General features: G+C 73.4%; 203 protein-coding genes, 1 tRNA gene, 1 pseudogene and 1 riboswitch. Of the genes and pseudogenes, 117 read left to right on the top strand and 88 right to left on the bottom strand.

Annotated elements, in window-relative coordinates; genetic code table 11:
• Positions 1–38: 38 nt before the first annotated feature.
• The 4 genes from ACZ407_RS20335 to ACZ407_RS20320 all read left to right on the top strand — a co-directional run bounded on the left by ACZ407_RS20335 (position 39) and on the right by ACZ407_RS20320 (position 3,978).
• The gene (locus ACZ407_RS20335; protein WP_468130044.1) at positions 39–659 is read left to right on the top strand and encodes a TetR/AcrR family transcriptional regulator; all 621 of its coding nucleotides are present in this window, start codon (positions 39–41) and stop codon (positions 657–659) included.
• 53 nt (positions 660–712) lie between these two features.
• On the top strand, positions 713–1,870 hold the full coding sequence (locus ACZ407_RS20330; protein WP_468130042.1) for an acetyl-CoA C-acetyltransferase: 1,158 nt from the start codon (positions 713–715) through the stop codon (positions 1,868–1,870).
• A gap of 181 nt (positions 1,871–2,051) precedes the next feature.
• Complete coding sequence (locus ACZ407_RS20325) at positions 2,052–2,255, top strand: cold-shock protein (protein ID WP_226735961.1); 204 nt, start codon at positions 2,052–2,054, stop codon at positions 2,253–2,255.
• Between the two features lie 91 nt (positions 2,256–2,346).
• Positions 2,347–3,978, top strand: a complete 1,632-nt coding sequence (locus tag ACZ407_RS20320; protein WP_468130039.1) for a DEAD/DEAH box helicase — start codon at positions 2,347–2,349, stop codon at positions 3,976–3,978.
• A gap of 182 nt (positions 3,979–4,160) precedes the next feature.
• Here the strand turns inward: ACZ407_RS20320 and ACZ407_RS20315 are convergent, their stop codons facing one another.
• The 4 genes from ACZ407_RS20315 to ACZ407_RS20300 all read right to left on the bottom strand — a co-directional run bounded on the left by ACZ407_RS20315 (position 4,161) and on the right by ACZ407_RS20300 (position 7,652).
• Positions 4,161–5,216, bottom strand: coding sequence for an NAD(P)H-dependent flavin oxidoreductase (locus ACZ407_RS20315; protein WP_468130080.1), 1,056 nt, complete (start codon positions 5,214–5,216; stop codon positions 4,161–4,163).
• A 110-nt stretch (positions 5,217–5,326) separates the two neighbouring features.
• Positions 5,327–6,058, bottom strand: coding sequence for a CoA-transferase subunit beta (locus tag ACZ407_RS20310; RefSeq protein ID WP_468130037.1), 732 nt, complete (start codon positions 6,056–6,058; stop codon positions 5,327–5,329).
• Positions 6,055–6,906 carry a CoA transferase subunit A gene (locus ACZ407_RS20305; protein ID WP_468130035.1) on the bottom strand — a complete coding sequence of 284 codons (852 nt, stop codon included), beginning with the start codon at positions 6,904–6,906 and terminating at the stop codon, positions 6,055–6,057. The genes ACZ407_RS20310 and ACZ407_RS20305 overlap by 4 nt, the downstream gene beginning before the upstream one ends.
• The gene (locus ACZ407_RS20300; protein ID WP_468130033.1) at positions 6,903–7,652 is read right to left on the bottom strand and encodes an enoyl-CoA hydratase family protein; all 750 of its coding nucleotides are present in this window, start codon (positions 7,650–7,652) and stop codon (positions 6,903–6,905) included. The genes ACZ407_RS20305 and ACZ407_RS20300 overlap by 4 nt, the downstream gene beginning before the upstream one ends.
• A 55-nt stretch (positions 7,653–7,707) precedes the next feature.
• Here ACZ407_RS20300 and ACZ407_RS20295 point away from each other — a divergent pair, with 55 nt between their 5' ends.
• On the top strand, positions 7,708–8,493 hold the full coding sequence (locus tag ACZ407_RS20295) for an SDR family oxidoreductase (protein WP_468130031.1): 786 nt from the start codon (positions 7,708–7,710) through the stop codon (positions 8,491–8,493).
• A 1-nt stretch (position 8,494) separates the two neighbouring features.
• Positions 8,495–9,403: an SDR family oxidoreductase gene (locus ACZ407_RS20290; protein ID WP_468130029.1), complete on the top strand. Its 909-nt coding sequence runs from the start codon at positions 8,495–8,497 to the stop codon at positions 9,401–9,403.
• 212 nt (positions 9,404–9,615) lie between these two features.
• Here the strand turns inward: ACZ407_RS20290 and ACZ407_RS20285 are convergent, their stop codons facing one another.
• On the bottom strand, positions 9,616–10,542 hold the full coding sequence (locus ACZ407_RS20285; RefSeq protein WP_468130027.1) for a hypothetical protein: 927 nt from the start codon (positions 10,540–10,542) through the stop codon (positions 9,616–9,618).
• A gap of 140 nt (positions 10,543–10,682) precedes the next feature.
• Here ACZ407_RS20285 and ACZ407_RS20280 point away from each other — a divergent pair, with 140 nt between their 5' ends.
• The 7 genes from ACZ407_RS20280 (at position 10,683) to ACZ407_RS20250 (ending at position 19,620) form a co-directional block, all read left to right on the top strand.
• Entirely contained in the window at positions 10,683–11,477 is a 795-nt protein-coding gene (locus ACZ407_RS20280) for a serine protease (RefSeq protein WP_468130025.1), read from the top strand.
• 172 nt (positions 11,478–11,649) lie between these two features.
• Positions 11,650–12,303 carry a response regulator gene (locus ACZ407_RS20275; RefSeq protein ID WP_468130023.1) on the top strand — a complete coding sequence of 218 codons (654 nt, stop codon included), beginning with the start codon at positions 11,650–11,652 and terminating at the stop codon, positions 12,301–12,303.
• Positions 12,304–12,325: 22 nt separating this feature from the next.
• Complete coding sequence (locus tag ACZ407_RS20270; RefSeq protein WP_468130021.1) at positions 12,326–13,471, top strand: sensor histidine kinase; 1,146 nt, start codon at positions 12,326–12,328, stop codon at positions 13,469–13,471.
• Positions 13,472–13,626: 155 nt separating this feature from the next.
• Complete coding sequence (locus ACZ407_RS20265) at positions 13,627–13,938, top strand: chorismate mutase (protein ID WP_468130019.1); 312 nt, start codon at positions 13,627–13,629, stop codon at positions 13,936–13,938.
• Positions 13,939–14,010: 72 nt separating this feature from the next.
• Positions 14,011–16,521, top strand: coding sequence for an aminopeptidase N (gene pepN, locus ACZ407_RS20260; protein ID WP_468130017.1), 2,511 nt, complete (start codon positions 14,011–14,013; stop codon positions 16,519–16,521).
• Between the two features lie 292 nt (positions 16,522–16,813).
• Positions 16,814–18,208: a pyridoxal phosphate-dependent decarboxylase family protein gene (locus tag ACZ407_RS20255; protein WP_468130015.1), complete on the top strand. Its 1,395-nt coding sequence runs from the start codon at positions 16,814–16,816 to the stop codon at positions 18,206–18,208.
• Positions 18,205–19,620, top strand: coding sequence for a lysine N(6)-hydroxylase/L-ornithine N(5)-oxygenase family protein (locus ACZ407_RS20250; RefSeq protein ID WP_468130013.1), 1,416 nt, complete (start codon positions 18,205–18,207; stop codon positions 19,618–19,620). The genes ACZ407_RS20255 and ACZ407_RS20250 overlap by 4 nt, the downstream gene beginning before the upstream one ends.
• A gap of 11 nt (positions 19,621–19,631) precedes the next feature.
• Here ACZ407_RS20250 and ACZ407_RS20245 read toward each other — a convergent pair whose 3' ends face one another.
• Positions 19,632–21,428, bottom strand: a complete 1,797-nt coding sequence (locus ACZ407_RS20245) for a bifunctional metallophosphatase/5'-nucleotidase (protein ID WP_468130011.1) — start codon at positions 21,426–21,428, stop codon at positions 19,632–19,634.
• A gap of 127 nt (positions 21,429–21,555) precedes the next feature.
• Here ACZ407_RS20245 and ACZ407_RS20240 point away from each other — a divergent pair, with 127 nt between their 5' ends.
• From ACZ407_RS20240 to ACZ407_RS20230, 3 genes are all read left to right on the top strand, one after another.
• The gene (locus ACZ407_RS20240) at positions 21,556–22,272 is read left to right on the top strand and encodes an SIMPL domain-containing protein (RefSeq protein WP_468130009.1); all 717 of its coding nucleotides are present in this window, start codon (positions 21,556–21,558) and stop codon (positions 22,270–22,272) included.
• A gap of 145 nt (positions 22,273–22,417) precedes the next feature.
• Complete coding sequence (gene pyk, locus ACZ407_RS20235) at positions 22,418–23,845, top strand: pyruvate kinase (RefSeq protein ID WP_468130007.1); 1,428 nt, start codon at positions 22,418–22,420, stop codon at positions 23,843–23,845.
• A gap of 196 nt (positions 23,846–24,041) precedes the next feature.
• The gene (locus tag ACZ407_RS20230) at positions 24,042–24,851 is read left to right on the top strand and encodes a glutamate ABC transporter substrate-binding protein (protein ID WP_468130005.1); all 810 of its coding nucleotides are present in this window, start codon (positions 24,042–24,044) and stop codon (positions 24,849–24,851) included.
• Here the strand turns inward: ACZ407_RS20230 and ACZ407_RS20225 are convergent.
• Positions 24,852–25,513: pseudogene (locus ACZ407_RS20225) on the bottom strand (transposase). It lies immediately after the preceding gene.
• An 88-nt stretch (positions 25,514–25,601) separates the two neighbouring features.
• Positions 25,602–25,684: transfer RNA gene (locus tag ACZ407_RS20220), tRNA-Leu, on the bottom strand.
• Positions 25,685–25,780: 96 nt separating this feature from the next.
• Between ACZ407_RS20220 and ACZ407_RS20215 the strand changes: the two genes are divergently transcribed.
• The gene (locus tag ACZ407_RS20215) at positions 25,781–26,434 is read left to right on the top strand and encodes an ANTAR domain-containing response regulator (protein WP_468130003.1); all 654 of its coding nucleotides are present in this window, start codon (positions 25,781–25,783) and stop codon (positions 26,432–26,434) included.
• 69 nt (positions 26,435–26,503) lie between these two features.
• Here ACZ407_RS20215 and ACZ407_RS20210 read toward each other — a convergent pair whose 3' ends face one another.
• From ACZ407_RS20210 to ACZ407_RS20175, 8 genes are all read right to left on the bottom strand, one after another.
• The gene (locus tag ACZ407_RS20210) at positions 26,504–27,220 is read right to left on the bottom strand and encodes an ABC transporter ATP-binding protein (protein ID WP_468130001.1); all 717 of its coding nucleotides are present in this window, start codon (positions 27,218–27,220) and stop codon (positions 26,504–26,506) included.
• A complete protein-coding gene (locus ACZ407_RS20205; RefSeq protein ID WP_468130078.1) occupies positions 27,217–28,275 on the bottom strand; it encodes an ABC transporter ATP-binding protein in 1,059 nt (352 codons plus the stop codon). The genes ACZ407_RS20210 and ACZ407_RS20205 overlap by 4 nt, the downstream gene beginning before the upstream one ends.
• Positions 28,276–28,280: 5 nt before the next feature.
• Entirely contained in the window at positions 28,281–29,996 is a 1,716-nt protein-coding gene (locus ACZ407_RS20200; RefSeq protein ID WP_468129999.1) for a branched-chain amino acid ABC transporter permease, read from the bottom strand.
• A 5-nt stretch (positions 29,997–30,001) separates the two neighbouring features.
• A complete protein-coding gene (locus ACZ407_RS20195) occupies positions 30,002–30,934 on the bottom strand; it encodes a branched-chain amino acid ABC transporter permease (RefSeq protein ID WP_468129997.1) in 933 nt (310 codons plus the stop codon).
• A gap of 145 nt (positions 30,935–31,079) precedes the next feature.
• Positions 31,080–32,315 carry a branched-chain amino acid ABC transporter substrate-binding protein gene (locus ACZ407_RS20190; RefSeq protein WP_468129995.1) on the bottom strand — a complete coding sequence of 412 codons (1,236 nt, stop codon included), beginning with the start codon at positions 32,313–32,315 and terminating at the stop codon, positions 31,080–31,082.
• Between the two features lie 565 nt (positions 32,316–32,880).
• Positions 32,881–33,303 (bottom strand): hypothetical protein, encoded by a 423-nt coding sequence (locus ACZ407_RS20185; protein ID WP_468129993.1) that lies wholly within the window; start codon positions 33,301–33,303, stop codon positions 32,881–32,883.
• Positions 33,304–33,437: 134 nt separating this feature from the next.
• Positions 33,438–33,926: a PaaI family thioesterase gene (locus ACZ407_RS20180; protein ID WP_468129991.1), complete on the bottom strand. Its 489-nt coding sequence runs from the start codon at positions 33,924–33,926 to the stop codon at positions 33,438–33,440.
• A gap of 89 nt (positions 33,927–34,015) precedes the next feature.
• Positions 34,016–36,301, bottom strand: coding sequence for an FdhF/YdeP family oxidoreductase (locus ACZ407_RS20175; protein WP_468129989.1), 2,286 nt, complete (start codon positions 36,299–36,301; stop codon positions 34,016–34,018).
• Positions 36,302–36,412: 111 nt separating this feature from the next.
• On the opposite strand from ACZ407_RS20175, the gene polA reads away from it, so the two are divergent.
• Positions 36,413–39,133, top strand: coding sequence for a DNA polymerase I (polA, locus tag ACZ407_RS20170; RefSeq protein WP_468129987.1), 2,721 nt, complete (start codon positions 36,413–36,415; stop codon positions 39,131–39,133).
• Positions 39,134–39,950: 817 nt separating this feature from the next.
• Here the strand turns inward: polA and ACZ407_RS20165 are convergent.
• On the bottom strand, positions 39,951–40,766 hold the full coding sequence (locus ACZ407_RS20165) for a DUF4184 family protein (RefSeq protein WP_468129985.1): 816 nt from the start codon (positions 40,764–40,766) through the stop codon (positions 39,951–39,953).
• A 168-nt stretch (positions 40,767–40,934) separates the two neighbouring features.
• Here ACZ407_RS20165 and ACZ407_RS20160 point away from each other — a divergent pair, with 168 nt between their 5' ends.
• The 4 genes from ACZ407_RS20160 to pgfA all read left to right on the top strand — a co-directional run bounded on the left by ACZ407_RS20160 (position 40,935) and on the right by pgfA (position 45,054).
• Positions 40,935–42,140, top strand: coding sequence for a lytic transglycosylase domain-containing protein (locus ACZ407_RS20160; protein WP_468129983.1), 1,206 nt, complete (start codon positions 40,935–40,937; stop codon positions 42,138–42,140).
• Positions 42,141–42,174: 34 nt separating this feature from the next.
• Positions 42,175–42,909, top strand: a complete 735-nt coding sequence (locus tag ACZ407_RS20155) for a hypothetical protein (RefSeq protein ID WP_468129981.1) — start codon at positions 42,175–42,177, stop codon at positions 42,907–42,909.
• Positions 42,910–43,883: 974 nt separating this feature from the next.
• On the top strand, positions 43,884–44,024 hold the full coding sequence (locus tag ACZ407_RS20150) for an SPW_0924 family protein (RefSeq protein ID WP_468129979.1): 141 nt from the start codon (positions 43,884–43,886) through the stop codon (positions 44,022–44,024).
• Positions 44,025–44,037: 13 nt separating this feature from the next.
• Positions 44,038–45,054, top strand: coding sequence for a cell envelope lipid trafficking protein PgfA (gene pgfA / locus ACZ407_RS20145; RefSeq protein WP_468129977.1), 1,017 nt, complete (start codon positions 44,038–44,040; stop codon positions 45,052–45,054).
• Here pgfA and hrpB read toward each other — a convergent pair.
• Both hrpB and ACZ407_RS20135 read right to left on the bottom strand, forming a co-directional pair.
• On the bottom strand, positions 45,041–47,701 hold the full coding sequence (gene hrpB, locus ACZ407_RS20140) for an ATP-dependent helicase HrpB (protein ID WP_468129975.1): 2,661 nt from the start codon (positions 47,699–47,701) through the stop codon (positions 45,041–45,043). The genes pgfA and hrpB overlap by 14 nt on opposite strands.
• 5 nt (positions 47,702–47,706) lie before the next feature.
• Complete coding sequence (locus ACZ407_RS20135; protein ID WP_468130076.1) at positions 47,707–48,537, bottom strand: class I SAM-dependent methyltransferase; 831 nt, start codon at positions 48,535–48,537, stop codon at positions 47,707–47,709.
• A 371-nt stretch (positions 48,538–48,908) separates the two neighbouring features.
• Between ACZ407_RS20135 and rpsA the strand changes: the two genes are divergently transcribed.
• From rpsA to coaE, 3 genes are all read left to right on the top strand, one after another.
• Positions 48,909–50,414 carry a 30S ribosomal protein S1 gene (gene rpsA, locus ACZ407_RS20130; RefSeq protein WP_226734925.1) on the top strand — a complete coding sequence of 502 codons (1,506 nt, stop codon included), beginning with the start codon at positions 48,909–48,911 and terminating at the stop codon, positions 50,412–50,414.
• Positions 50,415–50,600: 186 nt separating this feature from the next.
• Positions 50,601–51,539: a PAC2 family protein gene (locus ACZ407_RS20125; protein WP_468130074.1), complete on the top strand. Its 939-nt coding sequence runs from the start codon at positions 50,601–50,603 to the stop codon at positions 51,537–51,539.
• A 90-nt stretch (positions 51,540–51,629) separates the two neighbouring features.
• On the top strand, positions 51,630–52,250 hold the full coding sequence (gene coaE, locus ACZ407_RS20120; RefSeq protein WP_468129973.1) for a dephospho-CoA kinase: 621 nt from the start codon (positions 51,630–51,632) through the stop codon (positions 52,248–52,250).
• A gap of 68 nt (positions 52,251–52,318) precedes the next feature.
• Here the strand turns inward: coaE and ACZ407_RS20115 are convergent, their stop codons facing one another.
• Entirely contained in the window at positions 52,319–52,588 is a 270-nt protein-coding gene (locus ACZ407_RS20115) for a DUF6343 family protein (RefSeq protein WP_468129971.1), read from the bottom strand.
• 57 nt (positions 52,589–52,645) lie between these two features.
• Positions 52,646–53,257 (bottom strand): hypothetical protein, encoded by a 612-nt coding sequence (locus ACZ407_RS20110; RefSeq protein ID WP_468129969.1) that lies wholly within the window; start codon positions 53,255–53,257, stop codon positions 52,646–52,648.
• Positions 53,258–53,421: 164 nt separating this feature from the next.
• Here ACZ407_RS20110 and ACZ407_RS20105 point away from each other — a divergent pair, with 164 nt between their 5' ends.
• From ACZ407_RS20105 to ACZ407_RS20090, 4 genes are all read left to right on the top strand, one after another.
• Positions 53,422–55,026 carry a helix-turn-helix domain-containing protein gene (locus ACZ407_RS20105; RefSeq protein ID WP_468129967.1) on the top strand — a complete coding sequence of 535 codons (1,605 nt, stop codon included), beginning with the start codon at positions 53,422–53,424 and terminating at the stop codon, positions 55,024–55,026.
• Between the two features lie 111 nt (positions 55,027–55,137).
• The gene (locus ACZ407_RS20100) at positions 55,138–58,047 is read left to right on the top strand and encodes a DEAD/DEAH box helicase (RefSeq protein ID WP_468129965.1); all 2,910 of its coding nucleotides are present in this window, start codon (positions 55,138–55,140) and stop codon (positions 58,045–58,047) included.
• Entirely contained in the window at positions 58,044–59,261 is a 1,218-nt protein-coding gene (locus tag ACZ407_RS20095) for an SWIM zinc finger family protein (protein ID WP_468129963.1), read from the top strand. The genes ACZ407_RS20100 and ACZ407_RS20095 overlap by 4 nt, the downstream gene beginning before the upstream one ends.
• Before the next feature lie 189 nt (positions 59,262–59,450).
• Entirely contained in the window at positions 59,451–60,110 is a 660-nt protein-coding gene (locus ACZ407_RS20090) for a chaplin (RefSeq protein WP_468130072.1), read from the top strand.
• Between the two features lie 40 nt (positions 60,111–60,150).
• Here ACZ407_RS20090 and ACZ407_RS20085 read toward each other — a convergent pair whose 3' ends face one another.
• Complete coding sequence (locus ACZ407_RS20085) at positions 60,151–60,810, bottom strand: DUF2293 domain-containing protein (protein ID WP_468129961.1); 660 nt, start codon at positions 60,808–60,810, stop codon at positions 60,151–60,153.
• Positions 60,811–60,909: 99 nt separating this feature from the next.
• Positions 60,910–62,349 (bottom strand): WGR domain-containing protein, encoded by a 1,440-nt coding sequence (locus ACZ407_RS20080; protein ID WP_468129959.1) that lies wholly within the window; start codon positions 62,347–62,349, stop codon positions 60,910–60,912.
• 92 nt (positions 62,350–62,441) lie between these two features.
• On the opposite strand from ACZ407_RS20080, the gene ACZ407_RS20075 reads away from it, so the two are divergent.
• Positions 62,442–63,107 carry a nucleoside/nucleotide kinase family protein gene (locus tag ACZ407_RS20075; RefSeq protein WP_468129957.1) on the top strand — a complete coding sequence of 222 codons (666 nt, stop codon included), beginning with the start codon at positions 62,442–62,444 and terminating at the stop codon, positions 63,105–63,107.
• Positions 63,108–63,200: 93 nt separating this feature from the next.
• Here the strand turns inward: ACZ407_RS20075 and ACZ407_RS20070 are convergent, their stop codons facing one another.
• Together ACZ407_RS20070 and ACZ407_RS20065 are read right to left on the bottom strand one after the other, a co-directional pair.
• Positions 63,201–64,115, bottom strand: coding sequence for a carbohydrate kinase family protein (locus ACZ407_RS20070; protein ID WP_468129955.1), 915 nt, complete (start codon positions 64,113–64,115; stop codon positions 63,201–63,203).
• Positions 64,112–65,047: a pseudouridine-5'-phosphate glycosidase gene (locus ACZ407_RS20065; RefSeq protein WP_468129953.1), complete on the bottom strand. Its 936-nt coding sequence runs from the start codon at positions 65,045–65,047 to the stop codon at positions 64,112–64,114. The genes ACZ407_RS20070 and ACZ407_RS20065 overlap by 4 nt, the downstream gene beginning before the upstream one ends.
• A 169-nt stretch (positions 65,048–65,216) precedes the next feature.
• Between ACZ407_RS20065 and ACZ407_RS20060 the strand changes: the two genes are divergently transcribed.
• Positions 65,217–65,585: a cupin domain-containing protein gene (locus ACZ407_RS20060; protein WP_468129951.1), complete on the top strand. Its 369-nt coding sequence runs from the start codon at positions 65,217–65,219 to the stop codon at positions 65,583–65,585.
• A gap of 60 nt (positions 65,586–65,645) precedes the next feature.
• Here ACZ407_RS20060 and ACZ407_RS20055 read toward each other — a convergent pair whose 3' ends face one another.
• The 3 genes from ACZ407_RS20055 to ACZ407_RS20045 form a co-directional block, all read right to left on the bottom strand.
• Positions 65,646–66,833 carry an MFS transporter gene (locus tag ACZ407_RS20055; RefSeq protein WP_468130070.1) on the bottom strand — a complete coding sequence of 396 codons (1,188 nt, stop codon included), beginning with the start codon at positions 66,831–66,833 and terminating at the stop codon, positions 65,646–65,648.
• A 155-nt stretch (positions 66,834–66,988) separates the two neighbouring features.
• Positions 66,989–67,534: a methylated-DNA--[protein]-cysteine S-methyltransferase gene (locus ACZ407_RS20050; protein ID WP_468129949.1), complete on the bottom strand. Its 546-nt coding sequence runs from the start codon at positions 67,532–67,534 to the stop codon at positions 66,989–66,991.
• Between the two features lie 63 nt (positions 67,535–67,597).
• Positions 67,598–68,602: a glycerophosphodiester phosphodiesterase gene (locus ACZ407_RS20045; RefSeq protein WP_468129947.1), complete on the bottom strand. Its 1,005-nt coding sequence runs from the start codon at positions 68,600–68,602 to the stop codon at positions 67,598–67,600.
• Between the two features lie 279 nt (positions 68,603–68,881).
• Here ACZ407_RS20045 and ACZ407_RS20040 point away from each other — a divergent pair, with 279 nt between their 5' ends.
• The 5 genes from ACZ407_RS20040 (at position 68,882) to ACZ407_RS20020 (ending at position 75,930) form a co-directional block, all read left to right on the top strand.
• A complete protein-coding gene (locus tag ACZ407_RS20040) occupies positions 68,882–69,751 on the top strand; it encodes an MHYT domain-containing protein (RefSeq protein ID WP_468129945.1) in 870 nt (289 codons plus the stop codon).
• A gap of 51 nt (positions 69,752–69,802) precedes the next feature.
• Positions 69,803–71,938, top strand: a complete 2,136-nt coding sequence (gene uvrB / locus ACZ407_RS20035; protein ID WP_468129943.1) for an excinuclease ABC subunit UvrB — start codon at positions 69,803–69,805, stop codon at positions 71,936–71,938.
• 160 nt (positions 71,939–72,098) lie between these two features.
• Positions 72,099–72,677: a TerD family protein gene (locus ACZ407_RS20030; protein ID WP_468129941.1), complete on the top strand. Its 579-nt coding sequence runs from the start codon at positions 72,099–72,101 to the stop codon at positions 72,675–72,677.
• 53 nt (positions 72,678–72,730) lie between these two features.
• Positions 72,731–74,677: a TerD family protein gene (locus ACZ407_RS20025; RefSeq protein WP_468129939.1), complete on the top strand. Its 1,947-nt coding sequence runs from the start codon at positions 72,731–72,733 to the stop codon at positions 74,675–74,677.
• 254 nt (positions 74,678–74,931) lie between these two features.
• Positions 74,932–75,930, top strand: coding sequence for a TerC/Alx family metal homeostasis membrane protein (locus ACZ407_RS20020; RefSeq protein ID WP_468129938.1), 999 nt, complete (start codon positions 74,932–74,934; stop codon positions 75,928–75,930).
• 106 nt (positions 75,931–76,036) lie between these two features.
• Here the strand turns inward: ACZ407_RS20020 and ACZ407_RS20015 are convergent, their stop codons facing one another.
• The 3 genes from ACZ407_RS20015 to ACZ407_RS20005 all read right to left on the bottom strand — a co-directional run bounded on the left by ACZ407_RS20015 (position 76,037) and on the right by ACZ407_RS20005 (position 79,101).
• Positions 76,037–77,335: an MFS transporter gene (locus ACZ407_RS20015; RefSeq protein ID WP_468130068.1), complete on the bottom strand. Its 1,299-nt coding sequence runs from the start codon at positions 77,333–77,335 to the stop codon at positions 76,037–76,039.
• Between the two features lie 382 nt (positions 77,336–77,717).
• Positions 77,718–78,374, bottom strand: a complete 657-nt coding sequence (locus ACZ407_RS20010) for an MBL fold metallo-hydrolase (protein WP_468129937.1) — start codon at positions 78,372–78,374, stop codon at positions 77,718–77,720.
• Positions 78,375–78,399: 25 nt separating this feature from the next.
• Entirely contained in the window at positions 78,400–79,101 is a 702-nt protein-coding gene (locus ACZ407_RS20005) for a maleylpyruvate isomerase family mycothiol-dependent enzyme (protein WP_468129936.1), read from the bottom strand.
• A gap of 174 nt (positions 79,102–79,275) precedes the next feature.
• On the opposite strand from ACZ407_RS20005, the gene uvrA reads away from it, so the two are divergent.
• On the top strand, positions 79,276–82,323 hold the full coding sequence (gene uvrA, locus ACZ407_RS20000; protein WP_468129935.1) for an excinuclease ABC subunit UvrA: 3,048 nt from the start codon (positions 79,276–79,278) through the stop codon (positions 82,321–82,323).
• Between the two features lie 75 nt (positions 82,324–82,398).
• On the opposite strand, the gene ACZ407_RS19995 is transcribed toward uvrA, so the two are convergent.
• Positions 82,399–83,271 (bottom strand): carbohydrate kinase family protein, encoded by an 873-nt coding sequence (locus ACZ407_RS19995; RefSeq protein WP_468129934.1) that lies wholly within the window; start codon positions 83,269–83,271, stop codon positions 82,399–82,401.
• 80 nt (positions 83,272–83,351) lie between these two features.
• On the opposite strand from ACZ407_RS19995, the gene ACZ407_RS19990 reads away from it, so the two are divergent.
• Positions 83,352–83,768: a Rieske (2Fe-2S) protein gene (locus ACZ407_RS19990; protein WP_468129933.1), complete on the top strand. Its 417-nt coding sequence runs from the start codon at positions 83,352–83,354 to the stop codon at positions 83,766–83,768.
• 11 nt (positions 83,769–83,779) lie between these two features.
• On the opposite strand, the gene ACZ407_RS19985 is transcribed toward ACZ407_RS19990, so the two are convergent.
• Entirely contained in the window at positions 83,780–84,763 is a 984-nt protein-coding gene (locus tag ACZ407_RS19985) for a hypothetical protein (protein ID WP_468129932.1), read from the bottom strand.
• A gap of 241 nt (positions 84,764–85,004) precedes the next feature.
• Between ACZ407_RS19985 and ACZ407_RS19980 the strand changes: the two genes are divergently transcribed.
• From ACZ407_RS19980 to pgi, 13 genes are all read left to right on the top strand, one after another.
• A complete protein-coding gene (locus ACZ407_RS19980) occupies positions 85,005–85,628 on the top strand; it encodes a papain-like cysteine protease family protein (protein ID WP_468129931.1) in 624 nt (207 codons plus the stop codon).
• A 5-nt stretch (positions 85,629–85,633) separates the two neighbouring features.
• Positions 85,634–86,449 (top strand): hypothetical protein, encoded by an 816-nt coding sequence (locus ACZ407_RS19975; protein WP_468130066.1) that lies wholly within the window; start codon positions 85,634–85,636, stop codon positions 86,447–86,449.
• A 111-nt stretch (positions 86,450–86,560) separates the two neighbouring features.
• On the top strand, positions 86,561–88,612 hold the full coding sequence (gene uvrC, locus ACZ407_RS19970; RefSeq protein WP_468129929.1) for an excinuclease ABC subunit UvrC: 2,052 nt from the start codon (positions 86,561–86,563) through the stop codon (positions 88,610–88,612).
• Positions 88,609–89,547 (top strand): RNase adapter RapZ, encoded by a 939-nt coding sequence (rapZ, locus tag ACZ407_RS19965; RefSeq protein WP_468129927.1) that lies wholly within the window; start codon positions 88,609–88,611, stop codon positions 89,545–89,547. Before uvrC ends, rapZ begins: the two co-directional genes overlap by 4 nt.
• The gene (locus ACZ407_RS19960; protein WP_468129925.1) at positions 89,544–90,596 is read left to right on the top strand and encodes a gluconeogenesis factor YvcK family protein; all 1,053 of its coding nucleotides are present in this window, start codon (positions 89,544–89,546) and stop codon (positions 90,594–90,596) included. Before rapZ ends, ACZ407_RS19960 begins: the two co-directional genes overlap by 4 nt.
• Positions 90,587–91,576, top strand: a complete 990-nt coding sequence (gene whiA / locus ACZ407_RS19955; RefSeq protein WP_226734956.1) for a DNA-binding protein WhiA — start codon at positions 90,587–90,589, stop codon at positions 91,574–91,576. Before ACZ407_RS19960 ends, whiA begins: the two co-directional genes overlap by 10 nt.
• Positions 91,577–91,755: 179 nt before the next feature.
• Positions 91,756–94,707, top strand: a complete 2,952-nt coding sequence (locus ACZ407_RS19950; protein ID WP_468129923.1) for a M14 family metallopeptidase — start codon at positions 91,756–91,758, stop codon at positions 94,705–94,707.
• A 209-nt stretch (positions 94,708–94,916) separates the two neighbouring features.
• A complete protein-coding gene (gene gap, locus ACZ407_RS19945; RefSeq protein ID WP_468129921.1) occupies positions 94,917–95,921 on the top strand; it encodes a type I glyceraldehyde-3-phosphate dehydrogenase in 1,005 nt (334 codons plus the stop codon).
• 130 nt (positions 95,922–96,051) lie between these two features.
• Complete coding sequence (locus ACZ407_RS19940; protein WP_468129919.1) at positions 96,052–97,263, top strand: phosphoglycerate kinase; 1,212 nt, start codon at positions 96,052–96,054, stop codon at positions 97,261–97,263.
• A 3-nt stretch (positions 97,264–97,266) separates the two neighbouring features.
• Positions 97,267–98,043 (top strand): triose-phosphate isomerase, encoded by a 777-nt coding sequence (tpiA, locus tag ACZ407_RS19935; protein WP_468129917.1) that lies wholly within the window; start codon positions 97,267–97,269, stop codon positions 98,041–98,043.
• Between the two features lie 144 nt (positions 98,044–98,187).
• Positions 98,188–98,418, top strand: a complete 231-nt coding sequence (secG, locus tag ACZ407_RS19930) for a preprotein translocase subunit SecG (RefSeq protein ID WP_468130064.1) — start codon at positions 98,188–98,190, stop codon at positions 98,416–98,418.
• Positions 98,419–98,558: 140 nt separating this feature from the next.
• Complete coding sequence (locus ACZ407_RS19925) at positions 98,559–98,894, top strand: RNA polymerase-binding protein RbpA (protein WP_007263454.1); 336 nt, start codon at positions 98,559–98,561, stop codon at positions 98,892–98,894.
• A 141-nt stretch (positions 98,895–99,035) separates the two neighbouring features.
• Positions 99,036–100,694, top strand: a complete 1,659-nt coding sequence (gene pgi, locus ACZ407_RS19920; RefSeq protein ID WP_468130062.1) for a glucose-6-phosphate isomerase — start codon at positions 99,036–99,038, stop codon at positions 100,692–100,694.
• A gap of 95 nt (positions 100,695–100,789) precedes the next feature.
• On the opposite strand, the gene pgl is transcribed toward pgi, so the two are convergent.
• From pgl to tkt, 5 genes are read right to left on the bottom strand one after another with little or no spacing between them, the layout of a single operon-like run.
• Positions 100,790–101,572: a 6-phosphogluconolactonase gene (pgl, locus tag ACZ407_RS19915; protein WP_468130060.1), complete on the bottom strand. Its 783-nt coding sequence runs from the start codon at positions 101,570–101,572 to the stop codon at positions 100,790–100,792.
• 2 nt (positions 101,573–101,574) lie between these two features.
• On the bottom strand, positions 101,575–102,735 hold the full coding sequence (opcA, locus tag ACZ407_RS19910; protein ID WP_468129915.1) for a glucose-6-phosphate dehydrogenase assembly protein OpcA: 1,161 nt from the start codon (positions 102,733–102,735) through the stop codon (positions 101,575–101,577).
• A complete protein-coding gene (zwf, locus tag ACZ407_RS19905) occupies positions 102,732–104,258 on the bottom strand; it encodes a glucose-6-phosphate dehydrogenase (RefSeq protein WP_468129913.1) in 1,527 nt (508 codons plus the stop codon). Before zwf ends, opcA begins: the two co-directional genes overlap by 4 nt.
• Before the next feature lie 5 nt (positions 104,259–104,263).
• Complete coding sequence (gene tal, locus ACZ407_RS19900) at positions 104,264–105,382, bottom strand: transaldolase (RefSeq protein ID WP_468129911.1); 1,119 nt, start codon at positions 105,380–105,382, stop codon at positions 104,264–104,266.
• Between the two features lie 35 nt (positions 105,383–105,417).
• A complete protein-coding gene (tkt, locus tag ACZ407_RS19895; protein ID WP_468129909.1) occupies positions 105,418–107,505 on the bottom strand; it encodes a transketolase in 2,088 nt (695 codons plus the stop codon).
• Between the two features lie 274 nt (positions 107,506–107,779).
• Between tkt and ACZ407_RS19890 the strand changes: the two genes are divergently transcribed.
• The 3 genes from ACZ407_RS19890 to ACZ407_RS19880 all read left to right on the top strand — a co-directional run bounded on the left by ACZ407_RS19890 (position 107,780) and on the right by ACZ407_RS19880 (position 110,326).
• Entirely contained in the window at positions 107,780–108,721 is a 942-nt protein-coding gene (locus ACZ407_RS19890) for a heme o synthase (RefSeq protein WP_468129907.1), read from the top strand.
• Between the two features lie 23 nt (positions 108,722–108,744).
• On the top strand, positions 108,745–109,065 hold the full coding sequence (locus tag ACZ407_RS19885) for a hypothetical protein (protein ID WP_468129905.1): 321 nt from the start codon (positions 108,745–108,747) through the stop codon (positions 109,063–109,065).
• Positions 109,066–109,216: 151 nt separating this feature from the next.
• Entirely contained in the window at positions 109,217–110,326 is a 1,110-nt protein-coding gene (locus tag ACZ407_RS19880) for an amidohydrolase family protein (RefSeq protein WP_468129903.1), read from the top strand.
• A 49-nt stretch (positions 110,327–110,375) separates the two neighbouring features.
• On the opposite strand, the gene ACZ407_RS19875 is transcribed toward ACZ407_RS19880, so the two are convergent.
• The 4 genes from ACZ407_RS19875 to ACZ407_RS19860 all read right to left on the bottom strand — a co-directional run bounded on the left by ACZ407_RS19875 (position 110,376) and on the right by ACZ407_RS19860 (position 114,349).
• A complete protein-coding gene (locus tag ACZ407_RS19875; protein WP_468129901.1) occupies positions 110,376–111,335 on the bottom strand; it encodes a COX15/CtaA family protein in 960 nt (319 codons plus the stop codon).
• Positions 111,336–111,369: 34 nt separating this feature from the next.
• Entirely contained in the window at positions 111,370–112,572 is a 1,203-nt protein-coding gene (locus ACZ407_RS19870; protein ID WP_468129899.1) for a hypothetical protein, read from the bottom strand.
• An 86-nt stretch (positions 112,573–112,658) separates the two neighbouring features.
• Positions 112,659–113,426 (bottom strand): ABC transporter permease, encoded by a 768-nt coding sequence (locus ACZ407_RS19865; RefSeq protein ID WP_468129897.1) that lies wholly within the window; start codon positions 113,424–113,426, stop codon positions 112,659–112,661.
• Positions 113,423–114,349 carry an ABC transporter ATP-binding protein gene (locus ACZ407_RS19860; RefSeq protein ID WP_468129895.1) on the bottom strand — a complete coding sequence of 309 codons (927 nt, stop codon included), beginning with the start codon at positions 114,347–114,349 and terminating at the stop codon, positions 113,423–113,425. Before ACZ407_RS19860 ends, ACZ407_RS19865 begins: the two co-directional genes overlap by 4 nt.
• A 360-nt stretch (positions 114,350–114,709) precedes the next feature.
• Here ACZ407_RS19860 and ACZ407_RS19855 point away from each other — a divergent pair, with 360 nt between their 5' ends.
• From ACZ407_RS19855 to ACZ407_RS19820, 8 genes are all read left to right on the top strand, one after another.
• Positions 114,710–115,447, top strand: a complete 738-nt coding sequence (locus tag ACZ407_RS19855) for a helix-turn-helix transcriptional regulator (protein ID WP_468130058.1) — start codon at positions 114,710–114,712, stop codon at positions 115,445–115,447.
• Positions 115,444–116,859, top strand: a complete 1,416-nt coding sequence (gene sufB, locus ACZ407_RS19850; protein ID WP_468129893.1) for a Fe-S cluster assembly protein SufB — start codon at positions 115,444–115,446, stop codon at positions 116,857–116,859. The genes ACZ407_RS19855 and sufB overlap by 4 nt, the downstream gene beginning before the upstream one ends.
• Before the next feature lie 69 nt (positions 116,860–116,928).
• Entirely contained in the window at positions 116,929–118,107 is a 1,179-nt protein-coding gene (sufD, locus tag ACZ407_RS19845; RefSeq protein ID WP_468129891.1) for a Fe-S cluster assembly protein SufD, read from the top strand.
• On the top strand, positions 118,107–118,424 hold the full coding sequence (locus ACZ407_RS19840) for a non-heme iron oxygenase ferredoxin subunit (RefSeq protein WP_468129889.1): 318 nt from the start codon (positions 118,107–118,109) through the stop codon (positions 118,422–118,424). The genes sufD and ACZ407_RS19840 overlap by 1 nt, the downstream gene beginning before the upstream one ends.
• A gap of 7 nt (positions 118,425–118,431) precedes the next feature.
• Positions 118,432–119,196 (top strand): Fe-S cluster assembly ATPase SufC, encoded by a 765-nt coding sequence (gene sufC, locus ACZ407_RS19835; RefSeq protein ID WP_468129888.1) that lies wholly within the window; start codon positions 118,432–118,434, stop codon positions 119,194–119,196.
• Positions 119,193–120,449 carry a cysteine desulfurase gene (locus ACZ407_RS19830; RefSeq protein ID WP_468129886.1) on the top strand — a complete coding sequence of 419 codons (1,257 nt, stop codon included), beginning with the start codon at positions 119,193–119,195 and terminating at the stop codon, positions 120,447–120,449. Before sufC ends, ACZ407_RS19830 begins: the two co-directional genes overlap by 4 nt.
• A gap of 28 nt (positions 120,450–120,477) precedes the next feature.
• Positions 120,478–120,939, top strand: coding sequence for a Fe-S cluster assembly sulfur transfer protein SufU (gene sufU, locus ACZ407_RS19825; RefSeq protein WP_468129884.1), 462 nt, complete (start codon positions 120,478–120,480; stop codon positions 120,937–120,939).
• Entirely contained in the window at positions 120,936–121,280 is a 345-nt protein-coding gene (locus ACZ407_RS19820) for a metal-sulfur cluster assembly factor (RefSeq protein ID WP_468129882.1), read from the top strand. Before sufU ends, ACZ407_RS19820 begins: the two co-directional genes overlap by 4 nt.
• Before the next feature lie 84 nt (positions 121,281–121,364).
• Here the strand turns inward: ACZ407_RS19820 and ACZ407_RS19815 are convergent, their stop codons facing one another.
• Positions 121,365–121,523 carry a hypothetical protein gene (locus tag ACZ407_RS19815; RefSeq protein WP_468129880.1) on the bottom strand — a complete coding sequence of 53 codons (159 nt, stop codon included), beginning with the start codon at positions 121,521–121,523 and terminating at the stop codon, positions 121,365–121,367.
• Between the two features lie 201 nt (positions 121,524–121,724).
• Positions 121,725–124,100, bottom strand: coding sequence for a hypothetical protein (locus tag ACZ407_RS19810; RefSeq protein ID WP_468129878.1), 2,376 nt, complete (start codon positions 124,098–124,100; stop codon positions 121,725–121,727).
• 194 nt (positions 124,101–124,294) lie between these two features.
• On the opposite strand from ACZ407_RS19810, the gene ACZ407_RS19805 reads away from it, so the two are divergent.
• Positions 124,295–125,683 carry a hypothetical protein gene (locus ACZ407_RS19805; RefSeq protein ID WP_468129876.1) on the top strand — a complete coding sequence of 463 codons (1,389 nt, stop codon included), beginning with the start codon at positions 124,295–124,297 and terminating at the stop codon, positions 125,681–125,683.
• On the opposite strand, the gene ACZ407_RS19800 is transcribed toward ACZ407_RS19805, so the two are convergent.
• Positions 125,677–126,780, bottom strand: a complete 1,104-nt coding sequence (locus ACZ407_RS19800; RefSeq protein ID WP_468129874.1) for a hypothetical protein — start codon at positions 126,778–126,780, stop codon at positions 125,677–125,679. The genes ACZ407_RS19805 and ACZ407_RS19800 overlap by 7 nt on opposite strands.
• Positions 126,781–126,907: 127 nt before the next feature.
• On the opposite strand from ACZ407_RS19800, the gene ACZ407_RS19795 reads away from it, so the two are divergent.
• A complete protein-coding gene (locus tag ACZ407_RS19795) occupies positions 126,908–127,228 on the top strand; it encodes a DMT family transporter (RefSeq protein WP_468129872.1) in 321 nt (106 codons plus the stop codon).
• Positions 127,228–127,770, top strand: coding sequence for a TetR/AcrR family transcriptional regulator (locus ACZ407_RS19790; RefSeq protein WP_468129870.1), 543 nt, complete (start codon positions 127,228–127,230; stop codon positions 127,768–127,770). The genes ACZ407_RS19795 and ACZ407_RS19790 overlap by 1 nt, the downstream gene beginning before the upstream one ends.
• A gap of 6 nt (positions 127,771–127,776) precedes the next feature.
• On the opposite strand, the gene ACZ407_RS19785 is transcribed toward ACZ407_RS19790, so the two are convergent.
• Positions 127,777–128,727, bottom strand: coding sequence for a winged helix-turn-helix transcriptional regulator (locus ACZ407_RS19785; protein WP_468129868.1), 951 nt, complete (start codon positions 128,725–128,727; stop codon positions 127,777–127,779).
• A gap of 147 nt (positions 128,728–128,874) precedes the next feature.
• Between ACZ407_RS19785 and ACZ407_RS19780 the strand changes: the two genes are divergently transcribed.
• Positions 128,875–130,104, top strand: coding sequence for an MFS transporter (locus ACZ407_RS19780; protein ID WP_468129866.1), 1,230 nt, complete (start codon positions 128,875–128,877; stop codon positions 130,102–130,104).
• 9 nt (positions 130,105–130,113) lie between these two features.
• The gene (gene dapD, locus ACZ407_RS19775; protein WP_468129864.1) at positions 130,114–131,091 is read left to right on the top strand and encodes a 2,3,4,5-tetrahydropyridine-2,6-dicarboxylate N-succinyltransferase; all 978 of its coding nucleotides are present in this window, start codon (positions 130,114–130,116) and stop codon (positions 131,089–131,091) included.
• A 184-nt stretch (positions 131,092–131,275) separates the two neighbouring features.
• Here the strand turns inward: dapD and ACZ407_RS19770 are convergent, their stop codons facing one another.
• From ACZ407_RS19770 to ACZ407_RS19760, 3 genes are all read right to left on the bottom strand, one after another.
• Positions 131,276–131,530, bottom strand: a complete 255-nt coding sequence (locus ACZ407_RS19770; protein ID WP_468129862.1) for a hypothetical protein — start codon at positions 131,528–131,530, stop codon at positions 131,276–131,278.
• Positions 131,531–131,670: 140 nt separating this feature from the next.
• Positions 131,671–132,129, bottom strand: coding sequence for a GNAT family N-acetyltransferase (locus ACZ407_RS19765; RefSeq protein ID WP_468129860.1), 459 nt, complete (start codon positions 132,127–132,129; stop codon positions 131,671–131,673).
• A 63-nt stretch (positions 132,130–132,192) separates the two neighbouring features.
• Positions 132,193–134,046 (bottom strand): endonuclease/exonuclease/phosphatase family protein, encoded by a 1,854-nt coding sequence (locus ACZ407_RS19760; protein WP_468129858.1) that lies wholly within the window; start codon positions 134,044–134,046, stop codon positions 132,193–132,195.
• 242 nt (positions 134,047–134,288) lie between these two features.
• On the opposite strand from ACZ407_RS19760, the gene ACZ407_RS19755 reads away from it, so the two are divergent.
• On the top strand, positions 134,289–135,770 hold the full coding sequence (locus ACZ407_RS19755; protein ID WP_468129856.1) for a hypothetical protein: 1,482 nt from the start codon (positions 134,289–134,291) through the stop codon (positions 135,768–135,770).
• 451 nt (positions 135,771–136,221) lie between these two features.
• Positions 136,222–137,667, top strand: coding sequence for an alkaline phosphatase PhoX (locus ACZ407_RS19750; protein ID WP_468129854.1), 1,446 nt, complete (start codon positions 136,222–136,224; stop codon positions 137,665–137,667).
• 109 nt (positions 137,668–137,776) lie between these two features.
• On the opposite strand, the gene ACZ407_RS19745 is transcribed toward ACZ407_RS19750, so the two are convergent.
• From ACZ407_RS19745 to ACZ407_RS19730, 4 genes are all read right to left on the bottom strand, one after another.
• The gene (locus tag ACZ407_RS19745; protein ID WP_468129852.1) at positions 137,777–137,959 is read right to left on the bottom strand and encodes a hypothetical protein; all 183 of its coding nucleotides are present in this window, start codon (positions 137,957–137,959) and stop codon (positions 137,777–137,779) included.
• A gap of 78 nt (positions 137,960–138,037) precedes the next feature.
• Complete coding sequence (locus ACZ407_RS19740) at positions 138,038–139,297, bottom strand: TerD family protein (protein WP_468129850.1); 1,260 nt, start codon at positions 139,295–139,297, stop codon at positions 138,038–138,040.
• An 86-nt stretch (positions 139,298–139,383) separates the two neighbouring features.
• Complete coding sequence (locus tag ACZ407_RS19735) at positions 139,384–139,605, bottom strand: hypothetical protein (protein ID WP_468129848.1); 222 nt, start codon at positions 139,603–139,605, stop codon at positions 139,384–139,386.
• Between the two features lie 315 nt (positions 139,606–139,920).
• On the bottom strand, positions 139,921–141,501 hold the full coding sequence (locus ACZ407_RS19730) for an aldehyde dehydrogenase family protein (RefSeq protein ID WP_468129846.1): 1,581 nt from the start codon (positions 141,499–141,501) through the stop codon (positions 139,921–139,923).
• Between the two features lie 181 nt (positions 141,502–141,682).
• On the opposite strand from ACZ407_RS19730, the gene ACZ407_RS19725 reads away from it, so the two are divergent.
• From ACZ407_RS19725 to ACZ407_RS19680, 10 genes are all read left to right on the top strand, one after another.
• Positions 141,683–142,453 carry an IclR family transcriptional regulator gene (locus tag ACZ407_RS19725; RefSeq protein ID WP_468129844.1) on the top strand — a complete coding sequence of 257 codons (771 nt, stop codon included), beginning with the start codon at positions 141,683–141,685 and terminating at the stop codon, positions 142,451–142,453.
• A 223-nt stretch (positions 142,454–142,676) separates the two neighbouring features.
• A complete protein-coding gene (locus tag ACZ407_RS19720) occupies positions 142,677–143,651 on the top strand; it encodes a hypothetical protein (protein ID WP_468129842.1) in 975 nt (324 codons plus the stop codon).
• 49 nt (positions 143,652–143,700) lie between these two features.
• On the top strand, positions 143,701–145,212 hold the full coding sequence (locus ACZ407_RS19715; protein WP_468129840.1) for a sensor histidine kinase: 1,512 nt from the start codon (positions 143,701–143,703) through the stop codon (positions 145,210–145,212).
• Positions 145,209–145,871, top strand: a complete 663-nt coding sequence (locus tag ACZ407_RS19710) for a response regulator transcription factor (protein ID WP_468129838.1) — start codon at positions 145,209–145,211, stop codon at positions 145,869–145,871. Before ACZ407_RS19715 ends, ACZ407_RS19710 begins: the two co-directional genes overlap by 4 nt.
• Before the next feature lie 62 nt (positions 145,872–145,933).
• Complete coding sequence (locus ACZ407_RS19705; protein WP_468129836.1) at positions 145,934–147,388, top strand: peptidoglycan D,D-transpeptidase FtsI family protein; 1,455 nt, start codon at positions 145,934–145,936, stop codon at positions 147,386–147,388.
• Between the two features lie 192 nt (positions 147,389–147,580).
• A complete protein-coding gene (locus ACZ407_RS19700; RefSeq protein WP_468129834.1) occupies positions 147,581–148,063 on the top strand; it encodes a GNAT family N-acetyltransferase in 483 nt (160 codons plus the stop codon).
• 91 nt (positions 148,064–148,154) lie between these two features.
• Positions 148,155–148,856, top strand: coding sequence for a DsbA family oxidoreductase (locus ACZ407_RS19695; RefSeq protein ID WP_468129832.1), 702 nt, complete (start codon positions 148,155–148,157; stop codon positions 148,854–148,856).
• Positions 148,857–148,957: 101 nt separating this feature from the next.
• Positions 148,958–150,019 carry an aminotransferase class V-fold PLP-dependent enzyme gene (locus ACZ407_RS19690; RefSeq protein WP_468129830.1) on the top strand — a complete coding sequence of 354 codons (1,062 nt, stop codon included), beginning with the start codon at positions 148,958–148,960 and terminating at the stop codon, positions 150,017–150,019.
• A gap of 33 nt (positions 150,020–150,052) precedes the next feature.
• Complete coding sequence (locus ACZ407_RS19685) at positions 150,053–151,162, top strand: amidohydrolase family protein (RefSeq protein WP_468129828.1); 1,110 nt, start codon at positions 150,053–150,055, stop codon at positions 151,160–151,162.
• Between the two features lie 340 nt (positions 151,163–151,502).
• Positions 151,503–152,453, top strand: coding sequence for an SCO1860 family LAETG-anchored protein (locus ACZ407_RS19680; RefSeq protein WP_468129826.1), 951 nt, complete (start codon positions 151,503–151,505; stop codon positions 152,451–152,453).
• Between the two features lie 385 nt (positions 152,454–152,838).
• Here the strand turns inward: ACZ407_RS19680 and cobC are convergent, their stop codons facing one another.
• Positions 152,839–154,284, bottom strand: a complete 1,446-nt coding sequence (gene cobC / locus ACZ407_RS19675; protein ID WP_468129824.1) for an Rv2231c family pyridoxal phosphate-dependent protein CobC — start codon at positions 154,282–154,284, stop codon at positions 152,839–152,841.
• Positions 154,285–154,351: 67 nt separating this feature from the next.
• On the opposite strand from cobC, the gene ACZ407_RS19670 reads away from it, so the two are divergent.
• Entirely contained in the window at positions 154,352–155,170 is an 819-nt protein-coding gene (locus ACZ407_RS19670; RefSeq protein WP_468129822.1) for a ZIP family metal transporter, read from the top strand.
• 14 nt (positions 155,171–155,184) lie between these two features.
• Here the strand turns inward: ACZ407_RS19670 and ACZ407_RS19665 are convergent, their stop codons facing one another.
• From ACZ407_RS19665 to ACZ407_RS19635, 7 genes are all read right to left on the bottom strand, one after another.
• Complete coding sequence (locus tag ACZ407_RS19665) at positions 155,185–156,714, bottom strand: cobyrinate a,c-diamide synthase (protein WP_468129820.1); 1,530 nt, start codon at positions 156,712–156,714, stop codon at positions 155,185–155,187.
• Entirely contained in the window at positions 156,711–157,310 is a 600-nt protein-coding gene (cobO, locus tag ACZ407_RS19660) for a cob(I)yrinic acid a,c-diamide adenosyltransferase (RefSeq protein WP_468129818.1), read from the bottom strand. The genes ACZ407_RS19665 and cobO overlap by 4 nt, the downstream gene beginning before the upstream one ends.
• Positions 157,310–159,400 (bottom strand): putative cobaltochelatase, encoded by a 2,091-nt coding sequence (locus ACZ407_RS19655; RefSeq protein WP_468129816.1) that lies wholly within the window; start codon positions 159,398–159,400, stop codon positions 157,310–157,312. Before ACZ407_RS19655 ends, cobO begins: the two co-directional genes overlap by 1 nt.
• A gap of 133 nt (positions 159,401–159,533) precedes the next feature.
• Complete coding sequence (locus tag ACZ407_RS19650) at positions 159,534–161,054, bottom strand: cobyric acid synthase (RefSeq protein WP_468129814.1); 1,521 nt, start codon at positions 161,052–161,054, stop codon at positions 159,534–159,536.
• Positions 161,051–162,019, bottom strand: coding sequence for a cobalamin biosynthesis protein (locus ACZ407_RS19645; RefSeq protein WP_468129812.1), 969 nt, complete (start codon positions 162,017–162,019; stop codon positions 161,051–161,053). Before ACZ407_RS19645 ends, ACZ407_RS19650 begins: the two co-directional genes overlap by 4 nt.
• A 56-nt stretch (positions 162,020–162,075) precedes the next feature.
• Positions 162,076–162,199, bottom strand: a riboswitch (cobalamin riboswitch).
• A gap of 208 nt (positions 162,200–162,407) precedes the next feature.
• Entirely contained in the window at positions 162,408–162,629 is a 222-nt protein-coding gene (locus ACZ407_RS19640; protein WP_226736621.1) for a hypothetical protein, read from the bottom strand.
• A gap of 29 nt (positions 162,630–162,658) precedes the next feature.
• Positions 162,659–163,924 carry an inorganic phosphate transporter gene (locus ACZ407_RS19635; RefSeq protein ID WP_468129810.1) on the bottom strand — a complete coding sequence of 422 codons (1,266 nt, stop codon included), beginning with the start codon at positions 163,922–163,924 and terminating at the stop codon, positions 162,659–162,661.
• A gap of 296 nt (positions 163,925–164,220) precedes the next feature.
• On the opposite strand from ACZ407_RS19635, the gene ACZ407_RS19630 reads away from it, so the two are divergent.
• Both ACZ407_RS19630 and ACZ407_RS19625 read left to right on the top strand, forming a co-directional pair.
• On the top strand, positions 164,221–165,348 hold the full coding sequence (locus tag ACZ407_RS19630; RefSeq protein WP_468129808.1) for an alpha/beta hydrolase: 1,128 nt from the start codon (positions 164,221–164,223) through the stop codon (positions 165,346–165,348).
• A 128-nt stretch (positions 165,349–165,476) separates the two neighbouring features.
• Positions 165,477–166,895: a hypothetical protein gene (locus tag ACZ407_RS19625; RefSeq protein ID WP_468129806.1), complete on the top strand. Its 1,419-nt coding sequence runs from the start codon at positions 165,477–165,479 to the stop codon at positions 166,893–166,895.
• Between the two features lie 46 nt (positions 166,896–166,941).
• Here the strand turns inward: ACZ407_RS19625 and ACZ407_RS19620 are convergent, their stop codons facing one another.
• Together ACZ407_RS19620 and ypfJ are read right to left on the bottom strand one after the other, a co-directional pair.
• Complete coding sequence (locus tag ACZ407_RS19620) at positions 166,942–167,337, bottom strand: VOC family protein (protein ID WP_468129804.1); 396 nt, start codon at positions 167,335–167,337, stop codon at positions 166,942–166,944.
• 81 nt (positions 167,338–167,418) lie between these two features.
• Positions 167,419–168,309: a KPN_02809 family neutral zinc metallopeptidase gene (gene ypfJ / locus ACZ407_RS19615; RefSeq protein WP_468129802.1), complete on the bottom strand. Its 891-nt coding sequence runs from the start codon at positions 168,307–168,309 to the stop codon at positions 167,419–167,421.
• 291 nt (positions 168,310–168,600) lie between these two features.
• On the opposite strand from ypfJ, the gene ACZ407_RS19610 reads away from it, so the two are divergent.
• The 8 genes from ACZ407_RS19610 (at position 168,601) to amaP (ending at position 174,069) form a co-directional block, all read left to right on the top strand.
• Positions 168,601–170,199, top strand: coding sequence for an ABC-F family ATP-binding cassette domain-containing protein (locus ACZ407_RS19610; protein ID WP_468129800.1), 1,599 nt, complete (start codon positions 168,601–168,603; stop codon positions 170,197–170,199).
• A gap of 363 nt (positions 170,200–170,562) precedes the next feature.
• Positions 170,563–170,784, top strand: a complete 222-nt coding sequence (locus ACZ407_RS19605; RefSeq protein WP_007263382.1) for a helix-turn-helix domain-containing protein — start codon at positions 170,563–170,565, stop codon at positions 170,782–170,784.
• A 121-nt stretch (positions 170,785–170,905) separates the two neighbouring features.
• Positions 170,906–171,685, top strand: a complete 780-nt coding sequence (locus tag ACZ407_RS19600; RefSeq protein ID WP_468130056.1) for an enoyl-CoA hydratase/isomerase family protein — start codon at positions 170,906–170,908, stop codon at positions 171,683–171,685.
• Positions 171,686–171,803: 118 nt separating this feature from the next.
• Positions 171,804–172,223, top strand: coding sequence for an Asp23/Gls24 family envelope stress response protein (locus ACZ407_RS19595; RefSeq protein WP_468129798.1), 420 nt, complete (start codon positions 171,804–171,806; stop codon positions 172,221–172,223).
• A 33-nt stretch (positions 172,224–172,256) separates the two neighbouring features.
• Positions 172,257–172,442, top strand: coding sequence for a hypothetical protein (locus ACZ407_RS19590; protein ID WP_468129796.1), 186 nt, complete (start codon positions 172,257–172,259; stop codon positions 172,440–172,442).
• A gap of 4 nt (positions 172,443–172,446) precedes the next feature.
• Positions 172,447–172,830 carry an Asp23/Gls24 family envelope stress response protein gene (locus tag ACZ407_RS19585; RefSeq protein WP_468129794.1) on the top strand — a complete coding sequence of 128 codons (384 nt, stop codon included), beginning with the start codon at positions 172,447–172,449 and terminating at the stop codon, positions 172,828–172,830.
• The gene (locus ACZ407_RS19580; RefSeq protein ID WP_468129792.1) at positions 172,827–173,507 is read left to right on the top strand and encodes a DUF6286 domain-containing protein; all 681 of its coding nucleotides are present in this window, start codon (positions 172,827–172,829) and stop codon (positions 173,505–173,507) included. The genes ACZ407_RS19585 and ACZ407_RS19580 overlap by 4 nt, the downstream gene beginning before the upstream one ends.
• Before the next feature lie 7 nt (positions 173,508–173,514).
• Positions 173,515–174,069, top strand: a complete 555-nt coding sequence (gene amaP, locus ACZ407_RS19575) for an alkaline shock response membrane anchor protein AmaP (RefSeq protein WP_468129790.1) — start codon at positions 173,515–173,517, stop codon at positions 174,067–174,069.
• Between the two features lie 53 nt (positions 174,070–174,122).
• On the opposite strand, the gene ACZ407_RS19570 is transcribed toward amaP, so the two are convergent.
• The 6 genes from ACZ407_RS19570 to ACZ407_RS19545 all read right to left on the bottom strand — a co-directional run bounded on the left by ACZ407_RS19570 (position 174,123) and on the right by ACZ407_RS19545 (position 180,792).
• Positions 174,123–174,878 carry an SDR family oxidoreductase gene (locus tag ACZ407_RS19570; RefSeq protein ID WP_468129788.1) on the bottom strand — a complete coding sequence of 252 codons (756 nt, stop codon included), beginning with the start codon at positions 174,876–174,878 and terminating at the stop codon, positions 174,123–174,125.
• A 10-nt stretch (positions 174,879–174,888) separates the two neighbouring features.
• Complete coding sequence (locus tag ACZ407_RS19565) at positions 174,889–175,704, bottom strand: SURF1 family cytochrome oxidase biogenesis protein (protein ID WP_468129786.1); 816 nt, start codon at positions 175,702–175,704, stop codon at positions 174,889–174,891.
• 143 nt (positions 175,705–175,847) lie between these two features.
• Positions 175,848–176,081, bottom strand: coding sequence for a hypothetical protein (locus tag ACZ407_RS19560; RefSeq protein WP_468129784.1), 234 nt, complete (start codon positions 176,079–176,081; stop codon positions 175,848–175,850).
• 64 nt (positions 176,082–176,145) lie between these two features.
• Positions 176,146–177,129, bottom strand: coding sequence for a DEDDh family exonuclease (locus ACZ407_RS19555; RefSeq protein ID WP_468129782.1), 984 nt, complete (start codon positions 177,127–177,129; stop codon positions 176,146–176,148).
• A 91-nt stretch (positions 177,130–177,220) separates the two neighbouring features.
• Entirely contained in the window at positions 177,221–179,905 is a 2,685-nt protein-coding gene (locus ACZ407_RS19550) for an MXAN_6230/SCO0854 family RING domain-containing protein (protein ID WP_468130054.1), read from the bottom strand.
• A gap of 224 nt (positions 179,906–180,129) precedes the next feature.
• Entirely contained in the window at positions 180,130–180,792 is a 663-nt protein-coding gene (locus ACZ407_RS19545) for a TetR/AcrR family transcriptional regulator (RefSeq protein WP_468129780.1), read from the bottom strand.
• Positions 180,793–180,953: 161 nt separating this feature from the next.
• On the opposite strand from ACZ407_RS19545, the gene ACZ407_RS19540 reads away from it, so the two are divergent.
• Genes ACZ407_RS19540 through ACZ407_RS19525 form a run of 4 tightly spaced genes read left to right on the top strand, consistent with a single transcriptional unit; the run spans position 180,954 to position 185,198 of the window.
• Entirely contained in the window at positions 180,954–181,751 is a 798-nt protein-coding gene (locus tag ACZ407_RS19540; protein WP_468129778.1) for an acetoacetate decarboxylase family protein, read from the top strand.
• A 1-nt stretch (position 181,752) separates the two neighbouring features.
• A complete protein-coding gene (locus ACZ407_RS19535) occupies positions 181,753–182,637 on the top strand; it encodes an SDR family NAD(P)-dependent oxidoreductase (RefSeq protein WP_468129776.1) in 885 nt (294 codons plus the stop codon).
• Positions 182,638–182,646: 9 nt separating this feature from the next.
• Positions 182,647–183,954 (top strand): amidohydrolase family protein, encoded by a 1,308-nt coding sequence (locus ACZ407_RS19530; RefSeq protein ID WP_468129774.1) that lies wholly within the window; start codon positions 182,647–182,649, stop codon positions 183,952–183,954.
• Positions 183,951–185,198, top strand: coding sequence for an amidohydrolase family protein (locus ACZ407_RS19525; protein WP_468129772.1), 1,248 nt, complete (start codon positions 183,951–183,953; stop codon positions 185,196–185,198). Before ACZ407_RS19530 ends, ACZ407_RS19525 begins: the two co-directional genes overlap by 4 nt.
• Before the next feature lie 222 nt (positions 185,199–185,420).
• Here the strand turns inward: ACZ407_RS19525 and ACZ407_RS19520 are convergent, their stop codons facing one another.
• Positions 185,421–188,546, bottom strand: coding sequence for an NACHT domain-containing protein (locus ACZ407_RS19520; RefSeq protein ID WP_468129770.1), 3,126 nt, complete (start codon positions 188,544–188,546; stop codon positions 185,421–185,423).
• A 238-nt stretch (positions 188,547–188,784) separates the two neighbouring features.
• Here ACZ407_RS19520 and ACZ407_RS19515 point away from each other — a divergent pair, with 238 nt between their 5' ends.
• Genes ACZ407_RS19515 through ACZ407_RS19505 form a run of 3 tightly spaced genes read left to right on the top strand, consistent with a single transcriptional unit; the run spans position 188,785 to position 191,461 of the window.
• Positions 188,785–189,687 (top strand): sterol desaturase family protein, encoded by a 903-nt coding sequence (locus ACZ407_RS19515; RefSeq protein ID WP_468129768.1) that lies wholly within the window; start codon positions 188,785–188,787, stop codon positions 189,685–189,687.
• Complete coding sequence (locus ACZ407_RS19510; protein WP_468129766.1) at positions 189,684–190,391, top strand: lysoplasmalogenase; 708 nt, start codon at positions 189,684–189,686, stop codon at positions 190,389–190,391. The genes ACZ407_RS19515 and ACZ407_RS19510 overlap by 4 nt, the downstream gene beginning before the upstream one ends.
• Before the next feature lie 26 nt (positions 190,392–190,417).
• Positions 190,418–191,461 (top strand): zinc-dependent alcohol dehydrogenase family protein, encoded by a 1,044-nt coding sequence (locus tag ACZ407_RS19505; protein ID WP_468129764.1) that lies wholly within the window; start codon positions 190,418–190,420, stop codon positions 191,459–191,461.
• Positions 191,462–191,562: 101 nt separating this feature from the next.
• On the opposite strand, the gene ACZ407_RS19500 is transcribed toward ACZ407_RS19505, so the two are convergent.
• Positions 191,563–193,089 carry a S8 family peptidase gene (locus ACZ407_RS19500; RefSeq protein ID WP_468129762.1) on the bottom strand — a complete coding sequence of 509 codons (1,527 nt, stop codon included), beginning with the start codon at positions 193,087–193,089 and terminating at the stop codon, positions 191,563–191,565.
• Positions 193,090–193,330: 241 nt separating this feature from the next.
• Here ACZ407_RS19500 and ACZ407_RS19495 point away from each other — a divergent pair, with 241 nt between their 5' ends.
• From ACZ407_RS19495 to moaA, 3 genes are all read left to right on the top strand, one after another.
• Positions 193,331–193,696 (top strand): DUF485 domain-containing protein, encoded by a 366-nt coding sequence (locus ACZ407_RS19495; RefSeq protein ID WP_468129760.1) that lies wholly within the window; start codon positions 193,331–193,333, stop codon positions 193,694–193,696.
• Entirely contained in the window at positions 193,693–195,330 is a 1,638-nt protein-coding gene (locus ACZ407_RS19490; protein ID WP_468129758.1) for a solute symporter family protein, read from the top strand. The genes ACZ407_RS19495 and ACZ407_RS19490 overlap by 4 nt, the downstream gene beginning before the upstream one ends.
• Positions 195,331–195,485: 155 nt before the next feature.
• On the top strand, positions 195,486–196,475 hold the full coding sequence (moaA, locus tag ACZ407_RS19485; protein ID WP_468129756.1) for a GTP 3',8-cyclase MoaA: 990 nt from the start codon (positions 195,486–195,488) through the stop codon (positions 196,473–196,475).
• A 91-nt stretch (positions 196,476–196,566) separates the two neighbouring features.
• Here moaA and ACZ407_RS19480 read toward each other — a convergent pair whose 3' ends face one another.
• On the bottom strand, positions 196,567–196,806 hold the full coding sequence (locus tag ACZ407_RS19480; protein WP_468129754.1) for a hypothetical protein: 240 nt from the start codon (positions 196,804–196,806) through the stop codon (positions 196,567–196,569).
• A gap of 138 nt (positions 196,807–196,944) precedes the next feature.
• Positions 196,945–197,271, bottom strand: a complete 327-nt coding sequence (locus ACZ407_RS19475) for a DUF3099 domain-containing protein (protein ID WP_468129752.1) — start codon at positions 197,269–197,271, stop codon at positions 196,945–196,947.
• 179 nt (positions 197,272–197,450) lie between these two features.
• On the opposite strand from ACZ407_RS19475, the gene ACZ407_RS19470 reads away from it, so the two are divergent.
• Complete coding sequence (locus ACZ407_RS19470) at positions 197,451–197,726, top strand: GlsB/YeaQ/YmgE family stress response membrane protein (protein ID WP_468129750.1); 276 nt, start codon at positions 197,451–197,453, stop codon at positions 197,724–197,726.
• A gap of 103 nt (positions 197,727–197,829) precedes the next feature.
• Here the strand turns inward: ACZ407_RS19470 and tyrS are convergent, their stop codons facing one another.
• Genes tyrS through ACZ407_RS19455 form a run of 3 tightly spaced genes read right to left on the bottom strand, consistent with a single transcriptional unit; the run spans position 197,830 to position 202,057 of the window.
• Entirely contained in the window at positions 197,830–199,098 is a 1,269-nt protein-coding gene (gene tyrS / locus ACZ407_RS19465) for a tyrosine--tRNA ligase (protein WP_468129748.1), read from the bottom strand.
• Positions 199,099–199,148: 50 nt separating this feature from the next.
• Positions 199,149–200,537 (bottom strand): metallopeptidase TldD-related protein, encoded by a 1,389-nt coding sequence (locus ACZ407_RS19460; RefSeq protein ID WP_468129746.1) that lies wholly within the window; start codon positions 200,535–200,537, stop codon positions 199,149–199,151.
• Complete coding sequence (locus ACZ407_RS19455) at positions 200,534–202,057, bottom strand: TldD/PmbA family protein (protein ID WP_468129744.1); 1,524 nt, start codon at positions 202,055–202,057, stop codon at positions 200,534–200,536. Before ACZ407_RS19455 ends, ACZ407_RS19460 begins: the two co-directional genes overlap by 4 nt.
• A gap of 186 nt (positions 202,058–202,243) precedes the next feature.
• On the opposite strand from ACZ407_RS19455, the gene fabG reads away from it, so the two are divergent.
• From fabG to ACZ407_RS19440, 3 genes are all read left to right on the top strand, one after another.
• Positions 202,244–202,963: a 3-oxoacyl-[acyl-carrier-protein] reductase gene (fabG, locus tag ACZ407_RS19450; RefSeq protein ID WP_468129742.1), complete on the top strand. Its 720-nt coding sequence runs from the start codon at positions 202,244–202,246 to the stop codon at positions 202,961–202,963.
• Positions 202,964–202,967: 4 nt separating this feature from the next.
• Positions 202,968–203,738, top strand: coding sequence for an enoyl-ACP reductase FabI (gene fabI / locus ACZ407_RS19445; RefSeq protein WP_468129740.1), 771 nt, complete (start codon positions 202,968–202,970; stop codon positions 203,736–203,738).
• 152 nt (positions 203,739–203,890) lie between these two features.
• Positions 203,891–204,343 carry a hypothetical protein gene (locus ACZ407_RS19440; protein WP_468129738.1) on the top strand — a complete coding sequence of 151 codons (453 nt, stop codon included), beginning with the start codon at positions 203,891–203,893 and terminating at the stop codon, positions 204,341–204,343.
• Positions 204,344–204,389: 46 nt separating this feature from the next.
• On the opposite strand, the gene ACZ407_RS19435 is transcribed toward ACZ407_RS19440, so the two are convergent.
• On the bottom strand, positions 204,390–205,088 hold the full coding sequence (locus ACZ407_RS19435; protein WP_468130052.1) for a FadR/GntR family transcriptional regulator: 699 nt from the start codon (positions 205,086–205,088) through the stop codon (positions 204,390–204,392).
• A gap of 63 nt (positions 205,089–205,151) precedes the next feature.
• Between ACZ407_RS19435 and ACZ407_RS19430 the strand changes: the two genes are divergently transcribed.
• The 4 genes from ACZ407_RS19430 to ACZ407_RS19415 all read left to right on the top strand — a co-directional run bounded on the left by ACZ407_RS19430 (position 205,152) and on the right by ACZ407_RS19415 (position 207,554).
• Entirely contained in the window at positions 205,152–206,441 is a 1,290-nt protein-coding gene (locus ACZ407_RS19430; RefSeq protein WP_468129736.1) for a CynX/NimT family MFS transporter, read from the top strand.
• Between the two features lie 4 nt (positions 206,442–206,445).
• Positions 206,446–206,562: an SGM_5486 family transporter-associated protein gene (locus tag ACZ407_RS19425; RefSeq protein WP_468129734.1), complete on the top strand. Its 117-nt coding sequence runs from the start codon at positions 206,446–206,448 to the stop codon at positions 206,560–206,562.
• 158 nt (positions 206,563–206,720) lie between these two features.
• The gene (locus tag ACZ407_RS19420) at positions 206,721–206,930 is read left to right on the top strand and encodes a hypothetical protein (RefSeq protein WP_468129732.1); all 210 of its coding nucleotides are present in this window, start codon (positions 206,721–206,723) and stop codon (positions 206,928–206,930) included.
• A gap of 105 nt (positions 206,931–207,035) precedes the next feature.
• The gene (locus tag ACZ407_RS19415; protein ID WP_468129730.1) at positions 207,036–207,554 is read left to right on the top strand and encodes a SixA phosphatase family protein; all 519 of its coding nucleotides are present in this window, start codon (positions 207,036–207,038) and stop codon (positions 207,552–207,554) included.
• Between the two features lie 134 nt (positions 207,555–207,688).
• On the opposite strand, the gene serB is transcribed toward ACZ407_RS19415, so the two are convergent.
• The 3 genes from serB to ACZ407_RS19400 all read right to left on the bottom strand — a co-directional run bounded on the left by serB (position 207,689) and on the right by ACZ407_RS19400 (position 211,762).
• Positions 207,689–208,891: a phosphoserine phosphatase SerB gene (serB, locus tag ACZ407_RS19410; RefSeq protein WP_468129728.1), complete on the bottom strand. Its 1,203-nt coding sequence runs from the start codon at positions 208,889–208,891 to the stop codon at positions 207,689–207,691.
• A gap of 269 nt (positions 208,892–209,160) precedes the next feature.
• Positions 209,161–209,448 carry a hypothetical protein gene (locus tag ACZ407_RS19405; protein ID WP_468129726.1) on the bottom strand — a complete coding sequence of 96 codons (288 nt, stop codon included), beginning with the start codon at positions 209,446–209,448 and terminating at the stop codon, positions 209,161–209,163.
• A 316-nt stretch (positions 209,449–209,764) separates the two neighbouring features.
• Positions 209,765–211,762: a streptophobe family protein gene (locus ACZ407_RS19400; protein ID WP_468129724.1), complete on the bottom strand. Its 1,998-nt coding sequence runs from the start codon at positions 211,760–211,762 to the stop codon at positions 209,765–209,767.
• Positions 211,763–212,138: 376 nt separating this feature from the next.
• On the opposite strand from ACZ407_RS19400, the gene ACZ407_RS19395 reads away from it, so the two are divergent.
• Positions 212,139–214,694, top strand: coding sequence for an ABC transporter ATP-binding protein/permease (locus ACZ407_RS19395; RefSeq protein ID WP_468129722.1), 2,556 nt, complete (start codon positions 212,139–212,141; stop codon positions 214,692–214,694).
• Positions 214,695–214,795: 101 nt separating this feature from the next.
• On the opposite strand, the gene ACZ407_RS19390 is transcribed toward ACZ407_RS19395, so the two are convergent.
• From ACZ407_RS19390 to ACZ407_RS19380, 3 genes are all read right to left on the bottom strand, one after another.
• Positions 214,796–215,497 carry a transglycosylase SLT domain-containing protein gene (locus tag ACZ407_RS19390; protein ID WP_468129720.1) on the bottom strand — a complete coding sequence of 234 codons (702 nt, stop codon included), beginning with the start codon at positions 215,495–215,497 and terminating at the stop codon, positions 214,796–214,798.
• A 335-nt stretch (positions 215,498–215,832) separates the two neighbouring features.
• The gene (locus ACZ407_RS19385; protein WP_468129718.1) at positions 215,833–217,158 is read right to left on the bottom strand and encodes an S-adenosylmethionine:tRNA ribosyltransferase-isomerase; all 1,326 of its coding nucleotides are present in this window, start codon (positions 217,156–217,158) and stop codon (positions 215,833–215,835) included.
• 430 nt (positions 217,159–217,588) lie between these two features.
• Positions 217,589–218,293, bottom strand: coding sequence for an SDR family NAD(P)-dependent oxidoreductase (locus ACZ407_RS19380; RefSeq protein ID WP_468129716.1), 705 nt, complete (start codon positions 218,291–218,293; stop codon positions 217,589–217,591).
• A 220-nt stretch (positions 218,294–218,513) separates the two neighbouring features.
• Between ACZ407_RS19380 and ACZ407_RS19375 the strand changes: the two genes are divergently transcribed.
• The 3 genes from ACZ407_RS19375 (at position 218,514) to ACZ407_RS19365 (ending at position 220,721) form a co-directional block, all read left to right on the top strand.
• Positions 218,514–219,659, top strand: coding sequence for a GAF domain-containing sensor histidine kinase (locus ACZ407_RS19375; protein ID WP_468129714.1), 1,146 nt, complete (start codon positions 218,514–218,516; stop codon positions 219,657–219,659).
• Positions 219,652–220,305 (top strand): response regulator, encoded by a 654-nt coding sequence (locus tag ACZ407_RS19370; RefSeq protein ID WP_468129712.1) that lies wholly within the window; start codon positions 219,652–219,654, stop codon positions 220,303–220,305. Before ACZ407_RS19375 ends, ACZ407_RS19370 begins: the two co-directional genes overlap by 8 nt.
• A 170-nt stretch (positions 220,306–220,475) precedes the next feature.
• On the top strand, positions 220,476–220,721 hold the full coding sequence (locus tag ACZ407_RS19365; RefSeq protein WP_468129710.1) for a chaplin: 246 nt from the start codon (positions 220,476–220,478) through the stop codon (positions 220,719–220,721).
• Positions 220,722–220,828: 107 nt separating this feature from the next.
• Here the strand turns inward: ACZ407_RS19365 and ACZ407_RS19360 are convergent, their stop codons facing one another.
• Positions 220,829–221,614, bottom strand: coding sequence for a hypothetical protein (locus ACZ407_RS19360; protein ID WP_468129708.1), 786 nt, complete (start codon positions 221,612–221,614; stop codon positions 220,829–220,831).
• Positions 221,615–221,750: 136 nt separating this feature from the next.
• Here ACZ407_RS19360 and ACZ407_RS19355 point away from each other — a divergent pair, with 136 nt between their 5' ends.
• The 4 genes from ACZ407_RS19355 (at position 221,751) to ACZ407_RS19340 (ending at position 224,945) form a co-directional block, all read left to right on the top strand.
• Positions 221,751–222,545 (top strand): ABC transporter ATP-binding protein, encoded by a 795-nt coding sequence (locus ACZ407_RS19355; RefSeq protein WP_468129706.1) that lies wholly within the window; start codon positions 221,751–221,753, stop codon positions 222,543–222,545.
• 52 nt (positions 222,546–222,597) lie between these two features.
• Positions 222,598–223,026, top strand: coding sequence for an NfeD family protein (locus tag ACZ407_RS19350; protein ID WP_468129704.1), 429 nt, complete (start codon positions 222,598–222,600; stop codon positions 223,024–223,026).
• Positions 223,027–223,139: 113 nt separating this feature from the next.
• Positions 223,140–224,090, top strand: coding sequence for an SPFH domain-containing protein (locus ACZ407_RS19345; protein ID WP_468129702.1), 951 nt, complete (start codon positions 223,140–223,142; stop codon positions 224,088–224,090).
• A 78-nt stretch (positions 224,091–224,168) separates the two neighbouring features.
• Positions 224,169–224,945, top strand: coding sequence for a sulfite exporter TauE/SafE family protein (locus ACZ407_RS19340; protein WP_468129700.1), 777 nt, complete (start codon positions 224,169–224,171; stop codon positions 224,943–224,945).
• 78 nt (positions 224,946–225,023) lie between these two features.
• Here ACZ407_RS19340 and ACZ407_RS19335 read toward each other — a convergent pair whose 3' ends face one another.
• The 3 genes from ACZ407_RS19335 to ACZ407_RS19325 all read right to left on the bottom strand — a co-directional run bounded on the left by ACZ407_RS19335 (position 225,024) and on the right by ACZ407_RS19325 (position 227,019).
• Positions 225,024–225,527, bottom strand: coding sequence for an HNH endonuclease (locus ACZ407_RS19335; RefSeq protein WP_468129698.1), 504 nt, complete (start codon positions 225,525–225,527; stop codon positions 225,024–225,026).
• Between the two features lie 162 nt (positions 225,528–225,689).
• Entirely contained in the window at positions 225,690–226,226 is a 537-nt protein-coding gene (locus ACZ407_RS19330) for a YbhB/YbcL family Raf kinase inhibitor-like protein (RefSeq protein ID WP_468129696.1), read from the bottom strand.
• A 10-nt stretch (positions 226,227–226,236) separates the two neighbouring features.
• Complete coding sequence (locus tag ACZ407_RS19325) at positions 226,237–227,019, bottom strand: sporulation protein (RefSeq protein WP_468129694.1); 783 nt, start codon at positions 227,017–227,019, stop codon at positions 226,237–226,239.
• Between the two features lie 93 nt (positions 227,020–227,112).
• On the opposite strand from ACZ407_RS19325, the gene ACZ407_RS19320 reads away from it, so the two are divergent.
• Positions 227,113–227,754, top strand: coding sequence for a DNA-3-methyladenine glycosylase (locus tag ACZ407_RS19320; protein ID WP_468129692.1), 642 nt, complete (start codon positions 227,113–227,115; stop codon positions 227,752–227,754).
• Positions 227,755–227,883: 129 nt separating this feature from the next.
• Here ACZ407_RS19320 and ACZ407_RS19315 read toward each other — a convergent pair.
• A partial coding sequence (locus ACZ407_RS19315; protein ID WP_468129690.1) for a hypothetical protein occupies positions 227,884–228,116 on the bottom strand: 233 nt, incomplete at its 5' end.

The raw sequence follows: 228,116 nt of genomic DNA, 5'->3' as shown, positions 1-228,116 counted from the left end.
ATGATCCGGCAGGCGCGGCCGGAGACCACAATGGCCGTGTGCCCACGAAGAACCCCAAGAAGCAGTCCCCGGTGACCCCCACCCCCGAGCGCCGGCGCGAACTCCTCGACACCGCCGCCGAGGTCTTCGCCGCCCAGGGCTACAACGCCACCACCGTCCGCAAGATCGCCGACGCGGCCGGCATGCTCGCCGGCAGCCTCTACTACCACTTCGACTCCAAGGAATCGATGCTCGACGAGATCCTCTCCGGCTTCCTGAACGAGCTCTGGGAGGGGTACGACGCCGTACTCGCCGCCGGGCTCGGCCCCCGGGAGACCATCGAGGCCCTCGTCACCGAGTCCTTCCGCGAGATCGACCGGCACCGCGCCGCCGTCGCGATCTACCAGAAGGAGTCCCGGCACCTGTCCGCGCAGCCCCGCTTCCACTACCTGTCCGACTCCCAGCAGAAGTTCGAGAAGGCCTGGCTCGGCACGCTGGAACGCGGGGTCGCCGCCCGGGTCTTCCGGGCCGACCTGGACATCCGCCTCACCTACCGGTTCGTCCGCGACACCGTGTGGGTCGCGGCCTCCTGGTACCGGCCCGGCGGACAGCACAGCCCCGACGAGATCGCCCGCCAGTACCTCTCGATGGTGCTCGACGGCATCGCCGTCCGCACGTAGCCCGCGTACGCAGGCCCTGCGCACGCGCCCGAGGAACCGAAGGAGCCGCAGTCATGCCCGAGGCCTACATCGTCGAAGCGGTCCGCACCCCCGTCGGCCGGCGGGGCGGCGGACTCGCCGCGGTCCACCCCGCCGACCTCGGGGCGCACGTGCTCAGGGAACTCGTCGCCCGCGCCGGGATCGACCCCGCCGCCGTCGAGGACGTGGTCTTCGGCTGCCTCGACACCGTCGGCCCCCAGGCCGGGGACATCGCGCGCACCGCCTGGCTGGCCGCCGGACTGCCCGAGGAGGTGCCCGGCGTGACCGTCGACCGCCAGTGCGGATCCTCCCAGCAGGCCGTCCACTTCGCCGCCCAGGCCGTCCTGTCCGGCACCCAGGACCTGGTCGTCGCCGGCGGCACCCAGAACATGTCGATGATCCCCATCGCCTTCGCCTCCCGGCAGGCGGCCGAACCCCTCGGCCTCACCGAGGGCCCCTACCTCGGCAGCGCAGGCTGGCGGGCCCGCTACGCAGACGCCCCCGTCAACCAGTTCCACGGCGCCGAGCTCATCGCCGAGCAGTGGGGCATATCCCGCGAGGACATGGAGGAGTTCGCCCTCCGCTCGCACCGGCGGGCGGTCCGGGCCCTCGACGAGGGCCGCTTCACCCGCGAGACCGTCCCGTACGGAGAGGTGGCCGCGGACGAGGGCCCGCGCCGCGACACCAGCGCCGAGAAGATGGCCGCCCTCAAGCCGGTCGTGCCCGGCGGCACCATCACCGCCGCCGTCTCCTCCCAGGTCTCCGACGGTGCGGCCGCCCTCCTCCTGGCCTCCGAGCGCGCCGTACGCGAGCACGGGCTGAGCCCGCGGGCCCGCATCCACCACCTCTCGGTGCGCGGCGAGGACCCGATCCGGATGCTCTCCGCACCCATCCCGGCCACCGCCCACGCCCTCGGGAAGACCGGCATGACCCTCGGCGACATCGACCTCGTGGAGATCAACGAGGCCTTCGCCCCGGTCGTGCTCGCCTGGCTGAAGGAGACCGGCGCCGACCCGGACAGGGTCAACGTCAACGGCGGCGCGATCGCCCTGGGGCACCCGCTGGGCGCCACCGGCGCGAAGCTGATGACCACCCTGCTGCACGAGCTGGAGCGCACCGGCGGCCGCTACGGGCTCCAGACCATGTGCGAGGGCGGCGGCCAGGCGAACGTCACGATCATCGAGCGGCTCTGACGGGGCGGGCCGGCGGCCGGTGCACCCGCGGCGGCCGGCCCCGCGCCGCCGTGTGCTAGCTTTAGAGGGTTGCAGTTGTGGTACCCATGAACTTTATGTGCGCCTGACGGGAATGATCCGCAGGCGCTTTTATTGTTTTCCGGCATCTCCGGATGGGGCCCCACCTATTCAGGAGATTGTTATGGCCAACGGCACCGTGAAGTGGTTCAACTCGGAGAAGGGCTTCGGCTTCATCGAGCAGGAGGGTGGCGGCCCGGACGTCTTCGCCCACTACTCGAACATCGCCACCCAGGGCTTCCGTGAGCTCCACGAGGGCCAGAAGGTGACCTTCGACGTCACGCAGGGCCAGAAGGGCCCCCAGGCGGAGAACATCCTCCCCGCCTGATCGCTCACCGCACGGCCGGGGCCCGCACCACTCGGTGCGGGCCCCGGTTTGCGCTGTCTCGTCTGTCCGCCACTCAGGAGGGCGTCTCCGCATGACCAGCTCCAGCTCCGCCCGTGCCCCCCGCCGACCCGGCCGCAACCGGGGCGCCGCCCAGGGCCACCCGAAGGCCGCCGCAGGCCGCCCGAAGGCCGTGGCGCGGCCCCAGGAATTCACCATGCCGGAGACCCTGACCCCCGCCCTGCCCCCGGTCGCCTCCTTCGAGGACCTGGACATGCCGGCCGCGCTCCTGAAGACCCTCGCGGCTCAGGGCGTCACCGAGCCCTTCCCGATCCAGGCCGCCACCCTGCCGAACTCCCTGGCGGGCCGCGACCTGCTCGGCCGCGGCCGCACCGGCTCCGGCAAGACCCTCGCCTTCGGCCTGGCCATGCTCGCCCGCACCGCCGGCCGCCGCGCCGAGTCCCGGGCCCCGCTGGCCCTGGTCCTCGTCCCCACCCGCGAGCTCGCGCAGCAGGTCACCGACGCCCTCACCCCGTACGCGACCGCGGTCAACCTGCGGATCGCCACCGTCGTGGGCGGCATGTCGATCAACCGGCAGTCGGCCGCCCTCGGGCGCGGCGCCGAGGTGCTCGTCGCCACCCCCGGCCGCCTCAAGGACCTCATCGACCGCGGGGACGTCACCCTCGGCCAGGTCGCCGTCACGGTCCTCGACGAGGCCGACCAGATGACCGACATGGGCTTCCTGCCGCAGGTCACCGCCCTGCTCAAGCAGGTCGAGGACGGCGGCCAGCGGCTGCTGTTCTCCGCCACCCTGGACAAGAACGTCGACAAGCTGGTCAAGCAGTTCCTCGTGGACCCGGTCACGCACTCCGTGGACCCGTCCGCCGGCGCCGTCGTCACCATGGAGCACCACGTCCTGTACGTGCTCGACGAGACCGACAAGAAGGCCGTCACCACCCGCATCGCCGCCCGCGACGGGCGCGTGATCATGTTCCTGGACACCAAGCGCTCCGTGGACCGCCTGGTCAAGCGGCTGCTCGCCAGCGGTGTACGGGCCTCCGGCCTGCACGGCGGCCGGTCCCAGCCGCAGCGCAACCGGACCCTGGACCAGTTCAAGAACGGCCAGGTCACCGCCCTGATCGCGACGAACGTCGCGGCCCGCGGCATCCACATCGACGACCTCGACCTGGTCGTCAACGTGGACCCGCCCACCGACCACAAGGACTACCTGCACCGCGGCGGCCGCACCGCCCGCGCCGGCGAGTCCGGCAGCGTGGTCACGCTGGTCCTGCCCGACCAGAAGCGCGAGATGGGCCGGCTGATGTCCGACGCGGGCATCACCCCGCGGACCGCGCAGGTCCGCTCCTCCGACGAGGAGCTCGCCCGCCTCACGGGGGCGCGGGAGCCCTCCGGGGTGCCGGTGGTCATAGAGGTGCCGCAGCAGGCCGCGCCGGCCAAGGCGGCCGCCAAGAGCGGGTCCGGGTCGAGGTCCCGCCGGGGCCGCGGCGGGAACGGCGGCGGTGCCGGGGCGGCCAAGACCGCCGCGGCCAAGACCGCCGCGCCCAAGACCGAGGGCGGTTCGGCCGCCGGCAGCCGCGGCCGGCGGCCGCGCTCCGGAGCCGCGGGGTCTGCCTCCGGCGGGGCCGCTGCCCCGCGGACCCGCTCGGCCGGCGGCCAGGCCCGCCGCCAGGGCGGCGGCCGCTCCGGCGCGGGCCGCCCGGCCTGACCTGTTCCGGGGGCTCCGCCCCCGGAACCCCGCGCCTCACACGCCGGCGGGGCTTGATCTTGCCCGGCAGCATCCAGCCCGCAGGCGGCATCCGGGCAGGGGCGCAATCCAGCCCGTCCGGCGTTCGAGGACCGGGGGCCCGGGGGCGGAGCCCCCGAAACCCGCGGCGGGCCGCGCAGGCGTCACGCGGCGTCCGGTCCCGCCAGGCGTTCCACCGCCTGCGCCGCTTCGGCCATGACCCGCGCGACCAGCTCCGCACACGAGGGAAGGTCCTCGATCACGCCGGCCACCTGCCCCGAGGCCATGATCCCGAGGTCCGCACGGCCCTCGACCATGGACGCCTTCAGGAGCATGGGCGTGTTCGCGGCGAGCAGGACCTGGCTCCAGGTCAGGTCCTTGCCGTGTTTCATCGCGAGCCCGTCGCGGACCATCTGCCGCCAGCCCAGCCCCGAGATCCGGCGGAAGCCGGCCGCGTGCCGCACCGCCCGCAGCAGGGCCCCGGCGCGGCCCGAGCGCTCCAGGGCGGCCACCAGCTCGGTGCGCAGCATCCGGTGCGGCAGCCCGTCCACCGCCGTGGTCACCGTCACGTCCCGGACCGAGGCCGCCAGGTAGCGGGCCTTCACCGCGTCGGGGACGGTCGAGTCCGAGGTCAGCAGGAACCGGGTGCCCATCGCCACCCCCGCCGCCCCGAACGCCAGGGCCGCGACCAGCCCCCGCCCGTCGTGGAACCCGCCCGCCGCGACCACCGGGATGTCCACCGCGTCCACCACCTGCGGCAGCAGCACGGTCGTCGCCACCTCCCCGGTGTGCCCGCCGCCCTCGCCGCCCTGCACGATCACCGCGTCCGCGCCCCAGGCGGCGACCTTCTCCGCGTGCCGCCGCGCCCCGACCGAGGGGATCACGACCACCCCCGCGTCCTTGAGCCGCGCGATCAGCTCGCGCGAGGGGGCCAGTGCGAAGGACGCGACCGCGACCCCCTCGTCCACGATCAGCCGGACCCGCTCCGCCGCATCGGAGGCGTCCGCCCGCAGGTTCACCCCGAACGGGGCCTGCGTACGGGACTTCACCTCGCGGATCGCGGCACGCAGCCGGGCGGGGGTCATCGTCGCGGAGGCGAGGATGCCCAGGGCCCCGGCGTTCGCGGTGGCCGAGACCAGCCGCGGTCCGGCCACCCACCCCATCCCGGTCTGCACGACCGGATGGGTCACGCCGACGAGCCGGGTGAACGGGGTCTCCAGCACGGGCACCGGCACCGGAACCGGCACCGATCCGGGCACCGGCACCGATCCGGGCACCGGCACCGAACCGGGCACCGGCACCGGCACGGGCGTCCGGTCCGCGGCCGCCATCAGGCCGGCACCTCGCGCTCGCGCAGCCCCTGCGGGTCGATGACCTCGCGGATCAGCCGCAGTTCCGCCGCGTCGGGCTCCCGCGTGTACGGCACCTCCGCGCCGATCACGAGGTCGAAGCCGGTGGCCTCGACCACCCGGTCCACGCTGACCCCGGGGTGCAGCGAGGCCAGCCGCATCCGCCGGTCCGGGGTCTCGAAGTCGAACACGCCCAGGTCGCTGACCACCCGCGGCAGCCGGTGGTGCCGCGCGCCCAGGGCGGCCGCCCGGTCGTTCCCCACCCCGCACACCATGTCCACCCGGTCCACGAACACCCGCGGCGAGTGCCGGGGGATCCAGTAACTGACCGGGTTGTTCAGGGTGTTCACGGGGGCGCCGCGCACCCCGAGGAGCTGCCGGGCCGGCCGCTCCCACGCCCCGATGCACGAGATGTTCTGGTTGCCGTGGCGGTCGATCTGGCTGGCGCCCATCATGACGTGCCGCTTGCCGCCGGTCACCATCGTCAGGTGGCGGCGGTACGGCAGCCAGCCCTCGACCGTCCCGTCCGGGCCCACGAGCATGGCCTCGCCGTCGGTCAGCAGCAGGTCGGGGGAGAAGGTCCGCTTGGCGAGCCGGGCCCCGAAGGAGGGGATCAGGCCCATCGGACTGGCGAGCACCTCGCCGTCCCCCCGCCAGGCCTCGGCGCACGCCACCACGCAGTACTCGGCGCGGGTCACTCCGGAACCGGTCATTTCTGCTCCTCGTGCCAGGCGCGGACGGCGGACTGGTAGGAGTGCTCGTCCGGGCCGGAGAGGAACCGCCCGGCGAACACCTCCCACGGGGTGGTGGCGTACAGCTTCTGGAAGGCCTCGTCGCGGCCCTGGTCGGGGGCGCAGGAGGTGAAGTGCGCCCCGTTCGGCGCCTCGACCACCCCCGTGACGCTGTGCCGGCCCACCAGCAGGGTCTGCGGGGCGGCCTCCTTGGTCAGCTCGGCGGTCTCCACGATCTGCTCGCACGACAGGTACGCGGCATCGGCGGCCTCGCAGAACAGGTCGTCGAAGTACGGGTCGGGGCCCAGGTACTGGCCGTTGCCGAGCCGGTCGGCCCGGTTGAGGTGGACCAGGGCCGCGTCCATGCGCAGCGCGGGCACGGCGACGAACTCCTCGCCGTCCTCGTAGGGGGAGCGGACGGTGCGCAGCTGCGGGTTGACCCGCATCACGTCGGAGCCGAGACCGGCCCGTACGGGGAGGAACGGCAGCCGGTTGGCGGCGGCGTGCAGCCCCCACATGAACATGGCCTCGTCCAGCTCGGTCAGCTCGAAGCCGCCGCCCTCGCGGGCCGCCCGGAAGTGCGGCTCCAGCGGGATGGAGTCGAGCGTGGCGAACGGGGCGACCAGCCGGCGGATCCGGCCGGCGGCCGCCAGCATCCCCACGTCGGGCCCGCCGTACGAGACGACGGTGAGATCGGTGATCCGGGACCGGAGCAGTGCTCGCACCAGGGCCATCGGCTTGCGCCGCGAACCCCAGCCGCCGATGCCGACGGTCATGCCGCTCTCCAGCCGGCCGACGGCCTCGTCGGCGCTCATGGTCTTGTCAGTCACGCGTCCTGCCCCTTCCCGAAGGTGTCGCGGACCCGTCCGGCCACCCCGCTGAGCCCGGCCTCGAAGGTGAAGCCCTGCTCGAAGCGGTAGCTGCGGCGCACGTCCACGGGGTCGATGCCGTTGATGGCCGCCTTGGCCAGCCGGATCAGCAAGCCGTCCTTCTGCGCGATCTCCGCGGCCAGTGCCAGCGCGGCCCCCGCCAGCTCCGCCCGCGGCACCACCTGCCAGACCGAGCCGTGGGCGCGGAGTTCGGCGGCGCCCACGGTGCGCGAGGTGTAGTACAGGGTCCGCATCAGGTGCTGGGGGACCAGGCGGGCCAGGTGGGTCGCCGCGCCCAGCGCCCCGCGGTCCAGCTCCGGCAGCCCGAAGACGGCGTCCTCGCTCGCCACGATCGCGTCCGCGTTGCCCACCAGGCCGATCCCGCCGCCCAGGCAGAAGCCGTGTACGGCGGCCACCACCGGGACCTCGCACTCGTAGACGGCGGCGAAGGCCTCCGCGCAGCCCCGGTTGGCGCCGAGCAGGGCGCCGTGGCCGGTGTCCCGCTGCATCTCCTTGATGTCGACACCGGCGTTGAAGCCGCGGCCCTCGGCGGCGAGCACCACGCAGCGCACCTCCGGATCGCGGCCGGCCGCGCGCAGCGCCGCGGCCAGGTCGTACCAGCCCTGCACGGGCAGGGCGTTGACGGGCGGGAAGTCGACGGTGACGCGTGCGACGCCCTTGCCCGGGCGGGAGGTGGAGACACCCATGAGAGGATCAGCTACCTTTCCACCAAACATTTGTTAGGCGGGAAGGTAGCAGCCCATGGAGCTGGACGGGAGGGTCGCCGTCGTCACCGGTGGCACCCGCGGGGTCGGAGCCGGGATCGCCCGGGCGTTCCTCGCGGCGGGCGCCCGGGTCGTCGTCTGTGCCCGCAGACCCCCGGAGGAGCCGGTCCGCGCGGCCGGCCGCACCGCCGAACACCTCCCCGTGGACCTGCGCGACCCCGAGGCCGTCAACGGCCTGTTCGCGCAGGTCGCCGACCGCCACGGCCGGCTCGACTGCCTGGTCAACAACGCCGGCGGCACCCCGTACCGGCTGCTCGGGGAGGGCGGCCCGCAGCGGCACGCCCGGGTGGTCGAACTCAACCTGCTCGCCCCGCTCACCGCCTCCCTCGCCGCCCACCCGTACCTGCACGAGACCCGCGGCTCGGTCCTCATGATCGGCAGCGTGAGCGGCACCCGCCCCTCCCCGGGCACCGCCGCCTACGGGGCCGCGAAGGCCGCACTGGAGAACCTGGCCCGCTCCATGGCCGTGGAATGGGCCCCGCGGGTACGGGTGAACACCCTGGTCCTGGGCATGGTGCGCACCGAACTCGCCCATCTGCACTACGGGGACGAGGCGGGGGTGGCGGCGGTCGCCGCCACGGTCCCGCTCGGCCGGCTGGCCGAACCCGCGGACGTGGGGGAGGCGGCGGTGTTCCTCGCCTCCGACCGCGCCGCGTACCTGAGCGGGGCCAGCCTGCTCGTCCACGGCGGCGGCGAACGCCCGGCGTTCCTGGCCGCCGCGAACGCCCACCACGGCACTGCCGACGAGACGAAGGAGAGCTGAGATGCCGATGGCCGAAGGCCGGGTCGTGATCGTGACGGGCGCGGGCCGGGGGCTGGGCCGCGCCCACGCCCTCGCGTTCGCCGAGGCGGGTGCCCGGGTGGTCGTCAACGACCTCGGGGTGGGCCTGGACGGGGCCCCGGCCCCCGGCAGCCCGGCCGCGCAGGTCGCCGAGGAGATCAGGGCGCAGGGCGGGGAAGCGGTCGCGCACGGCGGGGACGTCGCCACCGCCGAGGGCGCCGCCTCCCTGGTGGCCTGCGCCCTCGACGCCTTCGGCGGGCTCGACACCCTGGTCAACAACGCCGGCTTCCTGCGCGACCGGATGCTGGTCAACCTCGACGAGGAGGACTGGGACGCCGTCGTACGGGTCCACCTGCGCGGCCACTTCCTGCCCCTGCGCGAGGCCGCCCGGCACTGGCGCGCGCAGGCCAAGGCGGGCCGCGAGGTCCGCCCCCGGGTGGTCAACACCTCCTCCGGCGCCGGCCTGCTGGGCTCGGTGGGCCAGGGCTGCTACAGCGCGGCGAAGGCCGGGATCCTCGGGCTCACCCTCGTGGCCGCCGCCGAAACCGCCCGCTACGGGGTCCAGGTCAACGCGATCGCCCCGGCCGCCCGGACCCGCATGACCGAGCAGGCCTTCGCCGAGACCATGGCCGCCCCGGCGGACGGCGCCTTCGACGCGATGGCCCCCGGCAACGTCTCCCCGCTGGTGGTCTGGCTGGGCTCGGACGCCTCCGCCGGGGTGACCGGCCGGGTCTTCGAGGCCGAGGGCGGCCGCCTCACCGTCATGGAGGGCTGGCGCCCGGGCCCCACCACCGACAAGGGCGCCCGCTGGACCCCCGAGGAGGCCGGCCGGGCCGCGGCCGCCCTCCTGGCGAAGTCCGAACCCCCACAGCCGGTCTACGGCAGCCGCTGACCCGGGGCGGCTCGGCCGCCGGGCGCAGCCGCGGCCCGTACGGAACCCGCAGGCCGGGCCCGGACAGAACCCGGGCCCGGCCCCCTGGCGGGAGGTCGGGCCCGGATCCGTGACTCGTGCGACACCGCATTCCTACCCACCCCCGGCCCGGTCCGAACCGTCCGGAACCCACCGGGTTGCCGAAGAACTCCGGCAGCCGCCCGCGGACCCCGCTACGTCTCGCACTCCAGCACCGTCCGGCACACCCCGCACCGCACGGCCAGCCGCCCCCGCACCGGCACCCGCAGCCGCTGCCCGCACGCCGGGCACGGGAAGTCCACCCGCTGCCCGGCCGCCGGATCCCCGGCGAACCGGTACCCGGCCCCGCGGGCCGCCGCCCCGCCCGAGCCGGCCGCCGCCCCGGCCCCGCCGGCCGCCGCACGCCGCTCCCGGGCGTACCGCCGCCGCTCCCCGTAGGGCGCCCCGGTCAGCGGGGGCCGCCGCCAGTCCGCCGCGGCCGCCGCCCGCCCCCGTACGTACGCCTCGTACGCCTGCGGGCTGGTGAACGCCGGAGCCGGGTCCTCCCCGAACAGCGCGGCCCGCTTGGCCAGCACGTACCCGAACTCCTCCGGGGTGAGGTAGCCGAGCTTCTGCAGGGTGACGGCGTCCTCCCGGTAGGCGTCCAGAAGCAGCCAGCCGGCGCCGAGGTACGCGGCGGCGGTGTCGGTCAGGATCTCGTTGTCGCGCGTGCCCGGGAAGGACAGCCCGAGCCGGTGCAGCAGCACGTGCGCGACCTCGTGGGCCAGGGCCGCGGCCAGGTCCCGGCGGTGGCTGCGGAACCGGTCGTCGACCTCGACGAAGTACTCGGGTCCGGCGGCCAGTTCCACGCTCGCCGCGTGCTCCATCGCGCGGAAGCTCACCACCATCCGGGCCTCGGGCAGGTGCAGCTGCCGCACCAGGGCGCGGGCCACCCGCTGCGCCCCCAGGTACAGGTCCTCGGTGTCGGGGAAGGCCGCGTCGGCGGGGGAGAAGCCGGCCGCGTACCGCTGGATCCCGTCGTACGAGAGCCGCCGGTGCAGGGCGGTGATGGCCGTGCGCACCGTCGCCAGGTGCGGGAAGCCGTGCTCGACCGGGCGCCCGTGCGCCCCGCTGTCCGTCATGCCGCCTCCTGCGTCGGGGACTTGGCCGAAAACGCCGTCTTGTTGGATGCCGTACCCGGGTGTGACATGTACGCGTCAGGTGCTCTCCGTCTTCGGCACCGGCACCACGCACAGCCCAACCCCCCACGAAAGGCAGTGTGTTGAACACCTCCACGAAGCAGAAGACCGCCACCCGCGTCCTCAAGCGCACCCTCGCCGCCGCGGCCGTCGCCCTCGCCGCCGTCAGCCTCCAGCCCACCGGGGCCACCGCCGCACCGGCCCCCGTCGTCGGCGGCACCCGCGCCGCCCAGGGCGAGTTCCCCTTCATGGTCCGGCTCTCCATGGGCTGCGGCGGCGCCCTCTACACCCAGCAGATCGTCCTCACCGCCGCCCACTGCGTCGGCGCCTCCGGCACCAACACCTCCATCACCGCCACCGCCGGCGTCGTGGACCTCAACAGCACCAGCGCCATCAAGGTCAAGTCCACCAAGGTGCTGCGCGCCCCCGGCTACAACGGCTCCGGCAAGGACTGGGCCCTGATCAAGCTCGCCCAGCCGATCAACCTGCCCACCCTCAAGATCGCCGAGACCACCCAGTACAACAACGGCACCTTCACCGTCGCCGGCTGGGGCGCCACCCGCGAGGGCGGCGGCCAGCAGCGCTACCTGATGAAGGCGACCGTCCCCTTCGTCTCCGACGCCGACTGCCAGGCCGCCTACAGCGGCGACATCATCCCCGCCGAGGAGATCTGCGCGGGCCGCCTGAACGTCGGCGGCGTCGACACCTGCCAGGGCGACTCCGGCGGCCCCATGTTCCGCCGCGACGACGCCGGTGCGTGGATCCAGGTCGGCATCGTCAGCTGGGGCATCGGCTGCGCCCGCCCCGAGTACCCCGGCGTCTACACGGAGGTCTCCACCTTCGCCTCCGCGATCAAGTCGGCGGCCGCGGGCATGTGACCCGGCCAGGTCCTCGCTCTCCCCCCGGACGGAATCCGGGGGGAGAGCGAGGCGCAGGGGTCCGGGGGCGGAGCCCCCGCGGCACGCGCACGCGTCCGCGGTTGCGACCCGCCCCGGACCCCTGTCCCATGGTGGGGACGACACCCACCGCGGGACAGGGGGCACACGGCACATGGCGATCAGCGTCGTCATCGCGGACGACCAGCAGATGGTCAGAGCCGGATTCCGCATGATCCTGGAGAGCCAGCCCGACATGACCGTCCTCGCCGACGTGGTCGACGGGCAGGCCGCACTCGACGCCGTCGAAGCCCACCAGCCCGACGTGCTCCTCCTCGACATCCGCATGCCCAGGCTCGACGGCCTCGAAGTCACCCGCCGCCTCGCCGGCCGCACCAAGCCCCGCATCGTGATCGTCACCACCTTCGACCTCGACGAGTACGTCCACGCCGCCCTGCACGGCGGCGCGTCCGGGTTCCTCCTCAAGGACGCGAGCCCCGCCATGCTGGTTGAGGCGGTCCGCGCCGCCGCCGTCGGAGACTCCCTCGTCTCGCCCGCCATCACCGTCCGGCTGCTGCGCGAGATGGCCCCCCGCACCCCGCCCGCAGCCACCCGCCGCCCCGCCGAACCCCTCACCCCACGCGAGCGGGACGTGGTCCGCTGCCTCGCCCGCGGCCTCACCAACGCCGAGATCGCCGCCGATCTCTACGTCTCCCTCTCCACCGTCAAGACCCACCTCGCGAACGTCCAGGTCAAGCTCGACGCCCGCAACCGGGTCGAGATCGCCGCCTGGGCCTGGGAAAGCGGCCTCGCCACCAGCCCCGCATGACCCCCGCCCCCCGGACCCGCCCGTGAGCCCCCTGGCCGCCTGGGCCCGCCGCCACCCCCGCGCCGCCGGCCTCACCCGGCTCGCCCTCACCCTGCTGCTCCTCGCCCTCGTCAGCTTCGAAGGCGTGGTCCTCGCCCGCCAGCCCACCGCGCCGCACGCCGTCGTCTGGTTCTCCGGCATCCTCGTCTGCCTCAGCGCGGCCCCCTGGCCCCGGCCCGGCCCCGTACCCCGCGCCTGGTTCGCCGCCGCCGTCACCTGGACCGCCACCCTCCTGCTGATCTTCGGCAACCACCCCCTCGTCGTCTGGGGCGCCGGTGAGGCGGTCGCCCTCCTCGTCCTCCTCAGCCAGGTCCTGCTGCACGCCCCCGCCCGCACCGCCGCCGTCCTCGGCCCCCTCCTCGGCCTGGGCTGCACGGCCGTACCCGTACGCGACACCGACCCCGGACGCTTCACCCTCCTCTTCTGCGTGCTCACCGCCGTCGTCGGCGCCTACTCCCTCCTGCTCCGCCTCCAGGCCGTCCAGCGCGTCCGCGAGGTCCACGCCGTACGCACCGCCGAACGCCTCGACCTCGCCCGCGAGCTCCACGACCTCGTCGCCCACCACGTCACCGGCATCGTCGTCGAGGCCCGCGCCGCCCGCTTCACCGGCGTCACCGCCGAACGGGCCGCCGAGATCCTCGGCCGCATCGAAACCGCCGGCGACGAGGCCCTCGGCGCCATGCGCCGCCTCGTCCGCGTCCTGCGCGAGGACGACACCCCCGGCGCCACCCGCCCCGTCGCCGGCATCGCCGAGCTCCGCGAGCTCACCGACCGCTTCTCCCGCACCGGCCCGCCCGTCGTCCTCCACGTGGAGGACGGCCTCGACGCGAAGATCCCCGGCGACATCGCCGCCACCGTCCACCGCATCGTCCTCGAAGCCCTCACCAACATCACCAAGCACGCCGCCGGGGCCACCGCCGTACGGATCGGCCTGCGCACCGTCCCCACCGGACTCGAACTGCGCATCGCCGACAACGGCGGCCGCCCCGCCCGCCTCTCCGACAAGGCCCGCGGCGGCGGCTTCGGACTCGCCGGCATGACCGAACGCGCCGAGGCCATCGGCGGCACCCTCACCGCCGGACCCGCCCCCGGCGGCGGCTGGCGCATCACCGCCCTCCTGCCCCTGTGACCCGCCCGGCCCGCCCCCGTACGCCGCACACCGGCCATCCCGGAGCCCGCCCCGGCCGAAAACCTCCCCCACCAGCCGGAAGACCGCCCGCCGGCCCGTCTCACCCACCGGCCGAACGATGATCCGACCGGCCCGGCCGCGTAAGCTCAGGCCCCATGAAGACCACCGACATCGACGAGAACGTCCGTGCCGAACTGACCCGGCTGCGGGACAGCATCGACAACATCGACGCGGCCGTGGTCCACATGCTCGCCGAGCGGTTCAAGGCCACCCAGCAGGTCGGCCACCTCAAGGCCAAGCACCACCTGCCGGCCGCCGACCCCAACCGCGAGGCCAACCAGATCGCCCGGCTCCGCCAGCTCGCCGAGAGCGCCAAGCTCGACCCGGCCTTCGCCGAAAAGCTCCTCAACTTCATCATCGCCGAGGTCATCCGCCACCACGAGACCATCGCCGCCAGCGAGGAGTAGCCGGGACCTGCCGCACGACGGCTTCCCGCACCCCCTACGGCGGACGGGGCCCCATCAGGCAGCATGGGGCCCATGTCCGCACTGACGCGCAACGAAGCGCAGCTCCGAGCCCAGCTCCTCGACGTCCGCCACTACGCGGTCGACCTCGACCTCACCACCGGCGACGAGACCTTCGACTCCACCACCGTCATCCGCTTCACCGCCCGGAGCGACGGAGACACGTTCGTGGAGCTCAAACCGGACCTGCTGCGCTCCGCCGTCCTCGACGGACACCCGCTCGACCCCGCCGCACTCGACGGCAACCGGCTCCCCCTCACCGGCCTCACCGCCGGCCCGCACGAGCTGCGCATCGAGGCCCGCATGCACTACTCCCGCACCGGCGAGGGCATGCACCGCTTCACCGACCCCACCGACGGCGAGACGTACGTCTACACCCAGCTCTTCCTCGACGACGTCCAGCGCGTCTTCCCCGCCTTCGACCAGCCCGACCTGAAGGCCGTCTTCGCGATCACCGTCACCGCCCCCGCCGGCTGGACCGTCCTGGCCAACGGCATCACCCGGCAGACCGGCGTGCGCGAGGAGGACGGGGCCGCCACCTGGGCCGCCGCCGAGACCCCCCTCATCTCCACCTACCTCGCCGCCGTCGCCGCCGGCCCCTGGCACAGCATCCGCACCGAGCACGCCGGGCTCCCGTTCGGCATCCACTGCCGCCGCTCCCTCGCCCCCCACCTCGACGCGGACGCCGAAGAGATCCTCGGCATCACCAAGGCCTGCTTCGACCGCTACCACGAGAAGTTCACCGAGCCGTACCCCTTCGACTCGTACGACCAGGCCTTCGTGCCCGAATTCAACATGGGCGCCATGGAGAACCCCGGCCTGGTCACCTTCCGCGACGAGCTCGTCTACCGCTCCGCCGTCACCGACACCGAGCGCCAGGGCCGGGCCACCACCATCGCCCACGAGATGGCCCACATGTGGTTCGGCGACCTCGTCACCCTCCGCTGGTGGGACGACATCTGGCTCAACGAGTCCTTCGCCGAGTACATGGGCTACCAGACCCTCACCGAAGCCACCCGCTTCACCGACACCTGGACCAGCTTCGGCATCAGCCGCAAGGCCTGGGGCTACGACGCCGACCAGCGGCCCTCCACCCACCCCGTGGCCCCCACCCCCGAGGACGTGCCCGACAGCGCGTCCGCCCTCCTCAACTTCGACGGCATCTCCTACGCCAAGGGGGCCTCCGCCCTCCGCCAGCTCGTCGCCTGGCTCGGCGAAGAGGAGTTCCTCGCCGGCATCAACACCCACATCGCCCGCCACCGCTTCGGCAACGCCTCCCTCGCCGACTTCGTGGAATCCCTCGCCGCCGGCACCGACCGCGACGTCCACGGCTGGGCGGCCGACTGGCTGCGCACCACCGGCGCCGACACCCTCACCCCGCGCATCCAGGAGGCCGCCGGCGGCTGGACCCTGACCGTCGGACGCGAGGGCAGCCGCCCCCACCACGTCACGGTCGGCACCTACGACCTCGTGCCCGGGGAGAACGGCCGCCTCGAACAGCGCGACCGCATCGACCTCGACCTCCCCAGCGCCGAGGTCATCTCCGCCGTCGGCCCGCGCCCCGCGCTCCTCGTCCTCAACGACGGCGACCTCACCTACGCCAAGGTCCGCCTCGACGAGCACTCCCGGGCCGCCGCCCTCACCCACCTCTCCGGGATCCCCGACCCGCTGACCCGGGCCGTGGTGTGGAACTCCCTGCGCGACATGGTCCGCGACGGCGAGCTCGACCCGGCCGCCTACCTGGAGACGGCGAACGCCCACCTGCCCGTGGAGGACGACCTCGCCATCGTGCAGGGGGTCCTCGGCTTCGCCCGCCACCAGATCGCCGACCACTTCGTGACCCCCGCCGACCGCTCCGCCGCCCTCGCGGTCTGCACCTCCGCGGCCCGCGCGCTGATCCGCCGGACGGAAGACGGGGACCACCCGGGGCTCCGGCTGGCCGCCGTCCGCACCTTCATCGACAGCGCCACCCAGCCCGACACCATCGCCGCCTGGCTCGCCGACGGCACCGTCAGCGGCGGCCCCGAACTCGACCCCGAACTGCGCTGGCGCATCCTCGCCCGGCTCAGCGTCCTCGGTGCCGTCGGCGAGGAGGAGATCTCCGCCGAGCTCGACCGCGACCCCACCGCCACCGGGCAGGAAGGCGCCGCCCGCTGTCGCGCCGCCCTGCCCGACGCGAGCGCCAAGAAGGCCGCCTGGGAACGGATGTTCGGCCAGGACGACCTATCCAACTACCTGTTCAGCGCCACCGCCCAGGGCTTCTGGCAGCCGGAACAAGCCGACCTCGTGCAGCCGTACGTCGAACGCTTCTACCAGGACGTCATCGCCCTCGCCGACCGCCGCGGACCCGCCATCGCCGAAGCCGCCGGCCGCTACGCCTTCCCCGCCCACAGCATCGACGAGGAGTCCCTCCGCACCGGCCGCGCCTGCCTGGAGACCGCCGAGATGATCCCCGCCCTGCGCCGCAAGCTCGTCGACCAGCTCGACGACCTCGCCCGCGCCCTGCGCGTCCGCACCCGCGCCTGACCCCCTCCCGCCCCGACCGCCCGGCCGCGCCCGGCGGAGTCCCGCACCGGACCCCGCCGGGCGCCGCCGTACGCGGACCACGCGAGACCGGCCGTACGCGGGTCCGAGAGGGCTCGCACCGTCCGGTTCCGGCCACCCCCCGCCCCCGCCGACCGTCATGAACACGGCCGGAAATCGCCCCTCACCGCGTCCCGACGGTTACCCCATTCGGGTCTGATCGTTGTCCACGGCGGGAGCCGGGACCGCCCTCACCGCGGACCCCGTCCCCAGACGATCAGCCGTGAGGAAACCCATGACAGCGCCGCCCGGCCCCCACCCGCACCCCCCGCCCCTCGCCGGCGGCACCACCGGGCCCGCGGCCCTGCAGCCCCTCCTCGGCACCGTCCTCGAAGCCCTCGCCGCCGGCGCCCGCACCCGCAACGGACCCCTGCCCCCCGGCGGCCCCGACGCCCTCACCCGCCGGCTCACCACCACCCTCGGCGAGATCCTCCCCACCCGCGGCACCGGCGACCACGAAGCCCTCCGCACCCTCGTCCGCGCCCTCGCCGAAGGCGCCGCCGACCCCGCCGAACCCCTCTGCCTCGCCCACCTCCACTGCCCGCCCCTCGCCGCGGCCGCCGCCGCCGACCTCGCCGCCTCCAGCCTCAACCCCTCCCTCGACTCCTGGGACCAGGCCCCCGCCGCCTCCACCCTCGAAACCCTCGTCACCGCCACCCTCGCCCGCGAGCTCTACGACACCCCCCACCCCGACGCCGTCGTCACCACCGGCGGCACCGAAGCCAACCAGCTCGCCCTCCTCCTCGCCCGCGAACGCCACGGCCCCGTCACCCTCGTCCACGGCGCCAACGCCCACCACTCCCTGCCCCGCGCCGCCTGGCTCCTCGGCCTCCCCGCACCCCTCGCCCTCCCCACCCCCCGCGGCACCCTCGACCCCGCCGCCCTCGACCGGGCCCTCGGCCGGCACCCCGGCCCCACCCTCGTCGCCGCCACCGCCGGCACCACCGACGCCGGACTCATCGACCCCCTCCCCGAGATCGCCGCCGTCTGCGCCCGCCACCGCACCGAACTCCACGTCGACGCCGCGTACGGCGGCCTCCTCGCCTTCAGCCCCCGCCACCGCCCCCTCCTCGACGGCCTCCGGCACGCCCGATCCCTCACCCTCGACCTGCACAAACTCGGCTGGCAGCCCGCCGCCGCCGGGCTCCTCGCCGTACCCGACCGCCGGCTCCTCGACCCCCTCCACCACCAGGCCGACTACCTCAACGCCGCCGACGACACCGAAGCCGGCCTCCCCGACCTCCTCGGCCGCTCCCTGCGCACCACCCGCCGCGCCGACATCCTCAAGATCGCCGTCACCCTGCGCGCACTCGGCCGCGACGGACTCGCCGCCCTTGTCGACCGCACCTGCGCCACCGCGCACCGGTTCGCCCGACTCCTCGAAGCCCACCCCCGCTTCGAACTCCACGCCGCGCCCACCATCAGCACCGTGCTCTTCCGGTCCACCGGCCTCCCCGACCACGAGATCGCCGCCGTGCGACGCACCCTCCTCCACGACGGCCGCGCCGTCCTCGGCCGCGCCACCGCCGACGGCCGCCTCTGGCTCAAGGCCACCCTGCTCAACCCCCACACCACCGAGGGCGACCTCGAACACCTCCTGAAACTCCTGGAAGGCAGCACCCACCGATGACCGCCCACCCCGACGCCCCCCAAGACCTCGCAGGAATCGGCATCGGCCCCTTCAACCTCTCCCTCGCCGCCCTCGCCCACGGCCTGCCCCGCGGCCCACGCGAGCGCGGACTCACCACCGCCTTCTACGACCAGCGCCACGAATTCCGCTGGCACCCGGGCCTCCTCCTCGAAGGCGCCACCCTCCAGGTCCCCTTCCTCGCCGACCTCGTCACCCTCGCCGACCCCGCCAGCCGCTGGTCCTTCCTCAGCTACCTCCGGCACAAGCAGCGGCTCTTCCCCTTCTACTTCGCCGAGCGCTTCCACATCCACCGCACCGAGTACGACGCCTACTGCCGCTGGGTCGCCGCCCACCTGCCCGGACTCCACTTCGGCCACCAGGTCGACGCCGTCCGCTGGAACCCCGAACGCGACCTCTTCGAAATCGACTTCACCCAGCTCGACGCCGACGGCGAGGCCGAAGCCCTCGGCCGCACCCACGCCCGCAACCTCGTCCTCGGCATCGGCACCGCCCCGTACGTCCCCGAACCCCTCAAGCCCCTCGCCGACGCCCCCACCGTCCCCGTCTTCCACTCCGGGGACTACCTCCACCACCGCGACCGCATCCTCGCCGCCGACCACGTCACCGTCATCGGCTCGGGACAGTCCGGGGCCGAGGTCTTCCTCGACCTCCTGCGCGCCCGCCCCGCCGGCCGCGAACGCCTCACCTGGCTGGCCCGCACCCCCTCCTTCGCCCCCATGGAGTACTCCAAGCTCGGCCTCGAACACTTCACCCCCGACTACACCCGCTACTTCCACGCCCTCCCCGAAAACGTCCGCGACCGCCTCGTCCCCGCCCAATGGCAGCTCCACAAGGGCATCGACGCCGACACCATCGCCGCCATCCACGAAGAGCTCTACCGCCGCACCCTCCACGGCGGCTGGCCCGACACCGTCCTCACCCCCGGCGTCAGCGTCCGCACCGCCGGCCGCGTGGCCACCACCAAGGTCGAACTCCACCTCGAACACACCGACCAGGGCACCCGCTCCCGCCTCACCACCGACGCCGTCGTCCTCGCCACCGGCTACCGGGAACGCCCCCTGACCCCCCTCCTCGCCGGACTCGACCCCTACCTCCGCAAGGACTCCGCCGGCCGCCCCCGCATCGACGACCGCTACCGCATGGTCCTCGACCCCGCCGTCACCGGCTCCGTCTTCGTCCAGAACGGCGAACGCCACACCCACGGAGTCGGCGCCCCCGACCTCGGACTCGCCGCCTGGCGCAGCGCCCACATCCTCAACACCCTCACCGGCACCGAGCCGTACCCCCTGCCCGACCGCACCGCCTTCACCACCTTCGGGCTGAAAGAACGGGAGCAGAGCCGCCGGACACCCGCGCCCGGAGCCCTGCTCCCGCTCGTCGAACACCCCTGAAGGGGGACCGCCTAGAACACCGGCACGCCCGCCCGCGTCAGCCGCCAGTCCACCGAGGCGAACTGCGCCGGGTCCACCGTGCCCTTGGCCTTCACCCAGTTGATGATCGTGTTGCGGATCTCGTCCGAGTTCGCCCACAGCTGCCGGGCCTGCGGCACGTGCGGGAAGTTGCCGCCGCCCGAGGCCCGGTAGTTGTTCACCGCCAGCACGAACTGCGCCGCCGGGTCCACCGGCCGGCCCTGGAACGACAGCCCCGAGATCCGCGAGCCCACCGGCTGCGCGATGTCGATGTCGTACGACAGCCCGTACACCGCGTCGTAGTTGTAGTCCGGGGTCGCGTCCGCGTTCGTCAGCTTCGCCGGGTCCACCGGAGCGTCCGGCGCGGTCCGCACGAAGTACTTCGCCGAGTACTCCAGGTAGTCCTTCAGCTGGGCGCCCGTGAGCAGCCGCGCCTCCAGCGTGTTCTCGAACGGGTACAGCCCCGCCGCGTCCCGTATCGTCACCCGGCCCGCCGGGATCGCCGCCGTCCGCGAGAAGCACGAGGCCTGCGAGAGCACCGGCAGCGCCGCCCACTCCGTACCGGCCAGCGCCGAGCGCACCGTGTCCGCCTGCACGTGGTTGATCAGGTCGATGATCGGAACGTCCTTCACCGGACCCTCCGCCGAGGCCATCGCCGCCGTGGACGTGCCGATGACCTGGTTCACGTACGCCACGACCTTGCGGTGCTCGTCCTCCAGCAGCCCCGTGATCGCCGGGTCCTCCGCCACCGTGTTCGAGTTCAGGACCTTCGCGGACACCTTGTCCACGCTCCACCGGCCCCGCGAGAACGACAGCTCGAAGTCGAACAGCGTCAGCCGCTGACCCCACTTCAGCGGCTCCGACAGCACGACCTCTTTGCCGGTCGCCTTGTTCGCCACCCGGTACTCCGGGATCTCCGTGTGCGCGTGGCCCACCAGGATCGCGTCGATCCCCGGCACCTGCTCCGCCACCAGGGCCGCCGCGTTCTCGATGTACGGCAGCTGGTCACCGTACGAAGAGGTCCCGCTCGAACCCGAGTGCGCCGAGACGATCACCACGTCCGCGCCCATCGACCGCAGCCGCGGCACGTACTTCGCCGCCTGCTCCTCCAGACCCGGGAAGGTCATCTTGCCCTGCACGTTCGCCTTGTCCCAGATCGCGATGCCCGGGTTGGTCAGACCCAGCACCGCCACCTTCACGTCCGGACCGTGCGGCGTACACAGCCGGTGCATGCTGTACGGCGGGAAGGCCGGCCGCAGCGTCCGCGCGTCCAGCGCGTTCGCGCCCAGCAGCGGGAAGTCGCACTGCTCCTCGAACTTCCGCAGCACCGGGATCCCGTAGTTGAACTCGTGGTTCCCCAGCGCCGCCGCGTCGTACCCGATCGCGTTCATGGCCTGCGCCATCGGGTGCACCGGACCCCGGCGCGCCGTGATCGGGTCCACCTTCGCGTAGTAGTACGACAGCTGCGTGCCCTGGATCGTGTCGCCGGCGTCGATCAGCAGCGTGTTCCGCCGCCCCTTCTCCGCACGCACCTGGTTCACCAGCGTGGAGATCTTCGCCAGGCCCACGTCGTTGTGCGCCTTGTCGTCGAACTCCTTGTCCGTGAAGTAGTCCCAGTTGAAGACGTTCCCGTGCAGGTCGGTCGTCCCCATCACCGTGAAGGAATACGTGTGCGGACGCGGACCCGCCCCCGGAGCGGCCGCGGCAGGCGAGGCCGCGGCCCCGCCCACCGCCACGGCGGCGCCCGTTACGGCCGAAGTGCCCAGAAACGTCCGACGATCGAACGGCATGTCATCTCCCTCGTGAGGCTCAACAACGCGCGTAGATTCTGACCCACCGGTAACCGGCCACAACACCCCTGGCAGGTTTCGATCCGATGACCCGCACCCCGCACCCCCGAATGCGACAGTGGAGCGCATGACCCAGGACCCCGCACCCCGGCCCGCCGCCCCCCAGCCCTACGGCACCCCCGAAGTCCCCCGCGTCGCCGTCCGCGGCGAAGCGCGCATCGAGGTCGACCCCGAAATCGCCCGCATCGGCATCGCCGTCAGCGCCCGCGGCACCGACCGCCGCACCGCCCTCGAAGACCTCACCCGCCGCAACGCCGCCGTCCTCGAACTCGTCAAGAGCTACGGGGACGCCGTCGAAAAACTCGAAACCGGCACCTTCTCCATCACCCCCGAACTCACCCGCCACGGCCGCGGCGAACGCATCCGCGCCTACCACGGCCGGGTCCACCTCACCGCCGAACTCGCCGACTTCACCGCCCTCGGCGAACTCACCACCCGCCTCGCCGACCTCGACCTCACCAGCGTCGACGGACCCTGGTGGGCCCTGCGCCCCGACTCGCCGGCCCACGGCGACGCCCGCCGCCAGGCCGTACGCGAAGCCGTCCAGCGCGCCCGCGAATACGCCGCCGCCCTCGGCGCCGAACTCGCCGCCCTCGTCGAACTCGCCGACCTCGGAGCCGAGGACGCCCTCCCCGCCACCATGGCCGCCCCCGCCGGGATGATGCGCTCCATGGCCTACGCCCAGGACACCGAACTCGCCCCCGCCCTCGACCTCGAACCCCAGCGCCAGACCGTCTATGCCTCCGTCAACGCCCGGTTCACCATGACCCCGCCCCGGCTGTGACACCCCCCGCAGACCCCCGCGGGGGCGCTCATCGGAGCACCCCCGCCCACCATTCGAGAGTTGTCAACACCCTTTCACCAAAAGGTCGTTGAGCAGTCACCCGGAAGCCGGCCGCTACTGCTCGGTAGGGGCATACGCTCGGCCCATGCGCCGAGCGAAAATCGTCTGCACCCTGGGCCCCGCCACCGACACGTACGAGCAGATCAAAGCCCTCGTCGAAGCCGGCATGGACGTGGCCCGCTTCAACCTGAGCCACGGCAGCCACGCCGACCACGAGGAGCGGTACCAGCGCGTACGCAAGGCCTCCGACGAGACCGGCCGCAGCGTCGGCATCCTCGCCGATCTTCAAGGCCCGAAGATCCGCCTCGGCACCTTCCGCGAAGGCCCCGTACTACTCGAACGCGGCGACACCTTCACCATCACCGTCGACGAGGTCCAGGGCGACCGCCTCACCTGCGGCACCACCTACACCGGCCTCGCCCAGGACGTCACCCCCGGGGAACTCGTCCTCGTCGACGACGGCCGCGTCACCCTCGAAGTCACCGCCGTCGACGGCCCCCGCGTCCACACCCGCGTCATCGAAGGCGGCATGGTCTCCGACCACAAGGGACTCAACCTCCCCGGAGTCGCCGTCTCCGTCCCCGCCCTCTCCGACAAGGACGTCGAAGACCTCCGCTGGGCCCTGCGCACCGGCGCCGACGTCATCGCCCTCTCCTTCGTCCGCAGCGGCCGCGACATCGAGGACGTCCACCGGATCATGGACGAGGAGGGCCGCCGCCTCCCCGTCATCGCCAAGATCGAAAAACCCCAGGCCGTCGAGAACATCGACGAGATCGTCGCCGCCTTCGACGGGATCATGGTCGCCCGCGGGGACCTCGGCGTGGAAATGCCCCTGGAGCAGGTGCCCATCGTCCAGAAGCGCGCCATCAAGCTCGCCAGGCGCAACGCCAAGCCGGTCATCGTCGCCACCCAGATGCTCGACTCGATGATCGACAACTCCCGGCCCACCCGCGCCGAGGCCTCCGACGTCGCCAACGCCGTGATCGACGGCACCGACGCCGTCATGCTCTCCGGCGAGACCAGCGTCGGGAAGTTCCCCGTCGAGACCGTACGCACCATGTCCCGCATCGTCGAAGCCGCCGAGGAGGACATCCTCGCCAAGGGCCTCCCCACCCTCACCGAGCGCAGCAAGCCCCGCACCCAGGGCGGGGCCGTGGCCCGCGCCGCCGCCGAGATGGGCGACTTCCTCGGCGCCAAGTTCCTCGTCGCCTTCACCCAGAGCGGGGACACCGTCCGGCGCCTCTCCCGCTACCGCTCGCCCATCCCCCTCCTCGCCTTCACCCCCGACCCCGCCACCCGCTCCCGGCTCAACCTCACCTGGGGGGTGGAGACCTTCCTCGGCCCGCACGTCGACTCCACCGACGCGATGGTGGCGCAGGTGGACGAGGAACTCCTGAGGATCGGACGCTGCGCGCCCGGGGACGTGGTCGTGATCACCGCCGGCTCCCCGCCGGGCGTGGCGGGCTCCACCAACCTGGTCCGCGTCCACCACATCGGGGACGCCGTCCGCTGAGCGGGACGCGGCCGGGATTAGAGTTGATCTTCCGGTGGTCTAAACCATCCACCGGAAGATCTCCGTGGAACCGGATCGTTATCCTCAAGTTTTGCTCAACTCTGATGACTCCCGGCCGACACGCTCTCTAGGTTCCTTGACAGCCGAGGAAGACGTGCACTTCCTTTCGACGCTGAACCAAAGGAACTCCCCCCTCATGAAGGTCTCCCGAGCCGGCCTCTCCGCTGCCGTACTCGTCCTCTCCCTCACGGCCGGCGCCTGCGGCGAAGGCGGTGGCGAGGAGCAGGAGAAGATCGCGATCGGCATCAAGTTCGACCAGCCCGGCCTCGGCCTCAAGAACGAGGACGGCACCTTCTCCGGCTTCGACGTGGACGTGGCCCGCTACGTGGCCAAGGAGCTCGGCTACGAGCCCGGCCAGATCGAGTTCAAGCAGGTCACCAGCCTCGACCGGGAGCTCCTCCTCCAGTACGGCGAGGTGGACTACGTCGTCGCCAGCTACTCCATCACGGACAAGCGCAAGGCCAAGGTGGACTTCGCGGGCCCGTACTTCACCGCCCACCAGGACCTGCTGGTCCGCTCCGGCGACAAGAACATCAAGGAAGCCTCGGACCTCAACAGCAAGCGCCTCTGCTCGGTCACCGGCTCCACGTCCGCCCAGAACGTCAAGGACAAGCTGGCCCCCAAGGCCTCCCTGATGGAGCTGGGCAGCTACTCCGAGTGCGCCGTCGCCCTCAAGGACACGTACCTCGACGCGATGACGACGGACAACTCGATCCTCGCCGGCTTCGCGGCCCAGAAGAAGTACCAGGGCCAGTTCCGCCTGATCGGCCTCAACCTGAGCACCGAGCACTACGGCATCGGCGTCAAGAAGGACAAGGCCGAACTCCGCGGCAAGATCAACGCGGCCCTCAAGAAGATGGTCCAGGACGGCTCCTGGTCCAAGTACGTCGAATCCAACTTCGGCCCGGCCTACAAGAACGACCCGGCCCCGTCCATCACGGGCTGATCAGTACTTCGCACCCACGTGGGCGTCCATCAACATGGTGGACGCCCTTCGTGCCACCAGATGTTGTACGGCTTCCCGTGGCGCGTGCACGACGTCCAGGTGATCCGGCAGCCGTCGGAGTGGACGAGCCCCCTCACGAGCTCCCAAGGGTGCTCGTCGACGATGGTCTGCTGCCAGGACTCCAAAGCGATGTGGCGCTCGTGTTTTCTGCCGGGTCCGTGTTGGGGAAACAGGCAGGCGAGGTGCTTTGAGTACACCTTCACGTTGTGGCAGCCGATGCGCTCGACGCGGCATGTCTGGTTGGCCGGGAAGACGGCGCGTACGGCTCGCTCGGCGAGGTCCATCAGCCCGGGCCACGCGTCTCCACATGTGATCATCAGGTTCGGCACCCGATGCTGTGAGTACTGGCTGATGTGACCGTCGCCGAGGTAGAGGCCCAAGAGGTACGCGTAGGCCCGCTCGTCCAGGTCGCAACCATCGCACCGCGGACACTTCGGATCATGTGCTCCAGGGCACTCGCCCCGCGATGCGCGATCTCTGTGCTTCCAATACCCAATCGTGCCGAGCGGCACGGAGAGCTGACGCGCCACGTCGGCGTTTCGTGCGCCACCACGCAGCAGCGCCAGTGCCTTCTGGCGCACTTCCAGGCTGTGGAACTCCATGCAGACACTCTGCGTGGCAGGGCGACTACAGGGAGACGGAAAAGCGGACATTCACGAGAATGTGAACGTCCGCTTAGCCGTGAAATTGTGCCCGGTGTGGGATTCGAACCCACATGCCCGAAGGCACGGTGGTTTGAGCACCGCGAGTATGACCAGTTCCTCCAACCGGGCCGGTTGTAGCAGCGTAAGCCTACCCTGTGCCGCGCGGCATTCGCCGCTAGGTAGGCTCATTCCAGCAGCACACAGCCCCGCATCAAGGAGCCCCCCGTGACCGCCGCCGAGCATGAGCCCACGCCCGTCGACGCCGATCAGTCGCACGTCCCGCCGCTGACGACGCGGGTCGTCATCGCCGAGGACGAGGCGCTCATCCGCCTCGATCTGAAGGAGATGCTGGAGGAGGAGGGCTACTCCGTCGTCGGCGAGGCGGGGGACGGGCAGAAGGCCGTGGAGCTGGCCCGGGAGCACCGGCCGGACCTCGTGATCCTCGACGTGAAGATGCCCGTCCTGGACGGGATCTCGGCCGCGGAGAAGATCGCGGAGGAGTCCATCGCGCCGGTCCTGATGCTGACCGCGTTCTCGCAGCGCGACCTCGTGGAGCGGGCCCGGGACGCGGGGGCGATGGCATACCTCGTGAAGCCGTTCAGCAAGAGCGACGTGGTGCCGGCCATCGAGATGGCGGTGTCCCGGTTCGCGGAGCTGAAGGCGCTGGAGAAGGAGGTCGCGGACCTCTCCCAGCGGCTGGAGACGCGCAAGCTGGTGGACCGGGCCAAGAGCGTGCTGCAGACGCAGTACGGGCTCTCGGAGCCGGCCGCGTTCCGGTGGATCCAGAAGACCTCGATGGACCGCCGCATGTCGATGCAGCAGGTCGCCGAGGCCGTCATCGAGGACGCCGAGGAGAAGAAGGCCGCGAAGCAGCAGTAGGCGCCGGGCGCACGGCGAAGGGCCCGCCTCCCCCGAGGGAGGCGGGCCCTTCCGTGTGCGGTGCGCGGATCAGTCCTCGCCGAGGTACGCCTTGCGGACGTCCTCGTTGTGGAGCAGGTCCTGGCCCGTGCCGGAGAGGACGATCTTGCCGACCTCCATGACGTGGGCGTGGTCGGCGAGCGAGAGCGCCGCCTGGGCGTTCTGCTCGACGAGCAGGATGGTCATGCCCGACGCCTTGAGCTCGGCCACGGTGGCCATGATCTTCTGCATCATGAGCGGGGAGAGGCCCATGGAGGGCTCGTCCAGCATGAGCAGCTTGGGCTGCGACATGAGCGCGCGGCCCATGGCGAGCATCTGCTGCTCACCGCCCGAGAGGGTGCCGGCGGCCTGCTTGCGGCGTTCGCCCAGGATGGGGAACATCTCGTAGGCGCGCTGGATGTCCTTCTCGATGCCCTCCTTGTCGCTGCGGAGGAAGGCTCCGAGCTGGAGGTTCTCGGCGATCGTCAGCCGGGGGAAGATGTGGCGTCCCTCGGGGGAGTGGGCGAGGCCCAGGGAGACGATCTTGTGCGCCGGGACGGTGTCCAGGGGCTGGCCGTTGAAGGTGATGCTGCCGGCCTTGGGCTTGATGAGGCCCGAGAGGGTGCGCAGGGTGGTGGTCTTGCCGGCGCCGTTGGTGCCGACGAGGCAGACGATCTCGCCCTCGTTGACCTCGAAGGAGATTCCCTTGACGGCTTCGATCTTGCCGTAGGCGACCTTGAGGTCCTCGACCTTGAGCAGTGCGGTCACTTGGCCTCTCCTTCCTTGTCCGTGCTGGTGGTGCTGTCCGAGGAGTCCGCGGCGGTGTCCGCGGCGGGGGCCTCGGGGGTGTCGTCGGCGGGCGCGTCGGAGGAGGTGCCCTCGTCCTCGGCGGCCTCGTCCTCGGCGGCCTCGTCGGCGGCGGCCTCCTCGGCCGGAGCCTCGTCACCCGCCGCAGCCTCGTCCTCCGCGGCCTCGGCCTCGGCCTCCGCCTCGGCGTGCGCCTCCGCGGCCTCGACCTCGGCGACCTCGGCCGCGCCGGGATCGCCCTCGAAGGGGGTGCCGAGGTAGGCGGCGACCACGCGCTCGTCGCCCTGGACCTCGCCCGGGCTGCCCTCGATGAGCTTCTCGCCCTGGACCAGGCACGCGACCCGGTCGCAGAGGTTGAAGATGAAGCGCATGTCGTGCTCGATGACGAGGACGGCGATGCCCATGTCCCGGATGGCGAAGATGAGTTCCTCGGCGGCCCGGGTCTCCTGCGGGTTCATGCCGGCCGTGGGCTCGTCGAGGAGCAGCAGGCCGGGGTCGCTCGCGAGGGCGCGGGCGATCTCCAGCTTGCGCTGCTCGCCGTACGGGAGGTTCTTGGCCAGGTGCTCGGCCTTGTGGGCCAGGCCGATGAACTCCAGGAGTTCCATGGCGCGCTTCTCGGAGGCGGCTTCGGCGGCCTTGAAGCCGGGGCCGCGCAGGAGGGCGGACCAGAGGCCTTCCTTGGTGCGGGTGTGGCGTCCGACGAGGACGTTCTCCAGCACGGTCATGTTGGCGAAGAGCCGGATGTTCTGGAAGGTGCGGGCGATGCCGGCCTTGGTGACCAGGTGCGGCTTGGGCGGCAGGACCGTGCCCTTGTAGCTGACGGTGCCCTCGGTGGGCACGTACAGGCCGGTGAGGCAGTTGAAGAAGGTGGTCTTGCCGGCGCCGTTGGGGCCGATGAGGCCGACGATCTCGCCTGCGTTGACCTTGAGGTCGACGGAGCGGACGGCGGTGAGGCCGCCGAAGCGCATGGTGACGCCGCTCGCTTCGAGGACCGTCTCGGTGGTGGTCGTCGTCATGGTGTTCACACACCCGCCTTGGCGGTGGCCAGGTCGGTGGGGGCCTGGTCAGCGGTGTCGTCGTGGTACTCCAGCTGCGCGCGCTTGTTGGCGATGAGGCCTTCGGGGCGGAAGCGCATCAGGATGATGAGGGCGATGCCGAAGCCGAGCAGCTGGTATTCCTGGAGGAACTGCAGCTTGGCGGGGATCAGGAAGAGGAGTGCGGCGCCGAGGATGGGGCCGCGGATGGTGCCCATGCCGCCGAGGATGACCGCGGCGAGCAGGAAGGCGGAGTTCGGGGGCACGGGGCCGGCGAACTGGTACATCTCGGGGACCACGGTGTGCTGGACGTGTGCCTGCACGGTGCCGGCGAGGCCGGCGAGGGTGGCGCCGAGGGCGAAGGCGATCAGCTTGACGCGGAAGCCGTTGATGCCCATGGCGGTGGCGGCGGTCTCGTCCTCGCGGATGGCGACCCAGGCGCGGCCGATGCGGCTGTTGCCGGCGCGGCTGAACACCGTGACGACGAGGACCATCGCGAGCAGCATCAGGAAGTAGTAGTTGGCGTAGGAGCCGAGTTCGATGCCGAGGATGGTGTGCGGCTGTCCGAAGTTGTACCCGAAGATTTCGAGGTCGGGGATGTTCGGGATGCCGTTGGGGCCGTTGGTGATCTGCGGGCCGGAGACGCCGTCGAGGTTGCCCATGGCGATGCGGAAGATCTCTCCGAAGCCGAGGGTCACGATGGCGAGGTAGTCGCCGCGCAGGCGGAGGGTGGGGGCGCCGATGACGACGCCGAAGATGAGGGAGACGACGGCGCCGAGGAGGACGGCGATGCCGAAGGGGATGTGGATGTCGAACGCGGAGGCGGTCGTTCCGGAGACCAGTGCGGCGGTGTAGGCGCCGACGCCGAGGAAGGCGACGTATCCGAGGTCGAGGAGGCCGGCGAGGCCGACGACGACGTTGAGGCCGAGGGCGACGGTCGCGAAGATGATGATGTTGACCGCGATCAGGGTGTAGGTGTCGCCGCCCTGCTGGGTGAAGGGGAAGGCGAGCGCCGCGACGAAGGCGGCGGCGACCGTGACGGTGCGGTTGTTCGCGGTGATCGTGCTCAGGCGGTCCATGAGGCCGGACTTGAGGAGCGCGAGGAAGACGAACAGGACGATGATCAGGTACGCGATGAAGAGCTCGGGCTCGGTGTCGTCCGTGTCGATGCCGAAGGTGATCACGTAGAGGCCGACGGCGAAGGCGGCGACGACGATCAGGATCTCGGCCCAGGACGGGAGCTTCTTGGCGGGCGCGGCCTTCCGGCTGTCGTCGGCGATGAAGTACGCGGCGACGGCGGGGATGGCGGAGGCGACGGCCGCGACGTACGCGCCGGGTTCGAGGTGGACGAGGCCGCCCAGCTCGATCGCGATGGCGAGGACGGTGAACCAGGTGGCGGCCGCGGTGCCGAGGGCGAGGAGCCACAGGGCCTTGCGGTGGCCGGCGGGGGCGAGCCAGCCGAGGCCCTTGACGCCCAGCGCGGAGAGCGCGTGGAGGGCGGTGAGGAGGGCGCCGACCAGGGTGAGGAGCTGGAGGCTGCCGGGGTTGCCGTAGATGGTCAGGTCGCCGGGGAAGTCCGGGGTCCAGGTCCAGGCGAGGAAGGCGCTGACGATCGTGAGGAGGCTGCCGCCGACGACCGCGTAGAGGTTGCGGGTGCGGGTGGCGTCCTCGACGGCCGGGGTGGTCTTGGTGGTGTCGCTCATGGTTCTCACGCCCTGTCCGCGACGCGCTCGCCGAGCAGGCCCTGGGGCCGCACGAGGAGGACGACGATGAGGAGAACGAAGGCCCAGACGTTGGACCAGGCGCCGCCGCCGAGCTGCTGCATGCCGGGGATGTCTTCGATGTAGGCGATCGACAGGGTCTCGGCGAGGCCGAGGACCACGCCGCCGACCATGGCGCCGTAGATGTTGCCGATGCCGCCGAGGACGGCTGCGGTGAACGCCTTGAGGCCGAGGATGAAGCCCATCTCGAAGCCGATCTGGCCCTTGTCGAGGCCGTAGGCGACGGCGGCGACGGCGGCGAACGCGGCACCGATGGCGAAGGCCATGGTGATGATGCGGTCGGTGTTGATGCCCATGAGCTTGGCCGTGTCGGGGTCCTGGGCGGTGGCCTGCATGGCGCGGCCGCTGCGGCTCTTGGAGACGAACACGCCGAGGGCGAGCATGCAGAGCGGGGCGAGGACGAGTATGAAGGCGTCCGAGCGCTGGATCAGCAGGTCGTCGGTGATCTTGAAGGCCTCACCGGTGAACTCGGGGAAGCTGCGCTTGTCCTTGGCGTCCGGGTAGAAGCCCCAGACCAGCTGCTGGAGGGCGATCGAGAGGCCGATCGCGGTGATGAGGGGTGCGAGTCGCGGGGCGTTGCGCAGGGGGCGGTAGGCGAAGCGTTCCGCTGCGGTTGCGACGGCTACGGAGGCGAGCGCGCCACCGATGATCATGACCGGGATGGCGACCAGGAGGGTGGTGCCCTCCGGGAGGATGAGGAACGTGGTGAGGGCGCCGAAGCCCCCGATCATGAAGATCTCGCCGTGGGCGAAGTTGATGAGCTGGACGATGCCGTAGACCATGGTGTACCCGATGGCGATGAGGCCATAAAGGGCACCGAGGGCCAGGCCGTCGGCCAGCTGTTGCGGCAGTTCGTGCACCGCAGGGCCTCCGATGAGCGTGTCGGATAAGACTCCGCGCGAGGGCGCTGTTTGCGCCCTCGCGCGGCGTGGTTCAGGTGGTGCGGTTCAGGCCGGGGCCTGTCAGGCCGGGAGGGCCTGGGGGATTACGCGTGAACCCGAGGGCTTACTCGTTGAAGGTGTCGCTCTTGACGTCGACCCACTTGCCGCCCTTGACCTGGTAGACGGTCAGCTGCTTGTTGGTGGTGTCGCCGTACTCGTCGAACGCGACCTTGCCGGTGACGCCGTCGAAGGAGACCTTGCCGAGGGCCTCGACGACCTTGGCGCGGGCGTCGGCCGGGACCTTGTTGTCGTTGGCGGCAACGACGGCCTTGACGGCCTGGATGATGGACCAGGCGGCGTCGTAGGAGTAGCCGCCGTAGGCCGCGTAGTCGTCCTTGTAGCCGCCGGCCTTGTAGTCGGCGATGAAGGTCTTGGCGGTGTCGAGCTTCTCGACCGGGTAGCCGATCGAGGTGGCGAGGTCGCCCTCGTTGGCCTCGGCGGAGGCGCTGATGAAGGCCGGGTCGTAGATGCCGTCGCCGCCCATGGTGGGGATCTTGGCGCCGGTCTTCTTGATCTGGTCGGAGAGCAGGCCGCCCTCGGGGTACTGGCCGCCGAAGTAGACGGAGTCGGCGCCGGAGGACTTGACCTTGTTGGCGGTGGAGGAGAAGTCGGTCTCCTTCACGGTGACGTGGTCGGTGCCGACGACCTTGCCGCCGAGGCGCTTGAACTCGTCGGAGAAGATCGCCGCGAGGCCGGCGCCGTAGGTCTGCTTGTCGTCGACGACGAAGACCTTCTTCTTGCCGGCGTCCTTGAAGAGGTACTGGGCGGCGAACTTGCCCTGGACCACGTCGGTGGCGGCGGTGCGGAAGTAGGTCTTGAAGGGGCGCTTGAACTCGCCCTTGCCCCAGTTGTCGCCCTGGCTGAGCGAGGGGTTGGTGTTGGCCGGGGAGACCTGGGCCAGGTTCGCGGCGGCGAAGACGCCCTGCATGGACTGGGAGACGCCGGAGTTCAGCGGGCCGACGACGCCGAGGACGTCCTTCTTGCCGACGAGCTTGGTGGCGTTGGCCTGGCCGGAGGCCGGGACGGCCTGGTCGTCGAAGGCCTCGACCTTGAACTCGACGCCCGGGACCTCGTTCTTCTTGTTCGCCGTCTTGGCGGCGAGGTCCACGGAGTTCTTGATGCCCTGGCCGAGGGCGGAGAGCGAGCCGGTGAGGGGGGCGTCGACGCCGATGACGACGACGGTCTTCTTGCCCTCGCCGGAGTCGTTGGTCTTTCCTCCGTCGCGCGATCCGCAGGCGGTGAGGGTCAGTGCTCCCGTGGTGATCACGGTGGTGAGAACGAGCAAAGAACGGTGTCGCACGATTCTTCCTTTCCCTGGCGCGGCTCCCTCTGCGAGGTGCCGTTTTGTCGCCGGGCCGCACTGGGATGTACGCGGCCGTGCTGAGTTGCGCCCGGCGGCGCGGTGACTGGCCGTGACTCTAGAGCGGAGGTGGCGAGCTGGGGGAGCGGGGAAAGGAGGATGTGACGCTCTTGTTATGCCAAGGCCAAGAATGTGTGCGGGGAAGTGCGACAGATCGGACCTTTGGGGGTTTGCTTGATCGTCCGCATGGTGAGAATTCCCTGTTCCGCTAAGGGGCTTGAGGGTTCGATGGTCCTGACGCTGATCGTTTTGCCGTTTTCGTAGCGGGGTGTGTCCGGAATGCTTCCCGTGATGGGGTCTGACCGGCGAAAACGGGGCCTGCCGGGGCATTCCGCGGCCGGGGCCGGTAGCGGAGAGTGAGGAAAGGCGGAAGTTCCTCTTGTGTGGCCGGATCGTTCCGGGGGGCGCGCAAAGGGGCTCCGACCTGCCGGGTGTGCGCGGGGTGCGCGCCCCCCGATCGGGTGACCGGAAGGCGGACGGGCAGGCCGGGATTCCGGAGAGGGGCTCACTTCGGCGGGCGCCAGTTCTCGGAGCTGCGGGTGGCCCCGCCCTCCTCGGTGCAGCGCTGCCGCACGCGGCGGTCGATCAGCTCAAGTGCCGCTTTCCTGCCGCGAGTTCGCTCCTCGACCCGGGCCTCGGCGAGCACCTGGTCGTGGATCTCGAACTGCCCGTTCGACATCCCCTTCTGCTCCCAGTCCAGCCCGGCCCATTTACCGCCCGTGAGTGCTTCGCGGGCCCAGTACGCGACCAGGCTGGTGCAGATGTCGGCGGGGGAGCTGGTGCGGGGCGCGGGGCTGGGGGAGGCGCTCGGGGGCGGCGTACGGGACGGGGCGGGTGCCGAGCAGCCGGCGGCGGCCAGGGCGGCCAGGGCGGCGGCGAGGAGTGCACGGGTGGCGTACCGGGTCAGGGCGTGCGGCGTGGTCCCCATGGAGGGGACGGTAGGCCGTCACCTTCGGTGACACAACGGCCGGGCCGGAAATGCCCGGGACTCCCCGGCGGCCGCGGCGGCGGGCGGCCGGGGAGTCCCGGGCGGCGGAGTCCTGCGGGCGCGGCCCGCGCGGCTCAGGGGGTGGCGGGGGCGGGGGCCTCCGCGCCGGCGTCGAGCTCGCGGAGCATGCAGGTCAGGCGGGCCGTGCAGATCCGCTTGCCCTGCTCGTCGGTGATCGCGATCTCGTACGTGGCGGTGGAGCGGCCCCGGTGGAGGGGGGTGGCGACGCCGGTGACGAGGCCGGAGCGGGCGCCGCGGTGGTGGGTGCAGTTCAGGTCGAGGCCGACGGCGATCTTGCGGTGGCCGCCGTGCAGCATGGCGCCGACGGAGCCGAGGGTCTCGGCGAGGACGGCGGAGGCTCCGCCGTGCAGGAGCCCGTAGGGCTGGGTGTTGCCTTCGACGGGCATGGTGCCGACGACCCGGTCGGGGGCGGCCTCCAGGATCTGGATGCCCATGCGGTTGCCGAGGTGTCCGGCGGAGAAGAGTGCGGGCAGGTCGATGCCGAGCCCGGCGTACTCGTCGATGATCTCCTGCGGGAACTTCACGTGGGTCTGCTCGCCCATGGGGGCCGGCTCCGTTCGTAAACGACCGTTAACAAGGCTCTTCATATCAGGTGACCGGGGCCCGGGGACACGCACCCGGCCCCCGGCGGTCACGAGGCGGCGCCGGCCGCCGGCTCGAAGCGGACCACCACCGACTTGCTGGCCGGGGTGTTGCTGGTGTCCGCGGTGGCGTCGAGCGGGACCAGCACGTTCGTCTCCGGGTAGTAGGCGGCCGCGCAGCCCCGGGCGGTCGGGTAGTGCACCACCCGGAAGCCCGGCGCGCGGCGCTCCACCCCGTCCCTCCACTCGCTCACCAGGTCCGTGTACGCGCCCTCGGCGAGCCCCAGCTCGCGGGCGTCCTCCGGGTTGACCAGGACCACCCGGCGGCCGCCGGTGATCCCGCGGTAGCGGTCGTCCAGCCCGTAGATCGTGGTGTTGTACTGGTCGTGCGAGCGCAGGGTCTGGAGCAGCAGGCGGCCCTCGGGCAGCTCCGGGTACTCGACGGGGGCGGCGGTGAAGTTCGCCTTGCCGGTGGCGGTGGGGAAGCGGCGCTCGTCGCGGGGGGCGTGCGGCAGGGTGAACCCGCCCGGCCGGGCCACCCGGGCGTTGAAGTCCTCGAAACCGGGCACCACGCGGGAGATCCGGTCGCGGATCGCCCCGTAGCCCCGCTCGAACTCCTCCCACGAGGTGGCCGAGTCCCCGCCCAGCACGGCGCGGGCCATGCGGGCCACGATCGCCGGCTCGGACAGCAGGTGGGGGCTCGCGGGCGTGAGGTTGCCGCGCGAGGAGTGCACCATGCCCATGGAGTCCTCGACCGTGACGAACTGCCGCCCGGTGGCCTGCACGTCCTTGTCCGTACGGCCGAGGGTGGGCAGGATCAGGGCCCGGCGCCCGGTGACGGCGTGCGAGCGGTTGAGCTTCGTGGACACGTGCACCGTGAGGGAGGCCCGGCGCATCGCCGCCTCGGTGACCTCGGTGTCCGGGGTGGCGCCGACGAAGTTGCCGCCCATCGCGAAGAACACCCGGGCCTCGCCGTCGCGCAGCGCCTGGATGGAGCGGACCACGTCGAAGCCGTGCTTGCGCGGCGAGGTGATCCCGAACTCCTTGTCGAGGGCGTCGAGGAAGGCGGCGGCGGGCCGCTCGAAGATGCCCATCGTGCGGTCGCCCTGCACGTTGGAGTGGCCGCGGACGGGGCAGACGCCGGCGCCGGGGCGGCCGATGTTGCCGCGCAGCAGCAGGAAGTTGACCACCTCGCGGATGGTGGCGACGGCGTGCTTGTGCTGGGTGAGCCCCATGGCCCAGCAGACGATGGTGCGCTCGGAGGCGAGGACCATGCGCAGGGCCTCTTCGATCTCGGCGCGCCCGAGGCCGGTGGCCTTGAGGGTCTCGTCCCAGTCGGCCCCGCGGGCCGCGGCGGCGAACTCCTCGTAGCCGTGGGTGTGCTCGCGTACGAAGGCCTCGTCCACGGCGCCCTCCGTGTCGAGGACGAGCTTGTTGAGCAGGCGGAAGAGGGCCTGGTCCCCGCCGATGCGGATCTGGAGGAAGAGGTCGTTGAGGGCGGCCCCGCGGACCATGCCGAGCGGGGTCTGCGGGTTCTTGAACCGCTCCATGCCGGCCTCGGGCAGCGGGTTCACCGAGATGATCTTCGCCCCGGCGGCCTTGGCCTTCTCCAGGGCCGAGAGCATGCGGGGGTGGTTGGTGCCCGGGTTCTGGCCGGCCACGATGATCAGGTCGGCCCGGTGCAGGTCCTCCAGCGAGACGCTGCCCTTGCCGATGCCGATGGTCTCGTTGAGCGCCGAGCCGGAGGACTCGTGGCACATGTTCGAGCAGTCCGGCAGGTTGTTGGTGCCGAACTCGCGGGCGAAGAGCTGGAGCAGGAAGGCGGCCTCGTTGCTGGTGCGGCCCGAGGTGTAGAAGAGGGCCTCGTCCGGCGAGGACAGGGCGCGCAGCTCCTCCGCGATGATCTCGAAGGCCCGCTCCCAGGTGACGGCCTCGTACCGGTCGGCCCCCTCGGGCAGGTACATCGGCTGGGTGATCCGGCCCTGCTGGCCGAGCCAGTAGCCGGAGCGGCCCGCGAGGTCGGCCAGCGGGTGCGCGGCGAAGAAGTCGGGGGTGACCCGGCGCAGGGTGGCCTCCTCGGCCACGGCCTTGGCGCCGTTCTCGCAGAACTCGGCGGTGTGCCGCTTGTCGCCCTCCGGCCAGGCGCAGCCCGGGCAGTCGAAGCCGTCCTTCTGGTTGACCTTGAGCAGGGTCTGCGCCGTGCGCCGCAGCCCCATCTGCGCCTGCGCGATCTTCAAGGTGTGGCCGATGGCCGGCAGCCCGGCCGCGGCGTGCTTGGGGGGCGCGACCTGCGGCGCGTCCTGAACCGGATCACCTGCGGGCGGCTTGGTGGCCATGTCGCTCCCCTTTGAACGTACGTCGTGCCTCGTGGTGCCGATCCGATCCTGTCACGCCCCGGGCGGCGGGCGGCGGGGGCATTGTCGGTGCGGCCGACTAGGCTCGGGGGCGTGGCAGAGACAGCAGCGAAGCAGACCGACCAGAACCCAGCGGAGATGCGCCCGCGCCTGATGCTCATGGACGGGCATTCCCTGGCGTACCGGGCCTTCTTCGCGCTGCCCGCGGAGAACTTCACGACGGCGACGGGCCAGCCGACCAACGCGATCTACGGCTTCGCCTCCATGCTGGCGAACACGCTGCGCGACGAGGCGCCCACGCACTTCGCGGTGGCCTTCGACGTGTCGCGCAAGACGTGGCGCTCGCAGGAGTTCCCGGAGTACAAGGCGAACCGGTCGAAGACCCCGGACGAGTTCAAGGGTCAGGTGGAGCTGATCGGCGAGCTGCTGGACGCCATGTCCGTGCCGCGGTTCGCCGTCGACGGCTTCGAGGCCGACGACGTCATCGCGACCCTGGCGACGCAGGCCGAGGCCGCGGGCTTCGAGGTCCTGATCGTGACCGGCGACCGGGACTCCTTCCAGCTGGTCTCCGACCGGACCACCGTGCTCTACCCCACGAAGGGGGTCTCCGAGCTGACCCGCTTCACCCCGGAGAAGGTGCAGGAGAAGTACGGCCTGACCCCCTCGCAGTACCCGGACTTCGCCGCGCTGCGCGGGGACCCGTCGGACAACCTGCCCGGCATCCCCGGCGTCGGCGAGAAGACCGCCGCGAAGTGGATCAACCAGTTCGGTTCCTTCGCGGAGCTGGTCGAGCGGGCCGAAGAGGTCAAGGGCAAGGCCGGACAGAACCTCCGGGACCACCTGGAGGCCGTGAAGCTCAACCGCGTGCTGACCGAGATGGTCCGGGACGTGGAGCTGGGCCGCACCCCCGCCGACCTGGCGCGCCTGCCGTACGACCGGAAGGCCGTCACGGGAGTCCTGGACGTGCTGGAGATCCGCAACGCCTCGCTGCGCGAGCGGCTGCTGGCCGTGGACCCGGGCGCCGCCGAGGAGCAGGCCCCGGAGCCGGCCGCGGGCGTGGAGCTGGACGGCTCCGTGCTGGGCACCGGCGAGCTGGCGCCGTGGCTGGCCGAGCACACCGCCGGCCCGCTCGGCGTGGCCACGGTCGACAGCTGGGCCCTGGGCACCGGCAGCGTCGCCGAGGTCGCGCTGGCCGCCGCCGGCGGGGCGGCGGCCTGGTTCGACCCCGCGCAGCTGGACGAGGCCGACGAGCGGGCGTTCGCGGAGTGGATCTCGGACCCCTCCCGGCCGAAGGTCATGCACAACGCCAAGGGCGCCATGCGGGTCTTCCCCGAGCACGGCTGGACCGTGGCCGGCGTCTCCATGGACACCGCGCTCGCCGCGTACCTGGTCAAGCCCGGGCGGCGGTCCTTCGCGCTGGACGTGCTGTCGGTGGAGTACCTCGGCCGCGAGCTGCAGCCCGCCGCCGCCGACGGGCAGCTGGCCTTCGGCGCCGACGAGTCCGCGGAGGCCGACGCGCTGATGGCGCAGGCCCGCGCGGTGCTGGACCTGGGCGAGGCGTTCACCGGCCGGCTCGCCGAGGTCGGCGCCGCCGAGTTGCTGCACGAGGTGGAGCTGCCCACCTCGGAACTGCTCGCCCGCATGGAGCGCGCCGGCATCGCCGCCGACCGCGACCACCTGGAGGCGATGGAGCGGCAGTTCGCCGACGCCGTGCAGCAGGCGGTCAAGGAGGCCCACGCGACGGTGGGGCACGAGTTCAACCTCGGCTCGCCCAAGCAGCTCCAGGAGGTCTTCTTCGGCGAGCTGGGCCTGCCCAAGACGAAGAAGACGAAGACCGGATACACCACCGACGCCGACGCCCTGGCCTGGCTGGCCCAGCAGACCGACCACGAGCTCCCCGTGATCATGCTGCGCCACCGCGAGCAGGCCCGGCTGCGCTCCACCGTCGAGGGCCTGATCAAGACGGTCGCCGCCGACGGCCGGGTGCGCACCACCTTCAGCCAGACGGTGGCCGCCACCGGGCGCCTGTCCTCCACCGACCCCAACCTGCAGAACGTGCCGGTGCGCACCGACGAGGGCCGGGCCATCCGGCGCGGGTTCGTCGTCGGCGAGGGCTTCGAGTCCCTCATGACGGCCGACTACAGCCAGATCGAACTGCGCGTGATGGCCCACCTGTCGGAGGACGAGGGCCTGATCGAGGCCTTCCTCTCCGGCGAGGACCTGCACACCACCGTCGCCTCGCAGGTCTTCGGCGTGGAGCGGTCGGCGGTCGACGCCGAGATGCGCCGCAAGATCAAGGCGATGTCGTACGGCCTCGCGTACGGGCTGTCCGCCTTCGGCCTCTCGCAGCAGCTGAACATCGACCCCGCCGAGGCGCGCGGGCTGATGGACACCTTCTTCGAGCGGTTCGGCGGGGTCCGCGACTACCTCCAGCGGGTCGTCGACGAGGCCCGCGCCACCGGCTACACGGCCACGATGCTCGGCCGCCGCCGCTACCTGCCGGACCTCAACAGCGACAACCGCCAGCGCCGCGAGGCCGCCGAGCGGATGGCGCTGAACGCGCCGATCCAGGGCACCGCCGCCGACATCGTCAAGGTCGCGATGCTCCGGGTGGACCGGGCGCTGTCCGAGGCCGGCCTGAAGTCGCGGATGCTGCTCCAGGTCCACGACGAAATCGTGCTGGAGATCGCACCGGGGGAGCGGGAGCGGGTGGAGGACCTGGTCCGCCGCGAGATGGCCGCGGCCGTGACCCTGCGGGCCCCGCTGGACGTCTCGGTGGGCGTGGGCCCGGACTGGGAATCAGCCGCCCACTGACCCACCGGGGCTCCGCGCCCGGCCCCCGCGCCTCAAGCGCCGGCGGGGCTTGAATGTGCTGCCGGGCCCGGCGGGCAGGGCGCGGCCCGTGGTGTGGTTTCGGGGGCTCCGCCCCCGGACCCCCGGTCCTCAATCGCCGGACGGGCTTGGGTTGCCCCGGGCCAGGTGCGGAAGGTGCGGCCCGTGGTGTGGTTTCGGGGGCTCTGCCCCCGGGTCCCGGCGCCTCAATCGCCGGCGGGGCTTGAATGTGCTCCCGGGCCCGGTGCGGAAGGTGCGGCACGCGGTGTGGTTTCGGGGGTCTGTCCCCGTGGCCCCGCGCCTCAAGCGCCGCCGGGGCTTGAATGGCCCCGGAGCGTCCAGCGCCTGAGCTGGGTGTGCCTGCTGCTCGACGTCCGGGCAGGGGGCCACATCAAGCCCGTCCGGCGATTGAGGACCGGGGTCCGGGGCGGAGCCCCGAAAGTCGACGGCGGGCTGCGCGTTTGCGCGATGGGGGCCAACCCAGCCCCGCCGGCGTTTGAGGCGCGGGGGTGCGGGGGCGGAGCCCCCAAAGGCCGACGGCGGGCCGCACCTTCCGCACCGGCCGAGGGGCAAACTCCCAGCCTCGCCGGCGGGCGGCAGTTCCCGGTCCGGGGGGGCCAATGCAGCCTCGCCGGCGTTTGAGGCGCGGGTCCGGGGCGGAGCCCCGAAACCCCGCCGCGGGGCGCAGTTTCCGGTGGGGCGGGGGCCAATCCAGCCCCGCCGGCGTTTGAGGCGCAGGGGCGCGGGGGCGGAGCACACGGAATAGGGGCAGGGCGGGGTACGACGGCGGAGCCCCGGGTCAGGGAGCCACGCGGAGCCGGTCGCGGCCGCGCACGAGCCCCGCGTACAAGAGGAGCCCGCAGCCCACCCCCGCCCCCGCCCCGAAGCAGACCGCCGGCACCACGTCGAGCCCGCTCGACACCCGCGGCCCGTACGACCACCACAGCAGCACCCGCTGCACCGCCCCCACCACCCCCGCCACCGCGAGCAGCACCAGCGCCGCCGCCCGCTCCGCCCCCGACAGCCGCGGCACCGCGTCCGGCCGCGGCCCACCCCCCGCCTGCCGCCGCACCGCCCCGACGAGGAACCAGCCGAGCAGGGCCAGCCCTGCCGCCGAGCTCGCGTACTGCAGGAGCGCGAACAGCGGCATCCCCGCGACCCCGCGCGACAGCACCGGCAGCGCGTCCGTGCCCCACCGGTCGTGGTGGGTGAAGGAGTCCCACACCACGTGGGTGAGCGAGCCGAGCACGGCGGAGGCGTAGAACCGGCCGGCCAGCGGCAGCAGGCGCCGCCCCCGCCAGTCCTCCCCGCGCGCGATCCCGTACGCCCGCCCCTGCCGGCCCGCGGGCAGCAGCGCGGCGAGCGGCTCCCGGAGCAGCAGCCACACCGCCACGAGGACGCCCGTCAGCACCGCGTCCACGGTGACGATCCCGGCCACGGAGTGCGTGAACGTGCCGAAGGCCATCGCCCCCGGGACCGCGCTCGCCGCGAAGAACGCCAGATCGGGCGCGAAGGAGCCGGCCACCAGGGCCGAGGTGACCAGCGGGCCGCGGGCCCGCCCGGTCCGGTGCAGCCCGGGCAGCACCGCGGCCGCGTGGCTGAGGGTGAACGGCATGGGTCCGACCTTCCGGATGGATCTTGGACATTCCAGTATGCGCGGATCCGCTCCGCACGGCCCGCCCGTGGGGGATTGGTGAACGCTGCCCGACAACAGGTGCCGTTTCGAGGGGAGTTGTCGTACTGTCACGCGGACGCAGGCCGTCGAGGGGGAGAGGGCCCGGCCATGGCAGCAGTACGGACCGCACACACCTGGCGCCGCGGAAGCGCGGCCGCGCTCGTCTCGGCGCTCGTCGCCGGCGCGGCGGTGGCCTCCGGGGGCCCGGCCGCGGAGGCGGCGGACGGCACCGCGGCGCAGCGGCCGCGGCAGGAGGCGGCCTGGGAGTGGCCGGCCGCGTCCGCCGCCTACTACACCGCCCTGCCGCCGCTGGTCTCCCCGCTGCCGCCGGGCGACCCCGAGCCGCAGCCCGCCGCCACCCCGGCGGCCACCCCGGCCCCGACCCCGGTTCCGCGCCCCGCCGTGCCGCCGCGCACCGCGCCGGTGCTGCGGCTGCCGGTGCCGATGGCCGGCAGCCGGGGCATACCCGTCACCGTCCTCGCGGCCTACCGGCAGGCCGAGCGGACGGTCGCCGGCACCGACCCCGGCTGCGGGCTGCGCTGGCAGCTGCTCGCGGCGATCGGCAGGGTGGAGTCGGGGCAGGCGCGCGGCGGCCAGGTGGACGCGGCGGGCACCACCCTCTCCCCGATCCTGGGCCCCGTCCTCAACGGCAACGGCTTCGCGAACATCGCCGACACGGACGACGGGGCGTACGACGGGGACAGCCGCTGGGACCGGGCGGTCGGGCCCATGCAGTTCATCCCGTCCACCTGGCGCACCTGGGGCCAGGACGCGAACGGCGACGGCCTGCGCAACCCGAACAACGTGTTCGACGCGGCCCTGGCGGCGGGCCGCTACCTCTGCGCGGGCACCCGTGACCTGCGCAACCCGTCCGACCTCGACCGCGCGGTCCTCAGCTACAACCACTCGGCGGAGTACCTGCGGACGGTCCGCTCGTGGTTCACGTTCTACGTGACGGGGGCGCGGGAGATCCCGAACGCGAAGCCGAAGCCGAAGCCAAGGCCGGAGCCGACCCCGACTCCGACCCCGACTCCGACCCCTTCGCCGCGGCCGACCCCGACCCCGTCGCCGAAGCCCAGCACCCCCTCGCCGCGGCCCACCCCCACACCCACGCCCACCCCCACCCCCACACCCACGCCCACAACGACCCCTTCGGCGAAGCCCACTCCCACCCCCACTCCCACCCCCACCGCCACCGCCACGCCGAAGCCGGCCGCGTCCCCCTCCGCATCCTCGAAGCCGACGGCCGCGCCCACCCCCACGGCCCCCGCACCGGGGGCCGGCTCCGCGAGCCCTTCGGCGCCGACGCGGTAGCGGGCGGAGTTTTCCGGTGGACTAGGGTCGCGGCGTGGCGCGGGTCCTGTTGTTCGGGGTGGTCCTTCCCTTCACGGCGGTGCTGTGCGGGGTGCTCGGGCTGAGGCTGCGGCGGGACGGCCGGGTCCGGCAGGAGGTGGCGCGCGCCCGTGCCGCGCTGCACGTGGACGCGTACCACGCAGCCCTCGAACGCGGGTGGCCGGAGGACGACGTGCAGGCCGCGGCGGCCCGGCTGGTGCTGGACGGCCTGGTCGCCGTCAACCACCGCGGCACCCTCGCCCTGACCCCGGCCGGAGCCGACCCGGAACGCAGTGCCGGGCATCCGCTGCCCGATGCGCTCCTCGCCGCCCTGCGCCGCCGGAAGGCGCCCGCCCCGCTGGGGGCGGTCCTGGCCCGGGACCCCGAACTGACCCTGGCCAGGACCGAGTTCCACGCCTCGTGGCGGGCTCGGCTGGAACCGCTCCGGCTCCCGGCGCCGCGGGAGCCGGGCTGTCTCGGGCTGCTGGGCTGGGTGGCGCTGCTGCCGGTGGTCGTCTTCGAGGGCATGGCGCTGTTCGACGCGGTGCCGGAGGATCCCGCGGTCGCGGTCGGGCTGGCCGTGGCGGCGGGGGGACAGGTGGCGTGGCTCGCGCAGTACCGGCGGCCGGAGCCGGAGCCGGAGTTCCGGGCCCCGCTGCACCCGGCCCTGGCCGCGCTCCCCCCTGAGGCCCGCGCCCGGCTCCGGACCAGCCGGCTGCGTGTCCGCCGCACCCGCAACCGAGGCCGCTGACCGACTGCGCCGCCCAGACCGGGCGAGCCCGGACGTGCCCCGCCCGCCGGCCCGCCGCCGGGTTTTCGGGGGCTCCGCCCCCGGACCCCCGCGCCTCAAACGCCGGCGGGGCTGGAGTTTGCCTCTCGGCCGGTGCGGGGGCAGCGGCTTCCACGTGGTTTCGGGGGCTCCGGCCCCCGCGCCCCCGCGCCTCAAACGCCGGCGAGGCTTGATTTTGCCCCCGGCCGGTGCGGAAGGTGCGGCCCGCCCCCGGACCCCCGCGCCTCAATCGCCGGCGGGGCTCGATTGTGCCCCGCAGCATCCAGTCCTTGGGGCATGCCACTCCTTAGGGCGGTCCTGTAGGGCGGTCCTGTAGGGCGGCCCCTGTGGGGGACCGCGCGGGGCGGACCGCGCAGGGCGGACCTGTGGGGCGATCCACGGTGGCGACCCACGGGGCCGACCCACGTGGGGGTGCCCACGCAATGTGGCGCATGGGGAGAGCCGCAGGTGCAAGCCGAGGGGGCAAAATCAAGCCCGTCCGGCGATTGAGGACCGGGGGTCCGGGGGCAGAGCCCCCGAAACCCCGGCGGCGGGCCGCACCTTCCGCACAGGGCCGGGGCAACTCCAGCCCCGCAGGGGGCACCTCCTCCCCGCCCCTGGGCTGGGGGGAGTCTGAGGCGCGGGTCCGGGGGCGGAGCCCCGAAAGCCTCGCGGTGGGCCGTACCTTCCGCACCGGCCGAGGGGGCAAACTCCAGCCCCGCCGGCGTTTGAGGCGCGGGGGTGCGGGGGCGGAGCCCCCGAAGTCAGGCGGCGGGCCGCAGCCTTCGGGCCGGTCCGGGGGAACTCCGGCCCCGCGGGGCCGGCGGCGCGGGGTCCGGGGTGGAGCCCCGTTTGCGAGGCCCGCAGGGTCGTGGGTGGAGGACGTGTTCAAATCTCGGCCCCGCGTTGCTACCGTGCCCCAACCCTGACGCCCCATCAGATCCGGAGGCACAGCCATGCGCGCCCTCACCGCCGCCGCAATCGGCCTGGCCGCCGCCCTGCTGCTCGTCTTCCTCGCCACGGCGATCGGCCCGCCCGAGGCCGGCACTTCGCCGAAGCCGCTGCTCACCACCGTCCCGCCCGCACCCGGAAAGTAGAGGAGGCCCGGCCATGCGACGCAGAGCGAGCCTCGTCCTGCTCTCCCTCGCCGTGTTCTGCACCGCACTCGCACCCCTGCTGCGCTGGTGGATGTACCCGAGCTTCGCGAAGATCCCGCCGGGCCAGTACCAGGAGGCGGTCCTGGAGGCGAAGCCCGCGACCCTCCTCGACTACGCCACCCTCAAGCCCCGCAAGGTCCCCAAGATCACCATCGTGCAGACCCTGAAGGGCAACGTCGAGCGCTCGAAGGAGATCGAGGCGAGCGCCGGCCGCGACGTGGTGGTCTGGGACGCCCTCTCCTACATGGCCGGCCCCGACGGCAAGATGGTCTCGGCCATCCCCGAGCGGTACATCTTCGACGCCCACACCCAGGACCCCGTACACGCCACCGGCGAAATGGTGGACGGGGACCCGGTCCGGCGCACCGGCATCGAGTTCAAGTGGCCCTTCTTCACCGAGCCGCGCGACTACCTCTACTTCGACGCCCAGACCCGCACCTCCGCGCCCATCCACTACGTCGGCCCCCGCACGTTCCGCGGCCTGGACGTCTACTACTACGAGCAGACCATCCCCTGGACCAAGGTGCCCTTCCCCAAGAAGATGCCGATCCCGGGCTTCGACGCGTCCACCATCGAGAAGTCCTTCGGCACCAGCCGCTGGTACACCACCAAGCGCATGTTCTGGGTGGAGCCCGTCACCGGCGCCCCCGTCAACGGCGAGGAGATCCACACCGAGGAACTGCGCGGCGGCACGCTCGCCGCCGGGGCCCCGGACCATCGCCTCGTCGTCTTCGACGGGCACGTGAAGATGCGCGAGGACTACCTCCGGCACACCGTGGACCTCGTCGCCGCGAACCGCGTCAAGGTGCTCGCCCTGCACACGTACGCCCCCGTCGGCTCCGCCGTCTGCGGGGCCGGCCTGCTCGCCCTCGCGCTCTGGCTGGAGGCCCGCGGCCGCCGCCGGGACCCGTCCCGTCCCGCCGCGGCGGAACCGGCCCGCCCCGGCGGCGAGCCGGTCAGCGTCCCCTGAGCCGGTTGTTGGTGTGCCGGGTGGGCTCCGCGCCCGCCGGGTCCTCCGGCCAGGGGTGCCGGGGGTAGCGGCCGCGGAGCTCGGCGCGGACCGCCCGGTACCCCTCGGCCCAGAAGGACGCCAGGTCCGCCGTCACCGCGGCGGGCCGCCCGGCCGGGGACAGCAGGTGCACCAGCACCGGCACCCCGGGTACGCCGCCCACCCGCGGGGTCTCCCGCAGCCCGAACAGCTCCTGGAGCTTCACCGCCAGTACGGGCTGGTCGGCGGAGTAGTCCAGCCGGATCCGCGAGCCGCTGGGCACCTCCAGCCGCTCCGGGGCCAGCTCGTCCAGCCGGGCCGCCTCCCCGGTGGCCCAGGGCAGTAGCCGGGTCAGCGCCCGTCCCGCGTCGATCCGCGCGAGGTCGGCCCGCCGCCGGGCCCGGGACAGCTCCGGCTCCAGCCAGTCGTCCGCCCGCGCGAGCAGGGCCGCGTCCGACACCTCCGGCCAGGGCCCGCCGGCCACCCGGTGCAGGAAGGCCAGCCGCTCGCGCAGCCCGGCCGCCTCCGCCGTCCAGCGCAGCAGCCCGAGCCCCTCGCGGCGCAGCCCCTCCAGCAGGGCTTCGCGTACGAGGTCCGGACCGGGGTTCCGCAGCGGGCGTACGGCCAGTTCCACCGCGCCGAGCCGCTCCACGCTCCGCGCCACGACCTCACCGTCGGCCCAGCCCACCTCCTCGCCCGAGGACAGCAGGTGCGCAGCGGCCTCGCAGGCCGTCGCCTCGTCGAGTACGGCGCCCAGCCGGACCCGTGCCGAGGCGGCATGGGCGCCCCGGTCCGCGACCGCGACCGCCAGCCAGGGCGCACTGCGCAGCGCCGAGCCCTCGCCGAGCTCCGCCCCGGTGCCGGAGGCCATGAGGAAGGCCCCCGCACCCCGGGCCCGCGCCACCCGCTCGGGAAACGCGAGCGCGACCACCAGCCCGGCCGCGGCATCGTCGGCGAGCCCCGCGCCCGCATCGGCCGCGGACGCCCCCGTACCCGCCGCGGGCGCCCCCGCGTCCGCCGCGGAGGCCTCCGCGGCCGCCGCCGCCCGGTCCGCCGCCCCGCTCAGCCGGCGGACCTCCGTGCGCCAGCGGGCCGCGTACGCGTCGCCGCCCTGCCGGGCCGTGCGCCAGGCGGCCGCGAGGTCGTCGCCGTACTCCCGCGGGGGTTCCTCGCTCAGGAGGGCCACCAGCTCGGCCGCCCGGCGGGCGCCCGTCTGCGGGGCCGCGTCCAGCAGGGCCCGGGCCAGCCGCGGGTGCAGGCCCAGCCGTGCCATCCGGGTGCCGCGGGCCGTGGCCCGCCCGGCCGCGTCCACGGCGCCGACCGCGGCCAGCACCTCGCGGGCCGCCGCCAGCGCCCCCGCCGGGGGCGGGTCCAGCAGGGCCAGTCCGGTCGCCTCCGGATCGCCCCAGCAGGCGGCCTGCAGGGCGAACTCCGCCAGGTCGGCGAGCTTGATCTCGGGGGCGGGGAAGGCCGGCAGCCGGTCGTGCTCCGCCTCCGCCCAGCAGCGGTACACCGCGCCGGGGGCCTCGCGCCCGGCCCGTCCGGCGCGCTGGCGGGCCGCCGCACGGGAGGCCCGTACCGTCGTCAGCGAGCCCAGGCCCCGGGCGTGGTCGGTGCGCGGCTCCCGGGCCAGCCCGGCGTCCACCACGATCCGCACCCCGGGCACCGTCAGGCTGGACTCGGCCACAGCGGTCGCCAGGATGACCCGGCGGCCGCCGCCGCCCGCCAGCACCGCGTCCTGGACGGCGGCCGGGGCCCGGCCGTGCACCTGGAGCACCTCGGCGGGCACCCCGCCCAACTGCCCGGCCACCCGGGAGATCTCCCCGACCCCGGGCAGGAAGCACAGCACGTCGCCCTCGCGCTCGGCCAGGGCCCGCCGGACCACGGCCGCCACGTGCGCGAGCAGCGCCGGGTCCACGCGCATGCCGTGCGGCGGCCGCACCGGCCGGGCCGGCGGCGCCCACACCACCTCCACCGGGTGGGAGACCCCGGCCGCCGCCACCACCGGGGCGCCGCCGAGCAGCCGGGCCCAGCCCTCGGCGTCCGTGGTCGCCGAGGCCGCCACCAGCCGGAGTTCGGGGCGCAGCGCGGCGCGCACGTCGAGGAGGAAGGCGGCGACGGTGTCCGCGTCAAGATGCCGCTCGTGGCACTCGTCGAGGACCACCACGTCCACCCCGGAGAGCTCCGGGTCGCGCTGGAGCCGCTGGAGGAGCACCCCGGTGGTGACCACCTCCACCACCGTGTCCGGCCCCACCACCCGCTCCCCGCGGACCGTGAAGCCCACCGACTCCCCGGGCCGCTCGCCCAGCAGCCAGGCCATCCGGCGGGCGGCCGCCCGGGCCGCGATCCGCCGCGGCTCCGCCACCACGACCCGCCGCCGGGGGCCGCCGGAGCCCGCGGACCCTGCGGCGCCGGCCGCCGGGTCCGCCGCCACCAGGCCGGCCAGCACCAGCGGGACCAGCGTGGTCTTGCCGGTGCCCGGCGGTGCGCACAGCACGGCCGTGCCGTGGGAGTCCAGTGCGCGCGTCAGCGCCGGTACGGACTCCCGGACCGGGAGGGCGGCCAGGGCGCCGGTGCGTATCGGGGCGTGCCGGCCCGTGCGGCCGGCGGGGGCGGGCGGCTCCGTCACGGCGGTCAGTCCCGTTCGCACACGAAGATCGCGGTGCCGGGGATCAGGTTCCCGCGCAGCGGGGACCAGCCGCCCCACTCCTGCGCGTTCCACTCCGGCCACTCGGGCTCGACCAGGTCGAGCAGCCGGAACCCGGCCCCGACCACGTCGCGGACCCGGTCGCCGACCGTGCGGTGGTGCTCGACGTACACGGCGCGGCCGGTCTCGTCCTGCTCCACGTACGGGGTCCGGTCGAAGTAGGACGCGGACACCGACAGCCCCTCGGGGCCCGGCTCGTCCGGGAAGGCCCAGCGGATCGGGTGGGTGACCGAGAAGACCCAGCGGCCGCCGGGGCGCAGCACCCGGTGCACCTCGCGCATCACGTTCACGGGGTCGGCCACGAAGGGCACCGCCCCGTACGCCGAGCACGCCAGGTCGAAGGAGCCGTCGCGGAAGGGCAGCGCCCCGGCGTCGGCCTGGACCAGCGGGACGTCCCCGTCGCCGATCCGCAGGGCGTGCTGGAGCTGGCGGTGGGAGAGGTCGAGCGCGACCGGGCGGGCGCCCTGCCCGGCCAGCCAGCGGCTGCACTGGGCGGCGCCGGCGCCGATCTCCAGGACGTCCTTGCCGCGCAGCGCCTGCGCCGGGCCCAGCAGGGCGGCCTCCGCCTCGTCGAGCCCCTCGGGGCCCCAGACGAAGCGGTCGTCGCCGAGGAAGGCCCCGTGCTCGCTCTGGTACTCGTCGGCGTTGCGGTCCCACCAGCCGCGGCTGGCCCGGCTGCTCTCCGCTTCCCCCGCGTTACGCCGGGTGGCCTCCGCGCCGTCGGAGTCGTCCTCGAACGCGTCCGTACCTTCGTACATCGCCTCGTACGCGCCTTCGGAGGCGCCATCCTCTTGGTTCATCGGGCCCGTCGTCGTAGTCTTCGCAGCACGCAGCCGCGCCTGTGTGCACACGAGTTGTGCCGGGTGTGCGGTGTTCCGCCCGGGGTGGGCGCCTTCGCGCATTGACCCTGTCCGGCTGCCCCCGTATGCTACAAGTTGCGCTGCGAGCCTGCGCTCCTCAGACCTAGCAGGCTGCGCTCGCATCTGTTGCAACCTCTCGGTTTTCGAGGCTCTCTCGCCGCCCCGGCGGTGCGTGGCCTCCTTGGCTGTCCGGCTCAGGCAGACGCGATAAAGGCTCCCGGCGTAGCAGTACCTACGACTTTCTGTCCGTAACCGGAGCCCTTTCCCACATGACGAGCAGCACCGAGACCACCGCCACCACCCCGCAGGTTGCGGTCAACGACATCGGTAACGAGGAAGCCTTCCTCGCCGCGATCGACGAGACGATCAAGTACTTCAACGACGGCGACATCGTCGACGGCGTCATCGTGAAGGTCGACCGGGACGAGGTCCTGCTCGACATCGGTTACAAGACCGAAGGCGTCATCCCGAGCCGCGAGCTCTCGATCAAGCACGACGTCGACCCGAACGAGGTCGTCAAGGTCGGCGACGAGATCGAGGCCCTGGTTCTCCAGAAGGAGGACAAGGAAGGCCGCCTGATCCTCTCGAAGAAGCGCGCCCAGTACGAGCGTGCCTGGGGCACCATCGAGAAGATCAAGGAAGAGGACGGCATCGTCACCGGTACCGTCATCGAGGTCGTCAAGGGTGGTCTCATCCTCGACATCGGCCTCCGCGGCTTCCTCCCGGCCTCCCTGGTCGAGATGCGCCGTGTCCGCGACCTGCAGCCCTACGTGGGCAAGGAGCTCGAGGCGAAGATCATCGAGCTGGACAAGAACCGCAACAACGTGGTCCTGTCCCGCCGCGCCTGGCTCGAGCAGACCCAGTCCGAGGTTCGCCAGACGTTCCTCACCACCCTGCAGAAGGGTCAGGTCCGCTCCGGCGTCGTGTCCTCGATCGTCAACTTCGGTGCCTTCGTGGACCTGGGTGGCGTCGACGGTCTCGTCCACGTCTCCGAGCTGTCCTGGAAGCACATCGACCACCCGTCCGAGGTTGTCGAGGTCGGCCAGGAGGTCACCGTCGAGGTTCTCGACGTGGACATGGACCGCGAGCGCGTCTCCCTGTCGCTGAAGGCGACCCAGGAGGACCCGTGGCAGCAGTTCGCCCGTACCCACCAGATCGGCCAGGTCGTTCCGGGTAAGGTCACCAAGCTCGTTCCGTTCGGTGCGTTCGTCCGCGTGGACGAGGGCATCGAGGGTCTGGTCCACATCTCCGAGCTGGCCGAGCGCCACGTGGAGATCCCGGAGCAGGTCGTCCAGGTCAACGACGAGATCTTCGTCAAGGTCATCGACATCGACCTCGAGCGCCGTCGCATCAGCCTCTCGCTGAAGCAGGCCAACGAGTCCTTCGGTGCCGACCCGGCCTCGGTCGAGTTCGACCCGACCCTGTACGGCATGGCCGCGTCCTACGACGACCAGGGCAACTACATCTACCCCGAGGGCTTCGACCCCGAGGCCAACGACTGGCTGCCGGGCTACGAGAAGCAGCGCGAGGAGTGGGAGCGCCAGTACGCCGAGGCGCAGGTCCGCTTCGAGCAGCACCAGGCGCAGGTCATCAAGAGCCGCGAGGCCGACGAGGCCGCCGCTGCCGAGGGCGCTGCCGCCCCGGCCGCCGGCAACGCCGGTGCGGGCATCTCCGGTGGCTCCTACTCCTCGGAGTCGGACGACACCTCCGGCGCCCTGGCCTCCGACGAGGCCCTGGCCGCGCTCCGCGAGAAGCTGGCCGGCGGCCAGAGCTGATCGCAGCGCAGCGCGCTTCGGCGCGAGCCTGAGCTGAAACGGTAAGGCCCGTCCCCTCCGGGGGGCGGGCCTCACCGCTTTTCCGGGGCGCACTTCACGGAGTGTTCACGGGCCCGGACCGCGGCTGGGGGAATGGTCACGACTCCTCGTACGTTCTTTGCATTGACGCGAGGAGGAGTGGTGACGGTGCTTGATCCACAGGGTTTGTACACATGGGACGCCAAGGGTCTGGCGGTGGTGGACCTGGCGCTGGCCCAGGACTCCGCCGGACTGGTCATGCTCTACCACTTCGAGGGCTACATCGACGCCGGTGACGCCGGCGAGCAGATCGTCGACCGGCTCCTCGAAACCCTGCCGCACCAGGTGGTGGCCCGCTTCGACGCGGACCGGCTGGTGGACTACCGGGCCCGCCGGCCCGTGCTGACGTTCCAGCGGGACCGCTGGACGGCGTTCGAGGCCCCGGAGCTCGACGTGCGCCTGGTCCAGGACGCCACCGGCGCACCGTTCCTGCTGCTGTCCGGCCCCGAGCCCGACGTGGAGTGGGAGCGCTTCGCCAAGGCCGTGCAGCAGATCGTGGAGCGGCTGGGCGTGCGGCTCTCGGTGAACTTCCACGGCATCCCGATGGGCGTGCCGCACACCCGGCCCGTGGGCCTGACCCCGCACGGCAACCGCACGGACCTCGTGCCCGGCCACCGCAGCCCGTTCGACGAGGCGCAGGTGCCCGGCAGCGCCGAGTCGCTGGTCGAGTTCCGCCTCGCGCAGGCCGGCCACGACGTGCTCGGCGTGGCGGCGCACGTGCCGCATTACATCGCGCGTTCCGCCTACCCCGACGCCGCGCTCACCGCCCTGGAGGCGATCACCGCGGCCACCGGGCTGGTGCTGCCCGGCGTGGCGCACTCCCTGCGCGCCGAGGCGCACCGCACCCAGACCGAGATCGACCGGCAGATCCGCGAGGGCGACGACGAGCTGGTCTCCCTGGTCCAGGGCCTGGAGCACCAGTACGACGCGGCCGCCGGGGCGGAGACCCGCGGCAACATGATCGCCGAGCCCGCCGAGATCCCCTCGGCGGACGAGATCGGGCGCGAGTTCGAGCGCTTCCTGGCGGAGCGCGAGCGGGACGCGTAGCAGGGACGCCGGGCCCGGGGCGCTCGGCCCGGGACGCCCGGCAGTGGCCCGCCGGGTCCCCTGCGGGCCGGGGGGCATAGGCTTCGGCCCATGCTGAGAGTGGGCCTGACGGGCGGGATCGGTGCCGGCAAGAGCGAGGTCTCCTCGCTGCTGGCGGGGTACGGAGCGGTGATCGTCGATGCGGACCGCATCGCCCGGGAGGTCGTGCAGCCCGGTACGCCGGGGCTCGCGGCCGTGGTCGAGGCCTTCGGGGAGTCGGTGCTGACCCCCGCAGGAGAGCTCGACCGGCCCGGGCTCGGCGCGATCGTCTTCGCCGACCGGGAGAAGCTGCAGACGCTCAACGCGATCGTGCACCCGCTGGTCCGGGAGCGGTCGGCCGAACTGGAGGCCGCCGCGGGCCCCGGCGCGATCGTCGTGCACGACGTACCGCTGCTGACGGAGAACGGGCTGGGACGGCTGTACGACCTGGTGGTCGTGGTCGATGCCGCCCCGGAGACCCAGCTGGCGCGGCTGATCGCGCGGCGGGGGATGACCGAGGACGAGGCACGGGCGCGGATGGCGGCGCAGGCCACGCGCGAGCAGCGGCTCGCCGTGGCCGATCTCGTGATCGACAACGACGGTCCGCTGGCGGCGCTGGAGCCGCAGGTCAGGAAGGTCTGGGAAGAGCTGGTGGCCCGCGCGGCGGACACCGCCGGCCCGGCCCGGGCGTGACCTCATACGGCCGGGCGTGACCTCCTGCAGCCGGTCCGGCACGGCTCTCCGGCCTGCCGCGGGGCCCGCTACGGCCGGTCCCGCTCGGCCGGTGGCTCGTACGGAGGGATGTCGGGGCCGGGCTGGTAGTGCGGGCCCTGGTGCAGGCGGTGCACGACCATCATCAGGTCCGCACTGATCACGATGGTCAGCACGGCGCAGGTGATCGCCCACCCCATCCGCTCGGTGAGGGCGAAGCCGGCCGTGCCGGCGACGGCCCACAGCAGCCCCCAGATACTCAGCCAGAAGCGCAGCCGAAGGGGGCTGCGGGCAGTCAGCGGTTCGTTTCCGGTACGCATGGCCATCGCCTCGCCTCGCGTCCATCGTCTCACCGCTGCTGCCCGCAGCGCGGCCGCTTAAGGGTTGAGCCGGTTGACGGCCTTGACGGTCGTCTTCTTGAAGGCGGCCACCGGGGCGTCGACCAGGGTGCCCATGCGGGAGAAGTCGACCACGGTGACGGTGGCGCCGTCCCGGCCGATGCCGAACAGGTTCAGACCGTGCTCGGAGTCCGGGACCGCGGTGTGGACGCCGTAGACGTGGGCGCCCTCCTCGACGGTCAGCTTGCCGTAGTCCTGCCAGCTGGCGGTGCCGCCGGGGGTCTTGCGCAGCCAGTCGGCGGCGCAGGCCGCGACCTTCTTCTCCAGGGTGGCGGTCAGCTTCTTGGCCTCGGCCTCGGATGCGGCGCGGACGGAGACCTGGCGGGCGCCGGTGTCGAACTCGGTGCCGAAGGTGCGGTGCCAGGTGCCGGTGAGCGGGAACGCCTTGTTCAGGCAGAAGAGGGCCGGGTTCGGGGCGCCCTTCCTGACCGCGCCGGCGGTCCAGGAGGTGCCCGGGACCGGCGGCAGGTCCGAGGCCTTGAGGAAGCCGGGCGCGGCGGGCGCGGGAGCGGCGGTGGCGGCCGGTGCGGCCAGGGTGGCGAGTGCGGCCGTGGCGAGGGCCGCGGCGGCGATGGCGGAACGCTTGAACACGATGGTTCTCCCCGTGTGGAACGTGTGTCCCGGTCTTGCCCGGGTCTTGTTCAGGTCTTGCTCCAGAAGACTGTCCGGCGGCCCGCCTGCCGCACAATGGAACCGCGCCGATCCGGGACGGTGGAACGGCTGTACAGGGGCTGACCTGGGGGAACACCCCTGGCATGGAACGGCGTTGCGGGACGGGGGAAGCCGTGGGCAGGACGGGGCGGGTCGCGGAGACGCAGGAGTTCGCGCGCCTGATGAGGGAGTTGAAGGACCGGTCGGGGCTCAGTTACGGGACCCTCGCGCGGCGGCTGCACGCGAGTACCTCCACGCTGCACCGGTACTGCAACGGGGAGGCCGTTCCTGCGGAGTTCGCGACGGTGGACCGCTTCGCGCGCGCCTGCGGAGCCGCTCCGGAGCAGGCCCTGGAACTCCACCGCGCCTGGCTGCTGGCCGATGCGCGGCGGCGGGCTCCGGCGCGGCCTGAGGAGGCGCCGGCGGGCGGCTCCGCGGCTGCCGAGGCCGGTGCCCGTGCCGGTGATGCGCGGGGCGGAGCGGCCCCGGCGGCCCCGGCGGAGGGCGCCGGTGCGGAGCCTGGCCCCGCGGACGGTGCGGGCGGTGCGGGTGATGCGGGTCTCGGCGCCGTGGCGGGCCCGGTGGCCGGTGCGGAGTTCGGGGCCGGGGTGGGACCCGTGCCCGGTGCGGGGCGCGCGGGCTCCACGGACGGTGCGGGCTCCACGGACGGTGCGGGCTCCGCCGATGGCGCGGGCTTCGCCGAAGGCGCAGGTTCCGCGGACGGCGGAGAGGTGCTGCCGGAGGTGCGGGTGGGCGCTCCGTCCGCCCCTGCGGACCGCGGGCCCTGGTACCGCCGCGGGGGCAGGACGGCGGGCGTGGCCCTGGTCGCCGCCGTGGTCGGGCTGGTCCTGGCCCTCGTACTCGCCATCGGGCTGCCCACGGGCGAGGGGGAGCGGGCCCTCGGCGGGCTGCGGTCCCCGGCCCCGCTGCCCCCGGTCACGGCCGCTCCGGCGGGCCGCGGCCCGGCGACCCCTTCCGCGTCCCCGTCCGCCCCCTCCGCCCGCGCGAGCGGCTCCGCCGGTGCCTCGGCCGCACCCGCCTCCAGTGCCGCGCCCGGGCCGCCCGGCCGCAGCAGCCCCCCGCCCGCGGTGCCGGCGCAGCCGCTCGCGCTCGGCGTGCGCTCCCACGTGTGGGAGAACGGCTGCGACCACGCCTACCTGGTCGGCCGGCCCCCGGCGGCCGTGCCCGCGCCCCCGGTCGAACAGGACGCCCCGGCCTGGGCGCGTGCCCAGCAGGCCGTCCACGCCAAGCGCCAGATCGTCGAGGCCACGGTGACCGGCCGCTCGGAGCAGCCGGTGGTGCTCCAGGCCCTGCACGTACGCGTGGCAGGGCGCGGGACCCCGCCGCCGTGGAACGTGTACACGATGTCTCCGGGCTGCGGAGGCTCCCTCACCCCCGCCGCGTTCGCCGTCAACCTGGACGCCCCGCGCCCCCTCGCGCGCCCCGTCGCCGGAAACGACGGCGAGCACGACCTCCCCGCCCCGGCCTTCCCGCTGCGCGTCTCGGCCCGCGAGCCGGTGGTGCTGCGGGTCGAGGCGGCGGCGAGCGGTTGCGACTGCACCTGGTACCTGGAGCTGGAGTGGACCGCGGGCGGCCGTTCCGGGACCACCCGCATCGACGACGGGGGCCGGCCCTTCCGCACCAGTGCCGCCGCGGGACGGCCCGTCTACGGTTACGCATCGGAGTCCGGGCACTGGGCCGCCGGCTGACGCGGCCCCCGAACTCGGACGAACCTGCTGGTCAGGCCCGTTGTCAGTGGACGTGCCTACACTCGCAGTGAGTGACCGGCCGGCTGTTCGCCCGTGGGGAGGGAGGCTGCGATGGACCCGTTGGAGACCGGGCGCGCCCTGCTGCGCCATGCGGCCGTGTTCCTCCCCGCCGAGCTGCCGCGGCAGGGGCGGATTGCCTTCTGGTCGCCCGCCGCCGATCCGCTGCCGGCCGTGCTGCCGGACACCGCGGAGCACACCCTGCTCACGGTGGTGGGCCCGCACGGTGCGGGGGCCCGCAGCCGGTCCGTGCCCGCCGCGCTGCTGTCCGTGGAGGCTGCCCTCCCGCTGCTGGCCGCCGCCCAGGCCGAGCCGGGGGCTCATCCCGCGGCCCGCTGCTGGGGTGCGGCCGCCCGCCAGGCCCTCCAGCTCACCGCCCGCGGCCGGCTGCTTCCCGGGGTGACGGCCGCGGGGCAGGACGCCTGGCGGGCGGGCCCGCTCACCGCCGGGGACCTCGCGCACCTGCGGGCGGTCGCCGCCGCGATGCCCTACGAGGCCCACGCCGCCCCGCTGGCGGACCGCAGACCGCTCCGGCTGCCCGAGCCGGAGGCCCTGCTGCGGGCCTTCCTCGATGCGGTCGCCGACAGCCTGCCCCGGACCCCGGCGGCCCCGTACGCGGCGGGCCGGCCCTTCGCGGCCCGCGAACCGCAGGAGGTGCCGGAGATACGGGACTGGGCGGTGCAGGTGGCCGCCGGGGCGGACGCGGGCGTGGGCGTCTCCCTGCGCCTCGACCTCGACGCGTACGGGCTGTTCGACGCGGAGCCCGACCCGGCCGAGGAGTCGGCGGGGCGGGCGCCGTCCGCCGCCGTGCCATCCGCCGGGACCGGGCCGTCCGCCGGGAACGGGCAGCCGGCCGTGGTGCGCCGGGCCGGGGCGGCCGTGGTGCAGGTGCACAGCCTGGCCGATCCGACCCTGATCACCGACGCCGGGCTGCTGTGGGCGGGCCGGGCCGCGGCCGAAGGCTTCGGGCCGCGCGCGCGGATCGACGCCGTGCTCGCGCTGCGCCGGGCCGCCCGGGTGTGGCCCCCGCTGCTGCGGCTGCTGGACCAGCAGGTGCCCGACGTGCTCGCGCTCTCCGACGGGGAACTCGAAGACCTCCTCGGCGCGGCCGCGTCCCGGCTGGCCGCCGCCGGCGTGCCCGTGCACTGGCCGCGGGAGCTCGCCCGCACCCTCACGGCCACCGCCGTGGTGCGCCCCGCCCCCGGCTCCGCGGCCGACGGGACCTCGTTCTTCGACGCCGAGAAGCTGTTCGCGTTCGAATGGGAGCTCGCCCTGGGCGGCGACCGGCTCACCCCCGGCGAGCTCGACCGGCTGGCCGAGGCGCACCGGCCGGTGGTGCGGCTGCGCGACCAGTGGGTCCGGGTGGATCCCGACCTGGTCCGCAAGGCCCGCCGGCGACACCTGGGGCTCCTCGACCCGGTGGACGCCCTCGCGCTGGCCCTCACCGGCACGGCCGAGGTGGACGGCGAGCCGGTGGAGGCGGTGCCGGTCGGCGCCCTGGCCGCGCTGCGCACCCGGCTGACCGCCGACCTCGCGCCGCTGCCCGAGCCCCCGGGGCTGGCGGCGGTCCTGCGCGAGTACCAGCGGCGCGGCCTGGCCTGGCTGGACCTGATGACCTCCCTGGGCCTCGGCGGCTGCCTCGCCGACGACATGGGCCTCGGCAAGACCGTGACCCTGATCGCCCTCCACCTGCACCGGGCCCGGCCGGAACCCACCCTGGTGGTCTGCCCGGCCTCCCTGCTCGGCAACTGGCAGCGGGAGATCGGGAAGTTCGCCCCCGGGGTCCCCGTCCGGCGCTACCACGGCAGCAAGCGCAGCCTCGACGGCCTCCAGGGCGGCTTCGTGCTCACCACGTACGGGACGATGCGCGCCGCGGCCGCCCAACTGGCCCTCCAGCCCTGGGGGATGGTCGTCGCCGACGAGGCGCAGCACGTGAAGAACCCGCACTCCGCGACCGCGAAGGCGCTGCGGACGATCCCCGCCCCGGCGCGGGTGGCGCTCACCGGCACCCCCGTGGAGAACAACCTGTCCGAGCTGTGGGCCCTGCTCGACTGGACCACCCCCGGCCTGCTCGGCCCGCTGACCTCCTTCCGCGCCCGGCACGCCCGCGCCGCCGAGCAGGACGAGAACCCGGGGCACGAGGAGGCCGTCGCCCGGCTCGCCCGGCTGGTGCGCCCGTTCCTGCTGCGCCGCCGCAAGTCGGATCCGGGCATCGCGCCCGAGCTGCCGCCGAAGACCGAGACCGACCATCCCGTGGCCCTCACCCGGGAGCAGGTCTCGCTCTACCAGGCCGCCGTCACGGAGACCATGGCCCTGATCGAGGCCAGCGAGGGCATCGCCCGCCGGGGTCTGGTGATGAAGCTGCTGGCCTCGCTCAAGCAGATCTGCAACCACCCGGCGCAGTTCCTGAAGGAGGAGCACCCGCGCATCGCGCACCGCTCCGGCAAGCTCACCCTGCTCGACGAGCTCCTCGACACGATCCTCGCCGAGGACGGCTCGGTGCTGGTGTTCACGCAGTACGCGACCATGGGCCGGATCCTGGCCGCGCACCTCGAAGCCCGGGGCGTGCGCTGCCAGTTCCTGCACGGCGGTACCCCGGTGGCCCGCCGGGAGGAGATGGTCGACCGGTTCCAGTCCGGTGAGGTGCCCGTCTTCCTGCTGTCCCTGAAGGCGGCGGGCACGGGCCTGAACCTGACCCGGGCCGGGCACGTGGTGCACTACGACCGCTGGTGGAACCCGGCGGTGGAGGAGCAGGCCACGGACCGGGCGTACCGGATCGGGCAGACCCAGCCGGTGCAGGTGCACCGGCTGATCGCCGAGGGCACGGTGGAGGACCGGATCGCCGAACTCCTCCTCGCCAAAAGGGCCCTGGCCGAGGCGGTGCTCGGTTCCGGCGAGGCGGCCCTGACCGAACTGACCGATGCCGAACTGTCCGATCTCGTCTCCCTGCGCAGGCCCTCGTGATCACCGCGCGGGACGACCGCCGCCGCACCTTCGACGCGCTGCCCGGCGGCGCCGAGGCCGCCACCTGGTGGGGGCGGGCCTGGGTGGCCGCCCTCGAAGCGCTCTCCCGGGACTCCGGCCGGCTCGCGCGCGGCCGGGGGTACGCGGAGGAGGGCCGGGTCGAGACGGCCACGGTGACCCCGGGCCGCCTGGTGGCCTACGTGCGGGGCAGCCGCTCGCGCCCCTACCGCACCGAGATCGGGCTGGAGCCGTTCGCCGACGAGGACTGGGAGGTGTTCCTGGAGCGGACCGCCGCCGATCCGGCCCACCTGGCCGCCCTGCTCGAAGGGGAGGTGCCGCAGGGGCTGGCCGAGGCCCTGCTGCCCCGCCCGGGAGAGCTGCACCCGCGCTGCTCCTGCCCCGATCCGGGCCGCCCGCCGTGCAAGCACGCCGCCGCCCTCTGCCACCAGGTGGCCCATCTCCTGGACGAGGACCCCTTCGTGCTCCTGCTGCTGCGCGGCCGGGGTGAGCGCGAGATCACCGAGGAGCTGACCCGTCGCAACGCGGCCCATGCAGCCCGGGAGCAGCGCCCGCAGCCCTCCGGCCTGCCCGGGATCCCGGCGCGAGCGGCCGTCGGACCGCGCAGCCTGCCGCCGCTGCCCGCCCCGCTGCCGGATCCGGACGGGCCGGAGCACCCGCCGGCCTGCCCGGAGGCGCCGGGCGCCCCCGACCCGCTGGCCCTGGACCAGCTGGCCACGGACGCCGCGGCCCGCGCCCACGCGATCCTGGCCACCGGTCGGGACCCGGTGGCCGGGCTGAGCCTCTGGCAGGACGCGGTGCGGCTGGCGGCCGGGCATCCCACCCAGGGCCTGACCGGGCCCGCGCGGGCGCTGTACCGGGACCTCGCCCGGGCGGTGGGCCGCCCGGTGCACGAGCTGGCACGCGCCGCAACGGCCTGGCGGTACGGCGGCCCGGCCGGCCTGGAGGTGCTCGAAGAGCCGTGGGACCCGCCGGCCGGGCCGTTCGACCGGGCCCGCCCTGCCCTGCTGGCCGCCGGCCGGGGCCCCTTCCGCCCCGATCGCAACACGCTCACCTCGGGCAGCCGCCAGCTGCGCCTGGGCCGGGACGGCCTCTGGTACCCGTACGCGAGCACCCCCGGAGCCCCGTCGGAGCCGGACTGGTGGCCGGCGGGCCCGCCGGACCCGGATCCGGTCGAGGCCCTGCCCCGCCCGTGACCTGCGGCATCCCATCGGAAGGTACGGAGGTCGCAGCACCCGATGGAGTGAAATACGTACCGGCTCTATAACCCGAACGGGTTTACCGCGTTGTTCCCGGTGCGGGCGGACGCCCGCCAACTCCTCCGGAAGGCAGGGAAACTGATGCGGCAGATTCGGCCCAGTCGGCAGTTTCGTCGGAACGGTGTGATCGCGGCGGTGGTCGCCGGTGGTGCGCTGTCGGTTGCCGGAGCCGCCGGGTACGCGTTCGCCGATGCGGGTGCCGAAGGCGGCGCCGCGCGTTCGCCGGGCGTGCTGTCCGGGAACCTGGTGCAGCTGCCGGTCCACGTGCCGGTGAACGTGTGCGGGAACACCGTGAACGTGGTCGGGCTCCTCAATCCGGCGGCCGGCAACACGTGCGTGAACGAGGACCGGCATCGTCCGCGGCCCACCCCCTACGGTTCCAAACCGGGGCCCCGGCCGGCCGGCGGAGCCGTGGCACAGGGGAGCGGAAAGGATTCGCCCGGGGTGCTCTCCGGGAACGGGGTCCAGCTGCCGGTGGACCTCCCGGTCAACGTCTCGGGCAACTCGGTGAACGTCGTGGGCATCGGCAACGCGTCCCACGGCAACACCTCCGTCAACGGCACACCCCCCGTCCGCAGCGGCGCGAAGCCCCCGCAGCCGGTGCACCAGCCGCCGAAGCCCCCGGTCGCCCGGCCCTCGACCCCGCCCGCCCCCGCGCCCGAACAGCCGGGTCCCGTGCTCGCGCACACCGGCGCCGAGGGACTGGGCCTCGCCGTCCCGGCGGGCGCGGCCCTCCTCCTCGGCGGCGCCGTCCTCTACCGCCGCTACCGCCCCGCGTCCCGCTGACCCCGCCGCCCGCCGGGCCACCTCACGCCCCGTCCGGCGCTCAGGCGGCCTCCGGGTGCCGCCAGGACGCAAGGATCGCCTCGATGCGCGGCGCCAGCCGGGCGCGCGCCTGATGCCGGGGCACCCCCGCCATCAGCATCGCGTCGTAGTCCGTGTCGTCGTGGCGTACGGAGGCGCGCACCGCGACCGACACCGCCTGCTCGTCCAGGGCGCGGCCGGCCGCGGTGCGCCCCACCCGGCCGCTGCCCCGCGCCGAGGCGTGCGCGGCCACCGCCAGGGCGCGTTCGGGCGGGATGCCCGGGAACAGCCGCCGTATCTCCGCGGCGAACGCGGCCGTGAAGCGGGCGTCCGCGGCCTCCCGGCCCAGCCGGTCGCGCTCCCGCCGCCGGGCCCGCGCCTCCGCGTCCGCCAGGCAGCGCACCTCCGCCCGGGCCAGCGCCTCCTCCTCGACCAGCAGCCCCTGCCGTTCGTGCCGGCGGCGCCGCTTCACATGGCGGACGACCACCGCGAACAGCGAACTGCCCTCGCGGGCCCGGCGGGTGAGCGCCGCATTGCCCCGCGGCAGGTAGACGAGGTGCCCCAGGTCGGCGCAGTCCAGGCAGCGCGGCACGCCGTTCTCGCGGACGAGCATCGGCAGCGGCCCCTGCCGGCACTCGGCGCACCGCACCGGCTTCAGCGCCTCGAAGACGACGAGGTTCATGCCTGGTTGATACCGCCGCAGCGGGCCGCTCTCACCTCCCCGGGCCCGCCGGATCCGGCGGCCCGTCACATCGTGGGGCCCGCCAGATCGCGAGGCCCGTCAGATCAGGCGGCGTATCTCCCCGCGCACCCGGTAGAAGCCCCCGGAGGCCGGGTGCAGCCCGTCCACCACGTACCGGGCGCCGGCCTCGCGGATGCCGCGCGGGAACTGCACGTGCCAGCCAGCCTCGAAGCCCCCCGAGACCACCTGCACCCGCAGCCGGCCGCCCTGCTGCACGCACTCCACGACCACCCCGCCCGCCGGCGCCGCCGAGACCGCGGCCACCGCCGCGGGCGAGGCCGGCGGGGCGTAGACGGGCAGCGCCGCAGCCGACTTCACGTCCACCGCGGCCGGCACCGAACCCCGTTCGGCGGCCGCGATCGCCGCCTCGCTCGCGTCCACGCACAGCAGCGAGCCGTCCGAGGTGACCAGGTACAGCTTCTCGTCCAGGTACTGCATCGACAGCGCCGCTCCGGCCCCCGTGCCCAGTTTCCACAGCCGCTGCCCGTGCGCGTCGAAGCAGTACACCGACGAGGCCAGGTCCCCCGCGAAGACGTGCCGCCCGTCCGGGGAGGTGGCGCACGCGTACACGGCCGCATCGCACCGGTAGGTGGCCTCCACCGCGCCGGTGGCCTTCGACAGCCGCTGCACGCTGTGCCGCCCGGTGCCGGCGTACACCGCGTGCTCCTCCTGCCAGCCGAACAGCACTCCGCCGTCGGTCGGGGTGTGCCACAGCTCCCGGCCGCCGTCCGGCGCGTACGCCGTCACCCCCCGGGCGTGCCCGTGGTAGACGCCCCGGTCGTCCGCCCGCACCATCCACGCGTGCGCGCCGGCGGAGCGCCGGGACCACTGGAACTCGTCCTCGTGGTCGATGACCGTCAGCCCGCCGCTGCGGTCCGACACGTGCAGCACGCCCTCGCGGATGTCCAGCCAGAAGATGTCCATGTCCGCCGCGATGTCGTACGCACCGAAGGGCACCTTGGACGACAGGTCGTACACCGTGCCGTCGTCGCAGCCCGCGTAGATCCAGAACTCGTCCGCCACCAGGCACTTGACCCCGTCCGGCAGCGAGTACCGGGCCAGCACCTCCCCGCCGTGGCTGAGGGTGTAGACGTCCCCGTCCTGGTTGCCGACCCAGCACCGGTCCTCGTCCACGTGGATCCCGAAGGCCGCCGCGCCGGTCCGGAACCGCCACAGCACCGGGGCCACCGCCCGCGCGGTCGAAGGGGTGGCCGTCACCTGACGGCGGGTCACCGCCCGGGCCGCACGCCGGCCGCGGACCGCCGGGGCGTACCCCTTGCGGACCTTCTCCGCGATCTTCTTCGCGGCCGCCGCCTCCGCCTTCTGCACCGTCGGGAACGAGGAGGTCTGCAACTGGCCGTCCGCGCCGATGCGCCCGTACCGCACCGACACCGCGGTCCCGTCGACGGTCACCTCGTAGAACTTGTGGGCGCCGCCGCCTTCCTGGGACAGCTCCAGATACGTCGTGTTCCGAGACATGGCAGACCCCTCCCCGGGCCGGGATCCGACGGGTTCGTCCCGTCGCGGATCCACTGATCACAAGCTAGGGGGGAGCACTGACAATGGACCTCGTGCAGCTCGAACCGATCACCTGGGAGCGGATGGCCGAGGCGCTCGCCCGCCATCTGGAAGGAGCCGGCGACCCGCCCGCGGACCCGGACCGCAGGCTGTGCGCGGCCCTCGACGGCGCGCCCGCGGCCGGCACCGGGGTCCTGGCCGAGGCGCTCGCCGAGGCCCTGCGGGTGCGCGGCCGCCCGGTGCTGGTGGTCGCCGCCGAGGGCTTCCTGCGGCCGGCCTCGCTGCGCTTCGAGTTCGGCCGCGAGGACCCCGACAGCTATCTCGACGGCTGGTACGACGTACCCGCCCTGTGGCGCGAGGTGTTCGGCCCGCTGGAGCCCGGGGGCACCGGGCGGGTCCTGCCCGACCTGTGGGACCCGGCCACCGACCGCGCCACGCGCAGCCCGTACGTCGTGCTCCCGCCGGGCGGGGTGCTGCTCCTGCACGGCCCGATGCTGCTGAGGCACTGGTTCCCGTTCGACCTGAGCGTGCACATCGGGCTGTCGCCCGGGGCGCTGGCCCGCCGTACGGAGCCCGCCCGGCAGTGGACCCTGCCGGCCTTCGCGCGGTACGAGGCCGAGACCGGGCCCGGCGCCGCGGCCGACGTCCTCGTACGCGCCGACGATCCGCGCCATCCGGCCTGGTCGGGCCTGCCCGCACACCGGCCGGGGGAGGACTGACGGGTACGGCCCCGCCGGCCCCCGACTCCGACCCGCTCCTCGGTGCCGTCGGCCCCGCCCCGCCCTCGGCCCGTCCTCCAGTGGCCGCCTCGGTCAGCCCGGCCCCTCCGCCGGCCGGCCGCCCAGCCGGGTCACCGCCGCCGCGCCCGCCCGGCAGCCCGCCGCCGCGGCCGCCGCCGGGTCCGCGCCCGCCAGCCGGGCCGCGAGGAACCCGCCGGTGAAGGCGTCGCCCGCACCCGTCGAGTCCACCGCCGGGGCCGGCGCGGGCGCGCCGGGCACCCGGGCCGTGACCGCCCCGCCCTCCGCGACCAGCGCACCGGCGGCCCCCAGCGTGACCACGACCAGCGGCAGCCGCCGGCTCAGCGCGGCGGCCGCCTCCGCCGGGTCCGCGCCCGCCGGGAGCCCGGCCAGCAGGGCGGCCTCGGCCTCGTTGGGCAGCAGGACCCCGGCGCCGGCGACCTGGCCGAGGAAGCGTTCGGGCCCCAGTGCGCCGAGGAACCCGGCCGAGGCCGGGTCCACGCTCACGGGGACCCCCCGGCCGGCCGCCGCGCGCAGCACCAGCCGGGCCAGCCCCCGGCTCGGCTCCGCGAAGAACAGGTAGCCCGACAGGTGCACGTGGGCCACGCCGTCGAGCAGCTCCCCGGACCAGTCCGCCGGGGACAGCCGCAGCGCCGCCCCGCTGTCCGTGAGGAAGGTCCGCTCGGCCCCCGCGTCGACCAGGGAGATCACCGTGCCGGTCGGCTCCCGGGGGTCCCGGACCAGGTGCGGCCGCACCCCCGCCCGCCGCAGGGACTCCTCGTGCCAGGCGGCCGAGTCGGTGCCCACCCGGGCCAGCAGCCCCACCTCGCGCAGCCCCGCGCGCACCGCCCAGCAGGCGGCGTTCGCGCCCGCCCCGCCGGGCAGGGTGCGGATCCGGGCGGCCGTGTCGGTGGCCGGGGCCAGCGGCTGCCGGTGCAGCGCCACCACGTCCGTGATCACGTCGCCCACCACCAGCAGCCCGCCGCTCACCGGGGAGCCCGCTCCGACCAGGCCCGGGCGACCCGGGCCGCCAGCCGCACGTTGCCGCGCACCGCCGCGAGGTTGGCCTCCAGGGAGGCCCCGCCGGTCTGCTCGACCAGCCGCCGGAGCAGGAACGGGGTCACCGCCTGCCCGCTCACCCCCCGTTCGCGGGCCTCCGCCAGGGCCTCGGCGAGCACCCGGTCGTGCAGCCCGGGATCCAGCTGGTCCGCCTCCGGAACGGGGTTGGCGACGAGCAGCGCCGACGGCGGCCCGCCCAGGCCGTCCTGGGCGGCCATCACCGCGGCCACCTCCTCCGGGGTGTGCACGGTCCAGTCCACCGGCTCCCCGGAGCTGGCCAGGTAGAAGCCGGGGAAGCGGTCCGTGCCGAAGCCGAGCACCGTCACCCCCAGCGTCTCCAGGCGCTGCAGCGTGGCCGGCACGTCCAGGATGGACTTCACCCCCGCGCACACCACCGTGATCCCGGTCCGTGCCAGCAGGCCCAGGTCCGCGGACTCGTCCTGGGTGCGCGTCCATTCCCGGTGTACGCCGCCCAGACCGCCGGTCGCGAACACCCGCAGGCCCGCCCGGGCGGCCAGGAAGGCCGTCGCGGAGACGGTGGTGGCCCCCGAGGCGCCCGCCGCCACGGCGGGCGCCAGATCGCGGTGCCCGAGCTTGCGCACGGTGTCGTCCCCGGCGATCCGCTCCAGCCCCGCCTTGTCCAGGCCCACACGCGGCACTCCGTCGAGCACGGCGACGGTGGCCGGGACGGCGCCCTCCGCGCGTACCAGGGCCTCCAGCTCGGTGCCCACGAGCAGGTTGCGGGGCCGCGGCAGGCCGTGGGCGAGGATCGTGGATTCGAGGGCGACGACGGGCCGTTGCCGGTCCATCGCCTCGCGGACTTCCTCCGACAGGACCGGGGCGGCAGCTGAGGTGAGTGGCATGTCCCCATCCATGGCACGGCGGCCGCACCCGCAAACGCGGCCCGGACCGCCCGCCCGGCAGCCTGGCCGGAACCCGCCCCCGGTCTGGACAGGGTGACGGGCCGGAGCACCCGATCATGGACGCGTTGGCCACCCTGGCGGGCCCGCCGCGCAGGCTAGGGTGCCCGCCATGAGCACCAGTGACCAGACCCCCGCCCCCGCCTCGTTCGCCGTCTCCGTGATGGACGTCGAGCTGGAGGCCGAAGACCTCGACCCCGCCCAGATCGTCTCCGGCAACCCGGTGGTGACCGGGAAGGTGCTGTGGGAGTCCCCCGACGGCCGCGGGCTGCGCGGCATCTGGCAGATCACCCCGGGGGTGGTCACCGACACCGAGGCCGACGAGCTGTTCGTCGTGATCAGCGGGAGCGCGACCATCGAGGTCGAGGGCGGGCCGACGCTGGAGGTCGGCCCGGGTTCGGCCTGTGTCCTGCGCGAGGGCGACAAGACCACGTGGACGGTGCACGAGACCCTGCGCAAGGCGTACCACATCACCCTCTGACGCAGCGCCCGCAGGCCCCGGGCGGGCCGTACGGGAGGCCGGGGGCGAGCCCGTACGGGGTCACTCCCCGGCGGTCCGGCGGGCCGTCAGCAGGGCGAGGCCCGCCATCGGCAGCAGCAGGGCCGCGCCGATCGCGTTGAGCCAGCCGTAGCCGGCCTGGGCGACGACCAGGCCGGCCGCCGTGCCGCCGACCCCGGCCGCCGTGTTCATCGTCAGGTCGGACAGGCCCTGGACGGCGGCCCGGGCCGCCTGCGGCACCGAGTCCGTGAGCAGGGCGGAACCCGAGACCATGCCCGCCGACCAGCCCAGCCCCAGCAGGAACAGCCCGGCGGCGGTCTGCCCGTGCCGGGGACCGGCGGTCCCGGCGAGCAGCGCCGCGAGGGAGAACAGGCCTGCGGACAGCCCGATCACGGACAGCCGGCCGAGCCGGTCCGAGAGCCAGCCCATCACGGGGGAGAAGGCGAACATGCCCGCGATGTGACCGCTGATGACCAGGCCGATCAGCTCCAGGCCGGCCCCGTGGTGGCCGAGGTCCAGCGGGGTCATCACCATGATCGACACCATGGTGGTGTGGGACACGGCGATGGTCACCAGCGCCAGCCGGGCCCGCGGGGAGGCCTTCACGGCGGCCAGTCCGGCCTTCAGCGAGCGGGCCGCGGCGGCCTGCTCCGCGGGCGCCGCCAGGGCGCGGGCGGTCAGCAGCGGGTCCGGCCGCAGCAGCAGGCCCACCAGGGCGGCGGACAGGACGAATATCCCGGCGGCCCACACGAAGGGGCCCGCCGTCGCGGGTATGGAGGTGCCCTCGAAGCTGCGGCTCGCGGGGGCCGACAGGTTCGGCCCGAGCACCGCGCCGAGCGTGCTCGACCACACCACCGTCGAGATCGCCCGGGCCCGGTGGTCGGGGGCGGCCAGGTCGGCGGCGGCGAACCGGGCCTGGAGGTTCGCGGACGAGGCCGCACCGAACAGGCCCATGCCGAGCAGCAGCAGCGGGAAGCTCTCCGCGACGGCCGCCAGGACCACCAGCAGGCCGCCCACCGCACCCGTCAGGTACCCGAGGACCAGGCCCGGCCGGCGGCCGCGGGCGGTCATCAGCGCGGCCAGCGGCAGCGAGACCAGCGCCGTGCCCGCCACCGCGGCGCTCGACGCCAGCCCGGACAGCCCCTCGGTGCCGCTGATCTCGGTGGCCAGCACCGGGGCCAGCGCGATGCTGATCGGCACGCCGAGGCCGCTGACGATCTGGCTGGCCATGAGCACCCGGCGGATGCGGCGCTGCAGGGCGGGGAGCGCCTCGGCCGTCACCGCCGGACCGGGCTCCGTACTGGGGGAAGAGTCGGTGGTCACCGCCGAAGTTTCGCACCCCTGACCTGCGGCCGCACAGCCGTACGACCCCGGCCCGGGCCCGGTCAGAACAGCGGCTGCGGGAGCACGCCCTCCAGCGCCAGCAGGATCCGCTTGGCCTCCAGCCCGCCGCCGAAGCCGCCGAGCCCGCCGTCGCTCTCCACGACCCGGTGGCAGGGCACGACCACCGGCAGCGGATTGGACCCCATCGCCGCCCCCACGGCCTGGGCCGCGCCCGGCTGGCCGACCCGCGCGGCCAGCTCCCCGTACCCCACCACCGTCCCGTACGGCACGCCCTGCGCCAGCTCGCGCAGCACCTGCCGGTTGAACCCGGAGCTCAGCCGCCAGTCCAGGGGCAGTCCGAAGCCCGTCAGGCGGCCCTCGAAGTACGCGGCGAGTTCGCGCACCGGCTCCGCGAGCAGCACCTCCCGGCCCGCCGGCGGCCGGACCGCGGTCAGGCCCAGCCGCGACGCCAGCGCGCCGGCCATCCGCTCCTCGCCGTGGAACCGGACCTGGACCAGGCCGGTGCCGGTGGCAGCGAGGAACAGCGGGCCGACGGCACTGCCCACCAGGGTCCATTCGAGCTGCTGCGGGTCGCTGTACTCGTTCACCCCACCACCGTACGGCGGGCCGCCGACAGCGCCCCGGGGCCCGGGCCGGGTGCGGCCGCGGGCTCAGAAGCCGCCCACCGCGTCCCGGGCCACGTCCGGGGCGTTCGAGATGATCCCGTCGACCCCCTGGTCGCGGACCTTGCGCGCGGTGGCGGCGTCGTTGACGGTCCACGTGTTGACCGCGAGCCGCTTCCCGTGCGCGCCCGGCAGCGCGTGCACCGCGTCCACCCACTCCTTCGAGATGGTGTTGTACGCCGGGTTGATCCGGTCGGTGAAGGCCGCGTAGTCGTGCAGCTGGGAGACCTTCGGCGTGCCGAGGAACCCGGTCGTCAGGTCGGGCCGCTCGCGGTGCACGGTCCGGATGGCGTCCGCGCTGAAGCTCTGCACCACCAGACGGTGCGTCACGTGGTGCTCGTCCAGCCAGCCCGCCTCCCCCAGCACCCGCAGCAGGTCCTCCTCGATCCCCGGGTACAGCTCCGGCTTCTTGATCTCCAGCAGCAGCCGCTGCTGGTTGAAGCCCACCCGGCGCAGGTACTGCTTCAGGGTGGGCACCCGCGCCCCGCGGTACGCCGGGCCGAACCAGCCGCCCGCGTCCAGCCGGGCGATCTCCGCCGCGGTGAAGTCCTTGACCCGCCAGGGGGACCGGCCGGGGAAGACGGACTCGACGTCGGTGGTCCGCGCCAGCGTGTCGTCGTGGATGACGACCAGCTCGCCGTCCTTCGTGCGCTGGACGTCGTTCTCCACCCAGTCGATGCCGAGGTGCTCGGCGTAGTCCACCGCCTCCAGGGTGTTCTCCGGCGCGTACGCCGAAGCCCCCCGGTGGGCGAAGACGACGGGGGCGTCCAGCCGGTACGGGTCCTGCCCGCGCGCGGCCCGGCCGCGCGGCCCGCCCGGCCCGGCGGCGTCCGGCGCCGGTGCCCCGGACAGGGCCGCGGGGACGCTGGTGGCCGCGACGGCGGCGAGGGCCGAGGAGGCGGCGGCGGGGCCGTCGGCGGTGGAACCCCCCGGCATGGCGAAGGTGATGCCCAGCAGCGCGGCTGCGGCGGCAGCGAAGGATCGTACGTACATGGCGTTCTCCTCGGTGTCGGCAGCCGGAGGACCGGCGGGCGACGCGGTGGTGACCACGGGTCAGCGTGACAGCGCGGCGGCAACGGGGGACGGGCCGTGGATGACCACGGGGTGAACGAATCCGCCCGGCAGGCCGCGGTGGCGGAAATCGGGCGGGGCCAATCTGGCCGGAGGCGGTGCGCGCCCCGGCCCCCTCGGCCTAATCTCGCCATCAATCGGGCCCATACCAGCGAAAGTTGGACCGGGAGACGGCCGGACACGGCTGAAGGGCGGGCGGGAATGCACGGCACGGAAGCGGTGTCCGGCGGCTACGGGACGATCGACGGCTTCAGCTATGGCCTGATCACGCCCCTCGCCGCATACCTGATGGCCTGTCTGGGCGGGGCGCTCGGACTGCGTTGCACGACCCGGTCCCTCCTCGTCGAGCGCTCCTGGCGGCCCGGCTGGCTGGCCCTCGGGGCCACCGCCATCGGATCCGGAATCTGGACTATGCATTTCATTGCGATGATGGGCTTTTCCGTCGCCGAGTCGCCACTGAACTACGACAAACGGACCACTCTCGCCAGCCTGGTTGTCGCGATCGTGATGGTGGGGGTCGGGATCTTCATCGTCGGCTACCGGGGCAGCACCCCCATGTCCCTCGTCACCGGCGGCACGATCACCGGTCTGGGCGTCGCCTCCATGCACTATCTCGGCATGGCCGGCATGCGGCTGCACGGGCGGCTCGAATACGACACGAAGATCGTCGCCCTCTCGGTGGTCGTGGCCGTCGTCGCCGCCACCGCCGCGCTCTGGGCCGCCGTCAGCATCCGCGGGTTCCTCCCCGCGGTCGGCGCCAGCCTCGTGATGGGCCTGGCCGTCACCGGCATGCACTACACCGCCATGGCCGCCCTGCGGGTGCGCATCGGCGGCGGCTACGGGGCGCTGACCGGGGAGCAGCCCACGGCCCTGCTGGCCCCCCTGCTGGTCGGGCCGGTCGTCTTCCTGGTCCTGGCGGGGGTCGTGGTGATGTTCGACCCGCTGCTGGTCATGGGCACCCAGGACTGGCAGAAGCCCGGCGAGGTCCGGCAGCCGGTCCCCGTCCCGCCGCGCCCGGTCTGGCCGGCCCGCCCGCCGTACGACGAGGCCGCCCGGCCCTGGGAGCGCTGACGCGCGGCGGCGCGCTGCCTCGTTGTCAGTGGGGGGTCGTACGGTGGAGGCATGCGGCCCGTATCGAAGATCCAACGCACGGTGGCCCCCTTCGAGGTGGTCAGTCCCTACCAGCCCAGCGGCGACCAGCCGGCGGCCATCGCCGAGCTGGAGCGGCGCATCCGCGCGGGTGAGAAGGACGTCGTACTGCTCGGCGCCACCGGCACCGGCAAATCGGCGACCACGGCCTGGATGATCGAGCGGCTCCAGCGCCCGACCCTGGTCATGGCGCCGAACAAGACCCTGGCGGCACAGCTGGCCAACGAGTTCCGCGAGCTGCTGCCGAACAACGCCGTCGAGTACTTCGTCTCGTATTACGACTACTACCAGCCCGAGGCGTACGTCCCGCAGTCGGACACCTACATCGAGAAGGACTCCTCGATCAACGAGGAGGTGGAGCGCCTGCGCCACTCCGCGACGAACTCCCTGCTGACCCGGCGGGACGTGATCGTCGTCGCGTCCGTCTCCTGCATCTACGGCCTCGGCACCCCGCAGGAGTACGTGGACCGGATGGTCCCGCTCAAGGTCGGCGAGGAGATCGACCGGGACGCGCTGCTGCGCCGCTTCGTCGACATCCAGTACACGCGCAACGACGTGGCCTTCGCCCGCGGCACCTTCCGGGTCCGCGGCGACACCATCGAGATCTTCCCGGTCTACGAGGAGCTCGCCGTCCGCATCGAGATGTTCGGCGACGAGATCGAGGCCCTGTCCACCCTGCACCCGCTGACCGGCGAGGTGATCAGCGAGGACCGCGAGCTGTACGTGTTCCCCGCCAGCCACTACATCGCCGGCCCCGAGCGCATGCAGAAGGCCATCGCCGGGATCGAGACCGAGCTCGCCGAGCGCCTCGCCGAGCTGGAGAAGCAGGGCAAGCTCCTGGAGGCCCAGCGCCTGCGCATGCGCACCACGTACGACCTGGAGATGATGCAGCAGATCGGCTCCTGTTCCGGCATCGAGAACTACTCGCTGCACATGGACGGCCGTGAGCGCGGCTCGGCTCCCCACACGCTCATCGACTACTTCCCCGAAGACTTTCTGCTCGTCATCGACGAGTCCCATGTCACCGTCCCCCAGATCGGTGCCATGTACGAAGGCGACGCCTCCCGCAAGCGGACCCTCGTCGACCACGGCTTCCGGCTGCCCTCCGCCCTCGACAACCGGCCGCTGAAGTGGGAGGAGTTCCAGGAGCGGATCGGCCAGACCGTCTACCTGTCCGCCACCCCGGGCACGTACGAGCTCTCGCGCAGCGAGGGCTTCGTCGAGCAGATCATCCGGCCCACCGGCCTGGTCGACCCGGAGGTCGTGGTCAAGCCCACCGAGGGGCAGATCGACGACCTGGTGCACGAGATCCGCAAGCGCACCGAGAAGGACGAGCGGGTCCTGGTGACCACCCTCACCAAGAAGATGGCCGAGGACCTCACCGACTACTTCCTCGAACTCGGCATCCAGGTCCGCTACCTGCACAGCGACGTGGACACCCTGCGCCGCATCGAGCTGCTGCGCGAGCTGCGCGCCGGCGAGTACGACGTGCTGGTCGGCATCAACCTGCTCCGCGAGGGCCTCGACCTGCCCGAGGTCTCGCTCGTGGCCATCCTGGACGCCGACAAGGAGGGCTTCCTGCGCTCCGGGACCTCGCTGATCCAGACCATCGGCCGCGCGGCGCGCAACGTGTCGGGCCAGGTGCACATGTACGCGGACAAGATGACCCCGGCGATGGAGAAGGCCATCGAGGAGACCAACCGCCGCCGCGAGAAGCAGATCGCGTACAACACCGAGCACGGCATCGACCCGCAGCCGCTGCGCAAGAAGATCAACGACATCGTCGCGACCATCGCCCGCGAGGAGGTGGACACCGAGGAGCTGCTCGGCACGGGCTACCGGCAGGCCAAGGAGGGCAAGGGGGCCAAGGCCCCGGTGCCCGCGCTCGGCGGGAAGGCCGGCAAGGGGGCCAAGGCGGCCAAGGGCGGCAAGGGCGAGGTCCTCACCGACCGGCCCGCCGCCGAACTCGCGCAGCTGATCGAGGAGATGACCGAGCGGATGCGGGCCGCGGCGGCGGACCTCCAGTTCGAGGTGGCGGCCCGGATCCGGGACGAGGTCGGCGAGCTGAAGAAGGAGCTGCGCCAGATGCGGGAGGCGGGCATCGCCTGAGCGGTGCCGTGTCTCAGGAGGGACACAGAATCGGCCGGGCCGCGGCGCCCGGCCGGTTCCCGTGCATAGGCTGGAACGGCACGGCAGCACCGCAGGGCCGCGCGCGGGCGCGGTCCGCGGACGGCCGCTGCGGCAGGACGATGGGGAGAGGGGACAGCGCGTGACGGTCAACATGACCAAGGGTCAGGCCATCAGTCTGGAGAAGGCCGACGGGGGATCCCTCAGCTCGGTCCGGATGGGCCTCGGCTGGCAGGCGGCCAAGCGCCGCGGGCTGTTCGGCTCCCGCACCCGGGAGATCGACCTCGACGCCTCGGCCGTGCTCTTCGCCGACAAGCAGCCCGTCGACGTCGTGTTCTTCCGCCACCTGATCAGCGAGGACGGCTCCGTCCGGCACACCGGGGACAACCTGGTCGGCGGCGCCGGACAGGGCGGGGACGACGAGTCCATCCTGGTGGACCTCCAGCGGGTGCCGGTGCACATCGACCAGATCGTCTTCACGGTGAACTCCTTCACCGGCCAGACCTTCCAGGAGGTGGAGAACGCCTTCTGCCGGCTCGTGGACGAGACGAACGGCCAGGAGCTGGCCCGCTACACGCTCGACGGCGGCGGCCAGTACACGGCGCAGATCATGGCGAAGGTCCACCGGGTGGGCGGCGGCTGGAAGATGACGGCCCTGGGCAACGCGGCCAACGGCCGCACCTTCCAGGACCTGCTGCCGGCGATCGTCCCGCACCTGTAGCCCGCAGGGCACGGCAGCGGCGGGAACGGGCAGGACGCGACGGGGGCACGAAGATGACGGCCGAGCTGGTGCGGGGACAGAACCTCCCGCTGCCGCACACGCGGGTGGAGATCCGGGTCTCGGCGGGCACCCCGGTGCTCGTCGGGGTCGTGCTGGGCGACGCGGCGGGCCGGCTGCTGCCCGGCCCCGACGCGGCGGCGCATCCCGGCCGGCCCCGGATCCCGGGGGCTGCGGTCCCGGCAGCCCCCGGGACCGTAGCAGCCGGGCAGCAGGCCGGGATCGACCTCGAAGCCCTCCCGGCGGCCGCCCACCGGCTGGGGGTGCTGCTCGCGCTGCCGCCGGGCGGCCCCGCCCGCTTCGGCGCGGTCGCCGCCCCGCACCTCGCCCTCCTGGACGCGGAGGGCACCGAGTTCGCCGGGTTCACCCTCACCGGCCTCGACGCCGAGTCCGCCGTCATCGGCTTCGAGCTGTACCGGCGGCAGGGCGCCTGGAAGGTGCGGGCCGTCGGCCAGGGGTACGCCGACGGGCTCGCCGGCCTGTTCGCCGACCACGGCCTGGCCGCCGGCCCGGCAGCCGCCCTCGCCGCCGAGGTCCACGCGGCCCTGGCGTCCGTCCCGGCCCCGCCGCCCGCCGTCCGCTCCCTCGGCGGCACCCCGGCCCCCGGCCCGCCGGTCCCCGCCGACCCGCACCCGGACGGGGTGCCCGCCGCCGGAGCGGGCTCCGAGCCGGCCGGGCCGGTGCCCGTCTCCGGGGTGCCCTGCCCCGGCACCCCCGGCCCGGCCGCCGCCGAGTCCTCGCCCGCCATCAGCTACGCCCACCCGCGCCGGGCCCGTACGGAGCCCCCGGCGCCCGCCCCGCAGCCGCCGCCGGCCCGCCCCGGCGAGCCCCCGCAGCCGGTGGCCGGGGACGCCAACGGCTGGACCATGGAGGAGCGGCTGCACAACCAGGTCTGGGGGATGTTCGAGGACCTGGCCCGCGCCGTCGCCGCGTACCGCAGTGCCGTGGAGTTCGCCGACGGACGCATGGACCGGGAGCTGGACCAGGCGCTCGAAGACCCCCGCAGCCGGATCGGAGGGGCCGGCGGGGCCGCCCGCGAGGCCGCGCAGGCCCGCCGGGACGAGCTCGTGGGCCGGGCCCGGGAGGTCCTCGACCGGGACCTCGCCCAGCTGGCCGCCGAGGCGGAGGTGGTCGAGCCCGCCCTGCCCGCCGCCTTCGCCGGCTGGGACCACCCGCAGTGGCAGGACCACCGGCTGCCCGCCGAGCCCCCCATGGCGGTGCGCCTGGGCGACCTGCACCTGCCGGAGCGCCCGGGGCTGCGCATCCCCATGCTGGTCCGGCTGCCGCTGGAACGCGGGCTGTGGATCGACAGCGGCCGCACCGGCTCGGAGGCCGCGATGGCCATGGACACCGACCGGCTGCGGAGGCTGGCCCTGGACACGGCGGTGGCGCACGCGGTGCGCCTGCTGGCCTTGCACCCGGCGGGCACCCTCCGGGTGCACGCGATCGACGCGGCGGGTGCGGGGGCGGCGGCCCTGGAACCGCTGCGCCGGGCCGGGGTGCTGTCCGGTCCCGCCGCCGGCGGCGCCGCCGGGACCGCGGAGCTGCTGGCCCGGCTGACCGAGCGGGTGGACCTGGTGCAGATGGCGCTGCGCGCCGGGGCCCCCGAGTCCCTGCCGCCGCACCTGGACACCGCGTCCCGGCTGCTGATCGTCCACGACTTCCCGCACGGCTTCGACGACCGGGCCGTCACCCGGCTGCGCTACCTCGCCGACGAGGGACCGGCGGTCGGGGTCCACCTGCTGATGGTCGCGGACCGCGACGAGGCCTCGGCCTTCGGGCCGCTGCTGGATCCGCTCTGGAAGTCGATGCTGCGGCTGTCGCCCGTACCGGACGACCACCTCGCCGATCCCTGGGTCGGGCATGCGTGGACGTTCGAGCCGGGGCTGCCGCCGGCCGGGAGCGCGGTGCTGGACCTGGTGCTGGCCCGGGTGGCGACCTGACCCGCCGGTGGGTGGCGACCTGACCTGCTGCTGACCTTCCTTTGGTAATCCCTTTACCTTTACCCCTCCGAGCCGGTATTCTCATGTGTGCGGAGGGGAGTATTCCTGCTGTTCTGCTACGTCGTGCCCGTCAATACGGACCGCAACCGGTCCCGGGGCGGCGGCCCGCGGCCGGGAGGCCGCCCGGGTGGAAGAGACCTCCGGCAGCGATGACGCTGACCTTGAGCCGTAGCGACCTGCCGGAGGCGTAAGCAGTGGACGTTTCGTTGACCCTCTGGGTGCTGACCATCCTGGGTCTGGGCATCCTCATCGGGGCCGATTTCTTCATCGGCCGCAAACCGCACGACGTGTCGGTCAAGGAAGCCGGCATCTGGACGGTCGTCTGGATCGTCCTCGCCGTCCTCTTCGGCCTCGGCCTGCTGTTCTTCGGCAACAGCCAGGCCTCCGGGGAGTTCTTCGCCGGCTTCATCACCGAGAAGTCGCTGAGCGTGGACAACCTCTTCGTCTTCGTCCTGATCATGGCGAAGTTCGCGGTCCCCTCCCACCTCCAGCAGCGGGTGCTGCTCGTGGGCGTCCTGATCGCCCTGGTGCTGCGCGCGGTCTTCATCGCCGCCGGCGCCGCGATCATCGCCAGCTTCTCCTGGGTCTTCTACCTCTTCGGCGCCTTCCTGATCTACACCGCCTGGAAGCTCATCCAGGAGGCGCGCTCCGACGAGGAGGACGAGGAGTTCGAGGAGAACCGCCTCCTCAAGTCCGTGGAGAAGCGGTTCGGCGTCGCCGACCGCTACCACGGGACCAAGCTGTTCATCCGCAACAACGGCAAGCGGGTCCTGACCCCGCTGATGGTCGTCATGCTCGCCATCGGCACCACCGACGTGCTGTTCGCGCTGGACTCCATCCCCGCGATCTTCGGCCTCACCCAGGACCCGTACATCGTGTTCACCGCGAACGCCTTCGCGCTGATGGGCCTGCGCCAGCTGTACTTCCTCATCGGCGGCCTGCTGAAGAAGCTGGTCCACCTCAGCTACGGCCTGTCGATCATCCTCGGGTTCATCGGCGTCAAGCTGGTGCTGCACGCGCTGCACGAGAGCGGGGTCCACGTCCCCGAGATCTCCATCCCGTTCTCGCTCGCCGTCATCTGCGGTGTCCTGGTCGTCACCACCATCACCAGCCTGGTCGCCTCGAAGAAGCAGGCGGCGGCGGAGGCGGCGGCCGCCGGGGCGGCCGGCGGCAAGGAGTCGGTCGGGGCCTGACCCCGCGGCCGGGCCGTACGGTCCGCACGTACCGCACGACAGCGAGGAGCCGGCCGGGCGCGCACGCCCCGGCCGGCTCCTCGCGTACGCGGCCCCGGCCGAGTCTTCAGGCGGCCGCCGGCTCGGTGGCCGCGTCGGGAACGACGGCCGGCCCGGCGGCCGCGGGGGCGGTCTCGGGCAGCAGCGCGAAGCAGCCGAGGCTGACCACCGCGATGCCGGTCAGGTACGCGGCGACGGCCCAGGGGGGTCCGCTGTCGCTCGCGAGCGCGGTGGCCACGATCGGCGTGAGCGCACCGCCCAGCACCCCGCCCAGGTTGTAGCCGACGGCGGCGCCCGTGCACCGCACCCGCGGCTCGAACAGCTCCGGCAGGTACGCCGCGATCACCGACAGGATCATCACCATGGAGATCAGGCCCACGGTGAGGCCGAAGGTCATCGGGACCGGGCGCCCCGTGCGCAGCAGCGCGGCCATCGGGAACATCCACACCGCGGCCAGGGCGCAGCCCGCCAGGCACACCGGGCGCCGCCCGTACCGGTCGCCGAGCAGGGCGAACACCGGGGTCAGCGAACCCTTGACCACGACCGCCGTCATGATGCACGCCAGCATGGTGGTGCGGTCCACGGCCAGGCGTTCCGTCGCGTACGCCAGGGACCAGGTGGTCACCGCGTAGAAGACCGCGTACCCGATGGCCAGGCCGCCGCCGCTCAGCAGGACCAGCCGCCAGTGGCGGCGGAACACCTCGGCCAGCGGGGCCTCGGCCCGCCGGCCGGCGGCGGCCAGCGCGCGGAAGGCCGGGGTCTCCTCCAGCGGGGCGCGCAGCAGCAGCCCGGCGGCCGCCAGCAGGCCCGCGAACCAGAAGGGCACCCGCCAGCCCCAGGAGCGGAACTGGGCGTCGGTGAGGGCGGCCGAGAGGCCGAGCATGAGGCCGTTGGCGAGCAGGAAGCCGACCGGCGGGCCGGTCTGCGGGAAGCTCGCCCACAGGCCGCGCCGACGGGCCGGGGCGTGCTCGGCGGTGAGCAGCACCGCCCCGCCCCATTCGCCCCCGAGCCCGAGCCCCTGGAGGAAGCGCAGGGCCAGGAGCAGGACCGGGGCCGCGACCCCGATCGAGGCGTAGGAGGGCAGGCAGCCGACGGCGACCGTGGCCAGGCCGGTGAGCAGGAGCGAGGCGAACAGCACGGGACGGCGGCCGTGCCGGTCGCCGATGTGGCCGAAGAGGAGGGAGCCGAGGGGGCGGGCCAGGAAGCCGGCCGCGAAGGTGCCGAAGGCGGCGAGGGTCCCGGCCAGCGGGGAGAAGGTCGGGAAGAAGAGCGGGCCGAGCACGAGGGCGGCCGCGGTCCCGTAGACGAAGAAGTCGTAGAACTCGATGGCGGTGCCGGCGAGGGAGGCGGCGGCCAGGCGGGGCATCGAGGGGCCGCTGCGGGCGGGCGGCGGCTCGTCCGGCGGGGCGTCGGGGTCCGCTGCGGGCGGTCCGGGGGCGGCTCCGCCGGTTCCACCGGGGGTGGGAGGGGCGGTACGGGTGGGTCCGGCGGCGCGCGCGGGTCCGTCGGTGGGGCGGGCGGTACGGGTGGGGCGGGCGGTGTCCGCGGGGTCCGGTGGGCGGGCCGGGTCCGCGGCCGGGGGCGGGCCGGAGCTCTGGGCGTCATCCATGAGGCTCCGTGTACCCGGTCGGCGCGGGCCCGCGGGCGGGGAGCGCCGAGCCTGACCCGAACGGGTGCACGGATGGCGGGTGTTGACCGCGGCCCGGCCGACCGCCGCGGGCGCGGCGGCCGACCGGGCCGGGCGGGGTTCACCAGCCGCGCTCGCGCCACTCCGCGAGGTGCGGGCGCTCGGCGCCGAGCGTGGTGTCGTTGCCGTGGCCCGGGTAGACCCAGGTCTCGTCCGGCAGGACGGCGAAGAGCTTCTCCTCGACCCCGTCCAGCAGGCTCGTGAAGGCCGCCGCGTCGCCCGAGGTGTTCCCGACGCCGCCCGGGAAGAGGCAGTCGCCGGTGAACACGTGCGGGTGGCCGTGGGGGTCGTCGTACACGAGCGCGATCGAGCCCGGGGTGTGGCCGACCAGGTGCCGGGCGGTCAGCTCGACCCGCCCCACCCGGATCGTGTCCCCGTCCGCGACCGGCACGTCGGTGGGGACGGGGATGCCCTCCGCGTCCTCCCGGCCCGCGTACGTCCGGGCCCCGGTCGCGTCCACGACCTCGCGCAGCGCACCCCAGTGGTCCCCGTGCCGGTGGGTGGTGACCACGGAGGCGATGCCGTCGTCGCCGATCAGCGCGAGCAGGGTGTGCGGCTCGGCGGCCGCGTCGATCAGCAGCTGCTCGCCGGTGGCCCGGCACCGCAGCAGGTACGCGTTGTTGTCCATCGGACCCACCGCGACCTTGGAAATCATCAGGTCCGCGAGCTCGTGCACATCCGCCGGCCCGCCCACCTTCACTGCTCCGCTGTATGTCATGTCGGCAGCCTAATTCCTCGTCCGGCTAGAGCGGGGGCAGCTGCGGGACCGGCCCGCCGCCGTCGGTGGCCAGGTCGGCGCCCTTGTCCCCGCGGCCGGCCAGCCAGCCCAGCAGCGCGGCGGCGGTGCCGCGGACGGTGACCGGGGTGCCCTCGGTGCCGCCGGTCCGCCAGGCGGGGCCCTCGTCGCCGGTCCCGGCGCGGAGGGTCACGGGCGGCACGTCGGGGCGGCCGGACCAGCGGTCGGCGAGGAACGCGATCTCGCGCGCGGTGAACTCTTCCGGCAGGTCGGAGAGCTCGTAGCCGACGTTCAGGTCGACGTGGTGCAGCTCGATCTCGATCAGGCGGCGGAAGGGGACGTTCGCGGCGGCGTCCTTGACCCCGTTGCGCAGCTCGACGGTGCGGGCCCAGTCCTGCTCGGGACGGGTCGCGTCCATGAAGCGGGCGTGGCTCTCGCGCAGGTCGGCGAGCTGCGCGTCCAGGGGCCGGGGGGCGTCCCGGTCGATGTCGCTCTCGCGGGCGTCGGCGCTGAGGTACATCGGGCGGCCCTCGAAGACGTTCACGAGGGCGTCGGCGTTGCGGGAGAGGTGGGCCAGGACGTGGCCGCGCGTCCAGCCGGGCAGCCGTGACGCCCCGGCCACTGCCGCGTTGTCGAGAGTGGCGAGCGAGGCCAGCAGACGGTCGGTCGCCGCACCCAGGAGCGCCAGGTCGTGCACATGATCGTTCATGGGGCCGACGATAGCGCCGCCACTCCTTCGGGTGAAGGAGCTCCTTGCGCGCCGTAAATCGAATGCGCGTGCTATAAGCTCGGAATCCTGACCGCGGCGCACCGTTGTGGCCGCCCCCATACCCTGGGACGGGGGGCTCCGTCCCCCGCTCTCTCAAGAAAGGTGCGGACCGGCGTGACCGACCGTCTCATCGTCCGCGGCGCTCGCGAGCACAACCTCAAGAACGTCTCGCTCGACCTGCCCCGCGACTCGCTCATCGTCTTCACAGGGCTGTCCGGATCGGGCAAGTCCTCGCTCGCGTTCGACACGATCTTCGCCGAGGGCCAGCGCCGCTACGTCGAGTCGCTGTCCTCGTACGCCCGCCAGTTCCTGGGGCAGATGGACAAGCCCGACGTCGACTTCATCGAAGGGCTGTCCCCGGCCGTCTCCATCGACCAGAAGTCCACCTCGCGCAATCCCCGCTCCACGGTCGGCACGATCACCGAGGTCTACGACTACCTCCGCCTGCTGTTCGCGCGCATCGGGAAGCCGCACTGCCCCGAGTGCCGCCGGCCGATCTCGCGGCAGTCCCCGCAGGCCATCGTGGACAAGGTGCTCGCGCTGCCCGAGGGCAGCCGGTTCCAGGTGCTCTCGCCGCTGGTGCGCGAGCGCAAGGGCGAGTTCGTGGACCTGTTCGCCGACCTCCAGACCAAGGGCTACAGCCGGGCGCGGGTGGACGGCCGGACCGTCCAGCTCTCCGAGCCCCCGGTGCTGAAGAAGCAGGAGAAGCACACCATCGAGGTGGTCGTCGACCGCCTCACCGTCAAGGAGAGCGCCAAGCGCCGGCTCACGGACTCCGTCGAGACGGCCCTCGGCCTGTCCGGGGGCATGGTCATCCTCGACTTCGTGGACCTCCCGGAGGAGGACCCCGAGCGCGAGCGGATGTACTCCGAGCACCTGTACTGCCCGTACGACGACCTGTCGTTCGAGGAGCTGGAGCCGCGCTCCTTCTCGTTCAACTCGCCCTTCGGCGCCTGCCCCGACTGCACCGGCATCGGCACGCGGATGGAGGTCGATCCGGAGCTGATCATCCCGGACGAGGAGAAGAGCCTCGACGAGGGCGCGGTCTCGCCCTGGTCCCTCGGCCACACCAAGGACTACTTCCAGCGCCTGATCGGCGCCCTCGCCGACGAGCTGGGCTTCCGCACGGACATCCCGTGGGCCGGGCTGCCGCAGCGGGCGAAGAAGGCCCTGCTCTACGGGCACAAGACGCAGATCCAGGTCCGCTACCGCAACCGGTACGGCCGGGAGCGCGCGTACACCACCGCCTTCGAGGGCGCCGTGCCGTTCGTCAAGCGGCGCCACTCCGAGGCGGAGAGCGACTCCAGCCGGGAGCGCTTCGAGGGCTACATGCGCGAGGTGCCCTGCCCGACCTGCGAGGGCAGCCGCCTCAAGCCGATCGTGCTGGCCGTGACGGTGATGGAGAAGTCCATCGCCGAGGTCTCGGCCATGTCGATCAGCGAGTGCGCCGACTTCCTCGGCCGGCTGACCCTGGACGCCCGCGACAAGAAGATCGCCGAGCGGGTCCTGAAGGAGGTCAACGAGCGGCTGCGCTTCCTGGTCGACGTGGGCCTGGACTACCTGTCGCTCAGCCGGGCGGCGGGCACCCTCTCCGGCGGCGAGGCCCAGCGGATCCGGCTGGCCACCCAGATCGGCTCCGGGCTGGTCGGCGTGCTCTACGTGCTCGACGAGCCCTCGATCGGCCTGCACCAGCGGGACAACCACCGGCTGATCGAGACCCTGGTCCGGCTGCGGGACATGGGCAACACGCTGATCGTCGTGGAGCACGACGAGGACACGATCAAGGTCGCCGACTGGGTCGTGGACATCGGCCCGGGCGCCGGCGAGCACGGCGGCAAGGTCGTGCACAGCGGCTCGCTGAAGGAGCTGCTGGCCAACGGCGAGTCGATGACCGGCCAGTACCTGTCCGGCAAGAAGTCGATCAAGGTGCCGGACAGCCGGCGGCCGGTGGACGGCGAGCGCCGGCTCACGGTGCACGGCGCCCGGGAGAACAACCTGCGGGACATCGACGTCTCCTTCCCGCTGGGCGTGCTCACGGCCGTCACCGGGGTCTCCGGCTCCGGCAAGTCCACCCTGGTCAACGACATCCTGTACACGCACCTGGCCCGGGAGCTCAACGGCGCCCGCTCGGTGCCGGGCCGCCACACCCGGGTCGCCGGCGACGAGCTGGTCGACAAGGTCGTGCACGTGGACCAGTCGCCGATCGGCCGCACCCCGCGCTCCAACCCGGCCACGTACACCGGAGTCTTCGACCACGTCCGCAAGCTCTTCGCGGAGACGATGGAGGCCAAGGTCCGCGGCTACCTGCCCGGCCGCTTCTCCTTCAACGTCAAGGGCGGCCGCTGCGAGAACTGCTCCGGCGACGGCACGATCAAGATCGAGATGAACTTCCTGCCGGACGTGTACGTGCCGTGCGAGGTCTGCCACGGTGCGCGCTACAACCGGGAGACCCTGGAGGTCCACTACAAGGGCAAGTCCATCGCCGAGGTGCTGGACATGCCCATCGAGGAGGCCCTGGACTTCTTCGAGGCGGTGCCGACCATCGCCCGCCACCTGCGCACGCTGCACGAGGTGGGCCTCGGGTACGTGCGCCTCGGGCAGTCCGCCCCCACCCTCTCGGGCGGCGAGGCGCAGCGCGTGAAGCTGGCCTCGGAGCTGCAGAAGCGCTCGACGGGCCGGACGGTGTACGTGCTGGACGAGCCGACCACCGGCCTGCACTTCGAGGACATCTCGAAGCTGATCAAGGTGCTGTCCGGGCTGGTGGACAAGGGGAACTCGGTGATCGTCATCGAGCACAACCTCGACGTCATCAAGACCGCGGACTGGGTCATCGACATGGGACCCGAGGGCGGTTACGGCGGCGGCCTGGTGGTGGCCGAGGGCACCCCGGAGCAGGTGGCCTCGGTGGGCGCGAGCCACACCGGCAAGTTCCTCCGGGACATCCTGGGGGCGGACCGGGTGAGCGACGCGGCCCCGGGCGCGGTGCCCGCGGCCCGCAAGCCGGCCAGGACGGCGGCGGCCAAGGCGGCCGCGGCCGAGGCCGCTGCTCCGGCGGCGAAGAAGACCGCGGCGAAGAAGGCCGCCGCGAAGAAGACCGCGGCGAAGAAGACCGCCGCGAAGAAGGCGACGGCCACGAGGTCCGCGCGTTCGCCCAAGGCCTGAGCGGCCGGCCCGGGCGGATCCGGAAGCGGGGGCTCCCAGCAGCGGAGTCCCCGCTTCCGCACACCGGCCCGGCGGTCAGTCCTGCGCCAGCTCCGCCGCGTACGGGGGTTCCGCCCCCGGGCGCGTGCAGGTGAGGGCGGCGGCCCGGGCCGCGAAGGACAGCACGGACGGCCAGTCCGGCGGCCCCCCGGCCGCCGTCAGGCAGTGCAGCAGGGCCGCGTTGACCGTGTCGCCCGCGCCGATGGTGTCGGCCACCCCGACCCGCCGTGCGGGCTCCTCGTACCGCTCGCCGCCCCGCGTGCTCACCGACAGCCCGGCCGCCCCGCGGGTGAGGACCACCGCCGAGGGCCCGGCCGCCAGCCAGTCGTCCGCCGTGCCGCCCAGCCACTGCGCGTCCTCCTCGGAGAGCTTGAGGACGGACACGTACGGCAGCCAGGACCGGAAGCGCTCGCGGTAGGCCGCCGGATCGGGGATCAGCCCGGGCCGGATGTTCGGGTCGAGCAGGGTGAGCAGCCCGCGGCCCGCCTCCCGGCGCAGCAGGGCCTCGTACGCGCTCGCCCCCGGCTCCAGGACCAGGGAGCAGGTCCCGAGCGCCAGCGCCCGGGCCGCGGCCGGCAGCGCGGGCGGCAGGCGGAACAGCCGGTCCGCCGTGCCCTCGGTGTAGAACCCGTACCGCGCCGAGCCGTCGGGGCCGACCGAGGCCACCGCCAGGCTCGTCGGCTCGGGGCCGCGCGCGACCAGCGAGAGGTCCACCCCCGCGGCCCGCAGCCCCGCCAGGAGGGTCTCCCCGAAGGCGTCCGTGGACACCCGGGAGCAGAAGGCGACGGGGGCGCCGAGCCGGCCCAGCGCGAGCGCGGTGTTGTACGGTCCGCCGCCCGGCCGCGGCAGCAGGGTCCCCCCGGCGGCCGGGACCAGGTCGATGAGTGCTTCTCCGCCCACGACGATCACGCGGGCGAAGGTAACGCATCCCGGGGCCCCCGGTATCGTCGGGAGGTACATCCCGCCGTACCGCCATCCGTGGAGAAGCCATGCCCGAGCATTCCGCCGCCCGCCGTACCGTCCTCAAGGGGGCTGCGCTGGCAGGAGCCGGTGCGGCGCTCACCGCCTGCTCCACCGAGGGCAGCTCCGGCGCGGGCAGCCCCGCCGTGCCCACCGCGCCGGTGGAGCTCGGCGACGCCGCCGAGGTGCCGGTCGGCGGGGCCAGGCTGTTCCGCGAGCGCAAGGTGCTCGTGAGCTGCCCGGCCGAGGGGCAGTACAAGGCCTTCAGCGCCCAGTGCACCCACGCCGGCTGCGTCCTCGACAAGATCGAGGACGGGGAGGGCAACTGCCCCTGCCACGGCAGCCGTTTCGACGTGAACACCGGCAAGGTGCTCCGCGGACCGGCCACCGACCCGCTGCCCGCCGTGCCCGTGAAGGCGGCCGGCGGCAAGCTGATCGCGGGCTGACCCGCCGCCGGTCAGTCCCAGTCCCACGCGATCCCGACCAGCCCGCGCCGTACGCCCTGCTCCACCAGGTGTACGGCGCGGTGCCGGCCGTTGGGCGTGAGGTCCGCCAGCTCGGCGCGCGGGGTGCCCGGCGCCGCCTGCGTGAAGCGCCGGCAGCGCACCGGCAGGGCCGCCTCGTCGAAGCGGACCTGGAGCATGTACTGCCCGCCCGCGTAGCTGAACCCGCGCACGTACTCGCTGCTGCACCCGCCGGTGCCGTCCTCGAACCCGTACCCGAAGACGTACGTGTCCCCGGCCCGCAGCCGGGCGTCGAAGAGCAGCTCGGCGACGACCACCCCGGTCTCCCGGTCCCAGCGCACCCGCCCGGTACGGCAGTTCTCGTGCGCCCGCACCCGCACCCGGGCCGGGTCGCAGCCCGGGTCCCCGGTGTGGATGGCCAGGTAGCGGTCCACCCCGTCCCGGTGCGCCCGCAGCACGTGCTGGGAGTCCCGGCCCTGGAGCTCGCGGGCCGGACCGATCCGCACCCACTCGTGGTGCCCCACCGTGTGCAGCCCGCCGTCCGCCGGCACCTCCAGCCCGGCGAGCAGCTCCTCCACCGCGGCCCCCGCCGCCACCAGCGACCGGTACGGGCGGGCCGCCGGGCGGGCGGTGTGCTCCGGCGCCGGCGGCGGACCGCCCGGGGCGAGCAGCCGTACGAGGGACCCGGCGGGCAGCTCCAGGATCTCCTCCAGGGCCCGTACGGCCTTCAGGGACTCGGCGCGGCGCGGCCGCCGGGCCCCCTGCTGCCAGTAACTCAGGCTGGTCACGCCCACCTTGATCCCGCGGCTCGCCAGCCGGTGCTGGACCCGGTGCAGCGGCAGCCCGCGGGCCGCCAGCGCGGCCCGCAGCGCGAGGTGGAAGGGGCCGCCGAGGAGCAGCTGCCCGAGCTCGCCGGAGCCGGGGCCGGCCGCCCGTGCGGCGCCCTCGTCCCCGGCCGGGCCGGTGGTGTGCCCCATGGCGACTCCTCTGTGAACGTTCACGTGCGGCGGGCCGGGCGGGCGGAGGAGCGCTCCGGCGGCGCCGGGGGAGCCTGGTGGTGCGACCGCAGCCGTTCACACCGCAGTCGCGCCGTTCACACTGCAATGTCACCGCGTATTGAAGCGTGTTGACCTGATCGCGACAACACCCTGATGCTCCTCCACACGCGTCCGGACGCGCTCCTCCATCCCCACGGATCCCCACTTCGGGAGGAACGCGATGCACAACCGAAAGGGCCGGCTGACCCTGGCCGGCCTCCTCACCGCCCTGCTGCTCGCCCTGCCCCTCGGCACCGCAACCGCCGCGCCTGCCGCAGGACCGCAGGACGCGCAGCAGTCCGCCCCGGCCCCCACCGCGGCACTGGCGTCCAAGCGTCTCGACATCACCATGCAGGAGCAGCAGAAGACCAACTGGTGCTGGGCTGCCAGCGGCAACACCATCGCCACCTGGTTCGGCCGCAGCTACACCCAGAACCAGTTCTGCAACGCCGCCTTCAACCGCCAGCAGGGCTACGACTGCCCCAACAACCAGGCCACGCTGGGCAACGTGCAGACCGCCCTGAACTGGGCCGGCATCAGCTCCGGCTCGTACGTCAACGGCTGGCTGCGCTACACCACCGTCCAGAACGAGATCAACTACAACCGGCCCGTCGAGACCCGCATCCAGTGGTCCAACGGCGGCGGCCACATGCACGTCCTCTACGGCTACGACACCGCCAGCAACTGGGTGTACTGGGGCGACCCGTGGCCCTCCAGCTACCGCTACAACTGGGCCTCGCACGACTGGTACGTCAACAACAACACCTTCTCCTGGACCCACTCGCTCTACCGGATCGGGGCGTGACCGCGATGAACCACACGACCCCGAAGCGGCTGCGCGCCGCCGCCCTCGGCACCGCCCTCGCCGCCGCGGCCCTGCTCGGCCTCGCCCCCCAGGCCTCGGCCGCCGCCCCGCTGCCCCCGTCCGCCGACGCCGGCAGCCGGGCCGCGGCCCACGAGGCGGCGGCCGCGCCCGCCACCCTCGCCACCCTGTCCCGGTTCTTCTCCCGCGAGGGCCGGGTCTCCCTGTCCGCCGCCAGGCCCCGCATCGAGGGCGCGGCCCTGCCCGTCCACTACCTCTCGCCCGAGTTCGTCGCGGGCAAGGCCGGCGCCCCGGTGGCCCGGCTGGAGTTCCTCGTCAGCAAGGCGGTCTCCTCCGACGGGCAGAGCGCGGCCCTGTGGACCGCGAAGACCCCGGCCGGCTGGCAGGTCGTGAACATCGCGAGCGGGGACGAGGAGTTCCGCTACACCGCGCAGGGCGCCCGCACGCTCCCCGGCGGCACCGTCTTCCGCGAGCCCCAGATCGACGCCTGGTACGTGGCCAAGGGCGGCCGGGTGCTCCCGCTCGACCAGGACGCCGTCCGCGCCGTCGGCGCCCGCGGCACCACCCTGGCCGCCTACCGCACCCGCGTGGCCAAGGCGTACGGGGACAAGCTGCCCGGCTCCGCCTACGCCAAGGCGGGCAAGGCCGGGGGCTACGCCCCCGCGGCGGCCGCACCCGCGGCCGGGGACGGCGGCCCGTCCGCGCCCCTGGCCGCCGGGACCGCCGCCGGCGCCCTGGCCCTCGGGGCGCTGGGCACCCTCGCGGTGCGCCGCGGCCGCCGGGCCGCCGCCGCCCGCGCGTAACCGCACCGCACCACCGCACCACCGGCACCGCACCACCCCGCACGCCGCGGCACGGCAGCCGGGCCCGGACAACGGGCCCGGTTGTCGGCCCCCGCAAGTAGGGTGGATGCCATGGCCGACCCCTCCAGCTACCGCCCCAAGCCGGGACAGATCCCCGATTCCCCGGGGGTCTACCGGTTCCGCGACGAGCACCACCGGGTGATCTACGTCGGGAAGGCCAAGAGCCTGCGCCAGCGCCTGGCCAACTACTTCCAGGACCTCGCCGGACTCCACCCCCGCACCGCCACCATGGTGACGACCGCGGCCTCCGTCGAGTGGACCGTGGTCTCCACCGAGGTCGAGGCCCTCCAGCTCGAGTACTCCTGGATCAAGGAGTTCGACCCCCGGTTCAACGTCAAGTACCGGGACGACAAGAGCTATCCCTCGCTGGCCGTGACGCTCAACGAGGAGTACCCCCGGGTCCAGGTCATGCGCGGCCCCAAGAAGAAGGGCGTGCGCTACTTCGGACCGTACGCGCACGCCTGGGCCATCCGCGAGACCGTGGACCTGATGCTCCGGGTCTTCCCCGTACGCACCTGCTCCGCCGGGGTGTTCAAGCGCTCCGCCCAGATCGGCCGGCCCTGCCTGCTCGGCTACATCGGCAAGTGCTCGGCCCCCTGCGTCGGCCGGATCAGCCCCGAGGAGCACCGCGAACTCGCCGAGGACTTCTGCGAGTTCATGGCCGGCCGCACCGGTGCCCACCTCACCCGGCTGGAGCGGGAGATGCACGAGGCGGCCGAGGAGATGGAGTACGAGAAGGCCGCCCGGCTGCGCGACGACATGGGGGCCCTGCGCCGCGCCATGGAGAAGAACGCGGTGGTCTTCGCCGACGCCACCGACGCCGACATCATCGCCCTCGCCGAGGACGAGCTCGAAGCCGCCGTCCAGATCTTCCACGTCCGCGGCGGCCGGGTGCGCGGCCAGCGCGGCTGGGTCACCGACAAGGTCGAGGCCGTGGACACCGCCGGCCTCGTCGAGCACGCCATCCAGCAGCTGTACGGCGAGGAGCAGGGCGAGGGCGTCCCCAAGGAGGTCCTCGTGCCCGCGCTCCCCGAGGACCCGGCGGCCGTCGCCGAGTGGCTCGGGCAGCACCGCGGCTCCCAGGTCAGCCTGCGCGTCCCCCAGCGGGGGGACAAGAAGGACCTGATGGAGACGGTGCGGCGGAACGCGCAGCAGTCCCTCGCCCTCCACAAGACCAAGCGCGCCTCCGACCTCACCACCCGCTCCCGGGCCCTGGAGGAGATCGCCGAGGCCCTCGGCCTCGACAGCGCGCCCCTGCGGATCGAGTGCTTCGACATCTCCCACCTCCAGGGCGAGGACGTCGTCGCCTCCATGGTCGTCTTCGAGGACGGGCTGGCCCGCAAGGGCGAGTACCGGCGCTTCCAGGTCAAGGGCCGGGTCGGCGACACCCAGGTCTGGCACGGCGAGGGGCAGGACGACGTCCGCTCCATGCACGAGGTGGTCTCGCGCCGCTTCCGCCGCTACCTCCAGGAGAAGCTGAAGACGGGGGAGTGGACCGCGGAGGACGGCGCGGACGAGGACGCCGAGGGCACGCGCGGAAGCGACGACGGCCGCCCCCGCCGCTTCGCCTACCCGCCCCAGCTGGTCGTCGTCGACGGCGGCCGCCCGCAGGTCGCGGCCGCCCAGCGGGCCCTCGACGAGCTGGGCATCACCGACGTGGCGGTCTGCGGCCTCGCCAAGCGGCTGGAAGAGGTCTGGCTGCCCGGCGAGGAGGACCCCGTCGTGCTCCCCCGCACCAGCGAGGGCCTCTACCTCCTCCAGCGGGTCCGTGACGAGGCCCACAGGTTCGCCATCCAGTACCAGCGCAACAAGCGCGGCAAGCGCATCAAGGCCAGCCCCCTCGACGCCGTGCCGGGGCTGGGGGAGACCCGCAAGCAGGCCCTGGTCAAACACTTCGGTTCGGTGAAGCGGCTCCGGCAGGCGACAATCGACCAGATCTGCGAGGTGCCGGGGATAGGCCGCAAGACGGCCGAGACCGTTGCCGCGGCCCTCGCCCAGGCGGCCCCCGCGGCTCCTGCCGTCAACACGGCGACAGGAGAGATCATTGAGGACGAGGCCCCCGCGCCCGCGGGGAGCCCGACCGACCGGGGGAGCCAGCCATGACCGAGCAGGACCGAACAGCGCACGACCGAGACGGAGCACAGGTGAGTACGGGCACGAGCGTGGAGGCCGGCGAGGCCATCCCCGAACTGGTGATCATCTCCGGCATGTCCGGCGCCGGCCGCAGCACGGCCGCGAAGTGCCTGGAGGACCTCGGCTGGTTCGTCGTGGACAACCTCCCCCCGGCGCTGATCCCCACCATGGTGGAGCTGGGCGCCCGCTCCCAGGGCAACGTGGCGCGCATCGCCGTCGTCGTGGACGTGCGCGGCCGCCGCTTCTTCGACAACCTCCGCGAGTCCCTCGCCGACCTCGACACCCGCGGGGTCACCCGGCGCATCGTCTTCCTGGAGTCCTCCGACGAGGCGCTGGTGCGCCGCTTCGAGTCGGTCCGCCGGCCGCACCCCCTCCAGGGCGACGGCCGCATCGTCGACGGCATCGCCGCCGAGCGCGACCTGCTGCGCGAGCTGCGCGGGGACGCCGACCTGGTGATCGACACCTCCAGCCTGAACGTGCACGAGCTGCGCGCGAAGATGGACGCCCAGTTCGCGGGCGACGAGGAGCCCGAGCTGCGGGCCACCGTCATGTCCTTCGGCTACAAGTACGGCCTGCCCGTCGACGCCGACCTCGTCGTGGACTGCCGGTTCATCCCCAACCCGCACTGGGTCCCGGAGCTGCGCCCCTTCACCGGCCTCAACCAGGAGGTCTCGGACTACGTCTTCGACCAGCCCGGCTCCAAGGAGTTCCTGGACCGCTACACCGAGCTCCTCCAGCTGATCGCCGCGGGCTACCGCCGCGAGGGCAAGCGGTACGTGACCATCGCGGTCGGCTGCACCGGCGGCAAGCACCGCAGCGTGGCCATGTCCGAGAAGCTCGCCGCCCGCCTCGCCTCCGAGGGAGTCGAGACCGTCGTCGTACACCGGGACATGGGGCGCGAGTGACCGGCAGGAGCCTGCGGCTGCGCCGCCTGCGCCGGCTCGCCCCGGGGCGCGACGAGAGCGCGCCCCGGGCCGCCCGCCGGCGCGGCGCCCAGCCCAAGGTCGTCGCCCTCGGCGGCGGCATGGGCCTGTCGGCGTCCCTCGCCGCCCTGCGGCGGATCACCGGCGACCTGACCGCCGTGGTCACGGTCGCCGACGACGGCGGCTCCAGCGGCCGGCTCCGCGAGGAGCTGGGCGTGCTGCCCCCGGGCGACCTCCGCAAGGCGCTGGCCGCCCTGTGCGGGGACGACGACTGGGGGCAGACCTGGGCCCGGGTCATCCAGCACCGCTTCGCCAGCAAGGGCGAGATGCACGGCCACGCCGTGGGCAACCTGCTGATCGTGGCCCTCTGGGAGCAGCTCGGGGACCACGTCAGCGCCCTCGACCTGGTCGGCAGGCTGCTGGGCGCCCAGGGCCGGGTGCTGCCGATGTCGGCCGTCCCCCTGGAGCTCCAGGCGCTGGTGCGCGGGCACGACCCGGCCCGCCCGGACGACGTGGACACCGTCCGGGGGCAGGCCACGGTGGCCCTGACCCCCGGCGAGGTGCAGTCCGTCCACCTGGTGCCGCACGACCCGCCGGCCGTGCCGGAGGCCGTCGAGGCGGTGCTCGACGCCGACTGGGTGGTGCTCGGCCCGGGCTCCTGGTTCTCCTCGGTCATCCCCCACCTGCTGGTGCCCGAGCTGCTCGACGCGCTCGTCGAGACCAAGGCCCGTCGGGTGCTGTCGCTGAACCTGGCGCCCCAGCCCGGGGAAACCGACGGGTTCTCTCCGCAGCGTCATTTGGAGGTTTTGGCCCGACACGCCCCTAAACTCGCCCTGGACGTGGTGCTGGCCGACGAGGCCGCCGTGCCCGACCGCGAGTCCCTCGCCGACGCCGCCAAGCGGTTCGGTGCCGCGGTCGAGCTGGCGCCCGTGGCCAGGAAGGACGGCTCTCCGAAGCACGACCCGGAGCTGCTGGCCGCCGCGTACGACCGTATTTTTCGGATGCATGGAAGGATCGGCCCATGGCGATGACGGCAGCGGTGAAGGATGAGATCTCCCGGCTCCCCGTCACCCGGACCTGCTGCAGGAAGGCGGAGGTCTCGGCGATCCTGCGGTTTGCGGGCGGTCTGCACCTCGTGAGCGGCCGGATCGTGATCGAGGCGGAGCTGGACACCGGGATCGCCGCCCGCCGGCTCCGCAAGGACATCCTGGAGATCTTCGGCCATTCCTCGGACCTCGTCGTCATGGCCCCCGGCGGGCTGCGCCGCGGCAGCCGGTACGTGGTCCGCGTGGTGGCGGGCGGGGACCAGCTGGCCCGCCAGACGGGACTGGTGGACGGCCGCGGCCGCCCGATCCGCGGCCTGCCCCCGCAGGTCGTCTCCGGGGCCACCTGCGATGCCGAGGCGGCCTGGCGCGGCGCCTTCCTCGCCCACGGCTCGCTCACCGAGCCCGGCCGGTCCTCCTCGCTGGAGGTCACCTGCCCGGGACCCGAGGCAGCCCTCGCCCTGGTCGGCGCCGCCCGCCGGCTCTCCATCGCCGCCAAGGCCCGCGAGGTCCGCGGGGTGGACCGGGTCGTGGTCCGCGACGGCGACGCCATCGGGGCCCTGCTCACCCGCCTCGGCGCCCACGAGTCGGTGCTGGCCTGGGAGGAGCGGCGGATGCGCCGCGAGGTCCGCGCCACCGCCAACCGCCTCGCCAACTTCGACGACGCGAACCTGCGCCGCTCCGCCCGCGCGGCCGTGGCCGCCGGCGCGCGCGTGCAGCGGGCCCTGGAGATCCTCGGCGAGGAGGTGCCCGAGCACCTCGCCGCGGCGGGCCGGCTCCGCATGGAGCACAAGCAGGCCTCCCTGGAGGAGCTGGGCGCCCTGGCCGACCCGCCGCTCACCAAGGACGCCGTGGCCGGCCGGATCCGCCGGCTGCTCGCCATGGCCGACAAGCGGGCCCAGGACCTCGGCATCCCCGGCACCGAGTCGAACCTGACCGAGGAGATGGCCGACAACCTGGCCGGCTGACCGGAGCCCCGCCCGGTCCCGCCGCCCGCCACCCGCATCCGGAAGGGGTCTGCGCACGCCCGTGCAGGCCCCTTCCGGCGTGTTCCCGTCGTCTTCCGGCCGCCGTATTGACATGGTCATGTGGGGTCGTGAGCCTTACGACCATCCACGTTCGTGGCACACAACGCCCAGGGGGGCACATGAGGCACCGCGCGAGATCGATCCTCGCCGCCAGCGCACTCGTCCTCGGCACGATGGCCGCCGTACCGGTGGCCCAGGCCCAGCCCGGCGGTGGCCGCTCGGGCCCGGCCGCCGACGAAGTACGGGTCTACGACGCCGACATCACGCGGGATCAGGTCCCGCTCGTCCTCGCCGCCGGACAGGACGGGCACGAACTCGCCGAGCGCGCCCCCGCCAAGGGCACCGCCAGGGTCGAGCTCTTCCTCACCGGAGCCCAGGCCCGGGCGCTCGCCGCCCAGGGGGTCAGGCTGGCCGAGCGCAAGGTACCGGCCGCCGCCGAGGCCCGCGCCCGCGCGGCCGGGGACGGGGTCTTCCGCCCGTACGGCGGGGCCGGCGGCCTCAAGGAGGAGATCGTCCGCACCGCCCGGGCCAACCCCGGCCTGGCCAAGGTCGTCTCCATCGGCAAGACCGTCCGGGGCCAGGACATCCTCGCCCTCAAGGTCACCCGCAACGCCCGCACGACCAAGGACGGCTCCCGGCCGTCCGTGCTCTACATGTCCAACCAGCACGCCCGCGAGTGGATCACCCCGGAGATGACCCGGCGGCTGATGCACCACGTCCTCGACGGCTACGGCAAGGACCGGCGCATCACCCGGCTGGTCAACACCACCGAGATGTGGTTCCTGCTCTCCGCCAACCCGGACGGCTACGACTACACCCACGCCCCCGACGGCGAGCGGCTCTGGCGCAAGAACATGCGGGACAACGACGGGGACGGCCGGCACACCGCCTCCGACGGGGTCGACCTCAACCGCAACTTCGCCTACAAGTGGGGCTACGACAACGAGGGTTCCTCGCCCAGCCCGTTCAGCGAGACCTACCGCGGCAAGGGCCCCAACTCGGAGCCCGAGACCGTCGCCCTCGACCGCTTCGAGCGCCGCATCGGCTTCGAGTACGGGATCAACTACCACTCGGCCGCCGAGCTCATCCTCTACGGCGTGGGCTGGCAGGTCGCCACCCCCACCCCCGACGACGTGGTCTACAAGGCCCTCGCCGGCACCCCCGAGAAGCCCGCCGTCCCCGGCTACCACCCGCAGGTCTCCTCCGAGCTGTACACCACCAACGGCGAGGCCGACGGGCACGCGGCCAACGTCAACGGCGTCATGATGTTCACGCCGGAGATGACCACCTGCCAGACGGCCTCCGCGATCGACCCGAACGACGCCTGGAAGCCCGAGGACTGCCGGTCCGGCTTCAACTTCCCGGACGACGAGAAGCTCATCCAGGGCGAGTTCGCCAAGAACATCCCCTTCGCGCTGTCGGTCGCCGAGACCGCCGCGCACCCCGACCGGCCCTCCTCCTCGGTGGGCATGACCGCGGCCGAGTTCACGCCCGACGCGTTCACCGTCTCCCAGGCCCGCGGGGCCGCCCAGCCGGTCGCCGTCACCGCCCGCAAGGCGCTGCGCGACAAGAAGCTCAACTACCGCGTCAACGGCGGCCGTACGCACCGCAAGCCGCTCAAGGCCTGGCAGGGCGGCGAGGTCTACGGCGGGCTGGACAACCTCTGGTACGACCAGTACCGGGCCACCGTCGAGGGCGCCCGGCCGGGTGACAGGGTCGAGGTCTGGTACACCGGCCGGACCGCCGGCCGGACCGTCACGAGCAGCCGCTTCTCCTACACCGTGGCCGCCCGCCCGCGCGCGGACGTCCTCGTGGTCGCCGAGGAGGGCGCACCCGCCAAGCACGCCCGGGCCTACGTGGACGCCCTGCGCGCCAACGGCCGTACCGCCGTGGTCTGGGACGTGGCCGCGCAGGGCGCTCCGCACGCCCTCGGGGTGCTGTCCCACTTCCGCACCGTCGTCCACTACACGGGAGCCCAGGCCCCCGGCGGCGCCACTCAGCTCGCCCTGCGCGACTACCTGAACGAGGGCGGCAAGCTGATCGAGGCGGGCGAGCTCGCCGGCGGCCGGGCCCAGGTCGGCCCCGCGCTGACCGACGACTTCAGCCAGTACTGGCTGGGCGCCTTCGGCCGCGCCAACGCCCGCGGGGCCACCGGCTTCTCCGGGGCCGGCGCCCTCGCCGGGTCGCACGGCCCGGTCGGCGACGCCGAGGGGAACCCGCTCAACGCCCCCGGTGCGTACACGGTCACCTCCGACAGCCTCCCCGCCGCGCAGTTCCCGCAGTTCCGCAGCGCCCAGGCGGGCAGCTACGACGGAGTGGTCAACCCGTACGCCCCGCCGGCCGGCTCGTGGATGGCCGCGGCCACCCACGAGGACGACGCCTGGCGGCGGCTGGTCCGCACGGTCGACCTGACCGGGGTCACCGCCGCCGACCGGCCGCAGCTGAAGTTCGCGCTCAACTGGAACACCGAGCCGGGCTACGACCACGCGGTCCTGGAGGCCCACACCGCCGGGGCCGAGGACTGGACCACCCTGCCCGAGGCCTCCGGCCTCACCTCCCCGGCCGTGCCGGCGGAGTGCGAGGCGGGCTTCTTCCTGAACGGCCACCCCTTCCTGGGCCACTACCTGACCCTGGGCGCCGGCGGCTGCACCGCCACCGGCACCACCGGCGCGTGGCACAGCTTCACCGGATCTTCCAACGGCTGGAAGGAGGCCGGCTTCGACCTGAGCGCGTACGCGGGCAAGAAGGTCGAGGTCTCCCTCTCCTACGTCTCCGACCCGGGCACGGGCGGCCGCGGACTCTTCGCGGACCAGGCCAGGCTCGTCGTCGGCGGTGCCGAGCGCGAGAACGAGGGCTTCGAAACCTCCCTGGGGAGCTGGACCGCCCAGGGGGCACCTGCCGGAAGTCCGGAGGTTCCGGGACATTGGTCCCGCTCCGGCGAGCTGTTCAAGTCCTTCGCCTCGGTCACAACGCGTGACACGGTCCTCCTCGGCTTCGGGCTGGAGCACCTGCCCGCCGCCGCGGACCGCTCGGTGCTCATCGGAAAGGCGCTCCGCTCGCTCCGCCGCTGACTCTGCGTGACAGGGGCCGAAGTCCCGGGGGCCTGTGCCGAGGCACGTGGTGCAGGGCCCCGGGGCCGTCCTGGCACGCAGTCCGGTGAGTGTCAGGCAGCGCTCGATGTCACTCAACGCCTCACGGAGAGGTAGGGTCGTAAGCGGTCGGGGACATCCCATACAGCTCGCCGGCGGACAGGCCGGCGCACATACGAGGAGATCGGTTCGTGACGATCCGCGTAGGTATCAACGGTTTCGGCCGTATCGGGCGCAACTACTTCCGGGCGATCCTGGAGCAGGGGGCGGACATCGAGGTCGTGGGTGTCAACGACCTGACGGACAACGCCACCCTGGTCCACCTTCTCAAGTACGACAGCATCCTCGGCCGTCTGAAGCAGGACGTCAGCCACACCGACGACACGATCACCGTCGGCGGCAACACCTTCAAGACGTTCGCCGAGCGCGACCCCGCCAACCTCCCCTGGGGGGAGCTGGGTGCCGACATCGTCATCGAGTCCACCGGCATCTTCACGAAGAAGGCCGACGCGGCCAAGCACATCGCCGCGGGCGCGAAGAAGGTCCTCATCTCGGCTCCGGCCAAGGACGAGGACATCACCATCGTGATGGGCGTCAACCAGGACAAGTACGACGCGGCCAGCCACCACGTCATCTCCAACGCCTCCTGCACCACCAACTGCGTGGCGCCGATGGCCAAGGTCCTCGACGAGAACTTCGGCATCGTCAAGGGCATGATGACGACGGTCCACGCGTACACGAACGACCAGCGCATCCTGGACTTCCCGCACTCGGACCTGCGCCGCGCCCGCGCCGCCGCCGAGAACATCATCCCGACCTCCACCGGTGCCGCCAAGGCCACCGCGCTGGTGCTCCCGCAGCTCAAGGGCAAGCTGGACGGCATCGCCATGCGCGTCCCGGTCCCGACCGGCTCGGTCACCGACCTCGTCCTGGAGCTCGACCGCGAGGTCACCAAGGACGAGATCAACGCAGCTTTCCAGAAGGCCGCAGAGGGCCAGCTCAAGGGCATCCTCGACTACACCGAGGACGCGATCGTCTCTTCCGACATCGTGAACTGGCCGGCCTCCTGCACCTTCGACTCCTCCCTGACCATGGTTCAGGGCAAGCAGGTCAAGGTTGTCGGCTGGTACGACAACGAGTGGGGCTACTCCAACCGCCTCGTCGACCTCACCGTCTTCGTCGGCGGCCGGCTCTAGTCAGCAGGGCAGGCACCACGATGTAAGCGAAGGGCTCGGGCGGCGCAACGGTGCGCCGCACGGGCCCTGTTGCTTGCCACTCACCAGTCGCCCACCGGGTGAAGGTCAACAAAGGAGTCAGAACAGCACAATGAAGACGATCGACGAACTTCTCGCCGAAGGCGTCGCGGGGAAGCGTGTCTTCGTCCGCGCCGACCTCAACGTGCCGCTCGCCGACGGCAAGATCACGGACGACGGCCGCATCCGCGCCGTCCAGCCGACCATCGCGAAGCTGGCCGAGGCCGGTGCCCGCGTGATCGTCGCCTCCCACCTCGGCCGCCCGAAGGGCGCGCCGGACCCGGCCTTCTCGCTCGCCCCGGCCGCCCTGCGCCTCGGTGAACTCCTGGGCCGGGACGTCGCGTTCGCGACCGACACCATCGGCGCCTCCGCCAAGGAGACCGTCGCCGCCCTCGCCGACGGCGGGGTCGCGGTCATCGAGAACCTGCGCTTCAACGCCGGCGAGACCTCGAAGGACGACGCCGAGCGCGGCGCCTTCGCGGACCAGCTGGCCGAGCTCGCCGACCTCTACGTCGGCGACGGCTTCGGTGCCGTGCACCGCAAGCACGCCTCGGTCTTCGACCTCCCGGCGCGCCTGCCGCACGCGGCCGGCTACCTCATCGCCACCGAGGTCGGCGTCCTGAAGAAGCTCACGGACGAGGTGCAGCGGCCGTACGTGGTCGTCCTCGGCGGCGCCAAGGTCTCCGACAAGCTCGCCGTCATCGACGAGCTGCTCGGCAAGGCCGACCGGATCCTGATCGGCGGCGGCATGGCGTACACCTTCCTCAAGGCCAAGGGCCACGAGGTCGGCATCTCCCTGCTCCAGGAAGACCAGATCCCGGCCGTCCTGGAGTACATGGAGCGCGCCGAGAAGACCGGCGTCGAGCTGGTCCTCCCGGTGGACGTCCTGGTCTCCACGGACTTCCCCGACCTCAAGGGCAAGACCCCGGCCGTCTTCGAGACCGTCGACGCGGACAAGATCCCCGCCGACAAGGAGGGCCTGGACATCGGCCCGAAGACGCGCGAGCTCTACGCGTCCAAGATCGCCGACGCCGCCACCGTCTTCTGGAACGGCCCGGTCGGCGTCTTCGAGCACCCCGACTACGCCGGCGGCACCACCGCCGTCGCCCAGGCCCTGCTCGACAGCAGCGCCTTCACCGTGGTCGGCGGCGGCGACTCCGCCGCGGCCGTGCGCACCCTCGGCTTCGACGAGAACGCGTTCGGACACATCTCCACCGGCGGCGGCGCGAGCCTCGAGTACCTCGAGGGCAAGACGCTCCCCGGCATCGCAGCACTGGAAGGCTGAACCGTGAGTGACCGTACCCCGCTGATGGCGGGCAACTGGAAGATGAACCTCAACCACCTCGAGGCCATCGCGCACGTCCAGAAGCTCGCCTTCGCCCTCGCCGACAAGGACTACGACGCGACCGAGGTCGCGGTCCTGCCGCCCTTCACCGACCTCCGCTCGGTCCAGACCCTGGTCGACGGCGACAAGCTGAAGATCAAGTACGGCGCCCAGGACATCTCGGCGCACGACGCCGGCGCCTACACCGGCGAGATCTCCGGCCTGATGCTGTCCAAGCTGAAGTGCACGTACGTGGCCATCGGCCACAGCGAGCGCCGCCAGTACCACGGCGAGACCGACGAGCTGTGCAACGCCAAGGTCAAGGCCGCCTTCAAGCACGGGATCACCCCGATCCTGTGCGTGGGGGAGGGCCTCGACGTCCGCAAGGCGGGCAACCAGGTCGCGCACACCCTCGCGCAGGTCGACGGCGGCCTCAAGGACGTCCCGGCAGAGCAGGTCGAGTCCATCGTGATCGCGTACGAGCCGGTGTGGGCCATCGGCACCGGCGAGGTCGCCACCCCCGAGGACGCCCAGGAGGTCTGCGGGGCCATCCGAGGCCGCCTGGCCGAGCTGTACTCCCAGGAGCTGGCCGACAAGGTCCGCATCCAGTACGGCGGCTCCGTGAAGGCGAACAACATCGCCGCGATCATGGCGCAGCCCGACGTGGACGGCGCCCTCGTCGGCGGCGCGGCCCTGGACGCGGACGAGTTCGTCAAGATCGTCCGCTTCCGCGACCAGTGAGAGTTGCAGTGAGTAGGCGGTAGGACGGATCCGTCGTACCCTTGCGGGGGCCGGTGGCTGATGCAGCCCGCCGGTCCCCGCTTCGATTCCAGGAAAGTCCCGGAAATCCCGGAAAGCCCAGGAAAGTAGGATCCAGCCGTGATTATGGGGTTCTCGATCGCCCTGATCGTCTTCAGCCTGCTGCTGATGCTGCTGGTGCTGATGCACAAGGGCAAGGGCGGCGGTCTCTCGGACATGTTCGGCGGCGGCATGCAGTCGTCCGTGGGCGGCTCCTCCGTCGCGGAGCGCAACCTCGACCGCATGACCGTCGTGATCGGTCTGCTGTGGTTCGCGTGCATCGTCGCGCTCGGCCTGCTGATGAAGCTGGACAGCTGACCGTTCTCCGGTACGGCCGGGCCCGCCCGGCCTAGAATGGCGCTCGGGCGCCACGCGTTGGGTCTTACGTAGACTTGGGCGCCCGCGACGGAGGAATTCCACTCTCGCTTCGCGGCACCATCACGCAGGGAGTTACGACCGTGGCAAGTGGCAACGCGATCCGTGGCAGTCGGGTCGGAGCGGGGCCGATGGGCGAGGCGGAGCGCGGCGAGTCCGCGCCGCGTCTGCGCATCTCCTTCTGGTGCTCCAACGGGCACGAGACCCAGCCGAGCTTCGCCAGCGACGCGCAGGTCCCGGACACCTGGGACTGCCCGCGCTGCGGGTTCCCGGCCGGACAGGACCGGGACAACCCCCCTGCGCCCCCGCGCACCGAGCCGTACAAGACCCACCTCGCCTACGTCCGGGAGCGGCGCACCGACGCCGACGGAGAGGCGATTCTGGCCGAGGCCCTCGCCAAGCTCCGCGGCGAGATCTGAGCCGGCACATGCGACCAAGGGCCCGGCCCGCAGGGACTTCTCCTGCGGGCCGGGCCCCTTTGTGTGCAGCGTGCCGCTCCTGATCCTTTAGGTTGGAGCACGGCGGGGCACAACAGGACGGGAAGAAGTGTGATGTCCGAGATGAATGCAGGCGGCAGCCGTACGAGGCTCAACCGGACCCCCGAGTGGGCGGCCCTGGCCAAGCACCGCGAGCAACTGGGCGGGACGCACCTGCGGGAGCTGTTCGCGGCCGATCCGGCCCGCGGCTCCTCGTACACGCTCCAGGTCGGCGATCTGCACATCGACTACTCCAAGCACCTGGTGACCGACGAGACGCTCGCGCTGCTGCGGGACCTGGCGGCGGCCACGGGCGTGGCGGAGCTCCGCGAGGCCATGTTCCGCGGAGAGAAGATCAACACCACCGAGGACCGCGCGGTGCTGCACACCGCGCTGCGGGCCCCGGCGGACGCCCGGATCGAGGTGGACGGCACCGACGTGGTGCCCGAGGTGCACGCGGTCCTCGACAAGATGGCCGCCTTCGCCGACCGGGTGCGCTCGGGGGAGTGGACCGGCCACACCGGGCGCCGGATCCGCACCGTCGTCAACATCGGCATCGGCGGCTCCGACCTCGGTCCGGCGATGGCCTACGAGGCCCTGCGCTCCTTCACGGACCGCGACCTGACGGTCCGTTTCGTGTCCAACGTGGACGGCGCCGACCTGCACGAGGCGCTCCGGGACCTGGACCCCGCCGAGACGCTGTTCGTCATCGCCTCGAAGACCTTCACCACCATCGAGACCATCACCAACGCCACTTCGGCGCGCGGCTGGCTGCTGGAGGGGCTCGGCGGGGACACCGCGGCGGTCGCCAAGCACTTCGTGGCCCTGTCCACGAACGCCGAGAAGGTCGCCGAGTTCGGCATCGACACGGCCAACATGTTCGAGTTCTGGGACTGGGTCGGTGGCCGCTACTCGTACGACTCCGCCATCGGCCTGTCCCTCATGACCGCGATCGGCCCGGACCGCTTCCGCGAGATGCTCGCCGGGTTCCGCCTGGTCGACGAGCACTTCCGCACCGCCCCCGCGGAGGCCAACGCCCCGCTGCTGCTGGGCCTGCTGGGGATCTGGTACGGAGCCTTCTTCGACGCCCAGTCCCACGCGGTGCTGCCGTACAGCCACTACCTCTCGAAGTTCACCGCGTACCTCCAGCAGCTGGACATGGAGTCCAACGGCAAGTCCGTGGACCGGGACGGCAATCCGGTGGACTGGCAGACCGGGCCCGTCGTCTGGGGCACCCCGGGCACCAACGGGCAGCACGCGTACTACCAGTTGATCCACCAGGGCACGAAGACGATCCCGGCGGACTTCATCGGGTTCGCGCGGCCGGTGGAAGGGCTCTCGCCGGCCCTGGCGGCCCAGCACGACCTGCTGATGGCCAACTTCTTCGCCCAGACGCAGGCGCTGGCCTTCGGCAAGACCCCGGAGGAGGTGCGGGCGGAGGGCGTGCCGGAGGAGCTCGTCCCGCACAAGACCTTCCGCGGCAACCACCCCACGACGACCGTGCTCGCCTCGGAGCTCACGCCGTCGGTGCTGGGGCAGCTGATCGCGCTCTACGAGCACAAGGTGTTCGTGCAGGGGGCGGTCTGGAACATCGACTCCTTCGACCAGTGGGGGGTCGAGCTGGGCAAGGTCCTGGCCAAGCGGGTGGAGCCGGCGCTGACCCAGGGCACGTCGGTGCCCGGCCTCGACCCGTCCAGCGTGGCGCTGGTTGCGAAGTACCGGGAGCTGCGCGGCCGAGCGTGACCCCGCGGGGGCGGGGCTCGGTTCCGCCCCGCCGGGGATGCCGAAGGGCCCCGCTCTCGGAGGAGAGCGGGGCCCTTCGGCGCACGGAGACGGCGTTACGCCGAAGCCGGCGGATACAGCTGGGGCGGCAGCTTGGCGGCAGCCGCCCGGTCCAGCAGCCACAGCGTCCGGTTCTGCCCGTACGCCCCCGCCGCCGGCGCCGCGTACTCCCCGGCTCCGCCGAGCGCGATCGCGACCGCGCCCGCCTTGTCCTCGCCGGCCGCGAGCAGCCACACCTCGCGGGCCGCCCGGATCGCCGGGAGGGTCAGCGAGATGCGCGTGGGCGGCGGCTTCGGTGCGCCGTGCACGCCGATGACGGTGAGCTCGGTCTCCCGCACCCCCGGGTGCTCCGGGAACAGCGAGGCCACGTGCGTGTCCGGGCCCACGCCCAGCATCAGCACGTCGAACCGCGGCACCGGGCCGTGGTCCTCGGGCCCGGCGGCGGCCGCCAGCTCGTCCGCGTAGGCGGCCGCGGCCGCGTCCACGTCCGCCCCGTACGGGCCGTCCAGCGCGGGCATCACGTGCACCCGGGCCGGATCGACCGGCACCGCGTCCAGCAGGGCGGCGCGGGCCTGGGTGTGGTTGCGCTCGGGGTCGTCCGCGGCGAGGTACCGCTCGTCCCCCCACCACAGGTCCAGCCGGGACCAGTCCACGGCGTCCCGGGCGGGTGCCGCGGCGAGGGCCGCGAGCAGCCCGTTGCCGTTGCGCCCGCCGGTGAGCACGACCGAGGCCGAGCCGCGTGCGGCCTGGGCGTCCACGATCTTCGTGATCAGCCGGGCCGCGGCGGCCTGCGCCATCAGGTCCTTGTCGCGGTGGACGACGACCTGGGGAGTCGTCATGCTCACTTGGCGACCGCCTTCTTGGACGCGGGCTTGGCCGGCTTCCGGGCCGGGGCGGCGGCGGGAGCCGCAGCCGACCCGTCCGTACCGGAGTCCGCCTCGGCCGCTGCCGGAGCCTCGGGCTCGGTCCCGGCAGCGGCCCCGGCCGAAGCCGAAGCCGAAGCCGAAGCCGGAGCCGAAGCCGAAGCCGGAGCCGGAGCCGAAGCCGGAGCGGGAGCCGGCTCGGTCGACCTGGCCTGCGCGGCCAGCCGCTCCACGCCGAACTTCACCGAGGCCTCGTACGTGTTGTCCGGGTCCAGCCGGCGCAGCTCCTCCGCGAGCAGCTCCGCCGTGTCCCGGCGCTTGAGCGCCACCGCACGGTCCGGCTGCCCCGGCATGCTCAGGTTGGCCAGCGAACCGTCCGCACGGTCCAGCACGATCGCCCCGTCCGCCGACTCCAGGCGCACCGCGGTCAGGCCCGGCCCCTGGGACCGGGTCCGGCGCACGGGCACCTGCAGGCGGTCCGCCAGCCACATGGCCAGCAGCTCGCAGCTCGGGTTCTCGTCCTCGCCCTCGACGAGCGCCGAGGTGACCTGCACGGCCTGCTGGTCCAGCGCCGCGGCGAGCATCGAACGCCACGGGGTGATCCGGGTCCAGGACAGGTCCGTGTCCCCGGGCGCGTACGCGGCCGCCCGCGCGGAGAGCGCCCCGATGGGGTCCTCGGCCGCGTAGGTGTCCGTGATGCGCCGCTGCGCCAGCGCGCCCAGCGGGTCGCCCGCGAGGTCCGAGGGCGAGCCCTCCGGCCACCAGACCACCACGGGCGCGTCCGGCAGCAGGAGCGGCAGGACGACGGACTGGGCGTGGTTGACCAGCTCGCCGTGCAGCCGCAGGACAACCGTTTCGCCAGTGCCGGCGTCGGCGCCGACCCGCACCTCCGCGTCGAGGCGCGCGTCCCGCCGGCTGCGCGGGGTGCGGCTCACCCGCTTGATCACGACGATGATCCGCGAGGGGTGCTCGTGGGAGGCGTCGTTCGCCGACTTGAGCGCGTCGTACGCGTTCTCCTCGTCGGTGACGATCACCAGCGTGAGCACCATGCCGATCGCCGGAGTGCCGATGTCCCGGCGGGCCTGCACCAGGGCACTGTTGATCTTGCTGGAGGTGGTCTCCGTGAGGTCGATCTTCATGGCCGGCGCCAGCTCCGTCCGTCTCGTGCGAGCATCTCGTCCGCCTCGACCGGTCCCCAGGTGCCCGCCGGGTACTGCGCGGGCTTGCCGTGCTCGTCCCAGTACCGCTCGATCGGGTCGAGGATGTTCCAGCTGAGCTCGACCTCCTGGTGGCGCGGGAAGAGGTTCGCGTCGCCGAGGAGCACGTCGAGGATGAGCCGCTCGTAGGCCTCCGGGCTGGACTCCGTGAAGGACTCGCCGTACGCGAAGTCCATCGTCACGTCGCGCACCTCCATGGAGGTGCCCGGGACCTTGGAACCGAAGCGGACCGTGACGCCCTCGTCCGGCTGCACGCGGATGACCAGGGCGTTCTGCCCGAGCTCCTCGGTGGCGCCGGATTCGAAGGGCAGGTACGGGGCCCGCTTGAAGACGACCGCGATCTCGGTGACGCGGCGGCCCAGCCGCTTGCCGGTGCGCAGGTAGAACGGGACGCCCGCCCAGCGGCGGTTGTTGATCTCCAGGCGGATGGCGGCGTAGGTGTCGGTCTTCGAGTCCGGGTCGATGCCGTCCTCTTCGAGGTAGCCGACGACCTTCTCGCCGCCCTGCCACGCGGCCGAGTACTGGCCGCGCACCGTGTGCTTGCCCAAGTCCTCGGGGAGCTCGACGGCCGTGAGGACCTTGAGCTTCTCCGCCACGAGCGCCTTCGGGTGGAAGGAGCCGGGCTCCTCCATCGCGGTCAGGGCGAGCAGCTGGAGCAGGTGGTTCTGGATGACGTCGCGGGCCGCGCCGATGCCGTCGTAGTAGCCGGCCCGGCCGCCGATGCCGATGTCCTCGGCCATCGTGATCTGCACGTGGTCCACGTAGGACCGGTTCCAGATCGGCTCGAACATCGTGTTGGCGAAGCGGAGCGCCAGGATGTTCTGGACGGTCTCCTTGCCCAGGTAGTGGTCGATGCGGAAGACCTCGTCCCGGGGGAACACCTCGTGGACGATCTTGTTGAGCTCCTGGGCGCTCTCCAGGTCGTGCCCGAAGGGCTTCTCGATGACGGCGCGGCGCCAGGAGCCCTCCTTCTCGGCCAGCCCGTGCTTCTTGAGCTGCTGGACGACCTGGGGGAAGAACTTCGGCGGCACGGACAGGTAGAAGGCGAAGTTGCCGCCCGTTCCCTGCTGCTTGTCGAGCTCCTCGATCGTGGCCTTGAGCGTCTCGAACGCGGTGTCGTCGTCGAAGTCGCCCTGGACGAACCGGCAGCCCTGGACCAGCTGCTGCCAGACCTCCTCCCGGAACGGCGTACGGGAGTGCTGCTTGACCGCCTCGTACACCTCCTGGGCGAAGTCCTCGTGCTCCCATTCGCGGCGGGCGAAGCCGATGAGGGAGAAGCCCGGCGGAAGCAGACCCCGGTTCGCGAGGTCGTACACGGCGGGCATCAGCTTCTTGCGCGAGAGGTCGCCCGTAACGCCGAAAATGACCAGGCCGGACGGCCCCGCGATCCGCGGGAGCCGCCGGTCCTGTGCGTCACGAAGCGGGTTCGCTCCGTTTACAGACAAGGTGTTCAGGCCTCCGTGGGGGCGAGCCGCGACAGCTCCGCCTCGGTCGACTTCAGCAGGTCGTTCCAGGACGCCTCGAACTTCTCGACGCCCTCGTCCTCGAGCAGCTGAACGACATCGTCGTACGAGATGCCCAGCTTCGCGACCGCGTCCAGCTCGGCGCGGGACTGCTCGTAGGTGCCGCGCACGGTGTCACCGGTGACCTCGCCGTGGTCGGCGGTGGCCTCCAGGGTGCCCTCGGGCATGGTGTTGACGGTGCCGGGGGCGACCAGGTCCACCACGTACAGGGTGTCCTTGTACGCCGGGTCCTTGACGCCGGTCGAGGCCCACAGCGGACGCTGCTTGTTGGCCTGGGCGCGGTCCAGGGCGGCCCAGCGCTCGCTGCCGAAGACCTCCTCGTAGGCCTCGTAGGCCAGACGGGCGTTGGCGAGGGCCGCCTTGCCCTTGAGGGCCTTGGCCTCGTCGGTGCCGATGGCGTCGAGCCGCTTGTCGATCTCGGAGTCCACGCGGGACACGAAGAAGGAGGCGACCGAGTGGATCTTCGAGAGGTCCAGGCCGGCGGCCTTCGCCTTCTCCAGGCCCGCCAGGTAGGCGTCCATGACCTCGCGGTAGCGCTCCAGCGAGAAGATCAGCGTCACGTTGACGCTGATGCCCTTGCCGATGACCTCGGTGATCGCCGGCAGGCCGGCCTTGGTCGCCGGGATCTTGATGAGCGTGTTGGGGCGGTCCACCAGCCAGGCCAGCTGCTTGGCCTCGGCGATGGTCGCGGCGGTGTCGTGGGCCAGACGGGGGTCCACCTCGATGGAGACCCGGCCGTCCTGGCCGTCCGTCGCGTCGAACACCGGACGCAGGATGTCGGCGGCGTCGCGGACGTCCGCCGTCGTGATCATCCGGATGGCCTCGTCCACGGTGACCTTGCGGGCCGCCAGGTCGGCGAGCTGCTGGCCGTAGCCCTCGCCGCCGCTGATCGCCTTCTGGAAGATCGCCGGGTTGGTGGTCACGCCCACCACGTGCTGCTGGTCGATCAGCTCGGCGAGGTTGCCCGAGGTGATCCGCTTGCGGGACAGGTCGTCCAGCCAGATCGCCACGCCCTCGTCGGAGAGGCGCTTGAGTGCGTCTGTCATGAGAATTGCATCTCCTACTTGTTCTGGTACCGGAGTCAGCCTGCGGCGGCGGCCAGCGATTCCTTGGCGGCGGCGGTCACGGCCTCGGCGGTGAAGCCGAACTCCCGGAACAGCACCTTCGCGTCGGCCGAGGCACCGAAGTGCTCCAGCGAGACGATCCGGCCCGCGTCGCCCACGTAACGGTGCCAGGTCAGGCCGATGCCCGCCTCCACCGCCACCCGGGCCTTGACCGAAGGCGGCAGCACGCTGTCCTTGTACGCCTGGTCCTGCTCCTCGAACCACTCGACGGACGGCATCGAGACCACGCGGGCCGGGACGCCCTCGGCCTGCAGCGCCTCGCGCGCGGCCACCGCGAGCTGGACCTCGGAGCCGGTGCCGATGAGCACGACCTGCGCCGGGCCGCCCTCGGCCTCGAACAGCACGTAGCCGCCCTTGGCCGCGTCCTCGTTGCGCTCGTACGTCGGCACGCCCTGGCGGGTGAGGGCCAGGCCGTGCGGGGCGCCCTTGCCGAACACCTTCGTGTGGCGGCGCAGGATCTCGCGCCAGGCGATCGCGGTCTCGTTCGCGTCGGCCGGGCGGACCAGGTTCAGGCCCGGGATGGCGCGCAGCGAGGCCAGGTGCTCGACCGGCTGGTGGGTCGGGCCGTCCTCGCCGAGGCCGATGGAGTCGTGCGTCCACACGTAGGTCACCGGCAGGTGCATCAGGGCGGACAGGCGCACGGCGTTGCGCATGTAGTCGGAGAACACCAGGAAGGTGCCGCCGTAGATGCGGGTGTGGCCGTGCAGGGCGATGCCGTTCATGGCCGCGGCCATGGCGTGCTCGCGGATGCCGTAGTGGATGGTGCGGCCGTACGGGTCGGCCTCCGGCAGCGGGTTGCCCACCGGCAGGAACGAGCTGTTCTTGTCGATGGTGGTGTTGTTGGAGCCGGCCAGGTCGGCCGAGCCGCCCCACAGCTCCGGGATGACCGCGCCGAGGGCGGCGAGCACCTTGCCGGAGGCGGCGCGGGTGGCCACGCCGGTGCCGGTCTCGAAGACGGGGAGCTTGTCCTCCCAGCCCTCGGGCAGCTCGTTGGCCTGGATGCGGTCGAACGCGGCGGCGCGCTCGGGGTTGGCGGTGCGCCAGGCGGAGAAGTCCTTCTCCCACTCGGCCTTCGCCTCGCGGCCGCGGTCCAGGGCCTTGCGGGTGTGGGCGATGACCTCGTCGGAGACCTCGAAGGTCTGCTCCGGGTCGAAGCCGAGGACGCGCTTGGTGGCCGCGACCTCGTCGTCGCCGAGGGCGGAGCCGTGGGAGGCCTCGGTGCCCTGCGCGTGCGGGGCGGGCCACGCGATGATCGAGCGCATCGCGATGAAGGACGGGCGCTCGGTCTCGGCCTTGGCCGCGGCCAGGGCCTCGTACAGGGCCTTCGGGTCCAGGTCGCCGTTGGGCTGCTGGGCGACGCGCTGGACGTGCCAGCCGTACGCCTCGTAGCGCGCGAGGGTGTCCTCGGAGACGGCGGTCTCGGTGTCGCCCTCGATGGAGATGTGGTTGTCGTCCCACAGGAGCACGAGGTTGCCGAGCTTCTGGTGGCCGGCCAGGGAGGAGGCCTCGGCCGAGATGCCCTCCTGGAGGCAGCCGTCACCGGCGATCGCGTAGACCATGTGGTCGAACGGGGAGGTGCCCGGGGCCGCCTCGGGGTCGAACAGGCCGCGCTCGTAGCGGGCCGCCATCGCCATGCCCACCGCGTTGGCCACGCCCTGGCCCAGCGGGCCGGTGGTGGTCTCGACGCCGGCGGTGTGGCCGTACTCCGGGTGGCCGGGAGTCTTCGAGCCCCAGGTGCGGAACGCCTTCAGGTCGTCCAGCTCCAGCCCGAAGCCAGCCAGGTAGAGCTGGGTGTAGAGCGTGAGGGACGAGTGGCCCGCGGAGAGCACGAAACGGTCACGGCCGACCCACTCGGGGTCGGCCGGGTCGTGCCGCATCACCTTCTGGAAGAGGGTGTACGCGGCGGGGGCCAGGCTCATGGCCGTACCGGGGTGGCCGTTTCCGACCTTCTGGACCGCGTCCGCGGCCAGGATGCGCGCGGTGTCGACGGCCCGCTGGTCCAGTTCGGTCCACTCGAGCTCTGTGGTGGTCGGCTTGCTGCTCACCGTGGGTCAGGGCTCCTCTCCAGATGTCTGAGGCCGGTGACGAGCGGTACACCGGCGCGTTTCCGAGCCTACCCTCGCCGCGGCGTGCAGCTATTCGAGTGCCGGGCCGCGCGGCGTCCGGATATCGGTGACGCGGTTACGGCGCTCGGCCCAACACGACCCGACCCCCGCGCAGGGCGGTGTCAGGGCAACGTCTACAGTGGCGTGGTACGCGCAAGTCTTTACGGGGCATTCACGCCCGAAAGCTTGCTGGGAGTCTCTGTCAGGGGTGTGCGTGACGGCCGTCGAATCCCGTCCAGCGGGGGTGCTCGGGACGAGCCCCGGTCACCGTCCGTTCGGGGCCAGGATCATGGCTTTCGTGGCTTTGACCAAGCCGCGGATCATCGAACTTCTGCTGATCACCACAGTGCCGGTGATGTTCCTGGCCGAGCAGGGAGTGCCCTCGCTGTGGCTGGTGCTGGCCACCTGCTTCGGCGGCTACCTGTCCGCGGGCGGCGCCAACGCGCTCAACATGTACATCGACCGCGACATCGACGCGCTGATGGACCGCACCTCCCAGCGGCCGCTGGTCACCGGCATGGTGAGCCCGCGCGAGGCGCTGGTGTTCGGCATCACGCTCGGCGTGGTCTCGACGCTGTGGTTCGGACTGCTCGTCAACTGGCTGTCCGCCGGACTCGCCCTCGGAGCGCTCCTCTTCTACGTCGTCGTCTACACGATGCTGCTGAAGCGGCGCACCGCCCAGAACATCGTCTGGGGCGGCATCGCCGGCTGCATGCCGGTGCTCATCGGCTGGTCCTCGGTCAAGAACGAGGTCTCCTGGGCCGCCGTCATCCTCTTCCTCGTCATCTTCTTCTGGACCCCGCCGCACTACTGGCCGCTGTCCATGAAGGTGAAGGAGGACTACGCGCGGGTGGGCGTGCCGATGCTCCCCGTCGTGGCGGGCAACAAGGCCGTGGCCCGGCAGATCGTCCTCTACAGCTGGGTGATGGTGGCCGTGTCGCTGCTGCTCACCCCCCTGGGCTACACCGGCTGGTTCTACACCGCGGTCGCGCTGGTGTCGGGCGGCTGGTGGCTGTGGGAGGCGCACGCCCTGCAGGCGCGGGCCAAGGCCGGGGTCACCGGTGCGAAGCTCAAGGAGATGCGCCTCTTCCACTGGTCGATCACCTACGTGTCGCTGCTCTTCGTGGCGGTGGCCGTGGATCCCTTCCTCCGTTGATTACTCGCCGGTAGCATGCCGCTATGAGTTCTACGGTCGACACCAAGCAGGAGCGCACCGCGGCCAAGCTGGCCAAGCAGATCGGTGCGTTCGCCAAGCAGCACGGCGGCGCCGAGGGGCAGCTCGCGTACATCGGACAGATGGGCACCCGGATCGTCCTCGTCGGCGAGGACGGCGGCTGGGGCGACCTGGTCGCCCCCACCTACGCGGTGGCGCAGCAGGCCGCCGAGAAGGCCGGGCTCACCCTCCACGAGGAGTTCGACGGGGACTTCGCCGCCAAGGTGAAGACCGGCCCGTACGAGTGGAAGCGGATGGCCGGCATCCAGCTCGGCGGCGACAAGTAGGGACCGCCCGGCCCGCAGGGGCGGCGGGGGGCACGGCTCGGGCAACAGCACGAGCAACACCTGCCACCCGGCTCACCCGTTAGGACGTGTGGAAGCACGTCCTCCCCGGACCCCGTCCGGGGGGACCCCCACGTCCACAGCGGGAACCCGGATGATCGACACGCCGTCCCTGGTGGACCAGTACTGCCACGGGGTGCTCCGCACGGAGCTGGGCCTCGCCACCTTCGAGGCCCACCTGGCCCGGGCCGCCGGCCCGGCCGCCCCGGGCACCACCTTCTTCGACACCCAGACCGGCTTCGCCGTCCGGCGCTGGTGCCCGCCCCTGCTCGGCCTGGAGCCGCACTGCACCCCCGCGCGCTACCTGGCCCGGCGCCGGGAGCTCGGCGTGCTGGAATCGGGCCGCCGGCTGCTGCGCGGCTCCGGGATCTCCACCTACCTCGTGGACACCGGCCTGCCCGGAGACCTGACCGCCCCCCGGGAGCTGGCCGCGGCCGCCGGCGCCGAGGCCCACGAGATCGTCCGCCTCGAACAGCTCGCGGAACAGGTCGCGGACACCTCCGGCACCGCCGGCTCCTTCCTCGACAACCTCGACGGGGCCGTGCACACCGCCGCACGCACGGCCGTCGCCTTCACCTCGGTCACCGCCGCCGACGGGGCCCTCGCCTTCGCCCCCGCCCCGCCCGGCCCCGCCGAGGTCCGCGCGGCGGCCGGCCGCTGGCTGGCCCACCGCCCCAAGGGCGGCCCGGTCCGCGACCCGGTCCTGCTCAGGCACCTGCTGTGGAGCGCCGTGGCCGCGGGCCGCCCCCTCCAGCTGCACGCCGGGGCCGGGGACCCGCACCGGCGGCTCGACCGTACGGACCCCACCCTGCTCACCGACTTCGCGCGCGCCACCGCGGGCACCGGCACCGACCTGGTGCTGCTGCACGGCTATCCGTACCACCGGCAGGCCGCCCACCTCGCCGGGGCCTTCCCGCACGTCTACGCCGACCTCGGGCCCGCCCTCGCACACACCGGGGCCCGGGCCGCCGAGGTGCTCGCAGAACTCCTGGAGCTCGCCCCGTTCGGCAAGCTGCTGTTCTCCAGCGGCGGCCGGGCGCTGCCCGAACTGCACGTGGTGGGGGCCCGGGTGTTCCGCGAGGCGCTGGCCCGGGTGCTGGGCGGCTGGGTGGCCGACGGGGCCTGGTCCCACCGGGACGCCGAACGCGTGGCCGCGATGATCGCCGCGGGCAACGCCCGGCGCGTCTACGGGCTGCACGGCTGAGCCCGCCCCCGGCGGGGCCGGGAGCGGGCTCGCAGCACGCGACGGGCGGTCAGACCCGGCTGAGCTCGGGGTCCCCCTGGGCCGGGATGCCGGCGGTGGCCACCGGGCGCTCCCGCAGGCTCAGCGCCACGCGGAGCACGGCGATCCACACCAGGCAGGAGCCGAGCATGTGCGCCGAGACCAGCGCCTCCGGCAGCTTCGTGAAGAACTGCACGTAGCCGATGCCGCCCTGGGCCACCAGCACGACCAGCAGGTCGCGGGCCCGGGCCCGGGTGTCGTCCGGGGCGTCCACCACCCGCAGCACCAGCCACATCGCCACCGCCAGCGCACACACCAGCCAGGCGGCGATTGCGTGCACGTGCGCGACGCCCTCCCAGTCGAACGGCATCCGCGGGACCTCGCTGCTGTCGCCCGCGTGCGGACCCGAACCCGTCACCACCGTGCCGGCGGCGATGAGCACGAACGTGGCCGCCAGCAGCGCCCAGGACAGCTTGCGCACCGGGCGCGGCACCCGCGGGCGCGGCTCGGCGTCCCCTTCGAGGGTGCGCTGCCAGGTGAGCGTGGTGACCGTGATCAGCGAAGTGGCCAGCAGGAAGTGGCCCGCCACGCTGTACGGGTTGAGCCCCGTCCACACGGTGATGCCGCCGAGCACGGCGTTGCCCATCACGATGAAGAACTGCGCCCAGCCCAGCCGGGTCAGCTGACGCCGCCACGGCTTCGACGCGCGCGCCGCGAGGATCGTCCAGCCGACCGCCGCGCACAGCACGTACGTCAGCATCCGGTTGCCGAACTCGATGGCCCCGTGGAAGCCCTGGGCGGGGGTCGCGAACAGGCTGTCGTCCGTGCACTTGGGCCAGGTGTCACAGCCCAGACCGGATCCGGTCAGCCGCACCGCGCCACCCGTGACGACGATGACCACGCTCATGACGACGGCGGCCATGGCGGCACGGCGGAGCGTCCGGGGTGTGGGCGTCCAGCGGTGCGCGAGGTATGCGAAGGGGTTCAACACGGGCCCTATCGTAGGCCGCCACTTGTGCAAACTTTCACGAGGGGGTGGGCTCGGCCCCGGTCCCGGGGGCGTACATCAGCCGGAAGCGGGAACCCGCCGGATCCCCCTCCTCGTGCCACCAGACGTGGATGCGCCAGTGCGCGGCCGGCCCCGGATGCGCCGGCGAAGCGGTGAACTCCCGTACCAGCTCGGCCCCCACGTCCTGCGCGGTCCGGTCCGTCACCTCCGCGGCGCTGTGCCAGGGATGCCCCTGTACGGCCCACAGCCCGCCGGGTCCGCGGACCTCCACCCGCCACACCGCCCGCCACGGGCGGGTGCGCAGGAAGCCGGCAACCGTGTCCGCATCGAGATGCAGCCGGGCCGCGATCTCCTCCGCCGCGGCCCCCTGGATGCGCGCCGCCACCGCCGCCTGCGGCAGCAGCCGCGGGGGCAGCAGCCCGTCCGCGCGCAGCCGGGCGAGGCTGTCGAAGGACAGGTAGCGCAGCCGCAGCTCCAGCTGCCGGTCCAGATGGGCGAGGGCCTCCTCGGCCTCCTCGGCCGCGTCGAGGGCGTCCTGCGCCTCCTCGGAGTCCGCCGGCTCCCCGCCACCCCCCGGACCCCCGGGCCGCGCGGCGAGCAGCGCGCGGAAGTCGTTCTCGGCGGCCACCGCCCAGGCCACCGCGTCGTGGGCGAGACCCAGTTCGGCGAGCCGGTCGGCCAGGAACACCTTCGCCTGGGCCAGCCCGCGCCGGTTGACGGGATCGGAGCCGTCCAGCCCGAGCCACACGGCGACCGCGGCGCGGGTCTGGTCCCGGGCGCGCTCGCCGGCCGCCCGCTCCATGGGGTCCGGCCCCTCCTCCCCGCTGGGACCCAGCGGGTGGCGCGGCAGCCGCCGCTCGTCGCTCAGCGGCCAGGCCAGCCACACCCCGTGGTTGATCAGCCCGCGGGCGTACCAGCGGGCGTACTCGGGGGCGTGCGGCGCGGCCTGCCGGGCATGGGCCAAGGCCTCCTCCATGGCGGCCAGCGCCCCGGCCCGGTCCCCGGCGGCGAAGCGGCGCGCGGCCAGGTCGCCCAGCCGCAGCCCCAGGCGCGCGGCGCACTCCGGATCCGGCCCGGCGCCCTGCCCGGCCGCCCGGCGCAGCGCCGTGATCAGCTCGTCCAGCAGCTGCGCCTGCTCGGCCGGCTCGGCGTACGCCTCACCCGACCTGATCCGCGCCCACTGCTCGTCCAGCCGCAGCGCGGTCTCCCGCTGCGCCATGGCTCCCCCTCGTCCCGCTGGTCCGGTGGCCGCCCCGGGCCGGTGCGGCGCCCCAGGTTACGGACGAGTACATGGTCGCGGGAAGGTCACTCCCAGCGGAAGAGCCTCGCCGCCGCGCCCAGGCCCAGGACCGACCATCCCGCGAGCACGGCCAGGTCGCCCCAGGGCATCCCGGAGCCGTCCCGCAGCACCTCGCGCAGCCCGCCCGACAGCGCCGAGACGGGCAGCAGGCCCAGCACGGACCGGAGGGCCTCCGGGAACTTCTCCAGCGGCACGATCACTCCGCCGCCGACCAGCAGCAGCAGGAACACCAGGTTGGCCGCGGCGAGGGTGACCTCCGCCTTGAGGGTGCCCGCCATCAGCAGGCCCAGTCCCGAGAAGGCGGCGGTGCCCAGGAGCACCAAGGCCGCCGCGGAGAGCGGGCTGCCGTGCGGGGACCAGCCCAGCCCGAAGGCGATCGCCGTCAGCAGGGCGATCTGGAGCACCTCGGTGAGCAGCACGGACAGGGTCTTGGAGACCATCAGCGCCCAGCGCGGCAGCGGGGAGGCCCCGAGGCGCTTGAGCACTCCGTAGCGCCGGTCGAAGCCGGTGGCGATGGCCTGCCCGGTGAAGGCGGTGGACATGACGGCCAGCGCCAGCACCCCGGGCGCGAGGAAGTCCACCGAGGGCCCGGCGCCCGTGTCCACGATGTCCACGGTGGAGAAGAGGACGAGCAGCAGGGCCGGGATGACCACGGTCAGGAGCAGCTGCTCGCCGTTGCGCAGCAGCATCCGCGTCTCCAGCGCGGTCTGCGCGGCGATCATGCGGGAGACGGGTGCCGCCCCCGGGCTCGGGGTGAACGTGCCGGCGCTCATCCGCGCAGCTCCTTGCCGGTCAGATCGAGAAAGACGTCTTCCAGGGTGTGCCGCTCGACCGAGAGGCCTTCCGGCATCACCCCGTGCTGGGCGCACCAGGAGGTGACGGTGGCCAGCAGCTGGGGGTCCACGCTGCCGGTGACCCGGTAGCTGCCGGGGCCGGTCTCGGCGGCCTCCGATCCGTCCGGCAGGGCCTTGAGCAGGGAGTCGAGGTCCAGGGCCGGGCGGCCGGTGAAGCGCAGGGTGTTCTCGGCCCCGCCGCGGCACAGGGCCTCCGGGGTGCCGTGGGCGATCACCCGGCCGGCGTCCACGATCGCGACCTCGTCGGCGAGCTGCTCGGCCTCGTCCATGTGGTGGGTGGTGAGGACCACGCCCACCCCGTCGGCGCGCAGCTCGCGCACCAGGTCCCAGGTGGCCCGGCGGGCCTGCGGGTCCAGGCCGGCGGTGGGCTCGTCGAGGAAGACGAGCTCGGGGCGGCCCACCACGGCCATCGCGAGGGCCAGGCGCTGCTGCTGGCCGCCGGAGAGCCGGCGGTAGGGGGTGCGCCCGCAGCTTCCGAGGCCGAGCCGCTCCACGAGCGGGGCAACCGGGAGCGGGTCGGCGTACAGCCGGGACATGTGGGTGAGCATCTCCACCGCCCGGGCGCCGGAGTACACGCCGCCGGACTGGAGCATCACGCCGATCCGCGGCCGCAGGGCCTCGGCCTGGGCGACGGGGTCGAGGCCGAGGACGCGGACGGTGCCGGCGTCGGGGCGGCGGTAGCCCTCGGCGCACTCCACGGTGGTGGTCTTGCCCGCGCCGTTGGGGCCGAGCACCGCGGTCACCGCCGCGGCCGGGACCGTGAGGTCCAGCCCGTCCACCGCGGTCTTGGTGCCGTACCGCTTCACCAGTCCGCGGATCTCCACGGCGGGGTCGTAGCTCATGCGGGGGAGTCTACGGAGCGTGCGGGGGGCCGGCGGTCCCGGGGTGAGCGGGGCGGAAGGCCCGGCGGGCATGACTTTCGCCCTCGGAATCCTCGAGGAGCCGGTTCCCCTGGGTGATCCCCTGCGGAATCCGCCGGCCGCGGTTCCGGGGCGGGCGAGGGCACAAGGGGCGCTGGTCGCGGCCGGGTGGAGGGGCCAAGGAGCGGTGGAAAGCGAAACCGGAATGCCTGTTTCCGAATCACTCTCCGTATAGAAATAAGGTAACCCTTAGTGATAGAGGACACCTGGAGTGGCGTCGGTCACGGCTTGTCGGGGCTCGCGTAATTACGCAACAATGGCGTTGTGAAAAACGGCGAACGGATGATCGAGGCCCCTCCGGGGGAACTCGCGACCGGGGAGCGGTCCACCCGCAACCGGGTCGCGCGGTCGATCCTGGACCACGGTCCCTCCACCGTCGCCGACCTCGCCCAGCGCCTCGGCCTCACCCAGGCCGCCGTCCGCCGCCACCTCGACACTCTCGTGGCCGACGACGTGGTGGCAGCCCGCGAGCAGCGCGTCTACGGAGCGCGCACCCGCGGCCGGCCCGCCAAGGTGTTCGCGCTCACGGACTGCGGCCGCGACGCCTTCGACCAGTCGTACGACTCGCTGGCCGTGGACGCCCTGCGGTGGATCGCCCAGGCGGCCGGAGGCGGGGAACAGGGCGAGGCGGCCGTCGCGGCCTTCGCGCGGGCCCGGCTGGACACCCAGGCCGAGACCTACCGGCAGGCAGTGGAAGCAGCCGATCCGGATTGCCGGACGGAGGCCCTGGCCAAGGCATTGACCGCCGACGGGTACGCTGCTACGGCGAAAAGCGCTCCCGGTCCGCACAGCGGTGAACAGCTTTGCCAGCACCACTGCCCGGTGGCCCACGTCGCCGAGCAGTTCCCGCAGCTCTGCGAGGCGGAGACCGAGGTCTTCTCCCGCCTGCTCGGGACCCACGTACAGCGTCTCGCCACGATCGCCCACGGCGACGGAGTGTGCACCACGTTCATTCCGCGAAGCGCCGCACAGACCCACACATCAGCATCTGCAAGCACGGCCGGGAGGAACCCCGCATGACCACGGAGATTGCTCACCCTGAGCTCGAGGGCCTGGGTAAGTACGAGTACGGCTGGGCCGACTCCGACGCGGCCGGTGCCGCGGCCAAGCGCGGTCTCAACGAGGACGTCGTCCGCGACATCTCGGCCAAGAAGAACGAGCCCGAGTGGATGCTGAACCTGCGTCTGAAGGGTCTGCGCCTCTTCGACAAGAAGCCCATGCCGACCTGGGGCTCCGACCTCTCCGGCATCGACTTCGACAACATCAAGTACTTCGTGCGCTCCACCGAGAAGCAGGCCGAGTCCTGGGAGGACCTGCCGGAGGACATCAAGAACACGTACGACAAGCTCGGCATCCCGGAGGCGGAGAAGCAGCGCCTCGTCGCCGGTGTCGCGGCCCAGTACGAGTCCGAGGTCGTCTACCACCAGATCCGCGAGGACCTGGAGCAGCAGGGCGTCATCTTCCTCGACACGGACACCGCGCTGAAGGAGCACCCGGAGCTCTTCCAGGAGTACTTCGGCACGGTCATCCCGGTCGGCGACAACAAGTTCGCCTCCCTGAACACCGCGGTGTGGTCGGGCGGATCGTTCATCTACGTCCCGAAGGGTGTCCACGTCGACATCCCGCTCCAGGCCTACTTCCGCATCAACACGGAGAACATGGGCCAGTTCGAGCGGACGCTGATCATCGTCGACGAGGACGCGTACGTCCACTACGTCGAGGGCTGCACCGCCCCGATCTACTCCTCGGACTCCCTGCACAGCGCCGTGGTCGAGATCATCGTGAAGAAGGGCGGCCGCTGCCGCTACACGACGATCCAGAACTGGTCGAACAACGTCTACAACCTGGTCACCAAGCGCGCCGTGGCCTACGAGGGCGCGACCATGGAGTGGATCGACGGCAACATCGGCTCCAAGGTCACCATGAAGTACCCGGCCGTCTACCTGATGGGCGAGCACGCCAAGGGCGAGACCCTCTCCATCGCCTTCGCGGGCGAGGGCCAGCACCAGGACGCCGGCTCCAAGATGGTCCACATGGCGCCGAACACCTCCTCGAACATCGTCTCCAAGTCGGTGGCCCGCGGCGGCGGCCGCACCTCGTACCGCGGCCTGGTCGAGATCGGCGAGGGCGCCGCGGGATCGAAGAGCAACGTCCTCTGCGACGCCCTGCTCGTGGACACCATCTCCCGCTCGGACACCTACCCCTACGTCGACGTCCGCGAGGACGACGTGACGATGGGCCACGAGGCGACCGTCTCCAAGGTCTCCGACGACCAGCTCTTCTACCTGATGGCCCGCGGCCTGACCGAGTTCGAGGCCATGGCCATGATCGTGCGCGGCTTCGTCGAGCCGATCGCGAAGGAGCTGCCCATGGAGTACGCCCTGGAGCTCAACCGGCTGATCGAGCTGCAGATGGAGGGCTCCGTCGGCTGACGCCGGCAGCAGCCCCCCTCCCGCAGCACAGCGAATTCTTTGACGAAGGAAGAGAGCAGAACGACAGCCATGGCTGAGGCTCAGAACATTCCGGCGGGCTCGACCACCGCCGGCGCGATCGCGGTGGCCGCCGAGTCCACCGTCGCCACCCGGATGAGCGCGCCCCCGTCCTTCGACGTGGCCGACTTCCCCGTGCCGCACGGCCGCGAGGAGGAGTGGCGCTTCACCCCGCTCGCGCGGCTCCGCGGCCTGCACGACGGCACCGCCGTCGCCAACGGCACCATGAAGGCCCAGATCGACGCGCCCGAGGGCGTCACGGTCGAGTCCGTGGACCGCGGCGACGAGCGCATCGGCAAGGCCGGCACCCCCGTGGACCGGATCGCCGCCCAGGCGTTCTCCTCCTTCGCCAAGGCCACGGTCGTCACCGTGGCCAAGGAGACGGTGCTCACCGAGCCGATCCGCGTCGCCCTGCACGGCGAGGGCGGCACGACCTTCGGGCACACCGTCTTCGACATCAAGCCCTTCGCCGAGGCGATCATCGTGATCGACCACACCGGCGACGGCGTGCGCGCCGCCAACGTGGACATCCTCGTCGGCGACGGCGCCAAGGTCACCTTCGTGTCCGTGCAGGACTGGGACGACACCGCCGTCCACACCTCCCAGCACAACGCGCTGCTCGGCCGCGACGCCTCCTTCAAGTCCGTCGTGGTCACCTTCGGCGGCGACGTGGTCCGCCTGCACCCGCGCGTCCGCTACGCCGGCCCCGGCGGCGAGGCGCAGATGCTCGGCCTGTACTTCACGGACGCCTCCCAGCACCAGGAGCACCGCCTCCTGGTCACCCACGACGCCCCGCACTGCACGTCCAACGTGGTCTACAAGGGCGCGCTGCAGGGCGACGGCGCCCACGCCGTGTGGATCGGCGACGTCCTCATCGAGAAGACCGCCGAGGGCACCGACACGTACGAGATGAACCGCAACCTCGTCCTCACGGACGGCGCGCGGGTGGACTCGGTCCCGAACCTGGAGATCGAGACCGGCGAGATCGTCGGCGCCGGCCACGCCTCCGCCACCGGCCGCTTCGACGACGAGCAGCTGTTCTACCTGCAGGCCCGCGGCATCCCGGCCGACGAGGCCCGCCGTCTGGTCGTGCGCGGCTTCTTCGCCGAGCTCGTCCAGCAGATCGGCGTCCCGGACATCGAGGACCGCCTGATCGCCAAGATCGAGGCCGAGCTGGAAGCGTCCGTCTGATGGCGTACCTGAAGGCCTGCGCACTGAGCGAACTGACCGAGAACACGCCCAAGCGCGTGGAGCTCGACGGCACCCCCGTGTCCCTCGTGTCCACCGAGGGGGAGGTGTTCGCGATCCACGACATCTGCTCGCACGCGAACGTCTCGCTCTCGGAGGGCGAGGTCGAGGACTGCCAGATCGAATGCTGGCTGCACGGCTCCGCGTTCGACCTGCGCACCGGCAAGCCGTCCGGCCTCCCCGCGACGCGCCCCGTCCCCGTATACCCCGTAAAGATCGAAGGGGACGACGTGCTCGTCTCCCTCACCCAGGAGTCCTGAGGCACCCATGGCTACGCTTGAAATCCACGACCTGCGCGTCTCCGTCGAGGCGGACAACGGCTCCCGCGAGATCCTCAAGGGCGTCGACCTGACCGTCAAGCAGGGCGAGACCCACGCCATCATGGGCCCCAACGGCTCGGGCAAGTCCACCCTGGCGTACTCGCTCGCCGGTCACCCGAAGTACACCATCACCGGTGGCTCCGTGACCCTCGACGGCGAGGACGTCCTGGAGATGTCCGTCGACGAGCGCGCCCGCGCCGGCGTCTTCCTCGCCATGCAGTACCCGGTCGAGGTCCCCGGTGTCTCGGTCTCCAACTTCCTGCGCACCTCCGCCACCGCCGTCCGCGGCGAGGCCCCCAAGCTGCGGCTGTGGGTCAAGGAGGTCAAGGAGGCCATGGAGCGTCTCCAGATGGACCCGGCGTTCGCCGAGCGCAACGTCAACGAGGGCTTCTCCGGCGGTGAGAAGAAGCGCCACGAGATCCTCCAGCTGGAGCTCCTCAAGCCGAAGATCGCGATCCTCGACGAGACCGACTCCGGCCTGGACGTCGACGCGCTGCGCATCGTCTCCGAGGGCGTCAACCGCGTCCGCGAGACCGGCGAGGTCGGCACCCTGCTGATCACGCACTACACGCGCATCCTGCGCTACATCAAGCCCGACTTCGTGCACGTGTTCGCGAACGGCCGCATCGCCGAGTCCGGCGGCGCCGAGCTCGCCGACCAGCTCGAGGCCGAGGGCTACGACAAGTACGTGAAGGGTGGCGCGACCGCGTGACACAGCTGCCTGGCCTCCTCGACCTCGAGGCGATCCGCAAGGACTTCCCCCTGCTGGATCGTGTGGTCCACGACGGGAAGAAGATCGTTTACCTGGACAACGCGGCGACCTCCCAGAAGCCGCGCCAGGTGCTCGACGCGCTGAGCGCGTACTACGAGCGGCACAACGCCAACGTCCACCGCGGCGTGCACGTGCTCGCCGAGGAGGCCACGGCACTGTACGAGGGCGCCCGCGACAAGGTGGCCGCCTTCGTCAACGCACCGAGCCGCGACGAGGTGATCTTCACCAAGAACGCCTCCGAGTCGCTCAACCTGGTCGCGAACATGCTCGGCTGGGCCGACGAGCCCTACCGGGTGGACCGCGACACCGAGATCGCCATCACCGAGATGGAGCACCACTCCAACATCGTTCCGTGGCAGCTGCTCTCGCAGCGCACCGGCGCGAAGCTGAAGTGGTTCGGCCTGACCGACGACGGCCGGCTCGACCTGTCCAACATCGAAGAGGTCATCACGGAGAAGACGAAGATCGTCTCCTTCACGCTGGTCTCCAACATCCTGGGCACGGTCAACCCGGTCGAGACGATCGTCCGGCGCGCGCAGGAGGTCGGCGCGCTGGTGCTGATCGACGCCTCGCAGGCCGCTCCGCACATGCCGCTGGACGTGCAGGCCCTCGGCGCCGACTTCGTGGCCTTCACCGGCCACAAGATGTGCGGCCCGACCGGCATCGGCGTCCTGTGGGGCCGCCAGGAGCTGCTGGAGGACCTGCCCCCGTTCCTCGGCGGCGGCGAGATGATCGAGACCGTCTCGATGCACTCCTCCACGTACGCCCCGGCGCCGCACAAGTTCGAGGCGGGCACGCCCCCGATCGCGCAGGCCGTCGGCCTCGGCGCGGCGGTGGACTACCTGACCTCGATCGGCATGGACAAGATCGCCGCCCACGAGCACGCGATCACCGAGTACGCCGTCAAGCGCCTGCAGGAGGTCCCCGACCTGCGGATCATCGGCCCCACCACGGCCGAGGACCGCGGCGCCGCGATCTCCTTCACGCTGGGCGACATCCACCCGCACGACGTGGGCCAGGTCCTCGACGAGCAGGGCATCGCGGTCCGCGTGGGACACCACTGCGCGCGCCCGGTCTGCCTGCGGTACGGAATTCCTGCGACCACCCGGGCGTCGTTCTACCTGTACTCCTCTCCCGCCGAGGTCGATGCGCTGATCGACGGGCTGGAGCACGTACGGAACTTCTTCGGATAACGAGGGCGACGAGGGCGCGAGGGCCGCTGTGAAGCTGGATTCGATGTACCAGGAACTGATCCTGGACCACTACAAGCACCCGCACGGGCGTGGCCTGCGCGACGGCGACGCCGAGGTGCACCACGTCAACCCGACGTGCGGCGACGAGATCACCCTGCGCGTGAAGTACGACGGCGAGACGCTCGTGGACGTCTCGTACGAGGGCCAGGGCTGCTCCATCAGCCAGGCCAGCGCGTCCGTGCTGAACGAGCTGCTCGTCGGCAAGGAGCTGACCGAGGCGCAGAAGATCCAGGACGTGTTCCTGGAGATGATGCAGTCGAAGGGCAAGATCGAGCCCGACGAGGCCATGGAGGAGGTGCTGGAGGACGCCGTGGCGTTCGTCGGCGTCTCCAAGTACCCGGCTCGTGTGAAGTGCGCTCTGCTGAGCTGGATGGCCTGGAAGGACGCGACCGCCCAGGTCCTGGGCGGCGCCGAGAGGAAGACGGCATGACCGAGAACGCAACGCCCGAGGCGACGACCAAGCCGGCCACCGAGGAAGAGGTCCGCGAGGCCCTCTACGACGTGGTCGACCCGGAGCTGGGCATCGACGTGGTCAACCTGGGCCTGATCTACGGGATCCACATCGACGACTCGAACGTGGCCACCCTCGACATGACCCTGACCTCGGCGGCCTGCCCGCTGACGGACGTCATCGAGGACCAGGCGAAGTCCGCCACCGACGGCATCGTCAGCGAACTGCGCATCAACTGGGTCTGGATGCCCCCGTGGGGCCCGGACAAGATCACGGACGACGGCCGCGAGCAGCTCCGCGCCCTCGGCTTCAACGTCTGATCGGCATTCCTGGGCTCGGCTCGCCCAAGGTGGCCGCGCCCTGCGAAGGGGCCCCGCGCAAGCCGCGGGGCCCCTTCGGCGTTTTCAGCGCCGCCGTCCGACCACCTCCGCGAAGGTGCGGAACGCGGTGACCCGAAGGTCACCATCCAGGCCGTGCAGGGCTGCAAGCAGACCGATCAGCAGTATGAGACAGATGGCCACCGAGAAGAGGCCGGCCAGGACGAGGAGCATGCTGAGCTCCATGCGACATCTGTTCCCTTCGACGAGGTGATGCGGGAGGCAGCGATCCGGTGATCGCGCCATCACTCAACAGCCCCCGACCCCAAGGAGACCGTCGCCGTCTTCAGAAATCCGACATCACCCCAGGTCAGTGCCCAAGGGCGAAAGATTTCGACAGGGTTCCCGAAAGGTCCGGGACAGGATCGGCGACAGCTGCCGGCCGGATTACTGACGGAAGCCGCGCTGCGGATCGCGCGCATCGTCCTGCCGGAAGGGCTCGAACCACTGGGCGGCTTCCAGGTTGGCCATGCCCATGTGATGGTGCAGCGTGCCGTCGGGGTCTTCGATCCCCTGCGACCAGGGCTCGTAGAGGAACAGCACGTCCGTGTCCTCAACCAGCGAGTACAGGCAGTCCTCGAACTCGTAGTCGGTCGGGCTTGGAGGCAGGTCTGCCACGAGCCGCTCGACCCGCTCGGGCATGTCCTGCACCAGAGCCGATGCGTACGGGGTTGCCAGGTGAAGGGCCATCTCCTCACCCGTGCAACGGGGGTGCGGCCAGCCACCGCCGTCGATGTCGTCGGCGAGATCGTCGAAGCAGCGGGCCATCCGACGGCGCCACGCCCCGTCCATGCGCCATGTGAGCACGGGCAGGTCGCTCAGGACGTAGGCGTAGCGGCCCTGGAGGTCGACTGGATCGTCCCCGGCCTCTGCTGCCGACTCGTACGTGGCCTCCGCCAGATCCCTGAGCGCATGCAGGAGCACCCTCAGAGTGCGCGGCGTCGGGCCCCACTCTCCGTCCTCCTCGTCGTATTCGTCTTCCTCCTCCCGGATACCTCGCAGGTCCTCGCCTTCCAGGTCCGCAGCATCGCCATCCGGCGTGACCCCCGCCCCGTCGGTCTCCGCCGCGTCCTGTTCCGCCGGGGTGTCCGTGGCCCCTGCGGACACCCCGGCGGTCAGCTGCGGAGGGCGACGGAAGCTGTACGCCTGGGACACCTCGTCGCCGGCGTCGGCAGCCCGGGCGTACCACGCGTCGGCCGCCACCCGGTCCTGCCGCCGGAACGCAAGGTTTCCCATGACGCGCAAGGACAGGACGTCTCCGGCAGCAATGGCGCGCTCCAGCCATCGGACGGCCTCTTGGAGGTCCTCGTGTTCGTACAGGACGCCCAGGGATCGCATGGCTTCCGGCTTCCCTTCGTCGATGAGGGGCTTCAGTGCGCGGAGCGCGATGTCCATGCGGCGATTGGCGTAGCCGGCGAAGGCGATGCTGTAGCGCTGGTGCTCTGCTGTCCCCGCGTCAAGGGCGAGCTGCCAGATCCGGTCCGGAAGGAGAGTGGGGGAGGGGCCGCGCTCTCGCAGGTGCGCATCGAGGAGGTACTCGAAGGCGCGATAACCGCCCCCCTCGGGGAGCAGCAGGCGGGTTGCGCCGCCTCGGACGGTAGTGGCCCACTGCTGTGCGTCGTGCAGGGACTCCGGGGATATGAGCTGCTTGTTGGTGCCCGGGATGTAGTCCTCGTGGACGGCCTCCAGGAGTTCCATCGGTGCCGGGTCCTCCAGCCCGGCCAGGGCGAGGTCGATCGCGGCCCAGACGAGGGCGGCCCCCCGGGGGTGACCGCCGACGACGGAAGCCCCATGCAGCTCCCGCCACAATTGGGGCCCCGAGGCGAGCGTTTCAGCGATGCCGAAGTTGTCCGACTGCCCGAGGGCCAGCCGGATACGGGGATCCCGAGTCCGCCGGTAGGCCTGTCGGGCACGTTCCACCTCGTCGGCCGACCACAGCCGGTGGATCTCGATCTGCTCAGCCATCCCCACCAGTTCGTGCCCGGCCCGGGCATGGCGGGTTCGTATGGTGGCGAGCACGGTGGCCTCGGCGGCACGCAGCGCCCGAATGGACAGCAGGTCGAGTCCCTCGGAACCACCGAGATAGCGCTCCAGGTCGTCCAGCCACAGGACACACCGCTCGCCGTCCCGTGCGGCGCGGGACACCGCTTCGACCGCCTCTGCCACCGCGGCCGGTGTGGTCGGGATCACCAGCAGATGGTCGGGCAGGACGGCGGAGACTGCTTCGAAGGCGCACCGGGTCTTACCAGCCGTGGAGTCCCCGACGAGCAGGACCATCCCTCCCGTCCCCTCGTTCCGGGCCAGCGCGGAGCGCACCCGGGCATCCGCGTCGCGGGGGACGTAGGCGGGGAGGGCGTCACCGGATTCCGAGGTCGCGGCGCGGTGCACCCGCATCTCCAGGGCGTCTGCCTCCCGCACTCGCAGTACCACCGCACGTGTCGTTGGAACAGGTGCGTCCGCACACGCCCTGTCGTAGAGCGGCTTCCACCGGGAGCGCAGCAGTTCGCCGGGAGCGATGTCCGCGGTCTTCGCAAGACCCATCAAGAAGGATTCGAGCACGGCCCAACTGGCCGGCAGCCGCTTCTCGTTCCGCCACTGGCTGATCGCCGCGACGCTCACCCGGGGCATCCGGTCGTTGTTTCCGGTGGCCCGCGCCACCGTGGCCTGAGTGACCTTGCCGCCCGCGGGGGCCACGTCCATGACTGCACGGATGGCCCGGGCGAATTCGGCCCGGGCCTGGCCCGGACGAGAGGTGTCGTTCATACCTGGATGTTCCGTCGGGCCACTGACAATCGAGCTTGGTCTGACTGGTTTTGATGCATTCCATGGAGCGGATGACCGTCTCGCGTCGGTGACTGTTTGCCTGCTGGTCGTTCCATGTCCGTCGTGACGTGAGGAAGGGGGCCGAGTCTGCTCGTCGTCGGTACCAGGCCGTCAGACGCGACGAGAGGCTCGAAGTGCACCTTCACGTATCCCAGATCACTCGCCGGATCGCCCTGGTGACCGGTGCGGCCGGGCTGGCCGCGGCCGGGCTCGCGGCGCCCGCGCAGGCCGTGACGTACGGGACGCCGACGATCTCGCTGTCGGCCGGGTACCTGTCGGGTGCCGTCGGGGCGGTCGGCGACCCGGTGGTCACCGTGACCGTCGGGCAGAGCGGGGCGGATGCCGGGGCGCTGGCCTTGGCGGTTTCCGCGAGCAGCGCGCCCTCCGTGGCGGGCACTGCGGACGTCACCGTGACCGGCGCCGGCGCGGTCCGGCAGCTCGCCGTCGCCGCGCGCGGCCGGGGGTACGCCAACCTCACCGTCAAGGTCACCGGCCTCGGCGGCAAGACCGCCACCAAGACCCTGTCGTACGCGGCCTCCGCCGCCGTGCAGAACCCCGCCGACGCCCGCTACCTGACCGGGGCCTCGGACTCCTCGGCCGCCGTGGACGTCGGGGGCGGCTACGCCGTCGTCGCCGACGACGAGTCCAACGTGCTGCGCCTGTACCACCGGTCCGCCTCCGGAGCGCCCTTGCGGACCTGGGACTTCAGCTCGCAGCTCGGGGTCGCCAAGGAGGTCGACATCGAGGGCGCCGCCCGGGTCGGCAACACCATCTACTGGACCGGCTCGCTCGGCAACAACAAGGACGGCGAGTACAAGGCCGCCCGCAACACGGTGTTCACCACCACGGTGACGGGCTCCGGTGCGGACGCCCGGCTGGCGTTCGGCGGCGCGTACCGGCACCTCCGCGAGGACCTCGTCGCCTGGGACACCGCCCACGGCAACCGGTACGGCTTCGCGGCGGGCACGGCGGCCGGCCAGGCGCCCAAGCAGATCGACGGCTTCAACGTCGAGGGGCTGGAGTTCGCGCCCGGCTCCACCACCACCGCCTACCTCGGCTTCCGCGCTCCGCTGGCGCCGGCCGTCCCCGGCGGCCGGGCGCTCCTGGTGCCCGTGACCAACATGGACAAGGTGGTCGGCGGGGCCAAGGCCGTCTTCGGCACTCCGGTCGAGCTGGACCTCGGGGGCCTGTCGGTGCGCGACCTCCGCAGGAACGCCGCCGGGCAGTACCTCGTCCTGGCCGGCAGCTGGGCCGCCGACGACAACACCGACCCGTACGCGCTCTACTCCTGGGACGGGATCCCCGGGCACGCCCCTGCCAAGGTGCGGGACCTGCCGACCGCCGATGCGGGGGGCTGGGAGGCCGTGGTGGACGTGCCGGACCTGACGGCGCCGGGCGCCCGCGTCCAGCTGATCACGGACAACGGGTCCGCGGACCTGTACGGGGACGGCACCGAGGCCAAGGACCTCACGCACCCCGAGTGGAAGAAGTCCCGGGCCGCCTGGTTCACCCTCGGTCAGTAGCCGGCCGGGCCGCCCGGATGCGGTCCCGCGGCGGCGGGGCCGCCCGCCGGGGGGTTGGCCGCGAGCAGCTGCGCCGCGAGGTCCTCGCGGCGCAGCCGCCGGTCCACGTAGACCAGCCCGCCGAAGAGCTGGGTGAAGCCGACCTGGAAGACCTGTCCCACCGTGGTGCCGAGCAGGACGCACAGCAGGTAGACCACCATGCCGGCGACCGCGCCGAGGGTGGCGGCCCCGCCCGCGTCGGCGTCCACGGCCGCGGGGACCACCGCGAGCATGCCGGCGGCGAAGAACGGCAGCTGGACGAGGTTCGCCACGACCGCCGCGATCACCGTGGACAGCAGGGCCATCCCGAAGACCCGCCACCAGGCCCCCCGGACCAGGCGCGCGGAGCGGCGCAGCGAGGCCACCGGGCCGAGCCCCTCGCAGACGGCCACGGCCGGGGCCAGGCTCAGCCGGACGCCCAGCCAGACGGCCACCGGCACGGCGGCCAGGAAGAACAGCGGGGCGAGCAGGACGGGCCCGGGCCCGTCCGAGCCGCCGGCGTCCAGCGCGGCGAGTCCGATGGTGGCGGCCACGGCGAGCAGCACCGGGGCGCCGGCGATCAGGCAGGTCAGGGCGTAGGCCCCGGTGACGGACGGCAGCCGCGACCAGGTGCGCCGCCACATGGCCCGGAACGGCGCGGGCCGGCCGAGCACGGCCTCCTGGAGCACCGCCGGGCTCACGGTGGCGCTCACGGCCATGCCCAGCAACAGGACGAGCACCGCGAGGATGCCGAGCGGGACGGCGGCGGCCAGCACCGGGGTCAGGTGCTCGGCGGGGACCTCCTCGCCTTCGGAGAGCCCGAAGAGGATGCTCAGGTGCTCGTGCACCAGGGCGTACGCGATCCCGCCGCCGAGGGCCACCACGAGGATGCCGAGGCCCTGCGCGGCGACGGTGACGCCGATCAGCGGCTTCCAGTGGCGGCCGAAGGCGGCGAAGGCGCCCGAGATCACCTCGCCCACCGTGAGCGGCCGCAGGGGTATGACCCCCGGCTGCGGAGCCTGGGGCGGCAGCCAGCCGCCGCCCCAGGGCTGCGGTCCCCACCCCGTGTGCTGTGCCATCACTGCGCTCCGTACGTTCCCGGCCCTGATCGGACGGACACCGTAACCCGGGGCCCGGCAGGCCGGGAGGGCCGGGAGCCGCCCGGGTTGTGTACGGGCGTACACAAGGCTGTGTACGCTCGTACGCATGCCCTACGTGTTGCTGGCCGCGGCCATCGCGGCAGAGGTCGCCGGAACCACCGCCATGAAGTACAGCGAGGGTTTCACCCGGCTGTGGCCCTCCCTGGGCACGGCCGCCGGCTACCTGATCGCCTTCACCCTGCTCTCCCAGACCCTCAAGTCGATGTCCGTCGGTACGGCGTACGCGATATGGGCCGGCGTGGGCACCGCCGCGATCGCCGCCATCGGGATGCTCTTCCTCGGCGAGTCGGCCGGCGCCGCCAAACTGCTCGGCATCGCGCTGGTGATCGGCGGGGTGGTCCTGCTCAACCTGGGCGGGGCGCACTGATGGCCGGAGTGCGCCGGTACGACCCGCACCGGCGGGCCCGGATCGTGGACGCCGCGATCCGGGTGGTCGGGGCCAAGGGCATCGCCGGACTGAGCCACCGCTCGGTCGCCGCCGAGGCGGACGTGCCGCTCGGCTCGACCACGTACCACTTCAAGACCCTGGACGACCTGCTGGTCGCGGCGCTGCGGCAGGCCAACGAGGGCTTCGCGCGGCGGGTGGCCGGCCACCGGGAGCGGGTCCCCGCGGGCACCGCCCTCGCGGAGGTGCTCGCGCAGCTGCTGGGGGAGTGGCTGACCGCCGACCGGGCCGCGGCCGAGCTGGAGTACGAGCTCTACCTCGCGGCCCTGCGGCGGCCGGCCCTGCGCCCGGTGGCCGCCGAGTGGTACGAGGCGATGGAGGCGCTGCTCGCCGACGTCACCGACCGGGCCACGGCCCGGGCGCTGGTCGCGGCCATGGACGGGGTCTGCCTCCAGGTCCTGCTGACGGGGGCGCCGTACGACGAGGAGTGGGTGCGGGGGGTGCTGGCGCGGCTGATCCCCTGAGCGGGCCTAGGCGGCCGGGCCCCCGGCGTCCGGCCCGGCGTCCTGACCCGCGTCCGGCGCCGCGTCCCCTGCCGCGTCCTGCCGGGTGCCGTCCGTCAGTGCCGCGAGGGCGGCGTTCACGCTCGCCGCGATGTCCTGCACCGGGTACAGCACCTCGCGGATCCGCCGGTCCCGGTCCACCACCAGCGTGAGCCGCTTGAGCCGGCTCACCCCGGCCGCCCGGAACGTGGGCAGCCGCAGGGCCGCCGCCAGCGCCAGGTCGGCGTCCGAGAACAGGCTGAAGCCCAGCCCCTCGGCGAGCGCGAACTCCCGCTGCTCGTCCGGCCGCTGGGTCGAGACCCCGGCCACCGTCGCCCCCGCCGCCGTGAACTCGGCCAGCCGGTCCCGGTACGCACACGACTCCAGGGTGCAGCCGCGGGTCCCGGGGATGCCCGCCCAGCCCGGCGGGTACGACTCCCCGCGCGCGTACGCCCCGGGGAAGCAGTACAGGACGGTGTGCGCGGTGTCCGCGACCGGATCGCGCAGCTCCCCGTCCTGGTCCGGCAGGAGCAGCTCCGGCAGCCGGGTGCCGCGGAGCGCGTGCACCCGCTCCGCCTCCCGGGAGGCCGCCCCGGCCGTGGCCGTGGTCTCCCCCTCGCCCAGCACCCAGGTGTCGCCCCAGTCCTGCAGGGCGATCAGCACCGGCAGCAGGGCCCGGCCGCGCGCGGTGAGCCGGTAGGCGTGCCGGACCGGGCGCTCCTGGTACGGCTCCCGGGCGAGCACGCCCGCGTCGACCAGCAGTTTCAGGCGTTCGGCGAGCACCTTGCGGGAGACGCCCAGCTCCCGCTGGAACTCCTCGAAGCGCGAGAGCCCGCGGGCCGCGTCGCGCACCACGAGCAGGGTCCACCAGTCGCCCACCACGTCGAGGGCCTGGGCGATGGCGCAGTCCGCGTCACCGAGGCTGGTGCGCTGGGCCATCGGCGGGCTCCTTCCGGACGGTGGGCTGCTGGGGGGTCGAACGGGTCACCGGCCCCATGGTAGGTTGCGCGCACTAGTGAGTTCCCAAAAGGAACTGACTCGCGGCGCCGGTGGTCCGCCGGCGCGACCACCACGGGGGGCCGTTCCATGCTGCAAGGGTTCAAGGACGTACCGAGGGCCGTCTGGCTGCTCGCCGGCGGGGTCTTCGCCAACGCCGTCGTCAGCTTCACCTTCGTCTTCGTCTTCGTGTACCTCACCGGGCCGCGCGGCCTCGGCACCGCCGAGGCGGGGCTGGTCACCGGAATCGGCGGGGTCGGCCTGGTCGCCGGCAACTTCACCGGCGGCTGGTACGGCGACCGCTTCGGCCACCGGCGGGTGCTCCTCGCAGCCTCCGCCCTCGGCGGCGCGGTGCTCTGCTGCCTGCCCCTCGCGCCCACCGCCCTGCTCTACGCCGTGCTGCCCGCCGCCCAGTACGCCTCGGGCGTCATCCGGGCCGCCAACTCCGCCCTCGTCGCCGTCATCGTCCCCGAGGGCGCCCGCCGCCAGGCCTTCGCCGTCATCCGGTGCGTCTCCAACGGCGGGTTCACCATCGGCCCGCCCGCCGGCGCGGTCATGGCGACCGCCCTGTCGTACGACTGGATCTTCGTCCTCGACGGAATCGGCACCCTGTTCTTCGCGCTCTGGACCGCCCGCGTCGTCCCGGCCCGCGGCAAGCCCGAGACCGCCGCCGCCCCGCACGGGGGCCGGGGCGGCGGCATGCTCGCCGAACTGCGCGCCCGGCCCGCCCTCGTGGTCCTGCTCGGCGCGATCCTCGTCATCGACGTCGTCTACCGCCAGCAGTACTCCACCCTGCCCGCCCACCTCGCCGACCACGGCATCGGCACCCGGACCTTCGGCCTGATCATCGCCCTCAACGGGGCCGTCATCCTGCTGCTCGAACTCCCCGCCGCCGTCGCCCTGCGCCACCGCCCGGCGCTGCGGGTCATCGGCACCGGGCTGCTCCTGGTCGGCGCCGGGTACGGGGCGCTGCTCCTCGGCGCGGGCCTCGCATCCACCGTCGTGATGATGGTGCTGATCAGCCTCGGCGAGATCCTGTACAAGACCACCGCCACCGCGTACGTCGCCGACGCGTCCCCCGAGCACGCCATCGGCCGCTTCCAGAGCCTGTACGCCGGGGTGTCGGTCAGCGGGGTGGTACTCGGGCCGCCGCTGGGCGGAAGCCTGTACTCCGCCGCTCCCGGCCTGGTCTGGCCGCTGTGCGCGCTGCTCGGCACCGCGGCCGGGGCCGCCGTGCTGTACATGGGGCGCCGGACCCGCCGGCAGGCCGCGCGACCGGCACATGAGACCGGTTCGCCCGCAGCGGCCGTCGCCGGTTAGCGTTCGGGCATGACTACCCGTACCACCGGCGCCGTCGCCGCCGGACTCGCCACCCTCGCCTCCGACGGCACCGTCCTCGACACCTGGTTCCCCGCGCCCGCCCTGGTCGCGGACGCCGGCCCGGCCGGCACCGAGCGCCTCACCGCCGAGCAGGCCGTGGAGTTCCTCGGCGCGGGCGCCGCCAAGGCCGTCCGCACGGACGCCGTCCGCGGTGTCGAGGTGGTCGCCGTCCGCACCACCATCTCCTCGCTGGACGACAAGCCGCTGGACGCGCACGACGCCTACCTGCGCCTGCACCTGCTCAGCCACCGCCTCGTCAAGCCGCACGGCCAGAACCTCGACGGGGTCTTCGGCCTGCTCGCCAACGTCGCGTGGACCTCCCTCGGCCCGGTGGCCGTCGACCAGGTCGAGACCGTGCGCCTGAACGCCCGCGCCGAGGGCCTGCACCTCCAGGTCACCTCGATCGACAAGTTCCCGCGGATGACCGACTACGTCGCCCCCAAGGGCGTGCGCATCGCCGACGCCGACCGCGTCCGCCTCGGCGCGCACCTCGCCGAGGGCACCACCGTCATGCACGAGGGCTTCGTCAACTTCAACGCCGGCACCCTCGGCACCTCGATGGTCGAGGGCCGCATCTCCGCCGGCGTCGTCGTCGGCGACGGCTCCGACATCGGCGGCGGCGCCTCCACCATGGGCACCCTGTCCGGCGGCGGCAAGCAGATCATCTCGATCGGCGAGCGCTGCCTGCTCGGCGCCGAGTCCGGGATCGGCATCGCGCTCGGCGACGAGTGCATCGTCGAGGCCGGCCTGTACGTGACCGCGGGCACCCGCGTCACCCTGCCGGACGGCCAGGTCGTCAAGGCCCTGGAGCTCTCCGGCGCCAGCAACATCCTCTTCCGCCGCAACTCCACCACCGGCGCCGTCGAGGCCCGCCCGAACAACGCGGTCTGGGGCGGCCTGAACGAGGTCCTGCACAGCCACAACTGAGGCACTGCAGAGCCCGCAACGCCGGGCCCCGCCCGGGCCCGCATGCGTCGCGCGCCCGGGCCGCCGGCCGTACGGCCCCCGGCATGCCGAACGCCCTCTCCCGCCCGCCAAGGGCCGGAGAGGGCGTTCGTACGTCGTGGGGCGGCCGGCGGGCTGCTGCGGGCGGCCGCGGGTCGCGCGCCGGTCAGTTCAGCGGGATCGAGCGGACCAGGCCCGCGAAGGCCTCCTGCTCCTCCTGCGTCAGCTCGACCCGCTCCATCGGGTGCGAGGCGGCGCTGCGCTGCGCCGGGATGACGGCCAGACCCTCGTACGCGCCCGGCTCGGGGTGGTGGAAGCGGCTGTCCCACAGCATGTGGCCGAGGCCGAGCACCCAGACCACGGCCGCCATCAGGAGGACGCCGAGGCCGATCTGCTGGGCGAGCGAGATGGAGGTGAACACGCGGTCCTCCGGAGGGGGAGTGCGGGCGCAGGGGTTCCGTGCGTGGGGACACTCAACACCACAACCGGACGAAACGCCGAGCGGGTGTGGCGAGGATCACGCCAGTGCCGAAAGTCCCGATTGTCCCCGGGCGGACGTCCTCAGCCGCCCAGCGGCAGCTTGAAGCCCTCGTGGCTGCGCGCGTACCCGAGCGACTCGTAGAAGCGGTGGGCGTCGCCGCGCCGCTTGTTGCTCGTCAGCTGGACCAGCCGGCAGCCGCGCTCCGCGGCGCGCTCCTGGGCCCGCCGCATCAGCTCCGCCCCGAGTCCCCGGCCGCGCCGGTCGGCCCGGATCCGGACCGCCTCGACCAGTGCCCGCTCGGCCCCGCCCTGGCCCAGGCCCGGGATGTAGGTGAGCTGGAGGCAGCCGACCACCGTGCCGTCCGGCTCGGGCTCGGTCAGGACCAGCAGCTCGTTGCGCGCATCGCGCGCGATGTCGGCGAAGGCCCGCTCGTGGGCCTCGCCCACCGCGACCGAGGCCGGGTCCACGACCCCCTCCTCGTCGGCCAGCAGGGCGAGGACGGCGGGCAGGTCGGGGCGTTCGGCCACTCTGAAGATCATGGCCGAAGTGTGCCAGTGCGCCCGGCCGGGACGGCGGCCGGGCGCACTGCTCCTACAGGCGCCCTACGGGATGAAGCGCAGGACCTGCGGGTCGTGGTCGCTGTTCTGGTCGGCGAACTCCGCGTTGATGTGCACGCTGTCGTAGCTGAAGTTCTTCACCGCGGGGCTGGTCAGGATCTGGTCCAGCACCTGCGAGTTGCCCTGGTACACGTACGAGTACCGCTCCGAGCGGGGCAGGGTGGTGACCGCGGGGAACAGCGCGCCGCCGTCGGCCAGCGCCTTCGTGGTCCCGGAGAACTCGAAGTCGTTGATGTCGCCGAGGGCGATGACCTTCGCGTTGCGCTGGACCGACAGCAGGTCCTTCACGAAGGTGTTGACGGCCTGGGCCTGCAGCAGGCGCTTGGCCTCCGAGGAGCGGGCCGGCGGCTGGTGGTGCGAGGTGATGGACTCGTCGCCGCCCTTGGAGCCGAAGTGGTTCGCGATCACGAAGACCGTGCGGCCGCGGAAGACGAACTCGCCCGCGAGCGGCTTGCGGCTGGCCTCCCAGGCGGCGTTCGACGGGTCGATGCGGCCGGGGGAGTGGGTCAGGGCCGCGTGGCCGCCGTCGGCGAACACGCCGGTGGCGGTGGTGGCGTTGCCGCCGTCGCGGTCGGTGAAGGAGACCCGCTCGGGGTTGAACAGGAAGACCTGGCGGATGTTGCCGCCCGGCTCGCCGCCGTCCTTGCCGTTCTCGGGGTCGATCGAGCGCCACGCGTAGGCCGGGCCGCCCGCGGCCTTGATGGCCTCGGTGAACTTGGCCAGGGTCTGGTCGGCGGCGACGGTGCCGTCGTTCTTCGCGCCGTTGTTGTCCTGGATCTCCTCCAGGGCCACGATGTCGGGCGAGGCGAGGTTCTCCACGACCGCCTTGGCGAGCGCGTCGAACTTCTCCTGCGGGTCGGACGGGTCGAGGTTCTCCACGTTGTACGTGGCCACGGCCAGCTCGCCCGGCTTCTGCGCCTTGGTGACCTCGCGCTGCAGGCCCTTGGACTCGACGGTGCCGAGGGTGCGCGCGACCAGGGTGTAGCCGCCGAACTGGTTGAAGTCCAGCGGGCCTTCGGTGGTGCCGGTCAGCCGGTCGCCGACGTTGGCCACGGGGAAGGGCTGCTGGGCCAGCGGCGCGAGCTGCTGGACCTGGAGGCGGCCGGTGTTCTGCGCCTCGTAGGAGCCGTAGACGGTGCCGCCGCGCTTGTTGTTGTTCTCCCAGCCCTTCACGGTGACCCACAGCTCCGCGTACGGGTCGGTGGCGCCGACGACGCGGGAGGTGCCGATGCGGACGTTCATGCCCTCGAGGGACTCGTAGTAGTCCAGGGCGTAGGTGGCGGGGTCGAGGGTCAGGCCGTTGACCGAGCCGCCGGCGGCCGGGTCGCCCGCGGGGGCGTACCGCTCCGGCACCGAGTACTCGCTGATCTGCTCGGCCTCGGGCAGCGCGTTGCCGGAGGAGACCACCTTGACGGTGGGCTTGCTGATCTGGGTCACCGACTGGTTGCCGGAGTTCAGGCCGCCGGGCACGTACTCGCCGACCGTGCCGGAGACCGTCACGGCGTCGCCGACCGCGACGGTCGGGTTCGAGCTGGTGAAGACGAAGACGCCCTCACTGGTGGCCGCATCGTCGTCGGCCTGCGGGTCCTGGATCCAGAAGCCCTTGGAGCCGTAGGTGCGGACGCCGGTGACGACGCCCTCGATACCGGTGACCTGCTTGCCGGCGTAGGGGGATATGCGCGTGGTGCCCTGGATGTCGTGGATGCGCAGGGACGTTTCGGCATCGGCGGCCGAGGCGGCGGTTCCGGCGAGCAGACCGGCGGCCAGTGCGGTGGCCACGACGGTTGCAACGGCGGCGGAACGGGAAAGGGGTCCAGTCACCTGAGGACGGGAACGCATGGTCGGGACTCCGGTGTGTGGATGAGGGAACGGAGTGGTGGTGGATCCGTGTGTGGGATCTACGCGCGTCAATGTCTTGTGTGACCAGGCACGTTGTCAAGAGCCTCAGGGAAGACGGCGGCTGACGGTCCGGTGAACGGGTCGGGATGCGGTGAAATGCCGTCTACGCTGGGCCCCGCCGTGGCCTTTCCCACACGGCGTCCGGACCCCGAACGCCCCACCGCGACGAGGAGAAACCCCCGATGTCCGCTGAGCGCCCCACGCTGCCGCCGGTGCGGCTGCACTCCGAGGCGGAGCTGGCCCGCGACGCCCTGGCGACGCCGCTGCTCGCCCGCGCGGTGCGGCTCGCCCGCTGGGCCGGGCCCGCCACGCGGGTCGGCGCCGGAGGCGAACTCGTCGACGAGCAGCTGCCCGCGGCGGCGGGGCAGATCGGCCTCGCAGACGACGAGGACGGCCGCGCGTACGCGAGCGAGGCCTGGCGGATCGCCGTGGACACCGGCCTCGTCGAGGTGACCGAGGAGGCCGAGGACACCGGTGCCGACACGGACACCGGCGGCACCGTGGTCCAGGGCGAGGACCTCGGGCTGGTCACCGGCGGCTCCCCGGCCGACGTGCTCGACCTGTGGCTGTCCGCGCTGGACACCGTGCTCGCCGATGCGGCCGTGCCGGACCTCGACGACCTCGTGGACGCCCTCGACGCGGGCGGCGAGATCGACTTCGGGCAGCTGGACTGGGACCCGCAGCGCGAGGCGGACTTCCTGGACGCCGTACTCGCCAACCTCTACCTGCTGACCGTCTCCGAGGGCGGGGCGGCGGACGGGCCGGTCCCGCTGCCGGTGCTCGCCGCCTCGATGATCGTCCCCGAGGACATGGCCGACCCGAGCGACGAGGTGCTGGAGCAGGTCTCCGACGCGATGATGCGCCTCGACGACCAGTTCCGGCAGCTGGAGCCGATCGGACTGGTGGAGTACCGGCCGGTCGACGAGGCGCTGATGGCCGAGGTCGAGGAGGCGGAGGTGGCCGGCGCGGCCGCGGAGGCCGCCGACCACGCCGACCCCGAGGACGTCTCCCGGTACGGGCTCGTACGGCTCACCCCGCTGGGCCTGTTCGGCGTACGCGCCCGGATGCTGGAGGCCGGGGTGGAGGCCCCGGCGGTCGGGGACTGGGCCGACAAGGGCGCCGACGCGCTGCTCGACGCCGTCTCGTACTTCTCCGAGGACACCGCCCAGGCGGAGATCGAGCAGTGGCTCGCCCGCCGGGACGTGCCCGGCGCCGCTGCCGAGCTCCTCGCCGCCGCCCGGGGCGGGGACGCCGGCGGGCCGCTGCGCCGGCTGCGCTGCCAGCAGGCGCTGGCGCTCGCCGACGAGGCGGCCGAACCGGCGGTCCGCGCGGTGCTCGACGACCACGAACTGGGCGGGCTGGCCCGCGTCTGGCTGGCCGAGCGCGGCGCCGCCGACGTGCCGGTGCCCGACCAGGCCATGGTCTTCTGGCTCACCGTGGACACCATCGCCGCCCAGCTCGCCGCCGACGGCGAGACCGAGGGCCTGGCGGCCCTGATGGCAGGCCTGACGGAAGGGCACAGCGGGTTCTTCGACGCCGTCTGGCGGGTCCCCCACCCGGCCACCGCCGAGGTCCTGGAGGCCATGGGCCGCCTCCACCCCGACAGGAAGACGGCCAAGGAAGCCCGCAAGGCGGCCTTCAAGGCCCGCTCCCAGCAGGGCTGACGCGGCCCCTCCCCGCCCTGCACGCTGGCGCGCGCCCACCCGACCGCGAGCCAGGGGCCGCCGGCGGCCCGGCGAACGGCAGGGCGTGCGGCCAGGCGCGGCCGGTGGGCCGGGCCGGACTGGGTCTGGGCGGGGCGTGTGGGCAGGCGTGGCCGGTGGGCCGGCCGGAGCGCCGGGACGTGCGGTGGGCCGGGCCGGGGACGGGCGTGCGGCCGGGGGGCCGGGGCGGGGCGGGGCCGGACGTGGTGCCCGTGACGGGCGGGGCCGGGGCAGGCCGGGGGGCACCCGGGGCCGGGGTGGCGGCGGGCCGCGGCCGGGGAAGCAGGAAGTCGGTGGTCTTTGCGGGGAGTTCAGTCGGTGTTCAGACGCGGGCGGAAGCCTGGCCGCCGTCCGCCCCGCGCACCGCCGGGGGTTCCCCCGCCACGCGCACGCGTCCCCACAAGGAGCACCGATGCCGCTCAGCCGCCGAGAATTCACCGCCCGCACCGCCGCCGCGGGCACCGGCCTCGCCCTCACCGGCACCGTCGCGGCACTCGCCACGGCCCCCGGAGCCCTGGCCGCCGACGACGGCACGGCGCCCGGCGGCACCGCGCCCGGCAGGGACTGCGAGCCGGGCTACGGCCCGCTGGTCCCGGACCCGGCCGGCATCCTCGCCCTGCCCGCGGGATTCTCGTACCGCGTGCTCACCCACAGCGGGGTCACCACGCTCGAATCCGGGGAGCCCACCCCCGAGAAGCACGACGGGACCGCCGCCTTCGAGGGCCACCGCGGGGTCACCCTCCTCGTCAACAACCACGAGCTGAAGGGCAAGCGCTCCTCCTGGGCCCGCCCGGTGCCCCTCACCGAGGGGCTCGTCTACGACCCGGCGGCCGCGGGCGGCTGCACGGTCGTCGAGCTCCGCCCCGGCGGCGAGGTCGCGGAGTGGGTGGGCATCGCCGGCACCTCGACCAACTGCGCAGGCGGCACCACCCCCTGGGGCACCTGGCTGACCTGCGAGGAGAACGAGGACCTCGCGGGCAGGAACGGCATGACCAAGGACCACGGCTACGTCTTCGAGGTGGACCCGCACGACCGCCGCGCGAACCAGGACCCCCGGCCCGTCAAGGCCTTCGGCCGCTACGCCCACGAGGCCGTGGTCATCGACCCCAAGCGCGGGCACGCGTACCTGACCGAGGACGCCTCGGGCCCGAACGGCCTGCTCTACCGCTGGGTGCCGCCGCAGGACTTCCGCCACGGCCGGGGCCGGCTGCGCACCCTCGCCGACGACGCGGGCGTCCTCCAGGCCGCCAAGTGCTTCGACAGCGCCGGCCGGTTCGTGGACGACCTGTCCCGGGCCACCCGGATCGGCACCGTCTACGGGGTGGACTGGACCGACGTACCGGACCGGGACGCCCGTACGGTCCCGGTCCGCAAGCAGTTCGCGGAGGGGGCGGTCACCCGGGCCCGCAAGCTGGAGGGCATGTGGTGGGCGGACGGCGGGGCGTACTTCGTCTCCTCGTACGCGCGCGAGGAGAGCCCGGGCGCGGCGCACGACGGGCAGGTCTGGTTCTACGACCCGAAGCGGCGCACGATCCGGCTGACGGTGCTGCTCGGGGTGAACGCCGACCCGTCCGCGGACGGGGGCTACGACGGCCCCGACAACATCACCGTCTCGCCTTACGGCGGCCTGGTCATCGCCGAGGACGGCTCCGGCCTCCAGCACCTCTTCGGTGCGACGGAGAGCGGCCGCACCTACCCGCTGGCGCGCAACGAGCTGAACATCGGCACCGCCGAGGAGCCCGAGTACTCGGAGTTCACCGGGGTCTGCTTCGCCCCCGACGGGCGGACCCTCTTCGCCAACATCCAGGAGCCGGGCATCCTGCTCGCCATCACCGGACCCTGGCGCCGCAAGCGCTAGCAGGCCGGCCGGCGGGGGCGCTGCCGACAGCCCCTCGTCGGTCGCAGCCCGTCCGGCCGCACCCCGTCCGGTCGCGGTCCGTCCCGCCGTCGCCGGAGCGCCGCGCCCGTCAGCAGAGCTCCGCCGCCGCGGCCTCCGCGCGTGAGGCCGCGGCCCACTCCTCCAGCAGGAACTCGTAGGCCTCGGCCGGCCACTCGTCCCCCGCGAGGTTCTCGACGAGCAGCCGTATCGCGTCGTTCGCCTCTGCGGCGGAAGGACGCGCGGGGCCCGCGGGGATGAGTGTGTCGTACATGGGATCCAGGTTAGGGGCGGGCACTGACAACGACCCTCGAATTTCGCTCGAATGTGTCACCTCGGCCCGCCCCTTCCGTCAAAGTGCCTGCGCAGCAGGCTTGACCATGCCCCGCACTGTGCGGGACTTCACAAACTCGCCCATGGCCGTCATCTCCCATTCGCCCGAGAACTGCTTGATCAGCTTGGCCATCATGACCCCGGTCTGCGGCTCGGCGGTCGTGAGGTCGAAGCGGACCAGCTCCTCCCCGCTGGCGGCGTCGATGAGGCGGCAGTAGGCCTTGGCCACCTCGGTGAACTTCTGGCCCGAGAACGAGTTGACGGTGAAGACGAGCCCGGTGGCCTCGGCGGGCAGCCGCCCGAGGTCGACCACGATCACCTCGTCGTCCCCGGCGCCCTCGCCGGTCAGGTTGTCGCCGGAATGCTTGATCGCGCCGCCCAGGATGGACAGCCTGCCGAAGTAGCAGCTGTCCAGGTGGTTGCGCTGCGGGCCGTACGCGATGACCGACGCGTCGAGGTCGATGTCCTTGCCGCGGAACGCGGGCTCCCAGCCCAGACCCATCTTGACCTGCGAGAGCAGCGGCCGGCCGCCCTTGACGAGGGAGACGGTCTGGTTCTTCTGGAGGTTGACCCGGCCCTTGTCCAGGTTGATCTTGCCGCTCGCCGCCGGGGCAGCCGGGGCAGCCGGGGCCGCGGGCGGGGCGGGCGGGGCCGGGGGCACCTGGGTGGTGGCGGCCGCGGGGGCGGACGGCCATGCGCCGGGCTGCGGGGGAGCCGGCGGGGCGGGAGGCGCGGGAGGTGCGGCGACCGGGGCCGGGGCGGTGGCGGCGGCCGGCTCCTCGTCCACGGAGACCCCGAAGTCGGTGGCGATGCCCGCGAGCCCGTTCGAGTACCCCTGGCCCACGGCGCGGACCTTCCAGACCCCGCCGCGCAGGTAGACCTCGACCACGACGAGCGCGGTCTCGGAACCGAGCTGCGGCGGGGTGAAGGTGGCGATCACGCTGCCGGTGTCCGCGTTGCGCACGGTGGCGGTGGGCTCGATGCCCTGGAAGGTCTGCCCCGCGGCGTCCGGGCTGGCCGTGACGACGATCTTCTCGATGCCCGGCGGGACGGCGGCCGTGTCCACGGTGATCGCGTCGGGCGCGGCCCCGCCGCCGGACCGGTAGCTGACGCCCGGACCCGACGGCTGGTTGTAGAAGATGAAGTCGTCGTCGGAGCGCACCTTGCCGTTCGCGGCGAGGAGCAGCCCGGACACGTCGAGCCGTACCGGAGCGGCCACGTCCACCGTCACGCGGACGGTGTTCAGCGGCAGGTTCGAACCAGGGGTCATTGCGGTCATGCCCGGAGAACGACCGGGATGCCTTTGCCGTTCCCTTACCCGTCGGGAATTGAGGCCGCGGCGGGCCGCGGCCGGGCGGCGCGGGCTCAGCCCCGGTTGCGCGGGTGGTTCCGGGCGGTCCGCTCGTTGCCGAACTTGTACGCGCCCGTCCAGCGGGCCATCACCAGCTGCTCGTCACCCGCCTCCGCCTCGGCGAGGAACTTCTCGGCCCGGGCCCCCCGGAGGGTGCCCGCGGCCCGTCCGCGGTGGGTGATGACGACACTTCCGTCGCCGCGCTGCTCATACGTGAATCCAAAAGGTCTCGGCACGGCGCGAGTCTGCCCGGGCGCCCGCTGCGAGAGCAACGGGATTTCGCCGGACAGTTCAAGCCTCGCCGGAGTTTGAGGCGCGGCCGGGGACGGAGCCCCGGGAGACGGGGAGGGGGCGGGTGGGGAACGCCCCGCAGGGCCGCCCGGCCCGCCCGCCCGCCCGGCCCGCCCGCCCGGCCCGCCCGCCCGGCCCGCCCGCCCCCGGCCCGCCCGGCTCGGCCGCGCAGGACCCGGCTGTGACCCCCATGGGCCCGCCCGCGCCGCCCGGGCCCCCGCAGGCTCAGGCCGGGACCCACAGCCCCCGCAGCTCCCGGCTCAGCCCGCCACGCCGTCCACCCGCCGCGGCAGCCCCAGCGGGTTCGCCTCGCGCAGCTCCGCCGGCAGCAGTGCGTCCGGCACCGACTGGTACGCCACCGGCCGCAGCCACCGCTCGATCGCCGTCCCGCCCACCGACGTGGAGTGCGAGGTGGCGGCCGGGTACGGCCCGCCGTGGTGCTGGGCGGGGGCGACGGCCACGCCGGTCGGCCAGCCGTTGACGAGGACCCGCCCCGCCAGCGAGGCCGCCTGCGCGATCAGCTCCGCCGCCGGCCCCGGCGCACCCGCCGCTTCGGCGGCGGAGAGCTGGAGGGTGGCGCTGAGGTTGCCGGGCAGCCGCCCGAGCACCGCGGCCGCCTCCTCCTGGCCGGCGTACCGCGCGACGACGGTGACCGGCCCGAAGCACTCCTCCAGCAGCAGCTCGTACGCGCTTCCGGGAGCGGCCAGGTGGCGGGCCGGCACCTGGAGGAAGCCGGCCGCGACGGTGTGCTCCGCCCCCGCCTGCGTCCCCCCGCCGGAGCCCTCGCCGGACCCGGTGGCCGTGCCGGGCCCCGGGGCGACCGGCGCGGTGACGTCCGGGAGCGCGGCCCGGTCCCGTACGCCGGCCAGGAAGTTGTCCCGCATCCGGTGGTCCAGCAGGACCCCGGGGGCGGTGCCGGCCAGGGACTTGGCGAGCGCCTCGGTCACCCGGTCGCCGTCGGGGCCCTCCGGCACCAGCACCAGGCCCGGCTTCACGCAGAACTGGCCCACGCCGAGGGTCATGGCGCCCGCGAGGCCGGTGCCGATCTCCTCCGCGCGCTCCGCGGCGGCCGCGCCGGTGACCACGACCGGGTTGAGGGAGCCGAGTTCGCCGTGGAAGGGGATGGGCACCGGGCGGGCGGCGGCCGCGTCGAAGAGGGCGCGCCCGCCGCGGATGGAGCCGGTGAACCCGGCCGCGGTCACCAGCGGGTGCCGGATCAGCTCCAGCCCGGCGTCGAAGCCGTGCACCACCGCGACGGTCTCCTCGGGCAGCCCCGTCTGCACCGCGGCCCGGCGCAGCAGCGCGGCGCACAGCTCGGAGGTGGCCGGGTGGTCGGGGTGCGCCTTGACCACCACCGGGCAGCCGGCGGCGAGGGCGCTCGCGGTGTCCCCGCCGGGCACCGAGAAGGCGAGCGGGAAGTTGGAGGCCGCGTACACGGCCACCACGCCCAGCGGCACCTTGTAGCGGCGCAGCTCGGGGCGGGGCGGGGTCAGGGAGGGGTCGGCGCGGTCGATCCGGATGTCGAGGTAGCCGCCCTCCTCGACGAGGTCGGCGAAGGCCCGCAGCTGGTACGTGGTGCGGCCGAGCTCGCCGGTCAGGCGGGCGGCGCCGAGGGCCGTCTCGGCGTCGGCGGTCTCCACCACGGCCGCCGCCGAGGCGTCGAGCAGGTCGGCCGCGGCGCGCAGGAAGGCGATGCGGACGGTGCGGTCGGCGAGGGCGGCGCGGGCCGCATGGGCCCCGCGCACCGCCGCGTCCACCGCCTGGGGTGTGGCCTCCGCCGCAACCTGCTCGCGCTGCTTCCCGGTGCGGGGGTCCACACTCCAGACTGGTGCTGCTGCCATGGCCCACTGCCTCCTGGGTCTGCCCGGCCCGGCCGGCCCGGGCCCGCCGAATTGGCCCGGATCCCTCTCGGCCCGCCACAAGCTCGTTCAGTATTCTGAACGCGGTTCGTATAGGTGAATGATCGGCTCTGGTGCGGACTCTATTTCCGCTCCGGACGCGTGACAAGAGGGGCAAGAGGCGATGGCTACAGCCGAGTCAGGGGCGGCACCGGTCAAGTCCGCCGTGCGGACGGTCGAGTTGCTGGAGTGGTGCGCGGCCCGCCCGGGCCTGCACAGCCTGGCCGAGATACAGGAGGCGATCGGCTACCCCAAGTCCAGCCTCTACATGCTGCTGCGCACCCTGGTCGACCTCGGCTGGGTGGAGACGGACGCCACCGGCACCCGGTACGGGATCGGGGTGCGGGCCCTGCTCGTCGGCAGCTCGTACATCGACGGGGACGAGGTGGTCGCGGCCGCCCGCCCCACCCTCGACCGGCTCTCGGACGACACCACGGAGACCATCCACCTGGCCCGGCTGGACGGCACGAGCGTGGTGTACCTGGCCACCCGCCAGTCCCAGCACTTCCTGCGCCCGTTCACGCGGGTCGGCCGGCGGCTGCCCGCGTACTCGACGGCCCTGGGGAAGGCCCTGCTGGCCACGCATTCCGACGAGCAGGTGCGCGAACTGCTGCCGGAGCGGCTGGAACCGGTCACCGAGCACACCATCACCGACCGCGAGGTGCTGATCGAGGAACTGGCGCTCGTGCGGGAGCAGGGCTATGCGGTGGACCGCGAGGAGAACACCCTCGGGCTGCGCTGCTTCGGGGTGGCCGTGCCGTACCGGACCCCGGCCCGGGACGCGATCAGCTGCTCGGTGCCGGTGGCCCGGCTGACGCCGGGGCACGAACAGGTCATCAAGGCGGCCCTCTTCGACGCCCGGGACCGGCTGACGCTGGCGACGCGGAGGCTGTGAGACGGCGGCCGGGCCTCTCCCTGTGCAGGAGTGGGCCTCTCCCCGTGCAGGAGTGGGCCCCTCCCCGTGCAGGGGCGGGCCTCTCCCGTGCAGGGGCGGGCCTCTCCCCCGTGACGGGGCGGGCGTCTCCCCCGTGAAGGGGGTGGGCGTCTCCCCCGGGCGGGGGAGGCGGATCACCGTTGCGGGGGAGGTGGCGGGCGGGACGGGCCGGGATCGTGGAGGCATGAACACGCGAACCTCTCCTCTCCTTCCGGGTGTTGCCGCTCCGGGCAGCGCCCTCGGACCCCGGCGGCGGGCCCTGCGGGCCGTTGCCCTCCTCGCCACCGTCCCCTACCTCGTGCTGAAGACGGCCTGGCTGGCGGGCAGCACTCTCGGCATCCCCGAGGGCAGCGTCCTGCGGGATGCCGGGCCGGCCCTCACCCTCGCCAATGCGGCCACCCTCGCGATGGACGCCACCCTGGCCGTGCTCGTGCTCCTGCTCACCCGGCCGTGGGGGATGCGGGTGCGGGCCTGGCTGCTGACCGTGCCGGTCTACGTGGCCACCGGCCTGCTGACACCGATCATGATCGGGTTCCCGGGGCAGCTGCTCATACGGGCGGCGGGCGCGGCCGGGACCCCTGAGCACGCGAGACCCTTCCTCGAACCCTGGGTGTTCAACGTCGTCTACACCGGCTTCATCCTCCAGGCCCTCGCGCTGGCCGGACTGTTCGTGCCGTACGCCCGCGAGCGCTGGGGCGGGTACTGGCAGGGCGCCCTCGGCGCCCGGATGCCGGGCGCGGTGCGGTTCACGACCGGCGCGGCCGCCCTCGCCGGCGCGGCCGTGGCGGGCGCGCACCTCTACTGGGCCTGCGGCGGGAGCGCCGGCCTGGCCGGCAGCTCGGTGGGCGCGGACACGGGCACGGCGCGGATGATGCACGGGGTGCATGCCCTGTGCACCCTCGCCGCCGTCGCCGGTGCGCTCATACTCGCCCGCGGCGGGCGGACGGGAGCGCGCATACCCCTGGCCCTCACGTGGGTCGGCTCCTCGGCCACGGCCTGCTGGGGCGCCTGGCTGCTGATCGCCGCCGTGGTCCTCGTCTTCGACCCCTCCGAGCAGACCCCCACCGCCCTGGTGTTCGCCTACGCTGGCCAGATGATCACCGGCGGGCTCGTGGCGGCGGTCCTGACCGGGTACCTCGTGGGCCGCCGGCCCGCGTGAGCCCCGCTGGCCCGGGAGGGCGTGGGGAAGCGCAGGGGGCGCGGGGGACATGGGGGAGAGCGTGGGCAGCGGCGGAGGGGACGGCGTGCGCGCAGGCGTAGGCGAAGGCCTGCGGGAAGCGTCGCGGGACGGCATCCGGGAGGGCTTGAATGACGTCCGGGACGGCTTGAACGACGGTCTCCGGGACGGCTTGCGGGACGGCGTGCCGGAAGGCCTGCGGCGGGGCGTCGGCCGCCTGGCCGGGCGCCGGGCCCGGCTGGGCTGGGTGCACCTCGTGCTCGGCGGCGCCCTGCTCATGCCGTACTTCCTCCTCACGGGCACCCTGGTCGGCCTGATGGCGGGCGGCCGCAATGCATTCGCCTCGTTCCCGCTGATGCTCGGCTCCTACGCCCTGGCCCTGCCGTTGATCGCGGTCACCGGACTGTCCCCCCTGGTGCGGCCGATGTCGGTGGCCTCGGTGCGGGCCATGTGCGCCGTACCGGGGGAGCGGCTGGCGGAGGGGTCGGCCCGGTCGGGGGCGGCCCGGGTGCGGGCCGCGGGCTGGTGGACCCTCCACCTGGGAGTGGGGGCCCTGGTCAGCGCGCTGAGTCTGGCCGTACCGCCGATGGCGCTGGTGCTCCTGGTGCTGCCGTTCTGGCCGGCGCTGCGGAAGGCGCAGGTGCTCGACGCCCCCTGGTTCCAGTCCGGCGCCGGACTGGTCGCCGCGCCGGTGACCGGGCTGGCCGTCCTGGTGGGGCTGGCCGCGCTGGCCGCGGCGGGCGCGGAACTCCTGGCCAGGCTGGCCCCGGTGCTGCTCGGGCCGACCCCGGCCGACCGGCTGGCGGCCGCCGAGGAGCGGGCCGCGGACCTCGCCGTCCGCAACCGGCTGGCCCGGGAGCTGCACGACTCGGTGGGGCACGCGCTCAGCGCGGTCACCCTCCAGGCCGGAGCGGCCCGCCGGGTGCTGGACAAGGACACCGCCTTCGTCCGGGAGGCCCTGGCCGCCATCGAGGAGACCACCCGGCGCACGGTCGGGGAGCTGGACACCGTCCTCGGGCTGCTGCGGGACGGGGACGGGGACGGGGACGGGGACGGGGACGAGGCCCGGTCCGGCACCGCGCCGGCCCCCACCCTCGCGGCCGACCTGGACGGCCTGCTGGAGCGCACCCGGGCGGGCGGGTTCGAGGTGGACTCCGTGCCCGGCGACTGGTCGGCCCTGCCGCAGACGGTGTCGCGGGAGGCCTACCGGATCGTGCAGGAGGGGCTGAGCAACGCCCTCCGGCACGGCACCGGACCCGTGGTCCTGCGGATCACGGCGCGCGGGGCCGGACCGGACCCGGCGGCGGCCGGGGAGCGGGCGGGTACGCGTACGAAGGGAGAGGGCGCAGAGTTGGAGATCGTGATGCACAACCCGCTCGCCGCGGCGCCGGCCGCACGGCGGGACGGCGGCGGACGGGGGCTGCGGGGCATACGGGAGCGGGCCGGTCTGCTCGGCGGCACGGCCGAGGCGGGGGAGCACGACGGGCGGTGGCGGCTGCGGGCCACCCTGCCCCTCTCCGGATCCCCGGGAGGCCGGCGATGAGCGGGACTCCGCTGCGGATCGTGATCGCCGACGACGAGCGGATGGTGCGCACCGCCCTGCGGGTCATCCTCGACGCCGAGCCGGACCTGCACGTGGTCGGGGAGGCGGAGACCGGGGCCGAGGCGGTGTCCGTGGTCCGGGAGCTGCGGCCGGACGTCGTGCTCATGGACGTGCGGATGCCCGGCATCGACGGCATCCGGGCCACCGGGCAGATCCTCGCCGGCCTGGCCGAGCCCCCGCGGATCGTGGTCGTCACCACCTTCGAGAACGACGCCTACGTGTACGAGGCCCTGCGGGCCGGGGCCGCCGGGTTCCTGCTCAAGCGGGCCGCGGCCGAGGACCTGATCGCGGCGGTGCGGCTGGTCGCCCGCAGCGACTCGCTCCTCTTCCCCGCCGCCGTCCGGGCGCTCGCGGCGGAGCACGCCCGCCGGGAGCCGGCCGCTCCCGCCTGGGCGGCCCGGCTCACCGGCCGGGAGGCGGACGTCCTGCGCCTGATGGCGGGCGGGCTGTCGAACCACGAGATCAGCGAGCGGCTCGGGGTGGGCCCGGCGACGGTCAAGACGCATGTGGCGGCCGTGCTCGCGAAGACGGGGTCGCGGGACCGCACCCAGGCGGTCATCGCCGCCTTTGAAGGAGGACTCATGATGAAGAAAAGCTGAGAAGACCGCCACAACCGGGGCAGACCGGAACGCCCGGGGCGGCTCGTGCGTCTACCAGGGGGATGAACAAGACGATCAGGCGTGCGTCGGTCTTCTGTCTGATCCTGGTACTCGCCCTGCTGGTGCGGGTCACCTGGGTCCAGGCGTACCAAGGCCAGGCCCTCGCAGACGACGAGAACAACAAGCGGACGACCATCGCGCGGTACTCGGCTCCGCTCGGGAACATCATCGTGGGAGGGAATGCGGTCACCGGCTCGAAGAAGGTGGACCAGGGCAACTTCATGTACATGCGGACCTACACCGACGGTCCGCTGTACGCGCCGGTCACCGGCTACAGCTCGCAGGTCTTCGGCAAGAACCAGCTGGAGAAGCTGTACGAGAAGGTGCTCGACGGCTCGGACAACCGGCTGAAGAACCCGCTCGACGTGCTCACCGGCAAGCGGGCCGAACCCGGCAACGTCCTGACCACCATCGACCCCGCGGTGCAGAAGGCCGGCTACGCGGCGCTCAAGGGGAAGACGGGTGCGGCCGTCGCCATGGATCCCGCGACCGGGGCCGTCCTGGGCGTCGTGGTCAACCCGTCGTACGACCCCGGCCGGATCACCGGCGGCACCAAGAAGGACGGACAGGCCTGGAAGGAGCTGTCCGCCGACAACGGCAAGGCCATGCTCAACCTGGCCCTGCGCCAGCCGGTCGCCCCCGGCTCCACCTTCAAGCTGGTCACCATGGCGGCGGCGCTGGAGGACGGGCTCTACGACTCCATCGACGTGCCCACCGACAGCCCGGACCCGTACACCCTTCCGGGTACCAGGTACGTGCTGAAGAACGAGAGCGCCTCGGCCCCCTGCAAGAACGCCTCGCTGCGCACGGCCCTGCGGTACTCCTGCAACAACGTGTTCGCGAACCTCGCGCACAAGCTGGGCCAGGACAAGATGCGGGCCATGGCCGAGAAGTTCGGCTTCAACGACCCCGCGCAGGACATCCCGGTGCGGGCCACGGCCAGCAACTACCCCAAGAAGAAGATCTCGCCGGACCAGGTGGCGCAGACCGGCATCGGGCAGTTCGACGTGACGGCCACCCCGCTGCAGATGGCGATGGTGGCGGCGGCCGTCGAGAACGACGGGAAGCTCGTGGCCCCGCACATGGTCTCCGAGGTCACCGACGCCGACGGCAACGTGCTGGAGAGCTTCAAGGACGCCGGGTCCAAGGAGATCATGAGCGCGGACACCGCCGGGAAGATCCGCGACGCCATGCGGACCGTGGTCGAAGAGGGCGGCGGCGGCACCGCAAAGGTGGACGGCGCCGAGGTCGGCGGCAAGACCGGTACCGCTCAGCGCGGCGTGAACAACAGCCTCAACCCCTACGCCTGGTTCACCTCGTACGGCAAGGCGGGCGGCAAGCAGGTGGCCGTGGCCGTGGTGATCGAGAACTCGGACACCGACCGCTCGGAGATCGCCGGCGGCAGGCTGGCCGCCCCGGTGGCCCAGAAGATGATGGCGGCGGCACTCGGCAAGTAGCCCCGGCCGCCCCTCGCCCGCCGCTCGCCCGCCCCTCGGCCATGCCTGGTCTAGCCCCGGCCCCGCCCCGCCCCGACCCCGGCCCGGCCCCGGTCGGGGGTCGGATCGGGGTCCGGGTGGGGGCCGATCGGGGTCCGGGCGGGGCGGGGGCGCGCCGGGAACCGTTCGGGTACCCGGGGCGTTTCCCCTTCCATGATCCGGAATGCCTACCCCGCCGACCTCGACGAGATCGCCGCCCTCCACACCCGGGCGCGCGCCACGTACTACCGCGGCCGGATCCCCGAAGAGGCCTACCAGGCCGAGGCGGAACTCGCCCGCTCCCGGGAGGCGTGGGCCCATGCGGTCGAGCGCGGCGACGGCAGCGTGCTGTGCGCCGAGCGCCGCGGCAAGGTGGCCGGGGTCGCCGCCTTCCGGGTCGTGGACGGCGAGATGACCCTCACCCAGCTCCATGTGGATCCGCCGCACTGGCGCCAGGGGATAGGTGCCGAGCTGCACGCGGTGTGCGTCGCGCTCTGGTCCAGGGCCGGGGTGGCCCGCGCCCGGCTGGAGGTCTACGAGCACAACCGGCGGGCCCAGGCCTTCTACGCCGCCAAGGGCTGGCGCCCCGCCGGGCCCGGGTCCCGCGGCCACACCCACCGCGTCCTGTGGCTGGCCGTCCCGCCGCTCGGGGAATGACCCGCCCGTCCCCCGCGTTGTGCTCCCCGGTGCCCGGAGGCGATCCCTCCGCACCGTCCCGTCCCCCCCACCCACCGGAGAGAAGAACCCCATGCGCGTCGAGATCTGGAGCGACATCGCCTGCCCCTGGTGCTACATCGGCAAGGCCCGGTTCGAGAAGGGGCTCGCCGGATTCGCGCACCGGGACGAGGTGGAGGTCGTGTACCGGTCCTTCGAGCTCGACCCCCACCGGCCGAAGGGGGACACCGGGCCCGTGCTCGCCATGCTGGCGAAGAAGTACGGGCGCACCCTCGACGAGGCGCGCGGCATGGAGGAGTACGTGGCGCAGAGCGCCCGCGCCGAGGGGCTGGACTACCGCACCGAGGGCCGGGACCACGGCAACACCTTCGACATCCACCGGCTGCTGCACCTGGCCGCCGCCCACGGTCGCCAGGAGGCCCTGCTCGACCTCGCGTACCGCGCCAACTTCGCCGAGGAGCGTTCGGTGTTCGACCCCGAGGTGCTGATCGCCCTCGCCGTCGAGGCCGGACTGGACGAGGCGGCGGCCCGGGCGGTGCTCGCGGACGAGGGCGCGTACGCCGACGAGGTGCGCGCGGACGAGCGGGAGGCCGCGGCGCTCGGCGCCAACGCCGTGCCGTTCTTCGTGCTCGACCGCCGCTTCGGGATCTCCGGCGGGCAGCCCGCCGAGGTGTTCACGCAGGCGCTGGAGCAGGCCTGGCAGGGGCGCGAGGAGAGCCCGTCGGCGGCGGCCGCCGAGGGCTGCGAGCCGGAAGGCGCCTGCCCGGTCCCGTAGGCAGCAGTCTGCGCTCTGACCAGCAGATATAAGTATTACTTGGATTCGGGGCAAAGAAATAGCCCATGGACTTTGAGAGGGGGAGGTCCCAGAGTGGGCGCATGGACCTTCCCCTTGCCGAACTGACCGGCGCGGAGTTCGCGCCCACGACCACCTACCTGAACACCGCCACCTGCGGGGTCATGCCCCGCCGGGCGGTGGACGCGGTACGGGAGATGGCGGAGGCCGCCGGGGCCGGCGAGAGCGCCGGCTTCGGCAGCTTCGAGCGCACCGAGCGGGTCCGTGCGCTCTTCGCCCGCCTCGTCGGCGTGCACCCGGACCGGGTCTCGCTCGGCTCCGCGGTCGCCACCCATGTCGCCCTGGTCGCCGCCGCCCTGCCGCCGGGCGCCGAAGTCCTGATCCCGGAGGGCGAGTTCGCCTCCGTGATCAACCCCTTCGTGATGCGCGGGGACCTCAAGCTGAGGTTCGCGGCCCTGGAATCCCTCGCCGAATCGGTGGACCGGGACACCGCCCTGGTGGCCCTCAGCGCCGTGCAGTCCGCGGACGGGCGGGCCGCGGACCTGCCCGCGATCCGGGCGGCCACGGCCGACTGCGGAGCCCGCATGCTCGTGGACGCCACCCAGGCCGCGGGCTGGCTGCCCTTCGACGCCGCCCCCTACGACTACACCGTCACCGCCGGCTACAAGTGGCTGCTCGCCTCCCGCGGCGCCTCCTACCTGACCGTCTCCGAGGAGGCGCAGGAGGTCCTCGCCCCGCTGCACGCCGGCTGGGTGGCCGCCGCGTCCATGTGGGACGCGACGTACGGACCCATGCCGGAACTCGCGCGCACCGCGCGGCGGTTCGACGAGAGCCCCGGCTTCCTCGCGTACCACGCGGCCGAGCCCTCGCTCGAACTCCTGCTCCGCGCCGGGACCGCTGCCGTCCACGCCCACAACACCGCACTCGCCGCCCGCTACCGGGCCGGGCTGGCCGAGCTGGGCCACCGGCCCGTCCCGGGCGGTGCGCCGATCGTCTCCGTGCCGGGGCTGGCGGACCGGCAGCCCGCCCTGGCCGAGGCGGGCATCCTCACCGCCGCCCGCGCCGGATCGCTGCGTGCCTCCTTCCACCTCTACAACACCGAGGCGGAGGTGGACCGGCTCCTGGACGCCCTCTCGGGGGCCTGACGCCCCCCGCCGGGCCCTGCGTACAGTGCGGGCATGAGCGAACAGGCTGACCGGCCGGACGAGGCCGTGCTGCACGTGAAGGGGCGGGTGCTCGTCGGGCCCGAGGAGGTCCGGGACGAGCTGTGGGTCGTGGGCGGGCGGGTCTCGTTCACCCGCCCGGCGACGGCCCGCGAGACCGTGACGGTGACCGGCTGGGCCCTGCCGGGCCTGGTCGACGCCCACTGCCACGTGGGCCTCGACCGGCACGGCCCGGTGGACGAGGCGACGAGCGAGAAGCAGGCCCTCACCGACCGCGACGCGGGCACCCTGCTGATCCGCGACGCGGGCTCCCCCTCCGACACCCGCTGGATCGACGACCGCCCGGACCTCCCCAAGGTGATCCGGGCCGGGCGCCACATCGCCCGCACCCGGCGGTACATCCGCAACTACGCCCACGAGATCGAGCCGGCCGACCTCGTGTCCCACGTGGCCCGCGAGGCGCAGCGCGGGGACGGCTGGGTCAAGCTCGTCGGCGACTGGATCGACAGGGACGCCGGGGACCTGACCGCCTGCTGGCCGCGCGCCGAGGTGGAGGCGGCGATCGCGGAAGCCCACCGGCTCGGGGCCCGGGTCACGGCCCACTGCTTCGCCGAGGACTCCCTGCGGGACCTGGTCGAGGCGGGCATCGACTGCATCGAGCACGCCACCGGGCTGACGGAGGAGACCGTCCCGCTGTTCGCCGAGCGCGGGGTGGCCATCGTCCCGACGCTCGTGAACATCGCCACCTTCCCGAAGCTCGCCGAGGGCGGGGAGTCGAAGTTCCCGCGCTGGTCGGCGCACATGCGGCGGCTGTACGAGCGCCGCTACGACACCGTACGGGCGGCGTACGACGCCGGCGTGCCGGTCTTCGTGGGCACGGACGCCGGGGGATCGCTGCCGCACGGCCTGGTCGCCGCCGAGGTGGCGGAGCTGGTGAAGGCCGGACTGCCGGCCCTCGACGCGCTGTCGGCGACGGCCTGGCGGGCCCGGGAGTGGCTGGGCCGGCCCGGGCTCGTGGAGGGCGCCCCCGCCGACCTCGTCGTGTACGGCGCCGACCCGCGGGAGGACGTGAACGTGCTGGCCGACCCGCGCCGGGTGGTGCTGAACGGGCGGCCCGTCGCCTGAGCCCACCCGGACGGACGGCGGCCGGTGGACCGCTGCCGCGGTTGACGAGGCCGTTACCCCGGCCCGGCGTGGCTCGTTTCCGTCGCCCTCGGACCTGCCCCGGAGGCGGTGTGCGCTCCGCGTACGCCGCCTCCGCCCGTTACAGGTGGGGTGTCCGAGAACCTACGGGCCCACCGATTCGAATGCGAGAGCGGAAACCCCTCTTTGGAGTGAACTCACCTCAGGTTGCCGCCCGTTCACTCTCAGTGCGTAAAGATTCCCGGGTCGAGGCCCGCAGCGCACGCAATGTCCCCCATTGGCGTCGCCGCCGGCTCCATAACTCGTTGGGGGTTCCACCACCTTGAACAGCAACACCTCCCGCCTGCCCGCACGCCGCACCTCCGCCGCGCTGACCGCCGCGGCCCTGGCTGCCGGCCCCCTCGCCCTGCTGGCCGCGGCTCCCGCGCACGCCACCACCGGCGGGAACGGGAAGGCGAACGCCGTCGTACTGCGCACCGGACTGGACATCGGCCTGCTCAACAAGTCCGTGCACGTCCCGCTCAAGGCCTCCCTGAACGAGGTCAGCGCCCCGGCGACGGCCGGCAAGACCGCACTCTCCGTCAGCCTGGACGGCGTGGACCAGGGCCGCCCGTTCCAGGTGCTGCGCGCGGACGTCGCGACCGCCCGCGCGAGCGCCGACCGCAAGCGCGCCGCCGGCTACGCCAACCTCGTCCGCGCGAAGATCCACGTGCCCGGCCTCCCCCTGCTCTCCCTCATCGAGGTGGAGAAGGTGACCTCCCGGGCGGTCTGCGAAGCGGGCAAGCGGCCGGTGGCCGAGTCGAACGTGCTCGGGGCCGTCACCGTCCTCGGCAAGAAGGTCACGCTCAGCGCGGGCGGCACCACCAAGGTGACCGTGCCCGCCGTCGGCGAGGTCAGCCTCGAACTCTCCGCCACCGAGACCGGCTCGCGCACCGCGGCGGCCACCGCCCTGCGGCTGCGGGTCTCGGTCAACCCGCTCAAGCTGAACGTCGCCGAGGTCGAGGGCGAGGTCGTGCTCGCGCAGGCCTCCTGCAAGGCCCCCACGGCCACCCGGCCCACCCCCGAGCCCACGCCGAGCCAGCCGAAGCCCGCCGCCGTGAAGCCGCCGGCGAAGACCGGCATGAAGCCGCAGTCCGGCGGCGAGGCCAACCTCGCCGAGACCGGCGGCAGCTCCACCACCCCGTACATCGCGGGCGGCGCGCTGCTGCTGCTCGGCTCGGGCGCCGGAGCGATGGTCCTGACGGCCCGCGGGCGGGGGCGCCGCGGCATCTGACCGGCCCGAGGGGGGACCGGAAAGGGGAAACCGGCCCGAGGGGGGACCGGAAAGGGGAAACCGGCCCGAGGGGGGACCGGTGAGACCGGCCCGAGGGGGGACGGTCAAGGGGACCGGCCCGAGCGTGACCGGTCGGGGGACCGGCCCGAAGGGGGCCACCGGCCCGGGGACCGGCAGAGGGGGAGCGGGGAGGGCGTGCGACGGCGCGCCCTCCCCGTGCCGTACGCAGGACCCCGCCGGACCGCGCCTCGGCGCCCCGCCGGGTGCGGGCCCGGCCGGAAGCACCGGTCCGGCTGAAACCCGGCGGGGGTCAGCGCCGCGCGGGGGTCAGCGCCCCCGCCCCTGCCCCGGCTCAGCGCCCAGAGGCGTCAGCGCCCCGCGGAGGTCAGCGCCCCGCGAGGGTCAGGGCCCGGTCCAGGGCCTGGAGGAAGCGGCCCGTCGTGGCGCGGTCGCGCACCGCCAGCCGCAGCCAGTCCGGCCCCAGCCCGGGGAACGTGTCCCCGCGCCGCACCGCGAAACCCAGCGTCCGCAGCCGCTCCCGCACCTCGTCCGCGTGCTCCAGCCGGATCAGGACGAACGGCCCCTCCGCCGGACCCGCCGCCCGGATCTCCTCGAACTCCGCCAGCCCGGCCAGCAGATGGGCCCGGTCCACCGCGATCTGCCGGGCCGCCGCCTCTGCCTCCGCGAGCGCCCGCTCCGACACACAGGCCTCCGCCGCCGCCAGCGCCGGAGTCGAGACCGGCCACAGCGGCTGCGCCCGCTCCAGCGCGGCGATCGTCGCCGGCTCGGCGAGCACGTAGCCGATCCGCAGCCCCGCCAGCCCCCAGGTCTTCGTGAGGCTGCGCAGCACCACCAGACCCGGCACGTCGGTACGGCCCGCCAGTGCCTCCCGTTCGCCCGGCACCGCGTCCATGAAGGCCTCGTCGACCACCAGGTACCGCCCCGGCCGGGCCAGCTTCACCAGCAGCTCCGCCGGATGCAGCACCGAGGTCGGGTTCGTGGGATTGCCGACCACCACCAGATCCGCGTCCTCCGGGACCGTCTCCGGATCCAGCCGGAAGCCGTCCGGCTCCCGCAGCAGCACCCGCTCCACGGTGTGCCCCGCGTCCCACAGCGCCGCCTCCGGCTCCGTGAACTGCGGGTGCACGACCACCGGCCGCCGCACCGGCAGGGCCCGTGCCAGCAGGACGAAGGCCTCGGCCGCCCCCGCCGTCAGCAGCACCCGCTCCACCGGCAGCCCGTGGCGGGCCGCCACCGCCGCCCGCGCCGCCCGCCCGTCCGGGTAGGCGGCCAGCGCGTCCAGCGACCCGGCGATGCGCTGCCGCAGCCAGCCCGGCGGGGTGTCGGACCGTACGTTGACGGCCAGGTCCACCAGCCCCGCCCCGGCCTGCCCGCGCACCTCGGCGTCCCCGTGGTGGCGCAGGTCGTGCGCCCCCGCCGGGGCCAGCGCCACCGCGCAGGTGGCCCCCGCCGAGCGGGTCTTCGGCACCAGCAGCCGTCCGCCGGCCGCCAGCGCCGCGGCCTCCGCGACCGACGGGGTGCCCGCGGCGTCCCGGACCGCGGCCGACGGATGAGGTACGGCCACCCCCGCCAGCCGCTCGGCCCCGTAGGTCACCAGCGGCACCCCGAAACGTTCCGCCGCCCCCACGATGCCCGCCTCACCGGCCTTGGCCTCCACCGTGGCCAGGGCCGTGACGGCGCTGTACGGCAGGCCCGCCCCGGTCAGGGCGTCCTCGACCAGAGCGCAGACCTCGTCCGCGGACACGCCCCTGCGGGCACCGACACCGACGACGACGCGGGCCGCGGCCGCGCCGGATATGAGACCGGTCAATGCAGGTCCTCTCAAAACGTGGGGGGAACAGCGTGCACGAAAGCCCGCCAGTCTGTAAGCAAGGGGGATGGCGGTGATCGTGGCTCTGGGCGCGTTCCTGATGACGCTGGCGGGCGGGTGGACGGCTCAGCGCGTCACCGACCGCCGGCACCTCGTGCTGGGCCTCGCGGGCGGGCTGATGCTCGGCGTGGTGGGCCTGGACCTGCTGCCGGAAGCCCTGGAGGCCGCGAGGGACGAGGTGTTCGGGGTGCCGGCCGCCCTGCTGCTCTTCGTGGCAGGGTTCCTCGTCGCCCACGTCGTGGAGCGGCTGCTCGCCGTCCGGCACGCCGCGCACGGGGCGGGGAACGGGCACCGGGGCGGGCCCGGCCACGGGCACGGACATGGCGAGAGTCACACGGACGGCGGTGCCGCGGGCCCCGGTCCCCGGGACGCGATCGCCGGCGGCCGGACCCCGCAGGTGGGCCTGACCGCCGCGGCCGCCATGGTGGGGCACAGCCTCGCCGACGGGGTCGCCCTCGGCGTGGCCTTCCAGGTCGGCGGCGGCATGGGGACCGCCGTGGCCCTTGCGGTGATCACCCACGACTTCGCCGACGGGTTCAACACGTACACGCTCACCAGCCTCTACGGGAACGCCCGCCGCAAGGCCGTGACGATGCTGTTCGCCGATGCGCTGGCCCCCGTCGTCGGCGCCGCGTCCACGCTGTTCTTCACTCTTCCGAAGGAACCGCTCGGGGCCTATCTCGGGTTCTTCGGCGGCGCCCTGCTCTACCTCGCCGCCGCCGAGATCCTCCCCGAGGCGCACCACCGGCACCCCGCGCTGTCCACCCTCCTGTGCACGGTCGCCGGCGTGGCCGGCATCTGGCTGGTGGTGGGCATCGCGGAGTGACCGGCGCGGCGGGTTCACGGCCGCGCGCCGCCCCGCGTTCCGCCCTGGGCGTACGCCGCCGACGCGGCCGCGAACCGGGCGGCCACCGAAGGCTCCGCCGCCCAGTGCGTGTGCAGGTAGCTGGCGTGCACCCCGCCCGAAACGAAGCCCTCCACCCGGCGCTCCGGGTGGGTGAACCCCCAGGCGGGGGCCGGGCCGGCGGTCGGCTCGACCACCGTGCGGTGGAACTCGTGGCCGCGCAGCCGGGTCCCGGCCGGGGCGAGCACGCTGTCCGAGACCGCGACCGCCTCGCGGTAGCCGAGGGTCAGGCGCTCCGACATCCGGGCGTCGGCGTCGAGGACCCCGCACATCGGCTTGCCGTCCAGCGAACGGGCCAGGTAGAGCAGGCCCGCGCACTCGGCGGCCACGGGGGCGCCGGCCGCGGCCAGTTCGGCCACGGCCTTGCGGAGAGGTTCGTTCTCCGCGAGGTCGTGGGCGTAGACCTCGGGGAAGCCGCCCCCGATCACGAGGCCCGTCGTTCCCTGGGGAAGGGCCTCGTCCTTCAGGGGGTCGAAGGTGACCACCTCGGCGCCGGCCGCGCGGAGCAGTTCCGTGTGCTCGGCGTACGAGAACGTGAACGCGGGGCCGCCGGCGACGGCGATCAGGCCGCGGCGGGTTTCGGGGGCTCCGCCCCCGGACCCCCGCGCCTCGAACGCCGGCGGTGCTGGATTCGGCCCCCGTTGCGTCTCGGAGGCAGGCGCGGCCGGGGTCGGCCCCCGGTGCGCCTCGAACCCCGGCGGGGCCGGGGTGGCGGCCGCCGTTGAGGTCAGGGCCCGCTCCGGGGACCAGGTCTCGCAGGGCAGGGGCGGGGCCGAGCGGGCCAGGGCGAGGAGGGCCTCCAGGTCGCAGCCCGCGCGGACCTGCTCGGCCAGGGCCCGTACGGAGTCCAGCGCGTCCGCGCGGCGCTCCGCGACCGGGACCAGGCCCAGGTGGCGGGAGGGCGCCGACACCTGCGGGGCCCGGCGCAGGACGCCCAGCACGGGCATGCCGGCCTCGTCCAGCGCCTCGCGCAGCATCGCCTCGTGCCGGTCCGAGCCGACCTTGTTGAGGATCACCCCGCCGATCCGCACCTGCGGGTCGAACGAGGCGAACCCGTGCACCAGGGCCGCCACCGACCGGGACTGCGAGGACGCGTCCACGACCAGCACCACCGGCGCCCTCAGCAGCTTCGCCACGTGCGCCGTCGAGGCCAGCTCGCCCCGCCCCGCGGCCCCGTCGTACAGGCCCATGACCCCCTCGACCACCGCCAGGTCGCAACCCGCCGCCCCGTGCGCGAACAGCGGGGCGACCAGCTCCGGCCCGCACATGAAGGCGTCCAGGTTGCGCCCCGGACGGCCGGTGGCCAGCGCGTGGTAGCCCGGGTCGATGTAGTCCGGCCCGGCCTTGTGCGGGGACACGGCGAGCCCGCGCTCCGCGAAGGCCGCCATCAGCCCGGTGGCCACCGTGGTCTTGCCGCTGCCCGAAGAGGGCGCGGCGACCACCAGCCGGGGGACGTCCACACTCACCACTCGATGCCCCTCTGGCCCTTCTGACCGGTGTCCATGGGGTGCTTGACCTTGGTCATCTCGGTGACGAGGTCGGCGAACTCCACCAGCTTCTCCGGCGCGTTCCGGCCGGTGATCACCACGTGCTGGGTGCCGGGCCGGTTGCGCAGCACCTCGATCACCTCGTCGGTGTCGATCCAGCCCCAGTGCAGCGGGTACGCGAACTCGTCGAGCACGTACAGCCGGTGGGTCTCGGCCGCCAGGTCGCGCTTGACCTGCTCCCAGCCCTCGCGCGCCGCCTGCTCGTTGTCCAGCTGCGCGTCGCGCTGCACCCAGGACCAGCCCTCGCCCATCTTGTGCCAGACCACGCTGCCGCCCTTGCCGGTCTCGCCGAGGGCCTTGAGGGCGTTCTCCTCGCCGACCTTCCACTTGGCCGACTTGACGAACTGGAACACCCCGATCGGCCAGCCCTGGTTCCAGGCCCGCAGCGCCAGCCCGAAGGCCGCCGTGGACTTGCCCTTGCCCGGGCCGGTGTGCACGAAGACCAGCGGCCGGTTGCGGCGCTGGCGCGTCGTCAGACCGTCGTCCGGGATGACGGTCGGCTGTCCCTGGGGCATTACGCGGCCCTCCTGTTGTGGTGGTTGATGTCCGAAGCCGTGCGTACGTCCTTGACCAGGCCCGCGATCGAGTCCGCCCGCAGCCCGTCGAGGGTTACGGCCGGCCCGCCGAGATCGGCCGCGAGCCGGCCGGCGAGGCCCAGGCGCACCGGGCCCGCCTCGCAGTCCACGACCACCGAGGCGGTGCCCTCGGCGGCCAGCAGCCGTGCCGAACGGGCCGCCAGCCCCAGCGCGTCCGGGCCGGACGTGGCCCGCCCGTCCGTGACCACGACCAGCAGCGGCCGCCGCGAGGGGTCCCGCAGCCGCTCGATGCGCAGCACCTCGCGGGCCTTGAGCAGCCCGGCGGCCAGCGGGGTGCGGCCGCCGGTGGGCAGCTGCTCCAGCCGCGCCGCGGCCGCGTCCACGGACGAGGTGGGCGGCAGGGCCAGGGTGGCCGAGCCGCCGCGGAAAGTGATCAGGCCGACCTTGTCGCGCCGCTGGTAGGCGTCCAGCAGCAGCGACAGCACCGCGCCCTTGACGGCGCCCATCCGCTGCCGCGCCGCCATCGACCCGGAGGCGTCCACGACGAACAGCACGAGGTTGCCCTCCCGGCCCTCCCGCGCCGCCTGCCGCAGGTCGTCCCGGCGGACGACCAGCCCGGGGCCGGAGCGCCCGCGGGCCCGCTGGTGCGGGGCGGCCGCCTGCACGGTCGCCGCCAGGTGCAGCTTGGTCAGCTGACCGCGGGGCCGGTGCGCGCCCGTGGTCCGGCCGTGCGCGGTACGGGCCCGTGAGCGCCGCCCGGAGGCACCCTCGCCGAGCCCGGGCACGCTGAGCACCTTCGTACGGAAGGGCTCCGCGGCCCGTACGGCGGCCTGCTCGGGCGCCGTACCGCCCTGCCCGGTCTGCGGCGAGGGCTCCCGGGCCGCGGACTCCTGCGCGGCCGGCTCCTGCTGCGGGGGCTCGGGGGCCTCCGCCTGCTGCGGACCGTCGGGGGCACCGCCCTGCGGGGGCACCCCGCCGCCGTCGGGACCGCCGTCCGGACCGCCCTCGGGACCGCCGTCCCCCGGGCCCTCCGGGTCCGGCTCGGGCTCCGGCTCGTCGTCCGGGAAACCGTCGAGGATCCGGTCGAGCAGCTCCTCGTCCAGACCCGGCGCGTCGAACGGATTGCGGCGGCGCCGGTGCGGCAGCGCCAGCAGCGCGGCCTGCCGGACGTCCTCCTTGCGCACGGACGTGCGCCCGGCCCACGCGGCCAGCGCCACGGCCGTGCGCGCCATCACGATGTCGGCGCGCATGCCGTCCACCTCGAACCCGGCGCACACCGCGGCGATCCGGAGCAGCGCCGCGTCCCCGAGCACCACCGCGGGCAGCAGGGCGCGGGCCGCCGTCACGCGGTCGCGCACGGCCGCCTCGTCCCCGGCCCAGCGGACGGCGAAGGCCTCGGGATCGGCGTCGTACGCGAGTCGGCGCCGGACCACCTCGACCCGCTGCTGCGGCTCGCGGGAGGCGGCGACCTCGACGGTCAGCCCGAACCGGTCGAGCAGCTGCGGCCGCAGCTCGCCCTCCTCCGGGTTCATGGTGCCGACGAGCAGGAACCGGGCGGCATGGCGGACGGAGACGCCCTCGCGCTCCACGTACGACGAGCCCATCGCGGCCGCGTCCAGCAGGACGTCCACGAGGTGGTCGTGGAGCAGGTTGACCTCGTCCACGTAGAGGATGCCGCGGTTGGCGTCGGCGAGCAGGCCCGGCTCGAAGGCCTTCACCCCGTCGGCGAGGGCCCGCTCGATGTCGAGGGCACCGACGAGCCGGTCCTCGGAGGCGCCGATGGGGAGTTCCACCATCCGCGCGGGTCGGGCACTGCCCTCGACGCCCTCGTGCGGGCCGTCCGGGCACTGCGGATCGGGCCCGCCCGGGTCGCAGCTGAACCGGCAGCCGGTCACGACCGGGACCGGGGGCAGCAGCGCGGAAAGGGCGCGCACGGCCGTGCTTTTGGCCGTGCCCTTCTCCCCGCGTACGAGCACCCCGCCGACTGCCGGGCTCACGGCATTCAGCAGCAGGGCCAGCCGCAGGTCCTGCTGACCGACCACCGCGGTGAACGGATAGGGCGTGCTCACAGCTTCACTCCTTCATCCCACATCTCCAGCCCGGCCGGAACATCCGGCTCCGCGGCAACTCCCAGCCCCGCCGGCGCTCGGGGCGCGGGGTCCGGGGCAGAGCCCCGGGGGCGCGGTGGCGCCTCGCGCGCGCTCACGGCGCCCCCGGCGGTACGAACGGGAGCCCCGCCGGGGCCCCCGACTCGATCAGCCGCAGCAGCGCATCCGTGTCGGCGTGCTCCTCGATCAGGTCGCCCAGCAGGTCGAGCTGCTCCTCCCGCAGCGTCCCGAAGGACGTGTCGGGAGCCGGCACGAACCGGCGCCCGGCGGCGGCCGCGACCTCGCGCAGGAAGGCCCGGCGGAAGCCGTCGCTCTCCAGCGAGCCGTGCCAGTGCGTCCCCCACACCGAGCCCACCCGGCACCCGTCCAGGAACGGCTCGCCGCCCCGGACCTCGGCCACGCCGTGGTGGATCTCGTACCCCTCGACGGGCTCCCCGAGCGCCTCGCCCACCGGTCGCGCCAGGGTCTTCTCCACGGCGAACCGGACGGAGACCGGGAGCAGCCCCAGGCCCGGCACCGTGCCGGCCCGGGACTCCACCTCGTCCTCGATCACCTCGCCCAGGGCCTGGAACCCGCCGCAGATGCCGAGCACCGGCCGCCCCTCGGCGGCCCGCCGGGCCAGCGCGTCCGCCAGCCCGCGCTCGCGCAGCCACTCCAGGGCCTTCACCGTGCCGCGGGTGCCCGGCACGACGGCCAGGTCGGCGTCCGCCAGCTCCTCGGGGCGGTCCACGAACCGCACCACCACGCCGGGCTCGGCGGCCAGCGCGTCCACATCGGTGAAGTTGGACATCAGCGGCACCGCGCACACCGCGACCCGCAGCACGTCCTCGCCGACCGGCGGCGCGACCGCGGACTCGCGCACGGCCCCGCGCAGCGAGACCCGCAGCCCGTCCTCCTCGTCGATGCCCAGCCCGTGCCGGAAGGGCAGCACCCCGAAGGTCTCGCGGCCGGTGAGCCCGCGCAGCATCTCCAGGCCGGGTTCCAGCAGGGTCACATCCCCGCGGAACTTGTTCACCAGGTAGCCGGCGACCAGTTCCTGGTCCGCGGGGCTCAGCAGCGCCGTCGTACCGAAGAAGGAGGCGAAGACCCCGCCCTTGTCGATGTCCCCGACGACCACGACGGGGAACCGCGCGGCGCGCGCGATGCCCATGTTCACGATGTCGGTCCGGCGCAGGTTGATTTCGGCCGGGCTGCCCGCCCCCTCGCAGATCACTGCGTCATACGTGCCCCGGAGCTGCGCCAGGCAGTCCGTGACCACGCCGAGGAGCTGCTCCTGCCGCCCGCCGTGGTAGCCGCGCGCGCTCATCTCGCCGACCGGCTTGCCCAGCAGCACCACCTGGCTGCTGCGGTCGCTGCCCGGCTTGAGCAGCACCGGGTTCATCAGCGCGGTCGGCTCCACCCGGGCCGCCTGGGCCTGCATCGCCTGGGCCCGGCCGATCTCTGCGCCCTCGCGGGTCACGAAGGAGTTGAGCGACATGTTCTGGGCCTTGAAGGGGGCCACCTTGACCCCCTGGCGGGCCAGCCAGCGGCAGATGCCCGCGGTGACCACGCTCTTGCCCGCGTCCGAGGTGGTGCCGGCGACCAGCAGACCGCCCCCCAGTGCCCCCGTGCTCATCGGCGTCCCTTCCGTGCGTAGGAGACGAGCGAGCGGCCCGCCACGCAGGCGCCCAGCGCGAGCCAGGTCACCCGCCGGGAGAGCCGTACCGCCCGTTCGATGTCGGCGACTTCGACCGGCCGGCCCGCCGCGCCGTTGAGCACCGCCCGGTGCTCGACCCGGCCCGCATACGCGAGGGTGCCGCCCATCCGGACGCCGAGGGCGCCGGCGAAGGCGGACTCCACCGGGCCGGCGTTGGGGCTCGGGTGCTTGTGCGCGTCGGCCCGCCAGGCCCGGACCGCCCCCCGACGGTCCGGGCCCGCCAGTACGGCCGCGGCCGCGGTGAGCCGGGCGCCCGGCCAGCCGGCCAGGTCGTCCAGGCGGGCGGAGGCCCAGCCGTAGCGCAGGTACCGGGGGGACTTGTGGCCGACCATCGCGTCGAGCGTGTTGACGGCGCGGAAGGCGAGCAGTCCGGGGACCCCGCCGAGGGCTCCCCACACGAGTGCGCCGACCACGGCGTCGGAGGTGTTCTCGGCCACGGACTCGACCACGGCGCGCGCGATCTGCTGCTCGTCGAGGGAGTGCGGGTCGCGCCCGCACAGGTGCGGCAGCCGCTCCCGGGCCACCTCCCCGTCCCCGGCCGCCAGCGCCCCGCCGATGGCCCGGGCCTCCCGGCCCAGCGAGGTGCCGCCGACGACGGTCCAGGTGGCGGCGGCGGTCAGGGCGATCCGCAGGGCGGCCGGCCGGCGGCGCACGGCGCGGGCGCCCAGTGCTCCGAGGGCGGCCGCGCCCCCGGCGCAGACCAGGGTGTGCAGGGCGCCGCGGGCGCGCTGCTCGTGGGGCGCGTCCTTCCACAGGACGCCTTCCACGGCGGCGGCGGCACGGCCGAAAGCGGCGACGGGGTGCCCGCGGCGCGGATCGCCCAGGATCCGGTCGCCGATCAGCCCGGCCGCCGCGCCGTACGCGAAAACGCGATCGGCACGCATGGCGTGTATGTCCTCACTCAGGGTCCGCGCCCTGGTTCGACGTGACCGGCGGTGAGAGTCTCCTGGCTCCCGGATCGGCTGTTCCCCCGGCCTTCCAGCCCCGCGGGGCCGTGACGCACGGTGGGGGAGAGCTCCCCGGTGACAGTGGCGGGACCGCGCCGGATTCGCACCGGACTTCCTCTCCTGCCGCCGTGTTGGCCCGGGCAGTCCACCACGCACCGCAATGGCCCGTCAACTCGCCGTTGACCTGCGAAGGCGCAGTGTGCGCAGGCCCACAGCCGGACCGCGGCCGGACGGCGACGGGGGCGCACACCGGCCCTGCGGTGCGCTCCCCGCGGGTACGCGAAAGCTCCCCCGGAGGAGTCCTCAGGGGGAGCTTCCGCGGTCGTCAGCTGACGATCAGGTAGATCCCGTAGGCCACGGCCGCGGCGCAGAGCGCGAAGGCGGCGTAGGCACCGGTGCGGGCGACGGTGGCGGTGCCGCCCTGCTCGACGGCGGCCTCGTGCTTCGAGAGGCCGACGAGGCCGATGGTGAAGAGGGCCACGAGGGCCACGGTGGCGCCGAGGCTGACTCCGAAGACGGAGCCGAGAGCTGCCCAGTCGATCTTCATGCTGCTGATCCTCTGTTCTGGTCCGGCCGTCAGACCGCGGCGGCCGGGGCGGCCGGGGTCTCGCCGTGGGCGGGGGCCGGGGCCGGGATGGTGGCCTTCAGGTCCTCGTCGGTGACGGCGGCGGTGGTGCCCGCCGGGGGCGGGGTGACGGCCGCGATGGCGGTGGTGACCACGCCGGGGGTCTCGTCGTCCGTGTCGGTGTCGTTCACGTTGTGGTGGTCGACGACCTGGCGGCGCGAGATCCGCCAGATGGCGAAGCAGGAGCCGACGAGGAAGACGGTGACGGCGATGACGCCGATGTCACCCGTGCGCATGACCAGCTCGGCACCGGCGGAGACCAGGGCCGCGGCCGGCAGGGTCAGGCCCCACGCGACGAACATGCGGGTGGCGGTGGACCAGCGGACCACGCCGCCCTTGCGGCCGAGGCCGGCGCCCATGACCGCACCGGAGCAGGAGTGGGTGGTGGAGAGGGAGAAGCCCAGGTTCGAGGAGGCGAGGATGACCGTCGCGGCCGAGGTCTGGGCGGCGAAGCCCTGCTGCGGCTGGAGGTCGGTCAGGCCCTTGCCCATGGTGCGGATGATGCGCCAGCCGCCCAGGTACGTGCCCATGGCGATCGCGAGACCGGCGGACAGGATGACCCAGACCGGCGGGTTCGCGTCGGGCGCGATGGCGCCGCCGGCGATGAGCGCCAGGGTGATGATGCCCATGGTCTTCTGCGCGTCGTTGGTGCCGTGCGCGAGGGAGACGAGGCCGGCCGAGGCGATCTGCCCGGCCCGGTAGCCCTTGGCGGAGGTCTTCTCGCCGACCTTGCCGCCGAACAGGTAGGTGACCCTGGTGGCCAGCATCGCTGCCACGCCGGCGACGACCGGGGCGGCCACGGCCGGGATGAGCACCTTGGTGACGAGGGTGTCGCCGTTGACGGCGCCGAGGCCCGCGGAGGCGACGGCCGCACCGATCAGGCCGCCCATCAGGGCGTGCGAGGAGCTGGAGGGCAGGCCCACCAGCCAGGTGACGAGGTTCCAGAGGATCGCGCCCACGAGGGCGGCGAAGATCACCTCTGGCTGAATGCCCTCCTCGTTGACCAGGCCCTTGGAGATCGTCTTGGCGACCTCCACGGACATGAACGCGCCGACGAGGTTGAGCACGGCGGACATGGCCACCGCCGTCTTGGGCTTGAGAGCGCCGGTCGAGATGGTGGTGGCCATCGCGTTGGCAGTGTCGTGGAAACCGTTCGTGAAATCGAACACGAGAGCGGTGACGATCACGATCCCGAGGAGAAGCGTTATGTGCTCCATTTACCCAGGCTTCTGTTTGAGGTCAGTGGCACGGCGACCGTAGGCAACCTGAGTGAACAGAAGATGAACTGGGACGGGCGGCTCGGTGTACCGATTCGGAGGCCGACCCCTCCCTCCCTGGGCGATTCGATCGGAATCCCTCCCTTTCCCCCGTGTTTGTGCAGGTCAGGCGCAGGTAAACGGAATGCAACCGGAAGGCTTCGGGGGGTGTTCCGACGGGATCGGCGGCTGCTCCGGGGAGACCGGGATCACTCCGCGGACTGGCCGGTCCGACCGGCCCGCCCGACACTGGAGCCGTGCGCACCGCTACAGCGACGGCAGCGGCCGTCACGACCCTGATCGGAGCCGGAGCGGCCGCGGTCGCCGCCGGCCGGTTCGCCGGGGACGCCGCCCTGCGGCCCGCTCCCGGCCGGCCCCTGCCCGGCGGGCCCCGGCTGAGCGTCCACTCCGCCGCCGACGGGCGAGTGGCCCTCACCCGCTCCCTGACCGCACTGCTCCCCGGGGTCTACGGACTCGACGCCCCGGGGGTGCACGCCGTGGTCGGCCCCGTGCTCGCCGACGCCCCGCACGACCCGGACACCGTCGTCCGCCGGCTCCTGCGCGTCACCCACGGCCGCCTCGAACCGGGCACCCGGGTACGGCTCACCCCGCAGCTCCACCTCGGCGACCCGCGCAGCGCACTCGGCCTCGACCACGCCGACGTGGACGTGCCCGGGGAGCTGGGCGCCATGCCCGCGTGGTTCGTCCCCGCCGCCCGCCGGACCTGGGTGATCGCGGTGCACGGGCTGGGCACCACCCGCGAGCACCCCATGAACCTCATGCCCTTCCTGCACCGGCACCGGCTGCCGGTCCTCGCCCTCGCCTACCGCAACGACCTCGGGGCCCCGGCCTCCCCGGACGGCCTCGGCCACCTCGGCGAATCGGAATGGCGGGACCTCGACGCCGCGATCCGCTACGCCGTCCGCTTCGGCGCCGAGCGGGTCGTCCTGCACGGCTGGTCCACCGGGGCCGCGATGGCCCTGCACGCCGCGTCCCGCTCCGCCCTGCGCGACCGCATCGCCGGGATGGTCCTCGACTCGCCCGTCCTCGACTGGCACCTGACCCTGCGCGCCCTGGCCGCCGCCCGGCGCACCCCGGCCCCGCTCGTCCCGCTCGCCGTCCGGGCCGCCGAGGGCCGGGCCGGGCTGCGCGGGGACCGGCTGCCCGAGGCCGCCGATCCCGCCGCCCTGCGGGTACCGGTCCTGATCTTCCACGGGCCCGGGGACTTCTTCGCCCCCTGGGGGCTCTCCCGCAGCCTCGCCGAGCGCCGCCCCGGACTCGTCACCCTCCATCCCGTGGCCGACGCCCCGCACGGGGCGATGTGGAACGCCGCACCGCAGGCGTACGAGGAGGCGCTCCGGCGGTTCCTCACCCCTCTGATGTGACGTTCCGCCGGAGTTCCGGCGTATCGATAGCGCAACGGTCTCGAATGTCCTGTTGTGAGCCGTATGTCCGCAGTGGCAACGGCCGATTCCGTTTGGGCTTTCGGCGGCCGACCGGCGAGACTGCTCACGTGACGTCCCGAAAGCCTGATGAGCAGTTGGCTCGCGACTCCAGACTCCGACTCGTCCCGCCGCGTTCCATCGCGGAGGCGCGCACGGCGGTGGCGAACCGGCGAACCCGGCCCGCACCCCGCCCGCCGCAGGGGACTCCCGGCACGGCCGAACTCGCCCGCCGGGCCAGGGCTTCACTCTCCGACGCGGCCCGCCTCGCCCGCTGGGCCGAGCAGCGCACCGCCCGCCCCTCCGCCGAAGCCACCGCGACCGGCCCGCTGCTCGGCGACGCCGAGGTCGAACAGGCCTCCGCCCGGCTGGGCCTGACGTCCGGCCAGGTCCGGGTCGGCTGGGACCGCGCCCGGCTCTCCGGACTCGTCGAGGTGCACGGCGGCAGCGCCCGCCCCGGCTGGCGGCTGCACGCCTGGGACCGCGACGACTCGGCGGTGCTGCGCGGCTGGGTCGCCGTCTTCGACGCCTGGTCCCTCATCCACCCCGCACCCGACGGCATCGCACCGGCCGCCGTCGCCGAGGTGGTCGAGGCCATGCCCCAGCTGCTCTCCCTGCTCCAGCTCTCCGCGGGCCCCGTCACCGTCCCCGTACTGCTCGACATGCTCGGCCAGCGGGTGGCCGAACTCCGCGACGAGCGCTGCGAGGTCCCCTACGACGGCACCGCCGAGGAGGCCGCGCACCCCGAGGCGGCCGCCCCGGACGCCGCCACCCTCGCCCGCCTGCTGCGCTGGGCCCTCGGCTGCCTCGGCGCCGTGGACGCGCTCACCCTCGGTCCCGCCCGGGCCACCCTCACCCCCCTCGGCAGCTGGGCGGTCTGGGTCAAGCTGGAGCAGATCTGCGTCGCCGCCCAGAGCCCGGCCGGCAACATCGAGGGGTCCGCCGCCGACATGCTCCGCGGCTGCGCCCGGCTCACCCCCGGACCCGCCCGCGCCGAGTACCGCGCCTGGCTGGCCGCCCGGCCCGTCGGCAGCGCCGTCACCGAGCTCCTCCAGGCCGCCCGCGGCGAGGACGCGCTCGTGCGCGGGCTCGCCTTCGAGGCCCTGCGCGTGGTCGGCGCCCCCGCCGAACCGGAGGTCCGGGCCGCGGTCAAGGAGCCCACCCTGCGCCCCTACGCCCTGCTCTGGCTGGCCGAGCACGACGGGGCCGACCCCGAGGACGCCCAGGACGTGCTCACCCGCGAGGAGAGCACCTGGCTCTGGGTGGACACCGCCGCCGCGGTCGCCGACCACGGCGAGGCCGAGGTCCTGGTGCGCCACCTCGACGCGGCCGTCCGCACCACCGTTCCGCAGCTCCTCGACGAGGTGCGCGCGGTGGGGCACCCGCGCACGGTGCAGGTCCTGATCGCCCTCGCGGCCGCCCACCCCGACCCGGCCCTCGCCAAGGCCGTCCGCCGGGCCGCCTTCCAGGTGCACACCGGCGGGCACTGACCACCCGGCCCGCCCCGGCCGGGGCGGGCCGCCCGGGACGGGTCCCTCAGAGCGAGGGCGCGTACGTGCCGAAGCTCCAGATGTTCCCCTCCGCGTCGCGCGCCAAGTAGTCCCGCGAGCCGTAGTCCTGGTCGGCGGGCTCCATCAGGACCTCCACCCCGTGCTCCACGGCCCGGGCGTGGTGCGCGTCCACGTCCTCCACCACCACGTAGACCCCGGCCGGCCCGGCATCCGCCATCGCCGTGGCGAAGACCCCGCCGCGGCCCTTGCTGCCGAGCATCACCACGCCGTTGCCGTACGCCAGCTCCGCGTGCATCACGCTGCCGTCGTCACCCTCGTACACCGCGACCCGGGTGAATCCGAAGGCCTCGGTGAGCTGCCGGACGGCCGCCGCCGCGTCCGCGTAGAGCAGTGTCGGACAGACGGACGGAACACCTGCCATGGAGATCGCTTCCTCTCGTCGCGCGGCCCCCGGCCCCGCGGTGCGTGACCCACGCCACAGTCTGGCAGCCCGCCCCGCGGCTCAGCGGAAGGTGTTGCACTGGGCCATGTCGCCCGTGCGGTAGCCCTGGTAGAACCACTGCTGCCGCTGCTCGGCCGAGCCGTGGGTCCAGGACTCCGGGGTGACCCGGCCCTGGAACTTCTCCTGGATCCGGTCGTCGCCGACGGCCGCCGCCGCGTCCAGGCCGTCCCGGATGTCGGCCTCCGTCAGCTGCGTGATCAGCGGCCGGCCCGTGCCCTCGGCCGGGGTCCGGGTGGCGTGCCGGGCCCACACCCCCGCGTAGCAGTCGGCCTGGAGCTCCACCCGGACCGCGTTGCTGTTCGCGCCCTGCTGCCCGTCCTGGGCCTTCTGCAGGGTGCCCATCAGGTTCTGGACGTGGTGCCCGTACTCGTGGGCGACCACGTACGCCTGCGCGAACGGCCCCCCGGAGGCGCCGAACTTGGTGCGCAGCTCGTTGAAGAACCCCAGGTCCAGATAGACCTTGCGGTCCCCCGGGCAGTAGAACGGGCCGACCGCCGAGGTGGCCGAGCCGCAGGCGGTGCCCACCCGGCCGGTGAAGAACACCGTCTGCGCGGGGGAGTACGTACCGCCCCGCCGGGCGAACTCCTGCTTCCAGAAGTCCTGCGCGCTGTTCACCACCGCCACCATCCGGCAGTCCTCCCGGGCGTTCGCGTCCGCCCCGGTCCGGCAGGCCGTCTGCACCTGGGCCGCCGAGGAGGCCGTCGGCGCGGGCGGATCGTCCCCCGACGAGAGCCCCAGCTGCTCCGGGCCCACCCCGAACAGCAGGCCCAGCACGAGGGCGATCAGGCCGGCGATGCCGCCGCCGACGGTCGCCTTCCCGCCCGGGATGCGGCTGCCCCGCACGTCCTGGACCTCTGAGGTGTCCAGGTTCGCGTCGTCGTCGAACTGCATCCCGCACCGTCCTCGTCGTACTGCGCCGAACACCGACCCCTTCATCGTGGTCGCTGCCGGTCGGCGCGGCGCTGGGCGAGGGCCGAACGGGGGACCCCGGCGCCCGGTCCGCCCGCCGCCCGGCCCGCGGGTGAGGCCACTCACAGCGCCGGAAACCAGTTGCAGACCCCCGTTAGACTGGTTCCCATGTCACATCTCCTTGTGCCTTAACGGCGTCGAAGAATCGCGCCCTGCCCGAGCGGCGCGAGCAGCGCTGTCCTTCCGCCGTCCATACCGCCCTGGAGTTCCTCCGTGATCACCGCCACCGGCATCGAGCTGCGCGCCGGCGCCCGCATCCTCATCGAGTCCGCCTCCTTCCGCGTCGCCAAGGGCGACCGCATCGGCCTGGTCGGCCGCAACGGAGCGGGCAAGACCACCCTCACCAAGTGCCTCGCCGGCGAGGGCCAGCCGGCCGGCGGCAGCATCGCCCGCTCCGGCGAGGTCGGCTACCTCCCGCAGGACCCCCGCACCGGCGACCTCGACGTCCTCGCCCGCGACCGGATCCTCTCCGCCCGCGGCCTCGACGTCCTGATCAAGAAGATGCGCGCCAACGAGGACCGCATCGCCAACGGCGCCGGCGCCACCCGCGAGAAGGCCCTGCGGCAGTACGAGCGCCAGGAGACCGAGTTCCTGACCAAGGGCGGGTACGCCGCCGAGTCCGAGGCCGCGACCATCTCCGCCGCCCTCGGCCTGCCCGACCGGGTGCTCGGCCAGCCGCTGCACACCCTCTCCGGCGGTCAGCGCCGCCGGGTCGAGCTCGCCCGGATCCTGTTCTCGGACGCCGACACCCTGCTCCTCGACGAGCCCACCAACCACCTCGACGCCGACTCGATCGTCTGGCTGCGCGACTACCTCAAGACGTACCGCGGCGGCTTCATCGTGATCTCCCACGACGTGGAGCTGGTCGAGACGGTCGTCAACAAGGTCTTCTACCTGGACGCCAACCGCTCCACCATCGACGTCTACAACATGGGCTGGAAGCTCTACCAGCAGCAGCGCGAGGCCGACGAGAAGCGCCGCAAGCGCGAGCGCCAGAACGCCGAGAAGAAGGCCGCCGCCCTCAACGCGCAGGCCGACAAGATGCGCGCCAAGGCCACCAAGACCGTGGCCGCGCAGAACATGGCCAAGCGCGCCGAGCGGCTGCTCTCCGGCCTGGAGGCGGCCCGCGTCTCCGACAAGGTCGCCAAGCTGCGCTTCCCGGAGCCCGCGCCCTGCGGCAAGACCCCGCTCACCGCGGAGGGCCTGTCCAAGTCGTACGGGTCGCTGGAGATCTTCACGGACGTGGACCTGGCCATCGACAAGGGCTCCCGCGTGGTCATCCTCGGCCTCAACGGCGCCGGCAAGACCACCCTGCTGCGGCTGCTCGCGGGGGTGGAGAAGCCCGACACCGGCGAGGTCACCCCGGGCCACGGCCTCAAGCTCGGCTACTACGCCCAGGAGCACGAGACGCTCGACCCGGACCGCACGGTCCTGGAGAACATGCGCTCCTCCGCTCCGGACCTGGACCTGGTCGAGGTCCGCAAGACGCTGGGCTCCTTCCTCTTCTCCGGCGACGACGTGGACAAGCCGGCGGGCGTGCTCTCCGGCGGTGAGAAGACCCGGTTGGCCCTGGCCACCCTCGTGGTGTCCTCCGCCAACGTGCTGCTCCTCGACGAGCCCACGAACAACCTGGACCCGGCCAGCCGCGAGGAGATCCTCGGCGCGCTGCGCACGTACAAGGGCGCCGTCATCCTCGTCACCCACGACGAGGGGGCCGTGGACGCGCTGGAGCCGGAGCGGATCATCCTGCTGCCGGACGGGGTCGAGGACCTGTGGGGCCCGGACTACAAGGACCTGGTCGCCCTGGCCTGAGCCCCGCGGGACCCGTACGGGCCGGCCGGCGGGCCGGTCCAGCGGGCCGCGGATCAAGTGATCCAGGTCACTCTGGATCATTCGGCTCATCGGTGATCCATCATCTGAGTGAGGCGGTCTCGTACCGCTGCGTGCTGTACACCGGCCCCGGCCCGGCCCCCTGCGGGGCGGGGCCGGGGCTTCGCGTTGATCCTTTGCCCGCCCTGACCTGCCGATTCCCGCCGCGGCCCGGTCCGCGTCCGGCCGCGGCGGGCCCGCCCGCGAAAATTGCCGCCCCACGGACCTTGCCGAATGGGTGGCCAGGAAGGCCGGGAGGGGTGATCATGAGAAGCACCAGAGCGCACTTCCCATGAGGAGGCACGGGTGGCCGAGACTCTGAAGAAGGGCAGCCGGGTGACCGGCGCCGCGCGCGACAAGCTCGCGGCAGACCTGAAGAAGAAGTACGACTCCGGTGCGAGCATCCGGGCGCTGGCCGAGGAAACGGGCCGCTCCTACGGATTCGTCCACCGGATGCTGAGTGAATCCGGAGTCACGCTGCGTGGTCGCGGTGGCGCGACGCGCGGCAAGAAGGCGGCCGCGGCCTGATCCGGGCCCAGCCGAGGATCATCGCCGTCGCTCACCTCCGTGACCCCCGGTCGGCCGAGAGGCCGGCTGGGTGGTTACTGTGCAGTCACTTATCACTCGGCTGCACTCCTCGGAGGCGATGATGGCTCTGCTCGACAAGGACGGCGTACGGCTCACCGTCGAAGACACGGTCGCCACGGTGACACTGACCAATCCGGCCAAGCGAAACGCTCAATCCCCCGCGCTCTGGCGGGCGTTGACGGAGGCCGGCCGGTCGCTGCCGGGCAGCGTGCGGGTCGTCGTCCTCAGCGGCGAGGGGCAGTCCTTCTCCGCGGGGCTCGACCGTCAGGGGTTCACCCCCGAGGGCTTCGAAGGAGAGCCGTCCTTCCTCGATCTGGCGCGCGGTTCCGACGAACTGCTCGACGCCACGATCGCCGAATACCAGGAGGCTTTCACCTGGTGGCGGCGCAACGACCTCATCACCATCGCCGCCGTACAGGGCCACGCCATCGGGGCCGGGTTCCAGCTCGCCCTGGCCTGCGACCTGCGGGTCGTCGCCGAGGACGTGCAGTTCGCCATGCGTGAGACGAGCCTGGGCCTGGTGCCGGACCTGACCGGGACCCACCCCCTCGTCTCCCTCGTGGGGTACGCCCGCGCCCTGGAGATCTGCGCCACCGGCCGCTTCGTCCACGCCGAGGAGGCCGAGCGGATCGGCCTGGCCAACCTCGTCGTGCCCGCCGGGGAACTCACCGGCGCGGTCAAGGACCTCACCGCCGCCCTCCTCGCCGCGCCCCGGGACGCCGTCGTCGAGACGAAGGCCCTGCTGCGCGGTGCCGCCACCCGCGGCTACGAGGAGCAGCGCGCCGCCGAGCGCGCCGCCCAGGCCCGCCGCCTGCGCGACCTGGCGGGCATCTCCGACTGACGCACGCGGCACCGCCCGTACGCCCGGCGGCGTACCACCGGGGGAGGACTCCCCAAGCGCCGCCGGGTGTCCGCGCTTACCGTGGTCGGGGAGCCCGCACGCGCGAAGGGACACGGCCATGACCGAGAGCGACACCGGCAGGACCCCGCCGGCCGAACGGGGCCGCACCAGCATCGCGGACGGCGTGGTGGAGAAGATCGCCGGGCTGGCCGCGCGCGAGGTGTTCGGCGTGCACGCCATGGGCGGGGGGTTGGCCCGCACCTTCGGCGCCGTCCGCGACCGGGTGCCCGGGGCCGGCGGGAAATCCCCCTCCCGCGGGGTGAAGGCCGAGGTGGGCGAGGTCCAGACGGCCCTCGACCTGGAGATCGTCGTCGATTACGGCGTGTCGATCCGGGACGTGGCCGGGGCCGTCCGTGAGAACGTCATCTCGGCGGTCGAGCGGATGACCGGCCTCGAAGTCGTCGAGGTCAACATCGCGGTGACCGACGTCAAGCTGCCGGACGAGGCCGAGGACGAGCCGGAGACCCGGCTCCAGTAGGTGCGTGGCGAGCGCAGCCGAGAGGAGCGCGCGATGAGCATGGCCGTGACCGGACTGATCGCCGGCATGGGACTGGGGTTCGCCGGGTACTTCGGCGGCTTCGGGGCCTTCCTGCTGGTGGCGGCGCTCGGCGCCGTCGGCTTCGTCGTCGGCAGGTTCCTCGACGGGGACCTGGAGCCGGGCGAGTTCTTCCGCTCCCGCGACGACCGGCGCCGGTGACCGCGTGAGCACGTCCGCACCCTCCCCCGCACCCCGGCCCTCCAGGGCCGCCCGCATCGCCCCCGCGGACCGCGGCTCCACCCGGATCGCGGACCGGGTGGTCGCCCGGATCGCCGCCCAGGCCGCCCGCGAGGCCCTCGGCGCGCCCGTGCCCGAGGGCGCCCCGCCGCACGCCTCCGTCACCGTGCACCACGACATCGCCCGGGTCCGCATCAGCCTCGAACTGCGCTACCCCTCGGACATCGGCGCCCAGTGCGCCGCAGTGCGCCGGCACGTCGCCGAGCGCATCGAGGAACTCGCCGGGATGGCGGTGCCCGAGGTGGACATCGACGTGGAACGCCTGCACGCGGTCCACGCCCGCCCCAGCGCCCGGGCCGGGCTGAAATGACCGGGGCCGTCCCGCCCCGCCCGGAACCCGCCGGGCCCCAGGCGGGCGGGCCGCCGCCCGGGGACCTGCCGCCCGGGGCCCTGCCGCCCGGGGACCCCGGCCCCGGGGCCCTGCCGCCCGGCGAACCGCTGCCGGTGCGGGCCCCCCGGTTCCGCTCCGCCCGCCGGGTGCCCGCCGCCCTCGCCGCCGCCGTCCTGCTCGGCGCCGCCGCCCTCTTCCTGTACGACATCGCCGCCGTGCGCGCCCACCGGCCCGGCATGCACTGGCGCCGGGCCCTCGCAGACCGGCTCGCGGCACACACCCTCGACGACACCGGCGTGGTCCTCGCCGCGGTGCTCCTGGTCCTCATCGGGATCCTCCTGCTCACCCTGGCCCTCACCCCGGGGCTGCGCCGGATCCTGCCCATGCGCAGCCCCGCAGGCCTGCGCGCCGGGCTCACCCGGAAGGCGGCCGGGCTCATCGTCCGCGACCGGGCCATGGAGGTGGCCGGGGTGCAGTCCGTGCAGGTGGGCGTCGGCCGCTCCCGGATCGGCGTACGGGCCGCCTCGCACTTCCGCGAACTCGACGAGGTCCGGGCCGACCTGGACGACGTACTCGCGGTGGCGGTCGCGGAACTCGGCCTCGCCCACGCCCCGCAGCTGCGCGTACGGGTCACCCGCCCGGCCCGGAAGGGATGAGTCGCCCATGCTCGGCACCGCCAACCGGATCCTGCTCGCCGTCCTCGGACTCCTGCTGGGCGGGCTCGGGGTGCTCCTGCTCACCGGCACCGGCCCCTACGACGGCCGGCACGACGTCGTGCTCGCCGCGGCCGAACGGCGGCACTGGCACGACCGCGGCTGGTGGTGGCCGGCCGTGCTGGCCGGCCTCGCGGTGCTGGTGCTCCTGGCCCTGTGGTGGCTGCTCGCGCAGCTGCGCCGCTCCCGGCTGCCCGCCGTGCTCGTCGACACCGGCGACGGGGCCTTCGCCCAGCTCCGCGGCCACGCCCTGGAGACGGCGCTGACCGCGGAGACCGACGCGCTGGACGGGGTCGAGCACTGCCAGACCACCCTGCACGGACGCCGCGAAGCCCCCTCCGCCCGGATGTGGCTGCGCCTGGCCCCCCACGCCGTCCCCGCCGACGTGCTGGCCGCCCTCGCCGGCGAGGTCCTGCCGCAGGCGGGCACCTCGGCGGGCCTGCCGGGCCTCCCCGCCGAGGCCCGCCTGCACGTGACGGCCCACCACGCCCGCCGCGTCACCTGACCGGCCGGGCCCGCGGGCCGGGCGGCACGGCGGGCGGGGCCCCGGGCCGGCCGTCAGAAGCCGTGCCGGGCGCCGCCGTCCACCGGCAGCATCACACCCGTCAGGTACGAGGCCGCGGGGGACAGGAAGAAGGCGGCGGTACGGCCGAACTCCTCCGGGGTGCCGTAGCGGCGCAGCGGGATGCGCGCCTCGTTGGCCGCGCGCGCGGCCTCCGCGTCACCGGACAGCGAGTCCAGCTCGCGCACCCGGTCGGTGTCGATCCGCGCGGGCAGCAGGCCCAGCACCCGGATGCCCTGCGGACCCAGCTCGTCCGAGAGGGACTTCGCGAAGCCGGCGAGCCCGGGGCGCAGCCCGTTGGAGATGGTCAGCCCGGGGATCGGCTCGTGCACGGAACCGGACAGCACGAAGCCGATCACCCCGCCCTCGCCGAGTTCGGAGGCCGCCGCCCGGGCCAGCCGGACCGCCCCGAGGAACACCGTCTCGAAGGCGGACTCCCACTGGGCGTCCGTGTTGTCCGCGGCGAAGCCCGGCGGCGGGCCGCCGACGCTGATGAGGATGCCGTCGAAGCGGCCGAACCGCTCCCGGGCGGTGGCGATCAGCCGGTGCGCCGCCTGCGGGTCGCCGTTGTCGGCGGCCACGCCGAGCACGTTCGGGCCCAGTGCCGCCGCGGCGGCCGCGGTGCGCTCCGCGTCCCGCCCGCTGACGACGACTTTCGCACCGTCCGCGGCGAGTTCGCGGGCGGCGGCGAAGCCCAGCCCGCGGCTCGCTCCGGTGACGACGTAGACGCGGTCCTTCAGTCCAAGATCCATGCGTCACACGCTACGCGGTGGCCGGCTCCGGCTCGGGGCCGCCCGCCGGTCCGTCCGCCTCGGCGGCCGCCTTGGCCGCGGCCTCCGCGCGGTCGCGCTTCTCCCGGCGCACCAGGACCAGCCAGCCGACCGGCACGGCGGCGGTGAACAGCCACCACTGCACGGCGTACGCCATGTGCGGGCCGATCGAGTCGTGGTCCGGCTCGGCGACGGGCTCGGGGCGGCCGCCGGGCGGCACGGGGGCCGTCAGTTCCAGGTAGCCGCCGAGCACCGGACGCTTGAGGGCGGCCGCCTGCTGCTCGCTGTTGATCAGCATGACCTGGCGGTCGGGTAGGCCCCGGCGGTCCTTGATGCCGCTGCCCGCGCTGGTCTCGTCGGCCTTCAGCCGGCCGGTGACGGTCACCTCGCCCTGCGGCGGGGCGGGCACCGGCGGGTGGGAGCGGGCGTCGCCGGCGCCCGGCACCCAGCCGCGGTTCACCAGGACCGCCCGGCCGTCGGACATCACCAGCGGGGTCAGGACGTGGAAGCCGACGCTGTCGTCGGAGGAGGTGCGCATGCGCACGACCACCTCGTGCGCCCGGTCGTAGCGGCCGGTGGCGGTGACGGGCCGCCAGTAGTCGGCGCGCGGCACCTCGTGGCCGGGGGAGGTGAGCTCGGTCACCGGCACGGGCTTCGCCCGCAGGTTCGCCGCGATCAGCTCGTTCTGTGCGACCCGGTGTTCGTGGCGGTGGAACTGCCAGAAGCCCAGCCTGATCATCACGGGGATCAGGACGAGGGCGAAGAGGGTGAGGCACACCCACTGCCGGGTCAGGACGAAGCGGTACACGCCTTCGACGGTACCCGGGCGTGGCACGGGCCCCGGCGCGGGGGTCCCTCCCGCACCCTCGGTGCCGGGGGAGGAGCGGCCCGCGGGGGCCCGGACGGGTGGACGGGTGGACGGACGGGACGTGTGGACCGGTGACGGGCGGCTCAGACGCGGTCGACGATGCCCACCTTCCCCTCCGCGCGGGCGCAGTGCCCGCCGCAGAACCACTGGCCCTCCACCTCCACGCCCTGTCCGATGATCGGGACCCGGCAGTGCTCGCAGATGGGCGCCATGCGGTGGATGGCGCAGGAGAAGCAGTCGAAGACGTGCACCGCGCCCTGCGCGTGCACCTCGAAGGACATGCCGTAATCGTTTCCGCAGACCTCACAACGTGCCATGCGCCACAGGGTGGGACCGCGGGGCACCGGCGGGCGAGCGGGCGCCGGGCGCGTCGCCCGACGGTCACCCGTCTGCCGCAGCCACGTCCCGCAGCAGCTGGGTGAAGGCGGCCTCGTCGACGACCGGCGTCCCGAAGGACTTCGCCTTGACGGTCTTCGAGGTGGCGGAGTCCGGGTCGTTGGTCACCAGCAGGCTGGTGAGCCGCGACACACTCGTGGCCACGTGCAGCCCCGCCTCGACGGCCCGGTCCTCCAGCAGCTCCCGGTCGACCGAGGTGTCACCCGAGAAGGCGACCCGCATGCCCTGCCGGAGCGGCTTGCCGTCCTCGTACCGGCCCGGATTGGGGTACGGGCAGGGGGGCCGCTTGCGCGAGGGCCGCCAGCTGCCGCCGCCGGAGCGGTACGAGGCCTGGTAGCCGATGCGCGGGGCGGCCGGGGAGTCGGACCACTCGGTGAGCGGCCGGCACTCCAGCAGCGGCAGCCGTACGCCGTCCCGCGCGGCGGCGTGCAGCGAGGGGCGGAAGGCCTCGGCGAGCACGCGGGCGTCGTCGAGGGCGTGGTGCGCGCGCTGCTGCACCACGCCGAAGTGCGCGGCGAGCGACTCCAGCTTGTGGTTGGGCAGCGGCAGGCCGAGCTCCTTGGACAGGGCGATGGTGCACAGCCGCTGGCGGACCGGCGCGGCCCCGGCGGCCCGCGCGTACTCGCGGGCGATCATCTGCCAGTCGAACATGGCGTTGTGCGCGACCAGTACGCGGTCCGCGAGGTGCTCGGCGAACTCCTCGGCGATGTCCTTGAAGAGCGGGGCCCCTTCGAGCACGTCGCTCGTCAGGCCGTGGATCCACACCGGCCCGGGATCCCGCTGCGGGTTGACCAGGGTGTACCAGTGGTCTTCCACGTTGCCCTGCGCGTCGAGCCGGTAGACGGCCGCGGAGACTATCCGGTCGTCGCGCGCGAGCCCGGTGGTCTCCACGTCGACGACCGCGTACCCCTGGGGGTACGCGGTCGGCCACGTCGTCTCTGCGGTCGTTCGGTCGTCGAGCATGGTCACAGAGGATACGGGCCCCCACCGACAGCGCCGCCCCCCGCGGGGTCGGTTTCCGGCCGCGGGCCACCCCCGTGACACCCGCGGCCGGATCCCTTCACCCCAGCTCGGCCACCAGGTCCCCCGCGGAGACGTGGTGGCAGCCGGGGCCGTTCGCGACCGGCCCGGGGAAGAGCCGGTAGACGGTGCCCGAGGCCCGCTCGGGAGCGGGGACGGCGTGCACCGAGGCGAGGAACACCCGCCGCCCGGCGGCGAGTCGGGCGGCCTCCGCGTCCGCGTCCGCGGCGGCCCGGCGGCCGTCGGGGTCGGCGAGGGAGGCGATCCGGCGGGCGAAGGCGGCCGCGGACTCGGACGCGCGCCGGCGGTGCGTCCACAGCTCTGCCGGCCCGCCCGGGACCGGGTCGCGGCGCACCACGGCCACCTCGCCGGTGCGCGCTGCCGCCCGCCACACCGTCAGGTCCCACAGCGTCACGCGCGCCCCCGAGCCGAACTGCTCGGACACGTCCCGGGCCACCTCGCCCAGCCGCGGGCCGAGCGCCGCGACGCTCTGGAAGCCGTCGGCCGGGGGCAGGTGCACGTCGGTCCACAGCGCCTGCTGCCGTTCCAGGTCCACGACCATGGGCAGGGAGATCCTGGAGTCGCCCGCGAGGTCGAAGCGCTGGCGGACGGTGCGCGGGTCGTACCGGGCCCCGCGCGGCCGGTCCGCGGGCAGGGACATGAATCCGGCGAAGGCGTCGGCCAGCTCCTCGAACGCCACGTTGTTGAAGCTGAACACGAGCGGTACGGCGTACCGGACCCCGTGCGCGGCCAGCCGGTCCGGGACCAGGTCCACGTACTCCGTGGCCCCTTCGGGGGCCGGGGCGGAGGTCAGGTCGCCGGAGTGGAGGGCGGCGTTCCCGCCGAAGTGCAGGGTGGTGTAGTCGCACAGCCCGAGGTACTCCCACCCGGGGCCGAAGAAGGCCACCGACAGGTCCAGGTCGGTGCGCATCCCCTCGGGTTCGGTCCAGTGCAGGAACAGCCGCAGCACCTCGCCCGCGGGAAGCGGCAGCCTGCTGCCGCGGGGGACCGCCACCAGGGCCTTGGCCGTGGACCGTTCGGTGAACGGCACCGTGAGCCCGGCCAGGTCCGAGTCCAGCACGGCGAGGCCGTACGGGTCGCCGGCCCGGGCCCCCGCCGCCGCGAACCGGCGCAGCAGCTCCTCTTCGAGGAGGGCCACGGCCGCCGACACGAGGGCCTCCGGCAGCGGCGGCCGGGTCTCCGGCACCGTCAGGGCCCGGGTGACCTCCCCGGCGGGGAAGAACACCCGGCGCCGCCCGGTCCGGTCCTGCGTCCGCATGCGCAGGGCGCCCAGCGCCGACAGCAGCGGCCCCGGACCGGCCTTGGGCAGGGCGTGGCGCAGGGCCTGCGCGAGTACGGCGGGCAGCGCGCCGGGTGCGGGCCCGGCGGACCCGGGCCCGGCCGGCGCGGGGCTCGCAGGGGCGGCGGCCGCCGCGAGCCGCAGCAGGTGGTCCAGTCGGCGCACCAGTTCCCCGGGCCGCTGCGCGGCGATCCCCGCGGCAGTGCCGAGGTCCCCGCCAGCGAGCGCCTGTTCGAGCCGGCCGGCCCAGGTGGCGGGCCGGATCCGGCCCGCCGCGGAGTCCACGCGGACCGCGTCCGGGTGGTCGGCCGCCGTCTTCAGCAGGGCATCGCCGAGCGGCCGGCCGGGGGCGACGGGTGTGGCGCGCAGCACGGCGAAGGCGAGCGCGGCCCGCGGATGGCGGGCGTGGCCCTCGAAGGGGTGCAGGGTCTCCGCGGCCCGCTTCCACGCGGTCGGGTGCCGGAGCAGGTCCTCGACCAGGAAGGGCACGGGCAGGCCGTCCAGTACGCCGAGGAGCTCCCGGCGCAGCCGCCGCGGCAGCGTGCCGAAGCGGGGCAGCGGCCACAGCCCCGGGTCCCCGCCGGACAGCACCGCGAGCACCCGCAGCACGTCCGTGGCGGTGGTCAGCCGCTCGGCGGGCAGCGCCCGCACGGCCGCTTCGGCGCCCTCGGGCACCTCGGCCAGCAGGGTGCCGACGACCAGGGCCTTGGTCTCGCGCACCGGGATCTCGTCCGGCAGCAGCCCGCGCCCGGCGGGGGACAGCGGCAGCAGGGTCAGCAGGTCCTCGCGGTCCTGCGGGGACAGCGGGGTGCGGCGGGCCAGCAGGGCGGCGACCAGCGCGGCGGCGTCGGCCGCCCGGTCGGCGCCCAGCCGCAGCAGCCGCAGCGGACCCGGGGTGCCCGGCGCGGCCGCGCCGACCGCCCGGACCGCGCGCAGGAAGGGCGCGGAGGCGTCGGTCCGGCGGTGGCAGATCGGGCAGCCGTCGTACGCGTGCGCGTCCCAGCACCGACGGCACACCAGGTGCGCGCACGGCGAGACGGCCCGGACGGTCCGGGCCTCGCCGCACAGCACGCAGGGCTGGTCGGGCCGCTGGAGCAGGTACGCGAGGACCCGGTCGGCGTACAGGGCGTCGGGGTCGCGCGGGGCGATGTCGGGGAAGCGGGCGAACAGCGGGCGGTGGGTGCGGTGCGAGCCGAACAGCTCGTCCGTCAGGCCGACCAGCCGCACGTGCGCCGCGGCGAGCCGCTCCGGCGGGAGGCCGGCGAGTGCGGCGTGCAGCTCGGGGGAGACGAGGCAGCCGCGGCCGAGGAGTTCCGCCTCCAGCCTGCGCAGGGCCGGTCCCGGCCGGCCCGCCGGGGCCGGCCCGTGGTCGGCGTACACGGTCTGGGTGCGGCGCAGGAGGACGGAGTCGACGGCGTGGAACAGCGGATTCTCCCCGGGAGGCGGCGGGACGCGCCCGGGTACGCCGGTCCGCGGACGGGTGCGGACGGGGGTGCGCGGCGCGCGGAAGTCTGGGAAACGGGGGCGGAGAGAGGGCGCGCGGAGCTTTTCGGAGAAGGTGAGAAGGATGCACGCCGGGGAGCCGCCCCCGTTGCTCCGATTCGACCACACGCCCGGACGGCCGCCAACTCATTTACGGGGAGGCCGTGTCAGGACCGCGCACCCCCGCCGGGCCCGCGGTCCGCCGCGCCTCCCGCTCCGGCCAGCAGGGCGCCGGCCAGCGCCCGTACGGAGAGCAGGAAGAGCCGGTCCGGGTCCGGCGGGCGCGCCAGGGCCCGGGCCAGCGCCGGGTCGTCCGGGGCCGCGTCCGGGTCCCACAGGTCGCTCTCGGCCGGGAACTGGGCGGGGGAGCGCTCGCGGTTGCGCTCCACCAGCAGGAAGCCGACGATCTGGAACTGGATCGCCCGGACCGCCTCCGCGGCCCGCGCCCCGCGCAGCCCGGCCGCGCGCACCTCGTGCACCAGGGCCCGCTGGGCCGGCAGGAACATCCGCTCGGTCAGGCCCCGTTCGTGGACCATCGCGATCAGGTGCGGGCGCTCGCGCAGCTCGCGGCGCACGATCCGCGCCACCGAGACGATCCGGTCCGCCGGGGTCCGCCCCTCCGGCCGGACCGCGCCCATCTCCTCCACGGTCCGCTCCACGAGCGCGTCGAGCAGGGATTCGCGGTTGCCCACGTGCCAGTAGATCGAGGTGACCGCGGTGCCCAGCTCGGCGGCGAGCCGGCGCATGGTCAGGGCCGCCGGGCCGTGCCGCCGGACCAGGCCGGCGGCCGCCGCCAACACCTCTTCGCGGGTCAGCGCACTGCGTGCCATTCCCCCTCCGCCTCCGTGCGGTCCGGCCGCCGGGCCGGTGTTCCGGCGCAGCGCTTGTCTGGCTGTCCGTCAGTTTCCGTCCGTGCAGCCCCCTTTACCCTTCATCGGGGGCGGTGTAACTGTGTTACAGAGGCAGGCCCCCGACGAAGGGTGGTACACCCATGGCACGCGTACGGTACGGCGCCCGCACCGAGGCGGAGATCGCGGCGGCGCGCGAGAAGAGCTCCAGGCTCCCCGACATCTGGTCCACCGGGGTGGTGGCCGTCTGGGAGACCGATCCCGACGTGGTGGCGGCCGTGCTCCCGCCGCCCCTCAAGCCCGCCGAACGCCCCCTGGTGCGGGTCAACATCAGCAAGGTAGACCTGCCCGGCTACCCGCTCGGCGCGGGCTCCGTCGCCGTGGCCGCCCGGCACGGCGGGGTCGAGGGCTGGTACCCGCTCGTCATGCCGATGACCCACGAGCGGGCCCTGACCGGCGGCCGCGAGGTGTTCGGCGAGCCCAAGAAGCTCGGCGAGGTCACCGTGGAGCGCGACGGGCTCGTGGTGCGGGCCGCCCTCGCCCGGCACGGCATCGCCTTCGTCGAGGTCCGCGGCGCGGTGAGCGGCCCCCTGCCCGTTCCCGAGCCGGTGCAGAAGACCGACTTCTACTTCAAGTTCCTCCCCGCGGTGGACGGTTCGGGATTCGACGCCGATCCGGTGCTCGTCCACTGCACGCGCAACGAGAAGGTCCGCAGACTGGAGGCCGTCACCGGGGACGTGGTCCTGCGCGAGTCCATGTACGACCCCGTCGCCGACCTCCCGGTCCGCCGGCTCGTGGAGATCACCATCGGCGAGAAGACCACCGACCAGCGCGGCCGGGTGGCCGAGCGGGTCAGCGCCCAGGCCCTCCTGCCCTACCTCCACCAGCGCTACGACGATCCGCAGCAGGCCTTCGACGGGCCGCCCGAGGGGAGCGTGTGACATGCGCCTCGAAGCCGGCCAGACCGCCGTCGTCACCGGGGCCGCCGGCGGCATCGGACTCGCCATGGCCCGCCGCTTCGCCGCCGAGGGCCTCCGGGTCGTCCTCGGCGACGTGGAGGAGGGCGCCCTGCGCAAGGCGGCCGAGGAACTCGCCGCCGGCGGGGCCGAGGTGCTCGCCAGGACCGTGGACGTCAGCGACCGCGACTCCGTCCTCTCCCTCGCCGACGCCGCGTACGACACCTTCGGCGCGGTCCACGTCCTGTGCAACAACGCCGGGGTCGGCTCCGGCGCCGAGGGCCGGATGTGGGAGCACGAGCCCAATGACTGGAAATGGGCCTTCTCCGTCAACGTCTGGGGCGTCTTCCACGGGATCCAGGCCTTCCTCCCGCGCATGATCGCCTCCGGCGAGCCCGGCCACGTCGTCAACACCTCCTCCGGCGACGGCGGCATCGCACCCCTGCCCACCGCCTCCGTCTACGCCGTCACCAAGGCGGCCGTGGTCACCATGACCGAATCCCTCTACGCCCACCTGAAGGCCGAGGGCGCCGAGGTCGGCGCCTCCGTCCTGTTCCCCGGACCGCACATGCTGCGCACCGGACTGTGGGAGTCCCACCGCAACCGCCCCGCGCGGTACGCGAAGCAGCGCCCGCGCACCACCCCGTACCGGACGCTCGACCAGTACGAGGCCGCCATGAAGGCGGCCGGGCACGAGGTCGAGTTCACCCCGGTCGAGGAGGTGGCCGAACACGTCGTGGACGGCATCCGCGCCGGCCGCTTCTGGATGCTCCCGGCGAGCGAGCACAGCGACCGCCAGATCCGCGCCCGGGCGCAGTCCATGCTCGACCGCGCCAACCCCGCCTACCTGGAACGCTTCATCCTCGACTGAGGGGCCGACGTGACCGACCGAGCCGCGCGCGAATCCGCGTACGCAGACCCGTACCTGATCATCTCCTCCGACTGCCACGCGGGCCTGCCCACCGGGCAGTACCGCCCCTACCTCGACTCCCGCTTCCACCGCGCCTTCGACGAGTTCCTCGGCCAGCAGGGCGCCCGCCGAGAGGAGGCCACCCGCCTCGGCGTCCGCAACGAGGCCTTCGCCGCCAAGTGGTTCCACGACCACGAGGAGGGCCTCCGGGGCGGCTGGGACACCGCCCAGCGCCTCAAGGAACTCGACGGTGACGGGGTGGCCGCCGAGGTGGTCTTCCCCGACGCGGACGCCGTCGACAGCCAGACCGCGGCCCCCTTCGGCGTCGGCCTCGGCCTCTCCGGGGACCAGGACCCCGAACTCGGCATGGCGGGCGCCCAGGCCCACAACCGCTGGCTGGCCGAGTTCGTCTCCGAGAACCCCGAGCGGCACTGCGGGGTCGCCCTGCTGCCCGTGACCGCGGAGCCCGACAAGGTCGTCGCCGAGATCCACCGGGCCAAGGAGTCCGGCCTCGGCGCCCTGATGATCCCCTCCATGTGGGTGGACAAGGCGCCCTACCACGACCGCCGCTACGACCCCGTCTGGGCGGCCGCGGCCGAGACCCGGATGCCGGTGGTCACCCACTCCGGGGCCGCGCCCCGCCACGAGTACGGCGACCACCTGGGCATCTACGTCTCCGAGGTCACCTGGTGGCCGGCCCGCCCGCTCTGGTTCCTGCTGTGGTCCGGTGCCTTCGAGCGCCACCCGGGGCTGAAGTTCGGCGTGGCCGAGTCCGGCTGCTGGTGGCTGCCCAACCAGCTGTGGTTCATGGACCGGCTCTACCTCGGCGCCCACGGCGGCAAGAAGCTCTCCCCGTTCGCCGAGCTCAAGCGGCCGCCGAGCGAGTACCTCGACCGGCAGGTGTTCGTCTGCGCGACCAACACCAAACGGCGCGAGCTCGCGCAGCGCTACGAGATCGGCGTGGACAACATCCTGTGGGGCTCGGACTTCCCGCACCCCGAGGGCACCTGGCCCCGCACCCGCCAGTGGCTGCGCACCACCTTCCACGACATCCCCGTGGACGAGACCCGGCGCATGCTGGGCCTGGCCGCGGCGGAGGTCTTCGGCTTCGACACCGCCAAGCTCGCCCCGCTCGCCCGGCGGATCGGCCCCACCCCCGCGGAGCTGGGCCAGGACCCCGACCAGGAGGCCGTCGCGGCCTCGTGGGCCCGTTCGCGCGAGACGGGCCGGCACTGGCTCACCGGGGAGGACTTCCCGGTGCTGGGGGTGGCGCGGTGACGGACCCCACGCCCGGCGCGGCCGACCGCTACACCGTCATCTCGGCCGACTGCCACGCGGGCGCCGACCTGCTCGACTACAAGCCGTACCTGGAGAAGAAGCACCACGAGGACTTCGACGCCTGGGCGGCCGGCTACGTCAACCCGTACGAGGACCTCCTCGCCGACACCGCCGACCGCAACTGGAACTCCGCCCGCCGGCTGGCCGAGCTGGAGGCCGACGGGATCGTGGCCGAGGTGGTCTTCCCCAACACCATCCCGCCGTTCTTCCCGAACGCGGCCCTGATGGCGCAGCCGCCCACCCGCGCCGAGTACGAGCGGCGCTGGGCGGGACTCCAGGCGCACAACCGCTGGCTCGCCGACTTCTGCGCGCAGGCCCCGGGCCGGCGGGCGGGCGTGGTGCAGATCCTCCTCAACGACGTGGACGCGGCGGTCGCGGAGATCCGCCGCACCCGCGAAGCGGGCCTCACCGGGGGCATCCTGCTGCCCGGGGTGCCGCCGGGCTCGGCGGTCCCCGAGCTGTACTCCGAGGCGTACGACCCGATCTGGGCCGTGTGCGCGGAGCTGGACGTCCCGGTCAACCACCACGGCGGCTCCGCATCGCCGCCGCTGGGGCCGGAGCCCGCCGCGCGGGCGGTGTTCATGGTGGAGACCACCTGGTTCTCCCACCGGGCCCTGTGGCACCTGGTCTTCGGCGGCGCCTTCCGCCGCCACCCGGACCTCAGGCTGGTGCTGACCGAGCAGGGCTCGGGCTGGATCCCGGGCGTGCTCGACATGCTGGACTACTACCACGGGCGGCTGGTCTCCGCCGCGACGAAGGCCGCCACCGCGGAGGCCAAGTTCGGCGCCGGGCTCGCGGACTCCATGGGCAAGGGCCCGAGCCAGGTGTGGCGGGACAACTGCTTCGTCGGCGCCAGCTTCATGCGCCCGCACGAGGTGCCGCTGCGGGACCGGATCGGCCTCGACAAGATCATGTGGGGCAGCGACTACCCGCACGACGAGGGCACCACCCCGTACTCGCGCGAGGGCCTGCGCATCGCGTACGCGGGCCTGCCGCGGGCGGAGGTCGCGGCCATGGCCGGCGGGAACGCCGCCCGCGTCTACGGCTTCGACCTCGCCCTGCTCGACCCGATCGCGGCCGTGCACGGGCCGACGGTGGCCGAGATCGCCGAACCGCTCACCGAGATCCCGGCCGAAGCCTCCAGCCCGGCCTTCGCCCCCGGGGGCTCGGTGCGGGTCTGGTAGCGGTCCGTACGGGACCGCCCGTAGGGGACCGCCGTAGGGGACCGCCCGTACGGGACCGCCGTACGGGCCGGGCGGCAGCCCCCGTACGGCGGTCCCCGCCCGGCAGGCCCGCCGGCAGACCCGGGCGGTCTGGCGCGCCGGGCGGGACGGCGCGGATCCGTGCAGGTCGGCACAAGGCCCGGGAGGGATCCGCGGAAGGCCCGGGCCGGCTCGGGGGGCGCCTCAGGCCAGCACCCGGAGCCGGCCCGGCGGGAGCCGGCCCGCGCCCAGCGCCCGGGTGTCCCCGACCACCTCCACGCTCACCCGGTCCAGCCCGGCGAGCGGCTTCAGGTCCACCGGCCCGCCGCAGTTGCTCAGGCTCAGGAAGACCAGCTCCGGCAGGTCGCGCAGGGGCTCCAGCCCGGAGGCGAGCGCCGAGGAGCCCACGTAGAGGTGGGTCAGGCTGCGGTGCCTCAGCAGGGTGGCCAGGTCCAGGGCGCTCTGTTCGAGCACCTGGAGGCTGCGCAGCCGCGGCAGCGGGGTGACCCGCTCCAGCTGCACCGCCTGCTCGTCGCCCGCGATCGTCAGCCAGTCCAGGTCCGGCCACTTCTCCAGCCCGTCCAGGGACAGCCGCCGGGCCCCCTTGTACAGCCCGAGGCCGGTCAGGCCGGGGCCGGCCGGCAGCTCGCCCACCGCCGCGTACCCCGGGTCGAAGTTGATGCCGGCATGGGCCAGTTCCGGCAGGTCGGCCAGCGGCCCGAGGTCCAGCCCGTCGGCGAGCCGGTACAGGTACAGCGTCTCCAGGGGCAGGCCGCGCAGGGCGTCCAGGCTCACCGACGGGCAGCCGTCCATGCCGAGCAGCCGCAGCCGCGGCAGCCCGCGCAGCGGGGACAGGTCACCCAGCCGCGGGTTCAGGCCGAAGAACAGCCGCTCCAGCTCCCGGTGGCCGGTGATCTCCGGCGGGATGCCGTGGTCCCCCTCCAGCTGGATCCGGTTCAGGTGCCCCAGCCGGGGCAGAAGGGCCAGCTGCTCCGCGGTGTGCACCTGGAGGAAGACCTCGCCGAGGTCGGTGTCCCCCAGGACCGCATCGGCGTACGGCTGCGCATCGAACCGCCCCCAGGACCGGGACAGTTCGTACTGCACGAGGAACCGGGGGTCCCGGCGGAACCCGGCGATCACCTCCAGCGCCGGCGCCCCGCCGACCAGCGCCGCGGTGTGCACGGTGGCCGCCGCCTCGTCCTCCATCAGGTCCCGCGGGTCGGAGAGCATTTCGAGCACCAGCTCCCCGGCCCCGGCCAGCTCCTGCGCCTGCTCCTGCCCGCGCGGCGGCAGCAGCCGCGCCGTCCGCTCCTCGATCTCCGCCCGGACCGCCGGGTCCAGCTCCGGCGCGTGCTCCAGACAGGCGGCGGCCAGCAGCACCAGCCGGCTGCGGTACCGCTGCGAGCGGTCGGCATGGCGCAGCAGGTTCCGCAGCAGGTACGCGCGCTCGTCGGGCCGGGCGTGGCCCACCGCCATGCGCACCACGTCGTCCCAGCCGTCGTCGTGCGCGTTGCGCGCGAGCATCCCGAAGTCGCGGGTCTCCACGGCCTCCTTGGCCCCGAGGTAGTCGAGGAAGGTCCGGTGCACGAAGTCCACCGAGCCCGGCACCGGCTCGCGCAGCACCCCGCTGCGGATCAGCAGGTGGGAGAAGACCTGCTCGGCGCTGCCCTGCGCCCGGACCTGGGGCATCGCGTCCAGCCAGCCGTCCATCAGGGCGACCGCCTCCTGCCGGGTGCCCTCGCGCTGGTCGTTGCGGATCAGCCAGTACGCGAAGCGCTGGAGCAGCAGCACCTGTTCGTCGCGGGTGAGGTCCACCCCCTCCACCCCGCTGATCTCGCGCTCGGTGTCCCGCCGGACGAGCAGCAGGTCGAGGGCGGCGTCGTACAGCTCCTTGCGGGCCCGCGGCAGCTGCATCCGGCGGTCCCGGTTCAGGGCGCACAGCAGGGCGCACATCAGCGGGTTGGTGGCCAGGCGGCCCAGGTCCCGGCGGGTGGTGACGGCCTTGAGGAGGGAGGCCTCGTACGTGTCCAGGGTGGCGAGGGACTCGGGCTGCTCCTCGGTGCGGGCGGCCCGGTGCCAGTGCGCGATGAAGGCGCGGATGTCGGCGCGCTCCATGGGCAGCAGGGTGCGGGTGGCGAACCCCTGGCCGGACAGCCAGCCCTCGGGGACCGCCGAGGGCCGGGTGGTGACCACGTAACGGGCGCGGGGAAAGGCGGCGATCAGGTTCCGCAGCCACTCCTCGGCCCGGTTGCGCAGCCGCTGCGGGACCTCGTCCACCCCGTCCACGAGGACCAGCGCCCGGCCCTGCGCGAGGAGCCGGCCGGCCCATCCGGCGGGTGCGGAGCCGTGCAGCGGTACGCCGGCCGCGCGCAGGAAGTCCTCGGGGCCGGGCAGCGCCTCCGGGGAGCGGAAGGAGCGCAGCCGCAGCACGAAGGGCACGCAGAGGTTCCAGTCCCGCAGCTCCGGCCCGAAGCTGCGGCGGGCCGCGTTCAGGGCCAGCCACTGGACGAGGGTGCTCTTGCCGGAGCCGGCCGGGCCCCGCAAGAGCAGCCGGGCCGAGCCCGCGAGGGCCTGCTCGGCCTTGACCGGGGTGCCGGGCACCGGGCCGGGGGCCCCGGGGCCGACCGGCGGGCGGCCTTCCGCGCTCACCGCGAGGCTGAGGTAGGCGGCGTCCAGCGGCCAGTCCTGGCGGCCCCGGCCGAGGGTGATGCCGAACAGCTCCAGCCGGGACTGGGTGGCCACGAGGTAGTCGGCGTAGCTCTGTTCGAAGGCGTGCTCGGCGGCCCCGGCGGCCGGCCCGAGCCGGTCCCGCACCTCGTCCAGGGCCTCCGCGAGGGCGCCCGTGCGGCGTACGAGCTCCACGTCGGCCCGGGCCCCGAAGCCGGGCAGGGCGGTGGCGTACTCCAGGACGTGCCGGCAGCAGAGCAGGACCAGCTCCCGGTAGGCCGCCCGGCCGGTCTCGCCCAGCCCGCTCGGCGGGCGGTGCGCCTGCACGGCCGCGGCCAGCCGGTCCGGGTCCAGCCCGCAGGCGAACAGGGCCTCCGCGTCGAGCGTCCCCAGCGCGGCGAAGGAGTCCCGCACCGCCTCGGCCACCGCGGTCCGCTCCGGCTCCGGCAGCCGGCCGGCCGGTCCGCGCAGCCGGTCCTGCAACTCCTCGGTCAGCCGCCGCAGTTCGGGCTCGCCGAGCGCGGCGGGCCGGCGCCAGCGGGGGGCCGGCCGGGCCGGGTCCACCGCCAGCCCCGCCCCGGGCGCCCGGCCGAGCAGCGCCTTGACCAGTGCCCCCGCGGCCGCCCCCGCCGCCTTGCCGAGCAGTGCCTCGAAACCCGTCATGCGCCCGCCCCTCCCGCCGCGCCCGGGGGGCCAGTATCGGCAGCGGCGGGCGATCCGTACAGGTCCGTACCGGCCTGTCCCGGGCGGTTCCCCGGGCCTGCGCGGGGTGCTTTCCCCGGCCAGCGCGGGCCCCCGCGGGCCGCCGCGGGCGCCGGCTGCGAACCCGCGGTAACCCCGTTCAATACTGATTGGTAACAACCCCTGGCGGAGCCCCGGAAGCCGCCTCTATGGTCCTGTCATGCCGAACCTGCCCGATGTCGTGCTGTGGTCCATACCTGCATTCGTGCTGCTCACCGTGGTCGAGGTGGTGAGCTGCCGGATCCATCCCGACGAGGATGCCGCCGGGTACGAGGTGAAGGACGCGGCCACCAGCCTCGGCATGGGAATCGGCAGCCTCGGCTTCGACTTCCTGTGGAAGATCCCGGTCCTGGCCGTCTACACCGCGGTCTACGAACTCACCCCGCTGCGCGTGCCGGTGCTGTGGTGGACCCTGCCGCTCATGCTGCTCGCCCAGGACTTCTCGTACTACTGGCAGCACCGCGGGCACCACGTCATCCGCATCCTGTGGGCCTGCCACGTGGTCCACCACTCCAGCCGGAAGTTCAACCTCACCACCGCACTGCGCCAGCCCTGGACGAGCCTGACCTCCTGGCCGTTCTACGTGCCGATGATCGCCCTCGGCGTGCACCCGGCGGCCGTGGCCTTCTGCTACTCCGTCAACCTCGTCTACCAGTTCTGGATCCACACCGAGCGGATCGGCAAGCTGCCCCGGCCGGTCGAATACCTCTTCAACACCCCGTCCCACCACCGCGTCCACCACGCCTCCCAAGGCGGTTACCTGGACCGGAACTTCGGCGGGATCCTGATCGTGTGGGACCGGATCTTCGGCTCCTGGACCGCCGAGACCGAGCGGCCCGTCTTCGGCCTCACCAAGAACATCACCACCTACAACCCGCTGCGCGTGGCCACCCACGAGTACGTCGCCATCGCCCGCGACGTACGCGCCGCCACGAGCTGGCGCGAGCGGGCCGGGCGGGTCTTCCGCGGCCCGGGCTGGAACCCGCAGCCGGCCGCCGCCCCCGCCGCCGCGCCCGGGTCCGCCGCCCCCGCCGCCCCGGCCGCCCCGGAGCGTGCGGCATGACCGGCTCCGCCACCACCCCCGCGGCCGCCGCCCCGGACGCCCCCGCGGGCCCCCGCCGGGAGCTCCTCGGCCGGATCCTGCTCACCGCCTTCGCGGCGGCCTGCGCGGCCGACCTGCTCGCCCTGCTCGCCGACTGGCACCCGGGGCACGTCCTCGCCAAGCCGCTCCTGATGCCGCTGCTCGCCGGCTGGGCACTGACCCGGCGCGCCCCCGCCCTGCTCACCGCCGCCCTGCTCTTCGGCTGGGGCGGGGACGTGGCCCTGCTCTTCGACACCGACCTCGCCTTCCTCCTCGGCATGGGCTCCTTCGCCGCCGGGCACGTCTGCTACCTCGTGCTCTTCGGCCGCGGCCGCACCTCGCCCCTCGTCGGCGCCGGCTACGCGGCCGCCCTCACCGGTACGGTCGCCCTGCTCTGGGCGGACCTGCCCGCCGAGCTGCGCATCCCGGTGGCGGGCTACAGCCTGCTGCTCGCCGCCATGGCGTACCGCTCCGGGGCCCTCGGCCCGGTCGCGGGCGCCGGCGGCGCGCTGTTCCTGCTGTCCGACACCCTGATCGCCACCGGCGTGGCCGAATGGCCGCAGCTGCCCCGCCCGGACTTCTGGATCATGCTCACCTATCTGGCGGCCCAGTACCTGCTGGCCTGCGGAGTCCTCGCCCCGCACCGGGCGTACCGTAGGGAGGTCACACCAGACACCACTGGCTGAATCCGCACCACCCCCGAGGAACCAGCATGCGCGCCACCGTCATCCACGCCCCGCACGACATCCGCGTGGAGGAGGTGACCGACGCCGCCGTCCGGCAGCCCGAGGACGCCGTCGTGCGCGTGCTGCGCGCCTGCATCTGCGGCAGCGACCTGTGGGCCTACCGCGGTGAGGCCAAGCGCGAGCCCGGCCAGCGCATCGGCCACGAGTTCCTCGGCGTGGTCGAGGAGACCGGCTCCGCCGTCACCGGCCTGCGCAAGGGCGACCTGGTCGTGGCCCCCTTCATGTGGTCCGACGGGGTCTGCGCGTACTGCACCGAGGGCCTCTACACCTCCTGCGTGCACGGCGGCTTCTGGGGCTCGGTCGGCTACGACGGCGGCCAGGGCGAGGCCGTGCGCGTCCCGCACGCCGACGGCACCCTGGTCAAGCTGCCCGCCGAGGCCGCCTCCGACGACCGGCTGCTGACCGCCCTGCTCGCCCTCTCCGACGTCATGGGCACCGGCCACCACGCCGCCCTCGGCGCCGGCGTCCGCCCCGGCGCCACCGTCGCGGTGGTCGGCGACGGCGCGGTCGGCCTCTGCGGGGTGCTCGCCGCCAAGCGGCTCGGTGCCGAGCGGATCATCGCCCTCGGCCGGCACTCCGCCCGCACCGACATCGCCAAGCTCTTCGGGGCCACCGACGTGGTCGCCGAGCGCGGCGAGGCCGCCGAGGCCGCCGTGCGCGAGCTCACCCGCGGCGAGGGTGCCCACGCCGTCATCGAGGCGGTCGGCACCGAGCAGTCCATGCGCACCGCCGTGAACATCACCCGCGACGGCGGGGCCATCGGCTACGTGGGCGTCCCGCACGGCAGCGGCACCGGCCTCGACCTCGGCGTGATGTTCGACCGCAACATCAGCCTGCGCGGCGGGGTCGCCCCGGTCCGCGCGTACATCCCGGAGCTCCTGAAGGACGTCCTCGACGGGATCATCGACCCCTCGCCCGTCTTCGACCGCGCCGTCTCCCTGGACGAGGTGCCGGACGGCTACCGCGCGATGGACGACCGCAGCGCCCTGAAGGTCCTCATCACCCCCTGACCGCCGCCGCGCGGCCGCGGCCCCCGGACAGCGCAACGGGCCGGGCGGGAGTTCCCCGCCCGGCCCGTCAGCCGTGCCGTGTCACCGCAGCGCGCCGGCCGTCACTTGACGGCGTTGAGCGCGTTCACCTGGCCGTAGCCGTAGTAGCCCGTCTGGCCCCACTTGCTCTGGCAGGTGGTGGCGTCGATCAGGGCGCCGGTGTTGTCGTAGATCTTCTCCGGGCAGACCTGCTTGTCGGTCTGCGCCTTCAGCATCCGCTGGAGCTGCGCCGGGGTGGCACCCGGGTGCGTGCTCTTCAGCAGCGCCGCGACACCGGCGACGTGCGGGGCGGCCATCGAGGTGCCCTGCTTGTAGCCGTAGCCGCCGCCGGGGAGCGTGGACAGCACGCGGCCATTGGCGTCCGGGGTCGCGGGTATCTGCCACTTGTCGCCGCCGGGGGCGGAGACGTCCACGACACCGAGGCCGTAGCTGGAGTAGTACGAGCGCAGCCCCTTGTCACCGGTCGCGCTGACCGTGACCACGCCCGGGAGCTGCGTGGGCAGGTCCAGGCAGACGCTCGGGTCGATGGTGCGGGTCACTGCGGTGGTGTCGTTCGGGCTGGTCGTGTCCTCAAGGGAGTCCGCGGCCAGGTCCTGGTTCGAGTTGCCGGCCGAGGCCACGCTCAGCACGCCCTTGCGCTCGGCGTACTTCGTCGCCCGGGCGAGGGCCTCCACCAGCGCCTTCTGGTCGTCGTCGGTCTTGCAGTTGAAGAGCCACGGGTCGACGTAGTAGCTGTTGTTGGTCACCTCGATCCCCTTCTCGGCGGCGAACATGAAGCCGCAGACCACGGCCTCGGTGTAGAAGAGGCTGGTGGCGGGCTCGCTCACCTTGATGCCGGCGACCTTCACGCCCGGGGCCACACCGCTGATGCCCTCGCCGTTGCGGGCGGCCGCGATGGTGCCGGCCACGTGGGTGCCGTGGTCGCTGCCGTCCGGGTACGGACGCCAGGCGCCCTCGGAGGTGTCCGCGACACCGCCGACGCAGTTGGCCGACTGCTCCTTGGAGAAGTTCGGGGCGAGATCCGGGTGCGTGTCGTCGACACCCGTGTCGATGACGCCCACCGTGACGCTCTTGCTGCCATCGTTGATCTTGTGCGCCTGGTCGGCCTTGATCGCCCGCAGGTCCCACTGGTTGGGCTCGAGCGGCTCCTCGCCCGGGGCGGCCACTGCCGCCGCCTTGGCGGCCTCGGCCGCGCTCAGCTTCTGGGTCGCGCCCTCTTCGTGCGTCTGCACCGCCTGCAGCGGGGCCGTACGGGTGGCGCCCGCGGAGACCACGTGCTTCACGGTCCGCATGGTCTTCGCGAAGTCGGGGTTCGACGAGTGGGCGACGATGACGCCGATCTTGTCATAGGCGATCACCACCGTGCCGCCCGCGCGCTCGATCGCCTTCTTGATCTGCTTGACCTGGCCGTACGGGCCGAGGTTGACCACGTACGAGAGCTTCGGGCCGGTGGTGTCAGCGGCCTGGGCCACCGTGTCCAGCGGAGCGGCCGAGGCCGTCACTGCCGGGAGGAGGCCGAGCGAGGCCGTGAGCGCCAGGCCGACCGGCACGGCGAGTGCACGGCGGCGTCGGGACCCGAGATGAGCCATGGGTTCTCCACATCATCCGTCTAGATGCCGTCCGGACGCAGGCCGCGTATGGACGGGTACATGACGAGTGAAGCTAGCGCCGATCTTCCCGTCGAAGCAATGAATTCCGAAAGAAAAAACCGCCGTTGAACCGGCCGGATCCCGCATCCGTGCCGTTGACACAGGGGATCGGCACCACCACGTCCCCATGGAGGTCGTTTTGTCCTTCGTCCCCACCGCTTCCGCCCCCCGAGGAGAGCCCGTGACCACCGACGCAGCGCCCCCGCCCGGCAGTACCGGCGCCCGAGACGGCCTGCCGACGGCGGAGCAGTTCGCCGAGGTGCAGCAGAGCGCCGAATTCGGCGAGCTGCGCAGCGCCCACCGCTCGTTCGCCTTCCCCCTGACCGCGGCCTTCATCTCCTGGTACCTGCTCTACGTCCTGCTTTCGAACTACGCGGGCGGATTCATGGGGATCCGGCTGTTCGGGAACATCAACGTGGCCCTCGTCCTCGGGCTCGCCCAGTTCGCGACCACGTTCCTCATCGCCTGGCTGTACTCCAGGCACGCCGCGGCCAAGCTCGACCCCAAGGCCGAGGCCATCAAGTCCCGCATGGAGGCAGGCGCATGACCCACGGCCTCCTCGCCCCGGCCGTCCCGCTCGCGGCCGGACCGGCGACCGAGCACCGCCCGCTGATCATCACCCTCTTCGGGCTCTTCGTCGTCGCGACCCTCGTCATCACCGTCCGGGCCGGCCGGCAGACCCGCGGCGCCGCCGACTTCTACGCCGGCGGCCGCCAGTTCACCGGCTTCCAGAACGGCCTCGCCATCTCCGGCGACTACATGTCCGCCGCGTCCTTCCTCGGCATCGCCGGCGCCATCGCCCTCTTCGGCTACGACGGCTTCCTCTACTCCATCGGCTTCCTCGTCGCCTGGCTGGTGGCCCTGCTGCTCGTCGCCGAGCCGCTGCGCAACTCCGGCCGCTACACCATGGGCGACGTACTCGCCTACCGGATGCGCCAGCGGCCCGTCCGCACCGCCGCCGGCACCTCCACCATCGTCGTCTCGATCTTCTACCTGCTCGCCCAGATGGCCGGGGCCGGGGTCCTGGTCTCCCTGCTGCTCGGCATCACGAGCGACGGCGGCAAGGTCGCGATCGTCGCCCTGGTCGGCGTGCTGATGATCGTCTACGTCACCATCGGAGGCATGAAGGGCACCACCTGGGTGCAGATGGTCAAGGCCGTCCTGCTCATCGCGGGCGCCCTGCTCATCACCTTCCTCGTGCTCCTGAAGTTCGACTTCAGCATCTCGGAGCTGCTCGGCCGGGCCGCCGAGAACAGCGGGAAGGGCGCCGCCTTCCTGGAGCCCGGCCTGAAGTACGGGGCCACCGCCACCTCGAAGATCGACTTCATCTCCCTCGGCCTCGCCCTGGTCCTCGGCACCGCAGGCCTGCCGCACATCCTCATCCGCTTCTACACCGTCCCCACCGCCCAGGCCGCCAGGAAGTCCGTCAACTGGGCCATCGGCATCATCGGCGCCTTCTACCTGATGACCATCGCCCTCGGCTTCGGCGCGGCCGCCCTGCTCAAGCGGGACGACATCATCGCCTCCAACAAGGCGGGCAACACCGCGGCCCCGATGCTCGCCCAGGCGGTCGGCGGGGGCGCCGGCTCCACCGGCGGCGCGATCCTGCTCGCCGTGATCTCCGCCGTCGCCTTCGCCACCATCCTCGCCGTGGTCGCCGGCCTCACCCTGGCCTCGTCCTCCTCCTTCGCCCACGACCTGTACGTGAACGTCATCCGCAAGGGCCGGGCCACCGAGCAAGAGGAGGTCCGCGCCGCCCGCTGGGCCACCGTCGCCATCGGGGCCGTGGCCATCGGCCTCGGCGCCCTCGCCCGCGACCTGAACGTGGCGGGCCTGGTCGCGCTCGCCTTCGCCGTGGCCGCCTCCGCGAACCTGCCCACGATCCTCTACAGCCTCTTCTGGAAGCGCTTCACCACCCGGGGCGCGCTGTGGTCCATCTACGGCGGCCTGATCTCGTCCGTGGTGCTCGTCCTCTTCTCACCCGTGGTGTCCGGCAAGCCCACTTCGATGTTCAAGAACGCCGACTTCTACTGGTTCCCCCTGGAGAACCCGGGCATCGTCTCCATCCCGCTCGGCTTCCTGCTCGGCTGGCTCGGCACGGTCCTGTCGAAGGAGCCCGCCGACCCGCAGAAGTACGCCGAACTGGAGGTCCGCTCGCTCACCGGGACGGGCGCCCACTGAGATCCTCCGAACACCCTGAGTGGCCGCATCGTAGGTCCGTACGATGCGGCCACGCCGCGTCTCGTTCGTTCGGGCGTCCCTGGTTGAAACATGCGTCGCGTAGGCTCGAAACAAGGATCAGACTTCTGGTTTGCGGACCGGGGAGGGGGCCCTCAGTGCTCATCGACACCTATGGCCGAGTGGCCACCGACCTGCGCGTCTCACTCACGGACCGGTGCAATCTGCGCTGCACCTACTGCATGCCCGAAGAGGGCCTGCAGTGGCTGGCCAAGCCCGATCTGCTCACCGACGACGAGATCGTCCGGCTGATCCGCATCGCCGTGACCGGGCTGGGCGTCACCGAGGTCCGCTTCACCGGCGGCGAGCCGCTGCTGCGGCCCGGCCTGGTCGGGATCGTCGAGCGCGTCGCCGCCCTCGCACCGCGCCCCAAGATGTCGCTGACCACCAACGGCATAGGGCTCAAGCGCACCGCGCAGGCCCTCAAGGCGGCCGGCCTCGACCGGGTCAACGTCTCCCTGGACACCCTGCGCCCCGAGGTCTTCAAGACCCTCACCCGCCGCGACCGGCACAAGGACGTGGTCGAGGGCATGGCCGCCGCCCGCGACGCCGGACTCACCCCGGTCAAGGTCAACGCCGTCCTGATGCCCGGCCTCAACGACGACGAGGCCCCCGACCTGCTCGCCTGGGCCGTCGAGAACGGCTACGAGCTGCGCTTCATCGAGCAGATGCCCCTCGACGCCCAGCACGGCTGGAAGCGGGACGGGATGATCACCGCCGGGGACATCCTCGCCTCCCTGCGCACCCGCTTCGACCTCACCGAGGAAGGCGCCGAGGAGCGCGGCTCCGCCCCGGCCGAACGCTGGGTCGTCGACGGCGGCCCCGCCACCGTCGGCGTCATCGCCTCCGTCACCCGGCCGTTCTGCCGGGCCTGCGACCGGACCCGCCTCACCGCGGACGGCCAGGTGCGCACCTGCCTCTTCGCCACCGAGGAGTCCGACCTGCGCGCCGCGCTGCGCTCCGGCGCCCCGGACGAGGAGATCGCCCGCCTGTGGAAGGTGGCGATGTGGGGCAAGAAGGCCGGGTCGGGCCTCGACGACCCGTCCTTCCTGCAGCCCGACCGGCCGATGTCCGCGATCGGCGGCTGAACCCGGGCGGCCGAACCGGGCGCCTGCACCACCGGGTCGGCTGCGCCGGGCCCGCGTCCGGGCCCGCGCCGGGCCCGGCACCCGGACCGGCTCAGGGGGCCTGCTGCCCCCGCTCCCACTCCGCCAGTTCCACCACGTCCTTCAGGAACCCGCGTACGCCCAGGAACTGGGACAGGTGCTCGCGGTGCTCCTCGCAGGCCAGCCAGGTCTTGCGGCGGTCGGGCGTGTGCAGCTTCGGGTTGTTCCAGGCCAGCACCCATACGGCGGCATCGCGGCAGCCCTTGGCGGAGCAGATGGGCACGGTCGCGTCGGAAGAGTCAGGGGAGTTCACGGCTCAACCCTAAAAGACGGAATGACGACGCCGAGCAGCCACGGGGGGAGCTGCCCGGCGTCGGTCCGTCGCTCCGACGGGGGATGCGGAGCGCGTAGGCAGTATGTCACGCAGGACCCGGTGCGGTGCACCGGAACCTCACGATTGATCTGAGCTTTTCCTGAGGTTGCCCGCCTCAAGGGCCGGACGGACCGGCGCCGGGATGAAATTCGAGGGCAGCGAAGGGGCCGATTCCCGCCCCGCGTTGGCGATGACCACGGCCACGTACGGCAGCAGCGCGCCGGCGATCAGGGTCACGACGGCCACGTGCCGCTCCACGTTCCACAGCAGCACGGTCAGGATCACCGACAGGGTCCGGATCCCCATCGAGATCACGTACCGCCGCTGCCGTCCCCGGACGTCCTCCTGGAGTCCCCGCCGGGCCCCGGTGATCCGGAAGACCTCGGCTCCGTTCCGCTTCCGCATCGCGTTCCACCACCCGTTTCCCTCGCCGGACGCTCCGGTCCGGACCACTTCCACCGTAGCCAACGGCCTCCGCGGTGTGGAGAGGGGGTGTCCCGCGAACGGGTCGCTCCGGCGTGCGCCGTCCGCCGCAGCGGCGGAGACTGGGCCCACATGCGCACATCGCGCCACGAGGAGGCGACATGCATTGGTTGTGGGCGATCATCGTCGGATTCGTCCTGGGGCTCATCGCCCGGGCGATCCTGCCCGGCAAGCAGCACCAGCCCCTGTGGCTGACCACGGTGTTCGGCATCCTCGGCGGGGTACTCGGCAACGCGGTCGCCGGCTGGATCGGCGTGGAGGACACCAAGGGCATCGACTGGATCCGGCACCTGCTGGAGATCGCGGGCGCCGTGGTCGTGGTGGGCCTCGGCGACATGGTCTACATGATGATGCGGGGCAGCCGGCGGACGGCGTGACGCGCGGCCGCCGCCCCGCCAGCGGCGCGCCGCGACAGCAGGGGCCGGTACGGACTCCGCGTCCGTACCGGCCCCTTTGCCATGTGCGTTCCGGTCCGGGTCCTCAGACCCCGGTGACCTCGACCGCGGCCAGGTTCTTCTTGCCGCGCCGCAGCACCAGCCAGCGGCCGTGCAGCAGCTCCTCGCGGGCCGGCACGGCGTCCTCGGCGGTCACCTTCACGTTGTTCACGTAGGCCCCGCCCTCCTTCACCGTGCGGCGGCCCGCCGACTTGCTCGCGACCAGGCCGGTCTCGGCGAAGAGGTCCACCACCGGGGCGAGCTCCGCGACCTTGGCGTGCGGCAGCTCGGACAGGGCCGCGGCCAGCGTGGCCTCGTCCAGGTCCGCCAGCTCGCCCTGGCCGAACAGCGCCTTCGAGGCGGCGATCACGGCCGCCGCCTGGTCCGGGCCGTGCACCAGGGCGGTCAGCTCCTCGGCCAGCGCCCGCTGGGCGGCGCGCGCCTGCGGCCGCTCGGCGGTCTGCCGCTCCAGCTCCTCCAGCTCCTCGCGGCTCTTGAAGGAGAGGATCCGCATGTAGGTCGAGATGTCCCGGTCGTCCACGTTCAGCCAGAACTGGTAGAACGCGTACGGGGTGGTCATCTCCGGGTCCAGCCAGACGGCCCCGCCCTCGGTCTTGCCGAACTTGGTGCCGTCCGCCTTGACCATCAGCGGGGTCGCCAGCGCGTGCACGACCGCGCCCGGCTCCAGCCGGTGGATCAGGTCGAGACCGGCGGTCAGGTTGCCCCACTGGTCGGACCCGCCCTGCTGGAGGACGCAGCCGTAGCGGCGGTACAGCTCCAGGAAGTCCATGCCCTGGAGCAGCTGGTAGCTGAACTCCGTGTAGCTGATGCCCTGGTCCGAGTCCAGCCGCTTGGCGACCGAGTCCTTCGTCAGCATCTTGTTGACGCGGAAGTGCTTGCCGATGTCCCGCAGGAACTCGATGGCGGACATGCCCGCCGTCCAGTCCAGGTTGTTCACCATCACGGCCGCGTTCTCGCCCTCGAAGGACAGGTACGGCTCGATCTGGGAGCGCAGCCGGTTCACCCAGTTCGCGACCGTCTCGGGGTCGTTCAGGGTGCGCTCGGCCGTCGGCCGCGGGTCGCCGATCTGGCCGGTGGCACCGCCCACCAGCGCCAGCGGACGGTGGCCCGCCTGCTGGATCCGGCGGACGGTGAGCACCTGCACCAGGTGGCCGACGTGCAGCGAGGCCGCCGTCGGGTCGAAGCCGCAATAGAACGTGACGGGACCGTCCGCGAAGGCCTTGCGCAGGGCTTCTTCATCGGTGGACTGGGCGAACAGCCCGCGCCACTTCAGTTCGTCGACGATGTCCGTCACGGTCTCTCGACTCCTTTGGATGATGGGATTGCCGTCTCAGTCTATGGGGGTCAGACGCCCTTGCTGACCGAGCTCATGTTGAAATCGGGGATGCGCAGCGCGGGCATGGCCGCCCTGGTGAACCAGTCGCTCCACTCGCGCGGCAGGGTCTTCTCGGTCCGGCCGGCCTCGGACGCCCGCGAGAGCAGGTCCACCGGGGACTCGTTGAACCGGAAGTTGTTCACCTCGCCCACGACCTCGCCGTTCTCCACCAGGTACACGCCGTCCCGGGTCAGGCCCGTGAGCAGCAGCGTCGCCGGGTCCACCTCGCGGATGTACCACAGGCAGGTCAGCAGCAGCCCGCGCTCGGTGCCGGCCACCATCTCCTCCAGGGACTTCTCCCCGCCCCCGTCGAGGATCAGGTTCCCGATCGACGGCGCCACCGGCAGCCCGGTCAGGCCCGCGCTGTGCCGGGTGGTCGTCAGACGGGACAGCTCGCCCTCGCGCACCCAGGAGGTGGGCGCGAGCGGCAGCCCGTTGTCGAAGACCGAGGCGTCGTCCCCCGAGCTGTGCGCGATCACGAACGGCGCGGACTCCAGGCCCGGCTCGTTCGGGTCGCTGCGCAGGGTCAGCGGCAGCGCGGAGAGCCGCTCGCCGATCCGGGTGCCCCCGCCCGGCTTGGAGAAGACCGTCCGGCCCTCCGCCGCGTCCCGGGCCGCCGAGGACCACATCTGGTAGATCAGCAGGTCGGCGACCGCGGTGGGCGGCAGCAGGGTCTCGTACCGCCCGGCGGGCAGGTCGAAGCGGCGCTCGGCCCAGCCCAGCCGCTTGGCGAGCTCGGCGTCCAGGGCCCCCGGGTCCACGTCCTTGAAGTCGCGGGTCGACCGGCCCGCCCAGGCGGAGCGCTGGCGGTCGGGGGACTTCGCGTTCAGCTCCAGGGTCCCGTTCGGCTGGTCGTGCCGCAGCCGCAGCCCCGTGGAGGTGCCCACGTACGTGGAGACCAGCTCGTGGTTGGCGAAGCCGTACAGCTCCCGGCCGCCCGCCCGGGCCCGGGCGAAGGCCTCGCCGAGGGCCGGGGCGAAGTCGGTGAACACCGCCGAGGAGGTCTCGGCGGGCGCGTCGGTGAAATCGGGGGAGGAGGGGGTCCCCGTCACCAGCGGCTGGGCGTCCTCGGCCGGTCCCGCCGTACGGGCGGCGGCCTCGGCGGCGCGGACCAGCGGCTCCAGGTCCGCCTCGGTGACCGCGGAGCGCGAGACGACCCCCGAGGCCGTGCCCTCCTTGCCGTCCACCGTGGCGATCACCGTGAGGGTGCGGCCGCGGGTGACCCCGTTGGTGGTCAGCGCATTGCCGGCCCAGCGCAGGTTCGCGGTGGACTGCTCGTCGGCGATCACCACGCAGCCGTCCGCGGTGGACAGCGCGAGCGCCCGCTCGACGATCTCGTGGGGCTTCGTACGGCTCATCGGCCGGCCTCCTGCGTCGTGTTCAGGATGTTGACGTCGCGGAACAGGGCCGACGGGCAGCCGTGCGAGACCGCGGCGACCTGGCCCGGCTGGGCCTTGCCGCAGTTGAAGGCGCCGCCCAGCACGTACGTCTGCGGCCCGCCCACCTTCTCCATCGAGCCCCAGAACTCGGTGGTCGTCGCCTGGTAGGCCACGTCCCGCAGCTGGCCGGCGAGGCGGCCGTTCTCGATGCGGAAGAAGCGCTGCCCGGTGAACTGGAAGTTGTAGCGCTGCATGTCGATCGACCAGGAGCGGTCGCCGACCACGTAGATGCCCCGCTCCACCCCGCCGATCAGGTCCTCGGTCGACAGGCCGCCCGGCTCCGGGCGCAGCGAGACGTTCGCCATCCGCTGCACCGGCACGTGGGCGGGGGAGTCCGCGAAGGCGCAGCCGTTGGAGCGGCCCAGGCCGGTGAGCTGCGCGATGCGCCGGTCCAGCTGGTAGCCGACCAGGGTGCCGTCCTTGACCAGGTCCCAGCTCTGCGCCTCGACGCCCTCGTCGTCGTAGCCGATGGTGGCCAGGCCGTGCTCGGCCGTCCGGTCGCCCGTCACGTTCATGATCGAGGAGCCGTACGCGAGCTTGCCCAGCTGGTCGAAGGTGGCGAAGGAGGTGCCGGCGTACGCGGCCTCGTAGCCCAGGGCCCGGTCCAGCTCGGTGGCGTGGCCGATGGACTCGTGGATGGTCAGCCACAGGTTCGACGGGTCCACGACCAGGTCGTAGCGCCCGGCCTGCACGCTGGGGGCGCGCATCTTCTCGGCGAGCAGCTCCGGGATCTGCTCCAGCTCGGCGTTCCAGTCCCAGCCGGTGCCGGTCAGGTACTCCCAGCCGCGGCCCACCGGCGGGGCGATGGTCCGCATCGAGTCGAACTCGCCGGTCTTGTCGTCCACGGCCACGGCCGTGAGCTGCGGGTGCAGCCGGACCCGCTGCTGGGTGGTGACGGTGCCGGCGGTGTCCGCGTAGAACTTGTTCTCGTGCACCGCGAGGAGCGAGGCGTCCACGTGGGCCACCCCGTCCGCGGCCAGCAGCCGGGAGCTCCAGTCGGCCAGCAGGGCCGCCTTCTCCTCGTCCGGCACGTCGAAGGGGTTCACCTCGTACGAGGAGATCCACGTCTTGTCCGCGTGCACCGGCTCGGGGGCCAGCTCCACCCGCTCGTCGGAGCCCGCGGCGGCGATCACCTTGGCCGACAGCTTGGCCATGGCCACGGCCTGCGAGGCCACGCGGGCCGCGCCGTCCATGGTCAGGTCCACTCCGGAGGCGAAGCCCCAGCTGCCGCCGTGCACGACCCGCACCGCGAAGCCCAGGTCGGTGGTGTCGGAGGAGCCGGACGGCTTGGCGTCGCGCAGCCGCCAGGAGGCGCTGCGGATCCGCTCCAGCCGGAAATCGGCGTGGTCGCAGCCCAGGGCGCGGGCTCGGGCGAGCGCCGCGTCGGCGAGCGCCCGCAAGGGCAGCGCCGTGAACGCGGCGTCGATGGAATGAGGCACGGATGTCTCCCAGTTGGTCGGGACCGGTGACTCCGATCATGGCGTGACCGGGCGTCTCGTGCCTACATCTTTCTGTAGGGACCCCACAGAGCCGTTCTCCATGACCTGTCGGTGCTCGATTCTCCGGAACGAGGGACGGACCGATAGGTTTCCGGTTGACCAGACAGCTAGGGAAAGGGTGATCCGTTGAGCCGCTCGGTTCTCGTCACCGGAGGAAACCGGGGCATCGGCCTCGCCATCGCCCGCGCCTTCGCAGAGGCCGGCGACCAGGTCGCCATCACGTACCGCTCGGGCGAGCCGCCCGCGGCCCTCGCCGAGCTCGGCGTGCTCGCGGTCCGCTGCGACATCACCGATCCCGAGCAGGTGGAGCAGGCCTACAAGGAGATCGAGGACAAGCACGGCCCGGTCGAGGTGCTGGTGGCGAACGCCGGCATCACCAAGGACCAGCTGCTGATGCGCATGTCCGAGGACGACTTCACCTCGGTTCTGGACACCAACCTCACCGGCACCTTCCGGGTGGTCAAGCGCGCCAACCGGGGCATGCTGCGCGCCAAGAAGGGCCGCGTCGTCCTCATCTCCTCCGTCGTCGGCCTGCTCGGCTCGGCGGGGCAGGCGAACTACGCCGCCTCCAAGGCCGGCCTGGTCGGCTTCGCCCGCTCCCTCGCCCGCGAGCTGGGCTCCCGGAACATCACCTTCAACGTCGTCGCGCCCGGCTTCGTGGACACCGACATGACCGCCGTGCTCACCGACGAGCAGCGCGCCGGCATCGTCGGCCAGGTCCCGCTGGGCCGCTACGCGCAGCCGGAGGAGATCGCCGCGGCGGTCCGCTTCCTCGCGTCGGACGACGCCTCGTACATCACCGGAGCCGTCATTCCCGTTGACGGCGGATTGGGCATGGGTCACTGATCACATGAGCGGAATTCTCGACGGCAAGCGGATCCTGATCACGGGCGTGCTGATGGAGTCCTCCATCGCCTTCCACGCCGCCAGGCTTGCCCAGGAGCAGGGCGCCGAGGTCATCCTCACCGCCTGGCCGCGGCCGACCCTGACCGAGCGCATCGCCAAGAAGCTGCCGAAGCCCGTCAAGGTGATCGAGCTCGACGTCACGAACGACGAGCACCTGGCCCGCCTGGAGGGCCTGGTCCGCGACGAGCTCGGCGGCCTCGACGGGGTCGTCCACTCGATCGGCTTCGCCCCGCAGGACGCCCTGGGCGGCAACTTCCTGAACACCCCCTTCGAGTCGGTCTCGACCGCCATGCACGTCTCGGCCTTCTCCCTGAAGTCCCTGACCATGGCCTGCAAGCCGCTCTTCCCGGCGGAGGGCGCGGCCGTCGTCGGCCTCACCTTCGACGCGCAGTTCGCGTGGCCGCAGTACGACTGGATGGGCCCGGCCAAGGCGGCCCTGGAGGCCACCAGCCGCTACCTCGCCCGCGACCTGGGCAAGGAGAACATCCGCTGCAACCTGGTCTCGGCCGGTCCGCTGGGCTCGATGGCCGCGAAGTCCATCCCGGGCTTCTCGGACCTCGCGGAGGTCTGGAACACCCGCTCGATGCTGGAGTGGGACATGTCGGACCCCGAGCCCACGGGCAAGGCGATCGTCGCCCTGCTGTCGGACTGGTTCCCGAAGACCACCGGCGAGATCGTCCACGTGGACGGCGGTCTGCACGCGATGGGTGCCTGACCGGCTTCCCCCGTACGACGGCGACGGCCGCGGCTCCTGCACCGGAGCCGCGGCCGTCGCCGTTCCGGGTCTCCCGAGTCGAAGAACCGGCCCGCTGCCTGCACACTGGCCGGACCGGGACCTTCCCGGCTCGGCGGGGAGGAGGTACGGGTGTGCGCCCGAGGCGGAGTCGAGCGGTGTGCCTGCTGGTGACCTCGGTCGTGCTGTCCGGCTTCCTGGCCCCGAGCGTGGCGGCCGACGGGGCCGCCGGGGCCGCCGGGAGTGCGGAGGCCGCCGGGAGCACGGGGGCCGCAGGCCCGGAGGCGGCCCTCCCCGACCTGCGCGACCTGCCCGTGGAGCCCCCGCTCCAGCCGGCCCGCCCGGAAGGGGAGCCGCTCTTCGGCGCCGACTGCGACACCGAGATCGAGGGCTCCCGCGTCACCGCGAACTGCCACAACCCGTACCCGCAGACCGATCTGGTGACCCTCCACGTGGAGTGCGAGCGCTGGTGGGACGTGGACGGGGACAGCGCCCCGGCCGTCCTCGGCCCCGCCGGGCACGTCGAGCTGACCGGCCGCTGCTGGAAGGAGGTCCGCTCGGCCTGGGTCGGACACCGGCCCGGCTGAGCCGCGCCGGCTCCCCGCGTACGGGTCCGGTGCCCGGCTGCGTACGTCAGCCGTTGCCGGGGCCCCGGCGGCCGGGGGCGTCCTTCAGCCACCCGAACGGGTAGCCGGCCGCCTCCGAGGCCGCCGCGTCCCCGTCGCCCCGCCGGATCGCCTCGACCAGCCGGGCGTGGTCCATGTGGGTGTCGGGGGTCAGCTCCGTGCCCACGTCCTCGCGCAGCCAGTCCCGCAGCAGCTCGCCGAGGTCCGCGTACAGCCCGATCAGCACGTCGTTGTGCGAGGCGGCGACCACGGCCATGTGCAGGCTCACGTCGGCGGCCACGAACACCTCCGCGTCCCCGCCCTCCCAGGCCTGCTCCCGCCGGGCCAGCAGCGCGTCCAGCTGGGCCAGGTCCCGTTCGGTGCGCCGTTCCGCCGCCAGCCGGGCCGCCGAGGACTCCAGCGTGGAGCGCAGCTCGGCGATGTGCCGCGGGTCGGCGTCCGCGAAGCGCCGGTGCATCACCCCCGCCAGCTCGCTCGTGGCGACGACGTACGTGCCCGAGCCCTGCCGGATGTCCAGCAGGCCGTTGTGCGCGAGGGCGCGGACGGCCTCGCGGACCGTGTTCCGGGCCACTCCCAGCAGCTCCACCAGCTCCGGCTCGGTGGGGATGCGCGAGCCCAGGGGCCATTCGCCCGAGGTGATCTGGTTCCGGAGCTGGGCGATCACCTGGTCGGCGAGCGCGGAGCGCCGGGGCGAGGTCAGCGGCATGAGGCCCTCTCGGTGCAAGGCGGGACTGGACAACCAATCATCCCATGATTCTATGATGGCTGTATGCCCGACGATGAGATACAGGTCCTGAACCGTAAGGCCCCCGCGCGCGCCGCGCTGCAGGCACCCGCCGAGGCCGCGGCCCCCGCCCGCTGGCTGGGCCCGCTCCTCGTCGCCGCCATCGTGCTCGCCGCCCTGAACCTGCGCCCGGCGATCACCAGCCTCGGCGCCCTGCTGGAGGAGGCCCGCGAGGGCCTCGGCATGAGCGGCGCCGTCGCGGGCCTGCTGACCTCGGTGCCCACGCTCTGCTTCGCCGTCTTCGGCCTCACCGCCCCACGGCTCGCCCGCCGGTTCGGCCCGGCCGCGGTCGTGTGCGCCGGCATGGCCGCCGTCGCCGCCGGACTGGTCATACGCCCGTTCGCGAGCGGCACCGCCGGCTTCCTGGCCGCCAGCGCGCTCTCCCTCGCGGGCATCGCCCTCACCAACGTGCTGCTCCCGGTGATCGTCAAGCGCTGGTTCCCCGACCGGATCGGCACCATGACCGGCCTCTACTCGATGGCCCTCGCCATCGGCACCTCCGTGGCCGCCGCCGCGACCGTGCCGATGACCGAGGCCCTCGGCGGGAACTGGCGGGCCGGCCTGCTGGTCTGGGCGGTGCTCGCCGTCATCGCCGTACTGCCCTGGACCGCCGTGGCGCGCGAGGTCCGCAAGGAGCGGAACGCGCACTCCGCCCCCGGGGCCCCCGACCGGCCGGCCGCCGCCGGCCCCCGGGTCACCCGCAGCCGCACCGCCTGGGCCCTGGCCGGCTACTTCGGACTCCAGGCCACCGGCGCCTACGTGACCATGGGCTGGATGCCGCAGATCTTCCGCGACGCCGGGGTCTCGGCCGGCACCGCCGGAGTCCTGCTCGCCGTGACCATGGTCATGGGCGTCCCGCTGGCCTTCGTCACCCGCCTGGCCGGAGCCGTCCGCAACCAGGGGGTCGTCGTCGCCGGGCTCGGCGCCTTCGGGCTCGCCGGATACGCCGGCCTGTACTTCGCGCCCGCCGGCGGGGCCTGGCTCTGGGCCGTCCTCCTCGGCGTCTCGAACTGCGCCTTCCCGCTCGCCATCACCATGATCGGCCTGCGCGCCCGGTCCGCGGCCGGAGTGGTCCGGCTCTCCGCCTTCGCGCAGAGCACCGGCTACCTGATCTCCATCCCCGGCCCCCTCCTCATCGGCGTCCTCTACCAGCACAGCGGCGGCTGGGACCTCCCGCTGGCCCTCATGGCCGGGCTGATGGTCCCGCAGATCGCCGTGGGCGTCCTGGCCGGACGGGACCGCACGATCGAGGACGAATGCGGCATGGGAGACTGAGGCCATGTCTGTCCTGGAACCGAACCCCAAGAACGGCCACAAGAAGCTCGCCATCGTGCTCGGCGCGATGCTCGGGGTCACGGTCGTCATCGCCATCATCGCGACCCTCGCCTCTCCCTGATCCGCCGCGCGGGTGGGGTTAACCCCCCGTCCCCTAGGGGGGCGGACTCAGGGTGAAGTGGGTGGGATGCCGGATGGGGGCCGCCGGCCCGGATCCGTAGATTCGGAGGCACAGCGGCAGCACCGGCCGGAAATCCAGCAGCACCCGCGGAGGCGGTCATGTCCACACCCGTCCAGTCCCGCCCCCTCCTCCCACCCCGCCGGCCCACCCGCGCCGCGGACACCCGCCTGCCCTGGTGGGCGGTCGTCCTCCCGGTCGCGGCCTTCGCCGCCCTGCTCCTGCTGCTCGCCGGATCCGGCGGGGCCCAGGCCGCCGGCCCCTTCCCCCTCGGCGAGCTGATGGACCAGGTGCACCGGCTGCGCGGCTGACCCGCGCCGCCGCTCCGCACCGTGCGCCGGTGCGCGCCCGCCCCGGACGGGTGAGCCCGTCAACACCCTGCGCTCCATGGCTCGTTTCGTGCGAAGCTGAACGGCATGAGCGTCGACGCACCCCGCAGGATCGTCCTACTCCGGCACGCGAAGGCAGACTGGCCGCAGGTGTCCGACCACGACCGGCCGCTCGCGGACCGCGGCCGCAAGGAGGCCCCGGCCGTCGGACTGAAGCTGGCGGAAACCGGCATCGCCTTCGACCTGGCCCTCTGTTCCACCGCCGTCCGGACCCGCGAGACCTGGAAGCTCGCCGTCCAGGAGCTCCCGCACCGGCCCCGGACGGTCTACGAGGAGCGGCTGTACGAGGCCTCGCCGGGCGAGCTCATCGCCCTGCTCAACGAGACCCCGGACGAGGTCGGAGACCTCCTCGTCATCGGGCACAACCCGGGCATGCAGGCGCTCGCCGACATCCTGTCCGGCAGTGCCAAGGACGACGCGATGGCCCGGATGGCCCGGTCCGGGTTCCCGACCGCGGCCCTCGCCATCATCGGGTTCACCGGCTCCTGGAAGTCCGTCGAGCCCGGGGTCGGCACGCTGCTCGACTTCTGGAGCCCGCAGCACTGAGCGCGCCGGGCCCGGCGCCCGCCCCCTTGGCCCGTACCCGTACGAGGAAGAGACCCCCGGCAGCGGATGCCGGGGGTCTCTCCGTACGGGTCACGGGACGAGGGCGACGCCGGAGCCGGGCCCGGGGCCCTGCCTCAGTCGAGGTCGGCGGCCTCGACCTCCTCGCGGGTGATGCCCAGCAGGTACAACACGGCGTCGAGGAAGGGCACGTTGACGGCGGTGTGCGCCGCCTCGCGCACGACCGGCTTGGCGTTGAAGGCCACCCCGAGCCCGGCCGCGTTCAGCATGTCCAGGTCGTTCGCACCGTCGCCGATGGCCACCGTCTGCGCCAGCGGCACCCCGGCCTCGGCGGCGAACCGGCGCAGGAGCCGGGCCTTCCCGGCCCGGTCCACGATCTCGCCGGTGACCCGGCCGGTCAGCTTCCCGTCGACGATCTCCAGGGTGTTGGCCGAGGCGAAGTCCAGGCCGAGCCGGTCCTGCAGATCGTCCGTCACCTGCGTGAAACCGCCGGAGACCACGCCCACCTGGTAGCCGAGCCGCTTCAGGGTCCGGATCAGGGTGCGGGCGCCCGGGGTGAGCCGCACCTCCGCCCTGACCTTGTCCACGACGGAGGCGTCGAGCCCGGCCAGCAGCGCGACCCGGGCGTGCAGGGACTGCTCGAAGTCCAGCTCCCCGCGCATCGCCTGCGCGGTTACCTCCGCCACCTTGTCCTCGCAGCCCGCATGGGCCGCGAACAGCTCGATGACCTCGTCCTGGATCAGGGTGGAGTCCACGTCCATGACCACCAGCCGCTGGGCCCGCCGGTGCAGACCGGCCGAGACCACCGCCACGTCCACGCCGATCTGCGCGGCGGTGGTGGCCAGGGCGGTCCGCAGGGGCTCGGTCTCGGCACCCGAAACGGCGAATTCCACCGCCGTCACCGGGAACTTGGCGAGCCGGAAGATGCGGTCGATGTTGCCGCCGGTGTCGGTGATGCGGGCCGCTATCACCGCGGTGGACTCGGCCGTCAGCGGGTGCCCGAGCACGGTGACGTGCGAGCGGCCGCTGCCGCGGGGCCGGTTGTCGCCGGTACCCGAAATGATCTCCGCCTGGAGCTTGAACGATTCGGCCCAGCTGTGCACGGTGGCCCGCAGTTCGCCCTCGCTCCCGGCCCCCTGGGGCACGGTGATCAGGGCACACAGCACGATCCGGCCCCGGGTCACGACCTGCTCGATGTCGACCACGTCGACCGAGTAGGCGGCGAGGGTGTCGAACAGCCCGGCGGTGATACCGGGGCGGTCCTTGCCGAAGATCTTGACGAGGAGGGTGGGGACATCGGAGATCTGCGCATCGCTCATGGTGCCCTCACCGTATCCTCTGTCCCGCCCTTCGGCCCTCCCCGTCCCGCCCAGCGGACTCCCCGGGGGGCCCGCCGGTCCCCGGAAGCGGCCCGGCGGCCGGGGGTGCAGCCCCACCCCCCACCGCCGGCGGCGTCATTTCCGCGTGGTGCCGTGAAGTCCTCCGGGAATGCCCCGGGACGGGCGACGCGCCTTTGAGTCGCGAATTCCCGGGAAATCCACGGAAAAGGCCCCGGGGGCGGTTCCGGAGACCGGTACCGGCGCCGGGATCAGTACCAGAGGTAAAGGTAGAACGGCAGCTGGGGTCCGGGCAGGCCCATGGAGCACTTGTACGGCAGGCTCTGCGCCTTTCCGGCGTTCTCGCACGGGGTGGGGCTGCCGTAGTACGTGCTGTGGTAGTGCCAGCTCGCTGCTGCGGCGGCCCCGGCCGGAGCCTTCGCCGCAGGTGCGGCCGCCGGTACGGACGCGGGGGCGGCCGCCTGCGCGGGCAGGGCGGCACCGCCGAGCAACAGGGTGCCGCCCAGGGCCAGGACGGTCGCCGCGTGGCGCATGCGCATGGAATTCTCCCTTTTCTGGTCGTCGTGCCGGCGTTCCCGCCGTGCGGGGAGCCGGGAATCCGTCCGGTGCTCCGGACATTTCCAGGATTAGCACGGCGGCCCGGCTGGACGGCAGGGAGAAGGGAATTCAGGCGGCCCTCACCGCCTTTTGCGCGGCCGCGGGCGCCCCGCGGGTTTGTCCCGTCAACGGGACGAATTCCCCGCGGCGGCCGCGGAAGTTTCGGCGGGCTTTTTCCGGGGAACCCCGCACCATTTCAGGAGAAGGCGTCCGATACGCCCGTCACGGGCGCTGCCGTGCCGGGCGCCCCCGGCCCGTTCAGCGGCGGCCGCCCGGAGGCGGGGGCGGAGGCGGCGAAGGCGGCGGGGGCGGGGTGAAGGGAGTGCGCTTGTCCGGGGCGGGGCCGCGGCGGGGACGGGGCGGGGGGACCGGGGGACCGCCCGCGATGGTGGCGTCCGCGTCGCGCCCGTCGGCCGGGGCCTGCGGAGCGCGGTACGGGTTCACCTCGCCGGGCCGGGTCCCCCGTACCGGCGAGGGCCGGTACGGGCCCGCCCCCTCAGCGCCGCCGGAGTCCCCTGCCGGGCGCCGCTCCGCCCCCGCCCCCGGCGGCGGCGGGCCGAACCGGCCCCCGCCGTGCCCCTGATCGCCGGCGGACCCCTGGCCCCCGCCGTGCCCCTGACCGCCGGCGGACCCCTGGCCCCCGCCGTGCCCCTGACCGCCCCCGGGCGGCGGCGGTCCGCCCCGGCCGGCATCCCGCCCGCCCTCCGCCCGGCCCGCACCCGCCCGGTCCGCCCCCGCCCGGTCCGCCCCCGCACTCCCGCCCTCCGCCTCCGGGCCCGGCCGGCCCCGCCCCGTCGGGGGGTGGCCCGGACCCCACCCCGGCCCCGGCGCCGCGCCGTGCACGGTCGGCACGTACCAGGGCCCGGACGGTCCCGCCTGCCCGGCCGCCACCGTGGGCACATAGCCGGGTCCAGGCCGCGGGTCCGGGTCCGCCGTCCGCCGCAGCCGGGCGAGGAGCGCGCCCAGGAACCCCGCCCCCGCGCCCCAGGCCGCTCCCAGCAGGGCGGCCGCCGGCACCTCGCCCCGCAGGTCGAGCCCCGCGTCGAAGGCGTCCACGCCCAGGACCGACAGCGAGGCGTTCGCCGACAGGGCCGTGAGCCGGACGAGCACCACCGCGGCGACGGCCGTCACCAGGCCCAGGTGCAGGGCCGCCGCCCCGGCGCTCCCGCCGGCCGGCCCGCGGACCGCCGTCAGCACCCCCGCGGTCAGCATCAGCAGCGCGACCGCGACCACCAGCAGCCACACCCGCCCGTCGTACTCCGCCAGCCGGGCCACGGTCACCGGCTCCTGCGCCGACACCGACAGCAGCTCGCCCAGCGGATCGGGCAGGACCTCCGCCAGGCCCCCCGAGGCCCGGCCCGCGAAGGGCACGGCCATCCCCAGCGGCACCGTGAGCCAGCTCCCGTTCGGCGCACCGAGCAGGGCGGCGCCCGCGATCCGCCCCGGGCGCGCGTCGCCGGCCATGGCCCAGCCGGCCGCCGCCAGCCCGGCCGCCACCGTCAGCAGCAGCACCGCCACCACCGAGGACACCGCCGGCCGCACCCACCGGTCCAGCACCGTCCGGCCGCCCGGCAGGGCGGTCCGCCGCGAGGCGAGCACGGCGATCAGCAGCACGCCCGCCGCCCACACCGCCGACCCCAGCAGCGTCGCCCGGGCGTCCACCGCGAAGCCCACCTGCGCATGGGCGTCCGCCAGGTCCCCCAGCCGGTCCGGCAGCAGCCCGCCGGCGTCCCCGATCCCGCCGATGTCGCCGAGGTCCACCTCCCCGAGGCCGGGGATCTCCAGGCCGCCGCCGGACCCGCCGCCGGACCCGCCGCCGCCCGTACCCCCCGCCGCCCCGAGCTGCTCCCCGTCGAGGGTCACCACGTCGTGCCCGGCCCACGCCAGTCCGCCGGACAGTGCCGTGAACACCGCCACCACCACCGCCGCCCGGGCCAGGAGGCGGCCGGCGGACTCCGCGGCCCCGGCCGCCCGTACCGACCTCAGGAACACGAGGGCCAGCACCAGCGCACCCGCCAGGCTCACCCCCAGCGGCCGCACGGCCAGCGCGGTCGCCGCTTCCGCCCCGTCCAGCCCGAAGGCCGAGACCTCCCCGGACGGCGTCACCGAACCGCCCACCGCCAGCACCACCACGGCCGCCGTCATCGGACCCAGCCGCCCGGCCGCATCGGCCCCCAGCAGGTGCAGCCCGAGCGCGGCCACCGCCGCCATCGCCACGACCGCCCAGCCCGCCGCGGCCACCGCTGCCGCCAGCACGTCCCCCCAGTACCACGCCGCGGCGCGGCCGGAGCCCGTACGCGGTCCGGGGCCGCCGCCGTACCCCGGTCCGAACGGCGAGCCCGCCGCGCCCACTTCCCGACCGACCGGTTCCCTGCGACGCGGACTCATGAGCGGACCCCCGATTCGTACCGAGTCATCCCGGATCTCCCATTCGCGCATGATCCGTACGCACTCATGGGCCCTTACCACTCTCCGGGGGCCTTTGGCAGCCGTCAACAAGTCCCTTGCGGCGCCTGCCGCCGGGCCCGGATTCCACTTCCGGCCGCGGGCCTGAAATAGTTCCCCCCGAAGTTCGCCATCCCTAGACTCCCTGCTGTCAGGGGGCACCGGGGGACAACAAGTGGGGCATGGAGTGCCGGAACTCGTACTGGAATTGAACGGAAGGACCTGGGCCCTCGATCCGTCCAGGTCGTACACCCTGGGACGCGATCCGCAGGGTGACGTGGTGATCGACGACGCGCGGGTCTCGTGGCGGCACGCCACCATCGGATGGACCGGCAGCGGCTGGGCCATCGAGGACCACGGCAGCACCAACGGCACCTACGCACAGGGACGTCGGGTCCAGCGCCTCGACCTCGGCGCCGGCACCGTGGTCCACCTCGGCAACGCGACCGACGGCCCGCGGCTGAACCTCTCGGCCGCACCGGCCGGTTCGGCCGCCGTCGCCAACGCGCCCACCGCCTACGCCCAGCAGGGCGGCCACCCGCTCGCCCCGCAGCCGGGCCGGCAGCCGCAGGGGCAGCCGCACTACCAGCAGCCGCACATGCAGCAGCCGGCCCACCAGCAGCAGATGCCGCACCAGCAGCCGGGCCACCAGCAGCCGCAGCCCGGCTTCGCCCAGGGGCAGATCCCGCAGCAGCAGGGCGCCCCGCGCGGCGGCGCGCCCGCCGGCCACGGCTACAGCGACCGCAGCCCGACCACGTTCCACCAGCTCGCCATGGGCCGCGTCATGCGCATCGGCCGTGCCCTGGACAACGAGCTCGTCGTCTCCGACCTCCAGGTCTCGCGCCACCACGCGGAGTTCCGCTCCACCGGCGGCCGCTTCGAGATCCACGACCTCGGCAGCCACAACGGCACCTACGTCAACGGCCAGCCGCTCGCCAAGTCCGGCACCGCGCTGCTCGGACCCAACGACATCGTCGGCGTCGGCCACTCGACCTTCCGGATCGTCGGCGACCGGCTGGAGGAGTTCGTCGACACCGGCGAGGTCTCCTTCTCGGCCCGCCACCTCACGGTCACCGTCGACGGCGGCAAGCAGATCCTCAAGGACGTCTCCTTCGGCGTCCCGGAGAAGTCGCTCATCGCCGTCATCGGCCCCTCCGGCTCCGGCAAGTCCACCCTGCTCAAGGCGCTGACCGGCTACCGGCCCGCCAACCAGGGCGACGTCCTCTACGACAACCGCAACCTGTACAAGCAGTTCGCGGAGCTCCGCCAGCGCATCGGCCTGGTCCCGCAGGACGACATCCTGCACAAGGAGCTGACCGTACGGACGGCTCTGAAGTACGCGGCCAAGCTCCGCTTCCCCGGCGACACCGCCGAGGAGGAGCGCACCGCCCGCATCGACGAGGTCCTGCGCGAGCTCAAGCTCGACATCCACAAGGACAAGAAGATCACCTCGCTCTCCGGCGGTCAGCGCAAGCGCGTGTCCGTGGCGCTGGAGCTGCTCACCAAGCCCTCACTGATCTTCCTCGACGAGCCCACCTCGGGCCTCGACCCGGGCATGGACCGCGACGTCATGCAGCTGCTGCGCGGCCTCGCCGACGACGGCCGCACCGTCCTGGTCGTCACCCACTCGGTCGCCGAGCTGGCCATCTGCGACAAGCTGCTGGTCATGGCGCCCGGCGGCTCCGTCGCGTACTTCGGCCCGCCGGACGAGGCGCTGAACTTCTTCGGCTACCAGACCTGGGCGGACGTGTTCTCGGCCTTCGAGAACTACCGCGACTACGACTGGGCCGGCCGCTGGAAGGGCTCGCAGCACTACCAGCTGTACGCCGCCGACCTCGACGCCGTCGCCCCGCAGTCGGTGACCATGCCGACCGCGCAGATGCAGCCGCCGAAGCCGCAGGCCTGGGGCGCCCAGCTGTTCACGCTGATCCGCCGCTACCTCGCGGTGATCGCCTCGGACAAGGGCTTCATGGCCCTGATGCTGATCCTGCCCGCGGTCCTGGGCGTGGTCTCCACCGTGATCCCCGCGACCTTCGGCCTCGCACCCCCGAAGCCGCCGTCCCGCTTCAACGGCGACGCCGGCACGATCATGCTGATCCTCGCGGTCGGCATGTGCTTCTCCGGCGCCGCCAACTCGGTCCGCGAGCTGATCAAGGAACGGGTCATCTACGAGCGGGAGCGCGCCACCGGCCTGTCCCGCTCCGCGTACCTGATGTCCAAGGTCATCGTCCTCGGCTTCATCACGGCCGTGCAGGGCGCGATCATCTGCGCCATCGGCTTCGCCCCGCGCGACCTGCCCGCCGAGGGCCTGATCATGCCGCCCGCCGTCGAGCTCTGCGTGGCGGTCACCGCCCTCGGGTTCACCTCGATGATGTTCGGCCTGGTGATCTCCTCGCTGGTGAAGACCGCCGAGAAGACCATGCCGCTGCTCGTCATGTTCGCGATCGTCCAGGTCGTGTTCACCGGCATCCTCTTCCAGGTCTACGACTCGCCCGGCCTGGAGCAGTTTGCCTGGCTGATGCCCTCCCGCTGGGCCGTCGCCGCCTCCGGCACCACCCTGAACCTGGCCGTGCTCATGCCGCCGTGGGACCAGGAGAACCCGCTCAACACCGACCCGCTGTGGGAAGCCACCGCCGGCCAGTGGTTCTTCAACATCACGGTCCTGCTGCTCATCGGCATCGCCTGCGGGTTCGCCGTGGCCCGCCTGCTGCGCCGCCACGAGCCCGAGGTCATGCGCAAGTAGCCCGCCGTACGCGTCCTCGTACGCACGGAAAAACGCCGCAGGGCGGCACCCGGGATCCGGGTGCCGCCCTGCGGCGCATGGGGGCTGCGGGGCGAACGGCCTCAGTAGGCGCTGTTCACGTTGTCCATGGAGCCGTAGCGGGCCGCGGCGTAGTTGCAGGCGGCGACGATGTTCGCGACCGGGTCGTACTGGTCGAACTTCGTGCCCTTGACGTGGTACGCGGCGAAGGTCGGGTAGATGACCTGGAGCAGGCCCTTGGACGGGATGCCGTTCTGGGCGTTGATGTCCCAGTTGTTGATCGCGCGGGGGTTGCCGCCCGACTCGCGCATGATGTTGCGGTGGATGCCCGAGTACGTGCCCGGGATGCCCTCGCGCTTCATGATGAAGAGGGCTTCCTTGATCCAGCCGTCGAGGTTGTTCGCGAAGATCGGCTTGCGGGCGGCGGCGCGGCTCGCGGCGGCCTTGGCCTCGCGCTCCTTCTTCGCCTTCGCGGCGGCCTTCGCGGCCTTCGCCTTGGCGGCGGCCTCGGCCTTGGCCTTGGCGGCGGCCTTCGCGGCGTCCTTGGCGGCCTTCTCGACCACGAGGTGCTGCTGGGTCAGGCTGGTCTGCATGGACTTCGTCTGCACGGCGTCGATGACCTGCGACCAGCTCACCGGGTCCGCAGCGACCGTCGTGGTCTTCTCGCTGTCGGCCGGGACCAGGGAGAAGGCGAGGGCGGCGGCACTCAGGGTGGCCACGCCGGCGATCGACATCTTGTGGGCCTTGGTCAGACGACTGTGACCGGGAGCGCTGGACGCAGACATGAGCAGCAACCTTTACGAGCAGGGGTCCCGCCGGGCGGAGGCCGGGGGAGTGGCCGCAAGGAAGCGCCGCCGGGTCCGGGACCCGCGGCGCTGAGCGACGGCAGCCATTCTTAGCGGGGGCAAAATCCTGTGGCAAAGGTGTGACGTACGATCCTGCTTAGTGGATCAGGGGAGCCCGCGAACCCCCGAATTCCGGGCCCGACCCCCCGGCGGCCAGCGTTGACGCGACCCTTATCCGCTTACTACGCGGCTTCGTAAGTGATGTGCGTCCTATGCGCGGGCTCACATCGGACGCGTAACAGTTTCACCGCGTGTTGCACCTGCAATGCGGAGCGTCACTGCGCCTCCTCCTTGAGGAGCAGATGGACGTCCCCGAACTCGTGCCAGAGGTAGAGACGCTCTACCGCCTGGGCATAAGAGGCCCGCACCGCGGCCGCCCCCGCCACCGCCTCCAGCATGAGGAGGTGGGAGGCCTCCGGCTCGTGCAGGCCGGTCAGCAGGCCGTCCACGACCCGCACGCCCGGCTCCGGAGCGACCACCAGCCCGGTCCACCCCTCGGCCGGCCGCACCACCCCCTCGGCGTCCGCCGCCGACTCCAGCGCCCGGACCACAGTGGTCCCCACGGCAATCACCCGCCCGCCCGGCTCCCGCCCGCCGGGCTCCCACCAGCCTGCCTCCCGCCCGCCGGGCTCCTGGCCGCTCGGCTCCTGCCCGCCGGGCTCCCGGCCGCTCGGCTCCCGCTCGCTCGGCCCCTGCCCGCCGGGCTCCCGCTCGCCGGGCTCCCAGCCGCTCGGCTCTCGCCCCCCGGGCCCGCCCGGCTCCTGCCCGCGGGGCACCCGCCCGCCCGGTTCCCCTCCGCCCGGCTCCCGCCCCCCGGGCTCCCGCCCGCTCGGCTCACTGCCGGTCCCCGGCGTGCCCCGCCGCGCGGCCCGCGCCGCGTTCACCAGCCGGGCCGTGCCCGGCGGCACCCGGAAGCGCTCCGGGTACGGCGGCTCGTGCGCCTCCGCCGAGGCCACGCCCGTGTGCAGGGTCAGGGGTGCGATCCGTATCCCGCGGCGCACCAGCCGGTCCACCAGCTCCGCCGTGAACGGACGGCCCGCACTCGGCATCTCCGCCGACCCCGCCCCGTCCGGCTCCGGCACGGCGAAGACCGTCTGGTACGCCTCGGGCGGCTGGTCCCCCTCCGTGTACGCGTACCGGATGGGCCGCCCGTACCGGCGCAGCAGGCCGGGCACGTCCGCCACCGACACCCGCGCCCACCACAGCCGGGACGAGCCCGGGACCAGCGGCCCGGCCAGCCGCAGCCGGGCCCCGCCCGGCAGCTCCAGAGCGGCGCCGGCCGGTCCGCCGGGCAGCGGCCGGGTGGTCCCCCGGCCGTCCGGCTCGCGCAGCTCGACCGCCCAGCGGCCGTCGTCCGCCCGCGTGGAGAAGTGGACGACCACCGGGCGGCCCGCCAGGCGCGCGTCGAGCGCCGCCGGCAGCGTGACCGAGGTGTTCACCACCAGCACGTCCCCGGCCCGCAGCAGCTCCGGCAGCTCCCGGAAGGAATGGTGCGAGACGGCCGTGCCCCGCGAGACCATCAGCCGCACCCCGTCCCGGCCCCGCCCGTCCCCGGCCTGCTCCACCGGCCCCCGCGCCGACAGCTCCGCCGGCACGGACATCGAAAGGAGCCCGCTCCTCCCACCCCTTCCCCCCACCCCTGCACCCCCGTCCCCCTTCACGACGACCCCTCCGCCCCCGCCCGCGCCCTCGTCCTTCTTCACGACGGCCCCTCCACCTCGGCCCGGGCCCGCAGCGTCGCCCGCGCCGCCGTTCCGCAAGGCGGTTGCTCCGGCGTCCCCGCCCGCACTCGCGGTGTCGCTTGCGTCCGCGTTCCCCCTCGCCGCGGTCCCTGCGTTCCCGCCCGCGCCCGCAGTGTCGCCTGCATCTCCGCTTCCCTTCACCGCGCCCTCAGCACCCCGCCCGCGCCCGCATCCCCGCCCGCGCCCGCACCGCCGCCCGCACCCCGGCTCCCCACCCCCGCGCCCCCCGCATCCCAGCCCGCCTTCACCGCGGCCCCCGCACCCGCACCCGCGCCCCCGTTCCTCTTCCTCACGCCCGCTCCGCCTCTCGCAGGTCCTCCGCCGTCCAGCGGCCGCTCGGGGGCCGGTCCTCGATCAGGCGGAGCAGCAGGGGGGCCACCTCCTCCGGGGCCGGGACCCCGGTCAGGTCCTCCGCCGGCTCTGCGGCCGCCAGCATCCGGGTCCGCATCGACCCCGGATCGGCCCACCACACCCGCAGCCCCGGCTCCTCCACCGCCAGCACCGCCGACAGCAGGTCCAGCCCCGCCTTCGTCGCCCCGTACGCCCCCCACGTCCGGTACGGCACCACCGCCGCGTCCGAGCTGAGGTTCAGCACCGCGCCGGCCGGGGACTCCCGCAGCAGCGGCAGGGTCTCCTGCACCAGCCCGAGCGGGGCCACGAGGTTCACCTCCAGCGCCTCCCGCAGCCCCGCCAGCGGCTGCTCGGCCAGCGGCACCAGCGGCTCCGCCCCCAGCACCCCCGCGTTGTTCACCAGCAGGTCCAGCCCGCCCAGCCCGCGCGCCGCCGCGGCCAGCTCCGCCCGGTGCGCCGCACCGGACACGTCCCCGGCCACCGCGGCCACCCGTACCCCCGTCTTCTCCAGCTCCCGCGCCGCCTCCGCCAGCGCCGGCGCCGACCGCGCGGAGACCACCAGGTCCCAGCCCCGCCCCGCCAGCTCCCCGGCCAGCGCCCGGCCCAGCCCCCGCGAGGCCCCCGTCACCAGTGCCACCGACATCCCGCGCCACCTCTCCCACGCCGCCCCCGGCTCCGTACCGCGGGCTGTAGCGGCACCGTAGGTACGCCGCACCCTCCGCCGCCTCGGCCGCCGGCCGCACACCCCCACCGCCCTTCGCCCTAGGCGCCGGGGCCTACCCGCCAAGACCTACGACCTGCGGCCCGGCCCCTGGTCCGGCAGTCCGATCCGGCCGCCCCGGCCCGCAGGTACGGTGATCTCCATGAGCCACCGACCCCGCACCGGACTGGCAGCGGTGAGCACCGCCCTGCTGGCCATGAGCCGCCACCTGGAAGTGCGGGACGTGCTCAAGACGATCGTCGCCTCGGCCCGCGAACTGCTCGGCGCCGAGTACGCGGCCCTCGGCGTCCCCGACGACCACGGCGGCTTCGCCCAGTTCGTCGTGGACGGGATCAGCGACGAGCAGTGGCGCCGCATCGGCCCGCTGCCCCGCCAGCACGGCATCCTGGCCGCGATGCTCCACCAGCCCGGCCCCGAGCGGCTGGCGGACGTCCGCAAGGACCCCCGCTTCGAGGGCTGGCCCGCCGCCCACCCCGAGATGTCCGACTTCCTCGGCCTGCCGATCCGCGACGGCGAGGAGACCCTCGGCGCGGTGTTCCTCGCCAACAAGAGGTGCCCCCGCCCCGGCGCGGGCTGCGGCTTCACGGAAGAGGACGAGGAACTCCTCGGCATCCTCGCCCAGCACGCAGCCATCGCCCTCACCAACGCCCGCCTCTACGAGCGCAGCCGCGAGCTCACCATCTCCGAGGAGCGCGCCCGCCTCGCCCACGAGCTGCACGACGCGGTCAGCCAGAAGCTGTTCTCCCTGCGGCTCACCGCCCAGGCCGCCGCCGCCCTCGTCGACCGCGACCCGGCCCGCGCCAAGGGCGAGCTCCAGCAGGTCGCCGCCCTCGCCGCCGAGGCCGCCGACGAGCTGCGCGCCGCGGTGGTCGAGCTGCGGCCCGCCGCCCTCGACGAGGACGGGCTCGTGGCCACCCTCCGCACCCAGGTCCAGGTGCTCGACCGGGCCCACTCCGCCCGGGTCACCTTCGCCTGCGAGGGCGTACGCGCCCTCCCCGCCGCCCAGGAGGAGGCCCTGCTCCGGGTCTCCCAGGAGGCCCTGCACAACGCCCTGCGCCATTCCGGCGCCGCCGTCGTCGAGGTGCTCCTCGCCCGCCGCGGCCCCGGCGCCCTGCTCCGCATCACCGACGACGGCCGCGGCTTCGACCCGCGCACCGTCCGCCGGGCGGGCCGCCACCTCGGCCTGGTCTCCATGCGGGACCGGGCGAGCGGGGTGGGCGGCGTACTCACCGTCCAGTCGGCGCCCGGCGCGGGCACCACGATCGAGATGGAGGTCCCCGGTGGCTGAGGCAGGAAGCACCGGGATCCGTGTGCTGCTCGTGGACGACCACCAGGTGGTCCGCCGCGGCCTGCGCACGTTCCTGGAGGTACAGGACGACATCGAAGTGGTCGGAGAGGCCGCCGACGGGGAGGCGGGCATCGCCGCCGCCGAGGAACTGCGCCCCGACGTGGTCCTGATGGACATCAAGATGCCCGGCACCGACGGCATCGAGGCCCTGCGCCGGCTGCGCGGGCTCGCCAACCCGGCCCGGGTCCTGATCGTCACCAGCTTCACGGAGCAGCGCACCGTCGTCCCCGCCCTGCGCGCGGGCGCGGCCGGGTACGTATACAAGGACATCGACCCGGAGGCCCTGGCCGGAGCCATCCGCTCCGTCCACGCCGGGCACGTGCTGCTCCAGCCCGAGGTGGCCGAGGCCCTGCTCGCCCAGGAGGACCAGGCCCCCGCGCCCGGCCGCAGCAGCGCCCTGACCGAACGCGAGCGCGAGGTGCTCGGCCTGATCGCCGACGGGCGCTCCAACCGGGAGATCGCCCGCGCCCTCGTGCTGTCCGAGAAGACGGTCAAGACCCACGTCTCGAACATCCTGATGAAGCTCGACCTCGCGGACCGCACCCAGGCCGCCCTGTGGGCCGTACGCCACGGCCTGGCGCCCTAGGCCGGGCCTTTCCCTCCCCGGCCCGGGGTCTTCCGGACGGCAACCGTCCGGAATGAGATTCATACCGTCGGGTGGATGTAGCCCACATGGCGCAACCTGACCGGCGGGCGGGCGTTCTCCATGGCGTGCCGCGGCGGCTGGCCGCGGCAGACCCACTGGAGGACCCGAACGTGAAGAACTTCAAGAAGGCCGCAGCCGTCACCATGATCGCCGGCGGCCTCGTCGCCGCCGGCGCCGGTGTCTCGTCCGCGCACGGCGGCGCGCACGCGAACGGCGAGGCCCTGCACTCGCCCGGCGTGGCCTCCGGGAACCTCGTCCAGGCCCCGGTCCACGTCCCGGTCAACGTGGTCGGCAACGCCGTCACCGTCATCGGCCTGCTGAACCCGGCCTTCGGCAACACGGGCATCAACCACTGACGCTCCCGCCCGCCCCCGCGGCCCCGCTTCCTCCCTCTCCCCGGAAGCGGGGCCGCGGCACATCGGGCAGCCCGCACACCGGGCGGCCCGCACACCCGGACCGCCCGCTACCGACCCCGCTCGCGCTCCTCCACGTACGCGTTGTACGCAGCCACCTGCGCCCGCCGGGCCACCCGCTCCACCGGCCGCAGCGCCTCTGCCCGGGCCCCCATCTCCGAAGCCGCCACCGCGCCCCCGTGCCCGGTGCCCGCAGCCAGCTCCACCATCAGCCCGATCCGCTGCGCCAGCTCCAGCACCCGCACCGCCCGCGGCGGATATCCGGGAGCCAGCACCTCCCGGCCCGCTTCCGCCCGCGCCCGGTAGGCGTCGATCGCCGCCTCCGCCACCGGCCCCGACCCCGCCACGTCCAGCCGGGTCAGCACCTGCGTCGCCTCCCGCAGCCCCTCCGCGAGCTCGCGCTCCGCCTCGCCGAGCGAAGGCACGTCCGCCGGCGGTGCCTCCCGCACCGGCAGGCAGTGCCACACCACCTCCACGTGCACGTCCCCGGCCGGCCCGGCCTCCGACACCTCCGGTACGAGCCCCAGCGCGGCCCCCGTGCAGACCACCGCCTCCTCGGCCTCCAGCGCCCGGGCGTTGAACTCCGGGGGCCCGCTCAGCCCCAGCGGATGCCCGGGCGCCGGCAGCGCCACCCGCAGACCCGTCACCCCCAGTGCCCGCAGCCGCCCCAGCGCGAGCGTCAGCCCCACCGGGCCCGTCTCGCCCGGAAGACCCAGCACCCGGTGCACGGCGTCTTCGCCGACCACCGCCACCACGGCCTCGTCCGGTGACACCAGACCGCCCAACAACGCGTTGCCCCAGGCGGCCAGCCGCCCTGATCGTGGTTCCGAAAGCATGGGACCCAGCCTACGGACCGGCCCACCCGCCCACCTCGTCCGCAGCCCCCGCCCCGAGTGGCGTAGGTTTTCCCTCTGGGGCTGCGCCCACAGGCGCACTGTGACATCCAAGACTGCAATGGGAGACAACGCGCTCATGAGCGATGTGCTGGAGCTTCAGGACGTATCCGTGGTCCGGGAGGGCCGGGCTCTGGTGGACCAGGTCTCCTGGTCGGTCAAGGAGGGGGAGCGCTGGGTGATCCTCGGCCCGAACGGTGCCGGCAAGACCACCCTGCTCAACATCGCGTCCAGCTACCTCTTCCCCACCAAGGGCACCGCCACCATCCTCGGCAGCACCCTCGGCAAGGTGGACGTCTTCGAGCTCCGCCCCCGCATCGGCATGGCCGGCATCGCCATGGCCGACAAGCTGCCCAAGCGCCAGACCGTCCTGCAGACCGTGCTCACCGCCGCCTACGGCATGACCGCGAGCTGGCAGGAGGAGTACGAGGAGATCGACGAGCAGCGCGCCCGCGCCTTCCTCGACCGCCTCGGCATGACCGAGTACCTCGACCGGAAGTTCGGCACCCTCTCCGAGGGCGAGCGCAAGCGCACCCTGATCGCCCGCGCCCTGATGACCGACCCCGAGCTGCTGCTCCTCGACGAGCCCGCCGCCGGACTCGACCTCGGCGGCCGCGAAGACCTCGTACGCCGTCTCGGCCGGCTGGCCCGCGACCCGCTCGCCCCCTCCATGGTGATGGTCACGCACCACGTCGAGGAGATCGCCCCCGGCTTCACCCACGTCCTCATGATCCGCCAGGGCAAGGTCGTCACCGCCGGACCCATCGACCTCGAACTCACCTCCCGCAACCTGTCGGTCTGCTTCGGCCTCCCCCTCGTCGTCGAGCGCACCGAGCACGACCGCTGGACCGCCCAGGGCCTCCCCCTGCGCTGACCCCCGCACCGCACCCTGTCCTGACCGCGTCCGGCCGACCTACCATGACCATGTGGACATCGACGCGTGGGTGTGGTGGCTCATCGGCGCGGTCGGACTGGGCATTCCGCTCGTCCTGACCGCAATGCCCGAATTCGGCATGTTCTCCGCGGGAGCCGTCGCCGCGGCGATCACCGCGGCGCTGGGCGGGGGAGTGGTCACCCAAGTCCTCGTCTTCGTCGTGGTGTCGGTGGCGCTCATCGCCGTGGTCCGGCCCATCGCCAACCGGCACCGCAACCAGCGCCCCCAATTCACCAGCGGGGTCGACGCCTTGCGCGGCCGCACCGCCGTCGTACTCGAACGCGTCGACGGCAGCGGCGGCCGGATCAAACTCGCCGGGGAGGTCTGGTCCGCCCGCACCCTCGATGCGGACACCAGTTTCGACGTCGGCCAGCAGGTCGACGTCGTGGAGATCGACGGGGCGACCGCCGTCGTCATGTGACGTCATGTGACCGAATCCCGCGCCCCGTCCACGCGGGTCTGCAAGACTCCGCACAAGGGGTGCTGCGCTCCCGACAGCGCAGGACAGGCAGCTAGAAGGGTACGGGGAACCGCATGCAACCGATCATCATCGTCCTGATCATTCTGGTGGTGCTGGTCTTCATCGCGTTGGTCAAGACCATCCAGGTCATCCCACAGGCGAGCGCCGCGATCGTCGAACGCTTCGGCCGCTACACCCGCACCCTCAACGCGGGCCTCAACATCGTCGTCCCGTTCATCGACTCGATCCGCAACCGGATCGACCTCCGCGAACAGGTCGTCCCCTTCCCGCCGCAGCCGGTCATCACCCAGGACAACCTGGTCGTCAACATCGACACGGTCATCTACTACCAGGTGACCGATGCCCGGGCCGCGACCTACGAAGTGGCCAGCTACATCCAGGCCATCGAGCAGCTCACCGTCACCACCCTCCGCAACATCATCGGCGGCATGGACCTGGAGCGGACCCTCACCTCCCGCGAGGAGATCAACGCGGCCCTGCGCGGCGTGCTCGACGAGGCCACCGGCAAGTGGGGCATCCGCGTCAACCGCGTCGAGCTCAAGGCCATCGAGCCGCCCACCTCCATCCAGGACTCGATGGAGAAGCAGATGCGCGCCGACCGCGACAAGCGCGCCGCGATCCTCCAGGCCGAGGGCGTCCGCCAGTCCGAGATCCTGCGCGCCGAGGGCGAGAAGCAGTCCTCGATCCTGCGTGCCGAAGGTGACGCCAAGGCCGCCGCCCTCCGCGCCGAGGGCGAGGCCCAGGCCGTCCGCACCGTCTTCGAGGCGATCCACGCCGGCGACCCCGACCAGAAGCTGCTCTCCTACCAGTACCTCCAGATGCTCCCGAAGATCGCCGAGGGCGACGCCAACAAGCTCTGGATCGTGCCCAGCGAGATCGGCGACGCCCTCAAGGGACTGAGCGGCGCCATCGGCAACTTCGGCCCCGGATCCGGCGGTTCCGGCTTCAGCCAGGCCAAGGACGGCGGTTCCCCCGAGCGCCGGGAGCAGCCCCCGATCGACTGAGGTACGAGCCCCCTCGTGCATGATCGGTGAGGCCCCTCGACCTTCATGGCGGGGAGGCGACTCACCCATGTGAAAGGGATGGCCTTGTCCATCTGGGAATCACTCGCGGTCTTCACCGCCGGTGTCGGAGCCGGCACCATCAACACCATCGTCGGCTCCGGCACCCTCATCACCTTCCCGGTGCTCCTCGCCACCGGACTCCCGCCGGTCACCGCCAACGTGTCCAACACCCTCGGCCTGGTGCCCGGTTCGATCAGCGGGGCCATCGGCTACCGCAAGGAACTCGCCGGCCAGCGCAGCCGCGTCCTGCGCCTGGGCCTGGTCTCCCTCATCGGCGGACTCGCCGGCGCCGTCCTCCTCGTCACCCTGCCCTCGGACTCCTTCGACACCATCGTGCCCGTGCTCATCGGGCTCGCCCTGGTGCTCGTGGTCCTCCAGCCCCGGCTCGCCCGGGCCCTGCGCGCCCGCGAGCAGCAGCCCGGCAGCCCCGCCCGGCACCCCGACGGCGGCCCCGCCCTCCTGACCGGCATGCTCCTGTCCAGCGCGTACGGCGGCTACTTCGGCGCCGCGCAGGGAGTGCTCTACCTGGGCTTCATGGGCCTGGCGCTGAACGAGGACCTCCAGCGCGTCAACGCCGTCAAGAACGTCATCGCCGCCCTCGTCAACGGCATCGCCGCCGTGTTCTTCCTCTTCGTCGCCGAGTTCGACTGGACCGCCGTGCTCCTCATCGCCGTCGGCTCCACCCTCGGCGGCCAGCTCGGCGCGAAGATCGGCCGGCGCCTCCCCCCGACCGCACTGCGCGCGGTCATCGTGGCAGTGGGCATCCTCGCCATCGTCCAACTGATCGTCCGCTGACCGGCGTAGAGAAAATACGCCGCAGAACGTCCGATGCCCCGGGGACCGACGATCCGGCCCCCGGGGCACCCGCAGGCGTTACGCCGACTTGCCGAGCCAGTCCGGCAGCGCGTCCCGGCGCCCCGAACCCAGCGCCAGCAGCATCGCGTCCGCCGGGGAGGGCACGAACGGCTCACGCAGCAGCGGCATGCCGGCCTCCTCCGGAGTCCGGGCCGCCTTGCGGTGGTTGTCCTCCGCACAGGAGGCCACCGTGTTCAGCCACGTGTCCCCGCCGCCCTGGGACTTCGGCACCACGTGGTCCACGGTCGTCGCCCGCCGCCCGCAGTACGCGCACCTGTGCTGGTCCCGGGCCAGCACCCCCCGCCTCGACCACGGAGCATGTCTTCGGAAGGGCACCCGTACGTACCTGCACAGCCTGATCACCCGGGGCACCGGCAGATCGACCGCCGCGCCGCGCACACGGAGTTCGGGATGGGCCTGCTCCACCACGGCCTTGTCCTGGAGCACCAGAACCACGGCCCGGTTCATCGAAACCGTCGACAGCGGCTCGAAGCTCGCATTCAGCACCAGCGTGTCCCGCATCTCGCCCACCTCCCGTGTGCAGGCCCCGCGACCACCCTGGCGGCAAGGCCCGCAACCACTCTGGCCGCGCGCGCCACGCGGGACAACGCATTAAAAATGCCCGGTCCCGGTCACCTTTAGACCAGGACCGGGCAAACGGCCGGCGAACGATCAGCCCCGCGCTCAATCCCCCGAAGGGGCCTCGTACTCACCGATCAGATGGGCACGGCCGAGCGCGTGGAAACGCAGATGGAATCCGACGACGGCAGGAGAGGCGTCCGCACCGGGACCCAACTTCTCCTGGTCCACCGCGTAGACGGTGAACACGTACCGGTGCCGCTCCCCGGCCGGGGGAGCCGCACCGCCGAAGTCGTGCGTGCCGTAGTCGTTGCGCGCCTGCACGGCACCGGCCGGCAGCCCCTCGAACTTCCCGCTGCCCGCGCCCGCGGGGAGCTCGGTCACCGAGACCGGAAGATCGAAGAGCACCCAGTGCCAGAACCCGCTGCCGGTCGGGGCGTCGGGGTCGAAGCAGGTGACGGCGAAGCTCTTGGTCCCGGCCGGGAACCCCTCCCAGCGCAGCTGCGGGGAGAGGTTCCCGCCCTTCAGCACCTGCGCGGGCCCCAGATCGGCGCCGGGCGCCAGGTCCGTGCTGGTCACGGTGAAGGACGGGACCTCCGGGTGGAAGTCGTGCGGCAGCGGAGGACGGTTGGTCTGCGACACGGTCTGCCTCCTAGAACCAGTTGCGCTTCGAGCCGACGGAGGCGATCCACTCGTTCAGGTAGCCCGCCCAGTTCGTGCCCTGGTAGGTGTGCAGGCCGACCTTGAAGCAGCGGTACGTGTCGCTGCCCTCGGAGAACAGGCCCGGCTTCTTGTCCATCTCCAGGACGACGTCCATCTCGTTGCCGTCCGCCACGAAGGTCAGCTCGACCTGGTTCAGCCCGTGGTACTGCTGCGGCGGCAGGAACTCGATCTCCTGGTAGAACGGCAGCGTCTGCCGGGTGCCGCGGATGTGGCCGCGCTCCATGTCCGCACTGCGGAAACGGAAGCCCAGCTGGCCGAACGCGTCCAGAATGGCCTGCTGCGCCGGCAGCGGGTGCACGTTGATCGGGTCCAGGTCGCCCGCGTCCACGGCGCGCGCGATCTCCAGCTCGGTGCTCACACCGATGTTCATGCCGTGCAGGTGGTGGCCGGCGAAGTGGGTGACCGGGGTCTCCCAGGGGATCTCCAGACCGAAGGGCACGACGTGCACCGCGCCGGGCTGCACCTTGAAGGCGCCGCCGAGCCGCTGCTTCGTGAAGACGATGTCCTGCTTGTACTCCGAGTCACCGCTCTCGACCTCGACCCGCGCCTGCAGACCGACCGACAGCCCCTCGATCTGCTGCTCGACGGACCCGCCCTGGATGCGGACCTCGCCCTGGACGATGCCACCCGGCACCACGTTCGGCTCGGTGATGATCGTGTCCACCGAGGCGCCACCGGCCCCCAGGCTCGCGAACAGCTTCTTGAACCCCATGCGTCTGTCTCCCCTTCACTGAGATCTGACCTCTACAAACGCGGAACCATAGGGCCCGGTTCCCGGGGCGCCGATTCCACTACGCTCGGACGGATGAGCGCGCGCCCCGACCGTACGCCCCTGCCCCGCAGCTTCTTCGACCGGCCGGTCCTCACCGTGGCCCCGGATCTCCTCGGCCGCACCCTGGTCCGCCGCACCGCGGAAGGCCCGATCGAACTGCGCATCACCGAGGTGGAGGCCTACGAGGGCCAGGCCGACCCGGGCTCGCACGCCTACCGCGGACGCACGGCGCGCAACGCATCGATGTTCGGTCCCCCCGGACACGCGTACGTCTACTTCATCTACGGCATGTGGTTCAGCCTCAACCTGGTGTGCGGTCCGGAGGGCACCGCCAGCGGGGTGCTGCTGCGCGCCGGCGAGATCACCCTCGGCGCCGAGCTGGCCCGCAAACGCCGACTCTCGGCCAGAAATGACAGAGAACTGGCCAAGGGCCCGGCCCGGCTGGCCACCGCTCTCGGCATCGACCGGACCCTCGACGGCACCGACCTCTGCGCCGGCCCCGACTCCGCCCTGTCGGTGCTCGCCGGTACGGCCATCGGCTCCGACCAGCTCCGCTCCGGTCCGCGCACGGGGGTGGGCGGCGACGGAGCCCATCACCCCTGGCGCTTCTGGCACGCGGACGACCCCACGGTCAGCCCCTATCGGGCCCACGCGCCACGCCGCCGCTCAACTTGACTCGCCCCTTCCGGACCCCTAACGTAGCCCGAGCCGCTTGAACCGGTCACCTGCTGTCAGCGGGCCCGGGAGCGGCCAAACCACTACCTACGCATCACCCTGGCGGGTGCGCATTCGGCATGCCCGAATTCAAATCCGCAGCTCGATTATGAGCGGGACAGGAAATCCGCTAACGTAGTGATCGCCGGAAGGGGAAAGCGCGAAAGCGCCGGAACCGGAAAGCACCAAGGAAATCGGATCGGAAAGATCTGATAGAGTCGGAAACGCAAGAACGAAGGAAGCGCCCGGAGGAAAGCCCGCGAGGGTCAGTACAAAGGAAGCGTCCGCACCTTGAGAACTCAACAGCGTGCCAAAAATCAACG

Source organism: Streptomyces sp. NPDC030809 (genome assembly GCF_055572195.1).
Note: the sequence above shows the minus strand (reverse complement) of the source record. Positions and strands in the feature narration are given on the sequence as shown.

Coding starts and splice junctions, on each gene's coding strand:
- ACZ407_RS20150 (WP_468129979.1), top strand. CDS start 43,884: ATGCGCGCCCTCACCGCCGCCGCAATCGGCCTGGCCGCCGCCCTGCTG.
- ACZ407_RS19540 (WP_468129778.1), top strand. CDS start 180,954: ATGGCACGCGTACGGTACGGCGCCCGCACCGAGGCGGAGATCGCGGCG.
- ACZ407_RS19375 (WP_468129714.1), top strand. CDS start 218,514: ATGAGCCACCGACCCCGCACCGGACTGGCAGCGGTGAGCACCGCCCTG.
- ACZ407_RS20135 (WP_468130076.1), bottom strand. CDS start 48,537: ATGTACGAAGGTACGGACGCGTTCGAGGACGACTCCGACGGCGCGGAG.
- ACZ407_RS19880 (WP_468129903.1), top strand. CDS start 109,217: ATGATCGACACGCCGTCCCTGGTGGACCAGTACTGCCACGGGGTGCTC.
- ACZ407_RS19820 (WP_468129882.1), top strand. CDS start 120,936: ATGACCGAGAACGCAACGCCCGAGGCGACGACCAAGCCGGCCACCGAG.
- ACZ407_RS19765 (WP_468129860.1), bottom strand. CDS start 132,129: ATGATCTTCAGAGTGGCCGAACGCCCCGACCTGCCCGCCGTCCTCGCC.
- ACZ407_RS19710 (WP_468129838.1), top strand. CDS start 145,209: ATGAGCGGGACTCCGCTGCGGATCGTGATCGCCGACGACGAGCGGATG.
- uvrC (WP_468129929.1), top strand. CDS start 86,561: ATGGCCGACCCCTCCAGCTACCGCCCCAAGCCGGGACAGATCCCCGAT.
- ACZ407_RS19810 (WP_468129878.1), bottom strand. CDS start 124,100: ATGAACGACACCTCTCGTCCGGGCCAGGCCCGGGCCGAATTCGCCCGG.
- coaE (WP_468129973.1), top strand. CDS start 51,630: ATGCTGAGAGTGGGCCTGACGGGCGGGATCGGTGCCGGCAAGAGCGAG.
- ACZ407_RS20005 (WP_468129936.1), bottom strand. CDS start 79,101: ATGAACGATCATGTGCACGACCTGGCGCTCCTGGGTGCGGCGACCGAC.
- pgfA (WP_468129977.1), top strand. CDS start 44,038: ATGCGACGCAGAGCGAGCCTCGTCCTGCTCTCCCTCGCCGTGTTCTGC.
- ACZ407_RS19695 (WP_468129832.1), top strand. CDS start 148,155: ATGCGCGTCGAGATCTGGAGCGACATCGCCTGCCCCTGGTGCTACATC.
- ACZ407_RS20320 (WP_468130039.1), top strand. CDS start 2,347: ATGACCAGCTCCAGCTCCGCCCGTGCCCCCCGCCGACCCGGCCGCAAC.
- ACZ407_RS19685 (WP_468129828.1), top strand. CDS start 150,053: ATGAGCGAACAGGCTGACCGGCCGGACGAGGCCGTGCTGCACGTGAAG.
- ACZ407_RS19720 (WP_468129842.1), top strand. CDS start 142,677: ATGAACACGCGAACCTCTCCTCTCCTTCCGGGTGTTGCCGCTCCGGGC.
- ACZ407_RS20115 (WP_468129971.1), bottom strand. CDS start 52,588: ATGCGTACCGGAAACGAACCGCTGACTGCCCGCAGCCCCCTTCGGCTG.
- ACZ407_RS19725 (WP_468129844.1), top strand. CDS start 141,683: ATGGCTACAGCCGAGTCAGGGGCGGCACCGGTCAAGTCCGCCGTGCGG.
- ACZ407_RS19860 (WP_468129895.1), bottom strand. CDS start 114,349: ATGAGCTACGACCCCGCCGTGGAGATCCGCGGACTGGTGAAGCGGTAC.
- ACZ407_RS20285 (WP_468130027.1), bottom strand. CDS start 10,542: ATGACGGACAGCGGGGCGCACGGGCGCCCGGTCGAGCACGGCTTCCCG.
- ACZ407_RS19405 (WP_468129726.1), bottom strand. CDS start 209,448: ATGCGCATGCGCCACGCGGCGACCGTCCTGGCCCTGGGCGGCACCCTG.
- ACZ407_RS20255 (WP_468130015.1), top strand. CDS start 16,814: ATGACAGCGCCGCCCGGCCCCCACCCGCACCCCCCGCCCCTCGCCGGC.
- amaP (WP_468129790.1), top strand. CDS start 173,515: ATGCTCGGCACCGCCAACCGGATCCTGCTCGCCGTCCTCGGACTCCTG.
- ACZ407_RS19430 (WP_468129736.1), top strand. CDS start 205,152: ATGCCCGACGATGAGATACAGGTCCTGAACCGTAAGGCCCCCGCGCGC.
- ACZ407_RS19570 (WP_468129788.1), bottom strand. CDS start 174,878: ATGGATCTTGGACTGAAGGACCGCGTCTACGTCGTCACCGGAGCGAGC.
- ACZ407_RS19325 (WP_468129694.1), bottom strand. CDS start 227,019: ATGGGGTTCAAGAAGCTGTTCGCGAGCCTGGGGGCCGGTGGCGCCTCG.
- ACZ407_RS19595 (WP_468129798.1), top strand. CDS start 171,804: ATGACCGAGAGCGACACCGGCAGGACCCCGCCGGCCGAACGGGGCCGC.
- ACZ407_RS19855 (WP_468130058.1), top strand. CDS start 114,710: ATGATCGAGGCCCCTCCGGGGGAACTCGCGACCGGGGAGCGGTCCACC.
- ACZ407_RS19785 (WP_468129868.1), bottom strand. CDS start 128,727: ATGGCCCAGCGCACCAGCCTCGGTGACGCGGACTGCGCCATCGCCCAG.
- pepN (WP_468130017.1), top strand. CDS start 14,011: ATGTCCGCACTGACGCGCAACGAAGCGCAGCTCCGAGCCCAGCTCCTC.
- ACZ407_RS19715 (WP_468129840.1), top strand. CDS start 143,701: ATGGGGGAGAGCGTGGGCAGCGGCGGAGGGGACGGCGTGCGCGCAGGC.
- ACZ407_RS19985 (WP_468129932.1), bottom strand. CDS start 84,763: ATGGGGCACACCACCGGCCCGGCCGGGGACGAGGGCGCCGCACGGGCG.
- ACZ407_RS19940 (WP_468129919.1), top strand. CDS start 96,052: ATGAAGACGATCGACGAACTTCTCGCCGAAGGCGTCGCGGGGAAGCGT.
- opcA (WP_468129915.1), bottom strand. CDS start 102,735: ATGAAGATCGACCTCACGGAGACCACCTCCAGCAAGATCAACAGTGCC.
- ACZ407_RS20180 (WP_468129991.1), bottom strand. CDS start 33,926: ATGGGCGAGCAGACCCACGTGAAGTTCCCGCAGGAGATCATCGACGAG.
- ACZ407_RS19470 (WP_468129750.1), top strand. CDS start 197,451: ATGCATTGGTTGTGGGCGATCATCGTCGGATTCGTCCTGGGGCTCATC.
- ACZ407_RS19335 (WP_468129698.1), bottom strand. CDS start 225,527: ATGCGGGACACGCTGGTGCTGAATGCGAGCTTCGAGCCGCTGTCGACG.
- ACZ407_RS19390 (WP_468129720.1), bottom strand. CDS start 215,497: ATGTCTGCGTCCAGCGCTCCCGGTCACAGTCGTCTGACCAAGGCCCAC.
- ACZ407_RS20200 (WP_468129999.1), bottom strand. CDS start 29,996: ATGAGCGACACCACCAAGACCACCCCGGCCGTCGAGGACGCCACCCGC.
- ACZ407_RS19645 (WP_468129812.1), bottom strand. CDS start 162,019: ATGCGTGCCGATCGCGTTTTCGCGTACGGCGCGGCGGCCGGGCTGATC.
- ACZ407_RS19435 (WP_468130052.1), bottom strand. CDS start 205,088: ATGCCGCTGACCTCGCCCCGGCGCTCCGCGCTCGCCGACCAGGTGATC.
- ACZ407_RS20330 (WP_468130042.1), top strand. CDS start 713: ATGCCCGAGGCCTACATCGTCGAAGCGGTCCGCACCCCCGTCGGCCGG.
- ACZ407_RS19800 (WP_468129874.1), bottom strand. CDS start 126,780: ATGGCACAGCACACGGGGTGGGGACCGCAGCCCTGGGGCGGCGGCTGG.
- ACZ407_RS19355 (WP_468129706.1), top strand. CDS start 221,751: ATGAGCGATGTGCTGGAGCTTCAGGACGTATCCGTGGTCCGGGAGGGC.
- ACZ407_RS19705 (WP_468129836.1), top strand. CDS start 145,934: ATGAACAAGACGATCAGGCGTGCGTCGGTCTTCTGTCTGATCCTGGTA.
- ACZ407_RS19505 (WP_468129764.1), top strand. CDS start 190,418: ATGCGCGCCACCGTCATCCACGCCCCGCACGACATCCGCGTGGAGGAG.
- ACZ407_RS20105 (WP_468129967.1), top strand. CDS start 53,422: ATGGAACGGCGTTGCGGGACGGGGGAAGCCGTGGGCAGGACGGGGCGG.
- dapD (WP_468129864.1), top strand. CDS start 130,114: ATGACTACCCGTACCACCGGCGCCGTCGCCGCCGGACTCGCCACCCTC.
- ACZ407_RS20205 (WP_468130078.1), bottom strand. CDS start 28,275: ATGACGACGACCACCACCGAGACGGTCCTCGAAGCGAGCGGCGTCACC.
- whiA (WP_226734956.1), top strand. CDS start 90,587: ATGGCGATGACGGCAGCGGTGAAGGATGAGATCTCCCGGCTCCCCGTC.
- ACZ407_RS19345 (WP_468129702.1), top strand. CDS start 223,140: ATGCAACCGATCATCATCGTCCTGATCATTCTGGTGGTGCTGGTCTTC.
- ACZ407_RS20025 (WP_468129939.1), top strand. CDS start 72,731: ATGACGGCCGAGCTGGTGCGGGGACAGAACCTCCCGCTGCCGCACACG.
- ACZ407_RS19975 (WP_468130066.1), top strand. CDS start 85,634: ATGAACCACACGACCCCGAAGCGGCTGCGCGCCGCCGCCCTCGGCACC.
- ACZ407_RS19515 (WP_468129768.1), top strand. CDS start 188,785: ATGCCGAACCTGCCCGATGTCGTGCTGTGGTCCATACCTGCATTCGTG.
- pyk (WP_468130007.1), top strand. CDS start 22,418: ATGCGCCGAGCGAAAATCGTCTGCACCCTGGGCCCCGCCACCGACACG.
- ACZ407_RS19580 (WP_468129792.1), top strand. CDS start 172,827: ATGACCGGGGCCGTCCCGCCCCGCCCGGAACCCGCCGGGCCCCAGGCG.
- ACZ407_RS19740 (WP_468129850.1), bottom strand. CDS start 139,297: ATGACCGCAATGACCCCTGGTTCGAACCTGCCGCTGAACACCGTCCGC.
- ACZ407_RS19385 (WP_468129718.1), bottom strand. CDS start 217,158: ATGTCCGTGCCGGCGGAGCTGTCGGCGCGGGGGCCGGTGGAGCAGGCC.
- ACZ407_RS20175 (WP_468129989.1), bottom strand. CDS start 36,301: ATGGCCACCAAGCCGCCCGCAGGTGATCCGGTTCAGGACGCGCCGCAG.
- ACZ407_RS20040 (WP_468129945.1), top strand. CDS start 68,882: ATGCACGGCACGGAAGCGGTGTCCGGCGGCTACGGGACGATCGACGGC.
- cobO (WP_468129818.1), bottom strand. CDS start 157,310: ATGCCCCAGGGACAGCCGACCGTCATCCCGGACGACGGTCTGACGACG.
- ACZ407_RS19490 (WP_468129758.1), top strand. CDS start 193,693: ATGACCCACGGCCTCCTCGCCCCGGCCGTCCCGCTCGCGGCCGGACCG.
- ACZ407_RS20325 (WP_226735961.1), top strand. CDS start 2,052: ATGGCCAACGGCACCGTGAAGTGGTTCAACTCGGAGAAGGGCTTCGGC.
- ACZ407_RS20290 (WP_468130029.1), top strand. CDS start 8,495: ATGCCGATGGCCGAAGGCCGGGTCGTGATCGTGACGGGCGCGGGCCGG.
- rpsA (WP_226734925.1), top strand. CDS start 48,909: ATGACGAGCAGCACCGAGACCACCGCCACCACCCCGCAGGTTGCGGTC.
- sufD (WP_468129891.1), top strand. CDS start 116,929: ATGGCTGAGGCTCAGAACATTCCGGCGGGCTCGACCACCGCCGGCGCG.
- ACZ407_RS20295 (WP_468130031.1), top strand. CDS start 7,708: ATGGAGCTGGACGGGAGGGTCGCCGTCGTCACCGGTGGCACCCGCGGG.
- ACZ407_RS20230 (WP_468130005.1), top strand. CDS start 24,042: ATGAAGGTCTCCCGAGCCGGCCTCTCCGCTGCCGTACTCGTCCTCTCC.
- ACZ407_RS19870 (WP_468129899.1), bottom strand. CDS start 112,572: ATGGCGCAGCGGGAGACCGCGCTGCGGCTGGACGAGCAGTGGGCGCGG.
- ACZ407_RS19865 (WP_468129897.1), bottom strand. CDS start 113,426: ATGAGCGCCGGCACGTTCACCCCGAGCCCGGGGGCGGCACCCGTCTCC.
- ACZ407_RS19460 (WP_468129746.1), bottom strand. CDS start 200,537: ATGAGCCGTACGAAGCCCCACGAGATCGTCGAGCGGGCGCTCGCGCTG.
- ACZ407_RS20085 (WP_468129961.1), bottom strand. CDS start 60,810: ATGAACCTCGTCGTCTTCGAGGCGCTGAAGCCGGTGCGGTGCGCCGAG.
- ACZ407_RS19535 (WP_468129776.1), top strand. CDS start 181,753: ATGCGCCTCGAAGCCGGCCAGACCGCCGTCGTCACCGGGGCCGCCGGC.
- ACZ407_RS20245 (WP_468130011.1), bottom strand. CDS start 21,428: ATGCCGTTCGATCGTCGGACGTTTCTGGGCACTTCGGCCGTAACGGGC.
- ACZ407_RS19745 (WP_468129852.1), bottom strand. CDS start 137,959: ATGTACGACACACTCATCCCCGCGGGCCCCGCGCGTCCTTCCGCCGCA.
- ACZ407_RS19600 (WP_468130056.1), top strand. CDS start 170,906: ATGGCTCTGCTCGACAAGGACGGCGTACGGCTCACCGTCGAAGACACG.
- uvrB (WP_468129943.1), top strand. CDS start 69,803: ATGCGGCCCGTATCGAAGATCCAACGCACGGTGGCCCCCTTCGAGGTG.
- ypfJ (WP_468129802.1), bottom strand. CDS start 168,309: ATGCAGTTCGACGACGACGCGAACCTGGACACCTCAGAGGTCCAGGAC.
- ACZ407_RS19590 (WP_468129796.1), top strand. CDS start 172,257: ATGAGCATGGCCGTGACCGGACTGATCGCCGGCATGGGACTGGGGTTC.
- ACZ407_RS20015 (WP_468130068.1), bottom strand. CDS start 77,335: ATGCCCCGCCTGGCCGCCGCCTCCCTCGCCGGCACCGCCATCGAGTTC.
- ACZ407_RS20310 (WP_468130037.1), bottom strand. CDS start 6,058: ATGACCGGTTCCGGAGTGACCCGCGCCGAGTACTGCGTGGTGGCGTGC.
- ACZ407_RS20265 (WP_468130019.1), top strand. CDS start 13,627: ATGAAGACCACCGACATCGACGAGAACGTCCGTGCCGAACTGACCCGG.
- ACZ407_RS19640 (WP_226736621.1), bottom strand. CDS start 162,629: ATGAAGATCGACTGGGCAGCTCTCGGCTCCGTCTTCGGAGTCAGCCTC.
- fabI (WP_468129740.1), top strand. CDS start 202,968: ATGAGCGGAATTCTCGACGGCAAGCGGATCCTGATCACGGGCGTGCTG.
- ACZ407_RS19990 (WP_468129933.1), top strand. CDS start 83,352: ATGCCCGAGCATTCCGCCGCCCGCCGTACCGTCCTCAAGGGGGCTGCG.
- ACZ407_RS19360 (WP_468129708.1), bottom strand. CDS start 221,614: ATGCTTTCGGAACCACGATCAGGGCGGCTGGCCGCCTGGGGCAACGCG.
- sufB (WP_468129893.1), top strand. CDS start 115,444: ATGACCACGGAGATTGCTCACCCTGAGCTCGAGGGCCTGGGTAAGTAC.
- secG (WP_468130064.1), top strand. CDS start 98,188: ATGGGGTTCTCGATCGCCCTGATCGTCTTCAGCCTGCTGCTGATGCTG.
- sufC (WP_468129888.1), top strand. CDS start 118,432: ATGGCTACGCTTGAAATCCACGACCTGCGCGTCTCCGTCGAGGCGGAC.
- ACZ407_RS20100 (WP_468129965.1), top strand. CDS start 55,138: ATGGACCCGTTGGAGACCGGGCGCGCCCTGCTGCGCCATGCGGCCGTG.
- ACZ407_RS19815 (WP_468129880.1), bottom strand. CDS start 121,523: ATGGAGCTCAGCATGCTCCTCGTCCTGGCCGGCCTCTTCTCGGTGGCC.
- ACZ407_RS20300 (WP_468130033.1), bottom strand. CDS start 7,652: ATGGGTGTCTCCACCTCCCGCCCGGGCAAGGGCGTCGCACGCGTCACC.
- ACZ407_RS19545 (WP_468129780.1), bottom strand. CDS start 180,792: ATGGCACGCAGTGCGCTGACCCGCGAAGAGGTGTTGGCGGCGGCCGCC.
- ACZ407_RS19950 (WP_468129923.1), top strand. CDS start 91,756: ATGAGGCACCGCGCGAGATCGATCCTCGCCGCCAGCGCACTCGTCCTC.
- ACZ407_RS19380 (WP_468129716.1), bottom strand. CDS start 218,293: ATGTCGGTGGCACTGGTGACGGGGGCCTCGCGGGGGCTGGGCCGGGCG.
- tal (WP_468129911.1), bottom strand. CDS start 105,382: ATGACAGACGCACTCAAGCGCCTCTCCGACGAGGGCGTGGCGATCTGG.
- ACZ407_RS19790 (WP_468129870.1), top strand. CDS start 127,228: ATGGCCGGAGTGCGCCGGTACGACCCGCACCGGCGGGCCCGGATCGTG.
- ACZ407_RS19475 (WP_468129752.1), bottom strand. CDS start 197,271: ATGCGGAAGCGGAACGGAGCCGAGGTCTTCCGGATCACCGGGGCCCGG.
- ACZ407_RS19425 (WP_468129734.1), top strand. CDS start 206,446: ATGTCTGTCCTGGAACCGAACCCCAAGAACGGCCACAAGAAGCTCGCC.
- pgl (WP_468130060.1), bottom strand. CDS start 101,572: ATGACGACTCCCCAGGTCGTCGTCCACCGCGACAAGGACCTGATGGCG.
- ACZ407_RS19620 (WP_468129804.1), bottom strand. CDS start 167,337: ATGGCAGGTGTTCCGTCCGTCTGTCCGACACTGCTCTACGCGGACGCG.
- ACZ407_RS19750 (WP_468129854.1), top strand. CDS start 136,222: ATGCCGCTCAGCCGCCGAGAATTCACCGCCCGCACCGCCGCCGCGGGC.
- ACZ407_RS19340 (WP_468129700.1), top strand. CDS start 224,169: ATGGCCTTGTCCATCTGGGAATCACTCGCGGTCTTCACCGCCGGTGTC.
- ACZ407_RS20185 (WP_468129993.1), bottom strand. CDS start 33,303: ATGGGGACCACGCCGCACGCCCTGACCCGGTACGCCACCCGTGCACTC.
- ACZ407_RS19840 (WP_468129889.1), top strand. CDS start 118,107: ATGGCGTACCTGAAGGCCTGCGCACTGAGCGAACTGACCGAGAACACG.
- ACZ407_RS19690 (WP_468129830.1), top strand. CDS start 148,958: ATGGACCTTCCCCTTGCCGAACTGACCGGCGCGGAGTTCGCGCCCACG.
- ACZ407_RS19730 (WP_468129846.1), bottom strand. CDS start 141,501: ATGGCAGCAGCACCAGTCTGGAGTGTGGACCCCCGCACCGGGAAGCAG.
- ACZ407_RS19500 (WP_468129762.1), bottom strand. CDS start 193,089: ATGGCTCATCTCGGGTCCCGACGCCGCCGTGCACTCGCCGTGCCGGTC.
- ACZ407_RS19980 (WP_468129931.1), top strand. CDS start 85,005: ATGCACAACCGAAAGGGCCGGCTGACCCTGGCCGGCCTCCTCACCGCC.
- rapZ (WP_468129927.1), top strand. CDS start 88,609: ATGACCGAGCAGGACCGAACAGCGCACGACCGAGACGGAGCACAGGTG.
- ACZ407_RS20055 (WP_468130070.1), bottom strand. CDS start 66,833: ATGGCCAGCCAGATCGTCAGCGGCCTCGGCGTGCCGATCAGCATCGCG.
- pgi (WP_468130062.1), top strand. CDS start 99,036: ATGAATGCAGGCGGCAGCCGTACGAGGCTCAACCGGACCCCCGAGTGG.
- ACZ407_RS19320 (WP_468129692.1), top strand. CDS start 227,113: ATGAGCGCGCGCCCCGACCGTACGCCCCTGCCCCGCAGCTTCTTCGAC.
- ACZ407_RS20240 (WP_468130009.1), top strand. CDS start 21,556: ATGACCCAGGACCCCGCACCCCGGCCCGCCGCCCCCCAGCCCTACGGC.
- ACZ407_RS20045 (WP_468129947.1), bottom strand. CDS start 68,602: ATGTACGTACGATCCTTCGCTGCCGCCGCAGCCGCGCTGCTGGGCATC.
- ACZ407_RS20065 (WP_468129953.1), bottom strand. CDS start 65,047: ATGCCACTCACCTCAGCTGCCGCCCCGGTCCTGTCGGAGGAAGTCCGC.
- ACZ407_RS19510 (WP_468129766.1), top strand. CDS start 189,684: ATGACCGGCTCCGCCACCACCCCCGCGGCCGCCGCCCCGGACGCCCCC.
- ACZ407_RS19635 (WP_468129810.1), bottom strand. CDS start 163,924: ATGGAGCACATAACGCTTCTCCTCGGGATCGTGATCGTCACCGCTCTC.
- ACZ407_RS19560 (WP_468129784.1), bottom strand. CDS start 176,081: ATGGCACGTTGTGAGGTCTGCGGAAACGATTACGGCATGTCCTTCGAG.
- ACZ407_RS19670 (WP_468129822.1), top strand. CDS start 154,352: ATGGCGGTGATCGTGGCTCTGGGCGCGTTCCTGATGACGCTGGCGGGC.
- ACZ407_RS19795 (WP_468129872.1), top strand. CDS start 126,908: ATGCCCTACGTGTTGCTGGCCGCGGCCATCGCGGCAGAGGTCGCCGGA.
- ACZ407_RS20275 (WP_468130023.1), top strand. CDS start 11,650: ATGGCGATCAGCGTCGTCATCGCGGACGACCAGCAGATGGTCAGAGCC.
- ACZ407_RS20010 (WP_468129937.1), bottom strand. CDS start 78,374: ATGACATACAGCGGAGCAGTGAAGGTGGGCGGGCCGGCGGATGTGCAC.
- ACZ407_RS19420 (WP_468129732.1), top strand. CDS start 206,721: ATGTCCACACCCGTCCAGTCCCGCCCCCTCCTCCCACCCCGCCGGCCC.
- ACZ407_RS20080 (WP_468129959.1), bottom strand. CDS start 62,349: ATGTCTCGGAACACGACGTATCTGGAGCTGTCCCAGGAAGGCGGCGGC.
- ACZ407_RS19415 (WP_468129730.1), top strand. CDS start 207,036: ATGAGCGTCGACGCACCCCGCAGGATCGTCCTACTCCGGCACGCGAAG.
- serB (WP_468129728.1), bottom strand. CDS start 208,891: ATGAGCGATGCGCAGATCTCCGATGTCCCCACCCTCCTCGTCAAGATC.
- ACZ407_RS19780 (WP_468129866.1), top strand. CDS start 128,875: ATGCTGCAAGGGTTCAAGGACGTACCGAGGGCCGTCTGGCTGCTCGCC.
- ACZ407_RS20250 (WP_468130013.1), top strand. CDS start 18,205: ATGACCGCCCACCCCGACGCCCCCCAAGACCTCGCAGGAATCGGCATC.
- ACZ407_RS19520 (WP_468129770.1), bottom strand. CDS start 188,546: ATGACGGGTTTCGAGGCACTGCTCGGCAAGGCGGCGGGGGCGGCCGCG.
- ACZ407_RS19885 (WP_468129905.1), top strand. CDS start 108,745: ATGAGTTCTACGGTCGACACCAAGCAGGAGCGCACCGCGGCCAAGCTG.
- ACZ407_RS20060 (WP_468129951.1), top strand. CDS start 65,217: ATGAGCACCAGTGACCAGACCCCCGCCCCCGCCTCGTTCGCCGTCTCC.
- ACZ407_RS20160 (WP_468129983.1), top strand. CDS start 40,935: ATGGCAGCAGTACGGACCGCACACACCTGGCGCCGCGGAAGCGCGGCC.
- ACZ407_RS20165 (WP_468129985.1), bottom strand. CDS start 40,766: ATGCCGTTCACCCTCAGCCACGCGGCCGCGGTGCTGCCCGGGCTGCAC.
- ACZ407_RS19650 (WP_468129814.1), bottom strand. CDS start 161,054: ATGAGCACGGGGGCACTGGGGGGCGGTCTGCTGGTCGCCGGCACCACC.
- ACZ407_RS19755 (WP_468129856.1), top strand. CDS start 134,289: ATGTCCGCTGAGCGCCCCACGCTGCCGCCGGTGCGGCTGCACTCCGAG.
- ACZ407_RS19760 (WP_468129858.1), bottom strand. CDS start 134,046: ATGCGTTCCCGTCCTCAGGTGACTGGACCCCTTTCCCGTTCCGCCGCC.
- ACZ407_RS19700 (WP_468129834.1), top strand. CDS start 147,581: ATGATCCGGAATGCCTACCCCGCCGACCTCGACGAGATCGCCGCCCTC.